The organism is Agromyces italicus DSM 16388 (assembly GCF_000421545.1).
In the GTDB taxonomy this organism is placed as follows: Bacteria; Actinomycetota; Actinomycetes; order Actinomycetales; family Microbacteriaceae; genus Agromyces; species Agromyces italicus.
This window is the reverse complement of sequence record NZ_ATXF01000004.1, coordinates 628,387-859,072: the sequence shown is the minus strand read 5'-3', so window position 1 is coordinate 859,072 and position 230,686 is coordinate 628,387. Positions and strand designations below refer to the sequence as shown.

Annotated in this window: 196 protein-coding genes and 1 tRNA gene (2 of these 197 running past the window's edge); 69 read left to right on the top strand and 128 right to left on the bottom strand. The window is 70.7% G+C overall.

The features are described 5' to 3' along the window. Positions 1-529: the 5' portion of a sugar-binding transcriptional regulator gene (locus H516_RS0104260; protein ID WP_022888482.1), read on the bottom strand. The gene continues 416 nt to the left of window position 1, outside the view; only the first 529 of its 945 coding nucleotides appear in the window; the start codon lies at positions 527-529; its stop codon lies off the left edge, out of view. A 119-nt stretch (positions 530-648) separates the two neighbouring features. Between H516_RS0104260 and H516_RS0104255 the strand changes: the two genes are divergently transcribed. Next, positions 649-1,587, top strand: coding sequence for an ROK family protein (locus tag H516_RS0104255; protein WP_026378412.1), 939 nt, complete (start codon positions 649-651; stop codon positions 1,585-1,587). 21 nt (positions 1,588-1,608) lie between these two features. On the opposite strand, the gene H516_RS0104250 is transcribed toward H516_RS0104255, so the two are convergent. From H516_RS0104250 to truB, 6 genes are all read right to left on the bottom strand, one after another. Beyond that, the gene (locus H516_RS0104250; RefSeq protein WP_022888480.1) at positions 1,609-2,025 is read right to left on the bottom strand and encodes a hypothetical protein; all 417 of its coding nucleotides are present in this window, start codon (positions 2,023-2,025) and stop codon (positions 1,609-1,611) included. 64 nt (positions 2,026-2,089) lie between these two features. Beyond that, entirely contained in the window at positions 2,090-3,301 is a 1,212-nt protein-coding gene (locus H516_RS0104245) for an MFS transporter (protein ID WP_022888479.1), read from the bottom strand. A gap of 32 nt (positions 3,302-3,333) precedes the next feature. After that, entirely contained in the window at positions 3,334-4,266 is a 933-nt protein-coding gene (locus tag H516_RS0104240; protein ID WP_026378411.1) for a bifunctional riboflavin kinase/FAD synthetase, read from the bottom strand. Further along, on the bottom strand, positions 4,263-4,700 hold the full coding sequence (locus H516_RS0104235; protein WP_033196672.1) for a membrane protein: 438 nt from the start codon (positions 4,698-4,700) through the stop codon (positions 4,263-4,265). The genes H516_RS0104240 and H516_RS0104235 overlap by 4 nt, the downstream gene beginning before the upstream one ends. 29 nt (positions 4,701-4,729) lie before the next feature. Continuing rightward, a complete protein-coding gene (locus H516_RS0104230; RefSeq protein WP_022888476.1) occupies positions 4,730-5,098 on the bottom strand; it encodes a hypothetical protein in 369 nt (122 codons plus the stop codon). Next, positions 5,095-6,015: a tRNA pseudouridine(55) synthase TruB gene (gene truB / locus H516_RS0104225; RefSeq protein ID WP_022888475.1), complete on the bottom strand. Its 921-nt coding sequence runs from the start codon at positions 6,013-6,015 to the stop codon at positions 5,095-5,097. Before truB ends, H516_RS0104230 begins: the two co-directional genes overlap by 4 nt. A gap of 71 nt (positions 6,016-6,086) precedes the next feature. On the opposite strand from truB, the gene H516_RS0104220 reads away from it, so the two are divergent. Beyond that, positions 6,087-7,082 (top strand): ketopantoate reductase family protein, encoded by a 996-nt coding sequence (locus tag H516_RS0104220; RefSeq protein WP_022888474.1) that lies wholly within the window; start codon positions 6,087-6,089, stop codon positions 7,080-7,082. Positions 7,083-7,133: 51 nt separating this feature from the next. Here the strand turns inward: H516_RS0104220 and H516_RS22640 are convergent, their stop codons facing one another. Together H516_RS22640 and H516_RS0104210 are read right to left on the bottom strand one after the other, a co-directional pair. Then, positions 7,134-9,554: a hypothetical protein gene (locus H516_RS22640; RefSeq protein ID WP_022888473.1), complete on the bottom strand. Its 2,421-nt coding sequence runs from the start codon at positions 9,552-9,554 to the stop codon at positions 7,134-7,136. Positions 9,555-9,896: 342 nt separating this feature from the next. Next, on the bottom strand, positions 9,897-10,484 hold the full coding sequence (locus H516_RS0104210; protein WP_022888472.1) for a nucleoside/nucleotide kinase family protein: 588 nt from the start codon (positions 10,482-10,484) through the stop codon (positions 9,897-9,899). A gap of 47 nt (positions 10,485-10,531) precedes the next feature. Here H516_RS0104210 and H516_RS0104205 point away from each other — a divergent pair, with 47 nt between their 5' ends. Beyond that, entirely contained in the window at positions 10,532-11,419 is an 888-nt protein-coding gene (locus H516_RS0104205; RefSeq protein ID WP_022888471.1) for an HhH-GPD family protein, read from the top strand. A gap of 64 nt (positions 11,420-11,483) precedes the next feature. Here H516_RS0104205 and rbfA read toward each other — a convergent pair whose 3' ends face one another. The 6 genes from rbfA to H516_RS0104180 all read right to left on the bottom strand — a co-directional run bounded on the left by rbfA (position 11,484) and on the right by H516_RS0104180 (position 19,626). Continuing rightward, complete coding sequence (gene rbfA / locus H516_RS0104200; protein ID WP_022888470.1) at positions 11,484-11,948, bottom strand: 30S ribosome-binding factor RbfA; 465 nt, start codon at positions 11,946-11,948, stop codon at positions 11,484-11,486. 60 nt (positions 11,949-12,008) lie between these two features. Further along, positions 12,009-14,795 (bottom strand): translation initiation factor IF-2, encoded by a 2,787-nt coding sequence (gene infB, locus H516_RS0104195; RefSeq protein WP_022888469.1) that lies wholly within the window; start codon positions 14,793-14,795, stop codon positions 12,009-12,011. An 83-nt stretch (positions 14,796-14,878) separates the two neighbouring features. Then, positions 14,879-15,142, bottom strand: a complete 264-nt coding sequence (locus H516_RS21540) for a YlxR family protein (protein ID WP_084620314.1) — start codon at positions 15,140-15,142, stop codon at positions 14,879-14,881. A 65-nt stretch (positions 15,143-15,207) separates the two neighbouring features. Next, positions 15,208-16,206 carry a transcription termination factor NusA gene (nusA, locus tag H516_RS0104190; protein ID WP_022888468.1) on the bottom strand — a complete coding sequence of 333 codons (999 nt, stop codon included), beginning with the start codon at positions 16,204-16,206 and terminating at the stop codon, positions 15,208-15,210. Between the two features lie 97 nt (positions 16,207-16,303). Further along, positions 16,304-17,395, bottom strand: coding sequence for an LOG family protein (locus H516_RS0104185; RefSeq protein ID WP_022888467.1), 1,092 nt, complete (start codon positions 17,393-17,395; stop codon positions 16,304-16,306). Positions 17,396-17,553: 158 nt separating this feature from the next. Continuing rightward, positions 17,554-19,626, bottom strand: coding sequence for a PhoX family protein (locus tag H516_RS0104180; protein ID WP_022888466.1), 2,073 nt, complete (start codon positions 19,624-19,626; stop codon positions 17,554-17,556). A gap of 229 nt (positions 19,627-19,855) precedes the next feature. On the opposite strand from H516_RS0104180, the gene H516_RS18225 reads away from it, so the two are divergent. Together H516_RS18225 and H516_RS0104170 are read left to right on the top strand one after the other, a co-directional pair. Next, complete coding sequence (locus tag H516_RS18225; protein ID WP_022888465.1) at positions 19,856-20,803, top strand: ion transporter; 948 nt, start codon at positions 19,856-19,858, stop codon at positions 20,801-20,803. Between the two features lie 101 nt (positions 20,804-20,904). Continuing rightward, positions 20,905-22,413 (top strand): alanine/glycine:cation symporter family protein, encoded by a 1,509-nt coding sequence (locus H516_RS0104170; RefSeq protein WP_022888464.1) that lies wholly within the window; start codon positions 20,905-20,907, stop codon positions 22,411-22,413. A 49-nt stretch (positions 22,414-22,462) separates the two neighbouring features. Here the strand turns inward: H516_RS0104170 and H516_RS0104165 are convergent, their stop codons facing one another. Further along, positions 22,463-24,226 (bottom strand): proline--tRNA ligase, encoded by a 1,764-nt coding sequence (locus H516_RS0104165; RefSeq protein WP_022888463.1) that lies wholly within the window; start codon positions 24,224-24,226, stop codon positions 22,463-22,465. Positions 24,227-24,299: 73 nt separating this feature from the next. On the opposite strand from H516_RS0104165, the gene H516_RS0104160 reads away from it, so the two are divergent. Beyond that, positions 24,300-25,721 carry an RNB domain-containing ribonuclease gene (locus tag H516_RS0104160; protein WP_022888462.1) on the top strand — a complete coding sequence of 474 codons (1,422 nt, stop codon included), beginning with the start codon at positions 24,300-24,302 and terminating at the stop codon, positions 25,719-25,721. Between the two features lie 59 nt (positions 25,722-25,780). Here the strand turns inward: H516_RS0104160 and ispG are convergent, their stop codons facing one another. The 3 genes from ispG to H516_RS0104145 form a co-directional block, all read right to left on the bottom strand. After that, the gene (gene ispG, locus H516_RS0104155; RefSeq protein WP_026378407.1) at positions 25,781-26,911 is read right to left on the bottom strand and encodes a flavodoxin-dependent (E)-4-hydroxy-3-methylbut-2-enyl-diphosphate synthase; all 1,131 of its coding nucleotides are present in this window, start codon (positions 26,909-26,911) and stop codon (positions 25,781-25,783) included. An 83-nt stretch (positions 26,912-26,994) separates the two neighbouring features. Beyond that, on the bottom strand, positions 26,995-27,639 hold the full coding sequence (locus tag H516_RS0104150; protein ID WP_022888460.1) for a CoA transferase subunit B: 645 nt from the start codon (positions 27,637-27,639) through the stop codon (positions 26,995-26,997). A 1-nt stretch (position 27,640) separates the two neighbouring features. Further along, positions 27,641-28,414: a CoA transferase subunit A gene (locus tag H516_RS0104145; RefSeq protein ID WP_022888459.1), complete on the bottom strand. Its 774-nt coding sequence runs from the start codon at positions 28,412-28,414 to the stop codon at positions 27,641-27,643. A 122-nt stretch (positions 28,415-28,536) separates the two neighbouring features. On the opposite strand from H516_RS0104145, the gene H516_RS0104140 reads away from it, so the two are divergent. Then, a complete protein-coding gene (locus H516_RS0104140) occupies positions 28,537-29,721 on the top strand; it encodes an acetyl-CoA C-acetyltransferase (protein WP_022888458.1) in 1,185 nt (394 codons plus the stop codon). Between the two features lie 300 nt (positions 29,722-30,021). Here the strand turns inward: H516_RS0104140 and H516_RS0104135 are convergent, their stop codons facing one another. From H516_RS0104135 to H516_RS21150, 3 genes are all read right to left on the bottom strand, one after another. Further along, positions 30,022-31,347, bottom strand: coding sequence for a M50 family metallopeptidase (locus H516_RS0104135; protein WP_022888457.1), 1,326 nt, complete (start codon positions 31,345-31,347; stop codon positions 30,022-30,024). Between the two features lie 45 nt (positions 31,348-31,392). Then, positions 31,393-32,487, bottom strand: coding sequence for a 1-deoxy-D-xylulose-5-phosphate reductoisomerase (gene dxr, locus H516_RS0104130; RefSeq protein ID WP_022888456.1), 1,095 nt, complete (start codon positions 32,485-32,487; stop codon positions 31,393-31,395). Between the two features lie 61 nt (positions 32,488-32,548). Next, positions 32,549-33,190, bottom strand: a complete 642-nt coding sequence (locus H516_RS21150) for a 4'-phosphopantetheinyl transferase family protein (RefSeq protein ID WP_022888455.1) — start codon at positions 33,188-33,190, stop codon at positions 32,549-32,551. Positions 33,191-33,275: 85 nt separating this feature from the next. On the opposite strand from H516_RS21150, the gene H516_RS0104120 reads away from it, so the two are divergent. Together H516_RS0104120 and H516_RS18215 are read left to right on the top strand one after the other, a co-directional pair. After that, positions 33,276-34,037, top strand: a complete 762-nt coding sequence (locus tag H516_RS0104120) for a lysophospholipid acyltransferase family protein (RefSeq protein WP_022888454.1) — start codon at positions 33,276-33,278, stop codon at positions 34,035-34,037. A gap of 46 nt (positions 34,038-34,083) precedes the next feature. Further along, the gene (locus tag H516_RS18215; RefSeq protein WP_051138671.1) at positions 34,084-35,016 is read left to right on the top strand and encodes a hypothetical protein; all 933 of its coding nucleotides are present in this window, start codon (positions 34,084-34,086) and stop codon (positions 35,014-35,016) included. A 35-nt stretch (positions 35,017-35,051) separates the two neighbouring features. Here H516_RS18215 and H516_RS0104110 read toward each other — a convergent pair whose 3' ends face one another. Further along, positions 35,052-35,534, bottom strand: coding sequence for an OsmC family protein (locus tag H516_RS0104110; RefSeq protein ID WP_026378404.1), 483 nt, complete (start codon positions 35,532-35,534; stop codon positions 35,052-35,054). A 125-nt stretch (positions 35,535-35,659) separates the two neighbouring features. Here H516_RS0104110 and gabT point away from each other — a divergent pair, with 125 nt between their 5' ends. Both gabT and H516_RS0104100 read left to right on the top strand, forming a co-directional pair. Continuing rightward, complete coding sequence (gabT, locus tag H516_RS0104105; RefSeq protein WP_051138670.1) at positions 35,660-37,033, top strand: 4-aminobutyrate--2-oxoglutarate transaminase; 1,374 nt, start codon at positions 35,660-35,662, stop codon at positions 37,031-37,033. Positions 37,034-37,036: 3 nt separating this feature from the next. Next, complete coding sequence (locus H516_RS0104100) at positions 37,037-38,026, top strand: asparaginase (RefSeq protein ID WP_022888452.1); 990 nt, start codon at positions 37,037-37,039, stop codon at positions 38,024-38,026. Between the two features lie 197 nt (positions 38,027-38,223). On the opposite strand, the gene H516_RS0104095 is transcribed toward H516_RS0104100, so the two are convergent. The 13 genes from H516_RS0104095 to H516_RS21140 form a co-directional block, all read right to left on the bottom strand. Further along, positions 38,224-39,024: an ABC transporter permease gene (locus H516_RS0104095; RefSeq protein WP_051138697.1), complete on the bottom strand. Its 801-nt coding sequence runs from the start codon at positions 39,022-39,024 to the stop codon at positions 38,224-38,226. 95 nt (positions 39,025-39,119) lie between these two features. Beyond that, entirely contained in the window at positions 39,120-40,031 is a 912-nt protein-coding gene (locus tag H516_RS0104090; RefSeq protein ID WP_022888450.1) for an ABC transporter permease, read from the bottom strand. 2 nt (positions 40,032-40,033) lie between these two features. Further along, positions 40,034-41,233, bottom strand: a complete 1,200-nt coding sequence (locus H516_RS0104085) for an ABC transporter ATP-binding protein (protein WP_026378401.1) — start codon at positions 41,231-41,233, stop codon at positions 40,034-40,036. Positions 41,234-41,235: 2 nt separating this feature from the next. Then, positions 41,236-42,450 (bottom strand): ABC transporter substrate-binding protein, encoded by a 1,215-nt coding sequence (locus H516_RS0104080; RefSeq protein WP_026378400.1) that lies wholly within the window; start codon positions 42,448-42,450, stop codon positions 41,236-41,238. Between the two features lie 136 nt (positions 42,451-42,586). Continuing rightward, entirely contained in the window at positions 42,587-45,652 is a 3,066-nt protein-coding gene (locus H516_RS0104075) for an FtsK/SpoIIIE domain-containing protein (protein WP_022888447.1), read from the bottom strand. A 94-nt stretch (positions 45,653-45,746) separates the two neighbouring features. Further along, complete coding sequence (locus H516_RS21145) at positions 45,747-46,346, bottom strand: zinc ribbon domain-containing protein (protein ID WP_084620268.1); 600 nt, start codon at positions 46,344-46,346, stop codon at positions 45,747-45,749. Beyond that, positions 46,343-48,634, bottom strand: coding sequence for a transglutaminase TgpA family protein (locus H516_RS0104065; protein ID WP_084620265.1), 2,292 nt, complete (start codon positions 48,632-48,634; stop codon positions 46,343-46,345). Before H516_RS0104065 ends, H516_RS21145 begins: the two co-directional genes overlap by 4 nt. Continuing rightward, complete coding sequence (locus H516_RS18205) at positions 48,631-49,944, bottom strand: DUF58 domain-containing protein (RefSeq protein ID WP_022888444.1); 1,314 nt, start codon at positions 49,942-49,944, stop codon at positions 48,631-48,633. Before H516_RS18205 ends, H516_RS0104065 begins: the two co-directional genes overlap by 4 nt. Further along, positions 49,941-50,912 (bottom strand): AAA family ATPase, encoded by a 972-nt coding sequence (locus H516_RS0104055; protein WP_022888443.1) that lies wholly within the window; start codon positions 50,910-50,912, stop codon positions 49,941-49,943. The genes H516_RS18205 and H516_RS0104055 overlap by 4 nt, the downstream gene beginning before the upstream one ends. Continuing rightward, positions 50,909-56,767 carry an Ig-like domain-containing protein gene (locus tag H516_RS18200; RefSeq protein WP_051138669.1) on the bottom strand — a complete coding sequence of 1,953 codons (5,859 nt, stop codon included), beginning with the start codon at positions 56,765-56,767 and terminating at the stop codon, positions 50,909-50,911. The genes H516_RS0104055 and H516_RS18200 overlap by 4 nt, the downstream gene beginning before the upstream one ends. After that, complete coding sequence (locus tag H516_RS0104045; protein WP_026378398.1) at positions 56,767-58,167, bottom strand: serine/threonine-protein kinase; 1,401 nt, start codon at positions 58,165-58,167, stop codon at positions 56,767-56,769. Before H516_RS0104045 ends, H516_RS18200 begins: the two co-directional genes overlap by 1 nt. A gap of 122 nt (positions 58,168-58,289) precedes the next feature. Further along, positions 58,290-59,129, bottom strand: a complete 840-nt coding sequence (locus H516_RS18195) for a PP2C family protein-serine/threonine phosphatase (RefSeq protein ID WP_084620262.1) — start codon at positions 59,127-59,129, stop codon at positions 58,290-58,292. Next, positions 59,126-60,157, bottom strand: a complete 1,032-nt coding sequence (locus H516_RS21140) for an FHA domain-containing protein (RefSeq protein ID WP_169513491.1) — start codon at positions 60,155-60,157, stop codon at positions 59,126-59,128. Before H516_RS21140 ends, H516_RS18195 begins: the two co-directional genes overlap by 4 nt. A 183-nt stretch (positions 60,158-60,340) precedes the next feature. On the opposite strand from H516_RS21140, the gene H516_RS0104030 reads away from it, so the two are divergent. Together H516_RS0104030 and H516_RS0104025 are read left to right on the top strand one after the other, a co-directional pair. Next, positions 60,341-60,787 (top strand): Lrp/AsnC family transcriptional regulator, encoded by a 447-nt coding sequence (locus tag H516_RS0104030; protein WP_425393471.1) that lies wholly within the window; start codon positions 60,341-60,343, stop codon positions 60,785-60,787. Between the two features lie 12 nt (positions 60,788-60,799). Next, positions 60,800-62,185, top strand: coding sequence for an aspartate aminotransferase family protein (locus H516_RS0104025; protein ID WP_022888438.1), 1,386 nt, complete (start codon positions 60,800-60,802; stop codon positions 62,183-62,185). Positions 62,186-62,265: 80 nt separating this feature from the next. On the opposite strand, the gene H516_RS0104020 is transcribed toward H516_RS0104025, so the two are convergent. Beyond that, positions 62,266-63,417 carry a DUF4192 family protein gene (locus H516_RS0104020; protein WP_022888437.1) on the bottom strand — a complete coding sequence of 384 codons (1,152 nt, stop codon included), beginning with the start codon at positions 63,415-63,417 and terminating at the stop codon, positions 62,266-62,268. Positions 63,418-63,628: 211 nt separating this feature from the next. Between H516_RS0104020 and H516_RS0104015 the strand changes: the two genes are divergently transcribed. After that, positions 63,629-64,120, top strand: a complete 492-nt coding sequence (locus H516_RS0104015) for a methylated-DNA--[protein]-cysteine S-methyltransferase (protein WP_022888436.1) — start codon at positions 63,629-63,631, stop codon at positions 64,118-64,120. A gap of 5 nt (positions 64,121-64,125) precedes the next feature. Then, positions 64,126-64,716: a DNA-3-methyladenine glycosylase I gene (locus H516_RS0104010; protein ID WP_026378397.1), complete on the top strand. Its 591-nt coding sequence runs from the start codon at positions 64,126-64,128 to the stop codon at positions 64,714-64,716. A gap of 66 nt (positions 64,717-64,782) precedes the next feature. Here the strand turns inward: H516_RS0104010 and H516_RS0104005 are convergent, their stop codons facing one another. The 15 genes from H516_RS0104005 to H516_RS0103935 form a co-directional block, all read right to left on the bottom strand. Next, positions 64,783-65,544, bottom strand: a complete 762-nt coding sequence (locus tag H516_RS0104005) for a YaaA family protein (RefSeq protein ID WP_022888434.1) — start codon at positions 65,542-65,544, stop codon at positions 64,783-64,785. Beyond that, complete coding sequence (locus H516_RS0104000) at positions 65,544-66,116, bottom strand: P-loop nucleotide/nucleoside kinase family protein (protein ID WP_022888433.1); 573 nt, start codon at positions 66,114-66,116, stop codon at positions 65,544-65,546. Before H516_RS0104000 ends, H516_RS0104005 begins: the two co-directional genes overlap by 1 nt. Before the next feature lie 10 nt (positions 66,117-66,126). Beyond that, positions 66,127-66,387, bottom strand: coding sequence for a F0F1 ATP synthase subunit epsilon (locus H516_RS0103995; RefSeq protein ID WP_022888432.1), 261 nt, complete (start codon positions 66,385-66,387; stop codon positions 66,127-66,129). A gap of 2 nt (positions 66,388-66,389) precedes the next feature. Beyond that, positions 66,390-67,850 carry a F0F1 ATP synthase subunit beta gene (gene atpD, locus H516_RS0103990; protein ID WP_022888431.1) on the bottom strand — a complete coding sequence of 487 codons (1,461 nt, stop codon included), beginning with the start codon at positions 67,848-67,850 and terminating at the stop codon, positions 66,390-66,392. A gap of 23 nt (positions 67,851-67,873) precedes the next feature. After that, on the bottom strand, positions 67,874-68,770 hold the full coding sequence (locus tag H516_RS0103985) for a F0F1 ATP synthase subunit gamma (protein WP_022888430.1): 897 nt from the start codon (positions 68,768-68,770) through the stop codon (positions 67,874-67,876). A gap of 47 nt (positions 68,771-68,817) precedes the next feature. After that, positions 68,818-70,458: a F0F1 ATP synthase subunit alpha gene (atpA, locus tag H516_RS0103980; RefSeq protein ID WP_022888429.1), complete on the bottom strand. Its 1,641-nt coding sequence runs from the start codon at positions 70,456-70,458 to the stop codon at positions 68,818-68,820. Positions 70,459-70,550: 92 nt separating this feature from the next. Continuing rightward, positions 70,551-71,345, bottom strand: a complete 795-nt coding sequence (locus tag H516_RS0103975) for a F0F1 ATP synthase subunit delta (protein ID WP_022888428.1) — start codon at positions 71,343-71,345, stop codon at positions 70,551-70,553. A gap of 3 nt (positions 71,346-71,348) precedes the next feature. Further along, the gene (locus H516_RS0103970; protein WP_022888427.1) at positions 71,349-71,912 is read right to left on the bottom strand and encodes a F0F1 ATP synthase subunit B; all 564 of its coding nucleotides are present in this window, start codon (positions 71,910-71,912) and stop codon (positions 71,349-71,351) included. Between the two features lie 28 nt (positions 71,913-71,940). Further along, entirely contained in the window at positions 71,941-72,174 is a 234-nt protein-coding gene (atpE, locus tag H516_RS0103965; protein ID WP_022888426.1) for an ATP synthase F0 subunit C, read from the bottom strand. A 44-nt stretch (positions 72,175-72,218) separates the two neighbouring features. Beyond that, the gene (atpB, locus tag H516_RS0103960) at positions 72,219-72,998 is read right to left on the bottom strand and encodes a F0F1 ATP synthase subunit A (protein WP_245561702.1); all 780 of its coding nucleotides are present in this window, start codon (positions 72,996-72,998) and stop codon (positions 72,219-72,221) included. A gap of 181 nt (positions 72,999-73,179) precedes the next feature. Then, a complete protein-coding gene (locus H516_RS0103955) occupies positions 73,180-73,662 on the bottom strand; it encodes a Cg1360 family ATP-synthase-associated protein (RefSeq protein ID WP_026378394.1) in 483 nt (160 codons plus the stop codon). 27 nt (positions 73,663-73,689) lie between these two features. Then, a complete protein-coding gene (locus H516_RS18185) occupies positions 73,690-74,895 on the bottom strand; it encodes an MraY family glycosyltransferase (RefSeq protein WP_022888423.1) in 1,206 nt (401 codons plus the stop codon). After that, positions 74,892-75,689 carry an L-threonylcarbamoyladenylate synthase gene (locus tag H516_RS18180; protein WP_022888422.1) on the bottom strand — a complete coding sequence of 266 codons (798 nt, stop codon included), beginning with the start codon at positions 75,687-75,689 and terminating at the stop codon, positions 74,892-74,894. Before H516_RS18180 ends, H516_RS18185 begins: the two co-directional genes overlap by 4 nt. A gap of 88 nt (positions 75,690-75,777) precedes the next feature. Beyond that, the gene (locus H516_RS0103940; RefSeq protein ID WP_022888421.1) at positions 75,778-76,608 is read right to left on the bottom strand and encodes an ABC transporter permease; all 831 of its coding nucleotides are present in this window, start codon (positions 76,606-76,608) and stop codon (positions 75,778-75,780) included. After that, the gene (locus tag H516_RS0103935) at positions 76,605-77,519 is read right to left on the bottom strand and encodes a daunorubicin resistance protein DrrA family ABC transporter ATP-binding protein (RefSeq protein WP_022888420.1); all 915 of its coding nucleotides are present in this window, start codon (positions 77,517-77,519) and stop codon (positions 76,605-76,607) included. Before H516_RS0103935 ends, H516_RS0103940 begins: the two co-directional genes overlap by 4 nt. A 139-nt stretch (positions 77,520-77,658) precedes the next feature. Here H516_RS0103935 and H516_RS0103930 point away from each other — a divergent pair, with 139 nt between their 5' ends. Then, positions 77,659-78,669, top strand: coding sequence for a TetR/AcrR family transcriptional regulator (locus tag H516_RS0103930; RefSeq protein ID WP_022888419.1), 1,011 nt, complete (start codon positions 77,659-77,661; stop codon positions 78,667-78,669). 40 nt (positions 78,670-78,709) lie between these two features. Here H516_RS0103930 and prmC read toward each other — a convergent pair whose 3' ends face one another. Beyond that, entirely contained in the window at positions 78,710-79,558 is an 849-nt protein-coding gene (gene prmC / locus H516_RS0103925) for a peptide chain release factor N(5)-glutamine methyltransferase (RefSeq protein WP_026378392.1), read from the bottom strand. Positions 79,559-79,676: 118 nt separating this feature from the next. On the opposite strand from prmC, the gene cysK reads away from it, so the two are divergent. Both cysK and epsC read left to right on the top strand, forming a co-directional pair. Then, positions 79,677-80,612, top strand: coding sequence for a cysteine synthase A (gene cysK / locus H516_RS0103920; RefSeq protein WP_022888417.1), 936 nt, complete (start codon positions 79,677-79,679; stop codon positions 80,610-80,612). A gap of 4 nt (positions 80,613-80,616) precedes the next feature. Next, positions 80,617-81,195 carry a serine O-acetyltransferase EpsC gene (gene epsC / locus H516_RS0103915; protein WP_022888416.1) on the top strand — a complete coding sequence of 193 codons (579 nt, stop codon included), beginning with the start codon at positions 80,617-80,619 and terminating at the stop codon, positions 81,193-81,195. Positions 81,196-81,373: 178 nt separating this feature from the next. Here epsC and prfA read toward each other — a convergent pair whose 3' ends face one another. The 8 genes from prfA to H516_RS0103875 all read right to left on the bottom strand — a co-directional run bounded on the left by prfA (position 81,374) and on the right by H516_RS0103875 (position 92,505). Then, positions 81,374-82,447 carry a peptide chain release factor 1 gene (prfA, locus tag H516_RS0103910; protein ID WP_022888415.1) on the bottom strand — a complete coding sequence of 358 codons (1,074 nt, stop codon included), beginning with the start codon at positions 82,445-82,447 and terminating at the stop codon, positions 81,374-81,376. Between the two features lie 7 nt (positions 82,448-82,454). After that, on the bottom strand, positions 82,455-84,650 hold the full coding sequence (gene rho / locus H516_RS0103905) for a transcription termination factor Rho (RefSeq protein ID WP_026378391.1): 2,196 nt from the start codon (positions 84,648-84,650) through the stop codon (positions 82,455-82,457). A gap of 441 nt (positions 84,651-85,091) precedes the next feature. Next, positions 85,092-86,039 carry a homoserine kinase gene (gene thrB / locus H516_RS0103900; RefSeq protein ID WP_022888413.1) on the bottom strand — a complete coding sequence of 316 codons (948 nt, stop codon included), beginning with the start codon at positions 86,037-86,039 and terminating at the stop codon, positions 85,092-85,094. Further along, the gene (gene thrC, locus H516_RS0103895; RefSeq protein WP_022888412.1) at positions 86,036-87,136 is read right to left on the bottom strand and encodes a threonine synthase; all 1,101 of its coding nucleotides are present in this window, start codon (positions 87,134-87,136) and stop codon (positions 86,036-86,038) included. The genes thrB and thrC overlap by 4 nt, the downstream gene beginning before the upstream one ends. Then, positions 87,133-88,443, bottom strand: coding sequence for a homoserine dehydrogenase (locus H516_RS0103890; protein ID WP_022888411.1), 1,311 nt, complete (start codon positions 88,441-88,443; stop codon positions 87,133-87,135). The genes thrC and H516_RS0103890 overlap by 4 nt, the downstream gene beginning before the upstream one ends. Continuing rightward, positions 88,440-89,852 (bottom strand): diaminopimelate decarboxylase, encoded by a 1,413-nt coding sequence (gene lysA, locus H516_RS18175; RefSeq protein ID WP_022888410.1) that lies wholly within the window; start codon positions 89,850-89,852, stop codon positions 88,440-88,442. The genes H516_RS0103890 and lysA overlap by 4 nt, the downstream gene beginning before the upstream one ends. 144 nt (positions 89,853-89,996) lie before the next feature. After that, positions 89,997-90,800, bottom strand: coding sequence for an LmeA family phospholipid-binding protein (locus H516_RS0103880; protein WP_022888409.1), 804 nt, complete (start codon positions 90,798-90,800; stop codon positions 89,997-89,999). Between the two features lie 31 nt (positions 90,801-90,831). Further along, positions 90,832-92,505: an arginine--tRNA ligase gene (locus tag H516_RS0103875; RefSeq protein WP_022888408.1), complete on the bottom strand. Its 1,674-nt coding sequence runs from the start codon at positions 92,503-92,505 to the stop codon at positions 90,832-90,834. 40 nt (positions 92,506-92,545) lie between these two features. Here H516_RS0103875 and H516_RS0103870 point away from each other — a divergent pair, with 40 nt between their 5' ends. The 8 genes from H516_RS0103870 (at position 92,546) to H516_RS0103835 (ending at position 100,534) form a co-directional block, all read left to right on the top strand. After that, positions 92,546-93,163, top strand: a complete 618-nt coding sequence (locus H516_RS0103870) for a hypothetical protein (protein WP_022888407.1) — start codon at positions 92,546-92,548, stop codon at positions 93,161-93,163. Beyond that, the gene (locus H516_RS0103865) at positions 93,163-94,356 is read left to right on the top strand and encodes an ROK family transcriptional regulator (protein ID WP_022888406.1); all 1,194 of its coding nucleotides are present in this window, start codon (positions 93,163-93,165) and stop codon (positions 94,354-94,356) included. The genes H516_RS0103870 and H516_RS0103865 overlap by 1 nt, the downstream gene beginning before the upstream one ends. Before the next feature lie 87 nt (positions 94,357-94,443). Continuing rightward, positions 94,444-94,516: transfer RNA gene (locus H516_RS0103860), tRNA-Arg, on the top strand. A gap of 145 nt (positions 94,517-94,661) precedes the next feature. Continuing rightward, positions 94,662-96,221 carry a coiled-coil domain-containing protein gene (locus tag H516_RS0103855; RefSeq protein WP_022888405.1) on the top strand — a complete coding sequence of 520 codons (1,560 nt, stop codon included), beginning with the start codon at positions 94,662-94,664 and terminating at the stop codon, positions 96,219-96,221. A gap of 41 nt (positions 96,222-96,262) precedes the next feature. Continuing rightward, the gene (locus H516_RS0103850) at positions 96,263-98,230 is read left to right on the top strand and encodes a TPM domain-containing protein (protein ID WP_022888404.1); all 1,968 of its coding nucleotides are present in this window, start codon (positions 96,263-96,265) and stop codon (positions 98,228-98,230) included. An 88-nt stretch (positions 98,231-98,318) separates the two neighbouring features. Then, entirely contained in the window at positions 98,319-99,053 is a 735-nt protein-coding gene (locus H516_RS0103845) for a PspA/IM30 family protein (RefSeq protein ID WP_022888403.1), read from the top strand. Between the two features lie 100 nt (positions 99,054-99,153). Continuing rightward, complete coding sequence (locus H516_RS0103840; protein ID WP_022888402.1) at positions 99,154-100,005, top strand: arginase family protein; 852 nt, start codon at positions 99,154-99,156, stop codon at positions 100,003-100,005. Between the two features lie 79 nt (positions 100,006-100,084). Further along, positions 100,085-100,534: a hypothetical protein gene (locus tag H516_RS0103835; protein ID WP_022888401.1), complete on the top strand. Its 450-nt coding sequence runs from the start codon at positions 100,085-100,087 to the stop codon at positions 100,532-100,534. Here the strand turns inward: H516_RS0103835 and H516_RS0103830 are convergent. From H516_RS0103830 to H516_RS0103780, 11 genes are all read right to left on the bottom strand, one after another. Continuing rightward, the gene (locus H516_RS0103830) at positions 100,497-101,480 is read right to left on the bottom strand and encodes a siderophore-interacting protein (RefSeq protein WP_022888400.1); all 984 of its coding nucleotides are present in this window, start codon (positions 101,478-101,480) and stop codon (positions 100,497-100,499) included. The genes H516_RS0103835 and H516_RS0103830 overlap by 38 nt on opposite strands. Before the next feature lie 41 nt (positions 101,481-101,521). After that, entirely contained in the window at positions 101,522-103,636 is a 2,115-nt protein-coding gene (locus H516_RS0103825; RefSeq protein WP_026378387.1) for an iron ABC transporter permease, read from the bottom strand. Further along, positions 103,608-104,576 (bottom strand): ABC transporter substrate-binding protein, encoded by a 969-nt coding sequence (locus H516_RS0103820; RefSeq protein ID WP_022888398.1) that lies wholly within the window; start codon positions 104,574-104,576, stop codon positions 103,608-103,610. The genes H516_RS0103825 and H516_RS0103820 overlap by 29 nt, the downstream gene beginning before the upstream one ends. Positions 104,577-104,649: 73 nt before the next feature. Beyond that, complete coding sequence (locus H516_RS0103815) at positions 104,650-105,519, bottom strand: ABC transporter ATP-binding protein (RefSeq protein ID WP_022888397.1); 870 nt, start codon at positions 105,517-105,519, stop codon at positions 104,650-104,652. Between the two features lie 59 nt (positions 105,520-105,578). Then, entirely contained in the window at positions 105,579-107,003 is a 1,425-nt protein-coding gene (locus H516_RS0103810) for an amidase (protein WP_022888396.1), read from the bottom strand. 60 nt (positions 107,004-107,063) lie between these two features. After that, positions 107,064-107,642, bottom strand: coding sequence for a GNAT family N-acetyltransferase (locus H516_RS0103805; RefSeq protein ID WP_022888395.1), 579 nt, complete (start codon positions 107,640-107,642; stop codon positions 107,064-107,066). 65 nt (positions 107,643-107,707) lie between these two features. Next, the gene (locus H516_RS0103800) at positions 107,708-108,400 is read right to left on the bottom strand and encodes a uracil-DNA glycosylase (protein WP_022888394.1); all 693 of its coding nucleotides are present in this window, start codon (positions 108,398-108,400) and stop codon (positions 107,708-107,710) included. Further along, a complete protein-coding gene (locus H516_RS0103795; protein ID WP_022888393.1) occupies positions 108,400-109,116 on the bottom strand; it encodes a Type 1 glutamine amidotransferase-like domain-containing protein in 717 nt (238 codons plus the stop codon). Before H516_RS0103795 ends, H516_RS0103800 begins: the two co-directional genes overlap by 1 nt. Beyond that, a complete protein-coding gene (locus H516_RS0103790; RefSeq protein ID WP_022888392.1) occupies positions 109,113-109,628 on the bottom strand; it encodes a phosphoribosyltransferase in 516 nt (171 codons plus the stop codon). Before H516_RS0103790 ends, H516_RS0103795 begins: the two co-directional genes overlap by 4 nt. Before the next feature lie 29 nt (positions 109,629-109,657). After that, positions 109,658-110,419 carry a potassium channel family protein gene (locus tag H516_RS18170; protein WP_022888391.1) on the bottom strand — a complete coding sequence of 254 codons (762 nt, stop codon included), beginning with the start codon at positions 110,417-110,419 and terminating at the stop codon, positions 109,658-109,660. Next, positions 110,416-111,204 carry an SDR family oxidoreductase gene (locus H516_RS0103780; RefSeq protein WP_022888390.1) on the bottom strand — a complete coding sequence of 263 codons (789 nt, stop codon included), beginning with the start codon at positions 111,202-111,204 and terminating at the stop codon, positions 110,416-110,418. The genes H516_RS18170 and H516_RS0103780 overlap by 4 nt, the downstream gene beginning before the upstream one ends. 44 nt (positions 111,205-111,248) lie before the next feature. Between H516_RS0103780 and H516_RS18165 the strand changes: the two genes are divergently transcribed. The 6 genes from H516_RS18165 (at position 111,249) to H516_RS0103750 (ending at position 118,310) form a co-directional block, all read left to right on the top strand. Next, the gene (locus H516_RS18165) at positions 111,249-112,349 is read left to right on the top strand and encodes an acyltransferase family protein (protein WP_022888389.1); all 1,101 of its coding nucleotides are present in this window, start codon (positions 111,249-111,251) and stop codon (positions 112,347-112,349) included. A gap of 139 nt (positions 112,350-112,488) precedes the next feature. Beyond that, positions 112,489-113,811 carry a bifunctional o-acetylhomoserine/o-acetylserine sulfhydrylase gene (locus tag H516_RS0103770; RefSeq protein ID WP_022888388.1) on the top strand — a complete coding sequence of 441 codons (1,323 nt, stop codon included), beginning with the start codon at positions 112,489-112,491 and terminating at the stop codon, positions 113,809-113,811. Positions 113,812-113,931: 120 nt separating this feature from the next. After that, a complete protein-coding gene (gene metX, locus H516_RS0103765; protein ID WP_022888387.1) occupies positions 113,932-115,137 on the top strand; it encodes a homoserine O-acetyltransferase MetX in 1,206 nt (401 codons plus the stop codon). 108 nt (positions 115,138-115,245) lie between these two features. Further along, positions 115,246-116,403: a sensor histidine kinase gene (locus H516_RS0103760; RefSeq protein WP_022888386.1), complete on the top strand. Its 1,158-nt coding sequence runs from the start codon at positions 115,246-115,248 to the stop codon at positions 116,401-116,403. Beyond that, complete coding sequence (locus H516_RS18160; RefSeq protein WP_022888385.1) at positions 116,400-117,659, top strand: hypothetical protein; 1,260 nt, start codon at positions 116,400-116,402, stop codon at positions 117,657-117,659. Before H516_RS0103760 ends, H516_RS18160 begins: the two co-directional genes overlap by 4 nt. Further along, entirely contained in the window at positions 117,660-118,310 is a 651-nt protein-coding gene (locus H516_RS0103750; RefSeq protein WP_022888384.1) for a response regulator transcription factor, read from the top strand. It abuts the gene before it with no gap. Between the two features lie 36 nt (positions 118,311-118,346). On the opposite strand, the gene H516_RS18155 is transcribed toward H516_RS0103750, so the two are convergent. The 4 genes from H516_RS18155 to H516_RS0103730 form a co-directional block, all read right to left on the bottom strand. Then, positions 118,347-119,618: an MFS transporter gene (locus H516_RS18155; RefSeq protein WP_022888383.1), complete on the bottom strand. Its 1,272-nt coding sequence runs from the start codon at positions 119,616-119,618 to the stop codon at positions 118,347-118,349. Positions 119,619-119,709: 91 nt separating this feature from the next. Further along, positions 119,710-120,042, bottom strand: coding sequence for a thiamine-binding protein (locus H516_RS0103740; protein ID WP_022888382.1), 333 nt, complete (start codon positions 120,040-120,042; stop codon positions 119,710-119,712). A 35-nt stretch (positions 120,043-120,077) separates the two neighbouring features. Further along, positions 120,078-121,334 carry a glycosyltransferase 87 family protein gene (locus H516_RS0103735; protein ID WP_022888381.1) on the bottom strand — a complete coding sequence of 419 codons (1,257 nt, stop codon included), beginning with the start codon at positions 121,332-121,334 and terminating at the stop codon, positions 120,078-120,080. 104 nt (positions 121,335-121,438) lie between these two features. Further along, on the bottom strand, positions 121,439-122,287 hold the full coding sequence (locus H516_RS0103730; RefSeq protein WP_022888380.1) for an ADP-dependent NAD(P)H-hydrate dehydratase: 849 nt from the start codon (positions 122,285-122,287) through the stop codon (positions 121,439-121,441). Positions 122,288-122,310: 23 nt separating this feature from the next. Between H516_RS0103730 and H516_RS0103725 the strand changes: the two genes are divergently transcribed. After that, on the top strand, positions 122,311-122,943 hold the full coding sequence (locus tag H516_RS0103725) for an HAD family hydrolase (RefSeq protein WP_022888379.1): 633 nt from the start codon (positions 122,311-122,313) through the stop codon (positions 122,941-122,943). Continuing rightward, positions 122,922-124,055: an NADH:flavin oxidoreductase/NADH oxidase gene (locus tag H516_RS0103720; RefSeq protein ID WP_245561701.1), complete on the top strand. Its 1,134-nt coding sequence runs from the start codon at positions 122,922-122,924 to the stop codon at positions 124,053-124,055. Before H516_RS0103725 ends, H516_RS0103720 begins: the two co-directional genes overlap by 22 nt. A gap of 18 nt (positions 124,056-124,073) precedes the next feature. Here H516_RS0103720 and H516_RS22805 read toward each other — a convergent pair whose 3' ends face one another. The 4 genes from H516_RS22805 to guaB1 all read right to left on the bottom strand — a co-directional run bounded on the left by H516_RS22805 (position 124,074) and on the right by guaB1 (position 128,257). Continuing rightward, entirely contained in the window at positions 124,074-124,202 is a 129-nt protein-coding gene (locus H516_RS22805) for a hypothetical protein (RefSeq protein WP_022888377.1), read from the bottom strand. A gap of 132 nt (positions 124,203-124,334) precedes the next feature. Continuing rightward, on the bottom strand, positions 124,335-125,372 hold the full coding sequence (locus tag H516_RS0103710; RefSeq protein ID WP_022888376.1) for a hemolysin family protein: 1,038 nt from the start codon (positions 125,370-125,372) through the stop codon (positions 124,335-124,337). Next, a complete protein-coding gene (locus H516_RS0103705) occupies positions 125,369-126,700 on the bottom strand; it encodes a hemolysin family protein (RefSeq protein WP_022888375.1) in 1,332 nt (443 codons plus the stop codon). Before H516_RS0103705 ends, H516_RS0103710 begins: the two co-directional genes overlap by 4 nt. Before the next feature lie 117 nt (positions 126,701-126,817). Further along, positions 126,818-128,257: a GMP reductase gene (guaB1, locus tag H516_RS0103700; protein ID WP_022888374.1), complete on the bottom strand. Its 1,440-nt coding sequence runs from the start codon at positions 128,255-128,257 to the stop codon at positions 126,818-126,820. A 145-nt stretch (positions 128,258-128,402) separates the two neighbouring features. Here guaB1 and H516_RS0103695 point away from each other — a divergent pair, with 145 nt between their 5' ends. Continuing rightward, positions 128,403-132,137, top strand: coding sequence for a multifunctional oxoglutarate decarboxylase/oxoglutarate dehydrogenase thiamine pyrophosphate-binding subunit/dihydrolipoyllysine-residue succinyltransferase subunit (locus H516_RS0103695; RefSeq protein ID WP_026378382.1), 3,735 nt, complete (start codon positions 128,403-128,405; stop codon positions 132,135-132,137). A 97-nt stretch (positions 132,138-132,234) separates the two neighbouring features. Here H516_RS0103695 and H516_RS0103690 read toward each other — a convergent pair whose 3' ends face one another. The 3 genes from H516_RS0103690 to H516_RS18150 all read right to left on the bottom strand — a co-directional run bounded on the left by H516_RS0103690 (position 132,235) and on the right by H516_RS18150 (position 135,500). Continuing rightward, on the bottom strand, positions 132,235-134,466 hold the full coding sequence (locus H516_RS0103690) for an MMPL family transporter (protein ID WP_022888372.1): 2,232 nt from the start codon (positions 134,464-134,466) through the stop codon (positions 132,235-132,237). A gap of 120 nt (positions 134,467-134,586) precedes the next feature. After that, complete coding sequence (locus H516_RS0103685; RefSeq protein ID WP_022888371.1) at positions 134,587-134,838, bottom strand: alpha-ketoglutarate decarboxylase; 252 nt, start codon at positions 134,836-134,838, stop codon at positions 134,587-134,589. Then, entirely contained in the window at positions 134,835-135,500 is a 666-nt protein-coding gene (locus H516_RS18150) for a sigma-70 family RNA polymerase sigma factor (protein ID WP_022888370.1), read from the bottom strand. The genes H516_RS0103685 and H516_RS18150 overlap by 4 nt, the downstream gene beginning before the upstream one ends. Positions 135,501-135,635: 135 nt before the next feature. On the opposite strand from H516_RS18150, the gene aroA reads away from it, so the two are divergent. From aroA to bcp, 3 genes are all read left to right on the top strand, one after another. Further along, positions 135,636-137,006, top strand: a complete 1,371-nt coding sequence (gene aroA, locus H516_RS0103675) for a 3-phosphoshikimate 1-carboxyvinyltransferase (protein WP_022888369.1) — start codon at positions 135,636-135,638, stop codon at positions 137,004-137,006. Further along, the gene (gene rsgA / locus H516_RS0103670) at positions 137,003-138,043 is read left to right on the top strand and encodes a ribosome small subunit-dependent GTPase A (RefSeq protein ID WP_022888368.1); all 1,041 of its coding nucleotides are present in this window, start codon (positions 137,003-137,005) and stop codon (positions 138,041-138,043) included. Before aroA ends, rsgA begins: the two co-directional genes overlap by 4 nt. A 66-nt stretch (positions 138,044-138,109) precedes the next feature. Continuing rightward, complete coding sequence (gene bcp / locus H516_RS0103665; RefSeq protein WP_026378380.1) at positions 138,110-138,586, top strand: thioredoxin-dependent thiol peroxidase; 477 nt, start codon at positions 138,110-138,112, stop codon at positions 138,584-138,586. A 94-nt stretch (positions 138,587-138,680) separates the two neighbouring features. On the opposite strand, the gene H516_RS0103660 is transcribed toward bcp, so the two are convergent. Continuing rightward, positions 138,681-139,172, bottom strand: coding sequence for a hypothetical protein (locus tag H516_RS0103660; RefSeq protein WP_022888366.1), 492 nt, complete (start codon positions 139,170-139,172; stop codon positions 138,681-138,683). A 198-nt stretch (positions 139,173-139,370) separates the two neighbouring features. Between H516_RS0103660 and H516_RS0103655 the strand changes: the two genes are divergently transcribed. Further along, on the top strand, positions 139,371-139,619 hold the full coding sequence (locus H516_RS0103655; RefSeq protein ID WP_022888365.1) for a WhiB family transcriptional regulator: 249 nt from the start codon (positions 139,371-139,373) through the stop codon (positions 139,617-139,619). A gap of 61 nt (positions 139,620-139,680) precedes the next feature. Here the strand turns inward: H516_RS0103655 and H516_RS0103650 are convergent, their stop codons facing one another. Genes H516_RS0103650 through H516_RS0103640 form a run of 3 tightly spaced genes read right to left on the bottom strand, consistent with a single transcriptional unit; the run spans position 139,681 to position 143,075 of the window. Continuing rightward, positions 139,681-141,174: a sensor histidine kinase gene (locus H516_RS0103650; protein ID WP_022888364.1), complete on the bottom strand. Its 1,494-nt coding sequence runs from the start codon at positions 141,172-141,174 to the stop codon at positions 139,681-139,683. Positions 141,175-141,199: 25 nt separating this feature from the next. Further along, a complete protein-coding gene (locus H516_RS18145) occupies positions 141,200-142,447 on the bottom strand; it encodes a CpaE/TadZ family protein (RefSeq protein ID WP_022888363.1) in 1,248 nt (415 codons plus the stop codon). A gap of 1 nt (position 142,448) precedes the next feature. Next, complete coding sequence (locus H516_RS0103640) at positions 142,449-143,075, bottom strand: hypothetical protein (protein WP_022888362.1); 627 nt, start codon at positions 143,073-143,075, stop codon at positions 142,449-142,451. Positions 143,076-143,208: 133 nt separating this feature from the next. On the opposite strand from H516_RS0103640, the gene H516_RS0103635 reads away from it, so the two are divergent. Then, the gene (locus H516_RS0103635; RefSeq protein ID WP_022888361.1) at positions 143,209-143,502 is read left to right on the top strand and encodes a helix-turn-helix domain-containing protein; all 294 of its coding nucleotides are present in this window, start codon (positions 143,209-143,211) and stop codon (positions 143,500-143,502) included. A gap of 12 nt (positions 143,503-143,514) precedes the next feature. Here the strand turns inward: H516_RS0103635 and H516_RS0103630 are convergent, their stop codons facing one another. Beyond that, positions 143,515-144,120 (bottom strand): hypothetical protein, encoded by a 606-nt coding sequence (locus tag H516_RS0103630; protein WP_022888360.1) that lies wholly within the window; start codon positions 144,118-144,120, stop codon positions 143,515-143,517. A 183-nt stretch (positions 144,121-144,303) separates the two neighbouring features. Between H516_RS0103630 and H516_RS0103625 the strand changes: the two genes are divergently transcribed. Beyond that, positions 144,304-144,756 (top strand): Rv3235 family protein, encoded by a 453-nt coding sequence (locus H516_RS0103625; RefSeq protein ID WP_022888359.1) that lies wholly within the window; start codon positions 144,304-144,306, stop codon positions 144,754-144,756. 14 nt (positions 144,757-144,770) lie between these two features. Here the strand turns inward: H516_RS0103625 and H516_RS0103620 are convergent, their stop codons facing one another. From H516_RS0103620 to mtrA, 7 genes are all read right to left on the bottom strand, one after another. Beyond that, positions 144,771-146,318: a carboxylesterase/lipase family protein gene (locus H516_RS0103620; protein WP_022888358.1), complete on the bottom strand. Its 1,548-nt coding sequence runs from the start codon at positions 146,316-146,318 to the stop codon at positions 144,771-144,773. Positions 146,319-146,438: 120 nt separating this feature from the next. Continuing rightward, the gene (gene secA / locus H516_RS0103615; protein ID WP_022888357.1) at positions 146,439-149,225 is read right to left on the bottom strand and encodes a preprotein translocase subunit SecA; all 2,787 of its coding nucleotides are present in this window, start codon (positions 149,223-149,225) and stop codon (positions 146,439-146,441) included. 179 nt (positions 149,226-149,404) lie between these two features. Beyond that, positions 149,405-150,109, bottom strand: coding sequence for a ribosome hibernation-promoting factor, HPF/YfiA family (gene hpf / locus H516_RS18140; RefSeq protein WP_022888356.1), 705 nt, complete (start codon positions 150,107-150,109; stop codon positions 149,405-149,407). 23 nt (positions 150,110-150,132) lie between these two features. After that, a complete protein-coding gene (locus tag H516_RS18135) occupies positions 150,133-150,927 on the bottom strand; it encodes a ComF family protein (protein WP_022888355.1) in 795 nt (264 codons plus the stop codon). A gap of 97 nt (positions 150,928-151,024) precedes the next feature. Continuing rightward, entirely contained in the window at positions 151,025-152,728 is a 1,704-nt protein-coding gene (locus H516_RS0103600) for an LpqB family beta-propeller domain-containing protein (RefSeq protein WP_026378376.1), read from the bottom strand. Further along, entirely contained in the window at positions 152,721-154,436 is a 1,716-nt protein-coding gene (gene mtrB / locus H516_RS18130; RefSeq protein WP_022888353.1) for an MtrAB system histidine kinase MtrB, read from the bottom strand. The genes H516_RS0103600 and mtrB overlap by 8 nt, the downstream gene beginning before the upstream one ends. A 13-nt stretch (positions 154,437-154,449) precedes the next feature. Next, positions 154,450-155,130: an MtrAB system response regulator MtrA gene (gene mtrA / locus H516_RS0103590; protein ID WP_026378375.1), complete on the bottom strand. Its 681-nt coding sequence runs from the start codon at positions 155,128-155,130 to the stop codon at positions 154,450-154,452. Positions 155,131-155,287: 157 nt separating this feature from the next. On the opposite strand from mtrA, the gene H516_RS18125 reads away from it, so the two are divergent. The 6 genes from H516_RS18125 (at position 155,288) to H516_RS0103560 (ending at position 161,788) form a co-directional block, all read left to right on the top strand. Beyond that, complete coding sequence (locus H516_RS18125; protein ID WP_157432131.1) at positions 155,288-156,568, top strand: hypothetical protein; 1,281 nt, start codon at positions 155,288-155,290, stop codon at positions 156,566-156,568. A gap of 2 nt (positions 156,569-156,570) precedes the next feature. Next, a complete protein-coding gene (locus H516_RS18120; RefSeq protein ID WP_051138667.1) occupies positions 156,571-157,230 on the top strand; it encodes a DUF4129 domain-containing protein in 660 nt (219 codons plus the stop codon). After that, positions 157,227-158,498, top strand: a complete 1,272-nt coding sequence (locus tag H516_RS18115) for a DUF4350 domain-containing protein (RefSeq protein ID WP_022888350.1) — start codon at positions 157,227-157,229, stop codon at positions 158,496-158,498. Before H516_RS18120 ends, H516_RS18115 begins: the two co-directional genes overlap by 4 nt. Beyond that, positions 158,495-159,529, top strand: a complete 1,035-nt coding sequence (locus H516_RS0103570; protein WP_022888349.1) for an AAA family ATPase — start codon at positions 158,495-158,497, stop codon at positions 159,527-159,529. The genes H516_RS18115 and H516_RS0103570 overlap by 4 nt, the downstream gene beginning before the upstream one ends. A 1-nt stretch (position 159,530) precedes the next feature. Further along, the gene (locus H516_RS0103565) at positions 159,531-160,868 is read left to right on the top strand and encodes a DUF58 domain-containing protein (RefSeq protein ID WP_022888348.1); all 1,338 of its coding nucleotides are present in this window, start codon (positions 159,531-159,533) and stop codon (positions 160,866-160,868) included. A gap of 185 nt (positions 160,869-161,053) precedes the next feature. Further along, positions 161,054-161,788 (top strand): aquaporin, encoded by a 735-nt coding sequence (locus H516_RS0103560; RefSeq protein WP_022888347.1) that lies wholly within the window; start codon positions 161,054-161,056, stop codon positions 161,786-161,788. A gap of 326 nt (positions 161,789-162,114) precedes the next feature. On the opposite strand, the gene H516_RS0103555 is transcribed toward H516_RS0103560, so the two are convergent. Continuing rightward, positions 162,115-163,110, bottom strand: coding sequence for a stage II sporulation protein M (locus H516_RS0103555; protein WP_022888346.1), 996 nt, complete (start codon positions 163,108-163,110; stop codon positions 162,115-162,117). A gap of 17 nt (positions 163,111-163,127) precedes the next feature. Here H516_RS0103555 and H516_RS0103550 point away from each other — a divergent pair, with 17 nt between their 5' ends. After that, positions 163,128-163,970: an RDD family protein gene (locus tag H516_RS0103550; RefSeq protein ID WP_022888345.1), complete on the top strand. Its 843-nt coding sequence runs from the start codon at positions 163,128-163,130 to the stop codon at positions 163,968-163,970. A gap of 188 nt (positions 163,971-164,158) precedes the next feature. Here H516_RS0103550 and ahcY read toward each other — a convergent pair whose 3' ends face one another. The 3 genes from ahcY to H516_RS0103535 all read right to left on the bottom strand — a co-directional run bounded on the left by ahcY (position 164,159) and on the right by H516_RS0103535 (position 167,432). Then, a complete protein-coding gene (ahcY, locus tag H516_RS0103545; protein WP_026378372.1) occupies positions 164,159-165,640 on the bottom strand; it encodes an adenosylhomocysteinase in 1,482 nt (493 codons plus the stop codon). A gap of 146 nt (positions 165,641-165,786) precedes the next feature. Further along, on the bottom strand, positions 165,787-167,220 hold the full coding sequence (locus tag H516_RS0103540; protein ID WP_051138666.1) for a phosphomannomutase/phosphoglucomutase: 1,434 nt from the start codon (positions 167,218-167,220) through the stop codon (positions 165,787-165,789). Beyond that, on the bottom strand, positions 167,217-167,432 hold the full coding sequence (locus tag H516_RS0103535) for a DUF3499 family protein (RefSeq protein WP_022888342.1): 216 nt from the start codon (positions 167,430-167,432) through the stop codon (positions 167,217-167,219). Before H516_RS0103535 ends, H516_RS0103540 begins: the two co-directional genes overlap by 4 nt. Positions 167,433-167,558: 126 nt before the next feature. On the opposite strand from H516_RS0103535, the gene H516_RS0103530 reads away from it, so the two are divergent. Next, entirely contained in the window at positions 167,559-167,915 is a 357-nt protein-coding gene (locus H516_RS0103530) for a hypothetical protein (RefSeq protein WP_342663194.1), read from the top strand. Positions 167,916-167,927: 12 nt separating this feature from the next. Here the strand turns inward: H516_RS0103530 and H516_RS18110 are convergent, their stop codons facing one another. From H516_RS18110 to H516_RS22800, 5 genes are all read right to left on the bottom strand, one after another. Further along, positions 167,928-169,403, bottom strand: coding sequence for a DUF5719 family protein (locus tag H516_RS18110; protein WP_022888340.1), 1,476 nt, complete (start codon positions 169,401-169,403; stop codon positions 167,928-167,930). After that, positions 169,393-172,566, bottom strand: coding sequence for a glycosyltransferase family 2 protein (locus H516_RS18100; RefSeq protein ID WP_022888339.1), 3,174 nt, complete (start codon positions 172,564-172,566; stop codon positions 169,393-169,395). Before H516_RS18100 ends, H516_RS18110 begins: the two co-directional genes overlap by 11 nt. A 111-nt stretch (positions 172,567-172,677) precedes the next feature. Next, the gene (locus tag H516_RS0103515) at positions 172,678-172,998 is read right to left on the bottom strand and encodes a WhiB family transcriptional regulator (protein WP_084620253.1); all 321 of its coding nucleotides are present in this window, start codon (positions 172,996-172,998) and stop codon (positions 172,678-172,680) included. A 181-nt stretch (positions 172,999-173,179) separates the two neighbouring features. After that, positions 173,180-174,142, bottom strand: a complete 963-nt coding sequence (galE, locus tag H516_RS0103510; protein ID WP_022888337.1) for a UDP-glucose 4-epimerase GalE — start codon at positions 174,140-174,142, stop codon at positions 173,180-173,182. Between the two features lie 231 nt (positions 174,143-174,373). After that, positions 174,374-174,508, bottom strand: a complete 135-nt coding sequence (locus H516_RS22800; RefSeq protein WP_022888336.1) for a hypothetical protein — start codon at positions 174,506-174,508, stop codon at positions 174,374-174,376. An 85-nt stretch (positions 174,509-174,593) separates the two neighbouring features. Between H516_RS22800 and H516_RS0103500 the strand changes: the two genes are divergently transcribed. Then, positions 174,594-175,550 (top strand): GlxA family transcriptional regulator, encoded by a 957-nt coding sequence (locus H516_RS0103500; protein WP_022888335.1) that lies wholly within the window; start codon positions 174,594-174,596, stop codon positions 175,548-175,550. Positions 175,551-175,587: 37 nt separating this feature from the next. Here the strand turns inward: H516_RS0103500 and manA are convergent, their stop codons facing one another. The 3 genes from manA to H516_RS18095 form a co-directional block, all read right to left on the bottom strand. Beyond that, positions 175,588-176,814 (bottom strand): mannose-6-phosphate isomerase, class I, encoded by a 1,227-nt coding sequence (gene manA, locus H516_RS0103495; RefSeq protein WP_022888334.1) that lies wholly within the window; start codon positions 176,812-176,814, stop codon positions 175,588-175,590. 114 nt (positions 176,815-176,928) lie between these two features. Next, on the bottom strand, positions 176,929-178,905 hold the full coding sequence (locus tag H516_RS0103490; RefSeq protein WP_033196670.1) for a capsular polysaccharide synthesis protein: 1,977 nt from the start codon (positions 178,903-178,905) through the stop codon (positions 176,929-176,931). A gap of 1 nt (position 178,906) precedes the next feature. Beyond that, positions 178,907-182,116 carry a CDP-glycerol glycerophosphotransferase family protein gene (locus H516_RS18095; protein WP_022888332.1) on the bottom strand — a complete coding sequence of 1,070 codons (3,210 nt, stop codon included), beginning with the start codon at positions 182,114-182,116 and terminating at the stop codon, positions 178,907-178,909. A gap of 150 nt (positions 182,117-182,266) precedes the next feature. On the opposite strand from H516_RS18095, the gene H516_RS18090 reads away from it, so the two are divergent. Genes H516_RS18090 through H516_RS0103460 form a run of 5 tightly spaced genes read left to right on the top strand, consistent with a single transcriptional unit; the run spans position 182,267 to position 187,965 of the window. Further along, complete coding sequence (locus H516_RS18090) at positions 182,267-183,640, top strand: O-antigen ligase family protein (RefSeq protein WP_245561700.1); 1,374 nt, start codon at positions 182,267-182,269, stop codon at positions 183,638-183,640. Beyond that, positions 183,637-184,914 (top strand): O-antigen ligase family protein, encoded by a 1,278-nt coding sequence (locus H516_RS0103475; protein WP_022888330.1) that lies wholly within the window; start codon positions 183,637-183,639, stop codon positions 184,912-184,914. The genes H516_RS18090 and H516_RS0103475 overlap by 4 nt, the downstream gene beginning before the upstream one ends. 57 nt (positions 184,915-184,971) lie before the next feature. Continuing rightward, the gene (locus H516_RS0103470; RefSeq protein WP_022888329.1) at positions 184,972-185,841 is read left to right on the top strand and encodes an ABC transporter permease; all 870 of its coding nucleotides are present in this window, start codon (positions 184,972-184,974) and stop codon (positions 185,839-185,841) included. Continuing rightward, on the top strand, positions 185,825-186,574 hold the full coding sequence (locus H516_RS0103465; protein ID WP_022888328.1) for an ABC transporter ATP-binding protein: 750 nt from the start codon (positions 185,825-185,827) through the stop codon (positions 186,572-186,574). The genes H516_RS0103470 and H516_RS0103465 overlap by 17 nt, the downstream gene beginning before the upstream one ends. Then, positions 186,571-187,965, top strand: coding sequence for a bifunctional cytidylyltransferase/SDR family oxidoreductase (locus H516_RS0103460; protein ID WP_026378370.1), 1,395 nt, complete (start codon positions 186,571-186,573; stop codon positions 187,963-187,965). The genes H516_RS0103465 and H516_RS0103460 overlap by 4 nt, the downstream gene beginning before the upstream one ends. A 56-nt stretch (positions 187,966-188,021) precedes the next feature. Here the strand turns inward: H516_RS0103460 and H516_RS21975 are convergent, their stop codons facing one another. Then, positions 188,022-188,219 carry a DUF6752 domain-containing protein gene (locus H516_RS21975; RefSeq protein ID WP_157432130.1) on the bottom strand — a complete coding sequence of 66 codons (198 nt, stop codon included), beginning with the start codon at positions 188,217-188,219 and terminating at the stop codon, positions 188,022-188,024. Beyond that, positions 188,216-189,787: a class I SAM-dependent methyltransferase gene (locus tag H516_RS22635; protein ID WP_245561699.1), complete on the bottom strand. Its 1,572-nt coding sequence runs from the start codon at positions 189,785-189,787 to the stop codon at positions 188,216-188,218. Before H516_RS22635 ends, H516_RS21975 begins: the two co-directional genes overlap by 4 nt. A 208-nt stretch (positions 189,788-189,995) precedes the next feature. Here H516_RS22635 and H516_RS18080 point away from each other — a divergent pair, with 208 nt between their 5' ends. Continuing rightward, positions 189,996-191,918: a glycosyltransferase gene (locus H516_RS18080; RefSeq protein ID WP_022888326.1), complete on the top strand. Its 1,923-nt coding sequence runs from the start codon at positions 189,996-189,998 to the stop codon at positions 191,916-191,918. 51 nt (positions 191,919-191,969) lie between these two features. Here the strand turns inward: H516_RS18080 and H516_RS21135 are convergent, their stop codons facing one another. Together H516_RS21135 and H516_RS21130 are read right to left on the bottom strand one after the other, a co-directional pair. Next, a complete protein-coding gene (locus H516_RS21135) occupies positions 191,970-193,880 on the bottom strand; it encodes a cell wall-binding repeat-containing protein (RefSeq protein WP_022888325.1) in 1,911 nt (636 codons plus the stop codon). Between the two features lie 36 nt (positions 193,881-193,916). Then, the gene (locus H516_RS21130) at positions 193,917-195,776 is read right to left on the bottom strand and encodes a cell wall-binding repeat-containing protein (protein ID WP_022888324.1); all 1,860 of its coding nucleotides are present in this window, start codon (positions 195,774-195,776) and stop codon (positions 193,917-193,919) included. A 186-nt stretch (positions 195,777-195,962) separates the two neighbouring features. On the opposite strand from H516_RS21130, the gene H516_RS18065 reads away from it, so the two are divergent. After that, positions 195,963-197,174: a glycosyltransferase family protein gene (locus tag H516_RS18065; protein WP_157432129.1), complete on the top strand. Its 1,212-nt coding sequence runs from the start codon at positions 195,963-195,965 to the stop codon at positions 197,172-197,174. 55 nt (positions 197,175-197,229) lie between these two features. On the opposite strand, the gene glf is transcribed toward H516_RS18065, so the two are convergent. Together glf and H516_RS0103420 are read right to left on the bottom strand one after the other, a co-directional pair. Further along, positions 197,230-198,381, bottom strand: a complete 1,152-nt coding sequence (gene glf / locus H516_RS0103425; protein WP_022888322.1) for a UDP-galactopyranose mutase — start codon at positions 198,379-198,381, stop codon at positions 197,230-197,232. Further along, a complete protein-coding gene (locus H516_RS0103420) occupies positions 198,378-199,679 on the bottom strand; it encodes a nucleotide sugar dehydrogenase (protein WP_022888321.1) in 1,302 nt (433 codons plus the stop codon). The genes glf and H516_RS0103420 overlap by 4 nt, the downstream gene beginning before the upstream one ends. Before the next feature lie 180 nt (positions 199,680-199,859). On the opposite strand from H516_RS0103420, the gene H516_RS18060 reads away from it, so the two are divergent. The 3 genes from H516_RS18060 to H516_RS0103405 are packed head-to-tail and all read left to right on the top strand — an operon-like array spanning position 199,860 to position 202,452. Next, entirely contained in the window at positions 199,860-200,264 is a 405-nt protein-coding gene (locus H516_RS18060) for a GtrA family protein (protein ID WP_169513490.1), read from the top strand. Next, positions 200,264-201,265, top strand: coding sequence for a glycosyltransferase family 2 protein (locus H516_RS18055; protein WP_022888319.1), 1,002 nt, complete (start codon positions 200,264-200,266; stop codon positions 201,263-201,265). The genes H516_RS18060 and H516_RS18055 overlap by 1 nt, the downstream gene beginning before the upstream one ends. A 32-nt stretch (positions 201,266-201,297) precedes the next feature. Next, positions 201,298-202,452 (top strand): hypothetical protein, encoded by a 1,155-nt coding sequence (locus tag H516_RS0103405; protein WP_022888318.1) that lies wholly within the window; start codon positions 201,298-201,300, stop codon positions 202,450-202,452. A gap of 16 nt (positions 202,453-202,468) precedes the next feature. On the opposite strand, the gene H516_RS0103400 is transcribed toward H516_RS0103405, so the two are convergent. Together H516_RS0103400 and wecB are read right to left on the bottom strand one after the other, a co-directional pair. After that, a complete protein-coding gene (locus tag H516_RS0103400; RefSeq protein ID WP_022888317.1) occupies positions 202,469-204,535 on the bottom strand; it encodes an acyltransferase family protein in 2,067 nt (688 codons plus the stop codon). Continuing rightward, entirely contained in the window at positions 204,519-205,595 is a 1,077-nt protein-coding gene (wecB, locus tag H516_RS18050; RefSeq protein WP_022888316.1) for a non-hydrolyzing UDP-N-acetylglucosamine 2-epimerase, read from the bottom strand. The genes H516_RS0103400 and wecB overlap by 17 nt, the downstream gene beginning before the upstream one ends. 87 nt (positions 205,596-205,682) lie before the next feature. Here wecB and H516_RS18045 point away from each other — a divergent pair, with 87 nt between their 5' ends. Beyond that, complete coding sequence (locus H516_RS18045; RefSeq protein ID WP_022888315.1) at positions 205,683-206,774, top strand: glycosyltransferase family 4 protein; 1,092 nt, start codon at positions 205,683-205,685, stop codon at positions 206,772-206,774. 54 nt (positions 206,775-206,828) lie between these two features. Next, complete coding sequence (locus H516_RS18040; protein WP_022888314.1) at positions 206,829-207,929, top strand: glycosyltransferase family 4 protein; 1,101 nt, start codon at positions 206,829-206,831, stop codon at positions 207,927-207,929. On the opposite strand, the gene H516_RS18035 is transcribed toward H516_RS18040, so the two are convergent. Beyond that, positions 207,919-209,238, bottom strand: coding sequence for a glycosyltransferase (locus H516_RS18035; protein ID WP_022888313.1), 1,320 nt, complete (start codon positions 209,236-209,238; stop codon positions 207,919-207,921). The two genes, H516_RS18040 and H516_RS18035, sit on opposite strands and share 11 nt — an antisense overlap. Continuing rightward, entirely contained in the window at positions 209,235-209,684 is a 450-nt protein-coding gene (locus H516_RS0103375; RefSeq protein ID WP_157432128.1) for a hypothetical protein, read from the bottom strand. The genes H516_RS18035 and H516_RS0103375 overlap by 4 nt, the downstream gene beginning before the upstream one ends. A gap of 58 nt (positions 209,685-209,742) precedes the next feature. Between H516_RS0103375 and H516_RS0103370 the strand changes: the two genes are divergently transcribed. Then, positions 209,743-210,894: a glycosyltransferase family protein gene (locus H516_RS0103370; RefSeq protein WP_022888311.1), complete on the top strand. Its 1,152-nt coding sequence runs from the start codon at positions 209,743-209,745 to the stop codon at positions 210,892-210,894. Here H516_RS0103370 and H516_RS21125 read toward each other — a convergent pair. From H516_RS21125 to H516_RS0103345, 5 genes are all read right to left on the bottom strand, one after another. After that, on the bottom strand, positions 210,870-212,003 hold the full coding sequence (locus H516_RS21125; RefSeq protein WP_022888310.1) for a glycosyltransferase family 2 protein: 1,134 nt from the start codon (positions 212,001-212,003) through the stop codon (positions 210,870-210,872). The genes H516_RS0103370 and H516_RS21125 overlap by 25 nt on opposite strands. Continuing rightward, positions 211,996-213,804: an ABC transporter ATP-binding protein gene (locus H516_RS18025; RefSeq protein ID WP_022888309.1), complete on the bottom strand. Its 1,809-nt coding sequence runs from the start codon at positions 213,802-213,804 to the stop codon at positions 211,996-211,998. Before H516_RS18025 ends, H516_RS21125 begins: the two co-directional genes overlap by 8 nt. Then, positions 213,801-215,027, bottom strand: a complete 1,227-nt coding sequence (locus H516_RS0103355; protein ID WP_157432127.1) for a glycosyltransferase family protein — start codon at positions 215,025-215,027, stop codon at positions 213,801-213,803. The genes H516_RS18025 and H516_RS0103355 overlap by 4 nt, the downstream gene beginning before the upstream one ends. A 161-nt stretch (positions 215,028-215,188) precedes the next feature. Continuing rightward, positions 215,189-216,178 (bottom strand): Gfo/Idh/MocA family protein, encoded by a 990-nt coding sequence (locus H516_RS0103350; protein ID WP_022888307.1) that lies wholly within the window; start codon positions 216,176-216,178, stop codon positions 215,189-215,191. Then, positions 216,178-217,281, bottom strand: a complete 1,104-nt coding sequence (locus H516_RS0103345) for a DegT/DnrJ/EryC1/StrS family aminotransferase (RefSeq protein ID WP_022888306.1) — start codon at positions 217,279-217,281, stop codon at positions 216,178-216,180. The genes H516_RS0103350 and H516_RS0103345 overlap by 1 nt, the downstream gene beginning before the upstream one ends. Before the next feature lie 125 nt (positions 217,282-217,406). Between H516_RS0103345 and H516_RS0103340 the strand changes: the two genes are divergently transcribed. The 5 genes from H516_RS0103340 (at position 217,407) to H516_RS0103320 (ending at position 222,473) form a co-directional block, all read left to right on the top strand. Next, positions 217,407-218,144, top strand: coding sequence for a glycosyltransferase family 2 protein (locus tag H516_RS0103340; protein ID WP_022888305.1), 738 nt, complete (start codon positions 217,407-217,409; stop codon positions 218,142-218,144). A gap of 5 nt (positions 218,145-218,149) precedes the next feature. Beyond that, complete coding sequence (locus H516_RS0103335; RefSeq protein WP_033196776.1) at positions 218,150-218,527, top strand: DUF2304 domain-containing protein; 378 nt, start codon at positions 218,150-218,152, stop codon at positions 218,525-218,527. Positions 218,528-218,578: 51 nt separating this feature from the next. Then, complete coding sequence (locus H516_RS0103330) at positions 218,579-219,172, top strand: acyltransferase (protein ID WP_022888303.1); 594 nt, start codon at positions 218,579-218,581, stop codon at positions 219,170-219,172. After that, the gene (locus H516_RS0103325; protein WP_022888302.1) at positions 219,169-220,374 is read left to right on the top strand and encodes a glycosyltransferase; all 1,206 of its coding nucleotides are present in this window, start codon (positions 219,169-219,171) and stop codon (positions 220,372-220,374) included. Before H516_RS0103330 ends, H516_RS0103325 begins: the two co-directional genes overlap by 4 nt. A 152-nt stretch (positions 220,375-220,526) precedes the next feature. Next, positions 220,527-222,473, top strand: coding sequence for a DUF6541 family protein (locus H516_RS0103320; protein WP_022888301.1), 1,947 nt, complete (start codon positions 220,527-220,529; stop codon positions 222,471-222,473). Positions 222,474-222,502: 29 nt separating this feature from the next. Here H516_RS0103320 and H516_RS0103315 read toward each other — a convergent pair whose 3' ends face one another. Both H516_RS0103315 and H516_RS0103310 read right to left on the bottom strand, forming a co-directional pair. Then, positions 222,503-223,339: a glycosyltransferase gene (locus H516_RS0103315; protein WP_026378366.1), complete on the bottom strand. Its 837-nt coding sequence runs from the start codon at positions 223,337-223,339 to the stop codon at positions 222,503-222,505. After that, a complete protein-coding gene (locus H516_RS0103310) occupies positions 223,336-224,286 on the bottom strand; it encodes a glycosyltransferase (protein WP_026378365.1) in 951 nt (316 codons plus the stop codon). The genes H516_RS0103315 and H516_RS0103310 overlap by 4 nt, the downstream gene beginning before the upstream one ends. 167 nt (positions 224,287-224,453) lie before the next feature. Here H516_RS0103310 and H516_RS0103305 point away from each other — a divergent pair, with 167 nt between their 5' ends. Beyond that, entirely contained in the window at positions 224,454-225,593 is a 1,140-nt protein-coding gene (locus H516_RS0103305; RefSeq protein WP_026378364.1) for a glycosyltransferase family 4 protein, read from the top strand. Positions 225,594-225,635: 42 nt separating this feature from the next. Here the strand turns inward: H516_RS0103305 and H516_RS0103300 are convergent, their stop codons facing one another. From H516_RS0103300 to H516_RS0103285, 4 genes are all read right to left on the bottom strand, one after another. Continuing rightward, a complete protein-coding gene (locus H516_RS0103300) occupies positions 225,636-227,663 on the bottom strand; it encodes an acyltransferase family protein (RefSeq protein WP_022888299.1) in 2,028 nt (675 codons plus the stop codon). 100 nt (positions 227,664-227,763) lie between these two features. After that, positions 227,764-229,137 carry an LCP family protein gene (locus H516_RS0103295; protein ID WP_026378363.1) on the bottom strand — a complete coding sequence of 458 codons (1,374 nt, stop codon included), beginning with the start codon at positions 229,135-229,137 and terminating at the stop codon, positions 227,764-227,766. After that, a complete protein-coding gene (gene purE / locus H516_RS0103290; RefSeq protein WP_051138694.1) occupies positions 229,134-229,601 on the bottom strand; it encodes a 5-(carboxyamino)imidazole ribonucleotide mutase in 468 nt (155 codons plus the stop codon). The genes H516_RS0103295 and purE overlap by 4 nt, the downstream gene beginning before the upstream one ends. 248 nt (positions 229,602-229,849) lie before the next feature. Then, on the bottom strand, positions 229,850-230,686 hold the 3' portion of the coding sequence (locus H516_RS0103285) for a 5-(carboxyamino)imidazole ribonucleotide synthase (protein ID WP_022888296.1). 321 nt of this gene lie beyond the right edge of the window; the window shows 837 of its 1,158 coding nt (coding positions 322-1,158); its start codon lies beyond the right edge, outside the window; the stop codon is at positions 229,850-229,852.

The following is a 230,686-nucleotide window of genomic DNA, read 5'->3' as shown; positions in this document are numbered from 1 at the left end:
TCGCGGGACTCGGCAGGAGCGTCGCCTGGCCGCCGCCCTTCTGCGAGATCGCCACGGCGGTCGCCGCGGCGGTGCCCGCGCGACGGTTGAGGCTCACGCCGCCGTTCATCTGCACGACGTTGACGCCGGTCGCCCAGCCGTTGCGCAGGTGCTGGGAGATCTCGAAGAGGGTGCGCCCCCAGCTCACCCCGAGCGTGCGCGGCACGGGGCGGAGGGCCGTCAGGTAGTCGGCTGCGGCCTGCGCGGTGCGCGCCTGCAGTTCTTCGGCCGAGGAGACGCCGGCGGAGGAGACGACGATGGCGTCGGCGAGCCCGCGCTCCTCACGGACACGTCGCTCGATGGGGAGCCTGCGCGCCCGGGGGTGCAGGATCTCGATGCGGATGAACCCGCGATGCTTGGCCTGGGCGAGCAGGCGCCCGACCTTCCACCGGGTGAGATTGAGCGCCTGGCCGATCTCGTCCTGGGTCTTGTTCTCCTCGTAGTAGAGCTCGGCCGCCCTGATGGAGAGGAGTTCGTCGATCTCGTCCATGCGCCTCCGTCCGCCTCGACTTCCAGCGTAGGCAGCCGCGTGCTCATCGGCAACACTCGCAGGTGATCCTGCTCACATGAGCACCACGGGGGCGGATGCTGCGCGCCTATGCTGGTGCAATGCCAACGCCCCTCGCGCTCGCCGTCGACTTCGGCGGCACCAAGGTCGAAGCCGCGCTCGTCGACGGGCACGGCACCGTGCTGGCCGGTTCCCGTCACCGCCGCCCGACCGGGCCGACCTCGACCGCCGAGGAGCTCGACCGCTCCGTGCACGAGGTCGTCGAGGCCGCCGGCGCCGCCCTCCCGGCCGATGCCGAACTCGTCGGCGTCGGCGTCGGCTCGGCCGGCCCGATCGACGTCGCCACCGGCCGCGTCTCGCCGCTCAACGTGCCCGCCTGGCGCGAGCACCCGCTGCGCGACCTCATCACCGCGACCCTGCCCGAGACCCCCGTCGTGCTGCGCATCGACGGCCTCTGCATCGCGCTGGCCGAGCACTGGGTCGGCGCCGGGGCCGCCGCCCGCGGCGAGAACCTGCTCGGCATGGTCGTCTCGACCGGCGTCGGAGGAGGGATCGTGATCGGCGGTCGCGCCGTCGCGAGCCCCACCGGCAACGGCGGCCACATCGGTCATATCGAGGTCGGCGGATTCGACGATCCCTGCACCTGCGGAGGCCGCGGATGCCTCGAGGCGATCGCCTCCGGCCCGCGCACCGTCGCGTGGGCCCGCACCCGGGGCTTCACGGGCGCGACCGGCGAAGACCTCGCGCGTGCCCACGCCGCGGGCGACCCGATCGCGCTCGCGGCGGTCGAGCGCTCGGGCACGGCGATCGGCCACGCCATCGCCTCGGCGACGAATCTGCTCGACCTCGACCTCGTCGCGATCGGCGGTGGGTTCTCCCGCGTCTCCCCCGCGCTCTTCGACCACGCCCGGGCCGCGGTCGCCGAGCGTTCCGGCTTCGCCTTCGCGACGCGCGTCGAGATCGTCCCCTCCGCGCTCTCCGACGAGGGCCCGCTCATCGGGGCGGCGGCGCTCGTGCACCGCCCCGATCTCATCGTCTGACCGGGCGCGGCGACGATGGGGTCATGCGCCGTCGATCGACGGCGCCGCCTCACCCCTCCCAGGTACCTCGAAGACGGCGACGACGCCCTCGCGGACGTGCGCGCGCTGTCGCACGAGCACGAGGGCGGCGACCCCGACGAGCACGGCGAACACGATGCTGAGGGCCGAGAACGCGAACCAGTTCGCGTCGAGCGCGAGCACGAGCGCCGCCGAGACCACCGTGATGGCGGCGGCGGCGATCTTCGAGCCCGCCTTCAGCCGGAGGGCGGGACTCAGCCGGCCGCCGACGCCGTCGCCGCGGGTCAGCAGCAGGTCTGCGAAGGCATCGATCGTCGCGAACAGGGCACCCGAGTAGGCGAGTGCGCAGCCGAGCGCACCCCAGAGGTTCGGCGGCTTCACCGCGGCGGCCGTCTCGACGGCGGAGGTCAGCAACTCCATGGCACCCGGATAATAGCCCTCGCGCGCGTGCGCGTCGAGCCCTCGGCCGAGGGGCGGTCGCCGGTCAGCCCCGCAGGCGGTCGTCCTCGACGAAGCGCGGCCGCGCCACCACGACGCCGGCGACCGCCGCAGGCAGCGCCGAGACGAGCAGCAGCACGAGCGGGGCCGTCCATCCGCCGCTCACCTGGTGCAGCAGGCCGACCACGAGCGGCCCTGTCGCCGCGACCAGATAGCCGACCGACTGCACGAAGCCCGAGAGGGCGACGGCCCCGGCGTGCGTGCGGGAACGCAGGTTGATGAGCACCAGCGTCAGCGGGAAGACCAGCGGGCCGGTGCCGATGAGCGCGACCCACAGCCAGGTCGCGGACTGCGGGGCGAACAGCAGCCCGAGATAGCCCACGATGAACGACGCCACCGAGACACCGACGAGCAGGCGGATCCGTCCGTGGCGGGCGGCGATGATCGGCACGGCGAGGGCGGCGGGCAGCCCCATCGCCGCGTACAGCGACAGCAACGCCCCGGCCTCGGCGGGCGTCGCGCCCGCGATGTCGTGCAGCAACTGCGGCAGCCAGGCGAAGGCCACGTACGCGTTGAAGCTCGACGCCGCGAACACCGCCGTGAGCGCCCACGCGAGCGGCGATCGCACCATCTGCGCGAACCCGCCGGGCTCCTCGGGCACCGTCTCGGGTGCCTCGCGCTTCGGGTGCACGAGCAGCGCGATCCACGGCACGAGCGACAGGGCGGCCACGACCGCCCACTCGCCGAGCGAGACGCGCCAGCCCGCGGCATCCGCAACCGGAACCGCGATGAGCGGCGGAATGAACGTGCTCACCGACATCGCGGAGACGTAGACCGTCGTCACGAGCCCGATGCGATCCGGGAAGTAGCGCTTCACGAGCGGCGGCAGCAGCACGTTGCCCACCCCGATCGCCGCGAATGCGAGCGCACTCGCCGCGACGAGGCCGAGCGCCGATCCGGCGAGGCCGCGAGCCGCGAGGCCCACCGCCAGCACGGCGAGCGACCCGACGAGGGCCCGCTCCAGCCCGAGCCGCTTCGCGAGGCGCGGTGTCGCGATGCCGAACACGGCGTAGCAGAGCAGCGGCAGCATGCCGAGCAGGCCCACCACGACCGGCCCGAGCACGACCTCCTCCTGCAGCAGCACGAGGATCGGCGAGAGCGAGGCCACGGCCGTCCGGAGGTTGAAGGCGACGAGCACGATGCCGACGAGCGCGAGGGTTCGACCCTTCCACAGCGGTCGAGGCGGCGGTCGGGTCACTCTCTCGAGTCTAGGCCGGGCGGAGCGCGCGCTCAGATCCCGAGGATGCCGCGGGTGCGGTCGACGTCGTCGCGGATCGTGTCGATGAGCGCCGGGATCGAGGTGAACGCCACCATGCCACGGATGCGGTCGACGAACTCGACGTCGACGACGTGATCGTAGAGGTCGAGTTCGCGGTCGAGGACGTACGCCTCGACCTGCTTCTTCGGCACGCCCTCGAACGTCGGGTTGTCTCCGACCGAGATCGCCGCCGGGTACCGCGTGCCCGCGTCGGTGAGCCAGCCTGCGTAGACGCCGTCGGCCGGGATGAGCCCTTCGGACTCGGGCGTCAGATTCGCCGTCGGGAAGCCGAGCTCGCGCCCTCGGGCCGCACCGTGCACCACGATGCCCGACACCGTCGGCGTGTGCCCGAGCAGCTCGGTCGCCCGCCGCACGTCGCCGGCGGCGAGGAGCTCGCGCACCCAGGTCGACGAGACCCGCCGCTCTCCCTCGAGGTCGACGTCGTCGACCACCTCGACGGTGAAGCCGAAGCGTGCGCCGAGGTCGACGAGCAGCGCCACGTCGCCGGCGCCGCGGGCGCCGTAACGGAAGTCGCCGCCGACGAGCACCGCCTTCGCCTGCAGGGTGTCGACGAGCACCCGCTCGACGAACTCGGTCGCCGGCACCGAGGCGAGTGCGCGATCGAACGGCAGCAGCACCGTGGCATCCACCCCCGTCGTCGCGAGCAGCTCGAGCTTCTGACGAACGCTCACGAGCGATTCGGGGCACTTGTCGGGCGCGAGCAGCGCGAGCGGATTGCGGTCGAAGGTGACGACCGTCGTCGCGAGATGCTCGGCCGCGGCGATCTCGCGGAGCCGCGTGATGACCTCGCGGTGGCCGCGGTGCACACCGTCGAACTTGCCGATCGTGACGGCCGAGGGGCCGAAGCCGTGCGGGACGGCGGCGAGGCCCTTGAACGTCTTCACGCGGCGCCCGCCGTCGGTCGGTGCTTCGCGAGCCACCACATGCCGAGCACGGGCAGCACGAGGGGAATGAACAGGTAGCCGCGACCGAACCACGACCACACCGTGTCGTGCGGGAACAGCGCCGGGTCGACGATGCTCAGCGTGCCCACGACGAGGACGCCGGTGAACTCGAACGCGATCGTCGCCCAGGCGACGCGATACCAGACCACTCCGGGCCGCACGAGCGCGATCGTCGCGACGACGTAGACGGCGGCGGCGAGCGCCGACAGCGCGTACGCGAGCGGCGCCTCGTCGTACTTCGAGACGATCTGCACGAAGGACCGGCCCAAGGCGGCGAGCGCCAGCACGCCGTAGACGGCGACGAGGACGCGCCCGATGCCGCTCATCTTCGTCGGCGTACGGGTCTCCACCGGGGCGCTCTGCAGGCTTTCCATGTCGTTCGATTCTCTCAGAAGTGCGGCGCTCAGACCGACTGCACGGTCCAGATCTGCAGCATCCGGTACACCATCACGCCGACCGAGAGCGCGGCGACGCCGAGCACGACGGTCGACCAGCGGTTGCGTTCGAGCAACGCCCAGAACGCGGCAGCCGGCGGCAGCAGGGCCGCCGAGACGAGGTAGACCCAGAACTCGAGCGCGCTGCCCGTCGGCGAGTTGCCGAACCCCGGCGCAGCGATCGCGACGACGATCTGCACGAGGACGAGGAGCTCGACGACGGCGAGCGCCCCGAGCGTGAGGTCGCTCGGCACGCGCCCGGCGAACCCGAGCACGAGGCAGAGCAGGCCCGCGGCGACGGCGACGGGGAGCTGGACCCAGGTGAACCACTCGATCATGCGCCGCCCTCCTGCGGGAACCCCGTGACGACCTTCCACTGCCCGCCGCGTCGCTCGACGATCGCCACGAGGCGCTCGCCGGGCGCGACGGCGGCGAAGAACTCGCCGCGGCGATCGGCGGATGCCTCGTCGCCGCCTCCGCTCACGGGCACGCGCTTCCCGTGGCCGAGGTCGACGGCCTCGGCCTCGGAGAACTCGACGATCGGCAGCGCTCGCCGCGCGGCCCCTGCCGGGCTCATCATGGCGGCGGCGACGTCGAAGCCCTCGAGCTCGCCGGCCTCGTCGACGTCGAAGCGGCCGATCCGGCTGCGCCGGAGCGCCGTCAGGTGGCCCGCCGTGCCGAGCGCTGCGCCGAGATCGCGCGCGAGCGCACGGATGTAGGTGCCCGAAGAACACTCGACGCGCACGTCCAGGTCGAGACATCCTTCGCCCCGACGCACCGCGAGCAGCTCGAACGCCGAGATCGTCACGCGACGCGGGGCGATCTCGACGGTCTCACCGTCGCGCACCCGCTGGTAGGCGCGCTTGCCGTCGATCTTCACCGCGCTCACCGCGCTCGGCACCTGCTCGAGGTCGCCCGTGAAGGCGAGCATCGCCGCGCGCAGCGAGGCCTCGTCCTGCGCGAGGGCGGCCCCGGTCATCTCGGGGGTGTGCGGCAACGGCTCGCCCTCGGCGTCGTCGCTCGTCGTACCCCAGCCGAGGCGGATCGTCGCGAGGTACTCCTTGTCGAGCCCGACGAGGTAGTGCAGGAGACGCGTGGCCGAGCCGACGCCGAGCACGAGCAGCCCCGTCGCCATCGGATCGAGCGTGCCGGCATGGCCGATCTTGCGCGTCCCGGCGAGGCGCCGCATGCGGGCGACGACGTCGTGGCTCGTGATCCCCTGCGGCTTGTCGACGAGGAGGATGCCGCTGTTCACGCGGTACAGGCTAACAGTCGCCGGCGCCGAGGCCTGCGCCGTCCTGCTCGGCACGGCCCTACGCTGGAGCGGTGAGGATCGGCATCATCGGCGCCGGAGCGCTGGGCGGAACGTTCGCGGCGCTGCTGGCGCGCGCGGGGCACGAGATCGAGGTGACCGCGCGCGGCACCGGCCTCGAGGCGATCAGGGCCGAGGGCATCCGCCTGAGCGGCGGCTACGGCGACGCCCACGAGCGGGTCGCCGCGGGCGAGGTGCTCACCGCGCGCCCTGAGCTCGTGCTCGTCTGCACCAAGGCGCAGGACGCCGAAGCGGCGATCACGGCGAACGCCCGGCTCATCGACGGCGTGCCCCTCGTCGTGGTGCAGAACGGGCTCGACGGCGTCACGACCGCCGAGCGACTGCTCCCCCGCTCGTACGCCGTCGGACTGCTCTCGATCATCGCGGCGAACTACACCGAGCCCGGCGTCGTGCGGGTGACGACTCCCGCGACCAGCTACCTCGGGCGCGGCGACGGGCCGCCCGACGCCGAGTCGATCCGCCTCGCGACGATCCTCTCCGAGGCGGTGCCGGTCGTCGCGATCCCCGGCTTCCGCGGGGCCCAGTGGACGAAGCTCATCGTGAACATGCTGAACGCGGTACCCGCGGTCGTCGGCCGGAGCGTGCAGGATGTCATCGGCGACCGTCGGCTGCGTCGCGTCGTTGCAGCCTCGATGCGCGAGGCGGTGCGCATCGGCATCGCGCGTGGCGTGCGTTTCGGAGCACTGCAGGGTCTCGGTGACCGACGGCTGCGGCTCTTCGCACGGCTGCCGCTCGCGCTCGGCCAGGTGCTCCCCTGGCTCATGGGCGTGCGAATGGGCGGGGTGCCGAACCTCGGCTCGACGCAGCAGAGCCTGCGCCGCGGGCAGCCCACCGAGATCGACTTCCTGAACGGCGCGGTCGTGCGAGAGGCCGCCCTCGCGGGGCTCGACGCCCCCGTCAGTCGCGCGCTCACCTCGCTCGTGCACGAGGTCGAGCGCACGGGCGCTTCGGTGCCGGACGAGCGCGTGCTCGCCGACGTACCGGTCTGAACGACGAAGGGGGCCCGGCGAACCGGACCCCCTCGTCGTGCTGTGCGTCGGTTACGACTGCTTGCGGCGCAGGCGCGAGATCACGAGGAACGCGATCCCGGCGAGCACCACGACGCCCGCGACGATCGCGATCGTCGTGCCGGCGAAGCCGGTCGAGGCGAGGCCGTCGCCGGCCGGCGTCGACGGTGTCTCGCCATTGCCGCCGGGCTCGCCCGGGGTCTCGGGCGCGGGCGGCGCCGCGATGCAGTCGGGCGTGGCCGGCGGGTAGGCCAGGTCGACCTCGAGCTCGGGGTTCACGACGAACTTCGCGGTCGTGAGGTCACGGGTCCAGGCGAAGTTGTCATCGGTCTCGACCCACGTGCCGTCGTCGAGCTGCTTCCAGCCCGGCCATCCGGTGGCGTTGCCCTCGTCGTCGACGGAGGCACCCGGCCAGAGGGTGCGGCCCTCGAGCACGCCGGCGTCGTTCAGCGTGCCGAGCGCGATCGTCTCCGTGTGTTCGCCGTCGCTCAGGACGAGCGAGACCTCGCGGCTCGTCGCCTGGTCGTCGGGGTCGGTCAGGCTGACCTTGTACGAGATCCACGGCGCGTCCGCCTCGCAGACGCCGGTCGCGACCGAACCGTCGAGGGCGGGGGCGATGCAGGGCTCGTCGTCGAGGGTGTAGGTCCACACCACGACCGGGCCCTGGGCGAAGGTGTTGCCGGGCGCCGCCGTCGCGGTGACCGTGACGACGCCGTCCTTCTCGCTCTTGGCCCAGGTGACGAGTTCGGTGTCGCCGGGGTGGCTGACCTTCTCGTTGTCGGGCCCGCAGACGTCGGAGAACGTCGGCTCACCGGCGAGCTCGATCACGCAGGGAAGGTCGTCGACCGTGAAGGTCCACGTCGCCTTCGCACCCTCGGGGAAGACCGAGCCGTCGAGCGCAGTCGCGGTGACGGTGATGACGCCGCCCTCTTCGACCCACTCCCAATCGATCGTGTCGGTGTCGTCGGGGATGGTGAGCTTCTCGTTGTCGGGGCCGCAGACATCCTCGAACGCCGGGGCGCCCTCGAGTTCGACGACGCAGGGCTCGTCGTCGATGAGGTACGTCCACTCCGTGCGCGCGTCCTTCGGGAAGGCGAAGCCCTCCTGCGGGGTCGCCGTGACCGTGATCACACCGTCGACCTCGTTCTTCTCCCAGTCGATGAACTTCGTGTCGTCGGGCACGGTGAGCTGCTCGTTGTCGACGCCGCAGGTGTCGGAGAAGGTGGGAGCGCCCACGACCTCGACGATGCAGTCGCTGTCGTCGATCGTGAAGGTCCACTCGGTCTGCGCACCCTTCGGGAAGGCGTAGTCCTTCTTCGGCGTGGCGGTGACGGTGATGACGCCGTTCGATTCGCTGTGGTTCCAGTCGACGAAGTCGGTGTCAGCGGGGACGGTCAGTTTCTCGTTGTCGACACCGCAGCTGTCGGTGAAGGTCGGCTCGCCCCCGACCGGCACCTCGGTGGGCGGGCACGGGGCGTCGTCGATCGTGAAGGTCCACTCGGTCTTCGCGCCCTGCTTGAAGACGTAACCCTTCTTCGCCGTCGCGGTGACGGTGATCAGGCCGTTCTGCTCGTGCTTCTCCCAGTCGATGAACTTCGTGTCGTCGGGGACGGTGAGCTTCTCGTTGTCAGGGCCGCAGACGTCGGCGAAGCTCGGCGCGCCCTCGACCTCGATCTCGGTGGGCTCAGGCACGTCGATGTAGTGCACCGAGTAGTGGCTGATGTCCTTGCCGGACGGGTGACTGATCACGACCGTCGGGGCCGGCGGCTGGACGGGAACGATCACCGGGCCGTTGCCGTTGTTGGCGGAGCCGGCCTTGACGCAGTAGTAGTCGATGAGCTTGCCGGACGGCGCGGTGACCTCGATGGTCTTCTTGCTGCCTCGGACGTCGATCTTGTCGGTGCCGTTCGGCAGGTAGCTCGGGCAGACCTTCAGCTCGCCGCCGCCGTCGCCGCAGTCGCCGGTGAGGCCTTCGACTCGACCGTCCGAGCCCTTCTTGTTGTTCTTGTCCCAGCTCGTGAACGCATAGATCCAGGGACCGTTGCCGACGGTGTCGCCCGGAAGACTCTCGGTGCCGAGCTTCAGCGTCGCGTTGCCGGTGGAACTGAGCGGGCCGCGGTCCATGCCGTCGGCGCTCCGCGGCGTGCTCTCGAGCCTCGACGTGCCGACCCTCCAGTTCGTGGTGCCGGACTTGCCATCGGGTACGTTCGAGAGCTTCAGCGTATAGGTGACGTCGTACTCGCCGGTCTCGACGTTGCATTCGGCTTTCGCCGTCAGGTCGCCGGTATGCGCCGACGCCGGAGCAGCGACGCCGACGAGGGCGAGACCGCCGCCGAGCACGAGGGCGGTCACGGCTGCCGCGAGACGGCGGAGCGGGTGGGCTGACGAGGAACGCTTCCGTGCGCGGGCGTCGCCGTCCGCAGCGCGCGCCGTTCGGGCGCCGGGCTTGCTCATTCGGGTTCTCTCCAGGGATCGGCCCGGCTCGGCGGCGAAACGGAGAACGCGAAGGCGTGGCGAGGTGTGGCGAGGTCTGCACGATGGCAGTTCTTCGCACGGGCGCCGACCAGGCCGCACGGATGCGCAGAGCGCATTGTGTGGCCGGGTCGAGCGCACGCAACGGCGATCGGCACAGATGGGTGTCTGTGACGATCGATTCGGGTTCGGGTGTTGCGGGTGCTGCTTCGGGTTTCGCTACTGCCGGGGGCTTGGCAATAGCCCCATTATGTCGGCGAAATGGGGGACTTGTCAGCCCCATTTCGCACGCCGGTCGCAGATGTCCCCCGAAATGGGGTACACCTAGACCCGACGTGGAGCGGCGGGGCCCTCGAGGTCGACGATGACGTCGGCGATTCGCCTCGGGTCGCGCTCGGCGTACGCGAGACGGTCGGCCGGGTCGACCGGGTCGCCTCCGATCGCGATCCGGTAGTCCCACAGCTCGTCGAGGCGCTCGCGCAGCACGAAACGCCCGTCGAGCACGAGGATCGCGTCCGCCGGTCCTGTGATCCATTTCGGCTCGACCCATGCGTCACGGGCCGGGTCGAACACGCGCGTCACGAACGCCGCCGAGCCGCCGAGCCGGAACGGCTCGACGAGCACCCGCCGCAGCGCCGACTCGTCGAAGCCGTAGCGGTAGTACCGCTCGGCCGTATCGTCGCCGAAGACGGCCTGCGCGGCGCGGGAGCGGTGGAAGCCCTCCATGCTCGCGCGGAACACCGTGTGCCCCCGCTCGCCGAGCACCGCCGCGAGATCGTCGGCGAACACGGTTTTCCCGCTCCGGAGCGGCCCGTCGACCGCGACGATCATGCGTCCGCGCCCGTAGTGTTCGACGATCTCGCCCGCGAGTTCGCGGAGGAACGTGACCCTGGGCGTCGTGACGAGGCGCATGCTGCGAGCATAACCCCGGGTCATCCACCGAGGCCTAGGCTGGTCGGATGCCACGACCGGCCGCTCCCGACCTCGCCTCCGCCGTCAACGCATGGTTCGCGGATGCTGCGCGGCCGCTGCCGTGGCGTGCCGCCGAGGTCTCGCCGTGGGCGGCGCTCGTGAGCGAGTTCATGCTGCAGCAGACGCAGGTCGACCGGGTGATCCCCCGTTGGGAGGCCTGGATCCGCCGATGGCCGTCGCCGGCGAGCCTGGCCGCCGAGCCCGCCGCGGAGGCGGTGCGCGCCTGGGACCGGCTCGGGTACCCACGGCGGGCCCTCTGGCTGCATCGAGCGGCCGTCGAGATCGTCGAGCGCCACGACGGCGAGGTGCCGCGCGCGCTCGACGAGCTCCTCGCCCTCCAGGGGGTCGGGCCCTACACCGCCCGCGCGGTGGCGGCGTTCGCCTTCGGCCTGCGGGTGCCCGTCGTCGACACGAACACGAGGCGGGTGATCGCCCGGGCGGTCGACGGCAACGCCGAGCCCGCTCCCCCGTCGACCACGAGGGACCTCGCCGCGATGTCGGCGCTGCTGCCCGATGCCCCGCGCGCGGCGCGGGTGTTCAACGCCGCCGCCATGGAACTCGGGGCGATCGTCTGCACGGCCCGCGCTCCGCGGTGCGCGGACTGCCCGATCCGCGACCGCTGCGCCTGGCTCCGCGCGGGCTCACCGGCCTACGACGGACCGCGCAAGGCGAGGCAGGCCCGGTTCGAGGGCTCCGACCGGCAGGTGCGCGGAATCGTCATGCGCGAGCTCCGTGCCGCGCACCGCCCGGTGACCGGCGACGAGCTCTCGGGGGTCTGGGGCGACGCCGCCCAGCTCGAGCGCGCGATCGCCGGGCTCGTCGCCGACGGGCTCGCCGTCGCGACCGCGGAGGGAATGACGCTGCCCGAGGCCTGACGGCCCCGGGCAACTGCACGTCGACCTCGATCGACGCGAGGTCCTTCCCGACGTCGTCGCGCGCTCAGCGAGCCTCGACGTCGTCGAAGTCGTCCTCGTCGTCGTCGAGCTCGCGCGGCTTCACGTACGGGTCGGGATCGCCCGCGTACTCGGCGGTCGCCGCCGCGGCGAGCATCTCCGCGTCGCGGGTGCGGGCCTCATGCAGCAGATCGGCGATGTGCTGCGCGTTCTCGGGCACCGCGTCGGCGATGAACTCGAGGGTCGGCGTGAGCCGAGCCGTGATATTGCGGCCGACCTCGCTGCGAAGCATCCCGGTCGCGGCCTTCAGTGCGAGCGCCGAGTCGCGGCGCTCCTCATCTGAGCCGTAGACCGTGTAGAAGATGCTCGCATGCTGGAGGTCGCCGGTGACCCGCACATCGGTGATCGTCACGAAGCCGAGACGCGGGTCGCGAAGGCCCTTGTCGAGACGGCGGGCGACGATCTCCTTGATGCGGTCGGCCATCTTCCTGGCGCGTGCCGGATCAGCCATGGGTGGTCAGTGCTCCTTCCGAGCGAAGCCCGGGGCGGCGAGCCGCCCCGGGCCGTTCGGTCACGCGCGAGGCTTCTCGCGCATCTCGATGGTCTCGATCTCGTCGCCGACCTGGATGTCGTTGAACTTGCCGAGGCCGATGCCCGCCTCGAAGTCCGTGCGGACCTCGGTGACGTCGTCCTTGAATCGACGCAGCGACTCGATCGCGAGGTTGTCGCCGACGACGACGCCATCGCGGATGACGCGAGCCTTGGCGTTGCGCGTGATCGTGCCGGAGCGCACGATGACGCCGGCGATGTTGCCGAACTTCGAGGAGCGGAACACCTCGCGGATCTCGGCGACGCCCGACTGGACCTCTTCGTACTCGGGCTTGAGCATGCCCTTGAGCGAGTCCTCGATCTCGTCGATGGCGTTGTAGATCACCGAGTAGAAGCGGATGTCGACGCCCTCGCGAGCGGCGCGCTCGCGCGCCTTCGTGTCGGGGCGCACGTTGAAGCCCACGATGATCGCGTTGTCGATCGTCGCGAGGTTGACGTCGCTCTCGGTGATGGCGCCCACACCGCGGTGCAGGATTCGCAGCTGCACCGAGTCGTCGACCTCGATCTTCATGAGCGACTCTTCGAGCGCCTCGACGGCACCCGACACGTCACCCTTGATGATGAGGTTGAGCGACTCGACCTTGCCCTCTTCGAGGGCACGGGTGAAGTCTTCCAGCGAGATGCGCTTGCGAGCCTTGGCCAGCTGCGCGTTGCGCTCAGCGGCTTCGCGCTTCTCGGCGATCTGACGCGCGGTGCGGTCTTCGTCGGTGACGAGGAAGGTGTCGCCGGCGCGGGGCACGGACGAGAGGCCCTGCACCTGTACGGGGCGCGACGGGGTCGCGGCGAGCACGGGGTCGCCGTTCTCGTCGACCATCGCACGCACGCGGCCGTAGGCGGTGCCTGCGACGATCGCGTCGCCGACCTTCAGCGTGCCCGACTGGATGAGCACGGTCGCAACCGCACCGCGCCCCTTGTCGAGCTTCGCCTCGATGGCGACACCGCGGGCGTCCTTGTTCGGGTTCGCCCGCAGGTCGAGACCGGCGTCGGCGGTGAGGAGCACCGCATCGAGCAGATCCTGGATGCCGATGTTCTCGCGCGCCGAGACGTCGACGAACATGACGTCGCCGCCGTACTCCTCGGCGACGAGGCCGAACTCGGTGAGCTGCTGGCGCACCTTGGCCGGGTTGGCGTCGGGCTTGTCGATCTTGTTCACCGCGACCACGATCGGCACGTTCGCCGACTGGGCGTGGTTCAGCGCCTCGACCGTCTGCGGCATGATGCCGTCGTCGGCCGCGACCACGAGGATCGCGATGTCGGTGACCTGCGCACCACGGGCACGCATGGCGGTGAACGCCTCGTGACCGGGGGTGTCGATGAAGGTGATGGCGCGCTCGATGCCCTCGTGCTCGGTGTGCACCTGGTAGGCGCCGATGTGCTGCGTGATGCCGCCGGCCTCACCCGCCACGACGTTCGCGTTGCGGATCGCGTCGAGGAGTCGGGTCTTACCGTGGTCGACGTGGCCCATGACGGTGACCACGGGCGGACGCTGCTCGAGCACGTCGTCGCCTTCGTCTTCGAGCTCGGCATCGAGGTCGATGTCGAAGCCCTCGAGGAGCTCGCGGTCTTCGTCTTCGGGCGAGACGACCTGGATCTTGTAGCCCAGCTCGGCGCCGAGCACCTCGAAGGTCGCCTCGTCGAGCGACTCGGTCGCGGTCGCCATCTCGCCGAGATGGAACAGCACCGTGACGAGCGAACCGGGGTTCGCGTCGATCTTGTCGGCGAAGTCGGAGATCGAGGAGCCGCGACGCAGGCGGATGACGGTGCTGCCGTCGCCGCGGGGCACGCTCACGCCGCCGAGCGACGGCGCCTCCCGCATCTCGAATTCGGCCCGCTTCGTCCGCTTCGACTTGCGCGACTTCGACTTGCCGCCGCCGCGACCGAAGGCGCCGGCCGTGCCGCCGCCGGGGCCACGACCACGGCCACCGCCGCCCGCGGGACGCGGGCCGCCGAAGCCGGTGCCGGGTGCACCGCCGGGACGCTGGAAGCCGCCACCGCCGCCCGGACGAGCGCCGGCACCGCCGCCTGCACCACCGGGGCGCTGGAAGCCGCCGCCGGGGCGACCGCCCGCACCGGCCGGGCGCGGGGCGCCGGGGCGCGGCGAACCGGGGCGCGGTGCCTGCGGGCGCGGGATGTTGCCGGGGCTCGGGCGCTGGCCCATGCCCTGCGAACTCGAGAACGGGTTGTTGCCCGGGCGCGGCTGCGCGGGGCGCGAGCCCATGCCCTGCGAGCTCGAGAACGGGTTGTTGCCGGGGCGCGGGGCGCCGGGCTTCGGAGCCGGACGCGAGGCCGCGCCACCGGGCTTCGGAGCCGACGAACCGGGCTTGACGGCGTCGCTCGCGGCGGCGGGCGCCTCGGCGGCCTTCTCGGCGGCGGCCTGCGCCGCCTTCTCCTCGGCCTGGGCCTGGCGCTCGGCGACGGTGAGCGGCGCATCGGCAGGGGCCGCGGGGGCGGGCGGGGCCGCCGACTCGGGCTCTGGCTCGGCGACGGGCTTCGGAGCCGGCTTGGGGCCGGGCTTCGCGCCCGGCTTCGCCGCGGGCTTCGCCGGCGCGGCGGGGGCCTGCGCGGGGGCGGCCTGCGCGGCAGCGCCGGCAGCCTCGAGCGCCGCCTTCAGGCGACGCGCGACGGGGGGTTCGATGGACGACGAGGGTCCCTTGACGTACTCGCCCATCTCCTTGAGCTTCTCAAGGGCGATCTTGCTGTCGACACCGAGTTCGGATGCGATCTCGTGTACGCGTGGTTTGGCAGCCACTTCTCTCCTGTTCCGGGCCTGCGCCCGGACAGGGGCAGACCATCAATGGCGGACGGGACTCATTTCGAGCCGCTCATCAGTTGTCACTCATTGGTCATCACTCGTGGGTTCAGCCTGTTCTCTACGTTGCCGGTGTCCACCTCGCCGCGAAGCCGGAGCGCTCGCCCGAAGGCGCGCTTCCGAACGGCGAGGCGGTAGCACTCGAGTGTCGGATGCAGCCACGCACCCCTGCCCGGAAGCACAGCCGTGACATCGGCCACGACGTGGGAATTCTGGGAGACGACCCTCAGAAGCGAGGATCGCGGGGCGCGCGAACGGCAACCGATGCACGTTCTGACAGGTTCCATCTTACACTCTGCGCTCATGGCCGCCGACGCGGCGGGCGGACGTCGCGCGAACGACCCGCGGCGGATCAGCCCTGCTCGAGGATCGAATCGGGCTGGATGTCGATCTTCGCACCGGTCAGCTTGGCGGCCAGACGCGCGTTCTGACCCTCCTTGCCGATCGCGAGCGACAGCTGGTAGTCGGGGACGAGCGCACGGACCGCACGCGTCGCCTCGTCGATGATGTACGCGCTCGTCACCTTCGCCGGGCTCAAGGCGCTCGCGACGAACGTCGCGAGATCGTCGGACCAGTCGACGATGTCGATCTTCTCGGCGCCGAGTTCGGCGGTGACCGCCCTGACGCGCTGGCCGAGCTCGCCGATGGCTGCGCCCTTCGCGTTCACGCCGGGCTGGTTCGCGCGAACCGCGATCTTCGTGCGGTGACCGGCCTCGCGGGCGAGCGAGACGATCTCGACGACGCCGTTCGCGATCTCGGGCACCTCGAGCGCGAAGAGCTTGCGCACGAGCGCGGGGTGCGTGCGCGAGACCGTGATCGACGGGCCCTTCGTGCCCTTCGAGACGCTCGTCACGTAGACCCGGATGCGCTGACCGTGCGGATACTCCTCACCCGGGACCTGCTCTTCGGGCGGCAGCATCGCCTCGACGGTGCCGAGGTCGACGTGCACCATGCGCGGGTTCGGGCCCTGCTGGATGATGCCGGCGACGATGTCGCCCTCGCGCCCGCGGAACTCGCCGAGCACCGCGTCGTCGGCGATGTCGCGGAGGCGCTGCATGATGACCTGCTTCGCTGCGAACGCGGCGATGCGGCCGAAGTCGCTCGGGGTGTCTTCGCTCTCGCCGATGACCTCGCCCTCTTCATCGAGTTCGGGGACGAAGATCGAGACGTGACCCGACTTGCGATCGAGTTCGGCGCGGGCCCCCGTGGGGTTGGCGTGGCCGTGCAGCGTCGGATTCTGGTGCTTGAGGTAGGCCATCAGGATCGCCTGCTCGATGATCTGCACCAGTTCTTCGAACGGGATCTCTTTCTCGCGCTCCACCATGCGAAGCATGCTGAGGTCGATATCCATCGCCGGCCTCCTCTATTCAGCTCTCATGCCGCACACCTCGGAGCGGACACTCTACGGTACCGGATGCCGGGGCCTCCGAGTACCCGCGATGCCGGGTTCAGCCGTCGACGGCGGGCACCGCGGGCGGCGTCGCGTCGGCCGGCGCCGACGGCAGCGCGTTGAGCGCGCGGATGAGCCGGTGCAACTCCCCCACGCGGTGCTGATCGGGCTCGAGGACGACCCGGGGCAGGCCGAGCGCGTCGCCGTCGTCGCGCTCGGGGCGGAGCGGCTCGGTCCGTTCGATGCGACCGGCCGCGAGCAGCTCGCCGAACCGTTCGTTCAGCACATCGATCTCCTCGTCGCCCGGCAGCGCGTTGAGGCGCAGCACCAACCGGTTCCCGACCCACCGCAGTGAATCGTAATTGCGCCAGAACCCGGTGATCTCCGCGGCCGCGGCCTCGACCGAATCGGTGATGAGCACGCGATCGAGGTCGTCGCGGTTGATGAGTCCCGCGGGGACGAGGGAGTCGTCCACGAAGCGCTCGAGCCCCTCCCAGAACCCGACACCCGGCGCGTCGAGCAACACGATCGGCATCGGCTCGGCCTTGCCCGTCTGCTGCAGGGTCAGCAGCTCGAAGGTCTCGTCGAGCGTGCCGAAGCCGCCCGGGAGGCAGACGAAGCCGCGCGACTCCTTCACGAGCATGAGCTTGCGGGTGAAGAAGTACTTCATCGCCACCCGGCTCGCCGCGGCGATCGCCTCGTTCGGCACCTCCTCGAAGGGCAGTCGGATCGAGACCCCGAGTGCCCGCCCCGGCCCCGCGCCCGTCGTCGCGGCCTCCATGATGCCGGGCCCGGCACCGGTCACGACCATCCATCCGTCGGCGGCGAGCGCGGCCGCCACGTCCTGCGCCTGCCGGTAGAGCGGGTCGCTCGGCGAGGTGCGCGCCGAACCGAAGACCGTCACCTTCGGCACCCGTGAATAGGGTGCGAACAGCCGGAACGCGTCTCGCATCTCCTCGAGCGCCGAGGCGGTGATCTTCAGGTCGAGGCGCCGCGTGCCGTCGGTGCCGAGCCGGAGACCGGCGAGCAGGATGCGTTCGACGAGACCGCGATTCACACGGATGCCTGCGTCGTCGAGCAGGGCGTCGACGCCCTCGAGGAGTTCGGCCGGGAGCGTCTCATCGACGTGCCCGGATGGCTGCATGGTCATGCCCCCACCCTCCCACGGTGAGCGGCCTCGAACGGCGAGCGGATGCCGCGCGGCCCCCGCCGCGCGACATCCGCTCTCATCGCCGCGCCCCCACGCGGCGTGGCCGGAACCGCGCCCCCACGCGGCATCCGGTCGCCTCGTCGTGCCTCATGGCGCCCCTACCCGCGCCACACCTGCACCACCGACGGGCGCGGCGCGGCGACCGCGCCGGGCGCCGTCGAACCGTAGTCGGGGAAGCGCGACGTCGGAGCGCCGAACGCGCCCTCTTCACCCGGGTGCTGCACCGCCACGAACACGACGCCCTCCTCCGCCCGGATCACCGGGCCGCAGGTCTCGGCGTCGCGCGGCACCGAGAGGAACTGCTGCACGTGCCCGCGCTCGGGGCCCTCGAGCGGGACCTTGAACAGGCCGTCGTTCTTGCGGATCGTCGACGGCGCGCCGTCGGTCGAGATCCAGAGATTGCCCTCGGTGTCGAACGCGACGTTGTCGGGGCACGAGATCGGCGAGACCTGCTCCTTCGGGTAGCCGGCGAAGTAGGTCTGCGTGATCGAGGCCGGGTCGCCGCAGAGCAGCAGAATGCTCCAGGCGAACCGTTCGCCCGATTGCCCGCGCAGCTCGGTGAGCTCGATGACGTGCCCGTCGCGGTTCGTCGCACGCGGGTTCGGCTCGTCGACGGGCGGCCGGCCCGCGGTGCCGCGCTGGGTGTTGTTCGTGCAGGCGACGTAGACCCGGCCGCTCGTCGGGTGCGGCTCGACGTCCTCGCAGCGGTCCATCTTCGTCGCACCGAGGAGGTCGGCCGCGAGACGCGTGTTCACGAGCACCTCGTCGATCGACATGCCGGGCACAACGCTCCGGCCCTTCCTGGTCAGCGCGATCCACTCCCCCGATCCGTCGAAAGCGCCGTCTGCCGGCAACCGGCCCGTTCCGTCGATGTCGGCGGCGGGCGAGTTGCCCGAGAAGCGGGCGACGAACAGGTCTCCCTCGCTCAGGAGGCGCCGGTTCTGCTTGCGCGCGCCCGGGTTGTCCTTCGGGTTGAACTTGTGCTTCGAGACGAACTTGTAGAGGTAGTCGCCGCGCTCGTCGTCGCCCATGTAGGCGACGGCCCGGCCGTCGTCTGCGATGCGCACGTTCGCGCCCTCGTGCTTGAAGCGGCCCATCGCGGTGTGCTTGACGGGCGTGGACGTCGGGTCCTGCGGGTCGATCTCGACGATGTAGCCGAAGCGGTTGCCCTCGTTCTCGTACCCGGGGGCCGAACCGTCGAACCGAGGGTCCCAGGTCTCCCAGCCGGTCGAGGTCGCCGAGTCGGCGAAGCCGTAACGCTTGCGTGCGGCGGTGTCGGGCGCGGCGCGGAAATAGCCGTTGAAGTTCTCCTCGCCGCTCAGCACGGTGCCCCAGGGCGTCGTGCCCCCGGCGCAATTGCCGAGCGTGCCGTTGACGACGGTGCCGCTCGGGTCGCCCGCCGTCTGCAGGAGGGCCGAGCCGGCGGCCGGCCCCGTGAAGGTGAACTCGCTCTCGACCGTGATGCGGCGGTTGCGGGCGCCGCCGGTGACGATGCGCCACGGCCCGCCGATGCGGTCGCGCGCGACCTCGACGACGGTCATGCCCTGCGCGACCTTGTAGATCTCGCTGCGCCGACGGAGCTCGGCCGGATCGCTCGACGGCGGGAACATGATGCCGGGGTTCACGTACTCGTGGTTCGTGACGAGCACGCCGGTGAGCCCGCCGCGGTCGGCGATCACGTCGAGGTAGTCGTTGTTGTACCCGAACTGGCGTGCCTGGGCCGCTGCACTCTGATCGTGGAGGTCGAAGGCCGGTGCGTCGGCGAAGATCGGGTCGCCCCAGCGCACGAGCGCCTGCCAGCGATACCCCGCCGGCACGGTGAACTCATCGACGAGGTGCGAGACGGGGGCGATCGGTTCGAAGGGCAGGCGGGATGCCGCGGCGGCAGCCGTGCCCGCACCGCGCCCTGCGAACGCTGCCGCGTGGGCGGGTGCCGTCTTCAGCGCGCCCGCCGCGACGAGCGTGAACGCGCCGGCGGCACCGAGGCCGAGCAGCGCGCGCCGGCTGAGCGCCGCAGAGGCGAGCGAGCGGAACTCGGGGTTCGCCGAGGTGTTGCACTCGGGACCGAGGCACGCGTCGGCGCACTTCAAACGGCAGGTCACCGGCGAACGCTTGCCCCTCGCATGGTCGATGATCGGCAGCGAACGGCGGGTCGGGTCGGCCAGGGTCACGGGCGTCCTCACTCTCGGGGTCTCACGACGAGCGTGGGTGCGCAGAGCGACGCGCACGCTGCATCAGGGTGAACGCGCGGTGAAGCTGTGGCAAACGCCCGGCGCCGCGGTTCGCGCGGCGCGGTTCGCGCGGCGCGGTTCGCGCGGCGCGGTTCGCGCGGCGCGGCGCGCCTCCAGCACAATGGATGCCGCGGCGGGTGCGCCGCCACGACCGGCACGAGGAGCAGTCATGGGCAGGCAACGCACGAAGGCGCGCAGCGAACTGAAGAACACGGCGTACGAGATCTTCATCGGCGTGCTGTCGATCCTGTCGATCGTGAATCTCGTATTCGTCTACGCGTTCAGCGCCGACGGAGCGCTCCAACTCATCCTCACGGTCATGAACGCGCTGTTCAGTCTCATCTTCCTCGGCGATTTCATCTACCGCATGGCAACGGCGCCCTCGGCGGCTCGCTACTTCTTCCGCGGGTTCGGCTGGGCCGACCTGCTCGCGAGCCTGCCCTTCCCGCAACTCAAGGTGCTGCGGATCTTCCGTCTGCTGCGCGTCGTTCGGCTCATGCGCGACGTCGGTCCGCGCAGGATCTGGTACACGCTCGTCCACGACCGCGCGAACAGCACCCTGATGACGCTCTTGCTGCTCGGCGTCTTCGTGCTGCAGTTCGGCAGCCTCTCGATCCTCGCGGTCGAGGAGCACGCCGACGGTGCGAACATCACGTCCGCCTCCGATGCGCTCTGGTACACGATCGTGACGATCTCCACGGTCGGGTACGGCGATCAGTTCCCGGTCACGAACTCCGGGCGCACGCTCGGCGCCGTCATCATCATCGTCGGCGTCGGAATCTTCGGCACGTTCACCGGGTATCTGGCCAACCTCTTCCTCGGCCCGCAGCGGGACGGCGACGACGCCTCCGCGAGCGAGGTGCCGGCGGCCGTCACGGCCGACTCGTCCGCCGACCTCGCGGGTGCCGCGGCGAGCGGGGTCGCAGCCGGCGCGCTCTCCGGAGCGGTGGCCGCCGGATCGAACGCCGACACGGCGGGCGACGCCGCCGACCCGGGGAGTTCACCGGGACTCGCGGATGCAGAGCTCCACCGGCGTCTCGCTGCGCTTCTCGAGCAGTCGGAGCAGGCGTCCGCGGAGCTGCGCCGGCTCCTGGCCGGCGCGGCCCGGGAGGACTGACCCGGCGATATCCAGAGGTTTTCGCCTGACCACGCCCGCCGCCCGGCAGGGGACGGCGCGCCACCGACGGGCGCGGGGATCTCGCTCGGCATACTGACGGGATGGATCTCCTCAACGCATGGGTGCTCGCCGCGGGCGACACGCTCTGGACCTGGATCGTGCTCCCGCTGGTCGCCGGCCTCGGCCTGTACTTCACCGCGCGATCCGGAGTGGTCCAGTTCCGACTGATCCCCGAGATGCTCCGCACGCTGACCGACAAGACCCCCCGAGACGCCTCGGGCGAACCGCAGTCCGTGTCGGCGTTCCAGGCGTTCACGATCTCGGCGGCCTCGCGCGTCGGCGTCGGGAACATCGCCGGCGTCGGCACGGCGATCGCGATCGGCGGGCCGGGGGCGATCTTCTGGATGTGGGTGATGGCGTTCATCGGCGGCGCCTCGAGCTTCGTGGAGTCCACGCTCGGCCAGTTGTTCAAGGTGCGCGACCGCGACGGGTTCCGCGGCGGACCCGCGTACTACATGGAGCGCGGCCTCAGGGCGCGCTGGATGGGGATCCTCTTCGCACTCATCCTGATCGTCTGCTTCCCGTTCGCCTTCTCGTCGCTGCAGGCGAACACCATCAGCGCGGCGGTCTCGTCGACGGTCGCGCCCGAAGGTGCACCGGGCTGGATCCCCTGGGTCGTCGGCGTCGCGCTCGCCGCGCTCACGGCGCTCGTCGTCTTCGGCGGTGTGCGCCGCATCGCGTCGGTGACGCAGGCGGTGGTTCCGCTCATGGCGCTGCTCTACCTGCTGCTCGGCCTCGTGATCGTGGCGCTCAACCTCACGCGCTTCCCCGAAGTGTTCGCCTCGATCTTCACGCAGGCGTTCGGGTTCAACGAGGTCCTCGGCGCGACGCTCGGCACGATCGTGCTCACGGGCGTCAAGCGCGGCATGTTCTCGAACGAGGCAGGGCTCGGCTCCGCTCCGAACGCGGGCGCGAGCGCAGCGGTGACACACCCGGTCAAGCAGGGGCTCGTGCAGACCCTGGGCGTCTACTTCGACACCTTCCTCGTCTGCTCGATCACGGCGTTCATCATCCTGGTCTCCGACCCCGACCTCGAGAACGCCACCAGGGGCATCGGGCTCACGCAGAACGCGATCGTGAGCAATCTCGGCGCGTGGTCGAGCATCCTGCTGACGGTGATCGTGTTCCTGCTCGCGTTCAGTTCGATCCTCGGCAACTACTACTACGGCGAATCGAACATCGAGTTCATCAGCTCCCGTCGCTCGATCCTCACGAGCTACCGGGTCCTCGTCGTCGTCGCGATCCTCGTCGGCTCCGTCGCGTCCTCCGATCTCATCTGGAACACGGCCGATGGCATCATGGGGCTGATGGCGCTCGTCAACCTCATCGCGATCGCGCTGCTGTCGGGCATCGCGTTCAAGCTGCTGCGCGACTACACGCGGCAACGACGCGAAGGACGCAACCCGGTCTTCACCCGAGACCTGCTGCCCGAGGTCACGGGCATCGAGTGCTGGGAGGACGAGCTGACCGTCACGGGGCCCATCGACGTCGCGACCCTTCGGCACGAGGCCGAGAAGCACCGCGACCACCTGCACGACGACCGCCGCTGACACGCCGGCGGGGTGCGCCCCGGGCACACCCCGCCGAGCGTTCGACCGGTCAGCCCTGCAGCGCGGCGACGACGCCGTCGAGCGGCACCTGCGTGCGCTCGCCCGTCGCACGATCCCAGACCTCGACGACGCCGTCGGCGACGCCGCGCCCGACGATCACGATCTTCGGCACGCCGATGAGCTCGGCATCGCCGAACTTCACACCGGGCGACACCTTCGGGCGGTCGTCGTACAGCACCTCGTAGCGCTCACCCTCGAGCTCGGCGACGATCCGCTCCGCAGCCTCGAACACCGCCTCGTCCTTGCCGGTCGCGACGACGTGCACGTCGAACGGGGCGACGGCGGGAGGCCAGATGAGGCCCTTGTCGTCGTTGTGCAGCTCGGCGATGATCGCGAGGATGCGGGTGATGCCGATGCCGTACGAGCCCATCGTGACCGTCACGAGCTTGCCGTTCTCATCGAGCACCTTGAGCCCGAGCGCCTCGGCGTACTTGCGGCCGAGCTGGAACACGTGTCCGATCTCCATGCCGCGGGCCAGCTCGACCGGGCCCGAGCCGTCGGGCGCGGGGTCGCCGGCGCGCACATCGGCGATGTCGACGATGCCGTCGGCGGTGAAGTCGCGACCGGCGACGAGCGACAGCACGTGCTTCTCGTGCAGGTTGGCGCCGGTCACCCAAGCCGTGCCGTCGACGACGCGCGGGTCGACGAGGAAGCGGATGCCGCTCGTCGACTCCTCGCCGAGCACGGGGCCCTCGGGCGACCACGGGCCGATGTAGCCCTTCACGAGCGCGGGGTGCTTCGCGAAGTCGGACTCGGTCGCGGCCTCGACCTCGGCGGGGGCGAACGCCACCTCGGCGCGCTTCATCTCGACGTCGCGGTCGCCGGGCATGCCGACGACGACGAGCTCGCGCGTGCCGCCCGGGTGGGTGAGCGCGAGCACGACGTTCTTCAGCGTGTCGGCCGCGTGCCACGGGCGGTCGGTGCGCGCCTGGTGGTCGTTGACGTGGTCGACGAGGCTCAGGATCGTGGGCGTGTTCGGCGAGTCGAATACGATCGGCGCGGGCTGGCCCTCGATGGGCAGCGCCTCGGGCGCGAGCGTCTCGAACGCCTCGACGTTCGCGGCGTAGCCGCCGGCCGAGCGCACGAAGGTGTCTTCGCCTACGGGTGTGGGGTGCAGGAACTCCTCGCTCTTCGAACCGCCCATGGCGCCCGCGTCGGCCTTGACGATGACATGCTCGAGCCCGAGGCGCGTGAAGATGCGCTCGTAAGCGTCGCGCTGGGCCTGGTACGAGACGTCCAGCCCCTCGTCCGAGATGTCGAAGGAGTAGGCGTCCTTCATCGTGAATTCGCGACCACGCAGGAGGCCCGCGCGGGGGCGCGCCTCGTCGCGGTACTTGTCCTGGATCTGGTAGATCGAGAGCGGCAGGTCCTTGTACGACGAGTACAGGTCTTTCACGAGCAGCGTGAAGACCTCCTCGTGCGTCGGCGCGAGCAGGTAGTCGGAGCCCTTGCGGTCCTGGAGGCGGAAGAGCGCCTCGCCGTACTCGGTCCACCGGTTCGTGACCTCGTAGGGCTCGCGCGGCAGGAGCGCCGGGAAGTGCACCTCGTGCGCTCCCGCGTTCTCCATCTCCTCGCGCACGATGCGCTCGATCTTCGCCTTGACCCGGAGGCCGAGCGGCAGCCATGCGAACACGCCCGGCGCCTGGCGGCGGATGTAGCCGGCGCGCACGAGCAGCTTGTGGCTCGCGACCTCGGCGTCGGCGGGGTCTTCGCGGAGCGTACGGAGGAAGTAGTTCGAGAGGCGTGTGGGCACCCGACGATTCTACTGAGCGCGATGGACGCCGTGAGGCATCCGGCACTCGCGAACGCCTCGTAGGCTGGGGCCCATGCCGACCCGCCGCCCGCATCTCACCGAATCCGTCGCGCAGAGCGAGCTGGCCGAATCGCTCGCGGCGCTCCGCGCCTCGCTCGAGCTGCCGGAGGCGTTCGCCCCCGAGGTGCTCGCCGAGGCCGAAGCGGTATCAGCGGCCGCGCCCGCCGCCGATCTCCGCGAGCTCCCGTTCGCGACCATCGACCCCGCGGGGTCGACCGACCTCGACCAGGCGATGCATCTCGAACGGCTCGGCGACGGTTACCTCGTGCACTACGCGATCGCCGACGTCCCTGCGTTCGTCACCCCGGGCGGTACCGTCGACCTCGCGGCGCGCGAGCGCGGGCAGACGCTCTACGCCGTCGACGGCCGCATTCCGCTGCACCCGCCCCTCATCGGCGACGACCGCGCGTCGCTCCTGCCGGGTGTCGACCGCACGGCCTTCGTCTGGCGTTTCGAGCTCGCCGGCGACGGCGCGATCGCCGGCACCCGGCTCGAGCGCGCCCTCATTCGCTCGAGGGCACGGCTCGACTACCCAGGTGCGCAGTCGCTCATCGACGCCGGCGACCCCGATGCTCCCGTCGCCCTGCTGGGCGAGATCGGCCGGGCCCGCATCGAGCAGGAGCGGCTCCGCGGGGGCGCGAGCCTCAACACCCCCGACGAGGAGATCGTGCGCCGCGACGGCGGCTACGACCTGCTCCGGCGGATGCCGTTGCCCGTGGAGGACTGGAACGCCCAGCTCTCGCTCATGACGGGCATGGCCGCGGCCTCGATCATGCTCGACGCCGGGGTCGGGGTGCTGCGCACGATGCCCGCCCCGGAGCGCGAGCGGCTCGCCGCGTTCCGACGGCAGACCGAAGCACTCGGATGCCCCTGGCCCGACCGACTCTCGTACGGCGAGTTCCTGCGCGGCCTCGACCGGAGCGACCCGCTCGCCCTCGCCGTGCTGCAAGCGGCGAGCGGGCTCTTCCGCGGGGCCGGCTACGTCTCGTTCGACGGCATTCCGCCGGCCGAGACCGAGCAGGCGGCCCTCGCAGCGCCGTACGCGCATGTGACGGCCCCGATCCGCCGACTCGTCGACCGATGGGGACTCGTCGTGTGCGAGGCGGTCGCCGCCGGGCGCGAGGTGCCCGGCTGGGCGCGTGACTCGCTCGCCGCACTTCCCGCGATCATGGCCGCGTCCGCGCAGCGCGCCGCTCAGCTCGATTCCGGGTCGATCGCCCGGGTCGAGGCGGCACTCCTCCACGACCGCATCGGCGAGCGCTTCACCGCGACGGTGCTCGAGTTGCGCGGCGAACGCGCGGTGTTCCAGCTCGAGACCCCGGCCGTCACCGCGAACTGTCCGGCGCCTGTCGGTGCGCGCGCCGGTAGCACGATCGAGGTCGACCTCGAGGCTGCCGACATCGGCAGCGGATCTGTGCGTTTCAGCGCGGTCTGAGACCGTGCTCGACCGAGTCGTGCAGCCCGAGGCGCGCGACGCTCGGCCGGCCGAGGCGACTACGGGGTGACGACGGTCGGCGAGCCGACGGGGGCATCGGCGCCCATCTCGTCGGCGATGCGGTTCGCCTCGGCGATGAGCGTCGCGACGATCTCCGACTCGGGCACCGTCTTGATGACCTCGCCCTTCACGAAGATCTGCCCCTTGCCGTTGCCCGAGGCGACGCCGAGGTCGGCCTCGCGGGCCTCGCCCGGGCCGTTGACGACGCAGCCCATCACGGCGACGCGAAGCGGCACGCTCATGCCCTCGAGCCCGTCGGTGACGTCGTTCGCGAGCTTGTACACGTCGACCTGCGCGCGCCCGCACGAGGGGCACGAGACGATCTCGAGCTTGCGTTCGCGGAGGTTCAGCGACTGCAGGATCTGGAGGCCGACCTTCACCTCTTCGACCGGCGGCGCACTCAGCGAGACCCGGATCGTGTCGCCGATGCCCTCGCCGAGGAGGATGCCGAACGCGGTCGCCGACTTGATCGTGCCCTGGAACGCAGGGCCCGCCTCGGTCACGCCGAGGTGCAGCGGCCAGTCGCCCCGCTCGGCGAGCATGCGGTACGCCTTCACCATCACGATGGGGTCGTTGTGCTTCACCGAGATCTTGAAGTCGTGGAAGTCGTGCTCCTCGAAGAGCGAGGCCTCCCACACGGCCGACTCGACGAGCGCCTCGGGCGTCGCCTTGCCGTACTTCTGCAACAGGCGCGGGTCGAGCGAGCCGGCGTTCACGCCGATGCGGAGCGAGACGCCCGCCTCTTTCGCGCGGCGGGCGATCTCGCCGACCTGGTCGTCGAACTTGCGGATGTTGCCCGGGTTCACGCGGACCGCCGCGCAGCCCGCGTCGATCGCGGCGTACACGTAGTTCGGCTGGAAGTGGATGTCGGCGATGACCGGGATCTGGCTCTTCTTCGCGATGATCGGCAGCGCCTCGGCGTCGTCGCGGCTCGGCACGGCGACGCGCACGATGTCGCAGCCGGAGGCCGTGAGCTCGGCGATCTGCTGCAGGGTCGCGTTGATGTTCGTCGTCGGCGTCGTCGTCATCGACTGCACGCTCACCTGGGCGTCGCCACCGACGAGCACCTTGCCCACCTTGATCTGGCGCGACTTGCGTCGAGGAGCCAGGACTTCGGGGATTTTCGGCATTCCGAGATTCACTGCAGGCACGAGGCAAGTCTAGTTGCGCTCGCTCGGGCGTTGGCCGAGAGCGGATGCCTCGGGGCTGCCCGTCACCGGATGGTGCGGGAGGTGTCGAGGGGCGGCTCGGTCGCGGCGACCGCCTCCTCGACGGTGACGCCGGGCGCGCATTCGACGAGCACGAGCCCGTCGGGAGTGACGTCGATGACGGCGAGGTCGGTGATGATGCGGTGCACCACCCCGCGACCGGTGAGCGGCAGCGAGCAGTCGTTCACGATCTTCGGCGAGCCGTCCTTCGCGACGTGCTCCATGAGCACGATGACCCTGCGTGCGCCGTGCACGAGATCCATCGCACCGCCGGGACCCTTCACCATCTTCCCGGGGATCATCCAGTTGGCGAGGTCGCCGGCGGCGGAAACCTGCATGGCGCCGAGGATGGCGGCGTCGATCTTGCCGCCGCGGATCATGCCGAAGCTCTGCGCCGAGTCGAAATAGGCGGCGCCGGGCAGCACCGTCACGGTCTCCTTACCTGCGTTGATGAGGTCGGGGTCGACCTCGGCCTCGCTCGGGTACGGCCCGACACCGAGGATGCCGTTCTCGGACTGCAGCACGACGGTCACCCCGTCGGGCACGTAGTTCGGCACGAGCGTGGGCAGGCCGATGCCGAGGTTCACGTACGAGCCGTCGGCGAGTTCGCGGGCGGCCCTAGCCGCCATCTCGAGTCTCGTGAGCGCCATCTCAGTTCCCCTCTCGCACCGTGCGGCGTTCGATGCGCTTCTCGATGTCGGGGCCGACGACGACGACGCGGTCGACGTAGACGCCCGGCAGGTGCACCGCGTCGGGGTCGAGCTCGCCGGCTTCGACGAGTTCCTCGACCTGGGCGATGCACGTACGACCCGCCATCGCCGCGAGCGGGGAGAAGTTGCGCGCCGACTTGTCGAAGACGAGGTTGCCGTGACGATCGCCCTTCAGGGCGTGCACGAGGGCGAAGTCGGTGGTGATCGCCTCTTCGAGCACGAACTCGCGCGGCGAGCCCGCGAACTCGAAGGTCTGCACCGGCTTCTCGGGGCTCGCGACGGCGATCGTGCCGTCGGCGTGGTATCTGCGGGGCAGCCCGCCCTCGGCGACCTGCGTGCCGACGCCCGTCTGCGTGAAGAACGCGGCGATGCCGCTCCCCCCGGCGCGGAGCTTCTCGGCGAGGGTGCCCTGCGGCGTGAGCTCGAGCTCGAGCTCGCCCGAGAGGTACTGGCGCTCGAACTCCTTGTTCTCGCCGACGTACGAGGAGGTCATCTTGGCGATGCGCTGCTTCGCGAGCAGCACGCCGAGCCCCCAGTCGTCGACGCCGCAGTTGTTCGAGACGACGGAGAGCCCGTCGACGCCGGCATCGAGCAGTGCCTGGATGAGCACCATCGGGATGCCGCAGAGCCCGAACCCCCCGACGGCGAGACTCGCTCCTGAGGGGATGTCGGCGACCGCTTCTCGGGCGGACTCGACGACTTTGTCGAGTGTCATGGGGCGACCTCCGTGTCGACGCTGAGCACTCCGGCTGATTCCGCCGGTGAATACTCACTAACTGAATCGTAGAATGGTCATGATCCGCAAGAGCATCCCTTGAACGAAGGAGTCCAGGAGACATGAGCATCCCCGACGTCGTCATCATCGCGGGGGCCCGCACCCCGTTCGCCCGCATCAACGGCGACCTCGCCGCCCGGAATGCGGTCGAACTCGGCACGGTGGCCATCCGCGGCGCGCTCACGAAGGCCGGCGTCTCCCCCGACGACGTCGACGCCGTCATCATGGGCCAGGTCCTCCAGGCCGGAGCTGGGCAGAACCCCGCCAAGCAGTCCGCCGTCGCCGCCGGCATCCCGTGGCGAGTGCCCGCGACCACGCTCAACAAAGTCTGCCTCTCGGGTCTCGTCGCGATCACCGATGCCGCCCGGCTCATCCGCCTCGGCGAGGCCGACGTCGTGGTCGCCGGCGGCCAGGAGTCGATGACGAACGCACCGCACCTGCTGCCGGACTCGAGGGCCGGTCACGTCTACGGCAGCGTCGAACTCCTCGACCACGCCGCCCACGACGGGCTCACCGACGCCTTCGACCACGAGTCGATGGGCGCCTCGACCGAGCGTTTCAACGGCCGCTACGGCATCGGCCGCACCGAACAAGACGAGATCGCCGCCGCGTCGCACGTGCGCGCGGGTGCCGCGCAGGCCTCTGGCGTCTTCGCCGACGAGATCGTGCCGGTCGAGATCCCCCAGCGCAAGGGTGCGCCCGTCGTCGTGTCCGACGACCAGGGCGTGCGCCCCGACTCGACCGTCGAGGTGCTCGCGAACCTCCGCCCCGCGTTCACCGCAGAGGGCACGATCACCGCGGGCAACTCCTCGCCGCTCTCCGACGGCGCCGCGGCCGTCGTGGTCGCGAGCCGCGAGTGGGCCGAGTCTCGTGGCCTGCCCTGGCTCGCGATCGTCGGCGCCGCGGGCCAGGTCGCCGGCCCCGACAACTCGCTGCACTCGCAGCCCTCGAACGCCATCGCAGCCGCCCTCGAGAAGGGCGGGCTCGAGGCATCCGCCCTCGACGTCGTCGAAATCAACGAGGCCTTCGCCGCCGTCTCGCTGCAGTCGGCGCGCGACCTCGAACTCGACCTCGAGAAGGTCAACGCCCACGGCGGCGCCATCGCCCTCGGCCACCCGATCGGAGCCTCGGGCGCCCGGCTCGCCCTGCATGCGGCGCTCGAACTGTCGCGTCGCGGCAGCGGGAATGCGGCGGTCGCCCTCTGCGGCGGCGGCGGTCAGGGCGAGGCGCTGCTGCTGAGCCGCTGACGAGCACGGTGACCGATGGGCGAAGCGTCTCGAGACGCTCCTTCGTCGCTCCTCGACCAGCGGATCCCTCGCTCCTCGGCCGGCCGGCGGCTACCCGCCCGGCCTGCTCGCCCGCAGCACGCTCAGGGGGCCATGGGCGGCCGCCGGTCTCGCCATGGTCGCCCGCGGGGGCCCGCCCCGGTTCGCGGCGGGGTTGCGTGAATCGGGCACGGCCCGATCGTAGCCCCACGCCAGTGCGCAGGCATCGGCCCGGCGGCGACTCATCGCCTACTCCACCGGGAGTACGGAACGTCCCCGGGATCAGAGCAGCGACACCGGCTTCACGATGTCGGCGTAGATGAGCAGTGCGCTCATCGCGCCGAAGATGACGACCACGCCGAGCGTGATCGGCATGAGCTTCGCGAGATCGACGGGGCCGGGGTCTGGTCGGCGGAACAGCTTCGCGAAGCCTCGGCGAATGGCCTCCCACAGGGCGCCCGCGATATGACCGCCGTCGAGCGGCAGCAGCGGGATGAGGTTGAAGACGAAGAGCATGGTGTTCAGCGCCGCGAGGATTCCGACCATCCATGCGGCCTTGTCGACGACTTCAACACTGTCGAGGGCAGCCACCTCTCCGGCTGCTCGTCCGACGCCGACGAGCGACAGCGGGCCGTTCGGGTCACGCTCCTCGGGGCCGAACGCGGCCTGCGCGACGTCGACCATGCGCTGCGGCAGATTCAGAATGATGCCCGCAACGGCGTTCATCTGTTGGCCCACGGCCGGGAGCACAGCAGTGACGGGCTGCTGCACCTTCTCGAGCATCGTCCCGATGCCGACGAAGCCGGCCTGCACGGTGCGGGGCTCGCCCGAGGCATCCGTGACGACCTCGCCGTTCTCGTCGAGCACGTACCGTTCGCTCAGCATCGGGGTGACCGTGAGGGTGAGCTCTTCGCCGTCGCGTTCGACGACGAGGTCGACGGGTTCGCCCGGGTGCTCGCGGATGATCTCGGTCGACTCGGTCCAGCTCTCGATGGGTTCGCCCGCGACCGAGACGATGCGGTCGCCCGGCTCGATGCCGGCGGCGGCCCCCGGTGCCGCCGGATCGCCCGGCTCGCAGGTCTGACGTTCGCTCGTCGCCGACAGCGCGCACGCCGAGACCGAACCGACGGTCGTCGAGGCCTGCGCCGTGCCGAAGCCCATGAGCAGCACCCCGAAGAGCACGACGGCGAGCAGCAGGTTCATGAACGGCCCGCCGAACATGACGATGATGCGCTTCCACACCGGCAGGCGGTAGAACGCTCGCTCCTCATCGCCGGCGCCGATCGACTCGGCGCTCGAGTCGCGCGCGTCCTGCACGAGCCCACGGAAGAATCCCGTCGAGTCCTCGTGGGCGCGCTCGCCCTTCGCCGGCGGGAACATGCCGATCATCGAGATGTAGCCGCCGAGCGGGATCGCCTTGACGCCGTACTCGGTCTCACCCTTGCGCCGCGACCAGATCGTCGGGCCGAAGCCGATCATGTACTGGGTGACCTTGACGCCGAACAGCTTCGCCGGAACGAGGTGACCGATCTCATGCAGGCCGATCGACACGGCGAGGCCGATCACGATGATGGCGACGCCGATCACGAATGCGAGCACGGAATCCACGGTGGACAGCGTAGCGCCGGTGGCTTCGAGCGCGCTGGGCGCCGGCTATCGATCGGCTGAGCGACGCGCGATGCGTGCATCGGCGGCACGACGCGCGGTCAGCTCGGCGGCCGCGAGCGACTCGAGGGTCACCTCGCCGGATGCCTCGTGCTGCTCGACCACGTCGCGCACCGTGTCGACGATGTCGAGGAACCCGATGCGCCCCGCGTGGAACGCCGCGACCGCCTGCTCGTTCGCGGCGTTGAACACCGCGGGGTACTCGCCGCCCGCGCGGCCGACCTGCTTCGCGAGCCGGATCGCCGGAAACGCCTGTTCGTCGAGCGGCTCGAAGGTCCAGCTCTGCGCCTGCGTCCAGTCGATCGGGCGGCCCGCCGCGGCGACGCGGTTCGGCCAGTCGAGGCCGAGCGAGATCGGCAGGCGCATGTCGGGCGGTGACGCCTGCGCGATCGTCGAGCCGTCGACGAACTCGACCATGGAATGGATCATCGACTGCGGGTGCACGACGACGTCGATGCGGTCGTAGTCGACGTCGAAGAGCAGGTGCGCCTCGATGACCTCGAGACCCTTGTTGACGAGCGTCGCCGAGTTCGTCGTGATGACGAGCCCCATGTCCCAGGTGGGGTGCGCGAGCGCCTCGCCCGGTGTGACCTCGGTGAGCGACTCCCGGCTGCGCCCGCGGAACGGCCCGCCCGAGGCGGTCAGCACGAGCCGGCGCACCTCGTCGTCGGTGCCGGAGCGCAACGCCTGGGCGATCGCCGAGTGCTCGGAGTCGACGGGCACGATCTGCCCTGGCTTCGCGAGACGCGTGACGAGATCGCCGCCCACGATGAGCGATTCCTTGTTGGCGAGCGCGAGGGTCGCGCCGCGCTCGAGCGTCGCGAGCGTCGGCCCGAGGCCCACCGAACCCGTGATGCCGTTCAGCACGACGTCGGCGTCGACGCCCTGCACGAGTTGCACGGCCTCGTCGACGCCGACGGCCGTGTGCTCGACGCCGAACTCGGCCGCCTGCTCGCCGAGCAGTGCACGATTCGAGCCGACGCCGAGGCCGACGAGCTCGAATCTGCGCGGGTTGGCCCGGATGACGTCGAGCGCCTGAGTGCCGACCGAACCGGAGGAGCCGAGGATGATGATTCTGCGCACGAGACCACTGTATGGCGCGGAGCGCCGTGACATCCGCTCGGGGAAGCACCACGATCTCGGGTCAGGGCAGCACCGCGACGGAGGCGACGGCGGCGCCGGGCACGGCGAGGTCGTGGAAGCGGACGCCCCGCCAGCCCGGTCCGAACTCGGGGACGGTGCGCTCGATGCGTCCGATGCCGTCGTCCTCACCGGGCAGGGTCAGTGCGAGGGTCGCGGGTTCGGTGAACCCGGTGTGGCCGATCGCCCGGAGGAGCGCCGATTTGCGGGCCCAGAGGGTGGCGCGTGCACGGGCCCGCTCGGGCGGATCGAGCACGGCGAGCGCGGCCCGCTCGCTCGCGTGCAGCGCCGCCTCGTCGACGCCCTCGAGCGCCCCGCCGCTCACGAGCTCGAGCCCGACGCCCACGCGTCGTCTCGTCGCCGCGGTCGCGACGACGAGATCGCCGGCGGCGCCCGCATCGACGAACCACGGTGCCCCCGACGGCGTCGTCGGATACCCGACCGTCGGCCGGCCGTGGCGGGCACCGCACGTCTGGCACGACGGCACGAGCTCGACGTCGTCGGCCGGCACGCCCGCGCCCGCCGCGACGAGGCGCCGCAGCAGCAGCTCGGGCCCGGGGCTGCCCCGTCGCCCGCGCGCCGTGGAAACCACCCGGACGTCTCCGCCCGGCAACTCGACGATCTCGCCGTCCGCGAACGCGTCCATGCCGTCAATCCTCCCCCATCGGGCGCGGGCGCGGCAGGCCGCGGATATTCCGGCTTCCGCATACCCGCGCTCGTAGGGTCGGAAGGTGAGTGAGATCGAGGCCGACGCCGTTCCCGCCCCCGCGGTCAAGCGGGGTCCCGCGTACCGCATCTTCAGGGGCATGCTGAAGCCGATCGCCCTCCTCGTCTACCGGCCGACGATCACCGGCCGCGAGAACGTCCCGAAGCGCGGGCCCGTCATCCTCGCCTCGAACCACCTGTCGTTCGTCGACAGCGTGGTGATCCCGCTCGCCTCCCCGCGGCCCGTGCAGTTCCTCGCGAAGTCGAGCTACTTCACCGGGACCGGGTTCTCGGGCTGGCTCTCGCGCACCTTCTTCAGCGCGATCGGCGCCGTGCCCGTCGAACGCGGCGCCGGCGCGGCCGCACAGGAGGCGCTCGATGCCGGGCGGCGCATCCTCGAGCAGTCGGAGGCCTTCGCCATCTATCCCGAAGGCACCCGGTCGATCGACGGCCGCCTCTACCGGGGCCGCACCGGCGTCGCGTGGCTGGCGCTCACGACGGGCGCGACAGTGGTTCCCGTCGGACTCATCGGCACCCAGGAGATCCAACCCGTCGGTGCGAAGCTGCCCCGGGTCCGTCCCGTCACGGTCCGCTTCGGCGAGCCGCTCGACCTCGCTCACCACGGCCCGGCCACGAGCGGTCGGGCCCGACGTGCCGCGACCGACGAGATCATGGCGGCGATCCACGCCCTCAGCGGACAGGAGCTCGCCGGCCAGTACAACGAGGTGCCTCCGCAGGGCACCCTCGCCCGGCTCGCCGACAAGGTCGTGCCGCGCGAACGGATCTGACGCTGTTCCCAGCAGGGCCCGAAGCACACCCGGTATCGTCGCTTCGATGATTCCCGCGAAGCTCGCCGCCGCCGCACTCGCGACCGTCGTGCTGCTCGGCCTCGCCGCCTGCGCCCCCGGTTCCTCCGTCACCGAGGGTCGGCAGTGGCAGGGCGGCGCCACAGTGCGTACGGCCCCGACGCCCGAGTTCGAGATCCCCGCGGCGAGCGAGGAGTTCGACCCCGGGCTCATCGTCAGCGACGACGCCTTCTACGACGCGAGTGCGATGAATGCCGCCGAGATCCAGCGCTTCCTCGAGGGCCTCGACTGCCGGCCCGACGACGACGTGCCCTGCCTGGCCGACTACCGCCAGACGACCGAATCGCAGCCCGCCGTCGGCGGCCGGCACTGCGCCGCCTACGAGGGCGCCACCCGCGAACGGGCCAGTCGCATCATCCAGAAGGTCTCGGAGGCCTGCGGCGTCAGCCCCCGCACGCTGCTCGTGCTCCTGCAGAAGGAGCAGTCGCTGCTCACCCGGCCGAGCGAGTCGGGCTACCTGCGGGCGACCGGCTACGGTTGCCCCGACACGGCAGACTGCGACGCGAAGTACTTCGGCTTCTTCAATCAGGTGTACAACGCCGCCTGGCAGTTCCGGCAATACACCGAGGAGCCCGAGCGCGCGTACCGCATCGGCGCGGTGAAGGTGCAGTACCATCCTGACGCGGCGTGCGGGGCGACGAAGGTGACGATCCGCAACCAGGCCACCGCGAACCTCTACAACTACACGCCGTACCAGCCGAGTGCGGCGACGCTCGCCGCCCCCGAGACCGGCGACGACTGCTCGGCCTTCGGCAACCTCAACTTCTGGCGGCTCTGGCACCGCTGGTTCGGCGACCCCCAGGCCGAGCGCTACCCGGGGTTCCTGCCCGAGTGCAGCCGGCTGGTCGGCGGCCACAGCTGCCCGCCCGGTCCGACCCTGCCCGCCCGTCCGGGCGCCTGACCCGCCCCCGGCGCCCGACTCGGCCGTCGCCCGAGTCAGCCGTCGACGAGCACGACGACGGTCGCCTCGTGGCGCACCGGGAACGCCACCGAGGCGGCGATGAAGCACTTCTCGGATGCCTCGGCGTGCAACTCCGCGGCGAGCGCCAGCATCGTGGCATCCTCGACGACGACCCGTGGACGCAGCACGACCTCGGTGAACGCGCCGCCCCCGCGGCCGTCCTCCACCATCGTGCCGCTCGCCGCATCGGTGTAGCCGCGCACGATCACGCCGTGGCTCGTGGCGACGTGCAGGTACGAGAGCATGTGGCACTGCGCGAGCGCGGCGATGAGCAACTCCTCGGGGTTCCAGCGGTCACGGTCGCCGTGGAAGGTCCGATCGCTCGAGCCCGCGATGTCGTGCTCTTTGCCCGCCGCGCGCACGACGTGCCTGCGCCGGTAGTCGCGGTACCCGCTCGTGCCCGTGCCCTGATCGCCCTGCCAGTCGATCGCGATCTCGTAATGGTGCGTCCCGAGCATTCCGCCGCCTCCTCGTCCGTGCCGCGCCGACCTGGTCGCGGGAGCGTGCACCCTCCGATTCTGCCCGCTCGGCCGCGCCCGCGGCCCCGGCGGCGCCGGCCCCGCGGCGATAAGGTGGAGGCACCATGACTGACTCCCAGATTTCAGCCCGGGCCGCCGCGCCCGAGTACTCCGTGCCGCAGGAGCGCAAGATCGTCACCGCCGTTCCCGGCCCCAAGTCGCAGGCGCTCCAGGAGCGACGTCTCGCGGTCGTCTCGGGCGGCGTGTCGAGCGCCCTGCCCGTGTTCATCGAGCGCGCGAACGGCGCCGTCCTCGTCGACGTCGACGGCAATCAGTTCATCGACTTCGGCGCCGGCATCGGGGTCACCACGATCGGCCACACCGACGCGCGCGTGGTCGCGGCGGCGACCGAGCAGCTCGGCGACGTCATCCACACGCTGTTCACGGTGACCCCGTACGAGGAGTACGTGCGGGTCGCCGAACTCCTCGCCCTGCACACGCCGGGCACGTGGGCGAAGAAGTCGGTGCTCGTGAACTCGGGCGCCGAGGCGGTCGAGAACGGCGTGAAGATCGCGCGAAAGCACACCGGCCGCCGCGCCGTCGCCGTGCTCGACCACGCCTACCACGGTCGTACGAACCTCACGATGGCGATGAACTACAAGGCGATGCCGTACGGCACCGGCTTCGGCCCCTTCGCCGGCGACGTCTACCACGCGCCGAGCTCGTACCCCTACCGCGACGGGCTCTCCGGCGTCGATGCCGCCGCCCGGACGATCGCCTACCTCGAGAAGGTCGTCGGCGCATCCGACCTCGCCTGCCTCGTGGTCGAGCCCATCCAGGGCGAGGGCGGCTTCATGGTGCCCGCCGACGGCTTCCTGCCGACGCTGCAGGCCTGGTGCACCGAGCAGGGGGTCGTCATGATCGCCGACGAGATCCAGTCGGGCTTCGCCCGCACCGGCAAGTACTTCGCGAGCGAGCACTTCGGGTGGGAGCCCGACCTCGTGCTCAGCGCGAAGGGCATCGCAGGCGGCCTGCCGCTCGCGGCCGTCACCGGCCGCGCCGAGATCATGGACGCCGCTCACGCGGGCGGCCTCGGCGGCACCTTCGGCGGCAACCCCGTCGCGTGCGCGGCGGCGATCGCCGTGTTCGAGTCCATCGAGGAGCACGATCTCCTCGCCGAGGGGCGCCGCATCGAAGCCGCCCTGCTGGCCGGGCTCGAGCGGCTCGCCGAGCGCTACGACGTCATCGGCGAGATCCGCGGCAAGGGCGCGATGATCGCCATCGAGCTCGTGCAGCCCGGCACCGGCGCCACGACGAAGGCACCGAACCCCGAGGCCGTCTCCGCGCTGGTCGCCTTCGCAGCGCAGCGGGGCGTGCTGTTCCTCAGTGCCGGCACCTACGGCAACGTGCTGCGATTCCTGCCGAGCCTCGCGATGAGCGAGTCGCTGATCGACGACGGCCTGCACGTGCTCGACGACGGCCTCGCGGCCCTCGGCTGAGCCGTGGCCGAGACGTTCTCCGTCGAAGACTCCGTCCAGCTCGCAGTGGTCGAACGAAGTGGTTTCATCGAGTCCAGGCACGCCGGTTCCGCCGTCGTGCTCTCCCCCGAAGGCGACGTCGTGCGCGCGCTCGGCGACGTCGCGACACCCGTCTTCCCGCGGTCGGCCCTCAAGCCGTTCCAGGCGGTCGCGGTGATGACGAGCGGCGTCACCCTCCGCGGTGAAGACGCGGCGATCGCGATGGCGAGCCACTCGGGCACCGCCGCGCACGTCGCGCTCGTCGACGGTCTTCTCGGCCGTGTCGGGCTCACCGACGCGTCGCTCGGCTGCCCGGCCTCCGCCCCCGGCGATCGGGTCGCCCGAGACGAGCTCATCCGACGGGGAGGCGCGAAGCGCCGTGGCTACATGACCTGCTCGGGCAAGCACGCGGCGATGCTCAACGCCTGCGTCGCGAACGAGTGGCCGGTCGAGGGCTACCTCGACCCCGAGCACCCGCTGCAGAAGCGCATCCTCGATGTGCTCGAGCGTCTCACCGGCGAACGGCCCGCCGCCTCGGCGATCGATGGCTGCGGCGCCCCGGTGCACGCGATCACCCTCACGGCGCTCGCCCGCGGCATCCACAAGATCACGACGGCGCAGGCCGGTTCGCCCTTCGCCCTGTACCGCGAATCGGCGGCGCTCACCGCCGCGGCGCGCGAGCACGCCTGGGCGGTCGCGGGGCCGGGTCAGCCCGACACCGTCGCCATCGACCGTCTCGGCGTCTTCGCGAAGTTCGGCGCAGAGGGCGTCATGGTGATGTCGGCGCCCGACGGCACGACGACCGCGCTCAAGGTGCTCGACGGGTCCTCCCGCGCATCGACCATCATCGGGCTGCGCCTGCTCGCCGCGGCGGGCGCGCTCGACGACGCCGCGATCGACGCGGTGCAGACCGAGCTCGACCTCTGGGTCATGGGCGGCGAACACCGCGTCGGCGAGATCCGCGCGACCGTCTGAGCGCGCGGCCACGCCCACGCGGTTGAGGACGGTTCGAGGCGCCGAGGTGGGTTCGAACCTACCTTGCACGGGGTCGAACCTCACTCGGCCCCGGCCCGGTCCCGCCCGGGTGCGGCACGACGACGGAAGCCTCGGCGGGGGCTGGTGGAAACCGCCGCTCCCGCCGAGGCATCCGTCTCGTACGACACCCGTTCGCGTCAGCCGAGCTTCGCGAGTCGCTTCGCGCGTGCCGCCCGCGACACCTGCGCACCGACGACCAGCACGAGCGCGAAGAGGAACACCGCGGAGGCGATGACGTTCGCCTCGGCGGGGATGCCGCGCGACGCCGAGATGTACACGTACTTCGGGAACGTCGAGACGGCGCCCGAGTTGAAGTTCGTGATGATGAAGTCGTCGAAGCTGAGCGCGAACGACAGCAGCGCCGCAGCGAGGATGCCCGGCATGAGCAGCGGGAACGTGACCCGCCAGAACACCTGCGCAGGCGAACCGTAGAGGTCGCGCCCCGCCTCCTCGAGCGCCGGGTCGAGGCTCGCGACGCGCGCCTTGACCGTGACCACCACGAAGCTGATGCAGAACATGGTGTGCGCCAGGATGATCGTCGTCATGTCCTTCGCGACCCCGACCGCGAGGAACTGCGCGGCGAGCCCCGCGCCGAGCACGACCTCCGGGGTCGCCATCGGCAGGAACAGCAGCAGGCTGATCGCCGAGCGTGCCCGGAACCGGTAGCGCACCAGCGCGATCGCGATCATCGTGCCGAGCGTCGTGGCGATGACCGTCGCGACCACGCCGATCACGATGCTGTTGCCGAACGCCTGGCAGACCGCGCCGCCCTCGACGTTGCAGACGTTCAGCCACTTGTCGAGCGTGAAGCCGCGCCAGGCGATGTTCGACTTGATCGAGTCGTTGAACGAGAACACGAAGGTGTAGACGATCGGGATGAGGAGGAACACGAACGCGATGACGGTGTAGGCCGGCAGGAGCCAGTCGCCGAGGCCGATCCGGCGCGGCCGGACCTTGCCCCCCGGCCGCTTCTCGCCGAGCTGTTCGCTCTCGCTGAGGCCGCCGAGGACGGCCGCCGCCTGGACTTCTCCGCTCACAGCAGGTCCTCCGTTCCGGAGCGCTTCACATAGACGCCGACGAGCACGAGGATCGCCGCCATCAGGATGATCGAGAGGGCCGCCGCCGCCGGGTAGTTCAGCAGCACGAGGAAGTTCGCCTCGATCACGTTGCCCATCATCTGCGTGTCGGGACCGCCGAGGAAGTCGCGGCTCGCGTTCACGTAGTCGCCCGCGGCGGGGATGAACGTGAGCAACGTCCCGGCGACGATGCCGGGCATCGACAGCGGGACGGTGACCGTGCGGAACACCGTGAACGGGTTCGCGTAGAGGTCGCTGCCCGCTTCGAGGTAGCGCAGGTCGAGGCGCTCGAGGGTCGTGTAGAGCGGCAGGGTCATGAACGGGATGAAGTTGTAGGTCAGGCCGAAGATGACCGCGAACGGCGTGCCCGTGAAGTGCGCGTCCGGCGCCATCAGCGAGAGCGCCTTCAAGGAGGTGATGATGAACGACTCGTCCGAGAGGATCTGCTTCCACGCGAGCGTGCGCAGCAGGAAGCTGATGAAGAACGGGGCGATCACGAGCACCAGCATGAGGCTCTGGAGGAGCGGCCAGCGTCTGGCCTTCACGCCGATGAAGTACGCCAGCGGGTAGCTGAACGCGAGCGCGAGCACCGTCGCCGCCAGGGCGTAGCCGAACGACCGCAGGATGTGCGGCCAGTACGCCTCGACGACGTCGACGTAGTTCTGCCAGTTGAACGCGTAGTCGTACTGGCCGATGTCGCCGAACTCGCGCGGGGCCTGCAGAGAGGTCAGCACGAGCGACACCAGCGGCGTCAGGAAGAAGAGCACGAGGTAGAGGATGCCTGGCAGGAGGAGGAAGAGCGCGATGCGGCTCTTCTTTCTCGGTGCCTGCGGCTGCGCCTCCGCCGTCGCGAACGCTGCGAAGGCCATGGTCAGTGCTCCTCGAGCTCCGCGACGAGCGCATCGCGCCGCTGTGCGGCGATCGAACGGGTGTCGGTGTCGGCTGGGAAGCGGGCGGCCTCGCCCGGCTCGTCCTCCAGCCCGAAGCCGTGCTCGACCTGCCAGCTGATCCACACCTCGGCGCCCTCGGCGGCGACCGGCCCGAATCCGATGTTCTGCGCGAACACCGTGAGCGTGCCGATGCCGGGCACCGCGACGAGGTACTGCGTGCTCACCCCCGAGAACGAGACGTCGATCACCCGCCCGGGGCCGATGAGATTGCGCTCGGCGGAGGAGGCGGGCGCGTCGCGGTGCAGCGCCACCTTCTCGGGACGGACCCCGATGGTGACCTCGCCCTGGTGCCGGGCGGCACGTGCCGTCGGCACGATCACCGGGGTGCCCTGCACGTCGACGGTGATCGCGGTGTCGGTCGTGCCGACGACCTCGCCGGTGAAGAGGTTCGACTGCCCGAGGAAGTTCGCGACGAACGTCGTGCGGGGAAGCTCGTAGAGCTCTTCGGGAGCGCCCATCTGCTCGATCGCGCCCTTGTTCATCACCGCGACGGTGTCGGCCATGGTCATGGCCTCCTCCTGGTCGTGCGTGACGTGGAGGAAGGTCAGCCCCACCTCCTCTTGGATCGACTTCAGCTCGAGCTGCATCTGCCGACGCAGCTTCAGGTCGAGCGCGCCGAGCGGCTCGTCGAGGAGCAGCAGCGCCGGTCGGTTCACGATCGCGCGGGCGAGCGCGACGCGCTGCTGCTGGCCGCCCGAGAGCTGGGCGGGGCGACGTTGTGCGAGGTGGTCGAGCTCGACGAGCCGGAGCGCCTCGTGCGCTCGTGCCTCGGCGTCGGCGATGCGGCGGCGCTTCAGCCCGAAGCCCACGTTCTCGAGGATCGACATGTGCGGGAAGAGCGCATAGCTCTGGAACACCGTGTTGACGGGGCGCTGGTGCGCCTTCGTCGAGGTGACGTCGGTGCCGCCGATCAGGATGCGGCCCCGGGTCGGCTCCTCGAGGCCGGCCACCAGTCGGAGCGTCGTCGTCTTACCGCAGCCCGAGGGGCCGAGCAGCGCGAAGAAGGAGCCCGCGGGGATGGTGAGGTCGAGCTCCTCGATCGCGGTGAATCCCGGAAAGCGCTTCTGGATGCCGACGAGCTCGAGGTCGGCGCCGCGCTCGGCGAATTCTCGGATCGACACCGTCACGACCCCAGCAGGATCGACTGGAACTCGGCCTGGTACTTCTGCTCTTCGGCACCGCTCAGCGAACGGAAGATGTGCGCATTCTCGAGGAAGGCCTCGTCGGGGAAGATCAGGGGGTTCTCGGCGAGTTCGGGGTCGATCGCGGCGGCGGCCTCCTTCGCGCCGACGACCGGCGTGATGAAGTTCACCCAGGCAGCGACCTCGGCCGCGACCTCGGGGTCGTAGTAGAAGTCGATGAGCTTCTCGGCGTTCGTCTTGCGCGGCGAGCCGATCGGCACGATGAAGTTGTCGTTCCACAGCGTGCCGCCCGCCGAGGGGATCGCGAACTCCCACTTGTCGCCGGCCTCGGCGTTCAGCACGGTGATGTCGCCCGACCACACGATCGCCGCGAGGGTGTCTTCGCTCTTCAGGTCTTCGAGGTAGGAGTTGCCCTTGATGTTGCGGACCTGACCGTCGTCGACCTGCTTGCGCAGCACCTCGATGGCGGCGGTGTACTCCTCGTCGCCCCAGTCGCCGGCGATGTCGACGCCCTCGTCGAGCATGATGCAGCCCATGGTGTCGCGCATCTCGGAGAGCACGCCGACACGGCCCTTCAGCGACGAGTCCCAGAGGTCGGCGACGCTCGAGATGCCGCCGGGGATCGCCTCCTTGTTCCAGGCGATGCCGGCGAATCCGCCCTGCCACGGCACCGAGAACTTGCGGCCCGGGTCGAAGTCGGGGTCGCGGAGCGCGGGGGTGAGGTTCGCGAGGTTCGGGATGTTGGCGTGGTCGAGCTCCTGGCCGTAGCCGAAGCGGATCCAGCGGGCGATCATCCAGTCGGTGAGCACCGAGAGGTCGGCCCCGATGTCCTTGCCGAGGGCGAGCTGGTCTTTCACCTTGCCGTAGTAGGTGTTGTTGTCGTCGACGGCGACCTCGTAGTTGACCTCGATGCCGGTCTCCTCGGTGAAGCGGACGAGGGTCGGGTAGTTGCCGTCGTCGTCTTCGTCGATGTAGGCGGCCCAGTTGGCCCAGTTGAGGGTCTTGTCGTTCGCGGATTCGTCGGCCGCGGGGGTGGGCTTCGTCTGTCCGCCGCCAGTCGAGCACGCGGCGAGGGCGAGGGCGGTCGCGCCGGCACCTGCGCCGGCGAGGAGGGTGCGACGATTCAGCTGCGACTGGCGCGCCTTCGCGATCAGCGAGCGGATCATCGGGTCTTGGGGCAGGGGCCGAGTGCTCACGAGGGACTCCATTTCGGTTGCAAGCTCATGCGGGGTGGGAAGATACTGACACACTGCAGGGCGATCACGCAGTACTTGATGTCCGAATCGTTAATTTCTTGGAACGTTCTGTACGGATTCCGTTTCGAATCGCGTCTCACGCGGCGGAATCGGTTGTCGCCTCGAGCGGCCACCGCCGGCGCACGGTGGCTCCGCCCGGCGGTCGCACCCAGACCTGCGTCGCCCCTTCGTCGAGCAGCGGCGGCAGCACGCGGTCGGCGATGAGCGCTCGGTACTCGGATGCCCCGCCGCGCACGAGGATCGTCGCGGTCTCCCTGATCGTCGAGAGCAGGGACCACTGCGCCGACCATGCCTCGGCGCTGCCGACCGCGACGACCGGTGCACCGGGGCGGCCGAGGGCGGCGAGCGCCGAGGCGTCGGCGTGCGGCCCGAGTACGACCGGGGCGTGCCCCGCACTGCGGAGGAGTTCGGCATCGGCGCTCGGGCTCGTCGTCACGACGGCGATACGCGCGGCCCGGTCGATATCGAGTGCGGGGACGTGCGCCGCGAGCGGCGCCCCACTCGACGGCCAGGGGCTGCCGGCCCGGCCCGGAACGGGCGTGTCGACGACCTGCACGCGCCGCCCCCGCCATTGACCCGCACCCGGCACCTCGACCGACCGCCAGAGTTCGCCCGCTCCCCCGGCCTGGGTGAGTTCGGCGCGCGTCGCGTGGCGCAGCAGGAGCCGGATGCCGAAGGCGTCGCGGAGGCCGTGCGGGACGCCGAGCCACTGGCTCGTCGAGGCGGCCACCGCGAGCCCGCGCGAGCGCCCCTCGCGCAGCAGCGTCTCGAGCCGCTCGAGCGCGAGTGCGCGATAGTCGTCGGGCCACGAACGCAGGCGCGTGTCGAGGTCGTCGATGACGAGCAGCCTCGGGCCGCGGGCGATCTCGCGTGCATCGTCGACGAGCCGCTCGATGGCGTCCCAGATCGCGCTGCGCGGCCCCTCGAGGCGGACGACCGCCGACTCGCCGTGCGCCGCTCGCACGACGGCGGCGATCGCCTCGAGCGCGGTCGAACGGCCGCTGCCCGGCATCCCCGCCACGAGCAGGTGACCGTCGCTCGCCGCATCCCAGGCGGCTGCCGATCGTCGCTGCCGTTCGGGCTCGTCCACGAGCCCGAAGCCGCTCGGCCCGGCCCGGCGAGACCGGGGTCCGATGGCCGCACCCGCGCGGCTCACCCCGCCCGATGCCGGCTCCCACGCTTCGAGGAGCGCGTCGAGCTCGTCCGGCGCGATCCGACGAGGAAGCGGATCGACCCAGGGACGACGGGCCCGCGGCAGCGACGCACTCGCCACGCGCGCACCGAGCACCGCCGCCTCGTCGGCGATCGCCGACTGGAACCGGACCGGCCGACCGTCCCCGCGATCGACGACCGCGCGACCGGGTGCGCCGGGCGGAATCTCCGCAGCCTCCTCGGTGCCGACGACCGCGAGGCTGTCGACCCGCTGCATGACGCGGAGCGAGACCCGGATGGCGCAATTCGCGGTGACCTGTTCGCGCACGACGCCGTTCGGCCGCTGCGAGGCGAGCACGAGGTGCACCCCGAGCGAACGCCCACGGGCCGCGATGTCGGCGATGACCCCGCCGAGCTCGGGGAACCGCTCGATCATCGCCTGGAACTCGTCGACGACGATCACGAGACGGCCGAGCGGCACCTCTTCGCCGAGTTCGCGGAGATCGCGCGCTCCGACGCCTGCCAGGACCGCCTCGCGGTGCCGGAGCTCGGCCCGCAGGCTCTCCACCGCACGCAGCGCCTCTGACTCGTCGAGATCGGTGACGACGCCGACCACATGCGGGAGCCCGCGGATCGGCTCGAAGGCCGCGCCGCCCTTGAAGTCGACGAGCAGGAACGAGACGAGCGCCGGCGGGTACGCCCTGGCGAGCGCCGCGAGCCAGGCGAGGAGGAACTCGCTCTTCCCACTGCCCGTGGTGCCCGCGACCAGCGCATGCGGGCCGTGCTCGACGAGATCGAGCAGGAGCGGGCCGTCATCGGCGACGCCGACGGCCACGGCGAGCGAGGTGCGGGCGTGCGCGCCGCCGACCGCGGCGGGCAGTTCGGCGAGCGCGACCCGGCGCGGGATCCCGGCATCGCCGGTGAGATCGAGGAGCGCCGCGGCCCCGGCCATGGCATCGCCCCACCGTTGCGCCTCCACCGACCCGACGAGCGCAGGCTCGATCGCGGCGGGTGCCGCGCCGTCGCGGTGCACCACGGCGGCCCGCGGCCCGGAGAGCCGGAGCACGGTGGCGAGCCCGGGCGGCAGCAGCCGCATCTCCTCCGCGACGACCAGCCGGAAGCGGCCCGCAGGCCCGGACCGCAGCGGCCGGGGCGAACCGCCCGCCGCCGCGCCCGCGCGCGCCGCCTGCGGGCCGACGCCCGCCCCTGTGGCTGCGTCGACTGCTGCGACCTCACGCTCGGACGCCGGATCGATGACGACGACGCACGGCGCGTCGCCGCGCGCGGGGCCCGACGCGCCGAGGCGGCCGTGCGGCAACCGCCGCACCCACTCCCACTCCGCGCCGGACGGGGCGGCGACGGCGACCGCTCGGGGGTCGACCCGGCCGACGAGCTGCACGAGCGCGGCACGCGCGGCCGAACGCGCGAGCGCGAGCGGTCCGACGAAGCCGATCCCGGTGGAGGGCTCCGCGAGCACGGGCGCGCCGCTGAGCCGGACTGCGCGCTCCAGCACCGCGCGGTCGCGCGCATCGGTCGGCACCCCGTCGATGCGCACGGAACTGCGCCTGACTCCGGCGCCGAGCACGAGCGGCTTCGGCGTCGGATCGGTCCATACGGGTCGCGCCGCGCTCGACACGATCGACGAAGGCGAGGGCGTCAGCCGCCACGCCGCACGGCGCTCCTCGTCGTGGCGCGCCGAGATCTCGGCGCGGAGATCGTCGAGGCGAGCCTCTCGGTCGGCCGCGGCGCGGCGGAGCCGACGCCTCGCCTGACGCCGCGCATCGAGGAGTGAGGTCAGCGCGACGATCGGTCCGAGCACGGCGAACACGAGCGAGAACGGCGAACCCGTGATCGCCCAGAGAGCGAGGGCACCGCCGACCGGTGCGAGGGTCGCGAGCACCGGGAAGGCGGGTCGTTCGGGTTCGGGCGGCGCCTGGGGCAGCGCCAGCGGCAACAGGGGCGTCGGATCGGCGTCGTCGAAGGGGTGCACCGTGACATCCGACCACCCGACACGCCCGGGCCGTCGAGAACCCGATCACGCCGTGCACTGCGCGCGCCGCGACCGCGTTGTGGAGGAGTGGACGTCAGACGACGACGAAGGACTGCTCGGCCAGTTCGACCCGGCTGCCGCGCGGCACGAGGTAGCGTCGCCCCGGCTCGCACCGGAGGGCTCCGTCATCCGGCCGCCGTACGACGGTGCCGTTGCCGGAGAAGCGGTCGGCGACCCACAGCACGCCGTCGTGCTCGCCGAACTCGAGATGGGTCTTCGAGACGGAGAGCGTGCGATCGGCGATCTGCACGAGGTGGTCGAACTCCTCGCCGGGCTGCGGCAGCGGCCGACGGCCGATGAGACCGGTGCCGAAGACCGTCAGCGTCTCGCCGGTGCTGAATCGCAGGGTGAACCGCGGCGAGGCCGGCTGGTCCTCCGCCGGCGGCGCGGGCGGCACCGCAGGCGATGCGACGCCCGCCTCGGGCAGCGGCACGGGTGCCGCGAACCCGTCGACGGGCACACTGATCACGCCGCTGTTGCGCTGGGAGGAGCGCAAGCGGTCGACGACCGTCGTGTCACCGGGCCGCGGATCGGCGCGTCGCCGCGTCTCGGGCGTCGCGCTCGTCGAGCTGCCGCATTCGCCGCAGAACATCGCCTCGGCGGGCAGCTCCGCATTGCAGATCCGACACCTCACGAACGTGCTCCTCTCCGGGTCACAGCGTACCCGCCGAGCGAGCGCAGCGAGATCGCGGCCCGGAGCCGATCGATCGGACGACGCGTCTCGCCGAGGCGCCGCTGCAACTCGTCGACCGTCTCCCAGACCCGGCGATCATCGCCGTCTTCGGGCCCGCCGGGAGCGAACACCGCCCGGTCGACCGCCGAGGCGAGCACGAGCGGACCCAGCCCGCCGACCATCGCCGCCTGCTCGGCGCGCGTCGCATTCGGCACGATCGCGTAGCCGTAGTCGCTCGCGGAGTCGGCGAACTCGCGCCACCCGCCCTCGATGCGCTCGACGGCGGTGTCCGCCCGTCGGCGCAGCCGACGACGACGCAGCTTCGCGACCATCACGGCGAGGAACGGGCTGACGATCGCGGCGACGGCGAGGAGCACGAACCCCGAGACCTCGAGGACCCCGAACAGCGCATCGAGCCACGCGCCCGATCCGTCGGACGGGTCGTCGGTCGAGGCATCCGGCTTGGTGGCGTCGTCGTCGACGGGCGTGCGCTCCGCGGGTGGCGGCAGCGCGGACTGCGGCCGCGAAACGCTCTGCGGTTGGTCGGGCTCCTTCTCGGGGATCGGGCGCAGCGGCGGGTTGGGGTCGACCGCGACCCACTCCCCGCCGGAGGTCTGCACCTCGATCCACGCCTGCCGGTCCCCGCTCCGGAAGCGCACGACGTCGGCCTCGACGTCGTACTCGGTTCCCGGCTGACGGAGATACCCGACGACCACGCGTGCCGGGAACCCGATCCGTCTGGCCATGAGCGCCGCGGCGACCGCGTACTGCTCGCCGTCGCCGACCATCGGCCGTTCCGAGGCGAGTTCCGCGATCCGGTCGAGGGCATGCCCCGAACGGCTCCGCTCGCCGTCGAGGCCGTGGCTCACGTAGCCCCGGTGGAATCCCTCGATGACGGCGGCGAGTCGCGGGCCCTCCGCGTTCGCGGCGGGCGCCCACTCGTCGAGAAGGTCCTCGAGGTCGCCCGGCAGTTCGGGCATCGGCGGCAGCACGCTCGTGCCCGGGCGCAGCACCGAGATGTCCCGGGGCGGCACCGGCACCATCGAGACCGCCGTGTACCGGTCGCCGTCGCGGAGCCCCTGCTGAACCGCCGCCGTGCCGGTCACGTCGTTGTAGAAGAATCGCTCGGCGAGCTCTTCGCTGCGCGGCCCGGCGAAGTCGATGCGCTCGAGCCGACCGATCCCGGGCACCCACACGTCGTCGTACCCGAGGATCGAGACCTCGATCCGCTGCTCCTCGCCGTAGTCCTCGGGCTGATCGAGGCGGTAGGGCACTCGGCTGAACCTGCCCGACAATCCGTTGCCGTCGTCGCCGCCCACCGAGTACACGATGCCGTCGTAGCTGTCGAGCACCGCGACCCTGAGGCCGGCGCGCGCCGGGAGTCCGCGCACCTCGAGCATCGGCTGCTCGGCGACGTCGTCGCCGAAGGCGGTGCGGAATCCCGCGAGCGGGCTGTCGTGCTGCTGGGGCTCGAACGGCGGCTGCAGTTCGGAGCGCACCACGGTGCGCGCCGGCATCGGGACCACGAAGGCGGCCGCGGTCGCACCGATGAGCGCGACCGCGATGAGGGCGGATGCCCCGACCACTCGACGAGCGTCGGCGAGCGTCGCCTCGACCGGCCGACCGCTCGAGATGCGCCGGCGCTGCGCGATCCTGATCCGGGCGAGCCACGCGACGGCGGTGACGAAGAAGGCGAGCCCGGCCTCGAGGGCGACGGCGGAGTGCATGACGCCGAGCGCGATGCCGGCGAGCAGGAGCGCCGCCGGCGGCAGTACGGCCAGCGCCGGACGGCGGGAGCGGAGGGCGATGGTCACGGCGCTCGTCGAGGCGATGAGGCCGAGCAGGAAGGGCGGCACGAGGAGCGCCTGGTACGAGCCGACCGGCACCGCGATCGTGACCAGCTGCTTCCACGAGAGCGCGGCCCCCGCCACGAGCTCTGCGAGCCCCGCCGGAGTCGGCAGCAGCCCGAACAGCGCACGATCGGGGACGGCGACCGCCACCCCGAGCACGAGATACGCGGTGACGACCGCGAGCACGACAGCCCATGCCGGCGCCCTGAACCGTGCGCCGGCCACCCCGATCACCGCGCCGGCGACGATGGCGGTGCCCGCCGCGATGAAGAACGCCCCGCTCTCGTACGTCGGCCACCAGGGGATCATCGCTGCGACGAGCATGGCGAGGACGAGGGCGACGCTGAGGACCGCCGACCATCCCATGCCGACCGCCGCATTCCCCGCGCGGGAGTTCATGCGACCGACGCCGATCTCGCGAGCATCGCGCGGAGGTCTTCGAGGTAGCCGATGCCGAACACCGTGAGACCGGCGACGGCGCGCGCGGTCGGTTCCCCCTCCGGCGAGCACTGCACGGCGACGACGTCGACGCCGGCCGGCACCCGGGTCGCGGCCGAACGCAGCGGCCCGACGCCGCGCGCCGTGCCGGTGACCAGCACGGCGAGCGAGAGGCCGTGGAGCGACTCCGCCGCGCTCCGGGCGACATCGGGCAGGAGGGCGACGCGCTCCTCGCGTTCGACGACGCAGAGCGCGTCGACGAGCCGGTCGCGCGAGACGGTCGGGAGCTCGCGCATCGCCCCGATCCGCCCGGCCTGGCGCCCCGAGACCACGAATGTGACGCTGCGCGCGTCGCGGATCGCGCGCGCACCCACCGACGCCGCAGCGCTCACCGCGAGCTCGAACTCGGCGTCGCTCGCATACGCCCCTGCGTCGAGGTCGAGCACGACCATCAGCCGACTTCGCCGGGACTCCTCGAACTGGCGCACCATGAAGGTGCCGGTCTTCGCTGAGCTCTTCCAATGGATGTACCGTCGGTCGTCGCCGGCGACGTACTCGCGCAGCGCATGGAACGCGATGTCGCTCGAGGTGAGATCACGGGTCGGCGAACCCTCGAGATCGCGGATGAACCCGCTGCTGAGCGCCGCGATCGGGACCGTGCGAGGGTGGACCTTGAGCTCGGCGGTCTCCGACCAGATGATCTCCCGGCGCATCAGGCCGATCGGGTCGGCGCGCACCGTGCGTGCAGGACCGATCGGCACGATGCCACGCCGGTCGGTGGGAATGCGGAACTGCACCTCGTACTCGCCGCCCCGGGCGAGGCCCGGCAGCACCCGTTCGACGACCGCGGTGCCGACCGGCAGTTCGAGCTGCACCCCGCCGAATCGGCGACGACCCGGATTGACCGCGACGAGACGCGCCTCCGCGTGTTCGCCGACGACGACTCTCGGGATCGGCACGACGAGCCGAACCTGCCCCGCACCGCGCCCGACGAGCCAGAGCGCCGCGGCCGCGATCAACACGAGGGACGCCCAGCCGAGCGCGATCACCTCGAGCAGGCCGAAACCGTAGCCGACCGCGAGTGCCAGGCCGCTCGCGGCGAGCACGCACCAGCCGAGCGGTGTCACGACACCCTGCACCCCTCGTGCCGCGCCGGCGACGAACGCCGACCCGGCCGCGACCGCGCGCACGGCGCGAGCGATGACGACCGCGAGCACACCCTCGTTCCGGGCCTCCTCGGGGATCGTCGTGCGGGTGGGGCCGAGGGTCACATCGCCTGCCTCGTCGAGGGCGGCGGCGTCTCGATGAGCACCTGCGCGATCATGTTCGAGGCGGTCACGCCGTCGAACTCGGCTTCGGGGTCGAGGATGAGCCGGTGCGCGAGCACGGGCTCGGCGAGCGCCTTGACGTCATCGGGCACCACGTAGTGCCTCCCCCGGCCGGCCGCATGGGTCTTCGCCGTGCGGATGAGGGCGAGCGCGCCCCGCACGCTCACGCCGAGACGCACCTCGCGAGCGGTGCGGGTCGCGTCGACGAGTCTCGAGACGTAGTCGTGGATCGTGGGGTCGACGAACACGGTGCGGGCCAGCGCGGCGAGCTCGATCACCTCGGCGGCGTCGACCTGCGGCTCGACCCGATGATCGTGGGCCCGCTGGTCGGCGCCCTCGAGGATCCTGATGGTCGACGCGTGGTCGGGGTAGCCGATCGAGGTGCGCATGAGGAAGCGGTCGAGCTGCGCCTCGGGCAGCCGGTAGGTGCCCGCCTGTTCGACCGGGTTCTGGGTCGCGATCACCATGAACGGATGCCCCACGGGGTGCGACTGTCCGTCGACGGTGACCTGCCCCTCCTCCATCACCTCGAGCAGTGCCGACTGCGTCTTCGGGCTCGCCCGGTTGATCTCGTCGGCGAGCACGACGTTCGCGAACACCGGCCCTGCGTGGAACTCGAACAGTCCGGAGCGCTGGTCGTAGACCGTCACCCCGGTGATGTCGCCGGGCAGGATGTCGGGCGTGAACTGCACCCGGTTGCTCGAACCCGAGACCGACTGCGCCATCGCCCGCGCCAGGGAGGTCTTGCCCGTGCCCGGCACGTCGTCGAGCAGCAGGTGCCCTTCGCTGAGCAGGGCCGTGAACGCGAGCCGCACGACCCGGTTCTTGCCGAGCAGCACCTCCTCGACCGCGCCGACGAGGCGGTCGAGCGTCGCAGCGAACCGGGCGGCATCATCGGGGGACATCGTCATGACGGCTCCTTACTCGTCGCGGTGAACCGGGCGGTCACACCGGCGACCTCAACATCCAACCAGACCTGGTCGCCCGGACGGACCCCCGCGATCTGGCAGCTCGTGGGTGTCTGCGCCCGTCGACCCCGTTCCCCGTCGATGCCGCAGCTGAAGGCGGCGGGCAGGCCCGAGTTGTCGGGCGGGCTCGTCCATGACCAGCCGGCGGTGCGGTCGTCCCAGAGCCGGCTCGGCAGGGCGAAGGTGAGGGACGGCGATCCGCCGGTGGGCAGCGCCTTCGACCAGGCGCCGCAGCTGCCCCAGACGCTGCAGCCGCGCACCTGGAACCGGCCGGTCTCGCCGAAGTCGAACCGGCCGCCGAGCAGATCCCGCAGCCATCCCGATCCGCGGAACTCGCGCGTCGAGCCGGGAATCTGCACGCCGTTCTCGTCGACGGCGACGATCTCCATGCGCGGCGCATCCACGTCGACGCCGTCGATGCGGCGGTCCCAGGTCTCCGCCCCGTTCCACCCCATCCGGCTGTCGACGCCACCGACGTCGCCGGGCGCCGGACGTACCACGGTGCCGGCGACCGCGGTGTGCGCGCATCCCGCGCGGTTGTAGCCCCAGACGACGAACGAGTAGCGGGCCGACTCCGTCGCCGTCCCGGTGAATCGCACACTCGAGGTGCCGGGGCCCACCCCGAACGTCTCGGCGACGGTGCCGCCCGTCGAGGGCGGCACGACCGCGCCGGGCGCCGGGGCGGTCACCGAGCAGGCCTGCGAACCGCCCGGAACGGCGGTCTCACCCACGACGAGCCGCTGCACGAAATAGCCGGCGATGGCGTCGCCGTTCCCCGAGAACGGCGTCCACGTCACGGTGACGGTACCCGCCGCGGCATCCCCGGCCACGTCGAGCGCGGCGGCGACCGGCTGGCCGAACGGCGTTCCCGTGGCGGTCGCCTCCGTCCACCTCGCGAGCGCCGGGTACGCCTGGTTGCGTGCGCTCACCGCGACCGGCACCCGGCTGCCGTTCGCGATCGCCTGCGAGTCGACGCTGCAGAGCGAGGCGGTGCACGTCGACGCCGCCGAGACCTCGGTCGAGACGCCCGCGACCGTCACGACGTACGACCCGACGGCACTGCCCGGCCCACCGGAGACCGGGCTCCACTCGAGACGGAGCCGCCCGTCGCGCGGGAGCGCGCGGAGCCCGTCGGCGGGCGGGGGGACGACGTCCGACCAGACCGGCCCCGGCACCGCCACCGGGTCCGAGAGCCCGATCCCGTTGCGCGCCCTGATCTCGACGAGCACCGCGTTCGCCTGGCCGTTGCCGGGCGTCGCGATCGTGCAGTTCGTCGCCTCGCACCGGGTCGTCGTGATAGCGTCGCGCGACGTGGGGTCGATCTGCACGAGCTCGTAGCCCGTGATCGGCGAATTGTTGAAGGCACCCGCACCGAAGGCGATGTCGAGCGTGCCGTCGCCGAAGCCGGTGAGCAGGGGCGAGATGATCGGCTCGGGGCGATCCTGCACCGACACCGTCACCGCGGCCCAGGCCCGTCGCGACGGTTCGCCCGTGGCATCCTCGACCTGGTACCTGACCGTGGTGTTGATCGGTGCCGCCGTCTCGGAAACCGTGACGGTCAGCGTCGAGCGGTCCTCGCTCGGCGAGATCGCGACACCGGCGGGGAGATCGCCCAACTCGACGTCGACGACGCGCAGCGGCACCTCGGGGAAGGGGTTGGTCGCCTCGTCGTTCTCCAGCACATCGATCGAAGCGGTGCGCCCCCGCGCGGCGATCGCCGTGTCATCGGCGGGTCGGGCGACGGGCTTCGTGGAGGGCACCAGGCGCAGCACGATCCGGCCGCCGCTGCCGTCGCCCGCGTCGTCGGAGACGCCGATCGCGACGAACGACTCGGTACCGAGTGCGGTCGCCGAGCGAGCGGTGATCGTGAGATCGGTGCCGTCGAGCTCGACGTCGAAGCCCTCGGCCGCGGGGGGCAGCACCTCGTACACGTCGGATGGGCCCGGCGAGCGCGTGAGCCGCGACAGGTCGATCGTCTTCCGTTCGCCCGGCTCGAAATCGATCACCCCGCCCGTGAACGCGGGAGGCTCGTCCTCGTTGGAGCGGACCTCGATCGGGATGACGACGGTGCCCGTGCGCGCGTCGGGGTCGTCGGCCGATTCCCCGTCGGTCGCCGTGAACGAGATCGACGCCGGCCCGACGTACCCGGGTTCGCTCTGGAACCGCAGCGTGTCGCGGTCGACGACGAGCGAGGAGCCGTCGCTGTGGGAGGCCAGCACGCTCGCCTCGTCGGTGAGGCGCACCGGGCGGCCGGAAGCGGCGATGACGAAGTCGGCCAGTTCGAGTTCGACCGCCTCGCCGCTCCGCACCTCGACGTCGGGCGCGTCGGCGCGGAGCTGCGGAAGCGCATCGTCGCGGCCGGGCACCCAGACGAACGCGTGCGCGGTGATCGTCGGATCGTCGGGATGCGACACCATGAACGGGACGATGCGACGGCGATCCTCCACCGTGATCCGGATCGAGCCGTCACCCCGCACCTCCGCCCCGTCGCGGTAGCCGTCGACGAGATCGACCCCGAGGCGTCGCTCGTCGGCGTCGGCGAGGAAGACCCCGCGCAGCACCGGGACGACGACCGATTCCACGCCGACGATGTCGGTCAGGGTGAGCACGGTGTCGGATGCCTCGGGGCGGGCGAGCGGGGCGTCCTCGCGCACGTTCACGGTGAGGAAGCTCGACGCCCGGCCGAGCGACTCGTTCTCGATCGTGTACGGGAATCCCTGCTCGCCCTCCACCGCCGGTACGTCGATCTCGAGACGTTCCCCGTCGATGCGCGCCTCCCCCGCGCCCTCGCCCGGCGAACCGACCTCGACGATCTCGAGGGCGCCGCCCGCCGGATCGAAGTCGTTCTCGAGCACCGGCACCGTGATCGTGCGGTCGGGCCGTACCGTGATGACGTCCTCGACCGCGACGGGCGCCTCCGGGCGTTCGTCGCGCGGCGCGATGCCGATCCGCACCGTGCCTTCGGCCCGGCCGCCCAACGCATCGATGACGGCGTAGGCGAAGGTGTCGGTGCCTGCGGAATAGTCGGCCGCGCGATAGTCGAGCCAGTCGGGACCGCCGGCTTCGATCGTCCCGAGCTCGGTGTTCGACTGCTGCCCCAGCAGTTGCACCGAGTCGCCGTCGGGGTCGATGCCGCCGAGCGGGATCCGGATGCGCACCGTCCCCCCGGCGATCACCCGGGCGTCGACCGTCTCGGGGACGGGATCGGCGTTCGTCGCGGGATCGGATTCGCTCACCGAGATCGACACCGTGGCGTTCGCGAACTGGCCCCGCTCGTCTTCGACGCGGTAGGCCGCCGTGTAGCTGCCCGGCGTCTCGGGGGCGAAGTAGCGCAGGCGGTCTCCCGAGGCGAACAGCAGGCCGTCATCGGGCGTCGACGCGAGTTCGGGCGAGAGCAGCAGCGGGATGCCGTCGGGATGCTCGTCGTTCTCGAGCACGGGGATGTCGACGACGTCGCCCGTGCGAACGGAGACGGTGTCGTCGGCGGCGACCGGCGGCTGCGCGAGCGCCGGCTCGGGCACCTGCACGAGCGTGACCTCGCCCTCCGCCTCGGCGAGGCCATTGCTCACGCGGTAGGTGAAACTCGTCGAACCCGATTCGAGCGGCGCCGTCAGGGTCACCCGCAGCAGTCGATGCTCGATGATCTCGATCTGCACGCCGGCCTGATCGCGCGCGGCATCGGTGATGACGAGCACGCCGCCCGTCGGGTCGATGTCGGTGGCGAGCACGTCGACGTCGGCCGGGTCGTCGACGCGGAGGAAGGCCGTGTGCGGCACGGTGACGGGAGTCGGATCGCGATCGGGCGGGGGCTGCACGTCGACGCGCACGATGCCGGTGACCGGGGCTCCGCCATCGCTCACCGTGTATTCGAGGTGATGGGTGCCCACCGAGAGACTCGAGAATCGGAAGGTGCCGCCGTCGTAGTCGGGCGTGATCTCGACCTCGGGCTTGGCCGGGACGGCCGTCAGCCCGACCTGCCCCGTTCCGCCGCGGACATGGCGGAGCGGATCGATCCGGATCTCGTCGCCGGCGGTCGCCAGTGCGATGAAGGGCTCGGCCACGATCGGCACCTCCCCCGCGGGATGCACCGTGACCTCGAGTGATCCCGACGCCTCGGCCCGCCCGTCGGAGACGGTGAGCGCGACGACGCGTTCGCCCGTCGAGCCGCTGCCCTCGTGGAAGACGACCGTGCCCTCGGCCGACCATGAGACCCGATCGGGCGCGTCGGCCGCCGACTCGGCGAGGAAGACGGGATCGCCGTCGGGATCGACCCAGTCGCCGAGCACCGGGCTGGTGAGCCGGCCGTCCACGGCGACATCGGCTCTGATGCGCCGACGCTGCTCGGGTGCCGCGTTCTCGTCGCTGCCGCGCACGGTCACCTCGACCTCGGCCGTGGCGCTTCCGCCGTGCCCGTCACCGACGCGGTAGGCGAAGCGGAGCACCCCGGTCGCCCCGTCGGCGAGCGTGAGCTGCAACTGCTGGTTGTCGGAGACGAGGTCGAGGCGTGCCCATTCGGGCAGGCGCTCCTCGGGCTGCTCGATCATCAGCACGTCGCCGTTCGCATCGTAGTCGTTCAGCAGTACCGGCAGCAGGGTCGACCTCCCGGGGCGGGCGCCGAAGACGTCGTCCTCGGCGACCGGTTCGACGCTGCGCTTCTCGATGGTCGGTCGATCCTCGGGATCGTTGCGTTCGAGCTGCTCGTCGTCGCGCTCGGCCTCGAGCAGTTCCTTCCAGTTGTCGATGCGCTGATAGTCGCGACTCGCAGCCCAGGTGCGCCCGTTGCCGCGATCGTTGAGCACGAGGGCGGTGCCGTTGGCGAGGAAATCGAGGTCGTCGCCCGTGGCGCCGTCGAGCGGGAACAGTTCTCCGGGTGCCCCGTCGCACGATCGCCACGCGTCGCCGCCCGACCAGGCCGCGTGGACGCAGCCGCCTTCGACCACAGGGGCGACGGGTACGCCGGAGCGGCCCGCGACCGCTCGTCGCACCGCTCCGCTGTCGGGGTCGACGGCGAGGAGCGCCCGGTTGGTGGCGATCCAGATCTCATCGCCCGCCGACGAGGCGAGCTGCACCCGGGCGTCGTCGGGACCGATCTCGGCCGAGAGGTCGATCGCGCGGCCGTCGAGCGAGAGCACGCCGGTGTCGGCGTCGAGGACGGCCCAGCGCCCGCCCGCGGATGTGATCTGCAGTTCGTGGTCGGCCGCCGGATCGATCCGCCATTCGGACGACACCGTCGCGCTGCGGGCCGCATCGACCTTCACCACTTCGCCGGCCGAGGGTGTGACGGCGAACATCAGGCCGGCGGGATCGACCGAGATCACCGCGTCGGCGCCGAAGCTCAGCGCCGCGTCTGCGTCGGCGGAGAACTCGGCGAACTCGGCGAGCGGAGTGCGCCACACGTCACCGTCGGCGGCGAGCACCACCTGAGAGCCGGCGAGCGCGAGCGTCGTGACGTCGGGCGGCACCGCGACCGGCTGGGTCAACTCGCTGGTCGCCGCGTCGACGATGCCGACGCTCGAGCGATCGGCGTCGAGCACGAGCACGGTCGATCCGCGCTGCACGATCGTGGCGCCCCCGCCCGTCTCGACGACCGAGTTGAGCTCGAACGCCGCGGTGTTCGCACGACCGACCGATTGGGCTCCCTCGTTCGCGACCCAGACCGCCGCGTCGCCGAGATCGACGCGCTGCGAGGTGTAGCCGCCGCTGGTGACCGCGATCGTGCCCACGAGGCCGACCACCGCGGCGACCGCGGCGGCGGTGAAGACCGCCGAGCGATGACGCCGCGGGATCGAGAACCGCATCAGCCGACTCCTTCGACCTCGACGCAGCGCTCGGTGCTCGACGCCCCCGACTTGCCGTCGCGCGTGACGGTCACGCTCGCGCAGACGCGGTCGCGTTCGCCCGCGTCGATCGAGTAGCTGGTCTCGCGCTGCATCGGCGAGGCTGCGCCGTCGACCCTGACGATGTAGGCGTCCCCCGACTGGAGACCGGGGTCGACCCACTCGAAGGTGACTTCGGTGCCGTCGGCGATGCCCCGAACCTCGGTGACCACGGGAATGGCCCGCGTGTTCTGAATCACGGTGACGACGCCCGCGCCGACGAGCCCGAGCAGGAGTACCGCCACGATCGAGATGCCCCAGGCGAGCCGACCGGCGGTCGGCGGGGCACTGCGCCCCCGCGATCCGGTCGTCTCGGCGAGCCCGGTTCGAGACGACGGCGAGGGTCGCTGAACCGCGGCGCGACGCCGGCGTCGCACGAGGTCGGCGGTCGGCCGCGACGGGTTCACCCTGGTGCGTTCATCGAGATCGACGGCCGTGGCGAGGGCCCAGTCGTCCATCGCGACCTCGATCGGCGTCTGCGGGAGTCCCAGCTCCTCTTCGACCGCCTGGAGGTCGCGAATGAACTCGAGTGCCCCGCTCTGCCTGGCCTTCGGTTGCTTCGACATCGCGCGTGCGAGCACCGCCTCGAGGCTCGCGGGCACGTCGACCCGCCCCGTGGGCGGAAGCTTTCCCTTCGAGATGCGGGCGATGAGCGCCTGCGCCTGATTGTCGCCGCCGATCACCTCGAACGGGCTGCGTCCCGCGAGCAGGGAGTACACGGTGGCGCCGAGCGACCAGACCTCGCTCGCCACCGTCCCGGAGACCTCATCGCGGAGCACCTCGGGCGCCGACCAGGGAATCGACAGTCCGACCGGCTCGGAGATCTCGGCCTGCCCGAGTGTGGCCGCGATGCCGAAGTCGGCGAGGACCGGGTGACCGTAGGCGGTGGTCAGGATGTTCGAGGGCTTGATGTCGCGGTGCAGCACCCCCGAGCGGTGCGCGGTCTCGATCGCGCTCGCGACGCGCACTCCGATCGACAGCACCTCGCCGAGCGGCAGCTGGACGGCACGGTAGCGTTGGCCGATCGAGGCCGAGCAGTATTCCATGACGAGGTACGGTCGGCCGTCGGCGGCGACGCTCGCCTGGTAGACGGTCAGGATCGAGGGGTGCGAGCTCAGCTGGGCCATGAGGTTCGCCTCGGCCTGGAACATCTGGCGCAGGTCGTCGTTCACGACCCCCGCGAGCAGGACCTTCACCGCGACGAGACGGCGCGGCATGTTCTGTTCGTAGAGGAACACGTCGGCGAACCCACCGGAGCCCAGCACTCTGATGAACTCGAAGCCGGGAAGGGTCGGCGGGGTGGACGGTAGTCGTCGTGTCACGATCCCCCCTGTGCTCCTCGGGTCGTCTTCGGCAGGATCGGTGGAGACGTGGGCCCGGTGCCCACCATTGTAGGCTTGCGCCGCCGCGGGACATCAGGGTCGCGGGGCCCGGGAGACCTGCTTCAGGCTCTCGCCGACTCGCCGCCTTCGCCGTCGAGTTCGAGGTCGCCGCTCGGCTCCGGGCGCACGACCTTCAGCACGTCGACGACGATGACGGTGACGTTGTCGCGTCCGCCGTTGCCGAGTGCGGCATCGACGAGCTGTGCCGCAGCCTTCTCCGCGTTCTGGTTGGCGAGGAGGAAGTGGCGGATGCCGTACGAGGTCAGCTCCTTCGTGAGTCCGTCCGAGCAGATCAGCAGCCGCATTCCGGCCTCGACGGCGATGGCGCGATAGTCGGGGATCGGCGCCTCGTGGAAGCCGACGGCTCGCGTGATCACATTGGAATGCGGGTGGGTGTCGGCCTCTTCACGGGTGATCTGGCCCGCGTCGACCAGTTCTTGCACGATCGAGTGGTCGACGGTGAGCTGTTCGAGCACGCCGCCGACGAGGCGGTACACGCGAGAGTCCCCGATGTTGAACACGATCCAGGCGGGCTCGTCCGAGATGGTGCCGATCGCGGCGCCCGTGACGGTGGTGCCGCTGCCTTCGTCGGTGACCCCTGCTCCGCGGCCCATGTCCTGCACGGCGCGATGCAATGAGGCGTCGATCTCGGGTGTGCCGATCGCGGACTTGCCTCCGTGCTCGGCGAGCCGGGTGACGACGGCGGCGCTCGCGAAGTCGCCGGCGGCGTGGCCGCCCATCCCGTCTGCGACGGCGAACACGGGCGCCTGGGCGACGTAGCTGTCTTCGTTGACCTCGCGCCGCAGCCCGGTGTCCGTGATCGCCGCCCAGGCGAGGGTGACCTGGGTGCCGTCGGGCAGGGTGACCCGGTGGCGGGCGTTGCCGTTGCCTATCTGCGTCACGTGTTCGGCCTGCTGTCTGCTCTCGGCGTCGGATCGACTCCCGGGGGTCGGAGGATCTCGACGATCGTATCGTCTCCGAGGTCGAGCCTCATGCCCGGGACGACCACGATCGATTCGCCTGCCCGCAGCCGGCGCGTGCCGTTCCGGCCGAACACGATGGTGCCGTTCGTCGAGCGGAGATCGCTCGCGACGAGGCGTCCGCCCTCGACGCGAAGTTCGAGATGCGTTGAGGACACCACCCGCCTCGGCGATTCGACCTGCACGAGTCGGGGCACGGGCCCGTCGGCCGGGGCGATGCGCGGTGCGGCGGGCCTTCGCCCGATGAAGACCGGGCCCGCGGGGGTGAACGTCGCACCCCCCGCGATGCGCACGCTCGGAACCGCGCGCGCCGGGTCGTCGAGCGCGGCCCCGCCCTCGACGACCGGGTTCGATCCGCTCGGCGGACCCGACGCGGCGTCGGCCGTGACCGCCAGCACGGTGTCGACGTCGGCCGCCGGATGCCTCGCGGAGACCGTCTCGGCCTCGTGCGCGAGCAGCTCCCCCTGGGCGTCTTCGACGCGATGCCACTCGATCGCGGACGCGCGCAGGCTGGCGCGGGCATGGGCGACGACGGCACCGCCGCCGAGTCGCGCGAGCGGCGCGCCCGCCGCGGTGAGCCGGATCCCGGTCACGTCGTGGAACTCCGCGAGATGCCACGGGCGGAGTCCCCGCCCATCGAAGCGGCGACTGCCGCCGGGCGAATCGAGGTCGATGACGGCGTCGCCGCGCACGACCGCGGTCACCGTTCCCGGGTCGGTTCCGCTCCACCAGGCGAGGGCGAAGGATCCACCGGGGTCGTCGAGCGGCGCAGGAATGATCGAGACGAGCCGCTCCAGACTCGCCCGCGGATCTCCGGCGGCCTCGGCCAGCGCCTCGAGCGCGCGCGGGTCGGCCGGCGCGCCGAGGATCGCGATGAAGCACTCACCGACGATCGAATCCCACGCCGGGGCGCCCGCGGTCGCGAGACTCGTGACCGACCCCAGAAGCATGTCGCTCAGTCTGGCACTGCGCTGTGCCTCCGGGCGAGCGTGATCTGCGCCGCCGAGCGAGGTCGAATGCATGGAATCCGTTGTCGAAAGCACCGAATTCGACGGAATCGCTTGCGAGAGGCGCTCGGCACTGTCACAATCGAGTCCATGACGAACGCAAGTCGTTCCAACGGGAATCGGCCGATGCAGCTCGATGAGGTCTCGAAGGCGATCATCGAGCAACTCCAGGCCGACGGGCGCCGCTCGTACGCCGACATCGGCAAGGCGGTCGGCCTCTCCGAGGCCGCCGTCCGCCAGCGCGTGCAGCGCCTGACCGAGTCGGGCGTGATGCAGATCGTGGCGGTGACCGATCCGATGCAGCTCGGGTTCACCCGCCAGGCGATGATCGGCATCCGCGCGTCCGGCGACACCCGGGTCCTCGCCGAGCAGTTGGCCGAGATCGCCGAGATCGACTACGTCGTGCTCACCGCGGGCAGCTTCGACCTGCTCGCCGAGGTGGTTTGCGAGAACGACGAGGAGCTCATCTCTCTGCTGAACTCGCGCATCCGCAGCCTCGACGGCGTGAACTCGACCGAGACGTTCGTCTACCTCAAGCTCCAGAAGCAGTTCTACAACTGGGGCACTCGCTAAGAAGGGAAGATCATGACCGACACGGTCTACGACAACGCCGCGCTGCAGCAGAAGGCGAAGGACCATCTCTGGATGCACTTCGCCCGGCAGTCCACGATGGAGACCTCGGGCGTGCCGATCATCACCCGCGGCGAGGGCCACCGGGTCTTCGACATCAACGGCAAGGGCTACATCGACGGCCTCGCCGGACTCTTCGTCGTCAACGCCGGTCATGGCCGCAAGCGCCTCGCGCAGGCCGGCGCGAAGCAGGCCGAGGAGCTGGCCTTCTTCCCGATCTGGTCGTACGCCCACCCGAAGGCGATCGAGCTCGCCGACCGCCTCGCCGAGTACGCGCCCGGTGATCTCAACCACGTGTTCTTCTCGACCGGCGGCGGCGAGGCCGTCGAGACCGCCTACAAGCTCGCGAAGAACTACTGGAAGCTCATGGGCAAGCCGAGCAAGTACAAGGTGATCTCCCGCGCCCTCGCCTACCACGGCACCCCCCAGGGTGCGCTCGCCGTCACCGGCCTGCCGATCAAGGCGCCGTTCGAACCGATCACCCCCGGCGGGTTGCGCGTTCCGAACACGAACTTCTACCGCGCCGCCGACATGGGTGCCCCCACCGGCAGCGAGGAGGAGTTCGGCATCTGGGCGGCGAACCGCATCGAGGAGCAGATCCTCATGGAGGACCCCGACACCGTCGCGGCGGTCTTCCTCGAGCCGGTGCAGAACTCGGGCGGCTGCTTCCCGCCGCCCCCCGGCTACTTCCAGCGTGTCCGCGAGATCTGCGACAAGTACGACGTGCTGCTCGTCTCCGACGAGGTCATCTGCGCGTTCGGCCGCATCGGCCACATGTTCGCGTGCGACGAGTACGGCTACGTGCCCGACATGATCACCTGCGCGAAGGCGATGACTTCGGGGTACGCCCCGATGGGTGCGACGATCATCAACGAGCGCATCTACGAGCCGTTCTCGAAGGGCGACACCACCTTCTACCACGGCTACACCTGGGCGGGTCACCCGGTCTCGGCGGCCGTCGCGCTCGAGAACCTCGACATCTTCGAGGAGGAGAACCTCCTCGAGCACGTCCGTGACAACTCGCCGCTGTTCCGCGCCGAGCTCGAGAAGCTCAACGATCTGCCGATCGTCGGTGACGTTCGCGGCGCGGGCTACTTCTTCGCCGTCGAGCTCGTGAAGGACAAGGCGACGCGCGAGACCTTCAACGAAGACGAGTCGGAGCGGCTCCTCCGCGGCTTCCTCTCGACCGCGCTGTTCGACGCGGGTCTCTACTGCCGTGCCGACGACCGCGGCGACCCCGTGATCCAGCTCTCGCCGCCGCTCACGATCGGCGTCCCCGAGTTCCAGGAGATCGAGCAGATCCTCCGGAGCGTGCTCACCGAGGCATCCAACCGCCTCTGATCGCGTACGGCCCTCCGGGGGCGGCGTCGGATCCGTCCGGCGTCGCCCCCTTCTGCATCCCCTGCGTCTCGGGTACCCGTTCACCCGGCGTCGGCCTCGCGAGGACTGGTGAAAGCCCATTCCGGGAGCGCTCCGCTGCCGAGGTATCGGTCGAGCAGCCCCGCCATGGTGTGCGCTGGATCGAGTTCGAGCGCGGCATCGAGGAGCACGCCCGCCGCCGACCCGCGCCCGAGCCCCCACAGGAGCCAGGCCATGATGCACAGCGGGCCCACCCGATGCGACTCGGGTGCGACGGCGATCAGGCCGCGGAGGACTTCGATCGCGCGTTCGACGCGTGGTCGCTCGGGCCGGAGTCCGGTCTGCCCCATGATCAGCCGGGCGAGCAGCTCCGACACCGCCTCCCCCGACCCCGCCGCGAGCTCGCCCGACACGAGTTCGTCGACCGTCATGCCCGCCAGTTCCGCACGCTCCAGGCTCTCCATGGCGTCGTCGTGCGCGGCGGCGCCGATCAGCGGGCCGAAGGCGAACTGCAGCATCATTCCGTCGCGGAACGCGGGCCGGGCCGCCAGGTGCAGGAACCACGCGACCGCACGCGCCGGCACCGTACCGGGTTCGAGCAGGTGCTCGACGAGCTCGACCGGATCGAGGTCGTCGCCGAGCCGCGTGAACTCCGCGCCGCCCGGACCGGCGGTCTCGAGTCGTTCGAGTGCACGCGCGACGGCGGTCGCCCGTCTCGGTTCGCCCTCGGGGATGCGGGCGTGCACGGCGGACTCGTGACGCCCGTCGTCGGCGCCCCGTCCGGGCACCGACGCGGCGATGAGTGCGAGGGGATGCCCCGTGGCGCCGAGCGCGGGATCGCGGTACGAACCCCAGCCGTCGTTCGCGACGCAGAGCTCGTCGCGCACGGCGAAGCCCGCCTCCGTCGCGCGCGCCGCGAAGAGCTCGACGAGCCGGCGCTCGGGGGCCTCGCCCCGATCGGCGAAGCCCGCATCGGTGTAGACGACGGGAACCACCCCGTCGACGCCGGGCATGCGGCAGAGCGTGGCGACGACGGCCGCGACGAGCGTGCTGCGGTCGCGCGGGCGTCGAGGGAGGTCGTGCCGGAGCACGCCGACGGTTCGGTGCCCGACGAATGCGACGCAGACGAGCGAGCGCATCGGCTCGAAGCCCGCGAGGCTCGGCACGAGGGCCAGGAACTCTTGCGCCGATCCGGCGCGGATGATGGTGGTCATGCCCCCGAGGGTGCCTCGCTTCGACCGCCCACCCGTCGACGCTCGATCGCCGAGACGACGAACGACGAACGGCGAGGCCTGTGGAGGAGGAGTGGGTCGTGCGCCGACTCCGTCCTATCCACTCCTCCTCCACAGCGCCCGCGTTCGCGGGCGGCCTCGCGATGTCCGAATCCCGCGAGAGGCTGTCAGCGGTCGAGGCTACGCTCGGAGCATGACCAACGTGTTCCTCATCCGCCTCGACAGCCCCATCGGCCGCATCGAGGTGCTCGCCGACGACGCCGCCGTGACCGGCCTCTCGATCGAACGCGACGGCGCCCTCCCCCACGACGGCGCGCCCGAGCGGTCCAATCCCGTGCTCGATCGGGCGCGGGTCGAACTCGACGAGTACTTCGCCGGCGCCCGCACCGAGTTCGATCTCCCCGTGCGGCTCGAGGGCACCGAGTTCCAGCAGGCGGTCTGGGCAGAACTCGGGCGCCTCGGTTGGGGCGAGGCGATCTCCTACGGTTCGCTCGCGGCCGCGGTCGGCCGACCCGGCTCGGCGCGGGCGATCGGCGGCGCCGTCGGCGCGAACCCCGTGCCGATCATCGTGGGCTGCCACCGCGTGCTCGCCGCCGACGGGCGCATCACCGGGTACTCGGGCGGCGAGGGCGTCCCCACGAAGCTCTGGCTCCTCGGGCACGAGCGCATCGGCTTCGCCGCGTGAGCGCGATCCCCCGGCCCGACGTGGTGGTCGGCGACGACGGGCTCGCTCGATGCGCTTGGGGCGCCGCCGACCCCGAGTACCGCCGCTATCACGACGAGGAGTGGGGCACTCCGCAGCACGATCCGCAGCGGCTCTTCGAGAAGGTGTGCCTGGAGGGCTTCCAGGCCGGGCTCTCGTGGATCACCATCCTCAGGCGACGGCCCGCATTCCGCGAGGTGTTCCACGGCTTCGACCCGCAACTCGTCGCGGCGATGACCGATGACGACGTCGAGCGGCTCCTCGGCGACGCGCGTCTCATCCGGCACCGCGGCAAGATCCGCGCGACGATCACGAACGCGCGGGCGACGCTCGATCTCGAGATCCCGCTCGACGAGCTGCTCTGGCGCTTCGCGCCCCCCGTACGCACCGCTCCCCCGGCGTCGCTCGCCGAGGTCCCTGCCATCACCGCCGAGTCGAACGCGATGAGCCGAGAGCTGCGTCGTCGCGGCTTCGCCTTCGTCGGCCCGACCACGATGTACGCACTCATGCAGGCGAGCGGCATGGTCGACGACCACGTCGACGGGTGCTTCAGGGCCGCAGCCCACGTGCACGCCTGATCTCCATACGAAGGTGCCCGCGAATGCGATCGCGAACCACGTGTCGAGCCGAGGCGTGCGCCGGACTCAGGCGACGAGTTCGATCTCGCGCGGGGCCGCCGAACCGCGGTCAGCGCCCCGTGAAAGCGCGAATCCGGTCGACTCGGCCCAATCGAGCAACTCGTCGAGTGTCTCGAGTTCGGGTCGGGCCTCGAGCACGGCCCGGGTGAAGCGACCCTTCGCCTGCTTGTTGAAGTGATTCAATGCGCGCTTGCGTCCCGCACCGTCGACCGACACGACGCGCACGTAGACGCTGCCGGGGCGAACCGGGGCCGGGCCGAGCTCGGCGTAGCCCTCCGAGCGAAGGTCGACGATGAGACCGGGCTCACGGTCGAGCACCTCGGCGATCGGCCGACGCCAGTGCGCCTTCAGACGCAGGCCGGGCAGCTTCGAATCGTGAGACAGCCGGTATGCCGGAACGGGGTCGAGCGCGCCGACGAGCCCGAGGAGGGCGGAGTGCACGACGACGGTGCGGCCCGCGAACTCGCGCGCGGCCGCATCGAGCGACGGGGCGTCGAGCGCGTCGAACAGCACACCGGTGTAGCGGTCGATCGCCGCCATGGTCGGTGCACCCGGAAGATCGCGATTGCGGTCGACCTCGGCTGCCTGCCGGGGTCCGAGCTTCAGTGCCCGCATCATCGCGTCGCCGTCGACCGAGAGCTCGCCCAGCGCGGCGAGCGTCTGCTCACGGGCGGCCGAGAGCGTCGGGAACGAGAGCGCAGTGAGAGCCAGGGGCGCGTCGGCGCCGCCGTCGCGCTTCGTCTCCGACGGCGGGATGAGGATCCGCACTACGCGCCGATGAAGGCGAGCGCCGCGTCGACGTTCGTGCCGAGCGTCTCGATGCTGTCGATCGTGACGCGCGGCAACGCCGACGACGGGCCCGTCCAGGCCGCATAGCCCTCGAGACTCTGCTCGACGGCGCGCCAGGTGGTCTCTTCGAGGTGCGGCAGCTTGCGCTCTCGCTTCTCGAGGCGGGAGCGATGCAGCTCCTCGTCGGAGCAGACGACCTCGATGACGCGCAGGCGCACGTCGGCCCGCTCGGCCAGATCGCGCCACTGCAGGCGGGCGGCCTCGGCGGCGTTCACCGCATCGACGATCACCGTGCGGCCCGAGTCGAGCTCCTTCTCGGCGATCTCCTCGGCGACGAGGTAGGCCGCGAGGCCCGTTGGCTGGTCGGCGTCGATCCCGGCACGCAGAATCGCCGATTCGATCGGGTCGACCGACACGACCGTGGCGCCGAGGCGGGCGCCGACGATCTGGGCGATCGTCGACTTTCCCGCACCCGGCAGCCCGGCCATGACGATGAGTTGGGTGACGCTCAGGTCACCGAACTGGCGGTCGAACGGCTGCTCCCCCTGCATCCGCTTCCCCTCAGGAGAGTTCGGCGCGAGACGCGACGACTTGCACCGAGTTGGACTGCACCGAGAGGAACCCGTCCTCGGCGCTCGCGGTGACCTTCTCACCGCTGGGCAGGGTCACGCGTACCTCGCCGCCGGCGAGGATCGCAAGCATCGGCTCGTGACCCGGCAGGATGCCGATCTCGCCTTCGACGGTCTTCGCGACCACCATGGCCGCCTCGCCCGACCAGACTTCCTGGTCGGCCGAGACGACGCTCACGTTGAGGGCGGCCATGCTCAGCCGTTCTCCTTCTGGATGCGTGCCCACTGCTCCTCGACGTCGGAGATGCCACCGACGTTGAAGAAGGCCTGCTCTGCCACGTGGTCGAAGTCACCGCGGGCGATGGCGTCGAACGACTCGATGGTGTCCTTCAGGGGGACGGTCGAGCCCTCGACACCGGTGAACTTCTTCGCCATGTAGGTGTTCTGCGAGAGGAACTGTTGGATGCGACGCGCGCGGGCGACGGTGATCTTGTCTTCCTCGGAGAGCTCGTCGACACCGAGGATCGCGATGATCTCCTGGAGTTCCTTGTTCTTCTGGAGGATCTGCTTGACCGTGGTCGCGACGCGGTAGTGGTCCTCGCCCAGGTAGCGGGGGTCCATGATGCGCGACGTCGAGGTCAGCGGGTCGATCGCGGGGTAGAGGCCCTTCGATGCGATCTCGCGCGAGAGCTCGGTGGTCGCGTCGAGGTGCGCGAAGGTGGTCGCCGGTGCCGGGTCGGTGTAGTCGTCGGCGGGGACGTAGATCGCCTGCAGCGAGGTGATCGAGTGACCGCGCGTCGAGGTGATGCGCTCCTGGAGGATGCCCATCTCGTCGGCGAGGTTCGGCTGGTAGCCCACCGCGGAGGGCATGCGGCCGAGCAGGGTCGACACCTCGGAACCCGCCTGGGTGAAGCGGAAGATGTTGTCGATGAAGAGGAGGACGTCCTGCTTCTGCACGTCGCGGAAGTACTCGGCCATGGTGAGGGCCGAGAGGGCGACGCGCAGACGCGTCCCCGGCGGCTCGTCCATCTGGCCGAAGACGAGGGCGGTCTTGTCGAAGACGCCCGCCTCCTCCATCTCGTGGATGAGGTCGTTGCCCTCACGGGTGCGCTCGCCGACACCGGCGAACACCGACACACCACCGTGGTCCTGCGCGACGCGCTGGATCATCTCCTGGATGAGGACGGTCTTGCCGACGCCCGCACCGCCGAAGAGGCCGATCTTTCCACCCTGCACGTACGGGGTGAGGAGGTCGATCGACTTGATGCCGGTCTCGAAGAGCTGCGTCTTCGACTCGAGCTGGTCGAATGCCGGGGGCTTGCGGTGGATCGGCCAGCGCTCGGTGATCTCGAGCTGCTCGCCGGGCTCGCCGTTCAGCACCTCGCCGATGACGTTGAAGACCTTGCCCTTGGTGATGTCGCCGACCGGCACGGAGATCGGCGAACCGGTGTCGCGCACCTCCTGGCCGCGGACGAGGCCGTCGGTCGGCTTCAGGGCGATCGCACGGACGACGTCGTCGCCGAGGTGCTGTGCGACCTCGAGCGTCAGCGTGGAGGTCTCACCGCCGAGGGAGATCTCGGTCTGCAGTGCGTTGTAGATCTCGGGGATCGAGTCGTGCGGGAACTCGATGTCGACGACGGGGCCGGTGACGCGGGCGATGCGTCCGACAGCGCCGGCGGCACGCTCGGCGACCGGCGCGGTTGCGGTGTCAGTCATTCTGCTCTCTCTTTTCTGAGTTGCTACTTGGCGGCGACGAGCGCGTCCGCGCCGCCCACGATCTCGGAGATCTGCTGCGTGATCTCGGCCTGGCGCGCGTTGTTCGCCAGGCGGGTGTAGTCGGTGATGAGCTTGTCGGCGTTGTCGGAGGCCGACTTCATCGCCTTCTGCGTGGCGGCGTGCTTGGCAGCGGCCGACTGCAGGAGGGCGTTGAAGATGCGGCTCTCGATGTACACCGGCAACAGCCCGTCGAGCACCGTCTCGACGTCGGGCTCGAACTCGTACAGCGGCTGGACCGTCGCATCGGGCTCTTCGACGCCCTCGACGACCTCGAGCGGCAGCAGGCGCACGACCGTGGGGGTCTGCGTCATCATGCTCACGAAGGTGTTGTAGACCACGTGGATCTCGTCGACACCGCCGTCGGACGCGTCGCGCAGGAAGGACTCGAGCACCGCGTCGGCAATCTCTTTCGCCAGCTCGAACTCGGGGTTCTCGGAGCTGCCCGTCCACTGCCGCTCGGACTCGCGGTGACGGAACTGGAAGTACCCGACCGCCTTGCGCCCGACGAGGAAGTACACGACCTCCTTGCCCTGCGAGCGGAGGAGCTCGGCGAGCTCCTCCGCCTCGCGCAGGACCTGCGAGTTGAATGCGCCGGCGAGGCCGCGGTCGCTCGTGAGGATCACGATCGCCGCGCGCTCGATCTTCTCGGGCTCGGTCGTCAGCACGTGGTCGACGTTCGAGTACGTCGCCACGGCCGAGACGGCACGGGTGATCGCCCGCGAGTACGGCGTCGAAGCCGACACCCGAGCCTGCGCCTTCTGGATGCGCGAGGCGGCGATGAGCTCCATCGCCTTGGTGATCTTCTTCGTCGTCTGGGCAGACTTGATCTTCTGCCGGTAGACCCGAAGTTGCGCTCCCATGTCTCTCCTGTATCCCTACGTCAGCGGTTCAGTTCGCCGGGTCCGCCTTAGCGGCGACCCTTGACGATCTTTTCCTGGTTGACGTCTTCCGCGGCGATGGCCTCGAACTGCTCCGAACCGACCGAGGCGAGCGGCTTGCCCTCACCGGTCTGGAACTCGCTCTTGAAGGTCGCGACCGACGACTCGAGCTTCTGGATCGTCTCGTCCTCGAGCTTGTTCGTCGAACGCAGCACCTCGAACACGTCGGTGTTGCGGCGCAGGTAGTCGAGGAACTCGCTCTCGAAGCGGAGGATGTCCTCCACCGGCACCTCGTCGAGGTGGCCCTTCGTGCCGGCCCAGATCGAGACGACCTGGTCTTCGACGGGGTACGGCGAGTACTGCGGCTGCTTGAGGAGCTCGGTCAGACGCGCACCGCGTGCCAGCTGACGACGGCTCGCAGCGTCGAGGTCGGATGCGAACATCGCGAAGGCCTCGAGCGAGCGGTACTGGGCGAGCTCGAGCTTCAGCGTGCCCGAGACCGACTTGATCGACTTGACCTGCGCGTCGCCACCGACTCGCGACACCGAGATGCCGACGTCGACCGCCGGGCGCTGGTTCGCGTTGAAGAGGTCGGACTGGAGGAAGATCTGGCCGTCGGTGATCGAGATCACGTTGGTCGGGATGTACGCCGAGACGTCGTTCGCCTTCGTCTCGATGATCGGAAGACCGGTCATCGAGCCGGCGCCGAGCTCGTCGGAGAGCTTCGCGCAACGCTCGAGCAGACGCGAGTGCAGGTAGAAGACGTCACCGGGGTACGCCTCGCGTCCCGGCGGGCGACGGAGCAGCAGCGACACGGCGCGGTAGGCCTCGGCCTGCTTCGACAGGTCGTCGAAGATGATGAGGACGTGCTTCGAGTCGTACATCCAGTGCTGGCCGATGGCCGAACCGGTGTACGGGGCGAGGTACTTGAAGCCGGCCGGGTCGGAGGCCGGGGCGGCGACGATGGTGGTGTACTCCATCGCGCCGGCGTCTTCGAGGGCGCCCTTCACCGAGGCGATGGTCGAGCCCTTCTGGCCGATCGCGACGTAGATGCAGCGAACCTGCTTGTTGACGTCGCCCGACTCCCAGTTGGCCTTCTGGTTGATGATCGTGTCGATCGCGATGGCCGTCTTGCCGGTCTGGCGGTCGCCGATGATGAGCTGGCGCTGGCCGCGGCCGACGGGGATCATCGCATCGATGGCCTTGATGCCGGTCTGGAGCGGCTCGTGCACCGACTTGCGCTGCATGACGCCGGGCGCCTGGAGCTCGAGGGCACGACGGCCCTCGATGCCGGTGATCTCGCCGAGGCCGTCGATCGGGTTGCCGAGCGGGTCGACGACGCGGCCGAGGTAGCCCTCGCCGACGGGAACGGAGAGGACCTCGCCCGTGCGGGTCACCTCCATGCCCTCTTCGATGCCGGTGAACTCGCCGAGCACGACGACGCCGATCTCGTCTTCGTCGAGGTTCTGCGCGAGGCCCAGCGTGCCGTCCGCGAAGCGGACGAGCTCGTTCGCCATGACCGAGGGGAGGCCCCCGACGTGGGCGATGCCGTCGCCGGCGTCGGTGACGTAGCCGACTTCGGTCTTCTGCGCCTGGCCCGGCTCGTACGACGAGACGAACTCCGAGAGAGCCGAACGGATCTCGTCGGGGCTGATGGAGAGTTCTGCCATTGCCATTTCCTTTTCTGGGCCGAGCCTCATGGGCGCCGGATGCAGGGTGTTTGTGTGGCGGCGCTGGACGCCGGTCGTGGTTTCAACCGGCGTCAGCCGGCAAGCTTCTGCCGCAGCGAGCTGAGGCGGCTGGCGACGCTGCCGTCGATGACGTCGTCGCCGATCTGAACGCGGACCCCGCCGAGGAGGGCGGGGTCGACGATCGTGTCGAATCGGATGGGTCGGCCGGACTGGGCCTGGAGGCCCTGCTCGAGCCGGGCGAGCTGCTCCGTCGAGAGCGGTGCTGCCGAGGTGACGGTCGCGATGTCGAAGCCGCGCTGGTCGGCGACGACGGTGGCCGCGTGCCGCAGGGCTTCACCGATGCGGCGGCCGCGGGGCTGCTGCACGAGGTTCTGGACGATCGCCACGGTCTGCGGGGCGGCCTTGCCACCGAGCAGACGGTCGACGATCTTCGACTTGGCGCCTGCCGCGCTGAGCTTCGAACCGAGCGCGAGCTCGAGTTCGGAGTCGGTCGCGACCGCGCGGTCGAAGGCGAAGAGCTCGGCGTCGATGTCGACGCCCTCCGCTGCCGTGTCGGCCGCGATGCGGTAGCCCAGCTCCTCGATGCCGGCGAGGAAGTCCCCGCCGCTCGACCAGCGACTCGACGCGGCGGTCACGATCAGCGTCACCGCGACCGCCGGCAGCTGCGCACCGAAGACGCGCTCGACGAGCGCGCGCTTCTGCGCGGCATCCGCCTCGGCGTCGGTGAGCGCCGAGCGCAGATGCGACGACGAGCCGATCACGCGACCTGCGGCGAGGAGGCCCTCGGCGACGTCAAGCTCGACCCGGCCGAGCTCGGCGAGCGCAGCCCGCGACCCGGCCAGGGCCTCTCTCGTAGCGCTACCCATGGGTTACTTCTTCCCTCCGGCGGTGGCCTCGGAGGCCTCCAGGTCGGCGAGGAAACGGTCGACGACGGCGGTCGCCTTGGCGTCGTCGGAGAGCGACTCGCCGATCACGCCGGAGGCGAGGTCGATGGCGAGCGTGCCCACCTCGGAGCGGAGCGTGACGAGCGCGGTCTGGCGCTCTGCCTCGATCTGCGCCTGTGCGCTCGCGGTGACGCGAGCGGCCTCGGCGACGGCCGTGTCCTTCGCCTCGGCGACGATCTTCTTGCCGTCTTCGCGGGCCGTCTCGCGGATGCGACCGGCCTCGGTGCGGGCGTCGGCGAGCTGCGCCGTGTACTCCTCGAGGGCGGCCTCGGCCTTGCGCTGGGCCTCGTCGGCCTTCGCGATGTTGCCCTCGATCGCCTCAGCACGCTCGTCGAGCAGCTTCTGGACGCGCGGCAGCACGTACTTCCAGAAGAAGACGAGGATGATGACGAAGCAGACCGACGACCAGATGATGTCGTACCACTCCGGAATCACCGGGCTGTGGGTCTCGCCACCCTCGGTTGCAGCGCTCAGTACTGCATGAAGCACGTTGGCCTCCTCAGTTGCGGCGGGTGGATCAGACGAAGATGAAGTAGGTCGCGATACCGATGAAGGCGAGCGCCTCGGTGAAGGCGATACCGATCCACATCAGCACCTGGAGGCGGCCGGCCAGTTCGGGCTGGCGGGCGACGCCTTCGATCGTCTTGCCGACGACGATGCCGACGCCGATGGCCGGGCCGATCGCCGCGAGGCCGTAGCCGACCGTCGCGATGTTGCCGTTGATCTCAGCGAGAACGGTGGTTGCGTCCACGTTGGGTTTCCTTTCCTAGGGATGTTTCGGGCGGGCGCCCGGGCTCAGTGCTCTTCTGCGACCGCGAGCTGGATGTAGACCGCGGTGAGAAGTGCGAAGACATAGGCCTGCAGGACGGCGACGAGCACCTCGAACAGCGTGAACACGAGGCCGAAGGCCAGCGTGCCGGCGCCGAGCACAGTCCACCAGCCGGAGAGCTGGATGACGAAGAACTGCGTGGCCGCGAAGAAGAGCACGAGCAGGAGGTGACCGACGATCATGTTCATCATGAGTCGCAGGGTCAGCGTGACCGGGCGGATCACGAAGGTCGAGATGAGCTCGATCGGCGTGACGATGATGTACACCGGCCACGGCACGCCCGAAGGGAAGAGCGAGTTCTTGAAGAAGTTCTTGGGGCTCTTCTTGACGCCCGCGTAGATGAAGGTGACGTACGCGACGATCGCGAGCACGAGGGGCACACCGATGACGGAGGTGCCGGCGATGTTCAGGAAGGGGATGACGCCCGTCAGGTTCATGAACAGGATCATGAAGAACATCGTCGTGAGGATCGGCAGGAACCGCTTGCCGTCCTTCTTGCCGAGCAGGTCGTCGGCGATGTTCACGCGCACCATGTCGAGCCCCATCTCGACGAGGCTCTGGAACCGGCCGGGCACGATGCGCATGTTGCGCGTACCGAGCCAGAAGACCAGGATCAGCGCCGCGACCGCGACGAAGCGGACGAGCATGATGCGGTTGATCTCGAAGACGGTGCCCTCGAAGAGCAGGGCTCCGGGGAAGAATTCGTCGATCGACGGCCCGTGGAAGCCACCATCATCGGTTGACATCGGAACCAGCAGATTCAGGGCGTGAGCTAGCAGCGCTTTCTCCTGTTTCGGGGCGTGGAGCTCGGCTCTCGCGACGACGAACATGGACCTCGGTTCGCCCATGCGTGATGAGGGCAGAACCGTGGGGGGATCGTGAATACTCTAGCAAGACTTCTACGAGCAGACGAATTCAGAACACGGTTCAGTCGTCTTCAGGTGCTTTCGGCAGTTCGACGTCGCTCGCATAGGGCAGACGGGACTTCGCGACGACGAGCACGTCGACCACGAGCGAGGCCAGAACGCCGGCCACGAGGCTGAGGAACAGCACGGTCGTGTCGAGCCACGAGGCATCCCTGAGGAGCACGACGAGCACGATGAAGACGATGAACTTCAGGAGCCAGCCGCCGAGCACGATGCCGAAGAAGGCCCCCACGAACAGGTCGCTGCCCGAGAAGCGGTTGGCGAGGAGGATGCTCGCCGCGGTGATGCCCATGAACACCACCGCCATGGTGGTGCCGATGAGGGCGCCCCAGAGACCGGGCAGCCCGGCGAAGACGAGGCCGAGCACGGCGCTCACCACGAGGATCACGGCGGCGAGCACGCCGCCCCAGATGAGGGCGCGGCGCAGCACCGGGTTCGAGGTCGGCGTGCGGTCGGCGGGCTGTGCGGGACGTGCGTCGGTCATCATGCTCCAGTCGGGGGTCGCCCGATTCTACCGAGCCGGACCTTCGAGTTCGTCGGCCCCCGCCGGAGGCGCGCTCGGGCGCTCCTCCGCGGCGATTGTGAGGCGCTTGCGGCGGCCGAGCGGGGCGAGGGTGATCACGGCGCAGACGAGGAAGCCGACGCCGAGGAACACGAAGGCCCAGGCGCTGTCGACGCCGAAGTAGGTCGGCAGCACGTAGGTGAGGAGGCACCCGACGGAAGCGACGGCCGTCCACCCGTAGAGGATGAGCACCGCGTTCAGGTGCGAGTGCCCCATGTCGAGCAGGCGGTGGTGCAGGTGCTTGCGGTCGGCCGCGAAGGGCGACTTGCCCGCACTCAACCGGCGCACGACCGCGAGGCCGAAGTCGAGCAGCGGGATCACGAGCACGACGAACGGCAGCAGGATCGGGATGAAGGCCGCGAACAGGTTCTCGAAGCCGACGCTGATCGGGTTGATCGTGCCCGTCACGGCGATCGCCGCGGTCGCGGTCAGGAGTCCGATGAGGAGGGCCCCTGCGTCGCCCATGAAGAGCTTCGCGGGGTGCCAGTTCAGCGGCAGGAAACCGGCGCACGCGCCGACCACGACCACCGCGAGCAGCGACGCCAGGTTGAAGTAGTTGAGCGGCGAGGTCTGCTGCACGAGCAGGTACGTGTAGAGGAAGAACACGCCGTTGGCGATGAGCGAGACGCCCGCGACGAGCCCGTCGAGGCCGTCGATGAAGTTCACCGCGTTCATCACGAGCACGATGACGAAGACCGTGAGCGTGGCGCTCAGCCACGACGGAATGAGCGTGATGCCCGCGATCGGCAGCGAGACGATCGTGACGCCCTGCCACGCGATGAGTCCGCCGGCGATGAACTGACCCGCGAGCTTCGTCGTCCAGTCGAGGTCCCAGAGGTCGTCGGCGACGCCCATCGCGACGATGAGGAGCGCCGCCCCGAGGATCGCGAGCATCTGCCCCGGGTTCTCGAAGATGATCGAGACGTTCGAGAACCGCGACACCCCGAGGCTCGACACGAAGGCGGCCGCGCCGATCGCGACGAGGATGCCGACGAACATCGCGATGCCGCCGAGCCTCGGCGTCGGCCGGGTGTGCACGTCCCGCTCGCGGATCTTCGGGTACAGCCGGTACTTCAGGCTGAGCTTCCAAACGGCGATCGAGCCGCCGAAGGTGACGAGTGCGGCCAGCAGCGCGAGCGAGAGGAAGAGGGTCATGAGGCGGCGGCGCCCGCCTCATCGGCTTCGTCACCGGGGGCGGATGCCTCGGGCCCGGCTGCGTCGGGCGTCGCGGGCTTCTCGGCCCCGGTCTCGGATGCCTCGGGCTCCAACAGTGCTTCGCCGACGACCGCCGCGATGCGCTCGCGCGAGATGACCCCGGCGCGCACGATCCGGAGCGCTCCCGCGTGCTCGCCGAGCCCCGTGGCATCCACGATCGTCGAGGAGGTGTCGCCCGGGCGCTCGCCGATCGCCTCGTAGCCCGAACCGGCCTCGCCGCCGTCGAGGTAGACGGCGACCGACTCGCCGAGCATCTCCTCGGCCGCGGCGGCGGAGGTCGCGCTCGGCAGTCCCGAGAGGTTCGCCGACGAGACCGCGAGCGGCCCCGTCTCGGAGAGCAGCTCGAGCGCGATCGGGTTCGCGGGCATTCGCAGGGCGACCGTGCCGCGGGTCTCGCCGAGATCCCACTGGAGGGAGGGCTGCGCGCGCAGGATGACGGTGAGCCCGCCCGGCCAGAACTCGGCGACGAGGTCGCGCACCGCGGGCGGCACCTCGCTCGCGAGCGCGTCGAGCGTGGGGAGCCCGGGGATCAGCACGGGCGGCGGCGAGGTGCGCTCGCGGCCCTTCGCCTCGAGCAGGCGCGCGACGGCCTTCGCATCGAAGGCGTCGGCGGCGACGCCGTAGACCGTGTCGGTCGGGATGACGACGAGCTCGCCCCGGCCGATCGCCCCGCGGGCGAGTCGCATGCCGGTGAGCAACTGGGAGTCGACCGAGCAGTCGTAGATGGCAGTCATGACCTGCCGATTCTAGACCAGCGCGACAGGGCGGACGGATGCCCCGGGCCGCGCTCGGCCCGAGGCATCCGAAGTGATGACGGCTCGCTCAGCGGCGACCCGCCTTGCGACGGAACAGCCAGGCGCCCCAGACCGCTGCGACGACGATGATGAGCACGCACCAGCCGACCGCCCACCACGCCGAGTCGCCCATCGGCGTGCCGAGCAGGAGCGAGCGGATGGTCTCGATCACGGGGGTGATGGGCTGGTTCTCCGCGATCCACTGCAGCCACTCGGGCATGGTGGCGACCGGCACGAAGGCGCTCGACAGGTAGGGCAGGAACAGCAGGATGAAGCCGTAGCCGCTCGCCGCCTCGGGCGAGGCTGCGGCGAGGCCGATCGCCGCGAACAGGTAGGTGATCGCGAGGATGTACAGGGCCACGACGCCGACGACGGCGAGCCACTCGAGGGGTGTCGCGTTCGGGCTGAATCCGACGAGGAGGGCGACGCCGATCACGACGGCCGTGGCGACGAGGTTGCGCACGAGACTCTCGACCACGTGCCCCGTGAGCACCGCGCCGCTGCGCAGCGGCATCGTGCGGATCCGGTCGATGATGCCCGTCGTCATGTCGCGCGACACCGAGATCGCGGTGCCCGCGGCGCCGAAGCCCGCGCACAGCAGGATGATGCCGGGCACGACGTAGTCGACGTAGCCGCCGGAGGGGTCGATCGCGTTGCCGAAGATGAAGGTGAACATCAGCATGAGCATCGTCGGCAGCACGACGGCCATGAGCAGCGCCTCGACGTCGCGGATGGAGTGGATGAGGCTCCGGCCGATGAAGACGCGTTCGGCGGCGACGCCGCGCAGGCGCGGGCGACGGGCGGATGCGGGAGCGGTCGCGGTTGCGCCCGCCGATGCCGGCACGGTTGCGGTGGTCATTTCGCCTCCACGAGTTCGGGGGTGGACGCCTCGGCACCGGAGGTGATGGCGAGGAACACGTCGTCGAGGCTCGGGCGACGGATGGAGACCTGCACGCCGTCGACGCCGCCCCCGCCGACCGACGCCCGGTCGAGCTCGTCGATCACCGCGCGCAGGCCGTGCACGCTGCCGTCGGTCGGGATCTCGCGGACGAGCACGCCGTCGGCGTCGCGCAGTTCGACGACGTCGCCGCCCACTCGCGCCTTGAGCTCGTCGGCCGTGCCCTCGGCGGCGATGCGCCCACGGTCGAGCACGGCGATGCGGTCGGCGAGCCGGTCGGCCTCCTCGAGGTATTGGGTCGTGAGGAACACCGTGGTGCCGGCGTCGGCGAGGGTGCGGATGACGGCCCAGAGCTCCTGCCGGCTGCGGGTGTCGAGGCCCGTCGTGGGCTCGTCGAGGAAGAGCACGGGCACGCCGACGACGAGGCTGAGCGCCAGGTCGAGACGACGGCGCATGCCGCCCGAGTAGGTGCCCACGCGGCGGTCTGCCGCGGCTTCGAGGTCGAAGCGGTGCACGAGCTCGACGGCACGCGCCTTCGCCGCACGCCGGGTGAGCCCCGAGAGCCGGCCCATCATGACGAGGTTCTCGGTGGCGGTGAGCACCTCGTCGACGGCGGCCGACTGGCCCGTGAGCGCGATGCGCTGCTGCACCTCGCCCGGGGCCCGGGCGAGGTCGCACCCGGCGACGAACGCGGTGCCTGCGTCGGGCGCGACGAGGGTCGTGAGGATGTTGATCGTCGTGGTCTTGCCTGCACCGTTCGGCCCGAGGAGGGCGAAGACGCTCCCCTGCGGCACGGCGAGATCGAGCCCCGCGAGCACCTCGGTTCGGCCGAACTGCTTGCGGAGGCCGCGGACATCGATGGCGAGTTGCATCGCTCGTACTCCGTTCGTGTCGGGTCTGCGCCGTCGGCCCATCGACCGCGTACGACGCAAACTGTTTATGTGATGCACTGTTGTTTAAGTAATACACAGTTCTAGACTGTGGTCAAGCGCACCGACGAACTGGAGCCCGATGAGCGACGAACTGCGAGCCGACCCCGAACTCCCCCGGGCGGTCGCACTGGCCTGGGGCGTCGCCGCCCACCCGCAGCGCGGACCCAAGCGCGAACTCTCGATCGAACGCATCGTCGACGCCGCGATGGGCATCGCCGACGCCGAAGGGCTCGGCGCCGTCTCGATGAGCCGGGTCGCGGCATCCCTCGGATTCACGACGATGTCGCTCTACCGGTACGTGACGAGCAAGGACGACCTGATCCTCCTCATGCAGGAGGGCGCGGTCGAGCCGCCCGTGCCCGACGAATCCGTCGAACGAGGCTGGCGCGACGGCGTCACCGCCTGGGTGCTCGCCATGCGCGCCGCGTACCGCGAGCACCCGTGGCTCGTCGACATCCCGATCTCAGGCGCCCCGATCACGCCCAACAGCCTGCTCATCGTCGACTGGTTCCTCCGCGAGGTGCGCGATCTCCCGCTGAGCGACGGCGAGAAGATGTCGGCGCTCCTGCTGCTCACGAGCTACGCCCGCGCCACCAGCGCGCAGGACCGCGACCTCCGGGCCGCCGCCCTGGCCGCCGACGACCCCGCCGACGTCACCGGCGAGCGCGCCTTCGCGGCACTGAGCGAACTCGTCACCCCCGAGCGCTTCCCTCACCTCAGCCCGCTGCTCGCCGCAGGCGGCTACGTCGCCGAACCGGGCACGCACCCGGGCGAGACCGACGACGACTTCTCCTTCGGGCTCCTCCGCATCCTCGACGGCATCGAACACCACGTCGACCGTCAGGCGGGCTCCTCATCGCCCGCGTCCCCCGAACCGCTCCCCGAACTGCCGGCGCAGCTCGAACTCCCTCGGGACTCACGGGTCCGCGAGGCCGCGAAGGCGCGGCGCGAGGCCGAGAAGGCCGTGCGAGAGGCTCAGAAGGCGTTGCGCGAGGCGCAGAAGCGCGAGCGAGAGTCGATCAAGCACGCGCTCGAGCGCGAGAAGCGCGAGAAGCGCGAGAAGCACGAGACGAGGAAGCCCGTGGGTTGAGGAGGCGCGCAAACGCCGTCTCGGAACCCACGAGAGACCGTCACCGCAGCGCGGTCGTCGCCCGGTCGCGCCCCGTGAGATCGCGATGATGCGAGATCGCACGCCAACCGTCTGCCGCGAGCAGCGCCGCGATCTCGGCCGACTGCGCCTCGCCGTGCTCGATCACGAGCAGACCGCCCGGCATGAGCAGCGCGAGTGCCCGCTGCGAGAGCACCCGCACGATGTCGAGGCCGTCGACCCCGCCGTAGAGGGCGCGCTCGGGGTCGTAGAGCCGCACCTCGGGGTCGCGCGGAATCGCCCCCAGCGGGATGTACGGCGGATTCGAGACGACGACCGATACCCGGCCGTCGAGCTCGGGCAGCGCGGTCGCGAGATCGCCGAACACGAGCTCGAGGTTCGGCGCGCCGACCTCCTCGACGTTGCGCCGCGTCCACGGAAAGGCCTCGGGCGAGTTCTCGACCGCCCACACCCTCGCGTGCGGCACCTCGGTCGCGAGGGCCAGTGCGATCGCACCGCTGCCCGAACCGAGGTCGATGCCGATCGGCTCGGGGTCGGCGACCGCGCGCAGCGCATCGATGCCGATCTGCGCGACCCCCTCGGTCTCGGGGCGCGGCACGAACACCCCCGGGCCCACCGCGAGCTCCAGCGAGCGGAACGCCGCCCGCCCGGTGAGGTGCTGAAGCGGCTCGCGCCGCTCGCGACGCCCGGCGAGCGAGGCCAGCGCCGAGGCATCCGCGGCCGAGAGCTCGCCGCCGATCACGAGGCGCGCCTGCACGCCGCCACGGCTGAGCCCCAGCACGTGGCCGATGAGGAGTTCGGCGTCGACCTCGGGGTCGGGGACCCCCGCCGCGGCGAGCCTCCCGACGAGCTCGTCGCGCACCTCGCGCAGCGGTCGGGCGGCTTGATCCTCTGGTGCATCCACGCAATGGAATGTAACGCACCCCCGCGCCGCAGGCCGTCGCCATAGGCTGAGGTCGCCCGCACCGCCCCTCCAGAAAGGCCTGCCCATGGCTCAGATCTACGACAACATCACGCAGGCCTTCGGCCGCACTCCGCTCGTGCGCCTGAACCGCCTCACCGAGGGAGCGGGCGCCACCGTGCTCGCGAAGCTCGAGTTCTACAACCCCTCCGCGAGCGTCAAGGACCGCCTCGGCGTGGGCATCGTCGACGCCGCCGAGGCCTCGGGCGCGCTTCAGCCCGGCGGCACGATCGTCGAGGGCACGAGCGGCAACACGGGCATCGCCCTCGCCCTCATCGGCGCGGCGCGCGGCTACAAGGTCATCCTCGCGATGCCCGAGACCATGTCGAAGGAGCGCAAGTCGCTGCTGAAGGCGTACGGCGCCGAGCTCGTGCTGACGCCCGGCTCCGAGGGCATGAAGGGCGCCGTCGCCAAGGCCGAGGAGATCGCCGCGGCCACCCCCGGCGCGATCCTCGCCCGCCAGTTCGAGAACGAGGCGAACGTCGACATCCACCGCCGCACCACCGCCGAAGAGGTGTGGAACGACACCGACGGCGGCGTCGACATCTTCGTCTCGGGCATCGGCACCGGCGGCACGCTGTCGGGCACCGGCCAGGTGCTGAAGGAGCGCAAGCCGGGCGTCAAGGTCGTCGGCGTCGAACCCGCCGAATCGCCGATCCTCAACGGCGGCGCACCCGGCCCGCACAAGATCCAGGGCATCGGCGCGAACTTCGTGCCCGACATCCTCGACCGCGACGTCTACGACGAGATCATCGACGTCAACATCGACCAGTCCGTCGCCACCGCGCGCCGGCTCGGCACCGAAGAGGGCATCCTCGGCGGCATCTCCTCGGGCGCGACCGTGTTCGCCGCGCTCGAACTCGCCAAGCGCCCCGAGAACGACGGCAAGACGATCGTCGTCATCGTCGCGAGCTACGGCGAGCGGTACCTGTCGACCGTCCTGTACGAGGGTCTGCTTGACTGATCAGGTGCCGATGTTCAGACGCCTGAGAGAAGACCTCGCGACCGCCCGTGCGCACGACCCCGCAGCACGGAGCGGTCTCGAGGTCTTCCTCGTGTATTCGGGCCTGCACGCCATCTGGGCCTACCGGCTCGCCCACCGGCTCTGGCGAGCTCGCTGGCGGTTCCCGGCGCGAGTGGTCTCGCAGCTGACGAGGTTCCTCACGGGCATCGAGATCCACCCGGGGGCCACCATCGGCCGCCGGTTCTTCATCGACCACGGCATGGGGGTCGTCATCGGCGAGACGGCCGTCATCGGCGATGACGTCATGCTCTACCACGGCGTCACGCTGGGCGGGAAGGCACCGCGCCACACCCCGCCCGGCACCAAGCGGCACCCGACCCTCGACGACGGGGTCACGGTCGGCGCGGGCGCGAAGATCCTCGGCGACATCACGATCGGCGCGTGGAGCGCCGTCGGCGCCAACGCCGTCGTCACTCGCAGCGCTCCCCCGCATTCGCTCGTCGTCGGCGTGCCCGCGACGGTGCGCCCGCTGTCGCACCAGACCGCCGACGCCGCCCGCGGCCTGCACGACTGGCACATCTGAGCGGCGCGGTGCCCTCCGGGGCACGGCTCCCGCTCGGGGTTTACAGGACATCGCGGTGCTTACAGGACGGTCACGAACGGAGTTCGTCCTGCAAACACGCGATTGTCCTGTAGACCGCGGGTGAAGGCGCGGATGCCACGGGGCCGGCCCCGTGGCATCCGTCACTGCATTCGACGGCTCAGACGTCGCGACCGGCGAGCTGCGCCTCCTCGTCGGCTTGGATCGCCGACTCGATGAGCGGGTCGAGCGCCCCGTTCATCACCTGGTCGAGGTTGTACGCCTTGTAGCCCGTGCGATGATCGGCGATGCGATTCTCGGGGAAGTTGTACGTGCGGATGCGCTCCGAGCGGTCCATCGAGCGGATCTGCGACTTGCGCGCATCCGACGCCGCGGCGTCGAGCTCCTCCTGCTGGCGCGCGAGGATTCGGGCGCGAAGCACGCGCATCGCCGCCTCGCGATTCTGCAGTTGCGACTTCTCGTTCTGCATCGAGACGACGATGCCGGTCGGGAGGTGGGTGATGCGCACGGCCGAGTCGGTCGTGTTCACCGACTGGCCGCCCGGGCCCGACGAACGGTAGACGTCGATCTTGAGGTCGTTCTGGTTGATCTCGACCTCTTCGGGCTCGTCGACCTCGGGGAAGACGAGCACGCCCGTCGTCGACGTGTGGATGCGCCCCTGCGTCTCAGTGACGGGAACCCGCTGCACGCGGTGCACGCCGCCCTCGTACTTGAGGTGCGCCCAGACGCCCTGCGACGGGTCGCTCGCGTTCGACTTGATCGCGACCTGCACGTCTTTGTAGCCGCCGAGGTCGGACTCGTTGCGCTCGAGGAGCTCGGTCTTCCACCCCTTCGACTGCGCGTACTGGATGTACATGCGCAGGAGGTCGGCGGCGAAGAGGGCGCTCTCCGCGCCGCCCTCGCCGCCCTTGATCTCCATGATCACGTCGCGGCCGTCGTCGGGGTCGCGCGGGATCAGGAGTCGCCGGAGCTTCTCCTGCGCCTGCGCCAGGCCCTCCTCGAGTGCCGGCACCTCCTCGGCGAAGGCCTCGTCCTCCTTGGCGAGTTCGCGGGCCGCCGCGAGGTCGTCCTGCGCCTCGTGCCAGGCCGTGTCCGCCGCGACGATCCGGCTCAACTCGGCGTAGCGCCGGTTGACCTTCTTCGCGCGCGCCGCATCGGCGTGCAGCGCCGGGTCCGCGAGCTCCTCCTGGAGCTGCGCGTGCTCGGCGAGCAGCGGCTGGACCGATTCGAACACGAGCGCCTCAGCGGTGGTCGGTCTCGTGCCCGTGCGAGTTGCCGTGGCCGGCGACCGGCATCGACTTCTGCATGAGCATGAGGAACTCGACGTTCGACTGCGTCTCTTTCAAGCGACCGAGCACGGCCTCGAGGGCCGGCTGCTGGTCGAGACCCGCGAGGGCGCGTCGCAGCTGCCAGGTGATCTTCACCTCGTCGTGGCTCAGCAGCATCTCTTCGCGACGCGTCGACGACGCGTTGACGTCGACTGCCGGGAAGATGCGCTTGTCGGCGAGCTGACGCGAGAGACGCAGTTCGCTGTTGCCGGTGCCCTTGAACTCCTCGAAGATCACCTCGTCCATCTTCGAACCCGTCTCGACGAGCGCGGTCGCGAGAATGGTCAGCGAGCCGCCGTTCTCGATGTTGCGCGCGGCGCCGAAGAAGCGCTTCGGCGGGTACAGCGCCGAAGCGTCGACCCCGCCCGAGAGGATGCGGCCCGAAGCGGGTGCAGCCAGGTTGTAGGCGCGGCCGAGGCGGGTGATCGAGTCGAGCAGCACGACGACGTCGTGGCCGAGCTCGACGAGGCGCTTCGCGCGCTCGATGGCGAGCTCGGCGACCGTCGTGTGGTCTTCGGCCGGACGGTCGAACGTCGAGGCGATGACCTCGCCCTTCACGGTGCGCTGCATGTCGGTGACCTCTTCGGGGCGCTCGTCGACGAGCACGACCATGAGGTGGACCTCGGGGTTGTTGATCGAGATGGCGTTCGCGATCTGCTGCAGCACGATCGTCTTGCCCGCCTTCGGGGGCGCGACGATGAGGCCGCGCTGGCCCTTGCCGATGGGCGCGACGAGGTCGATGATGCGCTGCGTGAGCTTCGTCGGCTCGGTCTCGAGGCGCAGGCGCTCCTGCGGGTAGAGGGGCGTCAGCTTCTGGAACTCGACGCGGGCCGCGGCCTCGTCGATCGACTGACCGTTGACCGAGTCGACCTTGACGAGCGCGTTGTACTTCTGGCGGCTGTTCGCCTCGTTGTCGCGCGGCTGCTTGATCGAGCCGACGACCGCATCGCCCTTGCGCAGGTGGTACTTCTTGACCTGGCCGAGCGAGACGTAGACGTCGCTCGGACCGGGGAGGTACCCCGTCGTGCGCACGAAGGCGTAGTTGTCGAGGACGTCGAGGATGCCCGCGATCGGGATCAGCACGTCGTCGTCGAGGATCTCGGGCTCGAGCTCGTCGCCGGCACCGCCCTGGCCACGCCGCTTGCGGTCGCGGTAACGGCTGCGACGACCGCCCTCGCCCTCGAGCTGCTGGGCATCGCGGTTCTGGCCCTGGCCGTCACGGTTCTGACCACCGTCGCGGTTCTGACCACCGTCGCGGGCCTGGCCGTCGCGGTTCTGGCCGTCGCGGTTCTGGCCGTCACGGGCCTGGCCGTCACGGCTCTGGCCGTCACGGGCCTGCTTGCCCTTCTCGCCATCGCCCTGACGCTCGGAGGACTTGCCCTCGTCGCGCTTGCCTCGCTCGGCGCCGCCCTGGGCTGCCTCGCCGCCCTGGTTCTGGCCGTTCTGGCGGCGGTCGCCGCCCTGCTTCTGGGCGTCGTCGCCACGCTCGGCGCGGTCGTTGCCGCCGCGCTCACCCCGCTCGCCGCCGCGGCGACCGCGGTTGCGACCACGGCCCTGGCGGGGCTCGTCGCTCGAGGCCTGCTCGCCCTCGCCCTCCGCCCCAGCAGGGCGGGCGCCCTCACCGGTCGCGGCAGCGAGCTCTTCGCGCACGGCGGCGCGGGCGGCCTCACGAGCCTCGTCGTCGTTCGACGGCACGAGGCCGACGCCTGCGCCGGCACCGTTGACGTGCTGGGCGGCCGCCGTGGTCGCGCTCGTCGCACGTCGCGGCTGGCGGCCTCGGCGGGGCGCGGCCTGTTCGGGGGCGGCCTGTTCGGGGGCGGATGCCTCGGGTGCGGACGGCTCGACGGCCGGGGCCTCGAGCGGCGCGGCCTCCGCCGCCGGGGCCGCGGGGGCCTCGGCCGGGACGACGTCGAGGTCGAGCGTGGGAGCGGCATCGCCCGCCAGCTCGGCCCGCCGGGCGGTGATCGCCTCGACGAGTTCGCCCTTGCGGAGCTTGGACGCGCCCACGATGCCGAGCGAGACGGCGAGCTCCTGGAGCTCGGCGACCTTGAGGCCGGTGAGAGGGGCGCTGTTCGCCACGCCTGCAGCGTGGTCGGATGCGTTGGTCACTGGGGTGTTTTCCTTTCCCCTGGCGCAAGAGTTGCGCGGCAGGAGAGCTGATCGCGGCCTCGAGCGAGGTCGGCGCGCGGTGGCGCAGACATGCGCGAGAGCGAAAGCAAGAGATTGCCGGGAATTGCACGATGCGGCCGGGAACACGAACAGCGCATATGTCTGCAGCGCGTCGCCTGCCGGGTGCGGTGTCAGTCTAACACTCCGCACCGGCCGTGTCCGCCACGCGACGCGCCCTGTGGAGAACGCGACTCCCGATCATCCGGAGGAATCCGAAGTCGGGTGCTCCGCGCGCGGAGCGCCGCGGACGCCGGGGCTGCCGCCTTTCGCTCCACGGTCTCCCGTGAGAGGCGGCGTCACCCTGAGAGGTCTGCCGGAGACGCGTCACGGCGCGGGCGCCGCGGACGCCGGGGCTGACGCCTTTCGCGACGGTTCAGACCGCTACGCGCTCTGAACCGTCGCGCCCTTGAAGTCGACGGCGAGCGGCAGCGCCTGCCAGACCGTCTCGGCGACGCCCTCGACGAGCGCGGTCGCGGCGGCGCGTTCGCTCGGGTCGCTCGTGAGCACGAGGATGGACGGCCCCGCGCCGGAGACGACCGCCGGATGCCCCGCCTCGCGCAGCGCACGGATGAGCCGGTCGGTCTCGGGCATCGCGGCCGCACGGTAGTGCTGGTGCAGCTTGTCCTCGGTGGCCTGGAAGAGCAGCTCGGGACTCTGGATGAGCGCTGCGACGAGCAGCGCCGAACGCGAGACGTTGAACACCGCGTCCTCGTGCGGCACCGACTCGGGCTGGAGCGAGCGCGCGAGCGCGGTCGACATCTCATGCTCGGGTACCAGCACCAGCGGCGAGACGCCGCGGTGCACGATGAGTTTCTTGTGGCGCGGCCCCTCGGGGGTCACCCACGCGATGGTGAGGCCGCCGAACAGCGCCGGCGCGACGTTGTCGGGGTGGCCCTCGAGTTCGGTCGCGAGCTCGAGCAGCTCATCGGCCGCGAAGTCGACGACGCCCTCGAGCAGCCCCTTGGCTGCGACGACGCCGGCGACGATCGCCGCCCCGGAGGAGCCGAGCCCCCGGCCGTGCGGGATCGTGTTGTGCGCGACGAGCTTCAGCCCGGGCAGGGCGACCCCGGCGCGTTCGAAGGTGTGCGCGATCGAGCGGACCACGAGATGCGAGGCATCCAACGGCACCTCGCCCTCGCCGACGCCGTGAACCTCGACGACGACACCCGCCGCCTCGGTCGCCTCGATCTCGAGCTCGTCGTAACGCGCGAGCGCGAGCCCCAGCGTGTCGAAGCCGGGGCCGAGGTTGGCCGAGGTCGCGGGGACCTTCACCTGCACGGCGCGGCCCGCGAGCGCGGTGGTGGTCGGTGCGACGAGGGTGCCGGTCACGAGACGAGCCCGAGCACCGACGCGATCTGCGCGGTGTCGACCGGCACGACGGTCGGCTGCACATCCGAGCCGTCTGCGGCGCGGAGGGCCCACTGGGGGTCCTTCAGTCCGTGGCCGGTGACGGTGAGCACGACGCGGGCACCCTTCGGCACGACCCCGGCCTCAGCGCGTTCGAGCAGGCCCGCGACCGAGATCGCCGACGCCGGTTCGACGAAGATGCCGACCTCGGCGGAGAGGATGCGCTGCGCCTCGAGGATCTTGTCGTCCTCGATGGCGCCGAAGTACCCGTCCGATGCGTCGCGCGCCTCGAGGGCGAGCTCCCACGAGGCCGGGTTGCCGATGCGGATGGCGCTGGCGATCGTGTCGGGGTCCTTCACGACCTCGCCGCGCACGATCGGTGCCGAACCGGCCGCCTGGAAGCCGAACATGCGCGGCAGCCGGGTCGCGCTGCCCGCGGCGATGTCCTCGCGGTACCCGCGGGTGTACGCGGTGTAGTTGCCCGCGTTGCCGACCGGGATGAAGTGGAAGTCGGGTGCGTCGCCGAGTACCTCGACGACCTCGAACGCCGCGGTCTTCTGTCCCTCGATGCGGTCGTTGTTGACCGAGTTCACGAGGTGCACGGGGTAGTTCGCGGCGAGGTCGCGGGCGATGTCGAGGCAGTCATCGAAGTTGCCCTGCACCTGCAGGAGCTGGGCGTTGTGCGCGATGGCCTGGCTGAGCTTGCCCATCGCGATCTTGCCCTCGGGCACGAGCACGGCCGCCGTGATGCCGGCATGGGTCGCGTAGGCCGCCGCCGAGGCGGACGTGTTGCCGGTCGATGCGCAGATGACGACCTTCGCGCCGCGCTCGACAGCCTTCGTGACGGCCATCGTCATGCCGCGGTCCTTGAAGGAGCCGGTCGGGTTCATGCCCTCGAACTTGACCCAGACATCGGCACCGGTGCGGGCCGAGAGCGCCGGAGCGGGCAGCAGCGGTGTTCCGCCCTCGCCGAGCGTGACGACCGGGGTGGCGTCGGTGACGTCGAGACGGTCGGCGTATTCGCGGATGACTCCGCGCCACTGGCGCGAGTTCGCCTTGGGGGTGATGGGGGTGTTCACACTGCTCCTTCGACTCGGAGGACGGACGCGACGGACGCGACGACGGGGCTCTGGGCGAGGGCGGCGACGGTCTCGGCGAGCGCGGACTCCTTCGCCTTGTGCGTCCCGATGACCAGCGTAGCTCGTCGGCTCTCCTCGCTCACGCTCTGCTGGAGTTGCTCGACCGAGACGCCGTGCAGAGCGAAGATGCGGGCGATCTGCTCGAGCACACCGGGTTCGTCGGTGACGTCGAGGGTGATCGCGTAGCGCGTGGTGATGCGGCCGATCTCGAGCACGGGCACCTCGGCCTGCGTCGACTCGGCCGTTCCCGGGCCGCCTGAGACGCGGCGGCGCGCGGTCGCGACGAGGTCGCCGAGCACGGCGGAGGCCGTCTGCACTCCCCCGGCGCCCGCGCCGTAGAACATGAGCGGGCCGGCGGCGGATGCCTCGACGAAGACGGCGTTGTTGGCACCGTGCACGGCGGCGAGCGGATGGCTCCGCGGCACGAGTGCAGGGTAGACGCGCGCCGAGACGCCCTCGTCGCCGGTGTCGGGGTCGGTGAGGCGCTCGCAGATCGCGAGGAGCTTCACGACGTAGCCCGCGCGGCGTGCCGATTCGACCTGGTCGGCCGAGACCTCGGTGATCCCCTCGCGGTGCACGGCCTCGACGGGCACGCTCGTGTGGAAGGCGAGGCTCGCGAGGATGGCCGCCTTCTGGGCTGCGTCGTAGCCGCCGATGTCGGCGGTGGGGTCGGCCTCGGCGTAGCCGAGCTCGGTCGCCGTCGCGAGGGCGTCCTCGAGGGAGGCGCCCGTGGTGTCCATGCGATCGAGGATGAAGTTGGTGGTGCCGTTCACGATGCCGAGGATGCGGTCGACCCGGTCGCCGGCGAGGCTCTCGCGGAGCGGCCGGATGATCGGGATGGCCGCGGCGACGGCCGCCTCGTACGAGAGCTGCGCGCCGACCTGCTCGGCCGCGGCGAAGAGTTCGGGGCCGTGCGAGGCGAGGAGCGCCTTGTTGCCGGTGACGACGTCGGCACCCGAGCCGATCGCCTGCAGGACGAGGCGCCGGGCGGGCTCGATGCCGCCGACCAGCTCGATCACGATGTCGGAGCCGAGGATGAGGGACTCGGCGTCGGTGGTGAGCAGCGCCGCGGGCAGCTCGACGTCGCGCTTCGCGCTCGGGTCGCGCACGGCGATGCCGACGAGCTCGAGCCGGGCGCCGACGCGCTGCGCGAGCTCGTCGGCGTGCTCGAGGAGGAGCCTCGCCACCTGCGAGCCCACCGATCCGGCTCCGAGCAGTCCGACTCGGATGGAGCGGTACTCGATCATGCAGGGGTCCCTTCGATCGCGGATGGTTCGAGCCCGGGATCACGGCCGAGGAGGTCGTCGATCGTCTCGCCGCGGACGATGAGGCGGGCTTCGCCGCCGCGCACCGCGATGACGGGCGGGCGGGGAACGTGGTTGTAGTTCGAGGCGAGCGACCAGCAGTAGGCCCCCGTGGCGGGCACGGCGAGCAGGTCGCCGGGCGCGGTGTCGGCCGGCAGGTATTCAGCGTCGACGACGATGTCGCCCGACTCGCAGTGCTTGCCGACGACCCGCGAGAGGGCGGGCGCCGCCTCGGAGATGCGCGAGGCGAGCCGTGCCGAGTACTCGGCGCCGTAGAGCGCGGTGCGCGCGTTGTCGCTCATGCCGCCGTCGATGCTGACGTAGCGCCGCTCACCGCCCTCGATCGGCACCGACTTGATCGTGCCGACCGTGTAGATCGTGACGCCGGCCGGGCCGACGATCGAGCGCCCGGGCTCGAACGCGAGCTTCGGCAGTGGCAGGCCGCGCTCGCGGCAGCCGGCGACGACGGCGTCGACGATGCCCTGCGCGATCGCCTCGATCGCCTGCGGCGAGTCGGCCGCGGTGTACGCGATGCCGAAGCCGCCGCCGAGATTCAGCTCGGGAACCGGTGCGATGCGGGAAAGCTCGGCGTGCGCGGAGAGCAGTCGCTCGGCCGACTCCGCGAAGCCCGCCGCGTCGAAGATCTGGGAGCCGATGTGGCAGTGCAGGCCGAGGAACTCGAGCGAGTCGTGCGAACGGATGCGGGCGCCGAGTTCGGCCGCCCGGTCGAGCGGCACGCCGAACTTCTGGTCTTCGTGGGCCGTCGCGAGGAACTCGTGCGTCGAGGCGTGCACGCCGCTGTTCACCCGGAGTCGGACCCGCTGCCGTCGACCGGCGCGCGCCGCGGCGGCGGCGACCCGCTCGATCTCGATCTCGCTGTCGATGACGACCGCCCCGACACCCGCGGCGACCGCGGCGTCGATCTCGGCGATCGACTTGTTGTTGCCGTGGAACCCGAGTCGAGCCGGGTCGGCCCCTGCTCCGAGCGCGACCGCGAGCTCGCCGCCCGTGCAGACGTCGACCGCGAGGCCCTCCTCGACGACCCAGCGCACGACGGCCCCCGAGAGGAACGCCTTGCCCGCGTAATAGACCGTCACATCGGTGCCCGCACCACGTGCCGCGCCCTCGAAGGCCTCACGGGTACGGCGGGCGCGCTCGCGGACCTCGGCCTCGTCGACGACGTAGAGCGGGGTGCCGAACCGCGCCACGAGCGAGGCCGCGTCGAGTCCGCCGACGACGATCCGGCCGACGGCGTCGCGGTGCGCCGACCGGGGCCAGACCTGTGGCACGAGCCCGTTGACATCGTCGGGCACGGGGGGACCCGGCGGGACGGCGTTGGAGACGGATGCCACGGAGAAACCTCACGGAGTGGACGAATCGACGGTCGCTCGCGGCGAGCGAACCCGGATCGGTTCCTGAAGCCTGATGCGTGCCGGCCTTGTGGGTCGGCGTACGGCGAGTCTACCGAGGCCGCACGGCGAGGCCGAATCGACGCGTCAGTCGCAGCTGCCCGACTGACGCAGGTGCGCCTCGTCGAGGGTGATCTCCGAACCCTCGAGCTCGACCCGGACGACACCGGGAGCCGCGGCGATGTCGGTCACCTCGACGCCCGCGGGCAGGCGCTCGGCGACGCAGACCGCGACCGGGTCGCCTCCGAGGACCCGTTCGACGATGCCCGAGAGGTCGATCGAGCCGCCGCCGGCGCCGATCTCCACCCCGACGGGCTGGAGGAGTACCTCGCTGCCCGCGGCCGTCGGCGTCGCGGTCACCTGGTAGGCGATCGACTGCCCGAACACCTCGAGCGCGCCCTCGTAGCCGACGGTGGCGTCGCCGAGGGTGATCGAGCCGGTGGCGTTCGGGACCCGGACGAGGCTGTTCACCGCGTCCTGCTCGGCCGAGACCGTCGCGTCGAGTCGATCGACCGGGCTGCCGAGGTCGACCGGAACGCCCCGGAGGTCGACCTCGACGTCGAGCGGTGCTCCGTCGACGACGAGCTCGGGTGCGCTCAGTGAGACCCGCTCCATGGTGCCCGAGAGGTACTGGGTGATCACCGAGAAGCCGCCGATCGTCACATCGACGTCGCCCTCGACTCCGGCGGGCAGGCTCGCGCGCACCTCGTCGGCGACGCGCTGCTCGGCGATGCCGCGCGCAATCACGTCGGCGGCCACGAGGAGCGCGGCGACACCGACGACGGAGCCCGCGACGATGAGCCCGATCCGGGCGCCCCGGCCGAGTCGACGTCGTGGCTCGGGCTCGGACCCCGTGACATCCAACTCGACCGTCGCGTTCTCGTCGGACATCGCAGCTCCCTCGGGTTCGTGTCGCGCGTGACTACATGCGTTCGGGCGCCGAGACGCCGATGAGCCCCAGACCGTTGCGGATGACCTGGCCTGTCGCGTCGTTCAGCCAGAGGCGCGTGCGCTGGAGCTCGCCGACCGGCTCGTCGCCGAGGGGCAGCACGCGGCAGTTGTCGTACCAACGATGGTAGAGGCCCGCCAGCTCCTCGACGTAGCGCGCGACACGGTGCGGCTCGCGCAGCTCGGCCGACTGCGCCACGATGCGCGGGAACTCCTGGAGCGCGCCGAGGAGCGCGGACTCGGTCTCGTGGGTGAGCAGCTCGGGGGCGAACGACGAGCGCTCGACGCCGGATGCCGCGGCGTTGCGCGCGACCGCGGAGGTACGGGCGTGCGCGTACTGCACATAGAAGACGGGGTTGTCATTGGTGCGGCGCTGCAGGATCTCGGGGTCGATCGTGAGCGGGGAGTCGGCCGGATATCGGCCCAGCGTGTAGCGGAGTGCGTCGGTGCCGAGCCAGGCCTGCAGGTCGTCCAGCTCGATGATGTTGCCGGCCCGCTTGGAGAGCTTCGCACCGTTGACGCTCACGAGCTGCCCGATGAGTACCTCGATGTCGAGCTCGGGATCGTCGCCCGCCGCACCGGCGAGCGCCTTGAGGCGGTGGACGTACCCGTGGTGATCGGCGCCGAGCAGGTAGATCTTGTGCTTGAAGCCGCGATCGCCCTTGTCGAGGTACAGCGCGGCATCGGCGGCGAAGTACGTGGGCACGCCGTTGCCGCGCACGAACACCCGGTCCTTGTCGTCGCCGAAATCGGTCGTCTTGACCCACACTGCGTCGTCGGCGTCGTAGACGTGGCCCTGCGCGCGCAGTCGCGCGAGCGCCGTGTCGATGTCGTTGATGCCGTCATCGCCCCTGGCGTGCAGCCGGCGCTCGCTCGTCCAGACGTCGAAGTGCACATTGAAGCGCTCGAGCGAGGCGCGGATCTCGGCGAGTTGCAGCTCGTAGGCGATCTCGGTGGCCGTGTGCAGTGCGACGTCGCGGTCGAGCTCGGCGAGCTTCGGCTCGCGTTCGAGCACCCGGGTCGCGAGGTCGGCGATGTAGCTGCCGGGGTAGCCGCCTTCAGGGGTCGGCTCGCCCTTCGCCGCAGCGAGCACGGAGGCGCCGAAGATCTCCATCTGGTTGCCTGCGTCGTTGATGTAGTACTCGTTGGCCACCTCGGCCCCCGCCGCGCGCAGCACCCTGCTGATCGAGTCGCCGAGCGCAGCCCAGCGGGTGTGCCCGATGTGCAGCGGACCGGTCGGGTTCGCCGAGACGAACTCGAGGTTGATCACGGCGCCGGCCAGCGAGTCGCTGCGACCGTACTCGGCGCCCGCGTCGACGATCGTCTTCGCGAGCGCGCCGGCTGCGGCCGCTTCGAGGCGGATGTTGATGAAGCCGGGCCCGGCCACCTCTGCGCTCGCGACGCCGTCGACCGCGGCGATCGCCTCGGCGAGTTCGCCCGCGAGTTCGCGCGGGTTCTGGCCGAACGGCTTCGCGATGCGCATGGCGATGTTCGAGGCCCAATCACCGTGCTCGCGAAGCTTGGGACGTTCGAGCTTCACATCACCGGGAACCAGGTCCAGCTCGACCTCCGCGCCGGCAACCCGACGTCGCTCGGCGATGGCGAGGACGAGGTCGTACAGGGCGAGTGAGAGGTCGGTGGGAGTCACCAGCAAATCCTACCGGGTGGCGGTTGGTAAGGTTCGTCACATGCCGCGTCCCCACCGTCTGCCCCGACTGCGATCGACCGGCCTCGCGCTCGTCGTCGCGGCATCCGCCCTCGGCCTCGCCGGGTGCACCGAACCCGCTTCCCCGACCGACGACCCGTCGGCCTCGGAGACCGGGGCCCCGGGCGAATCGGCCGGTCCCGGCGAGAGCGGGGCACCCGTGGAAGAACCGACGCCGTTCGAGATCGCCTGCGACGAACTGCTGTCGGCCGACGAGGTCTACGCGTTCAATCCGAGCTTCGGCGCGGCACCCGACTCCGAGCCGGTCTCCGCCGGGGCACTCGGCATCGCAGAGGAGTCGGGCACCACGTGCGGCCTCCTCAACCAGACGAGCGGTGCGCTCATCGAGTTCGGCGTCGCGACGCCGCCCCAAGGCGCACTCGAGGCACGCAAGAACGATGCCGCGCTGGGGTCGAAGCCGGTCCCGACCTACGGCACGCCGCCCGACGTCGAGGGGTACTTCACCGCCTCGGGCGAGCACGGCGAGGCCCAGGTCTTCACCGGCCCCTACTGGATCGTCGTCGACTCGGTCGACTTCGTCGAACCCGGCGACGCGCAGCGGCTCCTCGCCTCGATCCTCGAGAACCTGGCGGCGGCCTGATGGAGGCTCCGACGCGGCACTCCCAGGGCACCCCCTCCTGGCTCGGCGCGGTCAACGACCGGGTCGGGCTCTCCGCGCTCCTCGAGCACGGCCCGCTCACCCGCAATCGCATCTGCGAACTCGTGGGCGTGTCCAAGCCGACGGCCTCGATGATGATGACCCGGCTCATCGCCGCGGGGGTCGTCGAGGAGAGCGGCCAGCTGGCGGGCAGCCCCGGGCGCAACGCCGTGCTCTACTCGGCTCGGACCGACCGCCCCCTCGGCGTCGCGATCGCGATCGACGCGTTCCGGCTGCGGGCGCGCGTCGTCGACGCCGCGGGCGGCGAACGCCCGGTCGTCACCATCGCGCTGCCGAGCGACGCGACCGAGCGTTCCGCCGTCGACGAGGTGTCGACCGCGATCCGCGAGGCGAGCGCAGCGGCCGGAACCGACCCCGCGACGGTGCATACGGTCTGCATCGGCACCGCCGGCTACGTCGACCCCGGAGGCGAGGGCGAGCTGTTCAGCGAGACCCTGCCCGGTTGGCCCACCACGGGGCTCCGGGGCGTGCTCGAGCGGGCGCTCGGCATCACGGCCTTCATCGAGAACGACGTGAACCTCGCTGCGCTCGCCGAACGGCAGAGCGGCGCCGGCGCCGGGCGCGACGTGTTCGCGCTGCTCTGGCTCGGCAACGGCGTCGGCACCTCGTTCGACGTCGCCGGAGACCTGCATCGCGGCACCTTCGGCGGCGCGGGCGAGATCGGGTTCCTGCCGATCTCGGTCGACGCGCACGCCCTCGACGCGAATGCCCGCACGAGCACCGACCTCGTCGGCGCGGTCGCTGTGCGGCGAATCGCGGACGCCCACGGGATCGGCGGCGCCGACTTCGCCGGCGTGCTCGAGGCGATCGCCGCGAGCGCGGCCCGCGACGAGATCATCGACGAGATCGGGCTGCGCATCGCACACGTCTCGCTGCCGTTGCTCGCCACCCTCGACCCCGGACTGCTGGTGCTCGCGGGCCCGACCGCAGCGGTCGGCGGCGCCCGGCTCGCAGCGGCGGTCGAACGCGACATCCGACGCCTCAGCCGCTGGTACCCCGAGGTCGTCGCGACCCGCATCGTCGGCGACGCGGTGCTGGAGGGGGCGCACGCCTTCCTCACCGCGAAGGTACGCGAAGAACTCCTGGGGCGGGTCGCCCGCCTCGCCATGCCCTGAGGCGCGGCGCAGCCGCTTCCGGCGGTTCCCGGCCGGTCCTCTCCGACGTTCGAGTGCGTCCGGGGATGGTAGGGTTTTCAACTGTGCGCCTCCGTAGCTCAGGGGATAGAGCGCCGGTTTCCGGTACCGTAGGTCGGGGGTTCGAATCCCTCCGGGGGCACGTTTGCAAGTGGTGATGGCGACCGTCATGTCGACCGTCACGGATTCGAGAAGCCTCGGCTGCGGCCGAGGCTTTTCGCATCCGGCCGAACGTTCGCGACCGTAGACTCGGCTGGTCGCGAACGCTCGATGAGGAAGGCCCGCGCATGCAGCTCGCTACCGGAGGTCTCACGCCCGCGGTCGGTCCGCCGGGGTTCGGTCCGCAATGGGAATCCGGACCCGGACTGATCGTGCTCCTCGTCGCGGGCGCGATCATCGTCATGAGCGTGTTCCGGATCATCGACGCCCGGGCGAGGAAGCGCCGTGAGACGCTGCCCGTCGCGCGTCGCGCGGCTCGGGCGGGGTCCGCGACGCCGACCGTCGGCCTCGCGGAGCTCGAACGTCGCGCCGGCCTCGCCCTCGTGGCGTCCGACGAGCGCGTCACCGCCGCGACCGCGGAGATCGACTACGCCCGCGCACTCGACGGCGATGACGTCGCCGCCGCGCTCGGGGCCGAGGTCGACGGAACTCGGAAACAGCTCGCCGCAGCATTCGCCCTGCAGCGCGAGGCCGGTTCGGCGACCTCCGACGAGACGACGCGGCGGGCCGCATACGAACGCATCGTGCAGCTGACCTCCGGGATCGACTCCGCCCTCGACGGAGCCCGCGAATCGCTCGAACGACTCCGCACGCTCGGCGCGAAGGCGGCGCAGGAGGCACCGGCGCTCCGCACCGAACTCGAGGCGCTCGACGTGGCGGCCGGCTCGGCCACGGCACGTCTCCACGACGCCGGCGGGCGCTACTCGTCGGCCTCGATCGAACCGGGCGCGACGGCGCTCCACGGGGCTCGCGCCGCGCTCGCCCGCGCGCGCACCCAGCTCTCGGCGATCACCGCGGCGTCCTCCGGAGAGGTCGCCCGGGCGGGCCTGCTCGTCGAATCGGTGCGCGTGAACCTTCGAACTGCGGCGGAGCGCATCTCGACCGCGCAGGCGCGTCTCGCCGAACTCGCCGCGCTCGATCTCGCCGTCGCCGAGGGAATCGCCGCGCTCGAACGCGACGTCGAGCATGCACGAGCCCTCGGGAGCACGCGACTTACGACCGTCGCCGACCGGTTCGAGTCCGAAGCCCTCACCCTCCGCAACGCGCTCGCCGCGGTGAACCGCGACCCCGCCGAGCTCGGTCGACGGGTCGTTCGAGCCGATGCCGCGATCGATGCCGAGATCCGATCGTCCGCCGCGTCGGCCCGGGCCGTCGAACAGGCCGTCGCCGAACGATCGAGCGCGCTCGCCGGCGCGCGGATGCTCGTCAGCACGGCGACGAACTCGCTCGCCGCAGAGCCGGCCGACGACGCGGCCCGCATCCGCCGCGATGAGGCGCTGAAGCTCCTCGCCGAGGCCAGAGCGGCGCTCGCTCACGCCTCGCGCTCCGATCTCCCCCCTGCCGATGCACGCGACCGGGCCGACTCGGCGGCGCACCTGGCACGCCGCTCCATGGCGATCGCTCGCGACGGCATCGCCGGCACGCCGGCCGCCGACGGCAAGATGTTCGGCGTCGCCTCGGGCGGCGACGGGCGCATCTCCGAGTTCCTCGCGGGCCTGCTCGATCGAGTCTCCTCCGCGATCGACGACGCCTCGAACGACGACGCCGACGCGGTCGACGGTCCGAGGCCGAGCGCCCAGCCACGATCCGGCGGCACGGCATGGACGTGGGAGCCGGGGTCGCCCTAGACTCGGAATCGTCCGTCCGGACGGGGGAAAGGCGCTGGTGCATGCACGCAGGACGCAGATGGCTTGTTGCGGTTGCGATGATCGTGGGGTCGGTGGGCGTCGGGGCGACCGGCGCCGCGTGGGCTGACGACCCCGTCTCCTTCGGCTCCTCCCCCGTCGTCGACACGGCGGGCGCGCTCGGCGATCGCACGGCCGAGGTCGAGTCCGCGCTCGCGGCCGACGCCGATCGCAGCGGGCGCCAGCTCTTCGTCGCCTACGTCGACGAATTCGAGAACCCGTCGGCAGCCGACGCCTGGGCCGAGCAGACGGCGATCGACAACGGGCTCGGCAGTGACGACTATCTGCTCGCGGTCGCCGTCGAGGGGCGCCAGTACTTCCTCTCCGCTGCGAGCGACGCCTCGCTCTCCGACGACGAGCTCGACCGCATCAGCCTCGAGGTCATCGAGCCCGAGTTGCGCGACGAAGACTGGGCGGGCGCCGCGATCGCCGGTTCCGCGGCGATCGCCGGCGACACCGGAAGCGGGTGGGGGGCCGGCTTCATCTGGATCCTCGTGGTCGCCGCGATCATCGTCGTGATCGTCTGGATCGTCCTCGCCCGCCGCAAGAAGCGGAAGTCCGCGGGGCCCGGCGGCGCCGCCCCGCCGTCGATCGACGAACTCCGCCGTCAGGCCGGCAGCGCGCTCGTGCACGCCGACGACGCGCTGAAGACGAGCGAGGAGGAGCTCGGGTTCGCGGTCGCCTCGTACGGCGACGAGGCCACCGCCGACTTCCGCGCCGCCCTCGAAGGCGCGAAGGCGAAGCTCGCCGAGTCCTTCGCGCTGCAGCAGCGGCTCGACGACGCCGAGCCCGACACCGACGAGGAACGCCGCGCCTGGTACGGCGGCATCATCGCGCTCACGGGCGAGGCCGATGCGCTGCTCGACGAACAGGCCGCGCGATTCGACGCGCTTCGCGATCTCGAGCGCAACGCCCCCGAGGCGCTGGCCCGGGTCGAGGCGATCGCCGCAACGGCCGAGCGGGGCATCGCCCCGGCGGCCCAGCGGCTCGCCGCCCTGCAATCGCAGTACTCGGCCGCGGCGCTCGCCCCCGTCGCCGACAACCCGAGCCAGGCCCAGGCCCGCATGGGCTTCGCCCGCGAGGCCCTGAACGAGGCCGGGGCGGCGGTCGGTCGCGGCGAAGGCGGCGCCGCCGCCGTCGAGATCCGCGCTGCGGAGGAGGCGGTCGACCAGGCCCAGCTGCTCTCGGTGTCGATCGAGCGGCTCGCCGCCGAGCTCGCGGCGGCCGACCGCGCCATCGCCGCAGGCGCGGATGAGCTCGAACGAGATGCGCAGACCGCGCGCGGCCTCGAAGGCTCGGAGATGGGCGCCCTCGCCGATCGCGTCGCCGGCGAGGCATCCGAGTTGCGCAGCGCGATCGCCGCACCCGGCCGCGACCCGCTCGCCCTGCAGGCGCGCCTCGAACAGCTCGACGGCGAGATCGACGCCGCCATCCAGGGCGCCCGCGACGCCGCCGAGCAGGCTGCACGAACCCAGGCTCAGCTCGGGCGGAGCCTTCAGGCGGCGCGAAGCCAGACCCAGGCCGCCGAGGACTATCTCGTCGCGCGACGCGGTGCGGTCGGACCGGAGGCCAGAACCCGCCTCGCCGAAGCCGGACGACTGCTGGTGCAGGCCGAGCAGCTCGGCGCGAACGACGCCCCCGCCGCCCTCGCCGCAGCCCAGCGCGCCGAGCAGCTCGCCCGCTCGGCGATGGAGCTCGCCCAGCAGGACGTTGGCGGATTCGGCGGCTACGGCGGCGGCGCGGACTCAGGGCGCGGCGGCACGGCCGGAGGCTCGGGCGGCGATCTCTTCGGAGCCGTCCTCGGCGGCATCCTCATCAACTCGGTGCTCGGCGGCGGCGGCGGCGGTTTCGGCGGCGGCGGCGGTTTCGGCGGCGGCGGGGCTCGCCGCTCCCCCGGCAGCTTCGGCGGATCGGCGACGCGTTCGCGACGCGGAAGCGGGGGCCGATTCTGAACGACGACGACGACGACGACGACCACCACACGAGATCGCATCTCCATCGACCATCGACCGACCTCAGAACCACGAACAGGGAGCAACCATGACCAAGCAGTCCATCTTCGGGCGGATCTCTCAGCTCGTCCGAGCCAACATCAACGCCCTCATCGACCAGGCCGAGGATCCGCAGCTCATGCTCGATCAGATGGTGCGCGACTACACCAACTCGATCGCCGATGCCGAGGCCGCGATCGCCGAGACGATCGGCAACCTGCGTCTCCTCGAGGACGACCACCGCGAAGACGTCGAGGCCGCCCGCGAGTGGGGCGAGAAGGCCATCGCGGCGAGCCGCAAGGGCGACGAGCTGCGCGCGGCGGGCGACGCCTCGGGCGGCGACAAGTTCGACAACCTCGCGAAGGTCGCCCTGAGCCGTCAGATCTCGGCCGAGAACGAGGCGAAGGCGGCCGAACCGCAGATCGCTGCGCAGACCGACGTCGTCGACAAGCTGAAGTCGGGCCTGAACGGCATGAAGGAGAAGCTCGTCCAGCTGCAGAACAAGCGCTCCGAACTCGTCGCCCGCGCGAAGACCGCCCAGGCGCAGAAGCAGGTGCAGGACGCGGTCAAGTCGATCGACATCCTCGACCCGACGAGCGACATCGGCCGCTTCGAGGAGAAGATCCGCCGCGAGGAGGCCGTCGTGCGCGGCCAGGCCGAGCTCGCCGCGTCGAGCCTCGACTCGCAGTTCAACGAGCTCGACGACCTCGGCGAGCTGACCGAGGTCGACGCCCGGCTCGCCGCGCTGAAGGCCGGCAGCTCGCAGAGCGCGATCGGCGGCTAGCGCCGCCTCCAGGCTCGAACCGGATGCCGCGACCGCCCGCCGGCCGCGGCATCCGGCGTCTTCGGTGGTCTGGCGACGGCGGTGGCGCGATACTGGTGTCATGCCCGCCACCTTCGTCATCGTTCCGCTCTGGCAGGGATCGGTCTCCTCTCGCGCCATGAGCCTCGCCGACGGGGCCGAGGCCATCCGGGGCGATCTGCCCTCCTCGTCGACCGTCGTCGTCGACGTTCCGGTCGAGGCGGGCGAATCACTCGGCACGGGGGTCCGCAGGTACAGCACGATCCGCCGGGTCCGCGAGTCGACCGCCATCGTGCTGGCCCAGGTGCCCGACTGGGCACTCACGATCGGCGGCGACTGCGGAAGCTCGCTCGCCGCCGTCGCGCACGCCGCCGAACGCACCCGCGGCGACCTCGCGGTGCTCTGGCTCGACGCCCACCCCGACCTCAACACGCCCGAGACCTCGCCGTCCGGTGGATTCGGCGGCATGACGCTCCGGGCGATCACCGGCGACGGGGCAGATGGTCTCGCCCTTGACGAAGCGACCCGGATCGCGCCCGCGCGGCTCGTGCTCGGCGGCATCCGTGCCATCGACGCGGAGGAGCGTCGCTTCATCGACGAGCACGGCGTGTCGGTGCTCACCGTCGAGGACCTCTCCGACCCGGCCGCGGTCGTCGCCGAGCTCGAGGCGACGGGCGCGTCGAACGTCTTCGTGCACATCGACCTCGACGTGCTCGACCCCTCGGCGCTCGCGGGTCTGTCGTACCCGATGCCGTTCGGCATCGGCGCGGGCGAACTCGTGGCACTCGTCCGCGCGGTGCTGGCGCGCTTCGCCGTGGCGGGCGCGGCGATCACGGGCTTCACGCCCTCGGACCCCGAATCCGCGGTCGACGATCTGCCCACGATCCTCCGGCTGGTCGGGGCGCTCACTTCGGGTCCGCGCACCCGCGACTGACCGCATGGCCCGCCCGCCCCTAGGCTGAGGGAATCGTGCGGGGTGCGCGCGGTGCCGCCGACGACGAGGAGCCAGCCGCGTGAGCGAAGCGAAACCGAAGACGAACACGACCCTGCGCGTCCGCCTCACGGACTCGCCGATCAGCCGACTCGGCTACTGGTGGGCGACGGCCGTCGGCTTCGTCTGGGGCTTCGTCTGGAGCACCGGACCGATCCGACGACGGCATGGGCTCATCGTGTTCACCGGCATGCCGGGCTGGACGTACGGGCGCGGCGGATCGTGCGTCGGAGGCTGCTACCTCACCGGGGCGAACGACGGGGAGCGGGTGCTCGGCCACGAGGTCGTGCACCGCGAGCAGTGGCGCAGGTACGGCATGCTCTTCCCGCTGCTCTACCTCATCGCCGGGCGCGATCCCCTGCAGAACCGCTTCGAGATCGAGGCCGGGCTCGAGGCGGGCGGCTACCTGCCGCGCCGGGCTGCCCGCGCTCGGGCTACCCCTCGGCGCGGCCGAGCTTCCAGTACCCCATGAACGCCACTCGCCTTCGGTCGACGCCGAGCCCCTTCACGAGGTGGCGGCGCAGCGTCGTGATCGCCGTGGCCTCACCGGCGAGCCAGGCGTAGAAGCCGCCGTCACGCGCGGGCTCGGGCACCTCCCAGAGGATCTCGTCGTCGGCGAGCTGCGGGAGCTCGGTATCGGGGCCGGCTGCGACATCGAGCGACGACGGCGCTCCGAGGACGCCGTCGGTGCCGACGCCGACGGGCCGGTCGCGACGGGCCTCGTCCGCCCAGGCGTCGGCCCAGGTCCGCACCGCCTCGACAAGGCAGCTCCCGTAGCCCGGCGCGGGCAGTGCGTCGCCGCCGCGGTCGAACCACTGCACCGTGACCCCGGCGGGTGCGCGCAGCTCGAGCGCGTCGGCGGCGTCGGGGACTTCGAGGAACACCGCGCCCCGGGCGTCGTCGGGCAGTTGCTCGAGGATCGCGGAGACGGCCGGCACTGCGGTCTCGTCGCCCGCGATCAGCAGCGTGCTCGCGTCGCCGGGATGCCACTCCCAGCCGCCGGACGGCTCGTCGCTCGTCGCGTCGGGGGCGATGAGGAGCATCCGCTCGCCGGCTTCGGCGCGCGCGATCCACCGCGACGCCGGACCGCTGTCGCCGTGCGCGACGAAGTCGACGTCGAGCTCGCCGCGCTCGGGTCGCGCGTCGCGGATCGTGTAGGTGCGAATCGGGTTGCGTCGCTCGTCGGGCAGCGCTCGCCACGCGCCGAACCAGTCGCCATCCGTCGGGAACCCGCCGAACCCGCCGCCCTCGTCGGCTCCGCCGTCCAGCGGCAGGATGACCTTGATCCGCTGGTCGGGCCCATCCCAGCCGAGGTCCCGCAACTCCTCGCCGCGGAAGGTCACGCGCACGAAGTGCGGGCTGAGCCGCCTGATCGCTCCGACGGTGGTCTCGAAGACGCGGTATCCGGGCTTGGCCATGCTGAGGCTCCTGTCGTGGGGATCGGGAGAGGAAATGAGGGTCAGGCCGTGCGACGCGAACGCCAGAGCAACCAGACGAAGTACGGCGCGCCGACGACCGCGGTCACGAGGCCGGCCGGCAGCTGGCCGGGCGCGATCACGGTGCGGCCGATCGTGTCGGCGACGGTCACGAGGAGCGCGCCGAACAGCGCCGCGAGCGGCAGCACGAGCCCGTGCCGCGCCCCCACGAGGGCGCGCGCGGCGTGCGGTGCCACGAGACCGACGAACCCGACGACGCCGACGGCCGACACCGCCGTCGCCGTGAGGGCGACCGCGATCGCGAGCAGCCCGAGACGGGCACTGCCGAGCCGCACGCCGAGCACCCTGGGCGTGTCGTCGTCGAAGGCGAGCAGGTCGAGCTCCCGACGCATCCCGGCGAGCACCGGCAACGACACCACGAGCACGACGAGGAGCGGGATCAACTGCGGGAAGGTGCGACCGTACGTCGATCCCGACATCCAGGTGAGCGCCTTCGCCGCGTTGTACGGGTCGGTCGCGATGATGAGCATCGCGACGATCGCGGATGCCGCGGCGGAGACACCGAGGCCGACGAGGATCAGCCGGCTGGTGGCGAGGCCGCCGCGCAGCGACAACCCGAAGACGACGAGTGCCGCGACCGCGGCACCGGCGAACCCGCCGGTCGTGACGCCGACGAAGCTCGCGAGCGGCCAGAAGGTGATGACGAGCACGGCGCCCACCCCGGCGCCGCCGGTCACACCGAGGATGGCGGGTTCGGCGAGCGGGTTGCGCGAGACCGCCTGCACCACGGTGCCCGCGACGGCGAGCGCGGCTCCGGCGAGGACGGCGGCGGCCACGCGAGGGGCGCGGGTGTTCATGACGAACTCGACGAGCGGGCCGGCCTGGCCTGTGACCCAGTTCAGCACGTCGCCGCCGAGCAGTTTCGCGTCGCCGAGCAGCAGCGAGACGAAGGCGAGCACCACGAGGAGCACGATCGACGCCCCGATGACGAGGCGGCGCCCGCGCGGCGAGAGCCCGGCGCCGATCACGAAGCCGCTCGCGGCCTCGGAGGTCGCTCGCGACCGCAGCGCGAGCGCCACGAGGAACACCGCACCGAAGATCGTGGTGACGATGCCGGTGGGCACCTCGACGCCGGCCTGACCGCCGAACGCGAGCCGGAGCAGCACGTCGGCACCGAGCACGACGATGACGCCCATCACGGCGGCGGCCGGGATGAGGAGCACGTGCTTCTGCATGCCGGGGACGCGCACGGCGATGAGCCGCACGATCGCGGGCGCCGAGAGCCCGACGAACCCGATCGGGCCGACCAGGGCGACGGCGGCCGCCGAGAGCAGCACGGCGATCAGCACGCCGATGAGCCGGGTGCGCCGCACGTCGACGCCGAGCACGGTGGCCGTGTCGTCGCCGAGGGCGACGAGATCGAACTGGCGGGCGAAGACGAGGAGCGCCGCGACGGCGACGGCGACGACCGGTGCGAGCTGCGCGGCAGGGCCGATGCCGGTCTGCGCGAGGGTGCCCTGGCTCCACGCGTAGAGCCCGTTGGTGCGCTCGGGGAAGAGCAGCAGAAGCATGGTGGTGAGCGCCGTGAGGGCGAGCGCGATGGCGGAGCCCGCGAGCACGAGCCGCACGGTGCCGCCCCCGCCCGAGCCCGACGAACGCGAGCCGCCCGCCGAGAGGGCGAGCACGACGCCGGCGGCGGCGAGGCCGCCGAGGAAGGCCACCGCACCGCCGCCGAGCACGGGGAGCGAGATCCCGAAGGCCGCCACCACGACGACCGCGAGATAGGAGCCGGCGTTTACCGCGAGGGTGTCGGGCGAGGCGAGCACGTTGCGCGACACGGACTGCAGCACGAGTCCCGCGACACCGAGCGCGATGCCGACGACGACGCCGGCTGCCATGCGGGGCACGCGCGAGGCGAGGAAGACCGCGGCCGACTGCTCGTCGCCGGTGCCGGTGAGCAGGGAGAGGAGTTCGGGGAGACCGACGTCGGCCGATCCCTGGGTGACGTGGACCGCGGCGAGCAGCGTCGCGACGACGAGTCCCAGGGCGATGAGCAGCACGGCGCCGAGCCGGGGGCGGCGTTCGCCCCCGGCCGGCCTCACGGCCGTCTCAGCCCGCGAGGGTGCTGACGACGGCATCGATGTAGTCGTTCATCGACGACGGGCCGCCGAACATCCAGATGCCGTCGGGCAGACGGTGCACGTTGCCGTTCGCAACGAACGGGAGGGACTTCCAGACCGCATTGTCGGCGAGGTCGACGGCGTAGGCGTCGGCCTCACCGTTGGTGATGTAGAGGAACTCGAGGTCGTCGAGCCCGGTCAGGCCTTCGACGTCGGTCGAGCCGAGGCCGTAGTCGGCGTCGCCCTCACCCGTCCAGGCGTTCTCGAGGCCGAGCTCCTCGGCGACGGCGGTGAGGAGCGCCCCCTCGGCGAAGGGACGGATCGAGACCTGGCCCCCGCTCGCCCACGAGTCGCTCATCATGAACGGGGTTCCGGCGAGGCCCGCCTCCTCGAGGGCCGCCGCGCCCTCGTCGATCTTGGCGTGGAAGTCGTCGAGCAGCGCCTCGCCCTCCGCTTCGGTTCCGGTGGCGGTGGCGATGCGCTCGAGGTTCGACTCCATCTGGCCGAGCGGGTTCGAGGCGTCGGCGCCGCGCACGACGAGCACGGGCGCGAACTCCTCGATCTGCGAGATGACGGTCTCGGGCAGGTCGGTGGTCGTCACGACGAGGTCGGGTGCGAGGCCGGCGATCGCATCGACCGAGGGCTCGCCGCGCATGCCGACGTCGGTGACGTCGTCGTCGAGCGGCTCGGACTGGACCCAGGCGCCGTACCCCTCGATGTCGGCAACGCCGGCCGGCATCACGCCGAGTGCGACGAGGTTCTCAGCGGTGTTCCACTCGAGGGCGACGACCTTCTCGGCCGGGGCGTCGAGCGAGATCTTCTCGCCGCGGTCGTCGGTCACGGTGATCGCGACCTCGTCGCCGGCGGCGGCCTCGGGTGCCTCGGTCGTGCCGCAGCCGGTCAACAGCAGCACGGACGCTGCGGCGACCGCACCCAGGGTGATGGCGGATGTTCTCATGGGGGAGGTTTCCTCACGGATCGGCGCGCGGGCATGACGAACCCGCGCGAGGTGGTGGTGGGCGTCGACGTCGCTAGGCGATGACGAGTCGTTCGGAACGCTGACGCGTGTTGTAGCGCCCGATCGGACAGGTGGTGATGCAGCCGCGCTCGTCGACGTCGACGTCGACGCGGATGCCGTACGCCGAGCTCAGCACGTCGCTGACGAGCACCTCGGCGGGGGTGCCGACGGCGCGCACGCGGCCCGACTCGAGCAGCACGATGCGGTCGGCGATCGCCGCGGCCTGGTCGAGGTCGTGCAGCACGACGCCGATCGTCACCCCGTGCTCGTCGGCGAGTTCTCGGATGAGGTCGAGGAGTTCGACCTGGTAGCGCAGGTCGAGGTAGGTGGTCGGCTCGTCGAGGAGCAGCACCCCGGTGTCTTGCGCGAGGCAGGCGGCGAGCCAGACCCGCTGCAGCTGCCCGCCGGAGAGCTGGTCGACGGCGTTCCCGGCGAGGTTCGCGACGCCGGTCAGCTCCATGGCGCGGTCGACGATCGCGGCGCCGCCCGCGTCGCCCGTGATGAAGCGCCCGCGGTGCGGGTGCCGGCCGAACTCCACGAGCTCGCGCACGGTCAGGCCGCCCGGGGTCGGCCGGCTCTGCGCGAGCAGCGTGACGCGGCGGGCGAACTCGCGCGCGCTCAGCGTCGCCGCATCGACGCCGTGCTCGACGAGGTGGTCGGCCGCGGTGACCGCACCGGCCGAGACGGTGTGCGCGTCGCCGTCGGCGAGGAGGACCCGGCCGGAGTCGGGCTGGTGGAGCCGCGCGAGCGCCCGCAGGAGCGTCGACTTGCCACTGCCGTTCGGGCCCACGAGCGCGGTGACCTTGCCCGGTTCGAGGTGGAGCTCCGCGCCGTGCACGACGGGCGTGCCGTTGTAGGAGATCGTGAGGTCGAGACCGAGCATGATTCCACTATAGGTGAGGCTTACCTAAGTGCGTCAACTCGGGTGACGTCGCATGAAGGTCACCAGAGCTCCGGATGCCGCTCCGCACGCCGCACGCGCCGCTCCAGCTTCGCCGCGATCGCGAACAGCACCGCTTCGCCGCCCGGCCGCCCGATGAGCTGCACGCCGAGCGGAACGCCCTGCTCGGTCTCGGAGACCGGCACCGTGATCGCCGGCAGCCCCGACACGTTCACGAAGGAGGTGAACGGGGTGAACTGCACCTGCTGGGCGAAGTTCCGCTCTCCGTCCTCCGCGTCGTACCAGCCGACGGGCCGCGGCGTGAGGGCGAGCGCCGGGGTGATCACCGCGTCGTAGGAGGAGAAGCGACGGATCACGCGCTGCTCGAAGCCTGCGAGCCACGAGAGCGCCTCGGCGAGTCGCCTCGCCGGCACCGCGCGGCCCCGCTCCAGCAGCCACCGCGTGAGAGGCTCGAGCAGCGCCTCGCGCTCACCGTCGACCGGGATGGTCGCGGCGCCGGCCTGCCAGATCGTGCGGAACGCCTCGGCGTAGCCCGGTTCGGCCGCAGGCGCCAGCTCCTCGACCCCGTGGCCGAGCGCGTCGAGCTCGCCGACCGCGAGCTCGAGCGCCGCACGGGACGGGTCGTCGATGGTGATCTCGTACGCCTCGTCCCATGGGCTGTCGAGCATGACCCCGAGCTGGAATCGCCCCTCCCCCCGGACGGCGGCCCCGAGGTAGGGTCCGTCGTCGCCGGGTGCGCGCAGCGAGAACCGGTGGGCCGCCGGGTAGCCCTCGGGTGCGACGAGCCCGTCGAGGAGCAGGGCCGCGTCGGAGACGGTACGGGCGATGGGACCCGCCACCCCCAGACCGGCGAGGCTCGCGAGCCCCGAGCCGCCCGGCACCCGACCGCGCGAGGGCTTCACCCCGACGAGTCCGCACACGGCGGCGGGGATCCTGATCGAACCGCCCCCGTCCGAACCGGGCGCGAACGGCAGCATGCCGGCGGCGACGGCCGCCGCCGCTCCCCCGCTCGAACCGCCCGCGCCGAGTGAGAGATCCCAGGGATTCCGGGCGGGCGGCCCCGCGAGCCCCTCGGTGTACGAGGGCAGGCCGAACTCGGGCGTGGCGGTCTTGCCGAGGCTCACCGCACCTGCCGCATCGACCGCCTGCACGAGCTCATCGGACTCCTCGGGCACGAACTCGGCGAATGCGCGCGAACCGAACCGTGCCGGCACACCGGCTCGCAGCTGCAGATCCTTGTCGGCGAGCGGCAGGCCCCAGAGCGGCCGCGAGCGCGGCACCTCGCGCTCGACCAGCCGGGCGCGCTCGAGGGCCGCCTCGCCCGTCACCGTCGCGAAGGCGCCGACCTCGGGATTCAGTCGCTCGGCACGTTCGAGGTAATGCGTCGCGAGCTCCACGGGCGAAACGTCGCCCCGCTGCAGCAACTGGTGGAGCCCGAGGGCGGTGTGGTCGTGCAGCTCGCTCATGTGCTCGAGCCTACGATGCGGCGGGCGCCGGGCCGCAGGCGACGGACGGTGGCATCCGCCCTATTTCAGCGAGCGCTGCAACAGCACCGTGCCGAGCCAGCGGTCGAACTTGAACCCCACCCGGCCCATGCGCCCGATCTCGGTGAATCCGAACTTCTCGTGCAGGGCGATCGACGCCTCGGCGCCCTGATCGGCGATGACCGCGATCATCTCCTTCAGCCCGGCCGCCTTCGAACGCTCGATGAGCTCGCCCAGCAGCACCCGGCCGAGGCCCTTGCCCGCCGCAGCCGGGCCCAGGTAGATCGAGTTCTCGACCGTGAAACGGTACGCCCGCTTCGGCTTCCACGGGGTCACGAGTGCGTAGCCGAGCAGCTGCCCGGAGGGCGACTCGGCGACGAGGAAGGGCATGCCGAACTCGGTGAGCTGAGCGAACTTCGCGCGCCACTCGGCGAGGGTCATCGCGTCCTCGTCGAAGGTGACCGTCGAGTTCGCGACGTAGTAGTTGTAGATCTCGCGCACCGAGGGCAGATCGGTCGCCGTGGCGTCGCGGATCGTGTACTCGAACGGCGCCTCGGCCTGCGGACTCGGTCGCAGGTGCCGCGGCAGGACGCGCCGTTCCTGGTATTCCTCTTCGAGCATGCCGTCAGCCTACGTCGCCGAGATCACACGCGTGTTTCGCGATTCCGGATGTCTCGCCGCCCACCTCAGCCCGGCAGGCTCCAGTCGATCGGGGCGGCGCCCTGCTCCGCGAGCAGGGCGTTCGCCCGACTGAACGGGCGCGAGCCGAAGAAGCCGCGCGACGCCGACAGCGGGCTCGGGTGGGCCGAGGCGATCACGGGCGTCTCGCCGAGGAGCGGCCTCAACTCCTGCGCGTCCCGGCCCCAGAGGATCGCGACGAGCGGCGTGCCGCGCTCCACGAGCGCGCGGATCGCTCGATCGGTCACCTCTTCCCAGCCCTTGCCGCGGTGCGAGGCGGCCTCGCCGGAGCGCACGGTGAGCACCCGGTTCAAGAGCAGCACCCCGTTGCGGCTCCACCGCGTGAGGTCGCCGTGCGCAGGCGGCTCGATGCCGAGGTCGTCGCGAAGCTCGCGGTAGATGTTCGTGAGGCTCCGCGGCAGGGGGCGTACGTGCGGATCGACGGCGAAGGAGAGCCCGATCGGATGCCCCGGGGTGGGGTACGGGTCTTGCCCGACGATGAGCACCCTCACCTCGCCGAGCGGGGCGGCGAAGGCGCGCAGCACGTGCTCGTCGGCCGGCAGGACGCCGTGGCCGGCCGCCCGCTCGGCGCCCACGAACTCGCCCATGCGGGCGAGCTGCGGGGCGACCGGCCTGAGCGCCCCGGCCCACGCGAGGTCGATCCGGCGCAGGGCGGCGAGCTCCTCCGGCCGCGCCGGCATCAGGCGCCGATCGTCGAGACCAGCACGCCGCCCTCGGCGGGCAGCACCCGCCAGACGCTGCCGGACCCCTCGACCCGCAGCCCGCCCTCGCCGACGATGAGCGCCGTGCGCTCGTCGATGCCGAGCGCACCCTCGACGAGCCCGGACTCGACGGCCGCGACGAGACGCGACAGCGTGCCGCGCTGGGCGACATGGGCGTCGATCGCGACGTCGACGAGTCCGATGCCCGGCTCGATCTCGAACTCGACCGCCGGCCCCGCCGGGTCTTCGGGCGCGAGCTGCACCCCGTCGATGCGCGCTCCGCCGCCGAGGGCGCCCTCGGCGGCGACCATCGCGCCCGCCGAGACGCCGAGGTACGGCACTCCGCCGGCGACCTGGCGGCGCAGCTCGCCGAACACCGGCTCGAGCCCGGCCCGCACGTGCTCGACGATGCCGCCGCCGACGGCGATGCCGTCCACCTCGGCGAGCGCGGTCGGCGCGACGAGCTGGCGACCGGGCAGCGCCGTCACCCACGGCTCGAACTCGCCGGCCTCGGCGAGCACCGCGACGAGCATGCCCGCTCGCTCATCGGCTTCGGGGTGGATCGAGATCACCGCGATGCGGGGGCGCCGGCGGCCCGCCGCTCGCGCCCGGGCGGCGGCTTCGCCGACGAACGGGGCGTACAGCGGGGCATCCGCGAGGGTGAGGGCGCCGCCCCCGATGAGATGGACGCTCATGCGTCGACCCGCACCGGCGGCTTCGACGACCAGGGGAACACGATCCAGTCGTCGGTGGCGCGGTAGCTGAAGTCGGGCACGAGGATGGTGCGCGACTTCGTGTACAGCGTCGCCGTGCGCACCTCCGCACCGACCTCGGTGAGCAGCTCGAGCACCTTCGCGAGCGTGCGCCCCGAGTCCGAGACGTCGTCGACGAGCAGCACCCGCTTGCCGGCGAGCGCGGGCGCGTCGAGCATGGGCGGGTGCACGATCGGCTCGGGCAGCACCTGCTCGATGTCGGTGTAGAACTCGACGTTGATCGAGCCGCACTGCTTGGTGCCGAGGGCGTACGAGATCGCTCCGGCGAGCAGCAGTCCGCCGCGGGCGATCGCGATGACCACGTCGGGCCTGAAGCCCGAGTCGAGCACCTCCCCCGCGAGCGAACGCGCCGCCTCGCCGAACCGGTCCCAATCGAGGATCTCGCGACGGATGCCGGGGTCTCCGGTCGCCGCGTCATTCGCATCGAACGTCATCTGGAAAGCGTACCCGGACGACTCACCCGTCAGCGGGCGTCGTCGGGCCCGTCGTCGTCCGACGGATCGAGGTCGAGCTCGGGCTGGACGACCTGCCCCGTCTCGCCCGACTCATCGGCACCGTGCCGCATGCGCCCGAGCCGGTCGTTGAACAGCGAGACGACGGTCGCCGTGGCCGTGCCGACGATCGCGACACCGCCGATCATGAGCAGCACGCCGTAGAAGCGGCCGAGCCCCGTGATCGGGAAGGTGTCGCCGTAGCCGACGGTGGCGATGGTCACGCAGGCCCACCAGATCGCGTCGCCGAAGGTCGTGATGGTCGCACCGGGGGCATCGCGCTCGGCATGGAGCGCGGCGAGCGCGATGAAGAAGACGAACACCGTGGCATAGGCGAGCGCCGAGATCACGACGCGGGCGCGGAACGCCTCGCCGCTGCGGCCCCGGAAGAAGCTCACCCGGTGCAGGAGGTTGACGACGCCCAATGCGCGGAACACCGGCAGCACCACGGAGAGCAGGTCGAGCGGCCGCGTGAAGACGAAGCGCACACGCCGACCCTTCGGCGTCAGCGCCGTGCGCACCACGAAGTCCACGAGGAACGCCGCCCATGCCGCGATCAGCAGGGTCGCGAGCACGACGTTCAGCCAATGCGGTGTGCGTTCGTCGAGGACGAGCACGGCGTAGACGATCAGGAAGACGACGCCGAGCAGCGCGAGCGGCACCGAGGTGCGCGCCTCCCAGCGGTCACGACGCGCGGTCGCGATCCCGCCCGGCGCCGAGGGCGACGCAGTCACGAGCCGTCCGCCTCGCGCACCGTCAGGGGGCCGCGGGCGAGCCGGTACGGCGCCGCCTGCGCGACGGGCTTCACGACGATGAGGTCGAGGTCGACGTGACGCGGCTTCTGCACCGCGTCGACGACGACGCCCGCGATGTCCTCCGCGGTGAGCGGCTCGGGCACGTCGTCGTAGACGGCGTCGGCACGCGCCCGGTCGCCGCCGAACCGCACGAGGGCGAACTCGTCGGTCCTGACCATGCCCGGCGCCACCTCGATGACCCGCAGCGGCTCGCCGTTCAGTTCGAGCCGCAGCACCTCGGTGAGCGCGTGCGCGGCGAACTTCGCCGCGTTGTAGCCGCCGCCCCCGGCGTACGCGACATGCCCCGCGATCGAGGTGATGTTGACGACGTCGGCGACGCCCCGCGACGCGGCGCCGCGTCGGAGCAGCGGCAGCAGCGCGCTCGTCACCCGCTTGAGCGCGAGCACGTTGACCTCGAACATCCACGCCCAGTCGTCGACCGACGAGGCCTCCACCGAGTCGAGGCCCTTCGCGCCTCCCGCGTTGTTCACGAGCGCATGCACGGGGCCGGTCGCGGCGAGCTGGTCGCGCAGCGCGTCGACGTCGCCCTGCTGCGTGAGGTCGGCGACGAAGACGGATGCCCCCGTCTCGGCCTCGAGGGCACGCAGCCGCTCCTCGCGGCGGGCGACGCCCACCACGTCCCACCCGGCTGCGCGCAGCGCCACGACGGTCGCGCGACCGATCCCCGAACTCGCACCCGTCACGACCGCCCGCAGATTCGACATGCGCCCATTCTGCCGTCATCCCGCGCGTGCGGTTGAATGGAGTGATGCACACGAGGATCGACCACCCCCGGCCGACCCGCAAGCGGGTGCCGCTGTGGGACAACGCACGATGGATCGCGATCACGCTCGTCGTGATCGGGCACGGCATCCTCCCGCTCATCGGCGAGGACGACGCGGCCTACAGCGTGTACCTGTTCATCTACTCGTTCCACGTCGCCGTGTTCGTCACCGTCGCCGGCTACTTCGCGAAGTCCGGGCCGCCGAACGCCCGGGCGCTCAGGCAGATCCTCACCGACATCGTGCTCCCGTTCTTCATCTTCGAGACGATCTGGACGATCATCCGGTGGCTGCTCGGCGGCGACTTCCAGCTCGACTACACGACCGCATCATGGACGCTGTGGTTCCTCATCGCCCTCGCGATCTGGCGCATCGTCCTGCCCTACCTCGTGCTCCTGCGGTTCCCGCTCCTCATCGCGATCGTCATCTCGATCGGAGCCGGGTACACCGAGACGGTCGACTCGACCTTCGCCCTGACGCGCACCTTCGGCATGCTGCCCTTCTTCGTCTTCGGGTGGAAGCTCAGGCAATGGCAGCTCACGGGTCGCTGGCTCGAACTGCGAACGGCCGTCACGTGGCGCTGGCGTGCCGGGGCGATCGCACTGTTCGCGGTCGTGCTCGTCTTCATGCCGATGACGATCGAGACCCTGCGCGACCTGAAGCTGCGCCGCTTCATGCTCTACGACGAGTCCTACGAGGCGATCGGCTACGACGAACCCTGGTCCGGCGCCATCCGTCTCGTGCTCCTCGCCCTCGCCATGGTCCTGGCGGTCGCGTTCCTCCTGCTGATGCCGCGCGGCGCGCACTGGTTCACCTCGTTCGGCGGCGCGACGATGTACATCTACCTGCTGCACACCTTCATCCTCTTCCCCTTCCGCGAATCCGGTCTCCTCTCGGGCGAACAGCCCTTCTGGGTGCTGCCGGCGATGATCCTGTTCTGCATCGGCATCTCGATCGCGCTCTCGCTGAGGCCCGTGCGCCGGGCGTTCCGTCCGCTCGTCGAGCCACGGGCGCGCTGGCTGTTCCGCCCCGAGCCGTCGACGGCGACCGGCACCCTCGTGCTGCCGCCCGATTCCGAACGACGCTGACGCCGCGGGCGTCGGGCCGGCCGCACCCGGGCATGCCCGTGACGCCGTGTTGCGGCATCCGTTGCCCCTGCTGGGCCGCCCGCCTAACGTGACAGGACAGCCGCGGCCCCGCCGCCACCCGACTTCTGAGGAGCCACCCATGAGCGACACCGCCGCCTGGCGTTTCGAGACCAAGCAGGTCCACTCGGGCGCCGCCCCCGACCCCGTCACGAAGGCGCGTGCGACGCCGATCTACCAGACGACGTCGTACGTGTTCGACAGCGCCGAGCACGCGCAGAACCTCTTCGCGCTCGCCGAGTTCGGCAACATCTACACGCGCATCCAGAATCCGACCCAGGCCGTCGTCGAAGAGCGCATCGCCGCGCTCGAGGGGGGCACCGGCGCCCTTCTGCTCGCCTCGGGTCAGTCGGCGTCGACGTTCGCGGTGCTGAACATCGCCGAGGCCGGCGACCACATCGTGTCGTCGTCGTCGATCTACGGCGGCACCTACAACCTGTTCAAGTACACGCTCGCGAAGCTCGGCATCGAGACCACCTTCGTCGAGAACCAGGACGACCCCGAGGAGTGGCGCCGTGCGGTGCGCCCGAACACGAAGCTGTTCTTCGCCGAGACGATCGGCAACCCGAAGATCAACGTGCTCGACATCCGCGGCGTCTCCGACATCGCGCACGAGGCGGGGCTCCCCCTGATCGTCGACAACACGATCGCGACGCCGTACCTGATCCGCCCGTTCGAGCACGGCGCCGACATCGTGATCCACTCCGCCACGAAGTTCCTCGGCGGCCACGGCACCGTCATCGGCGGCGTCATCGTCGACGGCGGCCGGTTCGCCTGGTCGAAGAACGTCGAGAGGTTCCCGGGCCTCACCGAGCCCGACCCCTCGTACCACGGTGCGAGCTACACGGCCGCGGTGGGCGACGGGCTCGCCTACGTCATCAAGGCCCGCGTGCAGCTGCTCCGCGACCTCGGTGCCGCGATCGCCCCCGCCAGCGCATGGCAGCTCATCCAGGGCATCGAGACGCTGTCGCTGCGCGTCGAGCGCCACGTGCAGAACGCCCAGGAGATCGCGGAATGGCTCGACGGCCACTCCGACGTCGCGAGCGTCAATTACTCGGGCCTGCCGTCGAGCCCCTGGTACGCGGCCGCGAACACCTACGCGCCGAAGGGCGTCGGCGCGGTGCTGTCGTTCGAGCTCAAGGGCGGCGTCGACGCGGGCCGCGCGCTCGTCGACAGCCTCTCGCTGTTCTCGCACCTCGCGAACATCGGCGACGTCCGCTCGCTCGTCATCCACCCCGCGTCGACGACGCACTCGCAGCTGACTCCCGAGCAGCAGCTCACCACCGGCGTCACGCCGGGTCTCGTGCGCCTCTCGGTCGGCATCGAGAACATCGACGATCTGAAGGCCGACCTCGAGGCCGGCTTCGCGGCCGCACGCGCGGCCACGGAGGCGGCGCGCGTCTGACGCGCCCCATCAGCACGGCGGATGCCGCGAGCCACGCCGGCTCGCGGCATCCGCCGTGTTCGCGCTCGCCGCGGGCGTAACAATGCGCGACCGGCCGGGCCGAAGCGGGAGAATCGAAGCATGGATTGGCAGACGACGGCCGACGCGGTTCCCGCGAGCATCGTGCCCGCCGCGGGCGCACTCGCGCTGCTCGGCCGAGCGCCTGCGACCGGCGCGTGGCGGGAGGGCGATACGGCGGGTGATCGCCGCTTCGCGGGCATCGGCGACCTCGCCCTCGAGTCCGGGCGCGAGCTGCCGGGCGTGCGCATCGCCTACGAGCAATGGGGCACGCTCTCGCCCGAGCGCGACAACGCCGTGCTCGTGCTGCACGCCCTCACCGGCGACAGCCACGTGATCGGCCAGGCCGGCCCCGGGCATCCGAGTGCGGGCTGGTGGCGCGGCGTCGTCGGCCCCGGCCTCGCGATCGACACCGACCGCTACTTCGTGGTGGCGCCGAACGTGCTCGGCGGCTGCCAGGGCTCGACCGGGCCGGCCTCGCTCGCACCCGATCGCAGCGAGTGGGGCGCGCGGTTCCCGTTCGTCACGATCCGCGACCAGGTGCGGGCGCAGATCGCGTTCGCCCGCGCGATCGGCATCGAGCGCTTCGCCGCGGTCGTCGGCGGGTCGATGGGGGCCATGCACGTGCTCGAGTGGGCGATCGAGGCCCCCGAGTCCGTCGAACGCATCGCGGTGCTCGCCGCGCCGGCGGCGACCACCGCCGACCAGATCGCCCTGAACTCGGTGCAGATCGAGGCGATCCGCACCGACCCGGCGTTCGCCGCGGGCGCGTTCTACGACGCGCCCGACGGCGAGGGACCGACGCGCGGCCTGGCCCTCGCGCGGCGCATGGCGATGCTCAACTACCGCACCGCCTCAGAGCTCAACGAACGGTTCGAACGCAGCTGGCAGTCCGACCTCGACCCGCTCGGCGGCGACGGCCGGTTCGCGGTCGAGTCGTACCTCGACTTCCACGGCAACAAGTTCACCCGGCGCTTCGACGCGAACAGCTACATCGTGCTCACCGAGTCGATGAACTCGCACGACGTCGGCCGCGGGCGCGGCGGCGTGGCGGTGGCGCTCGCCGGGGTCGAGGCGAAGAGCCTCGTGCTCGGCATCGACGGCGACCGCTACTTCCCGCTCGCCGGGCAGCGCGAGATCGCCGCCCACCTGCCGCACAGCGTGCACGGTGCCGAGCCGGTCGTCATCGCCTCGGAGTTCGGCCACGACGCCTTCCTGATCGAGGATGCGCTGGTCGGTGCCGAGCTCGCCCGGCTGCTCGCGGCGTAGTCGCCGGCGTTCCGGTTCGGAGCGATCCGCGCCGATCCGGCCGGGCTGGGCTACAGTTCGAGATGACGGGTGCCTCGAGCTGCGAACCGTCATCGCCGAGGGGGTGACATGAAGCGCATCCACAAGGAGCGCGACCGGCTGCTGCGCAGGCTCGCGCGCATCGCGGGGCTCACGGGCGTGCTCGGCACGTTCGCGTGCATGTTCATCCCCGGGGCCTCGACGACGCTCGAGTTCGCGCTCGTGGTGCTGCTCTCGCTCGCGGCCGCCGTGCTCGTCGTCGTGCACTCGCTGCACGGCGGCGTAGCGGCCGCGCTCGGCGTGGTCGCCGCCGCCCTCGGCACCGTCGCGGTGCTCGGCAGCGCACCGGTCGTCGACCCGGTCGCGAGCGCCGCGATCTCCCTCGCGTCGGCGGTCACCGCCCCGTCCGTCGCGATCAGCCTCGTCGTCCGCCGCGGCGGAGCGCCGCTCGTGGGCGGTCTCGCCGCACTGTTCGTGATCGCGATCGGTCTCATCGCCGTCGCGGGGCATCCGATGACGACGGTCGTGCTCGCGACCGTCGCCGGCTGGGCGGTCGGCGCCGCCCTCGGATCGGTCGTCGATCATGCGATCTCAGGAGCGGCCGAACGGATCGGCGAGGTGGGTCGCGCGCACGAGGCCGAGCGCCTCGCGAGCGAACTCGAGTCGCGTCAGCGGCAGGACGCCCGGGTGCTGCACGACACGGTGCTCGCGACGCTCAGCCTGCTCGCGCACTCGGGCGTGGGCGTCGGCTCGGAGGCGTTGCGGCAGCAGGCGGGCGACGATGCCCGCCTGCTCAAGCAGTTGCGGCTCGGGGCGTCGCTCGACAACGCCTCGAACGCGATCTTCTCGCCCGACTCCGACGAAGACCTGCTCAGCACCACCTTCGAATCGGTCAGGCAGCGCTTCGCCCGGATGGGACTCGACGTGAACTGGCACGGCGTCGGGCAGCTGGCGCTGCCGCGAGAGACCCTCGACGCGCTGCTGGGTGCACTCGGCGAGTGCCTCGAGAACGTGCGTCGGCACTCGGGCGTCAATGAGGCGGATGTCACGGTGAGCGACGACGATCGGACGGTGCGCGCGATGGTGACCGATGCGGGGAACGGGTTCGAGCCCGAGTCGATCGGCGCCGCGCGCCTCGGCTACGCCGAGTCGGTGGTGGGGCGCCTGACCACCGTCGGCGGGCGCGCCCGGATCTTCTCCTCGCCCGGGTCGGGCACCACCGTGATGCTCGAGGTGCCGAAGCCGTGAGCACGGGGTCGATCGAGACCGGGGGCCTCGCCGGCTTCCGGCGTCCGAGGCGCACGGCGCGCGCCGTCGGCGACGTGCGCGACCGTCACGGCGGACGGCGGCTGGCGACCGGCATCACGATCGCCGCGGCCATCATCATCGTCTGGCATCTGGTGCGCGCGGTGCTCCTTGCGCCCGTCTTCCCGCCCGGCGCCGGCCCGTGGGGCGCCTGGCTGGCGATCCTCGTGATCGTCGCCGTCGGGGTCGTCTCGCGCATCTTCTCGCGTGCCCAGCCGCTGCCCGATGCACTCTACGCCGTGCTGCTCGTCGCCCTCGCGGTGCCGGTGTGGCTCGATCTCCAGGCGACCTGGGGGCTGCTGCACCTGGGCGTCACGCCGACGGCGGCGGCGGCGACAGGCGCCGTGCTCATGCCGGTCGCCGCGATCCGGGGCACCCGTATCTCACTCGTCGTCGCCTCGGTGATCGGGCTGGTGCTCCTCGTCGCGACGCTCCTGCAGGCGGCCTCGGCAGGTCCGTACACGGCGACGGGCATCTCGGTCGCGGCCTCTGCGGTGCTGCCGCTCGTCCTCGCCGTCGTGGCGACCCGCGGGTTCCGCAGGCTGGTCGGTCGCGAACTCGATCTCTCGATCGTGCAGAGCACGGTGGCCACCCCGCGTTCCGCGTTCGGGATGCGCGCCTCCGAGGAGCTCGCGCAGCTCGACTTCGACGCCGAGACGCTGCTCGACGACGTCGGCTCGGGGCGCATCGCGATTCCGCTGCCCGCCTCCGACGCCGAGCGTGCGGGCCGCCTGGCCGCGGCGCTGCGCCTCCGGCTCATCGCGGGCCGGACCGACACGTGGCTCCGCCACGCGGTGACCGAATCGGCGTATCTCAGCGATCGAGTCGTGGTCGACGACCCCGAGGGGTCGGCCGGTCTTCTCGCGCAGGAGCAGCGCGACAACCTGCTGCTCGCGCTGTGGCTGCTCGTCGGCGAGCTCCGCAAGGGGCAGCCCGAACCGATCGAGGTCGTCGTCTCCGCCCCCGACGGCGACGACGACGGCGAGCACCGTTCGCCGGTCGTGCACCTCGCGATCGAGGTTTCCGGCGTCGTCCGACGACGTCTGGACCCCGCGACGTGGGATGCTGTCGGTAGTGTCGGATCACACGACGTCGTCGCGGGGTCCGATTCCTTCCGCATCGACATCGAATGCCGGACGGACCCGACCGTTCCGGTGAGTGCATCGGCCGACGAGTCGGCCCATCCGAGGGGAAGCTGAATGCCCGACACCGCTGCACCGATCCGCCTGGCGATCGTCGACGATCACCGCATGCTGCTCGGCGCCCTGACCGAGTGGTTGCGCGGCGCCTCGTCCGAGATCGAGCTCGTCGCCGCGGTCCCGTCCTGGTCCGAGCTGCTCGCCCACCCCGACTTCCCCGTCGACGTGGTGCTGCTCGACCTCGACCTCCGCGACAACATCCCCATCTCGCTGAAGCTCTCGATGCTGAAGTCGGCCGAGGTGCAGACCATGCTCATGAGCAACTACTCCGAGCCCGCCGTGGTCCGCGAGGCGTTGAGCGCGGGCGCGATGGGGTACCTCGTCAAGAGCGAACCGGTCGAGTCGATCATCGAGGCGATCCGCTCAGCCCAGCAGGGCGTGTCGTACCTGACGCCCGAACTCGAGGCGACCCTCCTCGACGACGGCACCCTTCCGAAGCTCTCCGCCCAGGAGCGCCGGGTGATGGCGCTCTACGGAGCCGGTCAGCCGGTGAAGGCCGTCGCCTTCCAGCTCGGCATCTCGGAGGAGACGGCGAAGAGCTATCTCAAGCGCATTCGCGAGAAGTACCGCGCTGCCGGCTACGACGTCGGCACCAAGGTGGCGCTGCGCAAGCGGGCGATCGCCGACGGCATCCTGCTTCAGTCCGACTGACGGCCCGCACAGGCGGGCGCCTCGGCGGTCTGCGGATCAGTCGATCGCGGGCGTCGCACCCGTCGCGTACGGCACCGCATGGCCCCGACGCAGGCGCGAACGGTCGAGTGCGAAGCTCGCGAGGGCGAGCCCGATTCCTGCGACGGTGAGCAGCACGCCGACCCAGATCGGGGCCACGTAGCCGAGCCCCGCGGCGATCACGGCACCGCCGAGGAGCGCGCCGAGACTGTTGCCGATGTTCAGCGCCGAGTGGTTCAGCGCCGCGGCGATCGACTGGCTGTCGCGCGCGACGTCCATCAGGCGGGTCTGGATGGTCGGCGCGAGCGCCGAGGAGGTGGCGCCGATGAGGAATGCGCCGATGAAGAGGCCGGCGACGAACTGCGCGGTGAGCCCGAGCAGGGCGAGCGACAGGGCGAGGGCTCCGAAGGCGGCGTACATCGTGCGCCGCACGCTCCAGTCCGCGAGGCGGCCGCCGACGAGGTTGCCCACGGTCATTCCGAGTCCGGTGGCGACCAGCACGAGCGGCACCGCGGCGGCCTCGAGTCCGGTGACCTCGGTCGCGAGCGGCGCGATGTAGCTGTACATCGCGAAGAATCCGCCGAAGCCGATCGCCCCGATCGCGATGGCGAACCACACCTGCGGGCGGGCGAACGCGCCGAGTTCGAGTCGGACGCTCGCATTCGCGTCGCCCGCCTGCCAGGGCACGGCGGCGAGGACGGCGATGAAGGTGAGGGCGAAGATCGCAGCGACCGCGAGGTAGGCGACGCGCCATCCGGCCGCCTGGCCGAGCCAGGTGATCGCGGGCACGCCGATGACGTTCGCGATGGTGAGGCCGGAGAGCACGAGTGCGACGCCGCGAGCGCGCTTGCCCGGACCCATGAGGCTCGCGGCGACGAGCGAGGCGATGCCGAAGTAGGCCCCGTGCGGCAGCGCCGAGAGGAACCGCGCGACGAGCACGAGTTCGAAGCTCGGGAGCAGTGCCGAGGCGATCGTGCCGATCGTGAACGCCGCGACGAGCACGAGCAGGAGGCGCTTTCTGGGCCAGCGCGCGGCGACGGCGGCGATCGTCGGGGCACCGACGACGACGCCGAGCGCGTAGGCCGAGATGACCCATCCGGCGGTCGCGTTGGCCGCGTCGGGCGAGGCCGCAGAGGTGCCGGGCAGCAGGTCGGCCGCGATGTCGGGCAGGAGCCCCATGGCCACGAACTCGGTCGAGCCGATGCCGAACCCGCCGAGGGCGAGCGCGAGGAGCGCGAGTCTGGTTCGGGCCGGCGACAGGGTCGTCGGTTCATCGGAGGCGCGGTTCACCGAGCGATTTTCTCACGAATCGAATCGATTCGAGAACGATCCGGCCGAGCCGATAGGCCGACGGCGTCATCGCCGGACGAGACCCGGGGCCTCAGTCCCGCGGGCCTCCGGCTCCCCCGCCCGCCTCGTCGATCGCGGACTCGAGCCGGTCGATCTTCGCATCGAGCTCGCCCGAGAACCCCGGGCGGATGTCGGCCTTCAGCACCAGCGAGACCCGAGAGCCGTAGTCGCCCACCGCCTCGGTCGCGCGCCGCACCACGTCGAACACCTCGTCCCATTCGCCCTCGATCTCGGTGAACATCGAAGTCGTGCGATGCGGAAGCCCCGACTCGCGGACGATCTTCACGGCCGCCGCGACGGCGTCGTGCACGGATCCGTCGGCGCGGCCCGTGCCGCTCGGGGCGACGGAGAACGCCACCAGCATGCTGCCTCCTCTGCGGGTGCGATCGGTGCGTCCGCTCAGCCCGCGAGCGCGGCATCCCGCCTGCTGCCAGCCTGCCATACGGCGAGGAGCGACCAGACGAGGAGCGCGCCGAGGAGTGCGACCTTCATCGTGAGCAGGAAGACGAACGCGGGGTTGGCGATGAGCAGCCAGCCGTACCAGTACGGGTAGATGATCTGCGTGAGCAGCGCCACCGCCGCGGCGAGCAACGCCGGTGCGGCGAATCGCGCGGGGCGCAGCACGAGCCCGAGGATGACGGGCGCCGCGAGCCACGTCGCGAACTGGGGAGAACCGACCTTGTTGGCGAGCATGAGCACGACGACGAAGGCGAGCGAGAGCGGCGCCATGAGCACGACGAACGACGCCCCGCGACGTGCCGCGCGCACGCCGAGGGCGGTGACGGCGAGCGCGCAGACGAGCATGAGCGGCGTCGTGAGCGCGGCCGCGGCGTCGGCGCCCGGCCCGACGATCTGGAAGGTGAGGATGTCCTGCGAGTACTCGATCGTGACGTCCTTCGCTCCCGCGACGATCTGCCAGAGCCAGAACACCGCGGCGGGGGCCTCGATCTGCAGGCCGCGGCCGGCCTGCTCGGCGATGAACCCGAACGCGTTCGTCCCTGCGCCGGCGAGCAGGCTCACCCCGATGATCGCGGCGCTCAGCGAGAGCGCGATCGTCACGACCTCGCCGCGCCGACGCGAGGCGATGACGAGGGCGGCCACGAGCGCTGCGGGCCACACCTTGATCCAGGCCCCGATCGTGAGCAGCGTCGCCGCGACCCTGGGGCGGCCCCCCGCCCACAGGAGCCCCGCGATCGCGAACGGCACGGTCACCGCGTCGATGCGGCCGAGCGCGATCGGTCCGAGGAGTGCGAGGAATCCGAGCCACCACCAGGCCGCCAGCCGCCGCGGGCGGGAGAGCGAAGCCCGACCGAGCAGGAGCGAGAACGCGAGCGCGTCGAGGACGATGACGATGGCGAGCCACGACTGGGCGATGTAGGCCTCGCCGAACGCGAAGGCCGCCGCCATCGGCGCGAACGCGAGGATCGGATAGACCCACGGTGCGTCGATGCCCATGCGCAGCCAGCCGTGCGAGGCGTTCTCGGCCCAGAGCCGGTACACCCCGGTGACGTCGCCCATCGGGTAGCCGGGCGCCGAGAGGTTCAGCCACGCGAGCAGCAGGTGCACGGCGGCGAACGCCGTCCAGAGCGCACCACGGCCGCCGAGGGCGCGACGCAGCCGAGCAACGGATGTCTCGCGCTCGCCTCCCCCGGTCACGCGTCGAGCCTAACCGAGCGGCGGATTCCGCCAGATGCACCGAGCCCCTGCTGCGTCTCCGCCTCATCGACGACTCTGGGCGCGGCAAGCGGCAGGCCGCCGCGTCAGCGCTGCAGCAGCCCGCCGATCACCTGCGGAACCGCCACGGCGATGTCGAGCGCAGCCACGGGACCACCGTCTGCTGCGTCGCTGGCGCGCCCCGCGGCCTCGCTGTGGATCCATGCGGCGGTCGCCGCGAGCTTCGTGAGCACCTCGGCATTGACGGCGAGCTCCTCGTGATGTGTGGCGACGAGCGCGCCCATGATGCCGCCGAGCACGTCGCCGGTGCCGGCCGCCGCGAGCCAGTGCGTGCCCGCGGTGACGGTGTAGCGGTCTCCGTCCGGATCGGCGATGTGAGTCACCGCCCCCTTCAGCAGCACGGCGACGCCGAGTTCTCGAGCGGCGCGGTCGGCCCAGCCGCCGGGATCGGCCCGCACCTCGTCGAGGGTCACCTCCACCTCGCGCGTGACGAGCAGCTTCGCGAGTTCGCGGGCGTGCGGCGTGATGACCGTCGGCGCCGTGTGCGTGCCGACCAGGTCGAGCGCGCCGGCGTCGAGCACGACGGGCAGCCGGGAGGCGAGCGCATGCTGCAGGTCGCCCTGCAGCATGAACGAGCGCCGGCCGGGGTCGATGCCCGATCCGATGAGCCAGGCCTGCACCCGGCCCGAGACCGTTACGGTCTCGGGCCGGCGCAGCAGCACGGCGGCGCGCACCCCGCGGGGGCCGGTGTAGCGCACCATGCCGACGCCGGTCCTCGTCGCCGCCTCGACCCCGAGCACGGCCGCCCCGGGGTAGTCGGTCGATCCGGTGATCACGCCGAGCACGCCGCGTGTGTACTTGTCGTCACCGGCGCCGGGAGCCCTCACCCAGCCGGCCGCCTGATCGGCGGTCCATTCCTGCCACGGTTCGCCCATGTACCAACGATAGGTTGAGCGGGATGTCTCCGACAGCCCTCGCCCCGATCAGTCTCTCGCCCTCGGTCGTCGTCTTCGACTACGGAGAGGTCATCTCGCGAGAGCCGAGCGACGCCGACCGGGCGACGCTCGTCGCGCGCGCCGGTGTGCCGGCCGAGTCGTTCTGGCCCGCGTATTGGGCCCATCGCGAGGGACTCGACCGCGGCACCACCCCGATCGCGGCCTACTGGAAGGCGGTCGCCCGCGACACCGGCACCACGTGGAGCGCGCTCGACGTGCACGAGCTCTGGGCGATCGACCATCGAGGCTGGCTCTCGGTCGACCCCGGCACCCTCGCGGTGCTGCACGCTCTGGTCGAGGGCGGCACGCGACTCGCGCTGCTCTCGAATGCGGGCGCCGACTTCTCGGGCTGGCTCCGACACGGCTCGTTCGCACCGCTCTTCGAGCGGGTCTTCGTGAGCGGTGAGCTCGAACTCGTGAAGCCAGAGGCCGCGATCTACGAGCACGTCATCCACGAGCTCGCGATCGACCCGGCGCAGCTCCTCTTCGTCGACAACCGGGCCGAGAACGTCGAGGGCGCCCGCGCCGTCGGCGGCGACGGGCATGTGTTCACGGATGCCGCGGGGCTCGAGCGTTGGCTCCGGGGCCTCGGGTGACGGGCTCGGCGCGCGCGGGCGCCGCGCTGTTCCGACCGATCACGATCCGCGGGCTCGAGATCCGCAACCGCGTCTGGGTGCCGCCCCTCTGCCAGTACTCCGTGACGGCGCGCGACGGCGTGCCGCACGACTGGCATCTCGTTCACCTCGGTGCGATGGCGGCCGGCGGTGCCGGGCTCGTGATCGCCGAGGCGACCGCCGTGAACCCCATCGGCCGCATCACCGATCACGACACCGGGATCTGGAACGACGAGCAGGCCGCGGCCTGGTCGCGCATCACCCGGTTCATCCGATCGCAGGGCGCCGCGTCGGGCATCCAGCTCGCGCACGCCGGGCGCAAGGCCTCGGTGTGGCCCGAACCGTTGCGCCGGCGCGGATCGCAACCGCTCGAGGAGGGCGGCTGGCCGACGGTCTCCGCGTCGGCCGTGGCGTTCGACGGCTACCGCGAACCGCTCGCCCTCGACGAATCCGGCATCGCCCGGGTGATCGACGACTTCCGCGCCGCGGCCCGCCGCGCGGTCGAGGCGGGATTCGACCTCGTCGAGGTCCACGCCGCGCACGGGTACCTCGTGCACCAGTTCCTCTCGCCGCTCTCGAACACGCGCGACGATCGCTGGGGCGGCGGTCTCGAGAACCGGGCTCGGCTCCTCCTCGAGATCGTCCGGGCGGTGCGGGCGGAGGTCGGCACGCAGATGCCCGTGTTCGTTCGGTTCTCCGCGACCGACTGGTCGCCCGGCGGCTGGGACGAGGGGCAGACCGCCACGGTCACGGCCTGGGCGGTCGACGCGGGCGCCGACTTCTTCGACATCTCGACGGGCGGGATCATCGCCGCCGCCGACATCCCGGTCGCGCCGGGCTATCAGGCGCACTTCGCCGAGTACGTCGGGGAGCGCACGGACGCGCCGGTGTCGGCGGTCGGCCGCATCACCGACGCCCGGCACGCCGAGGCGCTCGTCTCGGAGGGGGGTGCCGACGCCGTGATGTTCGGCAAGGCGATGATGCGCGACCCGCATTTCGCGATGCGGGCCGCGCACGAACTCGGCGCCGGCACCTCGATGTGGCCGCCGCAGCACCTCAGGGCCGGACCCGAGTACAACGACGGCGAGTGGTGACGACGACCGGTCGGGCGACTAGTTCGCGGAGCCCGACCGCATGCGCGCCATCCGCTCCGTCGACTCGGCCGACATCTGCCCGATCGCGAAGATGTTGCCCTCGCTGTCGCTGAACCAGGCGCTGCGCTCCTCACCGAGTTCGGCCACGCCCTCGACGGTCGTGAGCCCGGGCGAGGTCGGCGGCGGGGAGCACGGCGCACGCCATGAAATTCTCGAACATGATATTCCCTCGAGTTTCTCGGGTCGAGGAGAGTCTACGCCGCCGCCCCGTCCGCGGTGCTACCCCCGACGGGTCGCGTCCTGCACCTCGCCCACGAGTTCCTCGATGATGTCCTCGAGGAAGATCACTCCGCTCGTCGAGCCGTCCTCCTCGAAGGTGCGCGCCACGTGCGTGCCGAGGCGGCGCATCGTGGCGAGCGCGTCCTCGAGATCGGTGCCGTCGAAGATCGAGATGAGCCGTCGTACCCGCTTCACGGGGATCGGGTCGTCGATCTCGTCGTCGTCGAGATCGATCACGTCCTTCAAGTGCACGTAGCCGTCGGGCTCGCCATCGTCTCCGAGGATCGGGTACCGCGAGAAGCCGCGACGGGCGACCGCCCGCTCGACATCACCCGGCGTCGCCCCGGGCGGCAGGCTCACGAGGCCCGCCATCGGCACCGTGACATCCTTCACCCGCTTCGTGGTGAACTCGAAGGCCGCGGTGAGCGTGCCGCTCGCATCATCGAGGACTCCCTCGCGGCGCGACTGGTCGACGATCGTCTGCACCTCCTCGAGCGTGTACGTCGAGGTCGCCTCGTTCTTCGGTTCGACGCCGAACAGGCGCAGCACGCCGTTCGCCGTCGCGTTCAGCGCGACGATGATCGGCTTGAAGACGCGCGCGACGAAGACGAGCGGAGGTGCGAGCAGCAGCACCGCACGATCGGGCACCGAGAACGAGAGGTTCTTCGGCACCATCTCGCCGAACACGACGTGGAGGTACGAGACGAGCACGAGGGTCACGATGAACGCGACCGTCGAGACGACCTCGACCGACCAGCCGGTGAGGTGCAGCGGCACCTCGAGCAGGTGGTGGATCGCCGGCTCGGAGACGTTCAGGATGAGCAGCGAGCACACCGTGATGCCGAGCTGGCTCGTCGCCAGCATGAGGGTCGCGTGCTCCATCGCCCAGAGTGCCGTCTTGGCGCTGCGCCTGCCCTGATCGGCCAGCGGCTCGATCTGCGAGCGCCTGGCCGAGATGACGGCGAACTCGGCGCCCACGAAGAAGGCGTTCGCGGCGAGCAGCACGAACAGCCAGGCGATGCCGGCCCAGTCGCTCATCGGTCCGCCTCCTCGTCATCGGCCGCCTCGGCCGGCACGGGTCCGGGCACGAAGCGCACGCGGTCGATGCGGCGGCCGTCGAGTCGCTGCACGCTGAGTGTGCCCTCGTCGATCGCGACTTCGTCGCCGACGACGGGCAGCCGGCCGAGTACGGCCATCACGTACCCGGCGACCGTCTCGTAGTCGCCGTTCTCGGGCACGTGGATGCCGGTGCGTTCGACGAGCTCGTCGGGTCGCAGTATTCCGGGGAAGCTCACGTTGTCGCCGCGGCGCACGATGCCGGCCCTCGTGCGGTCGTGCTCGTCGGCGACCTCGCCGACGAGCTCCTCGACGAGGTCTTCGAGCGTCGCGACGCCGGCGGTGCCGCCGTACTCGTCGACCACGACCGCCATCTGGAACCCGCGGCCGCGGAGCTCGCCGAGCAGCGCATCGAGCTTGATCGTCTCGGGCACGCGCAGCGCATCCGACTGGAGCGCCGACGCCGGCACCTCGCCGCGCCGCTCGCGCGGCACGGCCACGGCCTGCTTCACATGCACCACGCCGACGATGTCGTCGAGGTTCTCGTCGTAGACGGGGAACCGCGAGAGTCCGGTCTGGCGCGCGAGCTCGAGCACGGCCTCGGCCGGTTCGAGGCGCTGCACGGCCGCGACGCGCGGGCGCGGGGTCATCACGTCGGAGGCGTCGTGGTCGGAGAAGCGCAGCGTGCGGCCAAGGAGGGTCGCCGTGTCCTTCTCGAGGAGGCCCGCGCTGGCCGAGCGACGCACGAGCGAGGAGAGCTCCTCGGCCGACCGGGCGCCCGAGAGCTCCTCCTTCGGCTCGACGCCGAAGGCGCGGAGAACTCCGTTCGCGCTGCCGTTGAGCAGGCCGATCGCAGGCCGGAACACCCAGGTGAACGCGGTCTGGAACGGGATCACGAGCTTCGCGGTCGCGATCGGCAGGGCGAGCGCGAAGTTCTTCGGCACCAGCTCGCCGATGATCATCGAGAGCAGGGTCGCGACGATGATCGCCGTCGTGGCCCCGACGGGGCGCACGAGCGCGGCGGGCACGCCGATCGCGCCGAGCGGCCCCGCGAGCAGCGACGAGATCGCCGGCTCCATCGTGTAGCCGGTGAGCAGCGTGGTCAGCGTGATGCCGAGCTGCGCGCTCGAGAGGTGCGTCGAGGTGATCTTCAGCGCGGCGATCGTCAGGCCGAGGCGGGTCTCACCACGCTCGCGGCGCGCCTCGAGGTCGGCGCGATCGAGATTGACGAGCGCGAACTCGCTCGCAACGAACAAGCCCGTGCCGATCGTGAGGAGGACTCCGAAGCCGAGCAGTATCCACTCAGACAACGCTGCCTCCCCGAACGGTCACGGGCGAGGGTCTATGGCCGGGTTTCTTCGCAGAAGGAGGGTCATCCATGGTCGTTCAAGTATATTGCGAGCGGTCCGGTCGGCCACCGGGCGTCCTCACCAGCTGACCGGCAGCGCCTTGCCCTCCTCGTAGCCGGCGGCCGACTGGATGCCGACGAGCGCGCGCTCCCTGAACTCAGCGAGCGTGCGCGCCCCCGCGTAGGTGAACGAACTGCGCACCCCCGAGGTGATCATGTCGAGCAGGTCCTCGAGCGAGGGCCGCAGCGGGTCGAGGTAGATCGACGACGAGGAGATGCCCTCCGCGAACAGCTCCTTGCGTGCGAGCTCGTACGGCGAGAGACGATCGAATCGTTCGCGCACCGCCTTCGTCGAAGCCATGCCCCAGCTCTCCTTGAAGAGACGGCCGGAGGCATCGCGCCGCAGTGTTCCTGGCGCCTCGATCGTGCCCGCGAACCACGAACCGATCATCACCGAGGCGGCCCCGGCCGCGAGCGCGAGCGCCACGTCGCGCGGGTAGCGCACCCCGCCGTCGGCCCACACCCGGGCGCCGAGCTCGCGTGCGGCCTCGGCGGTCTCCAGCACCGCGGAGAACTGGGGGCGGCCGACGGCCGTCATCATGCGGGTCGTGCACATCGCTCCGGGGCCGACGCCGACTTTCAGGACATCCGCGCCCGCGTCGACGAGATCGGCGACGGCCGCCGCGGTCACGATGTTGCCCGCCACGATCGGGATGCCGAGGCCCAGGTCGCGCACGGTCGACACCGCCCGGATCATGCCCTCCTGGTGCCCGTGCGCGGTGTCGAGGACGAGCATGTCGACGCCGGCCGACGCGAGTGCACGCGCCTTCGCGGCGACGTCCCCGTTGACGCCGATCGCCGCCGCCACCCGCAGCCGGCCCTCCCGGTCGACGTTCGGTTCGTAGATCGTGCCGCGAAGAGCGCTGCGCCGGCTCAGCGTGCCGACGACGCGGCCGTGCTCGAGCACCGGCGCGAAGTCGAGCTCGGCCTCGACCATGAGATCGAACGCGCGCCGCGGGCTGTCGACGTCGTCGGCGTCGAGCGAGGCGATGCCGCCGTGCACGAGGTCGCCGAGCCGGGCGTCGGGCAGCGCGCTCGCGAGCCGCGTCGCGGCGAGGCATCCGGCATACCGCCCCGACGTGTCGTGGAGCACGATCCCGTGCCCCTCGAACGGCGGCAGCGATTCGAGCGCGTCGGCGACCCTCGCGTCGGGATGGAACGCGTGCGGGGTGTCGAAGCGGGGCGACTGCGCCTTCACCGAGCGGATCGACTCCGCGAGGTCCTGCAGATGCAGGTCTTGCGGGAGCACGCCGATGCCGCCGCGGCGGGCGAGCGTCGCGGCCAGCCGCGGACCCGTGATCGAGTTCATGTTGGCCGAGACGATCGGCACGGATGCCCCGGAGCCGTCGTCGGGGGCGAGCGACACGTCGAGCCGGCTCGCCACGCCCGAACGGCTCGGAACGAGGAATACGTCGGAGTAGGTCAGGTCATGGGTCGGGGCCGTCCGGTAGAACTCCATGTCCTCAGCGTAGGCCGCGCCCCCGCGCCGTGCACGAGGCGCCTCGCGCGGGGTTTAGGCTTGTGTGGGTGATCGGCCACGACGCGTTCGCGGCCGGGTCGATCTCCGAGAATCCAGCATCAACGGAGAGAGTGGGCGAGCGGCTGTGTCGAGCCAATTGACCGGAGCGGGATCCGACGAAACGGCGTCGGGCGAATACGGAGCCAACGAATGGCTCGTCGACGAGATGTACGAGAAGTTCCTCGCCGATCCCGACTCGGTCGACCAGACCTGGAGGCCGGTGCTCGAACGGCGCCGCGCGCAGAGCGAACAGGGCGCAACGTCCCCGACGAACGGTGCCGCCCCGCAGGGTGAAGCACCCGCGCCCGCCGCACCCGCACCCGCCGCCGACACCGGTGCACCCGTCTCCCCCGCGACCGCGCCGGTGCCCGTCATCGGGCAGACCCCGGCCGCCCGCACCACCTCGGTGGCGCCCCGCACGCAGCCGGTGCCCGCCGACGTGCCCGTCACGAGCCCGCATCCGGTCGTGGCCGACGCGCCCGCCGAAGACGAGGTCGTGCCGCTCAAGGGCATGCCCAAGGCGCTCGCCGCCAACATGGACGCCTCGCTCACCGTGCCGACCGCGACGAGCGTGCGCACCGTGCCGGCGAAGCTCATGATCGACAACCGCATCGTGATCAACAACCACCTGCGACGCACCCGCGGCGGCAAGATCAGCTTCACCCATCTCATCGGCTGGGCGCTCATCCAGGCGCTCAAGGAGTTCCCGAGCCAGAACGTCTTCTACTCCGAGGTCGACGGCAAGCCGAGTCTCGTGAAGCCCGCGCACATCGGTCTCGGCATCGCGATCGACATCCCCAAGCCCGACGGCACCCGCGCCCTTCTCGTGCCCGCGATCAAGCGCGCCGAGACGATGTCGTTCAACGAGTACCTGACCGCGTACGAAGACCTCGTCTCGCGGGCCCGCCAGAACAAGCTCAAGGCCGACGACTTCTCGGGTGCGACGATCTCGTTGACCAACCCGGGCGGCATCGGCACCGTGCACTCGGTACCCCGGCTCATGAAGGGCCAGGGCTGCATCATCGGCGCCGGCGCCCTCGAGTACCCGGCCGAGTTCCAGGGTTCGAGCGAGAAGACCCTCGCCAACCTCGCGATCGGCAAGACCATCACGCTGACCTCGACCTACGACCACCGGGTCATCCAGGGCGCGGGCTCGGGCGAGTTCCTGAAGAAGGTGCACGAGCTCCTCATCGGGCAGCGCGGCTTCTACGAGGCCATCTTCGCCGCCCTTCGCCTGCCGTACGAGCCGATCCGCTGGGCGCCCGACATCGCCGTCGACATCGCGAGCGCGATCGACAAGACGGCGCGCGTGCAGGAGCTCATCAACTCCTTCCGAGTGCGCGGCCACATGATGGCCGACACCGACCCCCTCGAGTACGTGCAGCGTTCGCACCCCGACCTCGACATCGCGAGCCACGGCCTCACCTTCTGGGACCTCGACCGCGAGTTCGTCACGGGCGGCTTCGGCAGCACGCGCACCGCTCTCCTCCGCGACATCCTCGGCGTCCTCCGCGACTCCTACTGCCGCACCATCGGCATCGAGTACATGCACATCCAGGATCCGGTGCAGCGCCAGTGGATCCAGAACGAGGTCGAGCGCCCCTACGAGAAGCCGACGCACGACGAGCAGATGCGCATCCTCGGCAAGCTCAACGAGGCCGAGGCGTTCGAGACCTTCCTTCAGACGAAGTACGTCGGGCAGAAGCGCTTCAGCCTCGAGGGCGGCGAGTCGGTGATCGCGCTCCTCGACGAGATCCTCCAGGGCGCCGCGAAGGAGGGCCTCGACGAGGTCGCCATCGGCATGGCGCACCGCGGCCGGCTGAACGTGCTCACGAACATCGCCGGCAAGACCTACGGCCAGGTGTTCCGCGAGTTCGAGGGAGCCACGGCCGGGCAGGGCTCGGGCGACGTGAAGTACCACCTCGGCACCGAGGGCACCTTCACCGCCGACGACGGCCACCAGGTCCCCGTCTCGCTCGCCGCGAACCCCTCCCACCTCGAAGCCGTCGACGGCGTGCTCGAGGGCATCGTGCGCGCCAAGCAAGACCGGAAGCCGATCGGCACCTTCTCGACCCTGCCGATCCTGGTGCACGGCGACGCCGCCATGGCCGGGCAGGGCATCGTCGTCGAGACGATGCAGATGTCGCAGCTCCGCGCGTACCGCACGGGCGGCACGATCCACGTGAACATCAACAACCAGGTCGGCTTCACGACGGTGCCGGGCGACGCCCGCTCGTCGATCTACTCGACCGATGTCGCGAAGACGATCCAGGCGCCGATCTTCCACGTGAACGGCGACGACCCCGAGGCGGTCGTGCGCGTGGCCGAACTCGCGTTCCGCTACCGCCAGGAGTTCAAGCGCGACGTCGTCATCGACCTCGTCTGCTACCGCCGCCGCGGCCACAACGAGGGCGACGACCCCTCGATGACGCAGCCGCTCATGTACAACCTGATCGAGCAGAAGCGCAGCGTGCGCAAGCTCTACACCGAGGCCCTCGTCGGTCGTGGCGACATCACCGTGGCCGAGTACGAAGAGGCCCACCGCGACTTCCAGGACCGTCTGGAGCGCGCCTTCGCCGAGACGCACGCGGTGCAGACCGGGGCGATCGCCGTGGTCGGCGCGACCGAGCAGACCCACGTCCCCGAGCAACCCACGGGCGAGCTCGAGACGACCGGCGTCGGCATCGAGGTCGTGCACGCGATCGGCGACGCGTTCAACAACAAGCCCGCCGGCTTCACGGTGCACCCGAAGATCCAGCAGTTGCTGCAGAAGCGCCTCGACATGAGCCGCAACGGCAAGATCGACTGGGGCTTCGGCGAGCTGCTCGCGCTCGGTTCGCTGCTCGTCGAGGGCACCCCGGTGCGCCTCGCCGGCCAAGACGCGCGCCGCGGCACCTTCGTGCAGCGTCACGCCGTGCTCCACGACCGCGCGAACGGCCAGGAGTGGCTGCCGTTGCAGAACCTGTCGGAGAACCAGGCGAAGTTCTGGATCTACGACTCGCTCCTCAGCGAGTACGCGGCGATGGGCTTCGAGTACGGCTACTCGGTCGAGCGCGCCGACGCGCTCGTCATGTGGGAGGCCCAGTTCGGCGATTTCGCCAACGGCGCGCAGACCATCATCGACGAGTTCATCTCCTCGGCCGAGCAGAAGTGGGGCCAGCGCTCGAGCGTCGTGCTGCTGCTCCCGCACGGCTACGAGGGCCAGGGCCCCGACCACTCGAGCGCCCGCATCGAGCGGTATCTTCAGCTCTGCGCCGAGAACAACATGACGGTCGCCCGTCCCTCGACGCCGGCGTCGTACTTCCACCTGCTGCGTCGCCAGGCCTACGCCCGGCCGCGGCGCCCGCTCGTGGTGTTCACGCCGAAGGCGATGCTTCGCCTGCGCGGTGCGACGAGCGAAGTGGCCGACTTCACCGAGGGTCGGTTCGAGCCGGTCCTCGACGACCCGCGCATCAGCGACAAGGCCGCGGTCAAGCGCGTGGTGTTCGTGTCGGGCAAGATCTACTACGACCTGATCGCCGAGCTCGACAAGCAGCAGAACACCGAGGTCGCCGTCGTCCGCCTGGAACAGCTCTACCCGCTGCCCGCGGGCGAGCTCAAGGCCGTCGCCGACCGGTACCCCGATGCCGAGCTGATGTGGGCGCAGGACGAGCCCGAGAACCAGGGCGCCTGGCCGTACTTCATCATCGAGACGAACAAGCTGGGGCCGCGCACGGTCTCGGTCGTCGCGCGCCAGGCTGCGGCGTCGCCCGCCACGGGTTCGGCCAAGCGCCACGCGACCGAACAGGCCGAGCTGGTGCGCCGCGCGACGACGCTCTAGCGTCGCAGCGCGCCGTCCTCCCACCCGCCGAGTCGCCGAAAACCGCTCTTCCCAGAGGCGAGAAGAGCGGTTTTCGGCGACTCGACGGGGAGTTTCGCTAGTCCGCGCGCCGGGCCGCTCTGCTCGGCCACCAGATGACCCAGCCGAGGTCGTAGGCGAGCGCGGGCACGAGCAGGGTGCGCACGAGGAAGGTGTCGAGGAGCACGCCGAACGCCACGATGAACGAGATCTGCACGAGGAAGAGGATCGGCAGCACGCCGAGCGCCGCGAACGTCGCCGCGAGCACGAGTCCCGCAGAGGTGATCACGCCACCGGTCAGCCGGAGCCCGCGGATGATGCCCGGGCGCGTGCCGAACTGCAACGACTCCTCGCGCACCCGGGTCATGAGGAAGATGTTGTAGTCGACGCCGAGCGCGACGAGGAACACGAACCCGAACAGCGGCACCGAGGGGTCGGCACCGGGGAACCCGAAGACGTACTCGAATACGAGGGCGGAGACCCCGAGCGCCGCGGCGAACGACACGACCACGCTGCCGATGAGGATGAGCGGCGCGACGATCGAGCGCAACAGCAGCATGAGGATCGCGAGGATCGCGAGGAGCACGAGCGGGATCACGAGGTTGCGGTCGGCGATCGCGGCCTCGTTCGTGTCGAGCGCGACCGCGGTCTGCCCGCCGACGAGCACCTCGGTGCCGACCTCGTCGAGTGCGGTGCGGAGTTCCGCGACGGTCGCCTCGGCCTGCATCGAATCGGAGGGATCGGCGAGCGTCGCCTGCAGCAGCACCTCGCCGTCGACGACGGTCGGCTCGGGGGCCGGGGTTCCGGGCGGGCCGAAGGCCTGCACTCCGTCGGCGGTCACCGGGGCCGTGCCGGCGGGTGAGTCGGCCGCGACGACGGCGACCGAGTCGACGCCGTCGACCGCAAGCGCCGTGTCGGCCATCTGCTGAAGCTCGTCCTCGGGTCCGACGATCAGTGCGGGCGTGCCCGATCCGGCCGGGAAGTGCTCGCCGAGCAACGCCTGCCCGTCTCTGGCCTGCGACTCGCCGAGCACGAACTCGCTCGACGGCACGCCATCGGCGTCGAGCTGCACGAGACCGAGCGACATGACGGCGAGCGCGAGCACCGAGACGATCCACACGGTGCGGGGGCGCCGCGAGACGAGGCGGCCGACGCCGGCCCAGAGGCCGCGGTCGGGCAGGTCGCGCTCGTCGGGCGCGGCGCCGTCCTGAGCCTGTCGAAGGGATGCCTCGTGCAGCACCCCCGCCGAGTGCGCACCGTGCTCGGGGTCGGCGGCCTCGCCGCGGTGCGCGATGCGTCGCGGCCAGAACGCCGCGCGCCCGGCCCACAGCAGGAGCGCCGGCAGGAGCGTGAGCGCCGAAAGCAGCGCGAAGACGATGCCGATCGCCGCCACCGGCCCCAGGGTCTTGTTCGAGGTCAGCTCGCTCGCGAGCAGGATGAGGAGCGCCACGATGACGGTTCCGCCCGACGCCACGATCGGCTCCCACGACCCGCGCAGGGCCGCCCACGTGGCATCCCATCGCCGTTCGAACCGCTCGAGCGTCTCGCGGTACCTCGAGATGTAGAGCAGCGCGTAGTCGGTCGCGGCGCCGATCACGAGGATGAAGAGGATGCCCTGCGTCTGCCCCGAAAGGAGGAGCACCTCGGCGCGGGCCAGCGCGACGACCGTGAACACCGAGGCGCACAGCGCCGACATGCTCGTGAACAGCACGATGAACGGCAGGAGCGGCGAGCGGTACACCACGATGAGGATCAGGAAGACCGCCGCGAGCGCCACCGCGAGCAGCAGCCCGTCGATACCCGCGAAAGCGGCGCTGAGGTCGGCGGTGAAGCCGGCGGGCCCGGTGACGGCCGAGGTCGTGCCGTCGATCGCGTGCTCGTCGAGGACCGTGCGCATCTCCGAGACGACGTCGGCGGGACGCTCGGCCCCTTCCGAGGCGTCGATCGGCAGGATCATCTCGGCGGCCTCGCCGTCGTCCGAGACGATCACGGGCGACGCCTCGTCTGCCTGCACCCCGTCGACCGCGGTGAGCGCCGCGCGGAGCTCGTCGGCCGCCTCGAGCTGCGCGGGGTCGAGGTCGCCGCCGTCGTCGCCGGCGATGACGACGATGGCGGGAACCGCCTCGTCGTCGCGGAACCCCTCGGCGAGCGCGGCCACCTCGGTGGCCTCGGCCGTGGCGGGCAGGAACTGCGCCTGGTCGTTCGTCGAGACGTCGCTCAGCGAGCCGAACGCGGCACCGCCCGCGCCGAAGGCGCCGAACCAGATGAGGATGAGGACCGCGGGGATGAGCACGCGGAGCCACGTGGGCACGCGGGGATGCTTCGGAGGAGCAGGGGTGTCGATCACACCCTCGACGTTACGGACACCCCCGGCACCCGCGCATCGAACGAACGATTGAGTCGCTCGGCGCCGAGGTGCCGGTCGCCCGCGTCAGGCGACGGTGTGCGTCGACTGGTAGAGGCGGAGCTGCGCGAGCACCTGCACGCGCAACTGCTCGGGCGCGCTCTCGCGGCAGGCCCGCTGCACGACCTCGGTGATCGCGACGCCGACGCGGAGCTCGGCCTGGCAGTCGATGCAGTTCTCGACGTGCTCGCGGATGTCGGACGCGTCGATGGCCTGCAACTCGTTGTGCAGGTACTCCTCGAGTTCGGCTCTCGCCTTCTCGCAGCCGCAGTCGGTCATTTCGAGTTCCTCGACATCTTCGGTCTCCTTGCGGGTTTCGGCGCCTTCTCGGCCGCGGCGAACCCCTGTTCGCGGGCGTAGTCGGCGAGGGACTCGCGAAGCAGCCGCCGGCCACGGTGCAGGCGGCTCATCACGGTCCCGATGGGGGTGTTCATCATGTCGGCGATCTCTTGGTATGAGAAGCCCTCGACGTCGGCGAAGTACACGGCGAGCCTGAAGTCTTCAGGAAGCGCCTGCAGCGCGTCCTTCACGGCGCTGTCGGGCAGGTGGTCGATGGCCTCGGCCTCGGCCGAGCGGCTCGACCGGGCGGTCGTCGACTCGGCGCCGCCGAGCTGCCAGTCTTCGAGCTCGTCGATCGTGCCCTGGTACGGCTCGCGCTGCTTCTTGCGGTAGCTGTTGATGAAGGTGTTCGTGAGGATGCGGTACAGCCACGCCTTGAGGTTCGTGCCCTGCGTGAACTGCCCGAACGCGGCGAACGCCTTCACGAAGGTCTCTTGCACCAGGTCTTGCGCATCGGCCGGGTTCTTCGTCATGCGGAGCGCGGCGGCGTAGAGCTGATCGAGGAACGGCAACGCCTGCTCCTCGAAGAGGTCGCTGAGAGGCCGGGCCTCTTCGGGGGCCTCGGCTTCGGTCGGCGCCTGGTCGATCTCGTCGGCAGTCATCACCGTCAAGCTTAGATCGTCGGCCCGCCCGTGCGCCCGGCCCCGGGTTCGGGGTCCGTCGACCGGTCGTTCGAGTACCGCAAGCGACATCCGCACCATCTCCTCCCGCGTCCCTGACGCTACTGTTGATAACCGATGCAGATTTCGAGGTATTCCGAGCCCGAGTTCGATCCGTACGGCGACAACAAGACGACCGAGACGGATGCCGGGTGGCGCGCGCCGGTCGCGACGTCACCGCTGTCCGCGCTCGTGTCGCTCCCGGGGTCGAAATCGCTGACCAACCGCGAGCTCGTGCTCGCCGCACTCGCCGACGGTCCGTCGACCCTGCGCGCGCCGCTCTGGTCGCGCGACAGCGAGCTGATGGTCGAGGCGCTGCGCGCCCTGGGCACCGGTTTCGAGCGTCTGCCCGGCCGCGGCGAGTTCGGCGACGACCTGCGCATCACTCCGGCCGACGAGCTGCTCGGTTCGACGACGATCGACTGCGGACTCGCGGGCACCGTGATGCGCTTCATGCCTGCGGTCGCCGCACTCGCGCTCGGCCCGACCACGTTCGACGGTGACGAATACGCGCGCAAGCGCCCGATGTCGGGCGTCATCGACGGCCTCAAGGGGCTCGGCGTCGACCTCGACGACGACCGGCGAGGCACGCTGCCCTTCACCGTGCACGGCACCGGCCGCGTCGCGGGGGGCTCCCTCGAGATCGACGCCTCGGCGTCGAGCCAGTTCGTCTCGGGCCTGCTGCTGTCCGCGCCCCGCTTCGAGCGGGGGCTCGACCTCCGTCATGTCGGCGAGCGGCTGCCGAGCCTGCCGCACATCGAGATGACGATCGAAACCCTCGCCGCGCGCGGCGTCGAGGTCGCGACCCCCGAGACCGGCCGCTGGGTGGTGGGCCCGGGGCCGATCCGTGCGATCGACGTCGAGCTCGAACCCGATCTCTCGAATGCGGCCCCGTTCCTCGTCGCCGCACTCGTCGCCGGCGGCTCGGTCACGATCGTCGGGTGGCCCGAGACCACGACGCAGGTGGGCGCGCAGCTCGCCGAGCTGCTCCCCCGCTTCGGCGCTCGGGTCGAGCTCGACGGCGACCGCCTCACCGTGCACGCGCCGACGCCCTCGGAGGGCGGCGGCCGAGGCATCCGGGGCGTCGAACTCGATCTCTCGGAGGCGGGCGAACTCGCACCCAATCTCGTCGCCCTCGCGGCGCTCGCCGACGAGCCCTCGACGATCACCGGCATCGGGCACATCCGCCACCATGAGACCGACCGGCTCGCCGCCCTCGCCCACGAGTTGAACGCGCTCGGCGGGCGCGTCACCGAACTGCCCGACGGGTTGCACATCGAGCCCGCGCCGCTCCAGGGCGGCCTGTGGCACGCGTACGCCGACCACCGCATGGCGACGAGCGGGGCGATCATCGGGCTCGCGGTGCCGGGCGTCGTCGTCGACGACATCGCCTCGACGGGCAAGACGCTGCCGCAGTTCACCGAGCTCTGGGAGCGGCTGCTCGCATGAGCTGGTGGAGCACCGACGACGACGAGGACGACGAGCCCGAGTTCGACGAGTCCGCCGTCAGGGTGCGCCCGAACCGGCGCGGCTCGCGCCCACGCACGAAGACGCGCCCCGAGCACGCCGATGCCGTCGCCGGCACCGTGCTCGGCGTCGACCGCGGCCGCTACTCGGTGCTCGTCGACGAGGGCGGTGCGCACGAGCGCGAGGTGACGGCGGCCCGCGCGAGCGAGCTGCGCCGCAAGTCGGTCGTGACGGGCGACCGGGTCGACCTCGTCGGCGACGCCTCGGGCGAGGCGGGCACCCTCGCGCGCATCGTGCGCGTGCAGGAGCGCACGACGCTCCTCCGCCGAAGCGCCGACGACACCGACGAGGTCGAGCGGGTCATCGTCGCGAACGCCGACCAGATGCTCATCGTCGTCGCGGCGGCGAATCCCGAGCCGCGGGTGCGGCTCATCGACCGCTACCTCGTGGCGGCGTTCGACGCCGGCATCCGCCCGCTGCTCTGCATGACGAAGACCGACCTCGCCGACCCCGACGAGTTCCTCCACAACTTCCCCGGCCTCGAACTGCCCGTCTTCCGCTCGCGCAGCGACGAGATGCCGCTCGCCGAGATCACCGAGTCGCTCATCGGGCATCGCACGGTGTTCGTCGGGCACTCGGGCGTCGGCAAGTCGACGCTCGTCAACGCCCTCGTGCCGAGCGCCCACCGGGCGACCGGCCACGTCAACGTCGTGACCGGCCGCGGCCGGCACACGTCTTCGTCGACGGTCTCGCTCCGCATCGAGCACGAGGGGCGAATGGGCTGGGTGATCGACACCCCCGGCGTGCGCTCGTTCGGGCTCGGCCACGTCGACCCGGCGAACATCCTCGGGGCCTTCACCGATCTCGCCCGCCTCGCCGAAGACTGCCCGCGCGGCTGCACGCACCTGCCCGATTCGCCCGACTGCGCGATCGTCGAGGCGGTCGAGGCCGGAGAGCTCGGCGAAACCGGCCGCGCCCGCCTCGACTCGTTGCAGCGGCTGCTCGCGACCTTCGCCTGACCCGCTTCGACCGCACGGCACGGGCACGGAGCATCCGCGCATCGAAGCGTGCCTACGATGGGTGACATGACCGATGCACGACTTGGCCAAGGCGACCTCGCCCCCGACTTCACGCTCGACGATCAGAACGGCGACCCCGTCACCCTCTCATCGCTGCGCGGAACGAAGGTCGTCCTCTACTTCTACCCCGAGGCGATGACCCCGGGCTGCACCACCGAGGCCTGCGACTTCCGCGACAGCCTCAACTCCTTCAAGGGCGCCGGCATCCGCGTGATCGGAGTCTCGAAGGACGACGCCCCGAAGCTCGCCCGGTTCGCCGAGCGCGACCGCCTGAACTTCACCCTGCTCTCCGACCCCGACCTCGCGGTGCAGCAGCTGTACGGCGTCTGGGGCGAGAAGTCGCTCTACGGCAAGATCGTCGTGGGCTCCATCCGTTCGACCTTCATCATCGGCGAAGACGGCCGTATCGAGCGCGCGATGTACAACGTGAAGGCCACCGGGCACGTCGCGCGGATACGACGCGAGCTCGGTCTCGACGCCTGAGCCTGCCGTCGAGTCGGAGCGACCCGACCGACTCGCCGAACGGGCCCGGCCGCACCAGCGGCCGGGCCCGTTCGCGTCCGTCCGAGGCGCCGCGTCAGGCGGCGGGTTGGTCCTCGGGGCGCGAGTACGCGACCCGCACCGGCGTCCAGAGCAGCAGGCCGATGACGGTGACCGCGGGCACGAGCAGCGCCCACCCGAGATCGGGGCGCGCGAACAGCCCCTGAAAGGCGCCGACGGCCACCGAGATCTGGAGGATCTGCCAGACGATCGCCGCCGCGCGCGACCACGGGGCTCGCCGCAACGACGCGAACGCGACAGCGGACACCCAGACGGCGCCGATCACCACGAGTACGAGGAGCGCGATCGCCGTCGCCATCGACGAGGGTTCGAGCGTGAACAGGTCGAACAGCAGCCAGATCACGAGCCCGACCATGAGCAGTGCCTCCGCGAAGAGCACGACGCTCACGACCACGAGGGCCGCGCGCGCGCCGCCGTCCTGCGTCGCCTCGATGGGCTGGTCAGCGCCGACCGACTCGTTCGGACCATGACCGGATGCCTCGGGCCGCGTCTCGTCTCGTCGATTCACAGCGTTGTCCCATACATGGCTATTGATTCGGTCTCTCCACTATGCGACCATTTATGAGGTCGAATTGATGCTCACAGGGACGTGAGCCGATCATTCATGATCCTACTTCCCGAGATTCGACTTTCCCCCTGCAGCAGCCCTCACCGGCAAGCGCAATCGTGCGCGTCTGCGAACGAAGTACACGCAAGGAGCATCTCCATGGATTGGCGCGACAAGGCCGCCTGCCTCACCGCAGACCCGGAACTCTTCTTCCCGGTCGGCAACACCGGCCCTGCCGTCGATCAGATCGAGAAGGCCAAGACGGTCTGCGCCCGCTGCACCGTCACCGAGATCTGCCTGCAGTACGCCCTCGAGACCGGTCAGGACTCGGGCGTCTGGGGAGGCCTCTCGGAGGACGAGCGCCGCGCCCTCAAGCGCCGCGCCGCTCGCGCCCGCCGCGCGGGCTGAGCTCAATCGCTTCGGATGCTCCGGGGTCCGCGTTCGGCGGACACCGGAGCATCTTTCGCTGCTAGGGCTGGGTGATCCAGCGCAGCGGGATCTCGATCGTGACCTCGGTGCCGCGACCGACCACCGTGTGCCAGTCGATCGTGCCGCCGAGCTCGCCCTGGATGAGCGTGCGCACGATCTGCGTGCCGAGACCTTCGCCGACCTTGCCCTCGGGCAGGCCGGCGCCCGTGTCGCGCACCTGCACTGTGAGTTCGGTCTGCGAACGGTCGGCGATGATCTCGACGTCGCCCTCCTGACCGGCGAGGCCGTGCTCGACCGCGTTCGTCACGAGCTCGGTGAGTGCGAGGGCGAGGGGGGTCGCATACTCGCTCGGCAGCACGCCGAACGATCCCGTGCGCTTCGGATGCGCCGTCGTGTTGTGCGCCGACGCCACCTCGGCGACCAGGAGCAGCGCCCGGTCGAACACCTCGTCGAAATCGACGTTCTGCGAGAGCCCCGTCGAGAGCGTGTCGTGCACGACGGCGATCGCGCCGACCCGGCGCATGGCCTGCGTCAGCGCATCGCGCGCCTCGTCGGAGTGGGTGCGGCGCGCCTGGATGCGCAGCAGCGACGCAACGGTCTGCAGGTTGTTCTTCACCCGGTGGTGGATCTCGCGGATCGTCGCGTCCTTGGTGATGAGCTCCTGCTCCTGGTGACGGAGCTCGGTGACGTCGCGCGTGAGCACGATCGCTCCGATGCGGTCGCCACGCCGGCGGATGGGGATCGCCCGCAGCGACACCGTCACGCCGCGCGACTCGACGTCGGTGCGCCACGGCGCGCGCCCGGTCACGACGAGCGGCAACGACTCGTCGACGACGAGCTTGCCGCCGAGGAGGGCGGTCGTCACCTCGGCGAGCGACTCGCCCTCGAGTTCGTCGTCGAAACCCATCCGGTTGAACGCCGAGAGGGCGTTGGGGCTCGCGAAGGTCGTGATTCCGTCGATGTCGAGTCGGATCAGGCCGTCGGACGCGCGCGGGGCGCCGCGCCTGGGTCCCGTGGGTGCGCCCAGGTCGGGGAAGTCGCCCGAGGCGATCATCTGGAAGAGTTCTTCGGCGCACTCGTTGAACGTGAGCTCCTGCCGGCTCGGCGTGCGGGTCGCACCGAGGTTCGTGTGCCGGGTGATCACGGCGACCGGTTCGGCCGCGATCGCCGTGCCGGTCGAGTTGATGCGACGCATCACGGGGACCGCCCGCACCCGCGTCGGCATCTCCTCGTACCAGTCGGGGGCCGAGGAGTCGGCGATACGGGCGGAGCCGAACGCCTCGGTCACGAGGTCTCGCCACTGGGGCTTGATGCCCTGCCCGACGAAGTCGCGGTAGAAGAGCGTCGCCGCGCTCGAGGGGCGGGAGTGCGCGACCGCGACGAAGTCGTCGTCGCCGGACGGCACCCACAGCACGATGTCGGCGAACGCGAGATCGGCGAGCAGTTGGAGGTCGCCGACGAGCATGTGCAGCCAGTCGACATCGGCCTGACTGCTGCGGCCCTGGGCGAGGACGAGTTCACTGAGGGTCGACACGGATCCAGCGTAGTGCGCGGATGCCTCAGCTCGCCGCAGCGCGACGGAGCAGGGGCAGCGCGAGCGTGCGCCGCGGGACCGGATCGGGCTCGGGCAGGATCGAGCCGAGCACGTACGCGCGGAGCGCCGACCGCAGCGGTGCGCGCCCCGCTGCGTCGCGCAGAGTTCGCGCGCTGAGGATCGCTGCGTCGGCGGCCCGACCGTCGTGCGGCAGCAGCACGGCGTCGGTGATCCCGGCGAATCGGCGCAGCGTCTGGCGCACCTGCGCGTGCGCGTCGATGCCGAGTGCGCTCTGCCGGACCCGGTTGACGACGACGTCGATGAGCGCGGGGTCGACCAGCGAGCCGAGTTCGTCGTACCCGCGGAGCATGCGCGAGAGGCCCACGGGGTCGGCGAGGCCGACCGCGATGACCCGGTCGGCCGATTCGAGGGCGGCGAAGGTCGCGGCGTTCCGTCGGGGCGCGAACTGGTCGCTCGTGAGCTCCTCATCGCGCTCGAGGCTGAACCCGGTGTCGATCACGAGGTACTCGAAATGCTCTCGCATCGTCACGAGGGCGCTGCGCGCGCGCTCGTGCGAGAGCTCGGGCCACCGGCTCGGACCGACGAGCCCGGTGAAGACGTCGAAGGAGGCGCGCGGCGCGGAATAGCGCTGCGCGATGCGTTCGAGCTCCGCACGGTCGAGCGCGCCGGCGCCCGCGAGCCGGCAGGCCGCCGCGAATCCGGGAGTCTCGTCGAGGAGCCCGAGGACCGGTGCGATGCTGCCGCCGTACGGGTCGGCGTCGACGAGTGCGACACGGTGGCCTGCGGCGGCCAGCTCGGCCGCGATGTTGACCGCGAGCGTGGTGCGGCCGGGTGCGCCGGCCGCCCCCCAGACGGCGATGGTGCCGCCCGTGGGCGACCCGTCGTCGCCCGGGCCGCCGATGCGCGAGGGCACGGCCACCCCGCCGCTGACGAGAGACTCGATCTCGGCCCACTCGGTGTCGCCGTCGACGAGCTCGTGCACTCCGAGCGCGCCGGCGTGCGCTCGATCGGCATCGTTCGCTGCGACGCCCACGAGACGGACGCCGCGCTCGTCGCACGCAGCGAGCAGTTCTGCGCTCAGGGTGCCGCGACCCGCGCCGACGACGACGACGTCGGGTGCCAGCACATCGAGGCTCTCGACCACGTCGCTCCAGCCGACGAGCCGTGCGACGACCGTGTGGCCGTGTTCGACGAGGTCGGGCAGCAGGCGATCCTCGGTCGAGGCGTCGAGCGCGAGCGCGAGGCGGGCCATCTCAGTCGCCCGTCGTTCTCGTCGCGACGAGGTCGATGGCGTCGCCCGCGGCGAGCGCCTCGAGCAGGGCGGCGACCTTCTCACGAGGGATCAGGAGTTCGACCGACGCGCCCTCTGAGGCCATCATTCCGCCCTCCTCGACGAGGGCGGCGATCTCGGCCCCGCCGACGAGGACCTTGGGGGCCTCGAAGCCACTGCGCTCGGTCGCCTTCGCCGACCAGACGTCGACCCGCGACCCGGCCTCGAGCCCGCTCGGCAGCGGGCCCCGGCTCGGCACCACGACCGTCGACAGTCCGGTGCGGTCGGCGTCGTCGACGGCGGCGACGGGAACGAGCTCCCCCGACGGCACGGTGCGCGCGACGACGAGCGACGAGTCGGGTGCGCCCTCGACGAGGAGGTAGTGCTGCTCGCTCGTGCCGAGTCGCACCGAGGCGGTGTCGAGATCGCCGAGCTCGAGCGGGGTTCCGGGAACGAGCGTCTCGCGTGCGACGTAGACCTCGACCGTGTCGTCGAGACCTGAGACGAGCGCCCAGACCCCGAACGTCGAACCCGCCACGAGCACGAGGCCGATGAGGAGCCTGGGATCGAGCCTCACGGCTCCGCGTTCGCCTCGGCTGCGAGCGGTCATCGGTCCTGCCTCCTCTGTCATCGGCGCGCGTGCACCGCACCCATCGTCGCCCGAAGCGCGACGAACGTCCCGAAGTTATCCACAGCGGCTCGGGCTCACCCCCGTGCACCGCCATCGGGTCGATAATCGAGACATGACCTCACCCGGTTCGGGCGGCGAACTCGGCCGCTTCCTCACGATCGCCGACGCGGCCGAGATCCTCGCCGTCTCCGTCGCGACGGTCGACGAGCTGATCCGCAGCGGCGAGCTCCCGGCGATCCGGGTCGGCACGTCGGGCCCCTGGCGCATCGAGCGCGCCCAGCTCGAGGTCTGGATCGACCTTCAGTACGAAGAGACGCGAGTGGGCGTGGCGTGGAACGAGGGCGAGTTCGCGAACATCACCGAGCTCTCGGGAGCCCGCAGCGGTCGCGTCCGCCCCGTCGACTGACGCCGGGCCGGCTCAGCTGAAGCGCACCAGCAGCAGCCGCGCGAGCGGCACGATGCGGTAGCCGTGCACCTCGCGCTCACGGCGCGCGCTGCCCGGTTCGTGCAGGGCGAGATCGAGGTGGTCGCGAGCGACACGGTCGATCGTTCCGTGCACGGTTCCGTCGACGGTCGTGATCTGCACGGCGGTGCGGCGCCGGCAGAGATCGCGCAGCACGAAGGCCAGGCCGATGCGTTCGGCCAGTCGAACGGATGCCTCGGGCAGCACCGCGAGGCTCGGATCGAGCTGCCCGCGACCGGGCAGGATCGCGGCCACCGCCGAGAGCGGCACGATGCACTGCTCGACCGGTCGCCCATGGTGGCGGATCTCGGCGCTCATCCAGTCACGGCCGAAGCCGAGCGGGCGGACGCCCAGCACCGTGCCGCCCTGCAGTTCGATGCGCACGAGTTCGTCGCCGGCTCCCCCGACTTCACTCGCACGCGCGATGGCGGCGAGTCGATCGCGCATGGTGAGACGACCGAGCCGAAGCCGCTCCTCTTCGAGCGCGAGTGCCCGCTGCTCGTCGTGCTGCTCGCGGTCGAGCTGCGACTCGAGGTCGTCGAACAGCAGGTCCCAGCGCATGCAGCGACGCTACCCGGTGATGCCCGATCACGCCCGAGTTCTCCACAGCCCGAGAAATCTCTTGACACGATCCGGTGCCCTCCCTAAATTTCACTTCAGTGAGTGACTCCTGTCCCCCTCTCGGGGGGTGACCCCCGTCGCTGCCCCGAACGGCCGGCGACTCCCAGCCCTACTGGAGCAAAGATGACCGCACGCGATGCCGCAGCCGCCCGAACGGCCGCGGTGCAGGGCAATGCCGCCCACCACCTCGAACTCGACGACGAGTACTTCGCACGCCAGCCGACGCGGAGCTCCGAGCTCCCCGACCCCGAGCCGCTGCTGCGCAATCTCACGCATTGCGTCCTCGAATCGCTCGCGGGCGCGCGCGATCTCGAGCAGGTGGCCCGCTGGGTCACCGACGACGTCTACCGTGCCCTGTCGAAGCGGGTCGTGCTCGCGGCCAGGGCACGCCGGGTGAAGGGGCAGCAGGCGCAGCGCCCCACGTTCGCGGTCGGTCGAGTCCATCTCCACCAACCCGCCGAGGGGGTCGTCGAGGCCGTGGTGATGGTGCATCAGCGTGCGCGCTCGCGAGCCGTCGCCATCCGCCTCGAGGGCTTCGATCGGCGCTGGCGCGCGAGCGCCGTCAGCGTGCTCTGAGCCCCCGCGAGATCTCAGTCCCAGCTCGCGCGCTCGTCCTCCCTGGGGCCGAGCACGGTGCGCGTCTCCGTGTCGAAGGTCCGTACTGGGCGATCGGCCGTCCACCGCTCCCAGCCCGGGTCGCCGTGCCTGGCGATGGCGACCCACGCGTCGTGCATCTCACCGGCGAGCGATTCGGGCGCTTCTCCCCCGGTGAGCGCGAGCCCGTCCGCCGCGTCGAGCCGGTCGAAGACCGCCGGAAGCTCCATGCAATGTGCCGCACCGAGGCCGAGGCGAGGGCTCGACCAGGCGAATTCGTAGACCCAGGTCGCGGCGCCGCGCCGCAGCCGGGCATCGGCGAGACGATTGATCGGAAGCCGGAGCAGCAGGTCGGTCGCGAGCGCCCCGAACAACTCGCCACGGCTCGCGCCGGGCCGGTTGCGCCGATAGACGCGCATCGTCGCACCGCGGATCTTGAAGTTGAGCCGGGCCGCTGCCAGATGCAGGGCGCTGATACGCGCCGTGAGCCCGGTCGGCTCGAGCCAGAGCCGCGCCTCCTCTCGGGTCGATCCGATGAGCACCGGGATCGCGTCGGCGGCACCCGCGCCCAGCGCCGCCTCGGGATCGGGCAGGCCGTCGCCGATCGCGAGCGCGAAGCCCGGACCGCCGGTCACCGGCGTCGTGCCGGCAGTGACGCGCAACTGCGCGGCGACGAGGTCGTCGGGGGCGACCGCGGCGAAGGCGTCGCGCTCCGCGGCGATACCGAGGTCTTTCGCGATGAGGCGGGTGATGCGCCCGGCCCGCTCGCGGGAACGGGCGGCGAGCGGCCCGCTCTGCAGGATGGCGCGGCCGGCGAGCCCTGCTCCGTCGGGATGCGCGAGCGCGGCCGCGATGAGCGATGCGCCCGCCGACTGCCCGGCGACGGTGATCTGCTCCGGGTCGCCGCCGAACGCGTGGATCTCATGTCGAACCCAGCGGAGCGCGGCGATGACGTCGAGGAGTCCGAGGTTCAGCGGCGCCCCCTCGAGCACCGAGAACCCCTCGGAGCCGAGCCGGTAGTTGATCGCGACGAACACGACGCCGTCGCGGGCGAAGGTACTGCCGTCGTAGCTGTCGAGGGCGTTCGCGCCACGCGAGAGTGCTCCGCCGTGCACCCAGACGAGCACGGGTCGCAGCGCGCGCCCCTCGGCCGGTGCTTCCGAGCCGCCGACGCCGTCGCCCGCGGGCGACGGCGCGGTCTGCCCCGTCTCGGGCGTCCAGACGTTCACGTTCAGGATCTCGTCGCCCGCCACCGCGACGCTCGGCAGCACCTGCTCGAGACCGCCGCCGTAGGGCGCCTGGGGCGCGGTCGCGCCCGGGCGCGTGGCATCCCGCTCGCCCGACCAGCCCGGGTGCGCAGAGGGTGGTGCGAAGCGCAGCGGCCCGAACGGTGCCGAGGCGTAGGGCACCCCGAGGAAGCGGGCGATGCCGTCGGCGCGCGAGCCCCGCAGCACCCCGCTGCCGACCCCGACGACCACCGCCTCGCGCGGTTCGTCGATCTGGTCGGTCTGCAGTGCGGCCGCATCGTCGGGTCGTGACGCCATGGCTCCTCCTCGAGTGGGCGATGCTCCGATCGTACGGGTCGCCGGGCGTCCCGCGCAGACCGTGCCGAACGGCCGCGGCCCGCGTGTTCGAGGAACACGCGGGCCGCGGGCGGGAGGGGCTCAGCGCCCCTTGCGCTCCTGGGCGCGACGCTCCGAGCGGTTCTGCGGGGCGACCTCGCCGCTGCCCGCACGCTGGCCGAAGGCCCCACGCTCGGCCTCGGCCGCGGGCGCCTGGCCCTCGGCGACCGCACGTCGAGCACGCTGGGTCGCGGCCTGCTGCACCTGGCCGCGCTGGTTGCGCACCTCGACGCCGCCCGAGTCGCTCGGCGCCGTGTAGCTGAGTTTGTCGTCGGACGCGCCCTGACGGCCGAGCCCCTTCGCCTCGATCGTCGCGCCCGAACCGCCCTGCGGTGCGACCTCGACCTCGAGGTTGAACAGGAAGCCGACGGTCTCCTCGCGGATCGAGCCCATCATCTGCTGGAACATCGCGAAGCCCTCGCGCTGGTACTCGACGAGCGGGTCGCGCTGGGCCATCGCGCGCAGGCCGATGCCGTCCTTCAGGTAGTCCATCTCATAGAGGTGGTCGCGCCACCGTCGATCGATGACCGAGAGCACGACGCGGCGCTCGAGTTCGCGCATCGCCGGGCTGCCGAGCTGCTCTTCGCGAGCCTGATACGCGAGCTTCGCGTCGGAGAGGATCTCCCGGCGCACGAACTCGCGGTTGACGCGACCCTTCTCGCCCGCCTCGGCGACGACCTCGTCGATCGTGATGCCGACCGGGTAGAGGGTCTTCAGCTCGGTCCAGAGGGCGTCGAAGTCCCACTCGTCGGGGTTGCCCTCGGCGGTGTGCTGCGCGAGCACCTCGTCGATCACGTCCTCGAGGAACTTCTGGGTGCGCTCGTGCAGGTCGTCGCCCTCGAGGATGTGACGGCGATCGCCGTAGATCGCCTCGCGCTGGCGGTTGAGGACGTCGTCGTACTTCAGGACGTTCTTGCGGATCTCGGCATTGCGGGCCTCGACTTGCGACTGCGCCGAGCGGATCGCACGCGAGACGACCTTCGACTCGATCGCGACGTCGTCGGGCACGCCGCGCGACATCAGGCTCTCAGCCGCACCGGCGTTGAAGAGCCGCATGAGGTCGTCGGTCAGCGAGAGGTAGAAGCGGCTCTCGCCGGGGTCGCCCTGACGGCCCGAGCGACCGCGCAGCTGGTTGTCGATGCGGCGGGACTCGTGCCGTTCGGTTCCGAGCACGTAGAGCCCTCCCGCGGCGAGCACCTTCGCGGCCTCGACGTCGACCTCGGCCTTGACGGCCTCGAACACGCCGTCCCAGGCCGCCTCGTACTCTTCGGGCGTCTCGGCCGGCGAGAGGCCCTTCTCGTGCATCTGCTGGACGGCGATGAACTCGGCGTTGCCGCCGAGCATGATGTCGGTGCCGCGGCCGGCCATGTTCGTGGCGACGGTGACCGCGCCGAGCCGGCCCGCCTGCGACACGATCGCCGCCTCGCGGGCGTGGTTCTTCGCGTTCAGCACCTCGTGCCGCACGCCCTTCTTCGCGAGCAGGCGCGAGAGGTACTCGCTCTTCTCGACGCTCGTCGTGCCGACGAGGACGGGCTGTCCGTTCTTGTGTCGCTCGACGATGTCTTCGACGACCTGGGCGAACTTCACCTCTTCGTTCTTGTAGACGAGGTCGGACTGGTCGATGCGCACCATCGGCTTGTTCGTCGGGATCGGCACGACGCCGAGCTTGTAGGTCGACATGAACTCGGCCGCCTCGGTCTCTGCGGTGCCGGTCATTCCGGAGAGCTTGCCGTAGAGGCGGAAGTAGTTCTGGAGCGTGACGGTGGCGAGGGTCTGGTTCTCGGCCTTGACCTGCACCCCCTCCTTCGCCTCGATCGCCTGGTGGATGCCCTCGTTGTAGCGGCGACCCACGAGGATGCGGCCGGTGTGCTCGTCGACGATGAGCACCTCGCCGTTCATGACCACGTAGTCCTTGTCGCGCTTGAACAGCGCATTGGCCTTGATCGAGTTGTTGAGGAACGAGATGAGCGGCGTGTTCGCCGACTCGTAGAGGTTCTCGATGCCGAGGTAGTCTTCGACCTTCTCGATCCCGGGCTCGAGCACGCCGACCGTGCGCTTCTTCTCGTCGACCTCGAAGTCCTCGCCGGGCACGAGCCGACCGGCGAGCCGCGCGAACTCTGCGAACCAGCGGTTCGCCTCGCCCGAGGCCGGGCCCGAGATGATGAGCGGGGTGCGCGCCTCGTCGATGAGGATCGAGTCGACCTCGTCGACGATCGCGAAGTGGTGGCCGCGCTGGACCATGTCGGAGGCCTGCCACGCCATGTTGTCGCGCAGGTAGTCGAAGCCGAACTCGTTGTTCGTGCCGTAGGTGATGTCGGCCGCGTACTGCTCGCGGCGAACCTGCGGGGTCTGGCCGGCGACGATGCATCCGGTCGTCATGCCGAGGGCGCGGAAGACGCGGCCCATCAGCTCGGACTGGTAGCTCGCGAGGAAGTCGTTCACCGTGATCACGTGCACGCCGCGGCTCGTGAGCGCGTTGAGGTACGCGGCGGTCGTCGCGACGAGGGTCTTGCCCTCTCCGGTCTTCATCTCCGCGATGTTGCCGAGGTGGAGGGCGGCGCCGCCCATGAGCTGCACGTCGAAGTGACGGAGGCCGAGCGTGCGGCGCGAGGCCTCGCGGACGGCGGCGAAGGCCTCGGGCAGCAGATCGTCGAGCGACTCGCCGCTCGCGTAGCGCTCGCGAAGCTCGACGGTCTCGTGCTTCAGCTCCTCGTCGCTGAGCGCCTGGAAGCCGTCCTCGAGGGCGTTGATCGCCGCCGCGTAGTTCTCGAGCCGTTTGAGGGTTCGGCCCTCGCCGACGCGGAGGACCTTTTCAAGAATCGAAGCCACGAATGTTCTCCTGTGTTTCATCGGGCGCTGCGTCGTCGGTGCCCGCCTCGGGTGGCGGCGGCGCCCACTGCCGCCTCTCCAGCGGTCATCATAGCCATGCTAGTGGGCCGCAGCCTGAGCGACCCCGCTCCGCATCGTGCGATGCGGAGCGGGGTCGCCGGTTCAGTGCATGAAGGCGGTCAGGATGCCACGGGCTCGCGGCCCTTCGTCACGGGGCTGTCGAGCACGGCGTCTGAGTGCTCGTCGAGGCCGATGAGCCCGTAGTCCCAGCCCTTGCGGCGGTAGACCACACTCGGGCGGTTCGACTCGGCGTCGACGAAGAGGTAGAAGTCGTGCCCGACGAGCTCCATGAAGTACAGCGCGTCGTCGACGGTCATGGGCGTCGATGCGAAGACCTTGCGCCTGATCACGACAGGGCTGTAGACCTCGTCCTCCTCGATCCCGTCGGTCTCCGCCACGACGGGGATCGCCCCGGTGCGCACCCGCTCCAGCACCTCGGGTGCCGCGGCCTGTACGCCGACCTCGGTGAAGCCGGCATCGGTGGCCTCACGGAGGGAGGTGTGGCGATGGTTGCCTCCTCGATGGACCTTCCGCCGATCCTTCGCCCTCCTGATGCGTTCGAGCAATCGCCCGAGCGCCACGTCGAACGCCGCGTACTTGTCGGTGCCGTCGGCCTCCGCCCGCACCACCGGCCCCTTGCCGAACAGGGTCAGTTCGACGCGGTCGAGACCGGGGTTGCCGTTCTTCTCGTTGTGACGGCTGAGCTTCACGTCGAGGGAGATGGCACGGTCGTTCAAGTGCGTGACCTTCTCGGACTTCTCCGTCGCATAGGCGCGGAAGCGGTCCGTGATCCCCAGGTTTCGTCCGACGATGTTCAGTTCCATGACGACCTCCGTTCACCGGCGTGTCACCCGGTTCTGAAGGGTGGATCGACCACGCCTGTCCTGCCACCGTAGCCCGCTTCACCGCCATTGTCACGAGGCGTTTCCGCAGAGTTCGCCGAGAGCCGAATGCGACGCAGCGGCGTCTCGGCGAGCACTGCGGAACCCGCGAGCGAACCGCCCGCCGAGCGCACGGCGCGGGCCGATTCGGCGAGCGTCGACCCCGTGGTGAGGATGTCGTCGACGAGCAGGAAGCGGCGCCCGTGGAGCGGGCGCGCGGCGACGAGTGCGCCCGCGGCGTTCACCCGACGTGCCGCCTCGTCGAGCCCCGCCTGGTCGACGCGGTCGCGAGCGAGGCGAAGGACACCGGCCGAGCGGAGACCGCTGCGAGCGAGCAACAGCTCGACGGGTGCATAGCCCCGCTCGCGCAGTGCACGTCGAGTCGAAGGCACCGTGCAGATCTCGACGGAGACGCCCGGCACGGCCTCGGCGAGCGCGGCGGAGACGGCCGTGCGCAGGGCACGCGCGAGGGGACGCGCGGCGTCCGTGCGGCCGCCGTCCTTGAACGCGGCGAGGACGGCCGCAACGGCTCCCGAATACTCGAGCGCGGCGTGGACGACGATCGGCGCATCGAGATGCGGGAGCGGGCGCGTCACCGTTCGCGGGGCCGGCACGAGGGCGCCGAGGCACTCGCCGCACACGGCGCGGTCGACGGTGCCGCAGCCCGCGCAGGTCACCGGCGCGAGCACGGCGAGTCCGTCGAGCGCGGCGTCGCGGGCGAGGGCGAGCGCCCGGGCGGCGAACGGGGCTCCGGCGATCATGCTCCACAGACTGCCGACCCCACCGAGCCCCGGCCGTGCCGAGACCTCCGGTGTTGACGGATCGCCTCCTGCGCGCATTGTGGAGGAGCGTCGCCGGTCAGTCGGGCATCTGCGACGAGACGAACGCGATGCCGCTCGCACGCAGCTGCCAGCCGACCCCGCTCGGCACGTCGAGCTCTCCTGCCCGGGTGAGCGCCCGCAGGCTGCCCTCGCCGTTGCCGGCGTCGAGCATGAACGCGTCGGCGGGCCCCGCCGTCCCCTCGGGGATGCCGCCGAGCTCCTGGACGATGACCCGGGTGTCGCCGCCCGGGACGGCAGTGAGCGAGGCCACCCGGTTCGCGTCGAGCCAGGTGACGTCGAGCGGGGTGCCGGCGAGCGCCGAGAGCCGCAGCACGACCGGGCCGAGCTCGACCGGCAGCCCATCGGCGTCTCGCTCGATGGAGACCGCGACGAACCGGGTGCGCGGCCCGTCGCCGAGCAGGGCGATCATGCGGGTGCCGTCGCGCGAGACCTCGAGTGCGGCGATCGTCGACCCCGACCAGGGCACCGCGATCGGGCGGGCATCGCCGCCGCCCGGCGGGTAGGCGACGAGTTCACCGGGCGCGGTCGCGGGCACCGACCAGACGACGCCGTGCGGGTCGACCGCCGGCACGATGAGGTCCTCCCGCGGATCGCGCTCGAGCGGCCCTTCGCCGGGGGTGATGACCGAGACGCCGGCCTGCGAGCGCACGGCGACGAGCTCGGCCGCCGGACCGACAGCGGCCCCGGTGGGCGAGACGCCCTCGACCTGCGGCGAGATCCCCTCGATCGGTTCGATCTCGTCGCCCGAGCTCGCAAGATATCCGAAGCTCGTGCCGTCGTAGACGACCGGGCGAGGATCGACCGAGGGATTTCGCACGGGCGGATTCGCGAGCTCGCCGACGTCCTGAACGGCGCCGTCGATCGCGAGCGCGACCTGGTCGACGTTGCGCACCGCACCCACGAGACTCTGCTCGAGCTGCTCCTGCATGCGCTGCACCGTGAGGGTGTCGTCGAACGTCGCCCCCGACAGCTCGACGTTCGCGACCCCGTTCGCGATCGGCACCGAGCCGGGTTCGATCTCGACGCCCTCCGGGAATGCCGAGACGACGCCGGGATCGAGCCACTCGGCCGGTCCGGCCAGCAGGGCGCGTACGATGCTCGTCTGCACCGCGTCGAGGCCCGCGAACCAGCGCAGGTCGGGCACCAGGTAGCGGTAGTCGGGATCGTAGAAGTACAGCTCGTAACCGCGGAACGTCTCGGTGAACGTGAACTCGTCGATGAGGAGCCCCTGCGGCGCCTCGGCGATCCGCCACTGGCCGTCGACTTTCGCGAGCCGGTACGCCAGGGTCAGTTCGGCGGTCGATTCGCCGAGCTCGTACTGCCCCGACGAGGTGAGCGACGCCGTGGGGGTCGCGTCGACCGCGACCTGCGTCTCTGCAGCATCCTCTGCGACCTCTGGCTCATGCAGATCGCGATCGGAGAGGACGTCGATCGTCGCCCCGGCGCCCGGCTGCCACTCGGTCTTGAACTCCTCGGTGAGGAACTCCCTCGCCACTCGGTAGTTGCCGCTCGGGCCGGCGGCCGCATCGATGAAGCCCTGCACGATCTGCTCGGGAGTTCCGTCCTTCAGGGGTCCGTCGACGAAGGTGTCCAGAAGCGGCACTTCAACCGGCTCGGGCTTGCCGACGGCCACGGGACCGGACGAAGGCAGGGCGACGCAGCCGCCCAGCAGTGCGGCCAGCACGAGCGCGAGGGATGCTCCGATCAGACGCCTACGCACCGGGGATCACCTGCCCCGCGGCATCCGGTTCATGCCCGCCGCGCGGAGCCGCGCCGGGCGCGTCGCCGCCGATCGCCGTCACGACGCCGGTGGGCGGCGGACCGCTCGCCCCGGCGTCGTCGGGCTCGAGCGAGAGTGGCGGAACCACGTCACCCGGGTCCGTGCCGGCCCGCGGCAGGACGAGGCGGAACACGCTGCCCGCACCGGGCTTCGACCAGACATCGATCGTGCCGCCGTGGGCGACCGCGTCTTCGAGCGAGATCGCGAGACCGAGGCCCGTACCGCCGATCGTGCGGGTGCGGCTCGGGTCGGCGCGCCAGAACCGGTCGAACACCCGTGCACTCTCCTCCTCGGTCATGCCGAACCCGTAGTCGCGGACGGAGAGCGCGATCGCGCTCTCGTTGCTGTCGACCGCGACGACGATCGGACGCCCCTCGCCGTGCTCGATCGCGTTGCCGAGGAGGTTTCGCACGATGCGACGGATGCGTCGTGGGTCGACCTCGGCGTCGAGGTGGCCTCCGGGCGCGACGAGCCGCAGCTCGCTGCCGCGCTCACGGGCGAGCTCGTGCATCGACTCGATCGCATCGCCGGCGAGGTGCACGAGGTTCGTCGGTTCGGTGGCGAGTTCGACCGAGCCGGCGTCGTACCGGCTGATCTCGAGGAGGTCGGCGAGCAGTGTCTCGAAACGCTCGGTCTGGGTGTGCAGCAGTTCGACCGTGCGCGAGGTCGGCCCGGGGAAGTCGTCGCGCTGACCGTACAGCACGTCGCCGGCCAGCCGGATCGTCGTCAGCGGGGTGCGCAACTCGTGCGAGACGTCGGAGACGAACCGCTGCTGCATGACCGAGAGCTCGGCGAGTTCGCGGATGCGTGCCTGCAGGCTGTCGGCCATCCCGTTGAATGAGGCTGCGAGGGTCGCCAGCTCGTCTTCGCCCTTCGACGGCATGCGCACGCCGAGGTCGCCGGCAGCGAGCCGTCGACTCGTGGCCGCCGCGGAGCGAATCGGCTCGATCACCCAGCGCACGACCAGCAGGGTGATCGCACTCAGGAGCACCAGCAGGGCCGCGGCACCGACCAGGCCGACGGCCTGCATGAACGCGAGCGTCTGCTGCGCGTCGGCGAAGTTGTAGCCGATGTAGAGGGCGTACCGACCGGCCTGGGGCACGTTGAGCGTCGACCCCACGACGACGCCGGGGTCGCCGCCGCCATCGTCGTTCTCGAGCTCGACCGACTGCCAGAACTGGCCCTCCGGATTGTCTTCGACCCGCTGCTGCAGCTCGTCGGTGATGACCCCGGTGAGGGCGGCGACACCGCGGTCGGGCGGTGCGTCCCGGCTCGGCGGCTGGCCGTCGACACGGAAGTAGGCGATCGCAGCCGAGCCCGACGCCGCCCGCACCGTCCGCTCGGTCGAGCTCATCAACGTCTGCAGCGACGCCCGATCAGCGGCGTCGGAGGAATTCAGGATGCTCTGCGCGGCGACCGTCGCATTGTTCGAGGCGTTGAGCGCCTCGTCGAGCTGGTTCTGGAAGAGGTTCGAGGCGACGCTGAACGAGATGTAGAGGCCGATGATGAAGATCGCGAGCGACGAGAGCGCGAGCGTGATCACGACGGTGCGGAACTGGAGCGAGCGACGCCACAACGCCGCGAGGCGCCGAGGCGCCTCGCGCCACGGACCGGCGAGGGTCACCGTCGGGGATTCCGCCTGGGTCATCCGCCGCCGTCGCCTAGGTCGTGGCGCCGGCGCGATAGCCGACGCCGCGCACCGTCATGACGATGCGCGGGTTGTCGGGGTCGTGCTCGACCTTCGCCCGCAGCCGCTGCACGTGCACGTTCACGAGCCGGGTGTCGGCCTTGTAGTGGTAGCCCCAGACCTGCTCGAGCAGCATCTCGCGGGTGAACACCTGCTGCGGCTTCGAGGCGAGGGTGAGGAGCAGGTCGAACTCGAGCGGGGTGAGGTTGATGCGGGTATCGCCGCGGCGCACCTCGTGGCCGGCCGCATCGATCACGAGGTCGCCGATGCCGAGCGTCGCGACCACCGGGTCGGGGGTCGGCCGGAGCCGGGTGCGGATGCGGGCGACGAGCTCCTTCGGATTGAAGGGCTTCACCATGTAGTCGTCGGCACCCGACTCGAGACCCTTCACGACATCGGCGGTGTCGGACTTCGCCGTCAGCATGATGATCGGCGTGCCCGATTCGGCGCGGATGCGACCGCAGACCTCGATGCCGTCGACGCCGGGGAGCATCAGGTCGAGGAGCACGAGGTCGGGCTTCGCCTCGCGGAACGCCGCGAGCGCGCCGGTGCCGTCGGCGCAGAAGACCGGGTCGAAGCCCTCGGTACGCAGCACGATGCCGATCATCTCGGCGAGGGCCGTGTCGTCGTCGACGACGAGTACTCGTGAAGTCATCCCGTTCATTCCTGTCGGTGCCGTGCGACGCGGCGCGGTCCCGTGTCGGTGCCGTGCGACGCGGCGCGGTCTGGTGCGCTCCAGCGTAGTCGGTCGGCGTGCTGCTCGGCCGAATGTGCGAGCATGGGGGACATCCCGCCGGAAGGAGCGCGTAGAGGTGTCGGATCACGACTGGCAGGCCCCCGGCTCCCCGGCGAGCGGTTCGACTCCCGAAACCTCGGTGCCGCCGCCGTACGGCGCTCCCCCGGCAACGCCCGCAGCCGGCGGCGACGGTCCTCCGCCGCCCCCGCAGCAGCCCTGGCTCCCGCCGACGCCCGGCGGATGGGCGCCGCCGCCGAAGCCCGGTCTCCTGCCGCTGCGGCCGCTCGGCTTCGGCACCCTGCTCTGGGCGCCGTTCCAGGCGCTGCGCCGCAATCCGGCCGCGACCTTCGGCAGCGGCCTGGTGGTGCAGCTCGTCTCGGCACTCGCGACGCTCGCCGTCGTGGTGCCGTTCATGGTGTTCATCTTCACCCGCGTCGAGAACGCCGCCACCGAAGACTTCGACGCGGTGATGTCGGGCGGGGTCGGGGCCTTCCTCCTGCTCATGCTCGTCCCGATCGCGCTCACGCTCGTCGCGGGGGCGTTCCTGCAGGGCGTCATGGTGGTCGAGGTCGCGACCGGAACCCTGGGCGAGCGCCTCGGATTCGGTGCGCTCTGGCGTCGCGCCGCGCGCCGAATCTGGCCGCTGCTCGGGTGGACGGCGCTCGTCACCCTGGCGCTGCTCCTCGTCGTCGCGGTATTCACCGGCATCATCGTGATCGCCGCGCTCACGTCGCCCGGGGCCCTGATCGGCGCGGTGCTCCTCACCCTCCTCGGGGTGCTCGGCCTCGCGGTGCTCGGCGCCTGGCTCGGCACGAAGCTCTCGATCGTGCCGAGCATCATCGTGCTCGAGAACGCCGGCATCGGGCAGGCGGTCCGGCGGTCGTGGCGCCTCACGAACGGCTACTTCTGGCGGACGTTCGGCACACTGCTGCTGGTCGGGCTCATCCTGAACGTCGCCGCGCAGGTCGTCGTGCAGCCCGTGTCGCTCATCGGCACCATCCTGGCCGCGATCATCGACCCGACGGGCACCGGGGCAGCGCTCGGCATCACGATCGTGACGAGCGTCGTGACCCTCGTGCTGTCGGTGCTCATCGGTGCGATCACCGCGGTCGTGCAGAGCGCGCTCGTCGCGGTCATCTACATCGACCTCCGCATGCGCACCGAGGGCCTCGACCTCGAGCTCGCCCGATTCGTCGAGCAGCGCGAGGCGGGTGCGGCGCCGACCGGCGACCCGTACGCGCCGCCGTCGGGCACGCCGGCCGCCGCGTCGGCGTCGTACGCACCGGGAACGACCCCGCCCGGCACGGCCTGGCCGGCTCCGCCCGAGGCGGGCGCGCCCGAGCAGCCGCGGCACTGACGGTGTTCGGCCTGACTCCGCTCGACCCCGACGCGCCCGAAGCGCGTCGTTGGCTCGAGGACGAGCTCGCGAAGCCCGAGTACCAGAACTCGAAGCCGACCGCCTTCGACCTCGCCATGCAGGCGATCCGCGACTGGTTCGCCGATCTCCTCGACGGAGCCGGCGGGGTGCCCGCGCCGGTGGTGACGCTCATCGTGGTCCTCGCCGTCGCCGCGCTCGTCGTCGTCGCGTTCCTCGTCTTCGGAGCGCCCCGCCTCCGTGGGCGCCGGCAGTCCGCCGTGCCGCTCTTCGACGATGGCGACCTCCGCGATCTCGCGGCGCTCCGGCGAGCGGCTGAGCTCGCCGCGGCGAACGGCGACTGGCCGCTGGCCATCGAGGAGCGTTTCCGCGCTCTCGTACGGGGCACGGTCGACCGCGACCTCGTGCAGGTGCATCCCGGCACCACCGCGCACGCCTTCGCAGTGGCGGCCGCCCGTCCCTTCCCCAGTCGTGAGCGCGAACTCGCGGCGGTCGCCGCCGAGTTCGACGGCGTGCGCTATCTCGGGGGACTCGGCAGCGCCGCGGGTTACGAGCGGACGAGCACGCTCGAGGCGGAACTCGCCGAGACCCGGCCCGCGGGTGCCGCGGGCGCGATCGCCCGAGCTGTGGAGTCCGTGCGATGACCGCGGCACCGCCCGCGACGGCCGCCGGGCCCTCGACCGACGTCGCACCCGCCGACGCGATCACGCCGACGCTCCGTGCGAACCTCCGTCGCCGACGCATCTGGATCGTGTTCGCGATCGTCCTCGTGCTCGGCGCGATCTCCCTGCTCGTGATCCGAGGCGGCGGCGGAAGCGCCGGGCAGCGCCTCGGCGCCGACAACCCCGCCCCGTTCGGGGCGAAGGCCCTCGTCGAAGTGCTCGGCTCCCATGGCGTCGAAGTCGGCGCCGTCGACGACTTCGACACGGCGCTCACCTCCGCGAAGTCCGGCGCCACGGTGCTGGTCTTCGACGAGTTCGGCCTGCTCGACGAGCAGCGGCTCAGCCGGCTCGCCATGTTCGCCGATCGGCTCGTCGTCGTCGAACCCGGGTTCGCCGCGCTCGAGGCGCTCGCCCCCGGTGTGCGCCTGGCCGGCGCGGCATCGGGCGCCGTCGACGAGGTCGAGTGCGAACTCCCCGCCGCCGAACGCGCCGGGTCGCTCTCGACCGGCCAGCGGCTGTTCACCCTCGACGACGAGGCGACCGCCGACGGCTGGCAGGGATGCTTCCGCGACGGCGACCACGGCTACGCCGTCGCGACCGGGCCGTCGTCGGGCGACGGGCGGATCGTCCTCGTCGGAGCGACCACCCCGTTCGAGAACGGCCGCATCACCGAGCGCGGCAACGCGGCGCTCGCGATCGGGCTCGCCGGGGCATCCGAAGAGCTCGTATGGTACCTGCCCGGCCCCCTCGATGCCGACCCCGGCCAGGCGCCGACGCTCGGCGAGCTCACCCCCGGCTGGGTCAGTCCGGTGCTCGCGCTCGCGGTCGTCGTGACCGTCGTCGCCGGTGTCTGGCGCGGGCGCCGATTCGGTCCGCTCGTGGTCGAGAATCTGCCCGTGCACGTCCCCGCCGGCGAGACCGCGCTCGGCCGTGCGCGACTGTACGCCCGCAGCGCGGCACGCACGCACGCCCTCGACCAGCTTCGCCTCGGTGCGATCGCCCGCATCGCCTCATCGCTGCGGCTGCCGCGTACCGCCGACGTCGCCGAGATCGCGGCAGCGGCGGCCGTTGCGACCGGGCGCGACCCCGGGCAGGTCCGCGCCGTGCTCGTCGAGGCCCTGCCCACCGGCGACCGGGAGCTCGTGCAGCTCGCGAATGCGCTCGACGATCTCGAGCACGCCGTACATGCGACACTCGCACCAGAGACCTCCACCCCGCAGGCTGCGGACCACCCAGGAAGGCGACCATGACCGACCCGATCGCGAACGAGACGACGGCCCGGGGGGCAGAGGCCCCGGCAGCGACCGCTGCCGCGCCGCCCGCCACGCCCGACGACGAACTGCGCAGCGCGCTGAATCGTGTGCGCACCGAGGTCGGCAAGGCCGTCGTCGGGCAGGACGGCGCGGTGACGGGCCTCATCATCGCGCTGCTCACCCGCGGGCATGTGCTCCTCGAGGGTGTGCCCGGTGTCGCGAAGACGCTCCTCGTGCGCACGCTCAGCCGCACGCTGCAACTCGACACCCGCCGCCTGCAGTTCACGCCCGACCTCATGCCCGGCGACGTGACCGGCTCCCTCGCGTACGACCCGCGCTCGGGCGAGTTCGCGTTCCGCGAGGGGCCGGTGTTCACCAACATCCTGCTGGCCGACGAGATCAACCGCACGCCGCCGAAGACCCAGTCCGCGCTCCTCGAGGCGATGGAGGAGCGCCAGGTCTCGGCCGACGGCGTGACCCGGCCGCTCCCCGACCCGTTCATGGTCGCGGCCACGCAGAATCCGATCGAGTACGAGGGCACCTACTCGCTCCCCGAGGCGCAGCTCGACCGCTTCCTCCTGAAGCTCGTCCTCGACGTGCCCGAACGCGACGCCGAGGTCTCGCTGCTGCGCCGCCATGCCGACGGATTCGACCCGCACGACCTCGCCGCCGCGGGCGTCGAGCCCGTGCTCGGGGCGGCTGAGCTCGCGGCCGCACGGGCAGCGGCTGCGACCGTGCGCGTCGAGGACGACGTGCTCGGCTACCTCGTCGACCTCGCCCGGGCGACGCGCCGCAGCCCCTCCATGCGGCTCGGCGTGAGCCCGCGAGGATCGACCGGCCTGCTCGCCGCGGCGAAGGCCTGGGCCTGGCTCACTGGCTACGAGTCGCTCACGCCCGACCATGTGCAGGCGATGCTGCTGCCCGTCTGGCGCCACCGGGTGCAGCTGCGCCCCGAGGCCGAACTCGAGGGCGTCTCGGTCGACCAGGTGCTGCGCGGCATCGTGCAGCAGGTGCAGGTGCCGCTCTGAGATGGCGCTGACCGGTCGATTCGCGTTGCTCGTCGCCCTCGGGGTCGTCCCCGTCGTGGTGGCGGGCTTCTCCAGCGCGCCCCTCGCCTGGCTCGCGCTCGTCGGGTGGCTCCTGCTCGTCGTCGGCGCCGGCATCATCGACCTCTCGCTCGCGGCTTCGCCCCGGGCGGTCGCCTTCCCCCGCGAGCTGCCCGACCGGGTGCGCCTCGGCGAACCGGTCGCGTCGCAGCTCACGGTGCAGAACCTCGGCGGCCGGATGCTCCGCGCCACCGTGCGCGACGGCTGGGAGCCCTCGGCCGGGGTCGCCGGCGCGAATCGCACCCGGCTCGCGATCCCCGCGGGCGAACGCCGCCGCATGACGCTGCACCTCGTGCCGACCCGTCGCGGCGACCGCCGCACGCAGCAGGTGACGCTCCGCTCGGCCGGCCCGCTCGGCCTGTGGGCGAGACAGGCGACGCTCGCGGCGCCCGGACGGGTACGGGTGCTGCCGCCGTTCCATTCACGGGTGCACCTGCCCTCGCGGCTGACCCGGCTGCGTGAGCTCGACGGGCGGACGCCGCTCCTCATCCGCGGCCAGGGCACCGAGTTCGACTCGATCCGCGACTACGTCCGCGGTGACGACGTGCGGTCGATCGACTGGCGGGCGACCGCACGCCACATCGACCCCGAGGTGCCGGGCAACACCCGGCTCATGGTGCGCACCTGGCGCCCCGAGCGCGACCGGCGGATCGTCATCGTCGCCGACACCTCGCGCACCGCCGCGGCGCGCATCGCCGACGAACCCCGACTCGACACGAGCTACGAGGCCGCGCTGCTGCTCGCCGCGCTCGCGTCGCACGCGGGCGACCGCGTCGACTTCCTCGCGACCGACCGGCGCCCGCGAGGCCGGGTGCACGGGGCGAGCGGGCCAGACCTCCTGGCCCGCATGGTCGACACGATGGCGGGCATCGACGCCGAGCTCGTCGAGGCCGACTGGACGCTCGTGCCCGGTCAGGTGCGCGCGGTGACGAGCCGCCACGCCTTCGTCGTGCTGCTGACGGCGGCCGACTCCCCCGGCTCGGCTCGCGGCCTGCTGTCGGTGCTGCCGCAGCTCACCGCCCGCCACACCGTCGTCGTCGCCTCCGTCGCCGACCCCGCCATGCTCGAGACGAGTCGGCTGCGCGGCGACCTCGACGAGGTGTACGGGGCCGCTGCCGCGGAGCGCGGCCTCCTCGACGGCGAGCGGGTCGGTGCGGCGATCCGCCGACTCGGCGCGCAGACGGTCACGGCGGCGCCCCACGAGCTGCCACCGGCCCTCGCCGACCGCTACCTCGAGCTCAAGGCGGCGGGGCGGCTCTGAGGCGGCGCGCTCCGACGCGGCGCGCTCCGACGCAAGCCGACGCACGGCGCGTCGTTTTCGAACATTCGCGCGAGGTTCACCGGCGCCGATCGGCCGACTCGCTACGCTCTGGAAGGCGCCGATGAGGCGGCGCCACGCTCCAGCGGTCGCCGTCCGTGCCCGCCGACCCTACGAAAGGGACTCCAATGTCTGACACTGCACCCGCCCTCGCCGCTCCGTCGACCGCCCAGCGACTCATCGCCGAGCTCCTCGGCACGTTCATCCTCGTCTTCGGCGTGATCGGCGCGGCCATCTTCTCCTCCGCAGACACCGGCCTGCTCGGCGTCGCGTTCGCGCTCGGCCTCTCGGTCGTCGTCGGCGTGTACGCCTTCGGGCCGATCTCGGGCGGTCACTTCAACCCGGCCGTCACCCTCGGCCTCGCGATCGCCGGCCGCTTCGCCTGGAAGGACGTGCTCGGCTACCTCGCGGCACAGGTCGTCGGAGGCATCCTCGGCTCGGTGGTGCTGCTCGGCATCCTCTCGACCGGCCCCAAGTTCGACATCGCGATCTTCCAGGGCGTCTCGACCGGCTACGACGAACTCTCGCCGTCCGGGTTCGGCCTCGGTTCGTTCCTCATCGCCGAGATCGTCGCCACCGCGATCTTCCTCTTCGTGATCCTCGGCGTCACCTCGGCCGGGCGGGCTGCGTCGAACCTCGCCCCGCTCGCCATCGGCCTCACCCTCACCGTTCTCGTGCTCGTCGCCGGCCCGGTCTCGAACGGTTCGTTCAACCCGGCACGGTCGATCGCGACCGCGATCTTCGGCGGGACCGAGGCGCTCACCCAGCTCTGGGCTTCGATCGTCGCCCCCATCGTCGGCGCGCTGCTCGCCGGCGTGATCTACAAGGCGGTCTTCGACCGTCCCGCGCAGCTCACCGCGTAGCCGACGCTGCAACTGACGAAGGCGGATGCCCCACGGGGCATCCGCCTTTCGCCGTTGCCCTGGCGGGTGCGGGCGCGGAGGAGATCGCCCGATCGGGAGGAGGCGATGCCTCGGATCGTCCTCCGAAGCGGACGATCTCCTCCCGAACGCCCGCCACCCGGCGCCGGCCGCCGGCACCCGGCGCCCGCCACCGGCCACCCGCCACCGGCCACCCGCGGGAGCTTCGGCGACGCGCGGCCGAGGGCGAGCAGCGCTGCGCCGCCGCACCGCCTCAGCGCGTCAGCCCGTCACCGCCGGGCGCCTCACCCCCGGAGCCGCGCAGCCCCTCAGCCCGAGACGACCCGCGTGGCGCCGGCGTCGAACGCCGCGAGATCGCCGGTCGCGCCCGCACGCCGTGCTCGGCCACCGATCACGAGCATGTAGAACAGCAATCCGCCGAGCACGAGCGCCCCGATGCCGATCTTGACGGCCCAGGGCCACGGTGCGGGGGTCACGAAGCCTTCGATGAGCCCCGCGACGAAGAGGAAGAACACGAGCCCGATCGCGACCGTGAAGAGCGCCCGGGCGTCGGCGGCGAGGGCGACCCCGCGCGGCCGTGGCCCCGGGGCGACCCAGGCCCAGAAGATGCGCAGTCCGGCTGCGGCCGCCACGAACACGCAGGTGAGCTCCAGCAGGCCGTGGGGGGCGATGTAGAGGAAGAAGGTGTCGGCCTCGTCGTACGCGAACATGATCGCGGCGTTCACCCCGAGGTTCTGCGCGTTCTGCATGATCACCCACGGCACCCAGACGCCGAGCACGCCGAACGCGACGCACTGGGCGGCGATCCACGCGTTGTTCGTCCACACGGAGCCGGCGAAGGAGCCGGCCGGGTGCTCCGAGTAGTAGGCGGCGAAGCCCTCCTCGGCGATCTGGCGGAGCTCTCGCTCCGAACCGATCGAGGCGAGCGCTCTGGGATCCCCCGCGATCCACCATGCGTACAGCGCCGCGATGACGAACGTCGCCACCGCAACCGCGAGCGTGAGCCAGCGGATGCGGTGGAGCGCGGCCGGGAGATCGAGTGCGGCGAACCGCGCGAGTTGGCGCAGCGGGTTCTCGGGGGCGCCCGTGAACCGCAACCTGGCTCGAGCGAGCGAGAGCGAGAGTCGGTCGCCGAGCGCGGTCGAACCGGCCGTCGACTTCACGAGCGAGAGGTCGGATGCCCCGGCCTGATACCGCTCGATGAGTTCGTCGGTCTCGGGCCCGCTGAGGCGCGAGCCGCGCGCGAGCGCGTCGAGCCGCTGCCAGTCGTCACGGCGGGCTGAGGCGAGCGCTTCGAGGTCCATCTGCTTGAATACTACCCATGGCCGAAACGACCGCCGAGCCCGCGAGGCTCGTCCGCTTCGACGACGACGGCGTCCTGACCGGTGAGGCGGTCAGCCTCGACCTTCGGCCCGCGAGCGCGCTCATCCGCGCCGCCGGCGCCGCGATCGACGTCCTCGTGAGCATCGCGCTCCTGCTCGGCCTCGTCTTTCTGCTCGCGGGCCTCGGCGTCGACGAGGCGGCCTTCCGGGCGGCAATGATCTCGGGTCTCGTGGCGGTCCTCGTCGTGCTGCCGACGACGGTCGAGACGGCGTCGCGGGGTCGTTCGCTCGGCAAGCTCGCCCTCGGGCTCCGCGTGGTGCGCGACGACGGCGGCGCGATCGGATTCCGGCACGCGTTCATCCGTGCGCTCGTCGGCGTCGTCGAGATCTACATGACCTTCGGCGGCCTCGCGGTGCTCGTCGGATTCCTGAACCCGTCGTCGAAGCGGCTGGGCGACCTGCTCGCCGGCACGCACGGCCAGGTCGAGCGGGTTCCGGTGCCGCCGTCGACGGCCTTCGGGGTGCCGGCCGAACTCGTCGCGTGGGCCTCGATCGCCGACATCGGCCGCCTTCCCGATCCGCTCGCCCGTCGTGTCGCGTCGTTCTTCCAGAACGCCCCGCACCTCGCGCCCGCGAGCCGTGATCGGGTCGCCGCCTCGCTCGCGGCCGAGGTCGCCCCCTACGTCTCCCCCGTGCCCGCCGCACCTGCTGAGCGGTTCCTCGCCGGCGTCGCCGCCCTCCGCCGCGAGCGCGAGCTCACGGCGCTCGGGCTCGAGGCCGAGCGCATGGGCGCGCTCGCCCCGGTGCTCACCGCGACCCCGCCCGGCTTCCCCGACCGCTGACGCGCCCCGCTGACGCGCCCCGCCCGCGCCCCGCGCCCGCGCTCCGCTTGCGCGCGCGCCCGCGCCCGCGCACTCATCTAGGGGGTGCTTTTCCGCAAGCAACGGCGGGATCCGGCCCAGAGAGCTGCGGGAAAGCACCCCCAGAACGACTCGAAGCAGCAGCGCGCAGCGCGCAGCGCGCAGCGCGCTCAGTAGCGGTAGTGGTCGACCTTGTAGGGCCCTTCGACGGGCACGCCGATGTAGGCCGCCTGCTCGGGGCGGAGCGTGGTGAGCTCGACGCCGAGCGAATCGAGATGGAGGCGCGCGACCTTCTCGTCGAGGTGCTTGGGCAGCACGTAGACGCCGATCGGGTACTCCTCGATGCGGGTCCAGAGCTCGATCTGCGCGAGCACCTGGTTGGTGAAGGAGTTCGACATGACGAACGACGGGTGGCCCGTCGCGTTGCCGAGGTTCATGAGCCGGCCCTCGCTCAGCACGAGGATCGAACGGCCCGTCGGCAGTCGCCATTCGTGCACCTGCGGCTTGATCTCGACCTTCTCGGCGCCCTCGAGGCCCTCGAGGGCGGCCATGTCGATCTCGTTGTCGAAGTGACCGACGTTCGACACGATCGCGAGATGCTTCATCTCGAGCATGTGCTCGAGTCGGAGCACGTCTTTGTTGCCCGTGCAGGTGACGAAGATGTCGACCTCGCCCACCACGTCTTCGACGCGAGCGACCTGGTAGCCGTCCATCGCGGCCTGGAGGGCGCAGATCGGGTCGACCTCGCTCACGATGACGCGGGCGCCTTGCCCGCGCAGCGCCTCGGCGGCGCCCTTGCCGACGTCGCCGTAGCCGACGACGAAGGCGACCTTGCCGCCCATGAGCACATCGGTGGCGCGGTTCAGGCCGTCGGGCAGCGAGTGACGGATGCCGTACTTGTTGTCGAACTTCGACTTCGTCACCGAGTCGTTGACGTTGATCGCGGGGAACAGCAGCCCGCCCTCGGCGTGCAGCTCGTAGAGGCGATGCACGCCGGTCGTGGTCTCCTCCGTCACACCGGTGAGTTCGCCGGCGATGCGGGTCCAGCGGTCGGGGCTCGCCTCGAGGGAGCGGCGCAGGGTATCGAGGATGACTCGGTACTCGCCGGTGTCGGCGTCGGATGCCTCGGGCACGACGCCTGCGGCCTCGAAGTCGCGTCCGCGGTGCACGAGCAGCGTCGCGTCGCCGCCGTCGTCGAGGATCAGGTTCGGGCCGATCCAGCCTGCGCCGGCCTCCGCGGCTTCTGCCGACCAGTCGAAGATGCGGTCCGTGCACCACCAGTACTCGTCGAGGGTCTCGCCCTTCCACGCGAACACCGGCACGCCGGCGGGCGCGTCGACGGTGCCCTCGGGGCCGACGACGACGGCGGCGGCGGCTTCGTCCTGCGTGGAGAAGATGTTGCAGCTCGCCCATCGCACCTGCGCGCCGAGCGCGACGAGCGTCTCGATCAGCACCGCGGTCTGCACCGTCATGTGGAGACTGCCCGCGATGCGCGCACCGGCGAGCGGCTGCGCCGCGCCGAACTCGGCCCGCAGCGCCATGAGGCCCGGCATCTCGTTCTCGGCGAGCCGCAGCTGGTGACGGCCCGCCTCGGCGAGCGAGAGGTCGGCGACCTTGTACGGAAGTGCGGTGGTGGCGGGCTCGATGCTCATGCCCACCATTCTCGCAGGCTCATCACCCCGGGTTTACAGGACGATGGTCGCTTGACAGGACGCTTCAGGCAAGGCCTGTCCTGCCAATCGGCGATTGTCCTGTAAACCCCGTCGGTCAGGAGTGACTGACGTTCGGTGGACGCGAGTCAGCCGCGGATGAGCCCGAGGACCTCGTCGCGGACCGCGACCATGGTGGGTTCGTCGCCGCCTTCGACGTTCAGGCGCAGCAGCGGCTCGGTGTTCGAGGGGCGCACGTTGAACCACCAGAACGGCTCGTCTCCGGCGGTCTGGCCGACGACGGTGAGGCCGTCGAGCTCGTCGAACTCGCCGCGGCCCGTGAACGCCTCGACGATGCGCGTGTACGCGGCCGGAACGTCGTCGACCACCGAGTTGATCTCGCCCGAGAGCGCGTACGGGTCGAACCGCGCGCCGAAGTCGGACAGCGGGGCATCCTGCGCGCCGAACTCGGCGAGCACGTGCATCGCCGCGAGCATGCCGTTGTCGGCGCCCCAGAAGTCGCGGAAGTAGTAGTGGGCGGAGTGCTCTCCGCCGAAGACCGCGCCCGTCGCCTTCATCTGGTCTTTGATGAGCGAGTGCCCGACCCTGGTGCGCACCGGCACGGCACCGGCCGCCTCGATGGTCTCCGGCACGAAGCGCGAGGTGATGAGGTTGTGGATGACGTTGACGTTCGTCTCGCCCGCCGCGGCGACGCGACCGATCTCGCGGAGCGCGACGATCGCGGCGACCGCCGACGGCGTGACCGCGTCACCCCGCTCGTCGACGACGAAGCACCGGTCGGCGTCGCCGTCGAAAGCGAGCCCGAGGTCGGCGCCGTGTTCGACGACCGCGCGCTGCAGGTCGACGAGGTTCGCCGGCTCGAGCGGGTTCGCCTCGTGATTCGGGAAACTGCCGTCGAGCTCGAAGTAGAGCGGCACGATCTCGAGCGGCAACGCGGGAAGCCCTGCGGCCTCGCCGAGGACGGCCGGGACGGTGAGACCGCCCATGCCGTTGCCCGCGTCGACGACGAGCTTCAGGGGGCGGATGCCACGGAGGTCGACGAGCGTGCGGAGGTGGGCCGCGTAGTCGGCGAGCACGTCGGCCTCGACGACCGAGCCCGGGTCGGGCACCGCGGCGAGACCCTGCTCGAGGTAGTCGGCGGCACGGTCGCGGATCGCCGCGAGGCCCGTGTCGAGCGAGATGCCCTGAGCGCCCGCGCGGGAGAACTTGATGCCGTTGTAGGCGGCCGGGTTGTGACTCGCGGTGAACATCGCCGCCGGGGCATCCATCGAACCCGATGCGAAATAGCTCTCATCGGTGGAGCAGAGCCCGATCGACACGACGTCGGCGCCGCGGGCGGATGCGCCGGCCGCGAATGCGGCCGCGAACCCCGGCGAGGAGTCGCGCATGTCGTGCCCGACCACGACCCGACCGCCGGCAGCCCCGACCTCGTCGACGAACGCCGCGCCGAGCGCCTCGACGGTCTCGGCCGTGAGGCCCTCGCCCACGATTCCGCGTACGTCGTACGCCTTCACCACCGCGTCGAGGCGCGCGCGAACGTCGGATGATGCCGGGGAATTCATGCCTTGAAACCTACCCCACCGAGTGCGGTGTGCCGCACGACCTGCCAACCCACGGGGGCGGAGGTGCGCTCGGCGTGCCGGGCGCAGAGATCGTAACCGTGGGGCTCGCGCACGACGGCGAGCGGGCCGAGCACCGCGGTCGACTCGGCGTAGTCGAAGGTCAACGTCGCGACCGCCTCGGCGGCGCATGCGGTTCGCGAACAACGTCTCATGGCAGATCAAGAGTAGCGATCGGCGCCGACAATAGGATGGAATGCATGCCCCGCTCCCGTCGTGTCGTGCCCCGCTCTCCGAGACGGCTCGCTCGTGACCGCCACGGCCGCGGGATGCGCTCCCCCGTGACCGGTCCGCACCTGCCGCTGCTCTCGACCCGGCTCGACGAGTTCGAGCTCACCATCGGCACGACCGCCTCGTACCTGCGCGGGCTCTGGCCCGAGCTCGACGGAGTCGTGTTCGAGGTCGCTCAGGCCCCCGCCGAAGCGATCCACGACGATCACATCGACCGCTGGAAGGTCTACCACGACGAGCGTCGGATCGTCTTCTTCCGACTCCCGATCGTGCGCTTCCTGCGGCTCCAGGAGGGCGAGGAGCGCGACGAGAAGCTGCTCGTGGAGAGCTGCGTCTTCCGCGCCGTCGCCGACCTCCTCGGCCGCGACCCGTGGGAACTCGCGCCCGGACGGTACCGGCACTTCTGACGCGGCGCCCGCTCAGCGCGGGGTGACGGTGATCGGCGAGTCGAGCGGGCCGGGCGGGCGCACCGGGAACGACGACAGCGCGCGCTCGCCTGAGAACGACACGGTGGCGTGCACCCCGGCCGCACCGCCGAGCTCGACGACGCTGCGCTGCTCCAGCTCGAGCGACGCCGCCTCCCCAGGGGCGAGGCGGAGCGAGCGCTCCTCTCCATCGATCACCGCCACGACGTCGAGCTCCTCGTCGCCCGGCTTCAGCAGGTGCAGCACCGGCCCCGGGCCCTGCGGCACGGCCACGACCGCGGCGTCGAGCAGCGGCGTCGTGGCCACGGTCCAGCCGAGATCGACCGAGGCGTCCTCGTCGTCGCCGCCGGGAGCGGTCTGCGCCTGCGGGGTGCCGGTCGTGGCTCGGGCCGCGGCGACGATCGGCGCGTCGGCCTCGAGCGTGATCGTGTAGTCGCCCTCGTCGAGCTCGCCGAGCGGCACATCGGTCGTCTGGCCCGGCTCGAGCGAGACGTCGATGCCCGCACCGCCGCCGCCCGATTCCGAGGCGACGCCGATCGAGACCTCCACGGGCTCGTCGCCGGGCGCGAAGAGCCGCACCGCCGGGTGGTCGTCGCCCTCGGCGTGGTCGTCGGCCGGGTCGACGCCGCCGGCGTTCGGCACCACGAAGCCGGGGATCACCTGGGTCGTCGCGGGCATCGCCGTCGGCCCGACCAGCTCGACGCCCGCCGGCGTGAGGCCTTCGACGACCGAGTGCTCGAGCGTGGCCGCGATCGCGCCGCCCGTGCTGGTCACGTGCACCACCGGTGAGCGGAGGTTCGGTGCGAGCCCCGCGAGCGAGAGCACGCGCTGCTCGCCGGCCGGAACCGTGATGCCGAGCGCCGAGGGGGCGTCGACCGGACCGTTCTCCCCGCTCACGCGCACGTCGACGTCGGCGGCGACCTCGCTGGGGTTGGAGAGCAGCACGATACTGCTCCGCCCGACATCGGTGGCGCCGCCGACGAGCCAGGCCTCGGCGACCGCTTCGTCGCAGGCGGCGGCGGCGAATCCGGCGATCGTCTCGCGTTCGCTGCGCTGACCCTGCGCCCCCGCCATTTCTCCGACCCCGGCGGCACCGGCCCCGGTGGTCAGGGCGAGCGGGCTTCCGTCGCGGTCGGCGTTCGGGTTCTCGGGCGCGCCGAGCGGCGTCTCGGTGATCTCGACGTCGTCGGGCGAGACGCCCGTCGTGACCGAGGTCGAGCCGACCGAGACGGCGGTCGTCGCGTCGGCGGCGTCGTCGCCGAGCGAGAGCAACGGGCCCGGGCAGACGCGCAGCTGGCCCGTCTCGGCCGGCTCCACCACCGTCGAGGGCGGCTCGACGCGGAACTCGGGCCACGGGACGAGTGCCGCCGCGGCGAGCGCCGCCGCCGCGATGCCGCCGGCCAGCACGAGAGCGAGGGCGCGACCGCCCACGCGGGCGATGTCGCGAGCGAGTTCGCGCTTATCGGCCATCGTCATCTCCTTCGCTCTCGGGGGTCGGTTCATCTTGGCCCTCGGGTTCGGGGGCGGGCCCGGTCTCGGGTTCGGATGTCTCGGGTTCGGGTGCCTCGGGTTCGGGTGTCTCGGGTTCGGGTGCCTCGGGTTCGGGTGTCTCGGGTTCGGGTGCCTCGGGTTCGGGTGTCTCGGGTTCGGGTGCCTCGGGTTCGGGTGTCTCGGGTTCGGGTGCCTCGGGTTCGGGTGCTTCGGCAGCCGTTTCGACGGAAGCCGAACCCGCCTCCGCGTCGTCAGTTGCGACAGCCTGCTCGGCATCGGAGCCGGGTTGCGCGCCCTCGGCCGCGGTCCGTTCCTTCCGACGGCTCGGCGTCACCGGGCGGCGGCGCTCAGGGCGGCGGTCCGCCTCCCGCCCGGCGCCGGTGGGGATCGAGAGCAGCAGGGTCGCGCCCAGCACGAGGAGCTGCACCGCAGTGACGACCCCCGCCATCCAGCCTCCGGCGCCGGCCGGGATCTGCGCGGCCGGAGCGTCGGGCTCGGCGGCGGTGAAGCGCCAGAGCGTGCCGAAGTCGGTCTCGCCGACGGCCACGAGCGCGGAATTGGCGTCGAGCGCCGTGCGCGCCCGATCGGCGATCGCGACCGCCGCGGTGTCGTCGGGGTCTGCCGGTTCGTCGAGCAGCACGAAGGAGGCGCCGAACTCGCGTACCGCCGCCTCGGCGTCCGCTCCGCTGCGCGAAGCGAGGTTGCCGGCGACGAGCGCGAGCTCCTCCTCCTCGGCCGACAGCGTCCGCTCGGTCGCGGCGAGCGTCGACTGGTCGTCGAGCGTGGTTCCGGTGCCGCGCTCGAGGGTCGCGCGCAGGCTTCCATCGGTGTCGGGCGTCAGACGGAGCGTCGTGACCCGCGGGTCGGTCTCGGCCTCCGCGCCGACGAAGGCGGGCAGGGTGCGCGCCGCGGCGGGCTGCACCGCGACCGCGCCCGTCGCGAGGGCGACCCCGGTCGGAAGGACCGCGGCGGCCATGGCGGCGAACACCACCCATCCGAGCAGGGCGCGTCCGCGTCGCATCGCATCGAGCGCGAGCACCGCGGCGAGCACGAGCCCGAGCCAGGCGAGGCTGAGGCCCGCTCCAGTCCAGATCGGGATGGCGTGCGCGCCGGCCGAGCCGACTGCGAGGTGGGCTGCGGCCACCGCTGTGGCGAAGCCGAGAAGTGCGATCCCGAGCGCGAGCGCCGCCGGCCTGAGCGTGCGGGTGAGCACCGCGGCGAGCGCGACGAGCACGAGCGGGAGCACGAGGGCGCTGAGCGCGATGCGGAAGTCGACGGAGCCGGAGGAGGAGAAGAAGCTGTCCCAGCCGCCCCAGCCTCCGTCGGGCAGTCCGAGGGCGAGTTGCCAGATCGTCGGGATCTCGCTCCCGACCGGGAGTCCCGGATCGGCCAGGAGGCCGAGCGGAGTGCCGCGGCGGAGCTGATCGGCCACGAGCGGCAGCGCGAGCACGAGGGCGGGGATCGGCAGGCCGATGAGGCGTACCCAGGCGCGCCCGCTCAGCGCGAGCGCGACGACCCACGCCACCAGCAGCGCGGGCACGAGACTCGGGGCGGCGCCGACGAGAGCGGCGAGGAGCAGCGAGGCGGTCGCCGCCGCAGCCCACGACGTGGCGGCGCCGAATGCGGCGAACGCGAACCAGGCCAGCAGCACGTGGGCGAGCACGGCCCCGGGGCGACCGTCACCGAGCGCCACGAGGAACGGCGGCGCGAAGGCCCAGAGGAGTGCGGCGACGGCGCGCACCGAGGCCCGCTCGGTCAGTCGCGAGGCGGCGAACCAGGCGCCGACCGCGGCGGCCGGGATCGCGAGCAGCCAGAGCACGAGGAGCGCGAACGACGGCGCCCAGAACGCCGCCGAGCCGATGACGGCGAGGACCCCGGCGAACGGGTCGGCTGCGCCCACGAAGCCGGTGCCGAGGTCGCGCCAGCCGTAGGCGGCGTTGCGCCAGAGCTCGGCGACATCGCCCGAGAGCGGCTGGAGTGCCCCTCCGCCGACCCCGCCCGAGCCGAGCAGCCACGAGAAGAGCCCGACGGAGGCGGCCGCCGTCGCGAGGAGGATCCATCCCCCGCCGGTGCCGATGAACTGGAGCTCGTGCTTGCGCCCCCGCGCCCGCTCGCGCCGCGCCTCGGCGGAGTGCTGTCGACGGCGCCGCATCTCGTCGGGCTGCATGCGCAGCGGCGCGATCGCCGACCAGCCGACCGTGCGCGCCGACTTCAGCGCGCGCCGAGCCCGAGGCACCCGTGCGCCCGAGAACATCGTCGTGAATGCCGCGGCGAACTCGCCGGGGATGGCTCCGGGCGCCTTGACGAGCAGCAGCCGGACCGAGCGGACGACGGCGAGCAGCAGGAAGCTCAGCCAGTGCAGCGGCACGAACGGGAGCGGTGCGTAGACGAGTCTGCGGTGGAGCTGAGCTGCACGGGTCGCCCGCACACGGCGGCGCGTCGTGCGCGCCCGCGGTCCGACTTCGGGTCCGGCGACCCCGACCCCGGCGAAGCGCACCTTCGCCTCGGGGACGACCGCGACCCGGTGCCCCGCCAGGCGGGCGCGGATCGAGAGGTCGAGCGCGTCGTCGACGGTGGGGAGCCCCGGGTCGAATCCGCCGAGGGCCCGCAAGACGGTGTGGCGCACGAGGATCGCCGCGGGATCGAGTACCAGGACGTCGCTGAGCCCGTCGTGCTGGCCCTGGTCGAGTTCATCGGTGACGATCGCGACGCTCCGCCCGAGCCGGGTGATCGAGCGGCCGAATCGAACGATTCGCTCGGGCTCGTCCCAGTCGACGAGCTTGGGGCCCGCGACGGCGACCGACTTCGCGGTCTCGAGGGAGGCGACGAGCTGTGCGAGCGCATCGGGGGCCGGCGCGCTGTCCTCCGCGAGCAGCCACAGCGCGTCAGCATCACCCCCGGGAGCCTCGAGCACCCGGTCGGCGGCACGGATCGCCTCGCCGAACGAGAGATGCTGGGAGAGGTCGACGAGGTGGGACGGCGACGCCGCGGCGACCTGCTCGCGTGCGACGTCATCGGCCTCGGTGAGCACGACGACGAGGGCGTCGGGCATCCGCTCCTGCAGGTGGAGGGCATCGAGCGTCTGGCGCAGGTGGTCGCCGCCGTGGTGCACGACGAGGACGGCGGTGACTCTGGGGAACATCGGGGTCAGCCTAAGCGGCGCACCCCGCGGCATCCGCAAGCGAGGCGGGCGCGCCTCGAAAACGACGGCCGGAAAGCCGAGCGCGGAGCCTGCCGAAGCAGGCCCCGCGTCTCACACCGCCCGCTTGCGGAGCTTGCGCCGCTCGCGTTCGGAGAGCCCGCCCCAGATACCGAAGCGCTCGTCGTTGCCGAGCGCGTACTCGAGGCAGTCGCCTCGAACCTCGCAACCGGTGCAGATCTTCTTCGCGTCCCGAGTCGATCCGCCCTTTTCAGGGAAGAACGCCTCGGGATCGGTCTGCGCGCACAATGCGTCGCTCTGCCACGCCAACGGATTGTCATCGTCGACCGTCGGCCGCACGCCGGGAACTCCCAGCCTGACCGGATCGATGAACCAATCGTCAGGTACTCCAGAACGATATTCAGGACTTCCCATATCGTCTCCCACCCAGTTGTACCGACCACCCAGAGGGTGTGTCACGACCAATTACACCGGTGTAGTTCGCGAGAGTCAAGTCGTAGATCGTAAACCCTCAATCCGTCATCGAGGCTTCAGGACGTTCACGACACGCCGGGTGTTGGGGAGACGTTATGAATCGGGTGCGGATGCCCCGTGCTCAGCTCGCGGCGCGGCGTGCGTCCCAGGCGCTCCGCACCATGTCGGTGAGCGAGTGGCGCATACGCCAGTCGAGGTCGCGTGCCGCGAGTTCGCCCGAGGCCACGATGCGCGCCGGGTCGCCTGCGCGACGGGCCGCGATCTCGGGAGCGAACGCGATGCCGGTGACCTCGGCGACCGCCGTCATGATCTCGCCGACCGAGACGCCGTCGCCCGATCCGAGGTTGTACACGGGCTCGACCGGCTCGCCCGCCTCGAGCCGTTGGGCCGCGACGACGTGGGCCTCGGCGAGGTCGGCCACGTGGATGTAGTCGCGGACGCAGGTGCCGTCGGGCGTCGGGTAGTCGTCGCCGTTGATACGCGGCGTGCGGCCGTCGAGCAGCGCGTCGAACACGAGCGGGAAGAGGTTGTGCGGGCTCGGGTCGAACACCTCGGGCGTGCCGGATCCGACGACGTTGAAGTAGCGCAGGCTCGTGTGGGCGAGGCCGGCCGCCCGGGCCTGGTCGGCGAGGAGCCACTCGCCGATGAGCTTCGACTCGCCGTACGGCGATTCGGGATGCTTCGGGGTCGCCTCGGTGACGAGATCGACGTCGGGCGTGCCGTACACCGCGGCGCTCGAGGAGAAGACGATGCTCGAGACGCCCTTGGCCTCCATCGCCGCGAGGAGGGTCGCCGTGCCCGTGACGTTCTGCTGGTAGGTGTGCAGCGGCCGCTGCACCGAGACGCCGGCGTACTTGTACCCGGCGAGGTGCACGACGCCGCGGATGTCGTATCGCTCGAACGCCGACTCGAGCACCCGCCCGTCGAGGATGGACCCCTGCACGAAGGGGATGCCGTCGGACACGAAACCGCGCCGCCCGGAGGAGAGGTCGTCGACGACGACGGTGTCGATGCCCTTCGCCGCGAATGCCCGCACGACGTGCGAACCGATGTAGCCCGCTCCTCCGGTGACCAGCCAGCTCATGTTCCGCCTCTCCCGGCGGCGGTGTCTCCGGCGCCCACCCGATCGTAACCGGCGGGCCGGGTGAGCGAGTCGAAGGGCGAGCGCAGCGAGCGTCGTTCCAGCTGGTTGAGGAGCGAGCGCAGCGAGCGTCGTTCCAGCTGGTTGAGGAGCGAGCGCAGCGAGCGTCTCGAAACCGCATTCCAGCTGGTTGAGGAGCGAGCGCAGCGAGCGTCTCGAAACCGGGGCCCGACCTTACCCGAGGCGTTCGACGTGGCGATTGCGGTCGCGGATCTCGGGACGGCCGTAGCCGTCGCCGTCGAGTCGGAGCACCGTGGCGAGGACGGCCCAGACGGCGAGCCCCGCGAGCACGAGGAGGAGGATGGTCATGGCAGTTAATCTACGTATTGCCAGAAACTGCCGAAAGTGGCAGAGTAGACAGCAATCGATCGTTTTCTGCCAAGCGGAGGGCACCGTGCTCCACTCCATCGCCTGTCTCGCCATCCCGCAGATGGCGCCGTTCGAATTCGGCGTGATCTGCGAGGTCTTCGGCATCGACCGCTCCGAACAGGGCGGGCCGAGCTTCGACTTCCATGTCGTCGCCGCCGAACCCGGCCCCATCTCGACGAAGCTCGGGTTCGACATCGTCGTGCACGAGGGGCTCGAGTTCGCCCGCACCGCCGACCTCGTCGCAGTGCCCGCCGCCCTCATCGACGAACCGCTCGACGAACGCGTCGCCGAGGTGATCCGCGATGCGGTCGCGCGCGGCGCCTGGGTCCTCAGCGTCTGCTCGGGCGCGTTCACGCTCGGCCGCGCCGGCGTGCTCGACGGGCGACGCGCCACCACCCACTGGATGTACACCGACCGCCTCGCCGCCGAGTTCCCGACGACCGACGTCGACCCCGACGTGCTCTTCGTGCAAGACGACAAGGTCGTCACCGGCGCCGGCACGGCCGCGGGCATCGACGCGGCCCTCCACATCGTGCGCTCCGAGCTCGGCGCGAGCGCCGCGAACATCATCGCCCGCCGCATGGTGGTGCCCCCGCAGCGCGACGGCGGCCAGTCGCAGTTCATCCAGACGCCCATCGGCGAGTGCCGAAGCGACTCGTTCGCGACGATCACCACGTGGATGCTCGAGCACCTCGACGAAGACCTCACCGTCGACCGGCTCGCCCGCACCGCGCTCATGTCGCCGCGCACCTTCGCCCGCAGGTTCCGGGCGGAGACGGGCACCACGCCGAACGCCTGGCTCAACCGTCAGCGGCTGCTGCGCGCACAGCAACTCCTCGAGGAGACCGACCTCAACCTCGAGCAGATCGCCCGCGACACCGGGTTCGGCGCCGCCGCCGTCATGCGGCACCACTTCGTGAAGGTGTTGCAGACGACGCCGACGGCCTATCGACGGTTGTTCGGGCTGCGCGTCGCGAGCTGAGGCGCGCTGGCCGGATGCCTCGGGCCCACCCGCCCGCTCAGCCGGCGCCGTTCGTGGCGATCCAGGCGGATCCCTGCCCGCTCACCGCGATGCGCCCCTCGTCGGGGGTCACGTAGGCGGCCTCGCCGCGTTCGAGGCGCGCCTCACCGACCTCACCGCGCAGCGTGACCGCGGCGCCGTCGGCGATCACGATCGCGGGCCCGTCGAGCTCCACCCCGCCGTCGGTCACCTTGTGCAGCACGAAGTCGGGCACGTCGGGGCGGAAGGTCTCGACCCCCGGTGCGGTCTGCTCAGGCTCGAGCCGAGGCGGCGGCCCCGGCGTGAAGTCGAGCATGTCGACGAGTTCGGCGACATCGATGTGCTTCGGCGTGAGCCCGCCGCGCAGCACGTTGTCGCTCGCCGCCATGAGCTCGATGCCGAGACCGTCGAGGTAGGCGTGGATGTTGCCGGCGGCGAGGTAGAGCGACTCCCCCGCGCGCAGTCGCACCCGGTTGAGCAGCAGCGAGATGACGATTCCGGGGTCACCGGGGTACGCCTCGGCGAGTGACCCCACCGTCGCGAACGACTCGGCGTACGACGAGGCCGCGGCCTCGGGTGCCGCGGCGAGCGCAACCACCCGCTCGACGACCCAGCTCGCTTCGCCGGTGTCGCCGCCTCGGCCGTCGGTCAGCAGCCACTCGACGGTCGTGCGCAGCGGGTCGGCGCCCGAGAGTCGCGATTCGAGCAGGTCGAGCGCACCCGGTTCGGGCGCACCGGATGCCTCGTCGGCGGCCCTGAGCGCGGCGAGCACCCCGCGCACCTCGTCGAGCGGGCGGAAGCCCGACAGCGCGTCGAAGGTCTCGCTCACCGCCACGATGAGCTCGGGCTTGTGGAACTCGTCCTTGTAATTGCGGTCGTAGGCGTCGATCGGCACCCCCTCGGCCTCCTCGCGGGCGAAGCCCGCGCACGCCTGCTCGGGGGTCGGGTGCGCCTGCAACGAGAGCGGCGCGCCCGCCGCGAGGATCTTCAGGAGGAACGGGAGCCGCGCGCCCTTCGCGGCGAGCTCGGGGCCGAGCGCAGTGCGAGGTTCGGCGGCGATCCACTCGACGAGGTCGGCGTGCCCGACGGACGCCGTGTCGACGATCCGTGCGGGCGACCCCGCGTGCGCACCGAGCCAGAGCTCGGCCTCGGGGCCGCCAGAGGCCGGCCTACCGCGATATTCGGCGATCGCGCTCCTCGAGCCCCAGGCGTAGTCGCGGGGGGTGTTGTCGATCGCCACGAACATTCGTGCTGTCCCTTTCCTCGGCGTGGCTCCAAGCTACCAACGGCTGTGCGACGGCGAATCGAGCACTTCCGCGCGCCGCCCTCTCGGGCACCGCACGTGCGCAGTGCAGCCGGGTCAATCGCGAGCGCGGAAGGAGACGCGGTTCGCCTCGCCTCGGACGATCGCACCGGCGATGCTGTCGACACCGGCTCGGGCGACGTCGTGTTTGTAGGTGAGCTTGTGCACCCAGGAGTCGGCGAGCAGGCGTTCGAACTGACCATCTTCGTTCGGACGATGGAGCGCCGCTTGCAGGGCCAGCGCTGCCCGCGGATGCCGGTGCTCGGAAGCGTCCCATTCGGCGGCGAACCGCTCGTCGAACCAATAGAGCATCTCGAGCGTGTAGTGCAACTGGAAGTAGTCGAGCAGACGACGTTCGCGCTCCCACCAGAGGAGCATCGCCTCACGGAGCATCAAGATGCTGTACGCGCCAGGTCGTGAAGCCATGAACCACGTACCGATGCGCGGTCCCGAGTAGTTGAAGACGAAGAACTCCTGCCGCGTGAGCGCCGGCTCGGAGTCGATCGCATCGCCGGTGAGCAGACAGGTCGCGTCGAGCCAGACGCCGCCGAACCTGCTCAGGACGTCGAGCCGGATCAGGTCGGAGAGGTGGGTGTAGTTCGCCCCCACGTCACGGATCACCTGTGCCGGTAGGCCCGAATAGAAGCCGAGGTTCGAGGCGTCGAGTTCGTGCAGCCGACCGGGTGCCGTGTGCTGCTGCATCGACTCGTGGCACCGCCGCACGATGGCGGGTGCCTGGCTGAATCCCTGATGCCAGTATGTGAAGACGGGAGGATGCTCGTCGGTCGCGATGGACGAGGCGGTGCGGACGGGGTTGGCCGCTCGTGCCCGGATCTCGTCGAGATGGTCTCTGACGAAGATGCCGAGCTCGCGCCGCACCCACATCGCCTTCGGGTCGGTGTCGAGCGCGCGGTCGATGTCGAACGGCGGAGCGCCGTCGGCCCCGCCCGCCTCGACCGAGAGACGCCTCGACGCGGCGAGGTCGCTTCGCTTGTCGGCGATCGCGGCGCGCCGGTAGAGCGCCTCGGCACGCTGCTCGCCGGCGGTGACGGCTTCGAATTCCGTGTTCGCTCGAGTCAGGTCGCCCGCCGCCGCGGCGAGCCGCCCCAGTTCGAGGTGGACGGCCCCGGGGAACGCCGTGCTCCCGAGCGCGGCGGTGAACTCGTGACGAGCGCGGTCGGCGTCGCCGTACGCGGAGGCGAGAAGACCCGCGAAGTAGCTCGACTCACGATCGGCGCCGTGCCGACGTCGAACCCAGGTCTCCACCGCCCGTCGCTCGACCTCGTCGTCGAGCTCGGCGAGCATCTTTCGCGCAAGCGAAGGCAGGTCGGGGGCGGACCCGACGATCTCGGGGAGCGATCGCAATGATCGCACCGAGGGCGAGCCGTCGGCGTCGCCCTGCCAACCGAACTCGTGGAAGTCCGTCGGTCGCATCGCACCGTCGAAGTAGGTGATGTCTCGTGCATCCTCGACCAACGAGAGCTGATCCCAATAGACGACGCCGCCGCCGGCGGCCATGCCCGAGACATAGCGGATCCAGGCGCCGGTGGCCGTGGCGGGCACGGTGAATTCGTGGGTGATCGCGTGCTCGCCCGGTGCGTCGTCCGCTGAGGCCGACGGGTCGGGGTTCCAGTGCTTGACGCCCGCGATCTCCCAACCCGGTGAGATCGACAGCCGGGTCTTCGCGACCTGACCTGTGAGTCGCTTCGGAACGTAGACGACCGCGCTCGCTCGATATGTTCGACCGGGTACGAGCCCGGTTCGGAAGGCACCGTCACGTCCTTCCGGCGCGAAATGGGTGTCGAAACTGCCCGTCACGCCCTCGACTCTGAGCGACCGCCCGCCGGGCGCGACGGACCAGTCGGTCGAGACCTCGACGGTGTTGTTGACATGCACGTAGTAGCCGTCGGGCGATGAGCCGATGCCCCCTGCGGCGACGAAGCGCGGATTCGAGATGAGATTGACTCGCGGCGCGGTCACCGGTGCGGGGAGGTAGCGCCGGACCCGTCGAGCAACCGTGCGTTTCACGTCCATGTCAACGCACCTCGGAGCCGGTGCGGGACTCGGCTGGGCCCGTGCCCGGCTGTCCTGCGACGATGGGCGGATTCGCCGGTCGCACGGCCGCGAGGTCGGTGTCGACAGGCGCCTGGCGGAGCAGCCGCCCCGTCGCCTCCTGAATTCGCGCGACGTTCCGTTTCCAGACACGCCGGAATCCGACTTCCTGCTGGAGCCGGAGCAGGCCCTGGCCCGGTCCTCGCGAACGGGCGAGCGACAGCGGCAGCGACCGGGTGATCTCCGCGATCGGTTTGCCCCGGAGGTAGGCGACGAAGTCGGTGACCCGGAACTTCGGGGCGAATTCGCGTTCGACACCGCCCAGCTCCACCGCGTCCCTGAGTGTCGCGAGGTTCTCGCGGTAGGTGTCCGCGGTCGGATCGACGCTGAAGTGCTCGAACCCGAACCTGAAGGCGTCGCGCCAGAGCCGATCCTCGTCGTAGAAAGGGAGCGATGTGGTCCGCTTCACGAACTCGACGAGCTTCGGCGTCGTCGCGTCGAAGAGTTCGACGTCGTAGTGCCGCTCGCGATACACCGGGACGACCCGGTCCCCTGCACGGCGATAGCCCTCGGTCGTGCCGTACGGCAGGTTCGCGAAGATCGCCTCGATGAGCAGCAACGACTCCGACGCGGCCGTGTAGTTGTGCCTGATGCTCACGCCTTCGGTCGGATAGATGCTCCGGGCGTAGTAGAAGGGCGTCTCGACCGGGTGCCCGGCGGCCTCCTCGAGCAGCCGTGCGAGGCAGTCCTGGGTGTACCCTCGGCCCCAGTACTCGACGAAGGCGAATCGTTCGCCGAGGTCGATCTCCTGTCGGAGGTAGTCGGTTGCGACTTCGCGATCGGACCTGGCGATCTCGGTGAGGCGTCGACGATAGGCGGCCGACGACTTGAGCGACGCCACGATGTTGCCCGCAGTGTAGCCGTCGAAGGTCCCCACCTTCTCGTACTGCTCGAACTCGGGAAACAGCTCGAGGAGTTCATCCCTGCTGAGGCGGCTCGCCTCGACGAGCGAACTGAACGATCGGATGCCGCCGAAGCTGCCGTGTCCCGCGAACGTGTCGTCGTCGATGCCGTCGACCTGCGACGCGAGCCGCCACGCGCGACGGGATCCGAAGATGTAGGCGGTGCGGATCGGCAGCCCGCGGGCGTCGATGATCGCGTCGGCGATCGCCTTCATGTGATGGCCGTCACGCGAGATGAAGTACAGGGTCGAGTACCCGCGAGCCACCGCGTCGTCGAGCGCCCACTTCACGTACGGGACGAGGAACAGCGAGACGTTCCGGAACACGAATGCTTCGGACTCGGTCAGTCCCTCGAGGCGCGCCTCGCGCAGCACCCCTGCGAGCAGGAACGCGTCGTACGTGTCGGCCGAGTCGATGAGGGCCGTCTCGAACTCGTCGAACTCGGGCGTCTCCAGCGCAACGGGCGTGATGCCCATGCGCTCCGCCATCTGCACGTCCGCACGAGGGTTGTCGCCCGTGTGGATCCACTCACCGAAGTCGTATTTCAGGTCGAGGTAGGCACGCACGTAGAGTTGGCCGGTCGACTTCTGGACACCGTGCTCGTTCGACAGGAACACCGGAAGCCCCACGAGGTCGGCCGAGGCCTTCGCGAGCATCGTGTCGATGACGGTCCGCGGAAGGTACATGTCGCTGATGAGGATGACGGTCTCGCCGGCGGCGCGGAGCTCGCGGATTCTCGCGACCATCTCGTCATCGGCATAGGTGTCGGCGATCTCGGCTTCGATCTCCCAGGCCTTGAGCTGCTCGGTCTGCTCGACGGTGAGCGAGTAGAGCTCGGCGAGGCGGTCGTAGATCTCGTCGAGCGTGATCTCGAACCGCAGGTCGACCGCGCGCCGGGGGTCCTTGCGCTTCGCCTCACGCACGGCCGCCTCGGCCTGCCGTCGAAGCTCGATGAAGCGTTGCATGAGCCGCTCGGGAAACCCGAGGTTCGAGGCCTCGGCACGCTCCCGCACGAGGTGGAAGATCGACACCGGAGCCACCGACGTGCGGTGGATCACCGTGTCGAAGATGTCGAAGCTGTACAGGGTCGGCAACGCGACATCCGTCAATTCGTAGGTGAGCGCCCGCTCGACCAGCGTCTCGAAGGTGTCGGGAGTCGAATAGGCCCAGAAGATCTCGGAGAGCCGTGCCAGCTCGTCGGGCTCGACGCGGTTGTCGCCGCCGAGTGCCGAGAGCAGCGCGTCGAAATCGGTGACGACCGTGCCGCACGACAGCGAGAAGTAGTCGAGTTCGGGTTCGAGTGCGGTCGGGTCCTCGTGATCGAAGGCGTAGCGGATGAAGCGATTCGCGCCGGCGGCGATCAGGTCGTAGTGGATCGAGGAATAGTCGACGATGGTGAGGTCGATGTCCTCGAAGATCTCGTAGACGTCGTCGCGGTTGTCCCAGAAGAGCAGGCGCTGCTGGTCGGCGTACTTCTCTTTCAGGCTCTGGTAGGTCCGGTCGGCCTCGAGCTGCGGATGCATCTTCAGGATGAGGAGCTGTCCGTTGCGTTCGAGCGTCGACACCAGCTGCTCGATGTCGGGCAGTGCTCGGTGCACGAAATCGTCGTTGCCCGAGAGACGGTAGGTGGGCGCGTACATGACGATCTCGGTCGAGGCGGGCAGCCCCTGCCGTGTTCGCACGTCGTGGTCGTACGTCTCGACGCGACCGAAGCGGCGCACGAACTCGTTCTGCGGGTAGCCCGCGCGGATGACCTGGGCCTCGGTGAAGTCGATCTGGGTCTTGAAGTGCTGCTCCATCGTCGGCGAGGTCACGAGGAGCATCTGGGTGTCGCGGTAGACCTTGTTGTTGCGGATGTACTTCGCGGCGATACGCGGCAGCAGGAAGCCATCGGTCATCGCGCGCTCGATGCGCTTGACGCCGACCCCGTGCCAGAGGTTGAGCAGCACGACGCCCGTCATCCGTTCGGGAATCTGCTCCTTGACCTGGTTCACGACGAACACACCGGCCCGCTCCTGGAGACTCCGCCCGGCACGCGACCGGAACGTCACCGCCTTGAATCCGAGCTTTCGTATCCGTCGCGCGGTCTCAGCCGAGTCGGTGATCCACCAGCTGTCGATGTCGGAACGCATCTTGCTCGTGTAGAGGAACAACCACTTCGGGTTGCCGCTGAACTCGGCTGCGTTGAAGAGCCAGGTGCGGCGATCTCGTGCGTGGGGGTTGGCTGGCAAAAGATGTCTCCGGAATCCTCAATGCGACTGGACGAGTCTAGTCGGTGGCATCCTCCACATCTCCCGCGTCCGAACAATCCGAGCGCCGTCGGAGGAATCGAGGAGATGGCACTCCCGAGAGGACCTCACCCGCGCGATAGCCTTGACCCCATGACCCCCGCTCGCCGCAGCGCGCTCTCCGGCGCATACGCGACGTTCGCGCTCTTCACGCTGCTCGCCGGCCAGTTCTGGCGCAACCTCCTCGGCTGGTGGGGCTTCGGCGTGGTCGCCGGTCTCGTGCTCGTCGGCGCGATCTGGCTCGTCGTCGCGACGAGACCGAAATGGATCTGGCGCAGAGTGCCGAAGTCGACGCTCGTCTTCGTCGTGTTCGCGACGCTGTCGATCGCATGGTCGTTCTACCCCGGCGCCTCGGCATTGGGGGTCGCGCTCACCCTCGTCACGACCTTCGTCGCGGTGTCCCTCGCGCTGAGCCTGCCCTGGTCGGGGATCGTCCGCTCGCTCGGCGCCGCGATCAAGTGGGTGCTGGCGCTCTCGCTGCTCTTCGAGCTCTGGGTCGCGGCGTTCCTCCGCGAACCGCTGCTGCCGAACTTCCCCGACTTCGACCCCGACGCCCCGAAGATCCCGATGGCCTTCTACTGGTCGCGGGCGCTGCTCTTCGACGGCGGCCCGATCGAGGGCATCGTGGCCAGCCGCAATCTCCTCGCGATGACCGCGCTCCTCGGCCTCATCGTCTTCGGCACGATGCTCGCGGCGGGCACGATGCGACGCGTGAGCGGCATTTCCTGGCTCGTCGTCGCCGGCGCGGTCTTCGCACTCACCCGATCGGCGACCGTCATCCTCGTGGCGGTGGTCGTGCTCGTCGCCCTCGGCTTCGCACTCTGGGCACGCCGGGTCGGCCCCGAGCGTCGTCGCAGGGTGTACTGGGCGGCCGGCGGCGCGCTGGTGGCATCCGTCACCCTGCTCGCCGTGTTCTGGAACCGGCTGCTCGACGTCTTCGGCAAAGGTGACGACCTGACCGGCCGTCTCGACATCTGGGATGCCGTGATCGGCATGATCGGCGAACGCCCCATCGCGGGCTGGGGATGGGTCGGCTACTGGAACCCCTTCGTCGAGCCGTTCAGCGACCTCGCCGTCCGCAAGGGCGTCGTCTACCTTCAGGCGCACAACGCCTGGCTCGACGTCTGGATGCAGCTCGGCCTCATCGGGCTCATCGCCTTCGCCGCCATCGTGATCGGGGCGCTGTGGCGCTCGTGGTTCCTCGCCGTCGACCGACCTATGGATGTCTCGGGCCGGTCGATCGCGTACTCCTCCGCCGCGCTCCTCCCCCTGCTCGTGCTCGTCGCGCTCATCGGCCAGAGCCTCGCCGAGAGCCGAATCCTCGTCGAGAGCGGGTGGGTGCTGCTCATCGCGATCGCTTGGGCGACGAAGCGGCGCCAGTGGGAGCACGAGCCCCTGCCCCCGGCACCGCGGGCGAAGCGGTTCGGCGGGCTCGACGCGCAGAGCGTGCGCGACGGGGCGCGATGACGTCGGGCGGGGTGCCGGCGCGCGCCGAGACGATCCGCGAGTTCGTGGGATCGGCACGGTTCGCACAGGCGGTCTCGCTCATCGCCATCGGGCTGGCGTTCAGCACGCACGCGATCCGCGCCCTCATCGGCTGGCCCGGCCTGCTCGCGGCGCTCGCGGGGCTGCTCGTGCTCTGCGCGGCGTCGCTCGTGACCCGCTGGCGCGCGATCGAGTGGTACGGCATCCTGCCCCTGACGATCCTCGTCTTCGTCGGCTGGTGCGCGGCGTCGGTGCTCTGGAGCACGACGCCCGGCGCCTCGGCCGCCCGGGTCGTCTATCTCGTTGCGTTCGCCGTGCTCGGCGTCTACGTGGCGCTCATGCGCGACACCATCCAGATCGTGCGCGCCTTCGGCGACACCTTCCGGCTCCTCCTCGGCGTCTCGCTCGCACTCGAGCTGCTCGCCGGCATCCTCATCGACTCACCGATCCCGTTCCTCGGCATCCACGGCGACCTCGCCGCGTTCGGTCCGATCCAGGGCATCTTCGGATCGCGCAACATGCTCGGCTTCGTCGCGCTCATCGGCTTCATCACCTTCGTCGTCGAATGGCGGATGCACATCATCTCGCGCACTCGCGCGCTCGCTTCGCTCGCCGTCGCGCTCGGCTCCATCGTGCTCTCGGGCTCACCGACGGCGTGGATCGCGCTCGGCGCTGCCCTCGTCGCACTCGCGGCGCTCTACGGGCTGCGGCGGGTGCCCGCGGTGAGCCGCTGGCGATGGCAGCTCGCACTGCTCGTGACCGGGGCGGCCGCACTCGTCACCGGCTGGGTCCTGCGAATCCGCATCATCGAACTGCTCGACGCCCGGGCCGAGTTCGACGTGCGGCTCGACCTCTGGCGCGAGCTCTCGCGCTACCTGAGCCTCAACCCCCTGCAGGGCTGGGGCTGGGTCGGGCGTTGGCCCGACGCTCCCCCGTACACCTGGCTCGAGGCGGGCGTCGGGCGGGCGCACGAATCGGCGCTGAACGCGTACCTCGACGCCTACTTCCAGGTCGGCGTCATCGGCGCATTCGCCTTCGCGGCGCTCATCGGCGTGGCGCTCGTGCGCGCGTGGCTGCTCGCGTCGAACCGGCGCAGCGTCGTGTACCTGTGGCCCGCCCTCGTGCTGGTCGCGGTCGCGGTGACGAGCGCGGCCGAAAGCTTCGCGCTCTACGAGGGCGGGTGGATGCTCGTCGTGATCTGTGCGGTGAAGGCGGCGCGCGACATGAGCTGGCGGGACGCGCTCAAGCGAAGCTGAGCAGCGACTGCGAACGACCGGCGTCCTCCGTGCGTCCGGGTGGATAGAATCGTCGGGATGTCCAAGCCCGATTCCGTCGATCTCTCGGCGTTCTCCGTACCCGGCACCAGCCGCGGCATTCTCGACGTCTTCGGCTACCGCTACCTGCTCCGATTGCTCGTCCGCAAGGGAATCCTGACCAGGTACCACGGCTCCGTGCTCGGCTGGGCATGGTCCTACGTCAAGCCGACCGCCCAGTTCTTCATCTACTGGTTGGTGATGGGGGTGTTCCTCGGCCTGAATCGCGGCATCGAGTCGTTCCCGATCTACCTGTTCTCGGGCATCGTCGTGGTGAACCTCTTCAACGAGGCCTTCGGCAATGCGACGAAGTCGATCGTCAACAACAAGGCACTGGTCAAGAAGATCTACCTGCCGCGTGAGCTGTTCCCCATCGCCGACGTGTTCATCGCGTTCGTGCATTTCCTCCCCCAGCTCACGATCCTTCTCGCGGTCTGCCTGATCGCCGGGTGGGTTCCGACGCTCGTGCAACTCGCCGGAGCACTGCTCGCGATCCTGATCGTGCTGCTCATCGCGACCGGGCTCGGCCTCTTCTTCGGCTCGATCAACGTGTCGTACCGCGATTCGCAGAACGTCGTCGAGCTCATCCTCATGTTCGCGACGTACACCTCGCCGGTGCTCTACTCGTCGTCCATGGTGCAAGACAAGCTGCCGCCCTGGCTGTACGACCTCTACATGCTGAACCCCTTGACCTCCGCGGTCGAGTTGTTCCACTCGGCGTTCTGGTATCCGACGACGTCGGAGACGACCGCAAGGCCGGAGCATCTCTGGCTGCTCGCGGGCATCTCGATCATCGTCGCCCTCGTCATGCTCGTGGTCGGGCAGTTCGTGTTCCGCAGACTGGAGGGTCGCTTTGCCCAAGATCTCTGAGCTGGAGCCTCCCCGGATCATCATCGAGGGGGTGCAGAAGACCTACACGCTGCGCCACACGCACTCGTTCAAAGAGACCTTCGTCGCGTGGCTCAAGCGCAAGAAGACCTCGACCTCGTTCGAAGCGCTCAAGGGCATCGATTTCTCCGTCGGCGAGTCGGAGGCCGTCGCCCTGCTCGGCTACAACGGATCAGGCAAGTCCACCCTGCTGAAGCTCGTCTCAGGAGTTCTCCGACCCGACAAGGGCCGAATCCTCACCCGTGGTCGGGTCGCAGGGCTCATCGAGGTCGGTGCCGGGTTCCATCCCGACCTGTCGGGCCGGGAGAACGTCTACCTCAATGCCGCCATCCTCGGAATGTCGAAAGACGAGATCGAGGCGCGTTTCGACGACATCGTCGAGTTCAGCGAGATCGGCGAGTTCATCGACACCGAGGTCAAGCACTACTCCTCCGGAATGTTCGTGCGCCTCGCGTTCTCCGTCGCGATCCACACCGAACTCGACATCCTGCTCGTCGACGAGGTGCTCGCGGTCGGCGACGCTCCATTCCGTGAGAAGTGCAAGAAGAAGATCCGCGAACTCGTCGCGGCCGGCAAGACGTTGTTCATCGTGAGCCACGATCTCGGCATGGTCGCCGACATCTGCTCGCGCGGCATCGTCATCCGGCGCGGCGAGATGATGTTCGACGGCCCCGTCGACGAGGCCATCACCACCCTGAAAGGCATTACCAGATGACCGACCGGAACCGCACTCATGCCGTCGTGCTCGCCGGCGGCATCGGCGTCCGCGTCGGGCTCGGCATGCCGAAGCAGCTCATCCGCATCGCCGGCAAGGCGATCGTCGAGCACACGCTCGAAGCGCTCGAGGCGAGCCCGCTCGTCGATGAGGTGCTGGTGATGATGAACGCCGGTTCGATCCACGAACTCGACCACCTGAAGCTCGACCCGCGGTTCACGAAGCTCACCGCCGTCCTGCCCGGCGGCGAGACCCGCAACGACACCACGCGCCTCGCGCTCGCCGCGCTTCCGGCCGACGGCGACCCGAAGGTGCTCTTCCACGACGCGGTGCGCCCCTTCGTCGATGACCGCATCATCGAGGAGTGCGTCGACGCGCTCGACGAGTTCGACGCCGTCGACACGGCGATCCCCTCTGCCGACACGATCATCGAGGTCGACGAACAGTCGATCATCACGGGTATCCCACCGCGCTCGCACCTGCGCCGAGGCCAGACCCCGCAGGCGTTCCGGCTCTCGGTCATCCGCAGGGCGTACGAGATCGCGGCGGGCGACCCCGACTTCGCCGCGACCGACGACTGCGGCGTGATCTTCAAGTACCTGCCCGACGTGCCGATCAAGGTCATCGCCGGCACCGCCGAGAACATGAAGATCACCGAACCGCTCGACATCCACATCGCCGACAAGATCTTCCAGTTGCAGACGACCTCGCTCACGGCCCCCACCAGCGAGGGCACCGGTTCGATCGATCTCTCGGGCAAGTCGGTCGTCGTGTTCGGCGGAAGCTACGGCATCGGGGCGAGCATCGCCGAGCAGGCGACGGCACGCGGTGCCCGCGTCCATTCCTTCAGCCGCTCGGAGACCGGCACCGACGTCACGTCACGCAAGCAGGTGCGCCGGGCTCTCACGACCGCAGCAGCCGACGGCCCGATCGACTATGTCGTGATCACCGCCGGCGTGCTCTCGATCGCGAACCTCACCGACACGTCGAAGAAGCGCCTCCGCAACACGCTCGAGACCAACCTCATGGCCCCTGCGAAGATCGCCCAGGAGGCCTACCCCTACCTCGAGGCGTCGAGTGGGCAACTGCTGTTCTTCACCTCGAGCTCGTACACCCGCGGCCGCGCGGGCTACAGCATGTACTCGGCGACGAAGGCGGGCGTCGTCAACATGACGCAGGCGCTCGCCGACGAATGGGCCGAGTCGGGTGTCCGTGTGAACTGCCTGAACCCGCAGCGCACCCGCACGCCGATGCGCACCAAGGCGTTCGGCGACGAGCCCACGCACACGCTGCTCGATCCCGAGCACGTCGCCGCGGTCGCGCTACGCGTGCTCGACTCCGAGCTCACGGGGCAGATCGTCGATGTGCAGGTCGCCGCGGCGAAGCGCTGAGGGGTCTCGATACGCGTCGCCGCTCCACGTCGGCGCTACTCGACCACCGGAAGGCGTCAACCCTTCGGCTGCTCACGCAGTCGCTCGAACACGAGGTCGTAGAGTTCGGCGACCCGGCGCGAATCGACCCGCAGTTCGTCGATTTCTGCGCGCAGCTCGTCGATCTCTGCATGCAGCCGGGAGATGTCGGCCGGCTGGGACACGACCGGCGCGCGGCCTTTGAGCCTGCCAAGTGCTGATCTGATCCGGCTCACGGTGCCTCCTCCTGGGCCGCCGATGCAACCCCGCTCGTCTTGTGAAATCTCACGGTCACGACGGTTCTCCGTCCAGCAGTCGTCTTCCGTACTCGTCTGCCCACCACAGTGAACCCGATGCCGTACCCGGACGCTTCATCGCGAAGCCAGTCGAGCGGCAGGTGCCACGTGTCAGGACGCTGATGGTCGAACACGAATGACGCGTTCACCGCGAATGAGGCGAGCGCGACGGAGTCGGGATCGAGCAGGGCCCGCAGCAGCAGGAAGGTGTTCGCGCGCGCCTCTCTCGTCAGCGTGTGCAGCACGTTCGAGAGCAGGAAGTGGCGTGTCCCGCCGACCGCAGACTCGTCCGCGATCAGGCCCAGCACAGCTCGTCGATCGGCGAGGTTCAGCCATCGCGCCACGACGCCCTTGTGCTCCGCCGTCGCCTCGACCGCGGTGCGCGCATAGTCCACGCCGACGACCCGCCGGCCGGCGGCGGCCAGCGATGCGGCGAGTTCGCCGTCTCCGCAGCCGAGGTCGAGCACCCGATCTCCGCGGCGCGTCTTCGAAAGCAACCGATCCGCATCCGAGCTCCAATGCACAGGTCGACCGAATCGGACACGCCGTTCCCAGAAGTCCCGGTTGAAGTCGTACACGCCGAACCAGTGCTCGAATCGCCGCCTCGTCGACATCGGCGTCTCGAACCGGAACGAGGGATCGGGCGTGCGCCACTCTGCGCCGTAGCAGAGTGCGAGCCACGCATCGGCATCCCCCACCGACGGCACCGACTCCCCATTGAGTTCGACCTGGCGGAGCGGCAGGAGCGATCCGCTCGCGAACTCGCCTCGGACCGCGATCGGCTGGTTGTAGACCCCTCGGTCGTGGAAGCCGAGGAAGAGATCGACATGCACCTCGGACCGGGACGGGCCGAGGCGCTCCGACCCGACGAAGATCAACTGGAGGTGCGCGTCACTGTGCCGGATCACCTCGTGTCCGCGCTCGCGAATTCGGCGTTCGAGCGAGTACGAGGCGATCGAGACGTCACTCGGTGCGGCCTCACCGAGGTAGACGAGCAGGTCGATGTCGTCGTCGTGCGCGAGGATCGCGCCCTCGCGGATCGCACCGAGCAGAGTGCCGCCCGTGATGGCCGCGGTGTAGCCGAGCTCGGCGAGGTCGGCGAGCACCTGCTGCATCGATCGGATCAGTCTGCGGTGCAACTCCTCCGAGGGAGCGTCCGTCAGCTTCCCCCACTTGTCGATGACCTGCCCGGCCTCGGCGAGCGCGGCGAGGCCGAATCCTCCGGGCTCGATCGGCAGGGCGAACCGGCCTTCCGCGAGCGGCACCCCGCTGTGCTTGTCGCGCAGCGCGATCCCACCCGAACCGCTCAGGTGATCGTGCACGGCGGGCGGCCAGGGCACCCGTACCGACCGCCCTCCGGATTCCGGAACGCGGGTGCTCCACATGCGGCGACCGTCGATCTCGACATCGACGACTCGGCCGATGGCCGGTGAATCGAAACGGACCCTGATTCCGCGCCGATCTGCCGCGAGCGGCGTACGACGGGCCTCACGGCGGAAGAGGGTCACGAACACGCTTCCTTCGGGTCGGCGTGTGGATGGCCACACGGTCATCCGATCCTATTCGACGTGCACGGCTCGGCGTTCGCCGAATTCCGCATGAACACCCGGCCGCTCGTCACGGGGTCTCCCAGACTTCGCCGAGCCGAACCAGTAGGCTCGTAACGCGCCGGGGGCCGCGGCGCGATCCCACGAGAACCACACGGAGCACCGCAGCGTGAGCGCAACCTGGAACGAGATCCAACGCGTCGTCTTCCCGCAGGACGCCGACCCCGACGTCATCTCCCTCTACGTCGACGCCGACGTCTGGGCGAAGGTCGGCGACCGCGAGGTGCGGGTGAGCGACCGCGCCCACCTCGACGACGTGCTCGCCCGCGACCGCTACCGCATCTCGGCCGGCGACCGCGTGTCGTTCGCGAGCTACTTCAACGCCTTCCCGGCCTCGTACTGGCAGCAGTGGACGAACGTCGCGCAGGTCCGGCTTTCCGTCGAGACGAGCGGTGTGGGCAACCTGCTGGTCTACCGCTCCACGGCGCAGGGCGTGCCGCAGCGGGTCGTCTCCGAGCCGTTCTCCGGCACCGTGCGTCACGAGATCGAACTGCCCGTCGTCACGTTCGGCGACGGCGGTTGGTACTGGTTCGACGTCGTCGCCGGCGATGCCGAGGTCATCGTCGCCGACGGCCGCTGGGAGACCGACGCACCCGAGGTGCGGGCGGGCGGCGCCTCGATCGGCACGACCACCTTCAACAAGCCCGACTACTGCGTACGCACGCTCGAGGCGCTCGCGGGCGACGAGACCGTGCGCGACGTCATCGATCGCATCTACATCGTCGACCAGGGCGACCAGCGCGTCGTCGACGAACCGGGCTACGACGCCGTCGCCGAGCGCCTCGGCGACACGCTCACCATGATCGAGCAGCCGAACCTCGGCGGCTCAGGCGGATTCGCCCGGTCGATGGCCGAAACCGTCGAGGCCGGCGCGAGCGACTTCCTCATCCTGCTCGACGACGACGTCACGGTCGAGCCCGAGAGCATCGCGCGCGCGGTGCGCTTCGCCCGGCGCACGACGAGGCCCGTGGTCGTCGGCGGGCACATGTTCGACCTGCTGAACCGCCCCGTGCTGCACGCGTTCGCCGAGACGGTCGATCTGAAGCCCTTCGTCTGGCACGCGCAGCCCCGCGACGAGACCCCGCACGACTTCCGCTTCTCGAACCTGCGGCAGACCCGGTGGATGCACACCCGAATGGACGCCGACTACAACGGCTGGTGGTTCTGTCTCATCCCGACCGAGGTGATCCGCTCGATCGGCCTGTCGCTGCCGGCGTTCATCAAGTGGGATGACGCGGAGTACTGCCTGCGCGCCCGCGACGCCGGCTACCCGACCGTGACCCTGCCGGGCATGGCGCTCTGGCACGTGTCGTGGCTCGACAAAGACGACTCGATCGACTGGCAGGCGTACTTCCACGCCCGTAACCGCATCGTCGCGGGCCTGCTGCACTCGCCGTTCACGAACGGCGGGCTGCTTCCCCGCGACAGCGAGCGATGGGACCTCAAGCACCTGCTTGCGATGCAGTACTACCCCGTGACGCTGCGCCACCGTGCCCTTCGGGACATTCTGTCGGGCCCGGCGCACATGCAGCGCGGCATGTCCACGATCCTCGGCGAGCTCCGCGCCGCCGCGGCCGACTTCCCCGAGAAGACGGTGCTGCGCCATGAGTCCGAGATCCCGATGACCGTCGAGGGCAAGCGCGTCTACCCCGTACCGTCGACGTCGGCCGGGCCGCAGGGGCCGCGAGGCATCCCCCTCGTCGCGTTCACGGCGCAGATGACCCTGCGCCAGTGGTTCACGAAGCCGGCCCCGAAGAACGTCGCCGAACCGCAGGTCGAGCTCTCCAAGCGCGACGGAACCTGGTACCGGATGCCGCACTTCGACAGCGCACTCGTGTCGACCGCGGATGGTTCGGGCAAGGTGCGCTACACCCGCGACCCGAGGACCTTCCGCCGTCTGCTGCGTGAGAGCCGGCGGCTGCACCGCGAACTGCGCAAGCGCTGGCCCGAGCTCGCGCGCCAGTATCGTGCGGCGCTGCCCGAGATCACCTCGCCCGAGCAGTGGGCGCCGCACTTCACGACGAAGAAGTAGCAGGGGCGCGCCCGCGACCGATGAGTCGAAGCGACCGGACGAGCACGACCCTCAGCACAGCACGAGTCGCGCGACCCGATCGGTGAGCGCGCCCGGCCCGCCGAGCAGCGTGAGCTGGGTCACCTGCTGCTTCAGCAGCGTGGCGCGAACCCCGCTGGGGACGCACGTGCCCCGCGTGAGGTAGAGCGGCTGCTTCGCATGCCCGGCCGCGGCGGCACCGCTCAACGCGTCCGGGTACAGGAGGCCCGTGGCGACGAACGCGTTCACGCTCGTGCCGAAGATGGAATTGACCGCGACCCCAGTCGCATATCGGTCGGCCCCGGCATACCGCTTCACCGTGCGCAGATCATCGAGCTTCGACTGGATTCCCGACGACACGACGCCGATACCGCCGGCGATGCGCACCTCGCGCACCCCGAGTGCGCCGAGCAGCGACTGCGTCGCCGAATCGACCGAACTCGCCTTGCCGTCGACGAGCACGACGGGAGCGCCCAGCGATCCCGCCGCGGCACCCGCGGTCAGCCCGTCGGGGTAGTCGCGCCCCGTCGCGACGTAGGCGATCGTCGCTGACGAGAAGGCGAAGTCCGCGAGCCGTCTCGACGTGTCATACCGATCGGAACCGCCGATGCGTTTCACGGGCGCGACCGAACCGAGCGTCGATGCGACGCCGCTCGAGATCACCCCCGTGCCACCGACGACGACGATCTGCTGCGGCTTCAGCCGCTTCAGTTCGTTGAGCGTCGAACTCGGCAACGACGACTTCGGTGTGAGCAGCAGCGGACCGCCCTGCTTCGCCGCCGCGGGCGCGGCGGTGAGCGCATCGGCGAAGTCGGAACCCGATGCGACGTAGGCGACCGGGACGCCCGCGGTCGGGTAGCTCGCCTTCGAGATGGCAACCGCGGTCTGGTAGCGGTCCTCGCCCTCCAGCCTCTTGACCGGGATCGCCGTGTCGACCCGCGGGTCGCCGAACCAGTCGCGGTACATGCGCCAGAAATTGCGGTTGCCATAGGCCGAACAGCTGTCACCGGTGCCGTAGAGGTTCGCGAGCGCCGCGGAGTTCGGCTGGTACGGGGTGTAGTAGTAGAGGGCTGCGGTCGCGGCGTTCTTGATCGTGACGAGCGACGAGTTGCAGCTCGCGTCGGGGTTGTACGCGATGCGGTTGGCCTGACCGACCTTGAGCCAGGTGAACGAGCCCGCCGGGTTGCCGTACCAGGTGAGTTGCCGGGCTGCGGCGAACACCTGGTTGAAGAATCCGTAGTACGTCGAGTCGCACGACGACGTGTCGGGGCAGCCGTAGCCCATCGCCTTGCGCAGCACGCCCGAGGTGGGCGCCGGGTCGGTGAGGAGCGACTGCTCCTTCTGCAGGGTCACCAGGATGACCTTGGCGCTGAGCCCGCAGGCACGCTGCACCTTGTAGATCACCCGTGCCGCCGACTCGCCCCGCGCACCCTTGTAGCTCGCGCACGTGCCGAAGCTCCAGGTGCGGGTCGGAGTGTCCATCTTGAGCTTCGCGAGACACGACGAACTCGCGCAACTGCCGACCATGCGCTGCAGAAACGCCTGGATCTCCGCCTCGGTCATCGCCGCACTGTTGCGGAAGTTCGCGTTCGAGATGAGGTTGCCCGCGGTGAACGGGGAGGACGCGGCCGCCGAGAACTGCCCGTCGGCGGCGTCGGCCGCCGCCTCGGCATCCAGATCGGCCTGTCGCTCGGCCGCGGCAGCGGCGTCGCCCGGCACCGCGTCGCCCGCCTTCGTCGCCTGCTCGGCGAGATGCGCCTCGTAGAGGCGCCGCTCGTCGACGGTGTCGTCACCGGTGGTCGGAACGGAATCCGGAAGAGCCTCGACCGCTGCCGCCTGCCCCGTCGGTTCCCCCGGCGCGCCCTCTTCGGCCACGGCCGGCAACGCGAACGAGGCGGCGAGCACCGCCCCCGTGATGATTCCGACGATCGCTTTCTTCAACATGGTGCACTCCCCCGAGGCGACGCCCGAACCGGCGACTCAACACGACACTAGCTTGGCGACGCGATCGCCCAGGGCTCCCATGCCGCCCAGCAGCGTGATCGCGGTCGTGCCCTTGGCGTAGATCGCCGTCCGGATCACGGGCGGAACGCACGATTGCGGCGACAGGAGCAACGGATCGCCTGCGGCTCCCGCCGCCGCGGCGCCCGAGAGCGCATCGGGGAACGCCGCGCCCGTTGCGAGATACGCATTCGCAGTCGTGCGGAAGACGGAATTGACGGCGGCGCTCGTCGAGTAACGGTCGGTGCCGGCGTATCGCTTCACCGTGAACGAAGCCGCGAGGTTCGCCTGCGCACCCGACGAGACGGCACCGGTTCCGCCGGCGATGCGCACCTCCGCGGCCCCGAGCTTCTTCAGCAGCGACACCGTCGCCGTGCCGGCCGTCCGCGCCGCCCCGTCGATGAGTACGACCGGCACGTCGAGGGCCCCGGCGGCGGCACCCGCGCTGAGCCCGTCGGGGAAGTCGCGGCCCGTCGCGAGATAGACGAGCGTCGCCGCCCCGAACGCATCGGCGGCGATGCGACGTGACGTGTCGTAGCGATCCGTTCCGCCGATGCGCTTCGTCGGCGCCACCTTGCCGAGCGCGGTCGCGACCGAGCCGCCGATCGCTCCGGTGCCGCCGACGATCACGATCTGCTTCGGCGCGAGTCGTCGGAGCTCGTCGAGCGTCGAGGCGGGCAGCGAGGTCGTCGCGGACAGCAGCAGCGGCCCGCCCTTGTGCGCGGCCGCGGGCGCGGCCGCGAGGGCATCGGCGAACTGCAGGCCGGCGGCGACGTAGACCACGGGCACGCCGGGCGTCGGGAACGACGCCTTCGAGATCGCGGCCGCAGTGGCGTAGCGGTCGGCACCCTGCAGGCGGGCGACCGTCATCGCGGATCCGCCCCGCGGATCACCGAACCAGTCGGTGTACATGCGCCAGAAGTTGCGATTGCCGTACGACGAGCAGTCGTCCCCGGAGCCGTAGACGTTCTTGAGGGCTGCGGCGTTCGGCTGGAACGGCGTGTAGTAGTACAGCGCCGCGGTGGCCCGGTTGGCGATGACGACGTTCGATCGGCCGCACGCGTCGTCGGGGTGGTAGTCGATCGGGTTCGACTGGCCGACCTTCAGGTAGGTGAAGGAGCTTCCCTCCGTGCCGTAGTAGCCGAGCTGGCGCGACGCGAACGCGACCTGCTCGAAGAACCCGGCGTAGTCGGGGTCGCAGGTACCTTCGTCAGGGCAGCCGTACCCCATGGCCTTGGCGAGCGTCGCGGCCGACGGTGCACGGTTCGTGAGCAGCGACTGCTCCTTCTGGAGCATCACGAGGATGACTCTGGCGCTCAGCTTGCAGGCCTTCTGCACCTTGTAGATGATGCGCGCGGCGCTCTCGTCTGCGGCGCCGACGTAGTCGGCGCAGGCGCCGTAGCTCCAGTCGATGCTCTGGGTCGTCTCACGGTAGTTCGCGAGGCACGAACTGCTCGTGCACCCGGCCCCCATCTTGACGAGGAACGATTGGATCGCCGCCTCGCTCATCGCGTTGCCGTTGGAGAAGTTGGCATCGGCGATGAGGTTGCCCGCGGTGAATCCGGTCGCGGCGGTCGGGGCGAAGGTCGCCGAGCCGGATGCCTCGGCGAGCGTGCGATCGAGTTCGAGACGCGCCTCGGCGTCGGCCTCACCGGCCGCCTCCCCCGGAATCGGGTCGCCGGCGTGCGCCGACTGGCCGGCGACGTGCTCGGCGTACACCGACTGCTCGGTCGCGGTCGCCCCTGGATCATGGCCGGGCGCGTCGGCGGCCTGCGCCGGCGAGAGGCCGGCGAGTCCGGCGAACACGCCGACGAGGACTGCGATCGCGAGCTGCTTCACTGCGGCACCACCTTCGGGCACCCCCGCGGCGGCGCCGGGTTCGGGCCGGTGGAACGATTGCGGACGCAGGGATCCGTGGATCAGAGCCTAGTCATCGGGCCGAGCGTTCACCACCACGCGACACGACGGTTAGGCTCTTCAGCGCGCCGAACGGCGACCCCGCGACATCCCGACCCTGGAGCACCGATGAGCGTAACCCGAGCAGAACGCCCTCGGCCGACCGTGCGCGGCACGGCGAACCGGGTGTTCCGGTTGCTGCCCGAGTCGCTCCGGCTCCGGTGGTTCCCGTCACGCGTCACCTATCGGGCGACCGACGTCCCGCCCCCGGTCACGGCGCCCGAGGCGCCGGTGCGGCTCTACATCGCCCCCGAGAACTCGGCCGGCCAGGGCTGGGCGTGGGCGAGGGCAGCCGAGCAGTTGCCCGGCGTGCGAGCCGTCGACATGCAGTACCGCGGCGCTCGCCACCTCGGCTACCCCGCCGACACGACCGTCCCGAGCGCGGTCGTCGCGCATTCCGATCGGTGGGGCCGCGCCCAGTACACCGCCGTCGCCCATGGATTCACCCACGTCGTCATGGAGTCGCAACGGCCGATCTTCGGCCGGCGGTTCCGCGGCGACGTCGGTGCCGAGGTCGCCGCGCTCGTTCGCGCGGGTGTCGGAGTTGCTTCCCTCTGCCACGGCAGCGACATCCGGTTGCCGAGCCGCCACCGCGCCCACGAGCCCGATTCGCCGTTCCACGACACGGAGAGCGATCTCACCCGCCGGTTGCAGTCCCGGGCCGAGCGCGCTGCCGGGCTTCTCGACGAAATCGACGGACCGGAGTTCGTGTCGACCCCCGACCTCCTGCTCGACCGTCCTCACGCCACGTGGCTTCCCGTCGTCGTCGATCTCGACCGCTGGAGCACGGATCGAGCACTGTTCGCGGGCGATCGACCCGTCGCGATCCATGCTCCGAGCAACGCCGGGCTCAAGGGCACCGAGTTCGCCGAGCCGGTGCTCCGTCGACTCGACGAGGCCGGAGACATCGAGTACCGCGCCATCGAGCGGACTCCCGCCGAACGGATGCCTGCGATCGTGCACGACGCCGACATCGTCATCGACCAGTTCTCGCTGGGCATCTACGGCGTCGCCGCCTGCGAGGCGATGGCCGCCGGGCGCCTGGTGGTCTCGCACGTCTCCGAGTTCGTCCGCGACACCGTTCGCGACGAGACCGGACTGGAGCTGCCGATCGTCGAGGCAACTCTGGCGACGCTCGAACAGGTCCTTCGAGACATCCGAGATCGCCCGGAGCACTATCGCGAGCGCGCGGCCGCCGGGCCTGCGTTCGTTGCGGCCGTCCACGACGGTCGCCGGTCGGCCGCCGCACTCGCGCCGTTCCTCGGCGTCGCTCCGGTCTGACCCCGGGAACGATTGCCGACGCACGAGGCCGTGTGGCGCGGGTTCGCCCCTGTGCTCAGCGCGCGAAGCGCTCGACGAGCCGGTTCTGGAACATGCTCAGGGCAGAACCGATCGCCATGTGCATGTCGAGGTACTGGTAGGTGCCGAGGCGGCCGCCGAAGTAGACGTCGGGCTCGCCGTCCTGCAACTCGCGGTAGGCGAGCAGGGCGGCGCGGTCTTCGGCGGTGTTCACCGGGTAGTACGGCTCGTCGCCATGCTCCGCGAAACGCGAGAACTCGCGCATGATGATCGTCTTGTCGGCGGGGTACTCGCGCTCGGGGTGGAAGTGACGGAACTCGTGGATGCGGGTGAACGGCACCGAGGCATCCGCGTAGTTCATGACCGAAGTGCCCTGGTAGTCGCCGACCGGCACGACCTCGCGCTCGAAGTCGAGGGTGCGCCAGCTGAGGTGCCCCGCCGACGAGTCGAAGTAGCGGTCGACCGGCCCGGTGTAGATCACGGGCACGTTGCCGACGACCGCGGTCTTGTTGAACGGCTGCGACTCGTCGAAGAAGTCGGTCGACAGCTTGACGTCGATCTTCGGGTGGTCGGCCATCCGCTCGATCCACGCGGTGTAGCCGTCGACGGGCAGGCCCTCGTGGGTGTCGTTGAAGTAGCGGTTGTCGTAGTTGTAACGCACGGGGAGGCGGCTGATGACCTCGGCCGGAAGCTCGGTCGGGTCGGTCTGCCATTGCTTCGCGGTGTAGTCGCGGATGAACGCCTCGTACAGCGGGCGCCCGATGAGCGAGATCGCCTTCTCCTCGAGGTTCGCCGCCTGCTTGGTGTCGAACTCGCCGGCCTGCGAGGCGATGAGCGCCCGGGCCTCGTCGGGCGAGTAGGCGGCGCTGAAGAACTGGTTGATCGTGCCGAGGTTCACCGGCAGCGGGTACACGACGCCGTTGTGCTTCGTGTAGACCTTGTGCACGTAGCCCGTGAAGCTCGTGAAGCGGTTGACGTACTCCCACACCTTCTCGTTCGAGGTATGGAAGAGGTGGGCGCCGTAGCGGTGCACCTCGATGCCCGTCGTCGGGTCGACCTCGCTGAAGGCGTTGCCGCCGATGTGATCGCGCCGGTCGATGACCTGCACGGTGAGGCCGAGTTCGTTCGCGGCGCGCTCGGCGATCGTGAGCCCGAAGAAGCCCGATCCGACGACGACGAGGTCGGTCATCGGGCGCCTCCGTTTCCGATGACGAGTCGGGGGGTTCCCGCCCAGGCGGCGGCAGACGTGATGTTGCGTCCGTCCACGACGAGTCGCACGCCCGGCAGGTCGCTCGCCGCGATGGTCTGGTAGTCGGCGTGATCGGCCTGCACGACCGCGAGGTCGACGGGCTCGCCGACGTGGTACGCGGTCCAGCCGTAGCGGGCCAGCTCCTCGTCGGTGTAGAGCGGGTCGTGCACGAGCACCTTCGCGCCGCGCGACTCCAGTGCCTCGACCGTCGCGAAGACGCCCGAGAACGCCGTCTCCTTCACTCCGCCGCGGTACGCCGCGCCGAGCACGACCGCGGTCAGGCCGCTGAGGTCGCCGAGAATCCCGGCCGCCTGCGCCACGAGGCGCTCGGGCATCGAGGCGTTCAGCAGGCGCGCGGTTCGCACGATCTCGGCGTCGCGGTCGGTCGAGAGGTAGAGCCTCGGGTACACCGGGATGCAGTGGCCGCCGACGGCGATGCCGGGCCGGTGGATGTGGCTGAACGGCTGCGAGTTGCACGCTTCGATGACCGCGTACACGTCGACGCCGACCTCGTCGGCGTAGAGCGCGAACTGGTTGGCGAGTCCGATGTTCACGTCGCGATACGTCGTCTCGGCGAGCTTCGCCATCTCGGATGCCTCGGGCGAGCCCATGTCCCAGACGCCGTTCGCCCGGGAGAGGTCGGGGCGATCGTCGAACTCGAGCACGGCCTCGTAGAACTCGACCGCACGCTGGGCACCCTCGGGGCTCATCGCGCCGACGAGCTTGGGGTACTTGCGCAGATCTTCGAAGACACGACCGGTGAGCACACGCTCAGGCGAGAACACGAGGTGGAAGTCGTCGCCCTCGGCGAGACCCGAGATCTCCTCGATCATGGGCTTCCAGCGGCCGCGGGTGGTGCCGACCGGCAGCGTGGTTTCGTAGGAGACGAGCGTGCCGGGAGTCAGATGTTCGGCGAGCGAGCGGGTCGCCGCGTCCATCCAGCCGAAGTCGGGCTCCCACGTCGCGTCGTCCACGAAGAGCGGCACGACGATCACGACGGCGTCGGCGCCGGGCACGGCGTCGGCGTAGTCCGTCGTCGCACGGATCCGCCCGGCGGGCACGAGTTCGGCGAGTTTCTCCTGCAGGTGGGCCTCGCCCGGGAACGGTTCGGTGCCCGAGTTCACGAGGTCGACGACGACCTGGTTGACGTCGACGCCGATGACCTCGTGGCCTTGATCGGCGAACTGGACGGCGAGGGGGAGGCCGATTTTTCCAAGGGCAATGACTGCGATACGCACGGGCTCCAGTGTACGTGCGTCACCGGATGCGAAGCGCACGCGGGAGGCGCGCGATTCGCGCGCGCGAGGGGAGGTTCGCGCGTCCCGGTGATAGTCTTGCCGTCGGCTCGATGGAGTTGAGCCGCGATGATGATCACGCTCGCTGGCGGTCGACCGGCGCCGGCCGGAGGAGCTCGTGCGGTGACGGGAGTCGTCCGATACCTCGGTGCCGGTGTCCTCGCATTCCTGGTCGACCTGTTGCTCCTCGCCGCGCTGAGGGTCGGCCTCGGGTGGCCGACCGCGATCGCCGCGGCCGTTGCATTCCTCGGCAGCTTCGCCTTCACGTACACGATCCAGCGGACCCTCGGCTTCAGCTCGCGCGCGCCGCACGGACGCGCTCTCGTGCGCTACACGATCCTCGTCGCCGTGAACACCGCCGCCACCGCCCTGATCGTGGCACTGCTCGACCAGACGGCCGTCGGATGGGTCGGCGGAAAGGTCGTGGCGACTGCGGTCACGACGGTCGGAAACTACTTCGCCTATCGGTGGTGGGTGTTCGCCGGCGAGCCCTCACCGCATCAGCCGGCAGCGGAACAGGAGACTTGATGGTGTTCGAAGGCGCCCGCGTCGCCGCGATCGTACCGGCGTACAACGAGGAGAAGATGATCGCCACGGTCATCGAGACGATGCCCGACTTCGTCGATCAGATCGTCATCGTCGACGATTGCAGCACCGATAGCACGAGCGACGTGGTCCGGGCGTCGGCCGACCCTCGAGTGCGACTCATCCGCCACGATCTCAACACCGGCGTCGGCGGAGCGATCATCTCCGGCCACCGGGCCGCCATGGCGGCCGGAGCCGACGTCAACGTCGTGATGGCCGGCGACGCGCAGATGGATCCGGCATACCTTCCGGCTCTGCTCGAACGCGTGACGGCGCAGGGGTTCGGATTCGCGAAGGCGAACCGGTTCTTCTCGCCGGAATCGTTCAAGGGCATGCCGAAGCACCGGGTGTTCGGCAATGTCGTGCTCTCGTTCATGACGAAACTGGCGAGCGGATACTGGAATCTGTTCGATCCGCAGAACGGGTACACCGCCGTTCGCACCGAGGTGCTCCGGCGCATCGACCTCGACCGGGTCGCACCCCGCTACAGCTTCGAGAACGATCTGCTCATCCACCTCAACATCCTCCAGGTCCCCGCCGTCGATGTGCCGATTCCCGCGGTCTACGGCGCCGAGGTGTCGAGCATCCGTCTCAGCAAGGTCGTTCCCGAGCTGCTGAGCCTGCTCACCAGAGGCTTCTGGCGACGCATCTGGTACCGGTACGTCCTCTGGTCGTTCTCGCCGGTCGCGCTCCTGCTCGTTCTCGGCCTTGGGCTCTTCGCCTTCGGCCTCGCCGTCGCGATCTGGGTCTGCTTCCAGATCGCGGCATCCGTCGTTGCGACGGCTGCGACCGTGATGCTCGCCGCGCTTCCGCTGATGATCGGAACCCAGATGCTGATCAGTGCGCTTCAACTCGACATCCAGGCGAGCCCGTCGACTCCGACCATGTTGCCGTTCGCTGCCGGGAGCAGTGACCGCAGGCCGAACGGGGGCGCGGAGCGGTGACGTCCGATCTCGCCTCGAAAGGACATCCGACCATGACCTCCGCACTCCTCACCTGGTGGCGAGCCCGATCCTCCACGATTCTCGCAGGGGCGATCATCGGTGTCGGTTTCCTCGTCGGCTATGCGTCGATGGTGAGGACTCGCCCGTTGTACGCACCCGATTCCGCTCACTACCTCGCGAAGGCGTTCTGGTTCCTCGGGGCGAGCCCGCAGGAAGCGCACGACCGGGTCGCAGAGTATGCCGCGGGGTACGGCATCACCACGATCCCCGGTGTCGACCTCATGTTCGGGTGGGGCCTCGTGCAGCCCAGAGTCGTGCTCTCTGCGCTCGCCACACCCTTCGTCGCAGCGTTCGGCCCGATCGGTCTCGCGGTGACCACCTTCCTGATCTCGCTCGCGCTGATGCTCGTGTTGACGATCATGCTCATGCGGCGCTTCGGCAACGTCACCGCCGTCGCCGTCATGCTGGCCGTCACGACGAGCGCCTACCTGGTCTTCTACAACGGCGCGATGCTGACCGAATCGCTCTCGGCGTTGTTGACCGCCCTCACGCTCATGGCCGCGTGGCGCTACATCCGAGAGCCCCGGGCGTGGCTGCTCATCGGGATGGGCTCGCTCACCGTGACGTCGGCGTTCACCCGTCAGGCCACCCTGGTCGTGGCCGGGGCATTCCTCGGTGCGTGGCTGTTCGGAATGCTCGTGAGTCGTTCCCGGCGGAACCCGTGGATGTGGCCGGCCGTGGTGGTCGTGTGCGCGAGTCTCGGGAGCCAGCTGATCCAGGCGATCGTTTTCCCGTCGTTCTCACAGGCCGACCAGTTCCTCAAGCAGACCGGCACCGACAATCTCGGTGACGCGATCCTCGCGATTCCGCGCATGGCCCTGAACATCCTCTCCAAGGACGTCTACAACTACCTCGCGAACGATCCTGTGCTCCTGGTCTTCATCGTGGTGGCGCTGCTCGGCATCGTGCTCTTCTGGCGCCGCTCCGAGGCCCATCTCCTCGTCGGGGCGATCCTCGCGATCTCGCTGTACAACATCACGAACGGCACCCCGACCGCCTTCCGGTACGCCATCCCCGGCCTCGTGTTCTACGTGGCGATGGTGGGGCTCGTGATCCACGCGACGACGCGGCGCGGGTCACCTGAAGTCGACCTCGCCGAGCAGCGCGGCAAGTACGTCGCAGGCTAGCGACCGGACCGGCGGATCAGCCTGCCGGCTCGAGGTATGCCGCCAGCGCCGGGGCGAGGTATCGCACATAGGCGGCCGTGAGGTGGTTCACATCGCGGTAGACGAGCAGGTTGTCGACGACGACCGGGCACGTGCCGTCACCGCAGATGAAGGGCGTGAGGTCGGCGAACTCACCTCCGCCCGCTTCGACCGCGCGTCGCTCTGCCGATGCCTGGTCGGCATCGAGCACCTCCGATCGCGCGCCCGCGCAATTCAGCACGTCCTCGAGTTGCATCGAGATGCACAGCGACGGGGCCTCGGCGAATCGCGGCGTGTCGGCGATGACGACGACCCGGCTTCCGCTCTCGGTCAATGACGTCACCGTCTGCCGGACTCCGTCCTCCCAGGCGCTCAATCGCTGCCCGGGGTCGGTGGCACCGTCGAGCGGGTATGCCGAGTAGCTCGAGAACACGACGAGATCGGGCGGATTCGCGGTGAGCTCCGCCATGACCGCCTCCCGCCACCGATCGCATGAGGTGTAGGGCACGTTCTTGACGAGGACCGTGACGTCGACGGCCGGACACGACGACTTCGAGTACGCCTTGATGGTCATCTCGGTGTCGCTCGCCGCGAGTTGCTCGAGCGAGGGCAGCCACTGCGCCGAATGCGAGTCGCCGAAGAGCGCGATGTCGTACGACCCCGCGGGGTTCCCGTACACGCAGTCCTGCACGGTCTCCGTGATGGTGTCGTTGTGGCACCCGTCGGGATACAGGGAAGGCACGTCCTCGCCGACCTTCTCGAGCGTCGGTGTGAGGTTCGACGGCACGAACCGCGTCGCCTCGGGCGGCGAGGCCGGGAACGACGGAGGCGCCGCGACCGCCGCTCCTCCCGACAGTTCGCGCGTCGCAGCCCAGCCCACTCCCGTCGCGACCACGAGGGCCATGATCGCCGTCACCGCCGCGGTGCCGAGCAGCGTCAATCGCGGACGCATGCGGACCAGCGCCGCAGGCGAACGGAGCGGTTCCTCCACGAACCGGTGGAGGAGGTAGGCCAGCGGAACCGCCACGACGATGCCGAGGACCACCGTGGCCCAGAGTTCGAGGGGTCGACCGTTGCCGATCGCTGCCTCCGGCACGACCAGGAGCGGCCAGTGCACCAGGTAGAGGGAGTACGAGATGAGTCCGATGAACTGCATGGGACGTACCGAGAGCGCGGCCCCCGGACCACCGGCGGGTCGCGCCGTACCGAAGAAGATGACGGCTGCCGTCCCCACCACCGGCAGCATCGCGGCGACGCCGGGGAACGGAGTCGTGTCGTCGAATCGCACGGCCGCTGCCACGATCATCGCCACGCCGACCCAGCCGCCGACGGCCGCGACCCACGGCTTCATCCTGGGAACCCGTCCGAGCACCGCGGCGGCGACGACGGCACCGATGAGCAACTCCCATGCCCGGGTCGGCAGCAGGAAGAAGGCGAGGGGCTGCTGGGACTGGGTCAGCACGATGCACGCGGTGAGGCTCACCGCGGCGAGCACCGCGATCCCTCCGACGATGCGCGCGCGACGGCGCTGGGCGACGAGTGCGAGCACCAGAAGCAGCACGGGCCAGAGCAGATAGAACTGCTCTTCGACGCCGAGCGACCAGTAGTGCTGGTACGGCGACGGGGAGTGGTCTGCCAAGTAGTCGGTGTTCTGCGCGGCGAACCAGACGTTCGGCACGTACAGCACGGTCGCAAGCGCGTCGCGCAGAACTCGCTCGACTCCCAACGGCGGGAAGAACGCCACGACGGCCACGGCGGTCGCACCGGCCACGACGAATGACGCCGGCAGGATCCGTCGAGCTCGACGGGCGTAGAACTGGGCGAACGAGACCCGGCCGTCGCGCTCGATCGACTCGAGCAGGTGGCTGGAGATCAGGAATCCCGAGATGACGAAGAAGACGTCGACGCCCACATAACCGCCCGGTATCCCGGGAACCCCCGCGTGGTAGAGCAGCACGAGTCCGACGGCGATCGCGCGCAGTCCCTGGATGTCGGACCGGAAGTTCGAAGCCCCGATCCGCTTCGGGTCCGTACGACTGCGCTGAACGTCAGGAGACGGTTGCACGATGCCTGTCGAGCGTGGCGATGACGCGCTCGGCGGCGTGCCCGTCGCCGTAGGGTGCGGCATCCGTCGGCATCGGCGCCGGACGCGCCGCGCCGGTGGCGATCTCCGCCGGCGAGTTCGCGAGAACGTTCCAACCGAGCTCGATCGTCTCGGTCCATTCCGTCTCGCTTCGCACGGTCGTGCACGGCACACGGAGGAGGAACGCCTCCTTCTGCAGCCCGCCCGAGTCGGTCACCACGCCGGCGCTCGCGAGCGTCGCCGCGAGGAGGTCGGGGTAGGCGATCGGCGGATGCTGCTGGAGCGAGCCCTGCGTGAGCGAGACGCCGTGCGCCGACGCCTTCGCGACGACCCGCGGGTGGGCGAGCAGGATGACCGGCTTGTCCAGCCCGGCGAGCCCGTCGACGACCTCTGCGAGCCTGGCTGGGTCATCGGTGTTCTCCGCACGATGGATCGTCGAGACGTAGAATCCGCCGGGTTCCAGCCCGAGCTCCTCCACGAGCAGCGACGGCGTGTGCGCGATCGACTCCCGGACCTCGAACAGCACGTCCGTCATCACGTCGCCGACGAGGACGGTCCGATCTGCGAGCCCCTCGGCGGCGAGATGGTCGACCGCGACCTGCGTGGGGGCGAGCAGCAGGTCGGCCGCGTGATCGGTGAGCACCCGGTTGTGCTCCTCGGGCATACGGCGGTTGAACGAACGGAGCCCGGCTTCGAGATGCGCGACCGGAATGTGCAGCTTGATCGCCGAGAGTGCGGCGGCGACGGTGGAGTTCGTGTCACCGTATGCGAGCACCCAGTCGGGGCGGTGCTCATCGAACACGGCGTCGAGTGCACCGAGCATGGCACCGGTCTGCACGCCGTGCGATCCCGAGCCGACGCCCAGATGCACGTCGGGCGCCGCGATGCCGAGGTCGTCGAAGAACACGTCGGAGAGCATCGGGTCGTAGTGCTGCCCCGTGTGCACGATGACGTGGTCGACGGAGGCCGCGGCTGCGGCCTTCGCGATCGGGGCGAGCTTGACGAACTGCGGGCGCGCGCCCACGACGCTGACGATCTTCACGAACGTCGAGTTTAGCCGCCGCGAGCTCCAGGTGCCCGTCGGGCATCGCGACGCACACGCGCGGGCCTCCGTTGGTAGCGTGGCCGAGTGCAGATCCTCATCATGACGCCATGGTTCCCGACGGCGGAATCCTGGGCGTCCGGGCGGTTCGTCGCGCGCGAGGCAGCGGCACTCGGCGCCGAGCACGACGTGCACGTGCTCCATCTCGACTGGCAGCGAACGAGCGGAGACCCCGAACCAGACGGTCCGTTCACGCTCGAGCGCATCGCACTCTCCCGGGCCGACCCGTTCGACTACCTGCGGGCCAGACGAATCGTCGCCGCCCGCGCCGCGAATGCCGACGTCGTGCATACGCATGCGCTGACGGGGTTGCTCCCGTGGGGCAGGAAACGGCCGACCGACCGCGCATGGGTTCACTCGGAGCACTGGTCGGGCATCACCGCCCCGGCCACCCTCGCACCGGCGGAACGGATGATCAGGCGGATGCTCCTGCCCGCGCTGGGCGGCCCCGATGTCGTCGTGACGGAGAGTCGTCGACTCGCCGACGCCGTACGTGCCCATCGCACGGGGCCGACGGTGATCGTGCCCTGCATCGTCCCGGCGACGGTCGTGGTCGATCCGCCGCGCGAAGCCGTTCTCCGCATCGTCGCGGTGGGTGGACTCATCCCACGCAAAGGGCCGCTCCTCGCGGTCCAGGCCCTCGCTCATCTCGTCGGTGAGGGCTGCGACAGCCACCTGACCTGGGTGGGCGACGGACCGGAGCGCGACGCGATGCTCGCCGAGGCATCCGCCCTGGGGGTGGCGGAGCGGGTCCGGCTCACCGGGGTGCTCGACGACGCGGGCGTTGCTGCTGCCCTCGACGCCGCCGACATCTTCCTGCTGCCCACGCAGGGAGAGAACTTCTGCGTCGTCGCCGCCGAGGCGCTCAGCCATGGCCGCCCCATCGTGAGCGGTGCCGAGACGGGGGCCGTCGACTACGCGGATCCCCAGGTGAGCGTCTTCGTCGCGGAGCAGACGGGCCAGGCCTATGCGGACGCCGTGCTCGCGGTGAGCGCGGCGACGCGCGACCTCTCCGCACAGGACATCGTGGACACCGTCGCCGGCCGATTCACGCCGGCTGCGGTTCGCGCGGGACTGGAGGCGGCCTACGCGATGGCCGGGGTCACCGCGCCGCGCTGAGCGCGATGCGACGCTTCGGAGGTCTCACCAGGTCGACTTGGCTAGAGTATCCGCGTGCGAGTGGTGATGGTGACGGCGTGGTACCCGAGTGTCGCCTCCCCCGTATCCGGGGTGTTCGTCCACCGGGACGCGGAACTCATCGCCACCGAGAACGACGTCGAGATCATCCATCTCGCCCCACCCGGGCGGATCACGCCAGACGATCTCGTGGTCGACCGCCGGAGCGCGATCCCGATCACGCGGATGACCGTCTCCCGTTCCAACCCGCTCGACCTCCGCCGGGTCTGGGGGCCGCTGAAGGCGAGCATCCGGCGCGCCGACGTGCTGCACACGCAAGCGTTCAACACGCTCATGCCGTTCGCCGGCAGACCGGTCGACACGCCATGGGTCCATTCCGAGCACTGGTCCGGCATCGCCGATCCGAGCACGCTGACGTCGCGGGGCCGGGTCGTCCTGCGAGCGACGGCTCCACTGCTCCGTCGACCCGATGTCGTGACGACCGTGAGCACCTACCTGGCCGACCGGGTTCGGCAGCATCGACGCGGTCCCATCTCGATCGTGCCGTCCGTCGTGCCCGCCGCACCCATCGTCGCGCCGCCGCACGATGACACACGTATCCGCCTCGTGGCGGTGGGCGGACTCGTGCACGGCAAAGACCCTCTCCTCGCGCTCGAGACGGTCCGAGAGCTGCATCGTCGCGGGGTCGCCGCGGAGCTGACCTGGGTCGGCGACGGCCCGTTGCGCGAGACCGTCGAGCAGGCGGCACGGCCCGAGGACCGGTTGGAGCTCCTCGGCGCGGTCGACGGCGCCGGGGTCGCCGCCGCCCTCGACGCCGCCGACGTGTTCGTCCTCCCGACCAGAGGGGAGACACTCTGCCTCAGCGCACTCGAGGCCATCACCCACGGCCGCCCCGTCGTCATCGGGGCGCGAGGCGGACAGCGCGACTACATCGTCGCCGACAACGGCGTGCTGGTCGAGCCGCGTACTCCGGCGGCGTACGCCGATGCCGTGCTGAGCCTGTGGCGACGCCGCGCTGAGCTCTCGCCGCAGCTCGTGGCCGCGACCATCGGCGACCGGTTCCGGCCGTCACGCGTGCTGGACGGATACCACGCCGCGTACGAGCTCGCGCGCGGTCGTGGATCGACTACCCGCTGACGCTCCGCTCGGGTGCGAGCGCGGCGATACGGGGGGTCAGCTGACGGCTCCGCTCGAACTGCGTCGCCCACGCCTGCGCCTCGGCACGCTGCGAAGCGGTCTGGGACAGCGCGAGGCGAGCCGCCGCGGAGATCGCCTCCGCGATGTCCTGCGGCGACAGCGAGCGCGTCGCTACCGATGCCGGTGATTCGCGCAGCACCTCGGTGGCCGCATTCGACGGGTCGTGCACCGAGACGACCGGCATGCCGGTCGCCGCGTACTCGAACACCTTTCCGCTCGTGACGTATCGGCCGGTGCCGAGCGCCAGTACGACCGCGTCGAGGCTTCGGTAGGTCTCGCCGATCATCGCCTTGCTCACCGGACCTTCGAAGGTGACCCCGTGCATGCGAGCCCGGTCCAGCGCCTCCGCGAATTCGACGTTCGCAGCGCCGAAGTGCCCGAGGTAGCCGTAGACCGCGAGGCGGGACCCGGCGAGGTCGGGGTTCGACTCCCGCGCGAGCCGCCAGCCCTCGAGGAGCGGCACGAGCGGCACCTTCGACGAGATGGTGCCGATGTAGCCGAACACGAGTCCCTCCTCGCGTTCGTCCCGCACGGGCACCCCGAGCGGCGCGTCGTACTCGTCGTATCCGTTCGCGACCACCCTCATGCGATCGGCCAGCCCGGGGTGCTGCGCGACGTGCCATTCGCGGATCGCGTCATTGACGAACCACACTTCGGCGGCGGTCGCCATCAACCGGCGCTCCCAGCGCCCGACCGCAGGGATCGCGGTGATCTGCTTCCGGCCCGAGAAGACGTCCAGCTGCCACGCGTCCCGGTAGTCCATGACGTGAGCCACTCCGAAGCGGCGGTGCAGGAACCAGCCGGGGATGAAATCGACGTGGGGGTTGGCCGTGCCGATCGCGAGGTCCACGGGATGCGCGCGGTGCACGCGTTCCGCAGCGCGCTCGAGCTCCGGTCGCCACCGTCCGTAGTTCGGCTCGGGGAACCGGATCATGTCGCGCCACAGGTCCATGAGCTTCCACACTTCCGCGTGGCGAGCCCGTCGTCTCGGCCAGGTCGAGATGTCGTTCTGGAACGCCGGGACATCGGCATCGATGCGCACCACGTCGACGCCCGGATGGATGCGCGCCTCGAGCAGTTCGTCCGTTCCGGTCGACTCCTCGAGCAGACGTCGCGGGACGGTCAGGACGGTCACGTCCCACCCGGCCTCGGCGAACGCGTTCACCGTCGCGAGTGCGCGATACACGCCTCCGGCCCGGCTGGGGGGAAAGCTCCACGCGGTGTAGAGCAGGTGCGGGCGGTCGCTCATGCGGTGATCCGATCGATCGCGGCACGCGCCGCGGGATAGCCGAACATCGTGACGGTATTCCGGCCTGCGCGTCCGAGGGCCCGCGCGGCATGCCACGCCGCGAGCGCGCCGTCCCGCTCGGGGGCGACGACGAGGTCGGCATCTGCGAGCGCGCGACGAACCCGCGCATCCCGTCGGGCGGCCCGGAGGAATCGGACGCCGGAATCGAGCGGCGTCAGACGAAGCATCTCACGCGCGACCGCGGTGCGCGACATCGCCCGCACCACCCGTTCCGACAGCCCGGTCGGGCGGTGGAGAACGATCGCCGTGACGTCGTCGACCGGCACGAACGAGACCACGACCACGGAGTCGTCGGTGCTCCGTCGCGGAAGCGATGCTTCGTCGAAGAGGCCGTTCGGAGACATGATCACCACGAGCACCGGGCGCACCTCCGCTTTTTGATCCATGGCATCGCCGCGTTAGTCTAGCCCCACATCTTGGGCGTCGGCCCGCGGGAGGTCGGCCATGACAGACACGCTCTTGATCCTGTCGTTCTCGCGGCTCGAACAGGACGCGAGACTGCGTCGGCAGATCGCGCTCTTCTCCGAGACGTACCGAGTCGTCACGGCCGGGTGGGGCCCGGCGGTGGTCGGCGCAGACCGCCATGTCGAGCTTCCGGTCCCCCCGACTGGCCGACGGCGCCGGGCGCGGTTCTACGCAGAGGGTATGCTCCTGCGGCTGCGTGCGTACCGCCTGCTCTACTGGACGGATCCGACCGTGCGCGCAGCACGGAAGGCACTCCGCAGCGAGCGCCCCGACCGGGTGCTCGCGAACGACATCGAGACCCTCCCGCTCGCGTTGACGCTTGCGCCCGGCCCGAGTGTGCATGCGGACCTGCACGAGTTCTACCCGGGTCTCCACGACGACAACCCGCACTGGGTCCGATGGCGCAAGCCGTACCTGGAGTGGCTCATTCGCCGCTACGCACCGCAGGCCGCCTCGCTCACGACCGTCGGTTCGACCGTCGCCGATGCGTACCGGCCGTTCGACCTCGAGGCCGACGTCGTCACGAACTCTCCTGCGTTCGCGCCGGTGGAGCCGAGCCAGGTGCATACACCGATCAGCATCATCCACCCGGGCGCCTCGCTTCGGAGTCGTCGCCTCGAGAACATGCTCCGCGGCGTGGCTGCGTCGTCGGCGGATGTCTCGTTGACGATGTACCTCGCCCCGAACGACCCGGCCTACGTCGCCGAACTCCGCCGGCTCGCCGCCACGCTCGGTGATCGGGTCCGAGTGGAGGACGCGGTCCCGCATGACGAGCTGCTCGGACTCATCAGCGCTCACGATGTCGGCATCCACGTGCTTCCCCCCACGGTGACGAACAACGCGCTCGCCCTGCCGAACAAGTTCTTCGACTACGTGCAGGCTCGGGTCGGCATCATCGTCGGCCCCACCCCGGCGATGTCGGGGCTCGTCCGAGAGCACTCGCTCGGCGCGGTGACCGATGGCTTCGAAGTCGATGACATCAGGCGCGTCGTCGACGAGCTGACACCGGAGACCGTCGCCCGGTGGAAGGCGTCCGTCGATGCGGCCGCGCGATCGCTCTCGGCCGAGTCGCAACTCCCGGTGTGGGATCGCGCCGTCGGGTCGCTTCAGCCGGCGCGCGAACCCTCCTGAGCCGCGTCATCCCGTCGGGCGGCGGCCATTCGCTCGGCCGCCCTGCGCTGGGCCAGCAGCGACCTGAGCGGCGCATGCCGGCTGAACATCCGGAACGGGTCGGCCGTGATGAGCGCGCTCGGACTCCGCAGCGACGCGCGTCCGCGAAGCATCTCCCGGACGGCCGTATCGTTCCCCGCGCGGAATGCTGCGATGAGCGCTCGATCCCGCCGAGCCAGGATGCCTTGCACGCCGGGCGCCCACGTCAGCACGCGCGCGATGGCGGCATCGATCGCCGTGCGGTCCGCTTCGTCGAGTCCCGAACCGGAGAGGCGGCTCGCGATTGCTCCGATCACATGCACACGCAGGAGCTTCGCCGCGACGGCGCGGCGAGCGGCGACGGTCATGCGGGAGAAGACGGAACTCGATTCCATCGCGATGAGGAAGGCGAAGTCGTCTTCGGCGCGCCCGGGCGCGAACGTGACGCGACCGTCCTGGTCGCCGTGCTCCAGATAGGGCGGCAGCGCGGCGTCGAACACGACGTTCGCCCCCGAGAACCAGAGCTCGAGCGTGTACGCCTGGTCTTCGCCCCGAGGAAGTCCGACGGTGAAGCGCAGATCGGGGAACCTGCTGCGACGAACGAGACCGAGCGGCGCGGCACGCTCGAACAGACGATCCCGATCGCCGTCGAGGGCGCGGATGCGGCCGGGGCGCGGCCGAGGCGCCGTGCCCATGCCGCCGTCGTCGCGCCGGACGGGCGCCACGACGACGTCCGCACGGCTGGCATCGGCGACCTCGATCCAGGCGTCGAGCGCGCCGGGCGCGAACTCGTCGTCGGACCCGATGACACTGACGAATTCGCCCTCCGCGACGTCCAGCCCGGCATTGAACGCGTTCGCCGGCGAGCGAACGCCGTCATCGAGTGCGAGCAGCCGCACCCGGGGATCGTCGGCGAGATCGCCCAGCCGAGCGCGGATCGCCTCGGGAGGGGTGTTGTGCACGACGATCGTGACCCTGAGCGGCACCTGCGAATGCAGCGCCGATGAGACCAGACGTTCGATCGGTCGTGCTTCGGTGTGGACGCCGACGACGACCTCGATACGAGGGGCGCCGAGGACGTCGTCAGCCATGGCTCGGAGTGCCTTCGGCGGAGTCGGCGAGGCCTGCCAGCGCCGCCTGCTGGGCGAACTCCGGCACGTCGCGAACGAGCTGGGCGAACGTGCCCTGCGCGACCAGTCGTCCTCGGCTCATGAAGAAGATGCGGTCCGCCTCCTTGATCGTCGCGAGCCGATGGGCGACGGTGATCGTCGTCGTGGATCCGTGCAGCTCGGCGATCGACTGCGTCACCGCAGCCTCGGTCGCGGTGTCGAGCGCGCTCGTCGCCTCGTCCATCACGAGCACCAGCGGATCGACGTAGAGCGCACGCGCGATGCCGAGACGCTGGCGCTGGCCGCCCGAGAGCGCCATGCCCCGCTCCCCGATCCGCCCGTCGATTCCACCCAGGCGGGTCTCGATCGTGCCGAGCATGTGCGCGCGCTCCAGGGCGGTCCGCACGCGTTCCGCATCGAAGACGTCGGTCCAGGTCAGTGCCACGTTCTGGGCGACGGTCGCGTCGAAGAGCGAGACCTCCTGGGGTACGTACGCGACGCGCCCGCGCCACGCGTCCGTCAGCGAGGTGAGGGGTACGTCGTCGATCATCACCCGACCGGCCGTCGGTTCGATGAGTCCCAGCACGAGGTCGACGATCGTGGACTTGCCGGCTCCCGACGCACCGACGAATGCGGCCGTCGATCCGAACGGAATCTCGAAGGTCAGGTCGGAGACGGCGTCCTCCACGTCGGGAGCGTACGAGAAGCTGACCGACTCGAACCGGATGACGCGGGGATCGACGGGCAACGGCAGCGATTCACGATTCGAGAGATGCGCCGTGAGCGATTCGGATCGTCGGATCTCGTCGACGACCGCCCGGGCGTGGGGCGCACTCACATTGAGCTGCGACAAGACGCCCTGGAAGCGCACCACCGAGGGCGCCATCCGAAAACCGGCGAGTCCGAAGATGGCCACGGCCGCGGTGGCGCCGCCGACGCCGCCCGTCATCCACCCGACCAACCCGACGATGCCGATTCCGGCGATGATCGCCGCCTCGAGGGTATAGCGCGGCACCTGGCCGAGAAACTGCGCGTTGCCCCGCGCCCGCGTGGAATGCGATCGGTTGGCACGGACGACGTCGGCGACCTCGTTCGTCTTGCCCCGCAGCGTCACCTCTTTCAGGGCTCCGACCATTTCGGTGATGAGCCGGGATGAGCGAAGTGAATAGCGCAGTGCGACCAGTCCCGCTTGGCGGGTCCGTCGCGAGATCTGGAAGTTCAGGAAGAGCCCGACGAGCCCGAGATACACGAGGGTGATCGCGCCGATGAACGGCTGCGCGATCGCGAGCACGACGAGGAGGGTGATGAAGTTGAACGCCTCCCCGACGAGGGATGCCCCGGGGAGGACGAAGCCGGAGATCGTCGTGGCGACGCTCGCGTCGGTGATCCGAACGAGATCGGACGAGTTTCTGCGGAGCCGGTCGACCCACGGCGACCTGGTGAAACCGGCGAAGACCCGAGAGCCGAGGTCGAGTTCGTAGCTCGCGAATCTGCGGGTCGCCGCCCAGTACAGGAGGAGCGCGAGCACCCCCTTGAGGACGATGAGCACGCAGACGATCCCGAGCGGGATCAGCACACCGGCTCCGGACACCGACCCGAGAATCGGAAGTTCGACGGGGTTTCCGCTCACCAAAGGGGCCAACACCACTGCGAGGAGGCCGAGCGCAGCGCCGTCGAGGATCGCGAGAAACCCCTGGAGGGTCGCGTACGTCAGCAGGAACCGTCGAGCCTCGTGGGGAAGTTCAGCGAGAACCTGCTTGTAGAGCGTCCAGTTCTCTTTCACAGCGCAGACCGATCTCGGGCCTTCACGCCGTCGACGGCTGCAAGGAAGTGCCGACCTTCGACCTCGGCATTCAAGATCTCTGCTGCCTGATGCGAAGCCGTCTTGAATCGCGCGACATCGTCGGCCGTGACGGCCGCGAGGGTTTCGGCGAGGTCGGATGCCTCGAAGCCCGGCACCACGACGCCGAGTCCGAACTCCCGTACCAAGCCGGCCATCTGCGGGCTCTCGCCCACCACGAGTCCCAGCCGGCCCTGCACTGCCTCGAAGAACTTGTTCGGCAGCGCGAACTCGAGGTTGCGCCCGAGCGGGCGGTAGAAGATGATCTCGACGTCGTAATCGTTGATGCGCTCGGCGATCTCTCGCATCGGGGCAGGCGGCACGATGCGGATGCGCTCGCGCGCCGGGTGCGCATCGATCTGCTCCTGGAGACGGGCGACGACCGGGGGGTTCGGCATGAGCATGAAGGTCATGGTGAACCGCTCGGGGAGCGCCCGCATCGCCTCGAGGATCTCGGTGAACCCGCGTTGCCACGCCGCCAGCCCGTGGAAGAGCAGCCGGATCTCACCCGTGTCGGTCGTGCCCGGCTCCTGGGCGACGAACGGAGGGATGTTGCGGACGGGCACCGGCGGTTCGATGCCGAACTCGTCGACGTAGAGTCGGCCGATCGGCTCGTTCACCACCGACCGGCTCGTGATCGCGTCGTTCCCGATGTGACGCCGGATCCACCGATAGTGGCGGGCGGTCAGGCGTCCGCCGAGCGACCGGCGCCGCCGGGACGGGTTGTGGTACTCGTGAAGATCCAGGTGGACGTGTGCGCGACGGGCGGCACTCGTGAACCACTTCGGGTCGGAGATGAGCGGGCCGAACTCGGTCTCGTTGAAGACGACGAGATCATACCGGCCGGCACGAATGCGTTCGCGCGCGGCCTCGGGGATCCGATCGGCCAGCTGTCGACGGAATCCGATCCTGTGGGGAAGGAAGAGCTGCGCCAAGAGCACACCCGTGCGAGTCGTCGACCATCGCGACGGCGAACCGAGTTCGAAGTGAGTGCCCCGGGCGACGCTCGACCGCGCTCCGAGCCCGATCGTGTCGACGGTCCATCCCGACTCCGTGAGCCAGTCGATCTGGCGGCGAACACGGGGGTCCGTCTCGATGACGGAGTACGAGAGGACCAGCGCGGTGCGGGGTTCGGTCGGATGGCTCGCGCGCGGCTCGACTTCCATGCCTTCTCCTTCATTCACGCGCAGACCGTCGCGCACCATGCTCGAACGGGGACCCGGCCGCAGACTCGGATCGGATGCGGCGGGCACGCCGACGCCTGACAACGCACCAGCGATTGTACCCGTGAGACTCCTCCGTGAGTGCCGTGCGCCGCGACCGCCGATCACCTCAAGGTGGCGGGCGTCCCCTCGCGTGCCGACGCGAGCGCCGACTCGACGACCTCGAGGGTGCGCAAGCCCTGCTCCATCGTGACGACGTGGTTCGGCCGACCGAGCACTGCTTCGCGGAACGACTCCAGTTCCACCCGGAGCGGCTCCCGCTTCGCGAAGGCGAAGCGCGTGACGTCCCCTTCCGACACACCGCGGAAGACGGTCATGGACTCCCACTCCAGCGGGATCGTGCCGTTGGCGTAGAAGGTGAGGTCGCCGGTCGCCGTATCGGCGACGAACGAGCCCTTCTCGCCGGTGACGATCGTGACCCGTTCCTTCATGGGGCTCAGCCAGTTGACGAGGTGGTTGACGATGACGCCGTTCTCGAGACGGCCGGTCATCGCGATCATGTCCTCGTGCTGCCGGCCGCTCTTGAACGTCGTCTGGGCCCAGATGCTGGAATAGGTGCTCTGCGCGACCCACGCGGTGAGGTCGATGTCGTGCGACGCGAGGTCTTTCGCAACCCCGACGTCGGCGATTCGTGACGGGAACGGGCCCTGGCGACGTGTCGCGATCTGGTAGACCTCGCCCGCATCCCCGTCTTCGATTCGGCGCCGCAGCTCCTGGAGGGCGGGATTGAAGCGCTCTATGTGGCCGACCGCGCCCACGAGTCCGGCGCTCGCGAATGCCTCGACCATGCGCTGGCCCGCTTCGATCGAGTGCGCGATCGGCTTCTCGACCAGCGTGTGCACACCCGCGCTCGCGAGCTTGAGCGCCGCGTCCTCGTGGAAACGGGTCGGCACGGCGACGACCGCGAGGTCGATGCCCTCGTCGATGAGTGCGTCGATGTCGGGCAGGATCGGCAGGTCGCCGGCGACACCGTGCGGGTCGCCGCCGGGGTCGGCGATCGCCACCAGGTCGACGCCATCGATCTCGCGCAGCACCCGAGCGTGGTGGCGCCCCATCATGCCGACGCCGAGGATCCCGGCACGCAGCCCGGCCATCAGGCGCCGGCTCCGGCGACGGCGTTCACGGCGTTCACGATGCGCTCCAGATCCGCCTCGCTGAGCGAGGGATGCACCGGCAGTGAAACGACCTCGCGGGCGGCCCTCTCCGTCTCGGGCAGGTCGATTCCGGGAGCGTACGCCGCGAGCGAGGGGAGGCGGTGGTTGGGGATCGGGTAGTAGACGCCGCTCCCGACCTGGTGCTCGTCCTTCAGCGCCTGCACGAAGCCGTCGCGGTCTTCGAGCACGCGAATCGTGTACTGGTGGTAGACGTGCACGGCACCCGCCGCCACCGGCGGCACCACGACTCCGGTGAGATTCGCGTCGAGGAACGCCGCGTTCTCCCGCCGCGAGCGCGTCCACGCGCCGATCTTCGTGAGCTGGACGCGGCCGATCGCGGCGTGGATGTCGGTCATCCGCGCGTTGAACCCGACGATCTCGTTCTCGTACTGGCGTTGCATGCCCTGATTGCGCAGCAGCCGGAGGCGGCGCTCGATCTCAGGGTCTCCGGTCGAGACCATCCCGCCCTCGCCGGACGTCATGTTCTTCGTCGGATAGAGGCTGAACATGGCGAACGCGCCGAAGGTGCCGACGGGCTTGCCGTCGACCGCCGCGCCGTGCGCCTGCGCCGCGTCCTCGAAGAGCTTCAGCCCACGTCGTTCGGCGAGATCACCGAGCGCGGCGACGTTCGCGGGGTGGCCGTAGAGGTGGACCGGCATGATGCCGACGGTGCGCTCGGTGATGAGCGACTCGACCGATGCGACGTCGAGGCCGAAGTGATCGGGCTCGATGTCGGCGAACACGGGGGTCGCCCCCGTCAGGGCGACCGAGTTGGCCGTCGCGGCGAACGTGAACGACGGCACGATCACTTCATCGCCGGCGCCGACACCGGCTGCGAGCAGTCCGAGATGCAGACCGGACGTGCCCGAGTTGACGGCGACGGCCGCTCGGCCGTCGAGCAGCGCGTCGGAGAACTCCCGCTCGAACGCGGCGACCTCGGGTCCCTGCGCGACCATGCCGGAACGTAGCACCGAGTCAACGGCCGCCCGTTCCTCGTCACCGATGATCGGCTTCGCCGCAGGGATGAACTCTGGACCGCTCACGAGCCCACCTTTCCGTGTGTAGATCTGCTCGATGGCACAAGGACGTCCGCCAGCCTACCTTCTCGGAAACCGCCCACCATCGCCCCTCGCGCCCTCGAAGGCCCGCGATTGCTAGGATCACCGTCATGCCCTCGACTCCGCTGCGCCCACTCATCGTGCTGCCGGCGTACAACGAGGAGCAGGCGCTCGGACCGCTGCTGGACGAGATATCCGAGGCGCTCCCGGCGCTCGACTGCCTCGTCGTGAGCGACGGCTCGAGCGATGGAACGGTCGCGATCGCCCGGAGTCGTGGTGTCGTCGTGGTCGATCTCCCATTCAACCTCGGCGTCGGCGGGGCGATGCGCGCGGGCTTCCGCTACGCGCTGCGGAACGGCTATACGGCGGTCGTCCAGGTCGACGCCGACGGACAGCACGACCCTCGAGACGTTCCACGCCTGGTCGCCGACCTCGATCGGGCCGACATCGTGATCGGTGCCCGGTTCGCCGGGGCCGGCGAATACAGCGCCCGGGGCCCTCGCCGGTGGGCGATGAAGGTCCTCGCCTCGGTCATCGGGCGGATCGCCCGCACGAAGCTCACCGATGCGACCAGCGGGTTCAAGGCGAGCGGCCCGAAGGCCGTGCGGTTGTTCGCGGAGATGTATCCGGCAGAGTACCTCGGCGACACCGTCGAGGCGCTCGTGATCGCAGCGCGCGCCGGGCTCCGGATCCGGCAGTCGCCGGTGGCGATGCGCGACCGCCAGGGCGGCGTGCCGTCCCACCATCCGGTGAGGGCCGCAGCGTACCTCGCGCGCGCGAGCATGGCGCTCATCTTCGCGATGACTCGTTCCAAGGTGGAGCTCACGAAAGCCGAGGTCGCACAGTGAGCACGATGACGTACCTCCTCTCGGTCGCTGCGGCGGTGATCGCCCTCTTCTCGGTGATCGAGCTCCTCCGGCGCCGTCGCCTGCGCGAGCGGCATGCGATCTGGTGGATCCTCGCCGCGACGCTGGCGCTGGTGGCTGCGCTGTTCCCGGCCAGCGTCGCCTGGCTCGCCGCGGTCGTCGGCGTCGGCCTGCCGAGCAACCTCGTCTTCTTCGTCTCGATCGTCCTGCTCTTCCTGGTGAACCTCCAGCACAGCGCGGAACTGACCGACCTCGAGGACAAGACGCGCACGCTCGCCGAGGAGTCCGCGCTCCAGAAGGTACGCTTGGAGCGGCTCGAAGAGCGGATCGACCCGAAGCGCGACCGCCCTGATGCCCAGCCCTGAGGCGCCGAGGCGCCTGCGAAACGTCCCCGCCTGAGCAAGAAGGAGTCCATCGTGGCAACCATCGCGGAGAGCGCAGACGTCTCCCCCGACGCACGCATCGGCGACGACACGAAGATCTGGCACCTCGCGCAGGTCCGCGAAGGCGCGGAGATCGGCGAGCGCTGCATCGTCGGGCGAGGTGCGTACATCGGCTCGGGCGTCCGCCTCGGCGACGACTGCAAGATCCAGAACTACGCGCTGGTCTACGAACCGGCACGACTCGCCGACGGCGTGTTCGTCGGCCCTGCCGCGGTGCTCACGAACGACACGTACCCTCGCGCGATCGCGCCCGACGGGTCGATCAAGACCGCGTCGGACTGGGAGCCCGTCGGCGTCACGATCGAGCGCGGCGCCTCGATCGGTGCCCGCGCCGTCTGCATCGCGCCGGTCACGATCGGAGCCTGGGCCACCGTCGCGGCGGGTGCCGTCGTCACGAACGACGTTCCGGCGTTCGCGCTCGTCGCGGGTGTTCCGGCTCGCCGGATACGCTGGGTAGGCCGAGCCGGCGTGCCGCTCGAGGAGACCGGCGACGGAGCATGGGTCTGCCCGCAGACGGGTGCTCGCTACGCCGAGTCGAACGGCGTGCTCCACGAGGTGGTTGAGTGAGTCCCTCGAGGGCTCCGAAGAACCCCGCCGCTGCCCGCATCGTCCTCGCGACCAGGCTCTTCGCCCCCGAGGTCAGCGCCGGCGCGTTCCGGCTGCGCGCACTCGCCCGGTCGCTGATCGAGCGATCGGCGACGGTGCGGGTACTGACCACGACTCCGCCGCCCACAGCGCCGACGGGTGTCGAGGAGGAGTCCGCCGGTCTCGAGATCTCGCGCTTTCCTGTGCTTCGCGACGCCGGCGGAAACGTTCGCGGCTACCTGCAGTACCTCAGTTTCGACATCCCCCTGGTGTTCCGGCTCCTCGGGAACCGGTACGACCTGGCCGTCGCCGAGGCACCGCCGACCACCGGCATCATCGTCGCAGCGATCAGCGCACTGCGACGTCGCCCCTACGCCTACTACGCCGCCGACATCTGGACGGACGGCGTCGCCGCGATCGGCGCGCCGCGGTTCGTGGTCTCGATCATCCGTCGGCTCGAGGGCGTCACGATGCGGCACGCCGCGACCGTGCTGTCGATCTCCGATGAGGTCACCGAGCGGATCGCTCGATTCGGCGTCGACCGCGAGCGCATCGCCACCGTCGGAAACGGCATCGACACCGAGATCTTCGGTCCCGACGGCGCGGTCGCCGACGACGGCGCGCCGTACTTCGTGTACACGGGGACGATGTCGGAGTGGCAGGGTGCCGAGGTGTTCATCCGGGCGCTCCCCCTCGTTCGCGAACGATTCCCCGAGGTCCGGCTCGTGTTCTTCGGTCAGGGTTCCGCCGAGGCGAGCCTGCGTGCGCTCGCCTCGCAGACGGTTCCCGACGCCGTCGCCTTCGGCGGCGTCGTCGCCCCCGAGCGATCGGCCGAGTGGATCCGCGGGGCGGTCGGTGCTCTCGTGAGCATCGCGCCCGGACTCGGCTACGACTTCGCGCGGCCGACCAAGACCTACGCCGCGGCAGCGTGCGGCACCCCGGTCGTGTTCGCAGGATCCGACGTGAGCAGCGGCGGAAGGCTCGTGCAGGAGCACGCGCTCGGCATCCACGTGTCGTTCACTCCCGAGTCGGTCGCCGCGGCGATGCTCGGACTGCTGGGCGAGCACGGGACAGCACAGGCGGCGGAGGAGCGGCGCGTCCGTGCAGCATGGATCGAGGGCAACGCGTCGCTTCGCGCGGTCGGGGATGCCGCGGCCGACGCGGTGCTCCGCCCACTCGGCTGACACCCGGGTTCGGCCGCGGCGTGTCGAGTACGATGAACCGTCCCTCAGAATTGGAGCCGAGCACGTGACTTTCGACCCCTCGTGCGATCGGGGTCTCGACCGATCGCCCGTCGGTACGTCCGCCGACTCGGCCGGCGCAGGCTGACGCCAGGATGACCTGGTTCGAGTTCATCCCCGTCTTCGCCACGGTCGTCGCGCTCCTGATCGGCATCGGCGCGCCGATCGCGGGTGCCGTCGGGCTCCGCGGCATCGCGTTCATCGGCGTCGCCATCGGTTCATCGGTCGCCTCGATCGGGCTCTCGTCGGTCATCGCGCCGTGGATCGGCCTGTCCTGGACGGTGTTCGCCCCGCTCGGGTTCTCGATCCTGGTCGCGCTCGCGCTGCTGCTGCTCCGCCGTCGACTGACGATCGCGCCTCGACCCGGGGGCCGCAACGAGTGGGGTCGTCCGTTCCTCGCGCAGCTCTTCGGCGTACTCCTGGGTTCCACGCTCGCACTGGCCTGGATCGCTCCCCAGATCGGCGATCCCGGTCATCCGGCGCAGACCTACGACACGGTCTTCCATCTGAACGCCGTCGAGTGGATCCTCGACACCGGCAACGCCTCCCCGACCGCGATGACCATGACCACCCCGGGGCGCACGACCGGTTTCTATCCGACGCTCTGGCACGCGATCGTCGCGATCGTCGTCCAGCTGACGGGTGCGTCCATCCCCGTCGCGACGAACGCCGTCGCACTCGTCGTCGCGTCCGTGGTCTGGTCGGTCGCCTGCGTGTTCTTCGCACGGGTGCTGTTCGGCCGCGCGCCGTTCCACGCCGTTCTCGTCGGCGGCCTCAGCGCGGTCTTCGGCGCGTTCCCCGCGTTGCTTCTGCGGTTCGGCGTGCTCTACCCGAATCTGCTGGCCGTGAGCCTGCTCCCGATCGCCCTGGCGCTGCTCGCAGCGCTCGTCCAGGGTCGACCACGGCTCGGCATGCGGCCGGTCGCACTCGCCCTCGCCGCCGCATTCGTCATCGCGGGCTTGACGCTCGCGCATCCGAACGCGCTGTTCAGCCTCTTCGTGCTCACCGTTCCGCTCGTCGTCGACGCGGTCGTGCGCATCGTCCGGCGCAGCGCACCCGAACGCCGCGTTCGCACGGCGCTGATCTCGGCGACGGGGGCGGCGGCGCTCTTCGCCGTCGAGGCGTTCGCGTTCTCCCGGGCGACGACGTCCGACAACGGGTGGATGCCCAGCCGGAGCTTTCCGGCGGCAGTTCGCGAGGCCCTCACGAACAGCCCCCTCGACCTCGACTACGCCTGGGTCGTGAGTGCGCTCATGCTGATCGGACTCGTCGTCGCGATACGGCGGCCTCGGCTCCGCTGGGCTGTCGCGGCGTACCTTCTGAGCGTCCTGCTCTACTCGGTCGCGATCGCGTGGCCGGCGGGTGATCTGCGCACGGCGATCACCGGGACCTGGTACAACGACTCGTACCGGCTCGCCGCGCTGACCCCGGTGCTGGCGATCCCGTTCGCCGCGCTCGGTGCCGTACGGGTCGCCCGCTGGCTCGTCCGGGGGGTCCGACTCGGTCGCGATCGGTCGCGACGGACCGCGGGTCTGCGCCCGCTCGCGACGATGATCATCGTCGGTGCGCTCGCGATCGGTGTTCCGTACGCCACGACGGTCATCGACAGCAGCCGGGTCATCGCCGACCGGTACCGCCTCGACGACGCCAGCATGATGGTCTCCGACCGTGAAGCCGCCTTCTTCGAGCGCATCCCCGAGCTGGTACCCGAGGACGCCGTCATCGCGGGCAATCCATGGAACGGGAGTTCCCTGGTGTACGCCTACACCGGCCTGCGCACAGTGTTCCCGCACGTCGGCGGCGCATATCCCGGCGGGTACTGGGCGCTTGCCGACGGCCTTGCGGAGGCCACCCCCGAAGCGTGCGAATCGGCACGCGACCTCGGCGTGACCCACGTCCTCGATTTCGGCGATCAGTACATCTTCGAGGAGGATGAGCGCGCCGAGAAGTACCCCGGGCTGACCGAGCTCCGCGAAGGGCCCGGCCTCAGGCTGATCGCCGCAGACGGCGAACTCGCGCTCTACAAGGTCGTCTGCGACTGAGTCGACTGCGGCCTGACCGCCGGTTCGCGTCAGTCGCGCGCGGCGCCCCCACCCGCGATCAACCGGCGATACGCGACCTTCCGCAGCCCTTCGGGCACGAAGCGGTACACCCCGCGCACGGTCACGTTGCGCAGGTACTCCCACCGGCTCGTGAAGCGGATCCTCCGCAGCGCCCGCTGCAGCTCCAGTTCGCTCCTCCACTGCGCCCTGCCGCCGCGGCGCGCGTAGGCGCCGGCTCCGACGCGGTACATCACGAGGGGTTCGGCGAGATTCTCGACGGATGCCCCGGAGTCGATCATCCTCGCGAACAACCAGTAGTCCTCCATGAGCCCGAGCGGCTGATAGCCGCCCGCCCGCTCGACCGCGCTGCGGCGGTACATCACGGTCGGGTGGCTGAACGGGTCGTGGAACCTCGCGTAGCGGGCGATCTCGTCGTGTCCGGTGCGGGGGGTGCGCCGGCCGACGATGGCACCGCCGTCGTCGAGGAACTCGAACATGCCCGTGCCGACGAGGTCGACGCCGCCCTCGACGATCGGCAGCTGCTTGGCGAAGCGCTCGGCGAGCGAGATGTCGTCGGCGTCGATGCGGGCGACGATCTCGTGCTCGCAAAGCGTGAGTCCGAGGTCGAGCGCGCGGGCGAGCCCGACGTTCTCGTCGATGACGTGACGGGTGACGGGCACGGGGCTCGCCTCGACGACGCGGTCGATCGCGGCCGCGAGCTCATCGCCGACCGGGCCGTCCTGCACGAGCACGACCTGCGCCGGTTTGACCGTCTGATCGCCGACGCTCGAGGTGAACGCCTTCGCGAAATGGGCGGCGTCGTCGCCTCGGTAGACCGGCATGAGCAGCGAGAAATCCGCGCTCATGCGGGCTCCACCTCCGCCACGGCGTCGCTCGCGCGCCCGAGGCCGGCGAGGGCCATCGCGTTCGGCCGCGGCCTCGTGCGGGTGCCGTCGCGATAGCCGCGCCTCCACCCGTCGCGGAGCACCGTGCGATCGGCTGAGCGCACGACGGTGCGGATCCAGCGGCGCACACTCGACGCGCCGTACACCGCCTTCTCGAACGGGCCGAGGCTCTGGGAACGCCGGAACATCCACAGCTTGTTGCGCACCTCGTAGTAGAAACGCGGACCGGGATCGGCATCGCTCGCGCCGAGCACCTTGGTCTTGTGCACGACGACCGAGGCGGGCACGTGCAACCCGGTGCGGCCGCGCAGCGCCCGGGTCGAGTACTCGAAGTCGTCGTTCCAGATGAAGTAGTCGGCGATCGGCAGGCCGATCTCGCGCACGACGCCGGCGCGCACGAGCATCGAGACGAACGAGGTGCTGCGAATGGGGATGCCGCCCCGGCGCGCCGCGGCGACGCGCTCCGCCTTGCCGACGAAGGGCTTCTCGCGCGGGGTGTTCATGGGATGCTCGGTGCCGTCGTGCCACACGACGCGGGAGCCCGCGACGACGTGGTCGGTGCCGTCGACCGCAGCGAGGAGTTCGGTGAGCGCGCGCTCGGTCGGGACGGTGTCGTCGTCCATGAGCCAGAGCCAGTCGGGGTCGTGGTCGGCGAGTGCGACGGCCATGCCCGCGGCGAAGCCGCCTGCGCCGCCCGTGTTGCGCGGCAGGGTCACGAGGTCGACGAGTTCGCCCGCCCCGCGTGCGACGTCGGCCGAGGCATCCGTGGAGGCGTTGTCGACGACGACGACCTTCTCGAGCGCGGTGCGCTGGGCGCCGAGCGCGTCGAGCACCTCGGCGAGGAGCTCGGCCCGGTTGTAGGCGACGACGACGGCGACGACGCGCGGTGGCACAGGTGACGGACTCATCGACTCTCACTGATCTCGGGAGGATCTCCCCGACTCCCGGGAAGGCTCCCCACTATCTTGCCCTGTCTGCGGGGCCGGGCTTTCCACAGAAGCGGGCTCTCGACAGATTCTCGGGGAGCGGGGCGATAGATTGGGTGATTCGACCGTACGACATTCGAAGGAGGGGCATGCCCACCACACTCCGGATGATCGTCGACCAGGTCGTCGCGCCGGTCTCCGGAGCGCTCGGCCGCTACACCGAGGCGCTCACGGCGTCGCTGATCGCGGCTGCTCCCCCCGGGTGCGAGGTCGAGGGCGTCGTCTCCTCCTCGCTGCCGAACGACTACGAGCTCGTTCTCGAGCGCCTGCCCGGGCTCGCAGGCCTGTACAAGTCGAGCCTCGCGCGGCGCGAACTCGCTGCGGCGTGGCAGTTCGGTCTCACGACCTCGCCCGGCGGCGGAATGATCCACGCGCCGAGCCTGTTCGCACCGTTGCGTCGGCACAACGCCTCGGCCGGCGTCGATCAGACGGTCGTCACCGTCCACGACCTCCTCGCGTGGACGAATCCCGAGTCGCTCACGCCGACCACGGTCGCCTGGCACAAGGCCATGATGAAGCGCGCGCGCAAGCACGCCGACGCCGTCGTCGTGCCCACGCACGCCCTCGCCGAGCGTCTCGCCCTCGTCGCCGACTTCGGCGACCGGGTGCGGGTGATCGGCACCGCTCCGCGCCTCGGCCTCAAGCTCCCGCGCGACGCCGCCGACCGCGCGGCGCGCTTCGCACTGCCGGGCGGGTATCTCGTCACCGCCGGATCGCTCGATCCGGGCAACGGCGTGGGCGATCTGCTCGAGGCGCTCGGCCGGGACGACTCCCCCGACCTCCCGATCATCGTGCTCGGCCCCGAGAACTGGGGCGAGCAGCATCTCGCGACGGTCGCCGAGGAGGCCGGCGTGTCTCGCGGAAGGGTTCGGGCGCTCGAGCTCGACGACCCGGCGGATCTCGCGACGGTCCTGTCGGGCGCCACCGCCTTCGTCGCCCCGAGCCACGACGAGGGCTCGGGCACCTCGCTCATCGAGGCGTTCAGCCTGGGCGTCCCCGTGATCCACTCCGACACCCCCGCGTACGTCGAGGTCGGTGCCGAGGCCGGCCGTGCCGTCGCCGTCGGCGGCGGCGCGGGGTACGCCGAGCGCCTCGCGGCGGCGATCACCGCGGTCGTCGAAGATTCGGAGCTGGCCGATCGCATGTCGATCGCGGGCACCGACCGCGCGCAGGCCTTCACCTGGCGCGACTCTGCCGAACGCGTCTGGCAGCTGCACGCCGACCTCTGATCTGCCGATCCGACGGGACTCCGGGTCCCGTCGCGAAGCTGCTCAGCCCGTGGTGACGCCGAGCTGTGCGGCCAGATGGGGCGCCATGGATCTCGCGTAGGTCCAGGTCAGATGGTTGTTGTCGAGGTAGACCGCGGTGTTCCCGATGACGACGCGACACGTCCCCTCAGGACATATCGCCGGCGTCAGGTCGACGAGCGCGAGCCGCTCGGACACGAGCGCGGCAGCCGGGTTCACGGCCGCGAGCGCATGCTCCACCGAAACCTCGCACACCGAGGGATCGGCGAGGTTCTCGAGCGCGCACGTGTACTTGTTCGCGGCGAATCGCGGGTGGTCCCGAACGCCGATCACCTCGATGCCCGCAGCGTCCAACTGATCGATGGCGGCACCCACGCCGGGAGTCAGGCGTTCACCGGGCCCGTCGGGCTCGGCCGCCGTCACGACGGTGAACACCGCGTCGGGCTTCAGCCGGATGAGGTGGTCGAGCACCCGCTCGTTCCACTCCCGGCACTCCCGAGAGAGCGTCGCGTCGTCGATGCCGAAGCCGCAGCCGCCTTTGAGGATCGAACTCAGCCGCCAGTTCTGCGCCTCCGCCACGGGCACGAGCGCACCCATGAACTGCTCGGCGTGCGAGTCGCCGACGACCACGAGCAACCGCTCGCCGGACCCGGCCGATTGCCCGCAGGCCCCCGCCAGCGCACCGGCGGGCAGCAGTTCGTTCTCGCATGCTTCGCCGAGCGAGACCCATTCGCGATCGAGCATCGTCGGCGCGGGCAGCAATTCCTTCCTCGGTTCGACCTGCTCGGCTCCGGGCAGCAGCACCCGGGCGCCGGGGTAGCGCTCGCCCTGCTCGGCCACCAACCGCTCGGCCTCGCCCGTCGCGTAGGCGGTCCACGCCGGAAGCGGGACGGCCACGAGCGAGAACGAGAGCACGATCACCAGGACGGCACGGGCCGGCGATTCGGCGCGGCGCCGGATGGGGCGTTCGACGAACGTGGTGAGCGCCCAGGCGATGACGAGGCTCGCGCCCACCACCGCGGTTCCGACGAGGATGCCGGGAGCCCGGCCGTCGCGAACCGCGATCGCGGCGATGAGCAGCGGCCAGTGGACGAGATACAGCGCGTACGCGTTCCGGCCGAGGGCCCGCAGCGGCCGCGAGGAGAGCAGCGCGTACGGCGACGTGCGCACGACCGGACCGCACCCCGCGAGGATGACGGCGGCCGCGGAGAGGGTCGGCCAGAGCGCGAGGTACCCCGGGAATCCGCCGGCGACGTCCAGGACGATCCCGCAGCTGACGATGCCCGCGAGGCCGAGCCAGCCGAGGACGCTCCGGATCATCGGCCCGAGCCGGATCGCCGGCACGAGCAGCGCGAGCATCGAGCCGAGCGCGAACTCCCAGAGCCGGGTGAAGGTGTTGAAGTACGCCGAACCCTGGTTCGCGGAGGTCTCGACGATGGAGAAGGCGAACGAGGCGGCGAACACGAGTGCGAACACGGTCAGCATCACGGCTCGCAGCGAGAACCGGGTGCGCCGATGGATGAACCAGGCCGTGCCGATGAGCAGCGGCCAGAGCACGAACACCTGGCCCTGAATGGAGAGCGACCAGAAGTGCAGAAGCGGGCTGGTGAGGGCGTCGCGCGGCGCGTAGTAGTCGACCGCCGTCGCAGCGAGCACCCAGTTCTGCATGTAGACGAGTGATGCCCAGGTCTGCTGCCAGATCGACGGCCACTGCGATGCGGGGATCGCGATCGCCGTCAAGGCCAGCACCCCGAGCAGGGTGACGGCGACGGCCGGGAGCAGTCGCGCGAAGGTGCGTGCCCAGTAGCGCGGGATTCCCGGTCGGCCACCGCGTTCGAGACGTCGGAGGAACGAGCCGGTGAGGAAGAACGCGGACAGCATGAGGAACACGTCCACGCCGCCCGAGACCCGGCCGAACCACACGTGATACGCGACGACGAGGGCGATCGCGAGCGCGCGAAGCCCGTCGAGATCGTGACGATACGCGATCGGCGGGCCGATCGGCTGCTCCGTGCGGGTTTCGGTGGCGGCAGTCGCAGTCGTGAGTGTCAAGCGGAGGTCCTGTCTCTCCGCTTCGGCGGCGTCTTCCTGAATGGAACGCAGCGATCCTATCCGATCGCCGCACCGACGACGGACCCGCGCGAATCGAGCCCTACTCGGCCGGTGCCTCCGTCGCCGGCGGTGCGATCGCCTCGGCGACGAGCTGGCGGATGTACTCGTAGTCGGGGTCGGTCGGGTCGATGCCGTTCTCCGGTGTGAGCTCGACGTGACCCATCGGCAGTTCCTTCGTCTTCATCCCCAGGTTGACGAAGTAGCCGAGGCTCGACTGCGGCACGTCGGTCTTCACGGTGTCGGCGCCCGCCGTGGCGACCTCTTGGAACTTCGCCAGCACGTTGGCGGGGTTGAACTGGCGCAGGATCGCCTCCTGCAGCACGCGCTGCCTCGCCATCCGCGCGTAGTCGCCGTCGGCGACGCCGTAGCGCGCACGGCCGTACCAGAGCGCGTGGTAGCCGTCGAGGTGCTGCTGGCCGGGCTCGATCCAGCCGTCGACACCGTTGTTGTCCTCGTCGCCGCCGATCGGGATGCGGGTCTCGACGTTGATGTCGACCCCGCCGAGCGCGTCGACGAGTGCCTCGAAGCCCTGCATGTCGATGAGCGCGTAGTACTGGATGTCGAGGCCGGTGATGCCCTCGGCGGCGTCGCGCATGCCCTCGATGCCGGGCTCGGAACCTTGTGCGACCGCGTTCGGGTACATCTCGGGGCTCTTCAGCTCGACCTCGGTGTACACCGAGTTCAGCTGGCAGACATCGACCTCGCAGCCGTCGATCGCCCCGTAGCCCTCGGGGTAGACCTCGGCGAGGGGCGACCCCTCCGAGAACGGGAAGTACTCGAGGTCGCGCGGCAGGCCGATCGTCACGGCCGCACCGGTGTCGGCATCGATCGAGACGACCGACATGCTGTCGGGCCGCATGCCCTCGCGGTCGGGGCCGGAGTCGCCACCCAGCAGCAGGATGTTGTAGCGCCCGTTCTCGTCGGGCGGCAGGCTCGGGCCGGCGACGAACATCGATGAGATCACCCCGCCTGTGGTCGTGGCGAGGTAGGCGCCGTAGGCGGCGGTGCCGGAGACCAGCACCATGACGACCGTCGTGAGGCCGGCGATCCAGCCGCGCGCCGATGGTGCGGTCTTCACGATCCGCACGAGCCGCAGGGTGTCGAGTGTGAGTACCACCCACAGCACCGCGTAGAACGCGAGCACCAGCGCGACGAGCCAAAGGGTCCATGGCGTCGAGGCGATCGTGAACAGGGCGGTGCGCCAGAACAGCCACGACAACAACGCGAGCAGGGCGAGCACCCAGAGCACGAGCGTCGCGCCGAGCCCGAAGCGCCCCAGCCTCCGATTGCCCGCGAGCACCTGCGGCGCACCCGGGACGAGGAAGTTGAGCACGACGAGCCACCAGCCGCGACGGGTCATCAGGCTGCGCGAGGCGACATCCGGGTATCGGATGGGACTTGCTGCGAGACTCATCGCGACTGCTTCAACCGTTCGTTCTTCTCCTCGACGAGGGCGGCGAGGTCACGCGCGTAGCGCTCGAGGGCCTCGGCGATCGCGGGGTCGGATGCCCCGAGCACTCGTGCGGCGTAGAGTCCGGCGTTCTTCGCGCCGCCGATCGCCATGGTCGCGACGGGGATGCCGCCGGGCATCTGCACGATCGAGAGCAGCGAGTCGAGACCGTCGAGCTTCGCGAGCGGCACGGGCACGCCGATGACGGGCAGGGTCGTGACCGAGGCGAGCATGCCGGGCAGGTGTGCGGCGCCGCCGGCGCCGGCGATGATGACCTTCAGGCCGCGGCCGGCCGCCTCCTTGCCGTAGGCGATCATCTTCTCGGGCGTGCGGTGCGCCGAGACGACCTCGACCTCGTGGGCGATGCCGAACTCGTCGAGCACTGCGGAGGCCTCGCGCATGACGTTCCAGTCGGAATCGGAACCCATCACGACGCCGACGAGGGGGCTGGTGTTCGTCTCAGTCACTTGATCGAGTGTAGGGGCGGGCGCTGGGAGATGCCCGCAACGCCCCCCAGCGGGTTGAGGAGCGACCGTCTCGAAACCCGCGGGTTGAGGAGCGACCGTCTCGAAACCCGCGGGTTGAGGAGGGAGCGGAGCGACCGTCTCGAAACCAGCACGACGATCGCCCAGGTTTCGAGACGGGGCTGACGCGGCTCCTCACCCCGCTCTCGGAGTCAGTCCTGGAAGAACGCCGCCGCCGCGCGAGCCTCGTACACGACCGAGTCGAGATCATCGCCCGTCGCCGTCACGTGACCGATCTTGCGCCCCGGTCGGGGCGCCTTGCCGTAGTTGTGCACCTTGACCGTGGGGTGACCGGCGAGCGCCTCCGCGTAGCGGTCGGTCAGCGCGCCCTCGGCCGGGCCGCCGAGCACGTTGACCATGACCGACCAGTCGCCGCGGCTGCCGGTGGCGCCGAGCGGCAGGTCGAGGACGGCGCGCAGGTGCTGCTCGAACTGCCCCGTCGTCGATCCGTCCATCGACCAGTGGCCGCTGTTGTGCGGGCGCATGGCGAGCTCGTTCACGAGGATGCGGTCGTCGGTCGTCTCGAAGAGCTCGACCGCGAGCACGCCGGTGACGCCGAGCCCCTCGGCGATCGTGATGGCCACCTCGGCGGCGACGTCGGAGAGGCGCCCGGCCGAGCGGGGCGCCGGCGCGATGACCTCGCTGCAGACCCCGCCGACCTGCAGGGTCTCGACGACCGGCCAGGCCGCGATCTCGCCGCTCGGTCGGCGGGCGACGAGCTGCGCCAGCTCACGGCGGAAGTCGACGAGCTCTTCGACGAGCAGCGCGCCCCGACGACCGTCCTCGACGATCGTCGCGAACCACTCGGCGACCTCGGCGGCGGCGTGCACGACTCGGACGCCCTTGCCGTCGTACCCGCCGCGCGGCGTCTTCACGACGGCCGCGCCGCCGTGCTCGGCGATGAACTCGTCGAGCTCTGCCGGCGTCTCGACGCGAGCCCAGTCGGGCACGGGAAGCCCGAGCTCCGAGAGTCGCTCCCGCATGACGAG

Coding starts and splice junctions, on each gene's coding strand:
- H516_RS0104255 (WP_026378412.1), top strand. CDS start 649: ATGCCAACGCCCCTCGCGCTCGCCGTCGACTTCGGCGGCACCAAGGTC.
- H516_RS0104250 (WP_022888480.1), bottom strand. CDS start 2,025: ATGGAGTTGCTGACCTCCGCCGTCGAGACGGCCGCCGCGGTGAAGCCG.
- H516_RS0104235 (WP_033196672.1), bottom strand. CDS start 4,700: ATGGAAAGCCTGCAGAGCGCCCCGGTGGAGACCCGTACGCCGACGAAG.
- H516_RS0104230 (WP_022888476.1), bottom strand. CDS start 5,098: ATGATCGAGTGGTTCACCTGGGTCCAGCTCCCCGTCGCCGTCGCCGCG.
- H516_RS22640 (WP_022888473.1), bottom strand. CDS start 9,554: ATGAGCAAGCCCGGCGCCCGAACGGCGCGCGCTGCGGACGGCGACGCC.
- H516_RS0104210 (WP_022888472.1), bottom strand. CDS start 10,484: ATGCGCCTCGTCACGACGCCCAGGGTCACGTTCCTCCGCGAACTCGCG.
- H516_RS0104205 (WP_022888471.1), top strand. CDS start 10,532: ATGCCACGACCGGCCGCTCCCGACCTCGCCTCCGCCGTCAACGCATGG.
- rbfA (WP_022888470.1), bottom strand. CDS start 11,948: ATGGCTGATCCGGCACGCGCCAGGAAGATGGCCGACCGCATCAAGGAG.
- H516_RS21540 (WP_084620314.1), bottom strand. CDS start 15,142: ATGGAACCTGTCAGAACGTGCATCGGTTGCCGTTCGCGCGCCCCGCGA.
- nusA (WP_022888468.1), bottom strand. CDS start 16,206: ATGGATATCGACCTCAGCATGCTTCGCATGGTGGAGCGCGAGAAAGAG.
- H516_RS0104185 (WP_022888467.1), bottom strand. CDS start 17,395: ATGACCATGCAGCCATCCGGGCACGTCGATGAGACGCTCCCGGCCGAA.
- H516_RS18225 (WP_022888465.1), top strand. CDS start 19,856: ATGGGCAGGCAACGCACGAAGGCGCGCAGCGAACTGAAGAACACGGCG.
- H516_RS0104170 (WP_022888464.1), top strand. CDS start 20,905: ATGGATCTCCTCAACGCATGGGTGCTCGCCGCGGGCGACACGCTCTGG.
- H516_RS0104160 (WP_022888462.1), top strand. CDS start 24,300: ATGCCGACCCGCCGCCCGCATCTCACCGAATCCGTCGCGCAGAGCGAG.
- ispG (WP_026378407.1), bottom strand. CDS start 26,911: ATGCCGAAAATCCCCGAAGTCCTGGCTCCTCGACGCAAGTCGCGCCAG.
- H516_RS0104150 (WP_022888460.1), bottom strand. CDS start 27,639: ATGGCGCTCACGAGACTCGAGATGGCGGCTAGGGCCGCCCGCGAACTC.
- H516_RS0104145 (WP_022888459.1), bottom strand. CDS start 28,414: ATGACACTCGACAAAGTCGTCGAGTCCGCCCGAGAAGCGGTCGCCGAC.
- H516_RS0104140 (WP_022888458.1), top strand. CDS start 28,537: ATGAGCATCCCCGACGTCGTCATCATCGCGGGGGCCCGCACCCCGTTC.
- H516_RS21150 (WP_022888455.1), bottom strand. CDS start 33,190: ATGGACGCGTTCGCGGACGGCGAGATCGTCGAGTTGCCGGGCGGAGAC.
- H516_RS18215 (WP_051138671.1), top strand. CDS start 34,084: ATGATTCCCGCGAAGCTCGCCGCCGCCGCACTCGCGACCGTCGTGCTG.
- H516_RS0104110 (WP_026378404.1), bottom strand. CDS start 35,534: ATGCTCGGGACGCACCATTACGAGATCGCGATCGACTGGCAGGGCGAT.
- gabT (WP_051138670.1), top strand. CDS start 35,660: ATGACTGACTCCCAGATTTCAGCCCGGGCCGCCGCGCCCGAGTACTCC.
- H516_RS0104090 (WP_022888450.1), bottom strand. CDS start 40,031: ATGGCCTTCGCAGCGTTCGCGACGGCGGAGGCGCAGCCGCAGGCACCG.
- H516_RS0104065 (WP_084620265.1), bottom strand. CDS start 48,634: ATGAACTCCCGCGCGGGGAATGCGGCGGTCGGCATGGGATGGTCGGCG.
- H516_RS0104055 (WP_022888443.1), bottom strand. CDS start 50,912: ATGACGATGTCCCCCGATGATGCCGCCCGGTTCGCTGCGACGCTCGAC.
- H516_RS18200 (WP_051138669.1), bottom strand. CDS start 56,767: ATGCGGTTCTCGATCCCGCGGCGTCATCGCTCGGCGGTCTTCACCGCC.
- H516_RS21140 (WP_169513491.1), bottom strand. CDS start 60,157: ATGCTTCTGGGGTCGGTCACGAGTCTCGCGACCGCGGGCGCCCCGGCG.
- H516_RS0104030 (WP_425393471.1), top strand. CDS start 60,341: ATGCAGCTCGATGAGGTCTCGAAGGCGATCATCGAGCAACTCCAGGCC.
- H516_RS0104025 (WP_022888438.1), top strand. CDS start 60,800: ATGACCGACACGGTCTACGACAACGCCGCGCTGCAGCAGAAGGCGAAG.
- H516_RS0104020 (WP_022888437.1), bottom strand. CDS start 63,417: ATGACCACCATCATCCGCGCCGGATCGGCGCAAGAGTTCCTGGCCCTC.
- H516_RS0104015 (WP_022888436.1), top strand. CDS start 63,629: ATGACCAACGTGTTCCTCATCCGCCTCGACAGCCCCATCGGCCGCATC.
- H516_RS0104000 (WP_022888433.1), bottom strand. CDS start 66,116: ATGCAGGGGGAGCAGCCGTTCGACCGCCAGTTCGGTGACCTGAGCGTC.
- H516_RS0103995 (WP_022888432.1), bottom strand. CDS start 66,387: ATGGCCGCCCTCAACGTGAGCGTCGTCTCGGCCGACCAGGAAGTCTGG.
- atpD (WP_022888431.1), bottom strand. CDS start 67,850: ATGACTGACACCGCAACCGCGCCGGTCGCCGAGCGTGCCGCCGGCGCT.
- H516_RS0103985 (WP_022888430.1), bottom strand. CDS start 68,770: ATGGGAGCGCAACTTCGGGTCTACCGGCAGAAGATCAAGTCTGCCCAG.
- atpA (WP_022888429.1), bottom strand. CDS start 70,458: ATGGCAGAACTCTCCATCAGCCCCGACGAGATCCGTTCGGCTCTCTCG.
- H516_RS0103975 (WP_022888428.1), bottom strand. CDS start 71,345: ATGGGTAGCGCTACGAGAGAGGCCCTGGCCGGGTCGCGGGCTGCGCTC.
- atpB (WP_245561702.1), bottom strand. CDS start 72,998: ATGTCAACCGATGATGGTGGCTTCCACGGGCCGTCGATCGACGAATTC.
- H516_RS0103955 (WP_026378394.1), bottom strand. CDS start 73,662: ATGACCGACGCACGTCCCGCACAGCCCGCCGACCGCACGCCGACCTCG.
- H516_RS18185 (WP_022888423.1), bottom strand. CDS start 74,895: ATGACCCTCTTCCTCTCGCTCGCGCTGCTGGCCGCACTCGTCACCTTC.
- H516_RS18180 (WP_022888422.1), bottom strand. CDS start 75,689: ATGACTGCCATCTACGACTGCTCGGTCGACTCCCAGTTGCTCACCGGC.
- H516_RS0103940 (WP_022888421.1), bottom strand. CDS start 76,608: ATGACCACCGCAACCGTGCCGGCATCGGCGGGCGCAACCGCGACCGCT.
- H516_RS0103935 (WP_022888420.1), bottom strand. CDS start 77,519: ATGCAACTCGCCATCGATGTCCGCGGCCTCCGCAAGCAGTTCGGCCGA.
- H516_RS0103930 (WP_022888419.1), top strand. CDS start 77,659: ATGAGCGACGAACTGCGAGCCGACCCCGAACTCCCCCGGGCGGTCGCA.
- cysK (WP_022888417.1), top strand. CDS start 79,677: ATGGCTCAGATCTACGACAACATCACGCAGGCCTTCGGCCGCACTCCG.
- H516_RS0103890 (WP_022888411.1), bottom strand. CDS start 88,443: ATGATCGAGTACCGCTCCATCCGAGTCGGACTGCTCGGAGCCGGATCG.
- H516_RS0103880 (WP_022888409.1), bottom strand. CDS start 90,800: ATGTCCGACGAGAACGCGACGGTCGAGTTGGATGTCACGGGGTCCGAG.
- H516_RS0103870 (WP_022888407.1), top strand. CDS start 92,546: ATGCCGCGTCCCCACCGTCTGCCCCGACTGCGATCGACCGGCCTCGCG.
- H516_RS0103865 (WP_022888406.1), top strand. CDS start 93,163: ATGGAGGCTCCGACGCGGCACTCCCAGGGCACCCCCTCCTGGCTCGGC.
- H516_RS0103855 (WP_022888405.1), top strand. CDS start 94,662: ATGCAGCTCGCTACCGGAGGTCTCACGCCCGCGGTCGGTCCGCCGGGG.
- H516_RS0103850 (WP_022888404.1), top strand. CDS start 96,263: ATGCACGCAGGACGCAGATGGCTTGTTGCGGTTGCGATGATCGTGGGG.
- H516_RS0103845 (WP_022888403.1), top strand. CDS start 98,319: ATGACCAAGCAGTCCATCTTCGGGCGGATCTCTCAGCTCGTCCGAGCC.
- H516_RS0103840 (WP_022888402.1), top strand. CDS start 99,154: ATGCCCGCCACCTTCGTCATCGTTCCGCTCTGGCAGGGATCGGTCTCC.
- H516_RS0103830 (WP_022888400.1), bottom strand. CDS start 101,480: ATGGCCAAGCCCGGATACCGCGTCTTCGAGACCACCGTCGGAGCGATC.
- H516_RS0103825 (WP_026378387.1), bottom strand. CDS start 103,636: ATGCCGTCGTCAGCACCCTCGCGGGCTGAGACGGCCGTGAGGCCGGCC.
- H516_RS0103820 (WP_022888398.1), bottom strand. CDS start 104,576: ATGAGAACATCCGCCATCACCCTGGGTGCGGTCGCCGCAGCGTCCGTG.
- H516_RS0103815 (WP_022888397.1), bottom strand. CDS start 105,519: ATGCTCGGTCTCGACCTCACGATCTCCTACAACGGCACGCCCGTCGTG.
- H516_RS0103810 (WP_022888396.1), bottom strand. CDS start 107,003: ATGAGCGAGCTGCACGACCACACCGCCCTCGGGCTCCACCAGTTGCTG.
- H516_RS0103805 (WP_022888395.1), bottom strand. CDS start 107,642: ATGCTCGAAGAGGAATACCAGGAACGGCGCGTCCTGCCGCGGCACCTG.
- H516_RS0103800 (WP_022888394.1), bottom strand. CDS start 108,400: ATGCCGGCGCGGCCGGAGGAGCTCGCCGCCCTGCGCCGGATCGACCTC.
- H516_RS0103795 (WP_022888393.1), bottom strand. CDS start 109,116: ATGAGCGTCCATCTCATCGGGGGCGGCGCCCTCACCCTCGCGGATGCC.
- H516_RS0103790 (WP_022888392.1), bottom strand. CDS start 109,628: ATGACGTTCGATGCGAATGACGCGGCGACCGGAGACCCCGGCATCCGT.
- H516_RS0103780 (WP_022888390.1), bottom strand. CDS start 111,204: ATGTCGAATCTGCGGGCGGTCGTGACGGGTGCGAGTTCGGGGATCGGT.
- H516_RS18165 (WP_022888389.1), top strand. CDS start 111,249: ATGCACACGAGGATCGACCACCCCCGGCCGACCCGCAAGCGGGTGCCG.
- H516_RS0103770 (WP_022888388.1), top strand. CDS start 112,489: ATGAGCGACACCGCCGCCTGGCGTTTCGAGACCAAGCAGGTCCACTCG.
- metX (WP_022888387.1), top strand. CDS start 113,932: ATGGATTGGCAGACGACGGCCGACGCGGTTCCCGCGAGCATCGTGCCC.
- H516_RS0103760 (WP_022888386.1), top strand. CDS start 115,246: ATGAAGCGCATCCACAAGGAGCGCGACCGGCTGCTGCGCAGGCTCGCG.
- H516_RS0103750 (WP_022888384.1), top strand. CDS start 117,660: ATGCCCGACACCGCTGCACCGATCCGCCTGGCGATCGTCGACGATCAC.
- H516_RS0103740 (WP_022888382.1), bottom strand. CDS start 120,042: ATGCTGGTGGCGTTCTCCGTCGCCCCGAGCGGCACGGGCCGCGCCGAC.
- H516_RS0103730 (WP_022888380.1), bottom strand. CDS start 122,287: ATGGGCGAACCGTGGCAGGAATGGACCGCCGATCAGGCGGCCGGCTGG.
- H516_RS0103725 (WP_022888379.1), top strand. CDS start 122,311: ATGTCTCCGACAGCCCTCGCCCCGATCAGTCTCTCGCCCTCGGTCGTC.
- H516_RS0103710 (WP_022888376.1), bottom strand. CDS start 125,372: ATGAGCGACTGGGCCGGCATCGCCTGGCTGTTCGTGCTGCTCGCCGCG.
- guaB1 (WP_022888374.1), bottom strand. CDS start 128,257: ATGGAGTTCTACCGGACGGCCCCGACCCATGACCTGACCTACTCCGAC.
- H516_RS0103685 (WP_022888371.1), bottom strand. CDS start 134,838: ATGACCGACTGCGGCTGCGAGAAGGCGAGAGCCGAACTCGAGGAGTAC.
- H516_RS18150 (WP_022888370.1), bottom strand. CDS start 135,500: ATGACTGCCGACGAGATCGACCAGGCGCCGACCGAAGCCGAGGCCCCC.
- aroA (WP_022888369.1), top strand. CDS start 135,636: ATGCAGATTTCGAGGTATTCCGAGCCCGAGTTCGATCCGTACGGCGAC.
- rsgA (WP_022888368.1), top strand. CDS start 137,003: ATGAGCTGGTGGAGCACCGACGACGACGAGGACGACGAGCCCGAGTTC.
- bcp (WP_026378380.1), top strand. CDS start 138,110: ATGACCGATGCACGACTTGGCCAAGGCGACCTCGCCCCCGACTTCACG.
- H516_RS0103655 (WP_022888365.1), top strand. CDS start 139,371: ATGGATTGGCGCGACAAGGCCGCCTGCCTCACCGCAGACCCGGAACTC.
- H516_RS18145 (WP_022888363.1), bottom strand. CDS start 142,447: ATGGCCCGCCTCGCGCTCGCGCTCGACGCCTCGACCGAGGATCGCCTG.
- H516_RS0103640 (WP_022888362.1), bottom strand. CDS start 143,075: ATGACCGCTCGCAGCCGAGGCGAACGCGGAGCCGTGAGGCTCGATCCC.
- H516_RS0103635 (WP_022888361.1), top strand. CDS start 143,209: ATGACCTCACCCGGTTCGGGCGGCGAACTCGGCCGCTTCCTCACGATC.
- H516_RS0103630 (WP_022888360.1), bottom strand. CDS start 144,120: ATGCGCTGGGACCTGCTGTTCGACGACCTCGAGTCGCAGCTCGACCGC.
- H516_RS0103625 (WP_022888359.1), top strand. CDS start 144,304: ATGACCGCACGCGATGCCGCAGCCGCCCGAACGGCCGCGGTGCAGGGC.
- H516_RS0103620 (WP_022888358.1), bottom strand. CDS start 146,318: ATGGCGTCACGACCCGACGATGCGGCCGCACTGCAGACCGACCAGATC.
- hpf (WP_022888356.1), bottom strand. CDS start 150,109: ATGGAACTGAACATCGTCGGACGAAACCTGGGGATCACGGACCGCTTC.
- H516_RS18135 (WP_022888355.1), bottom strand. CDS start 150,927: ATGATCGCCGGAGCCCCGTTCGCCGCCCGGGCGCTCGCCCTCGCCCGC.
- mtrB (WP_022888353.1), bottom strand. CDS start 154,436: ATGACCCAGGCGGAATCCCCGACGGTGACCCTCGCCGGTCCGTGGCGC.
- mtrA (WP_026378375.1), bottom strand. CDS start 155,130: ATGACTTCACGAGTACTCGTCGTCGACGACGACACGGCCCTCGCCGAG.
- H516_RS18115 (WP_022888350.1), top strand. CDS start 157,227: ATGACCGCGGCACCGCCCGCGACGGCCGCCGGGCCCTCGACCGACGTC.
- H516_RS0103570 (WP_022888349.1), top strand. CDS start 158,495: ATGACCGACCCGATCGCGAACGAGACGACGGCCCGGGGGGCAGAGGCC.
- H516_RS0103565 (WP_022888348.1), top strand. CDS start 159,531: ATGGCGCTGACCGGTCGATTCGCGTTGCTCGTCGCCCTCGGGGTCGTC.
- H516_RS0103560 (WP_022888347.1), top strand. CDS start 161,054: ATGTCTGACACTGCACCCGCCCTCGCCGCTCCGTCGACCGCCCAGCGA.
- H516_RS0103555 (WP_022888346.1), bottom strand. CDS start 163,110: ATGGACCTCGAAGCGCTCGCCTCAGCCCGCCGTGACGACTGGCAGCGG.
- H516_RS0103550 (WP_022888345.1), top strand. CDS start 163,128: ATGGCCGAAACGACCGCCGAGCCCGCGAGGCTCGTCCGCTTCGACGAC.
- ahcY (WP_026378372.1), bottom strand. CDS start 165,640: ATGAGCATCGAGCCCGCCACCACCGCACTTCCGTACAAGGTCGCCGAC.
- H516_RS0103540 (WP_051138666.1), bottom strand. CDS start 167,220: ATGAATTCCCCGGCATCATCCGACGTTCGCGCGCGCCTCGACGCGGTG.
- H516_RS0103535 (WP_022888342.1), bottom strand. CDS start 167,432: ATGAGACGTTGTTCGCGAACCGCATGCGCCGCCGAGGCGGTCGCGACG.
- H516_RS18110 (WP_022888340.1), bottom strand. CDS start 169,403: ATGGCCGATAAGCGCGAACTCGCTCGCGACATCGCCCGCGTGGGCGGT.
- H516_RS18100 (WP_022888339.1), bottom strand. CDS start 172,566: ATGTTCCCCAGAGTCACCGCCGTCCTCGTCGTGCACCACGGCGGCGAC.
- H516_RS0103515 (WP_084620253.1), bottom strand. CDS start 172,998: ATGGGAAGTCCTGAATATCGTTCTGGAGTACCTGACGATTGGTTCATC.
- galE (WP_022888337.1), bottom strand. CDS start 174,142: ATGAGCTGGCTGGTCACCGGAGGAGCGGGCTACATCGGTTCGCACGTC.
- H516_RS22800 (WP_022888336.1), bottom strand. CDS start 174,508: ATGACCATCCTCCTCCTCGTGCTCGCGGGGCTCGCCGTCTGGGCCGTC.
- manA (WP_022888334.1), bottom strand. CDS start 176,814: ATGTTCGTGGCGATCGACAACACCCCCCGCGACTACGCCTGGGGCTCG.
- H516_RS0103490 (WP_033196670.1), bottom strand. CDS start 178,905: ATGGACGTGAAACGCACGGTTGCTCGACGGGTCCGGCGCTACCTCCCC.
- H516_RS18090 (WP_245561700.1), top strand. CDS start 182,267: ATGACCCCCGCTCGCCGCAGCGCGCTCTCCGGCGCATACGCGACGTTC.
- H516_RS0103475 (WP_022888330.1), top strand. CDS start 183,637: ATGACGTCGGGCGGGGTGCCGGCGCGCGCCGAGACGATCCGCGAGTTC.
- H516_RS0103470 (WP_022888329.1), top strand. CDS start 184,972: ATGTCCAAGCCCGATTCCGTCGATCTCTCGGCGTTCTCCGTACCCGGC.
- H516_RS0103460 (WP_026378370.1), top strand. CDS start 186,571: ATGACCGACCGGAACCGCACTCATGCCGTCGTGCTCGCCGGCGGCATC.
- H516_RS21135 (WP_022888325.1), bottom strand. CDS start 193,880: ATGTTGAAGAAAGCGATCGTCGGAATCATCACGGGGGCGGTGCTCGCC.
- H516_RS18065 (WP_157432129.1), top strand. CDS start 195,963: ATGAGCGTAACCCGAGCAGAACGCCCTCGGCCGACCGTGCGCGGCACG.
- glf (WP_022888322.1), bottom strand. CDS start 198,381: ATGACCGACCTCGTCGTCGTCGGATCGGGCTTCTTCGGGCTCACGATC.
- H516_RS18055 (WP_022888319.1), top strand. CDS start 200,264: ATGGTGTTCGAAGGCGCCCGCGTCGCCGCGATCGTACCGGCGTACAAC.
- H516_RS0103405 (WP_022888318.1), top strand. CDS start 201,298: ATGACCTCCGCACTCCTCACCTGGTGGCGAGCCCGATCCTCCACGATT.
- H516_RS18035 (WP_022888313.1), bottom strand. CDS start 209,238: ATGAGCGACCGCCCGCACCTGCTCTACACCGCGTGGAGCTTTCCCCCC.
- H516_RS0103375 (WP_157432128.1), bottom strand. CDS start 209,684: ATGGATCAAAAAGCGGAGGTGCGCCCGGTGCTCGTGGTGATCATGTCT.
- H516_RS0103370 (WP_022888311.1), top strand. CDS start 209,743: ATGACAGACACGCTCTTGATCCTGTCGTTCTCGCGGCTCGAACAGGAC.
- H516_RS21125 (WP_022888310.1), bottom strand. CDS start 212,003: ATGGCTGACGACGTCCTCGGCGCCCCTCGTATCGAGGTCGTCGTCGGC.
- H516_RS0103355 (WP_157432127.1), bottom strand. CDS start 215,027: ATGGAAGTCGAGCCGCGCGCGAGCCATCCGACCGAACCCCGCACCGCG.
- H516_RS0103350 (WP_022888307.1), bottom strand. CDS start 216,178: ATGGCCGGGCTGCGTGCCGGGATCCTCGGCGTCGGCATGATGGGGCGC.
- H516_RS0103340 (WP_022888305.1), top strand. CDS start 217,407: ATGCCCTCGACTCCGCTGCGCCCACTCATCGTGCTGCCGGCGTACAAC.
- H516_RS0103335 (WP_033196776.1), top strand. CDS start 218,150: ATGACGTACCTCCTCTCGGTCGCTGCGGCGGTGATCGCCCTCTTCTCG.
- H516_RS0103320 (WP_022888301.1), top strand. CDS start 220,527: ATGACCTGGTTCGAGTTCATCCCCGTCTTCGCCACGGTCGTCGCGCTC.
- H516_RS0103315 (WP_026378366.1), bottom strand. CDS start 223,339: ATGAGCGCGGATTTCTCGCTGCTCATGCCGGTCTACCGAGGCGACGAC.
- H516_RS0103310 (WP_026378365.1), bottom strand. CDS start 224,286: ATGAGTCCGTCACCTGTGCCACCGCGCGTCGTCGCCGTCGTCGTCGCC.
- H516_RS0103305 (WP_026378364.1), top strand. CDS start 224,454: ATGCCCACCACACTCCGGATGATCGTCGACCAGGTCGTCGCGCCGGTC.
- H516_RS0103295 (WP_026378363.1), bottom strand. CDS start 229,137: ATGAGTCTCGCAGCAAGTCCCATCCGATACCCGGATGTCGCCTCGCGC.
- purE (WP_051138694.1), bottom strand. CDS start 229,601: ATGGGTTCCGATTCCGACTGGAACGTCATGCGCGAGGCCTCCGCAGTG.